Genomic DNA, 224355 nt, shown 5'->3' on the forward strand with positions numbered 1-224355 from the left:
GCAGATGCAGCGGAATGAGCGTCGTCTTGCCCGCGCCGGGCGGCGCCACGACGACCGCTGCCGTGCCACCCGCCAGCGCTCCGTCCAGCGCGGGAAAAATCTCGGTGACAGGCAGGAGAGGCAGGTCAGGCACGGCAAAATCCAGTGATAAAATCTCCGGCCGTTTTGACAAGGTTTGCCGCGCGAAGTCCATTGTTTTGTGAATATGTCACTGCAATCTTAGACAAGGCCCACCAGGCGGCTCCTACCCAGTGTCTTGATCGGCGACCAGAAATGTCGCCGATTTGATTGACGATCCCCGATGTGATCCTGATAGTGCACAACTGCAAATCAGTATACCGCATGTTGAAAGACGCATCAGGGAGAATTCGCATGAAATCGCGCGCCGCCGTTGCCTGGGAAGCCAGGAAGCCACTGACCATCGAAACCATCGAGATCGGCGGGCCGAAGCCGGGCGAGGTTCTGGTGGAAGTCATGGCCACCGGCGTGTGCCATACGGATGCCTATACGCTCTCCGGCCTTGATTCCGAAGGCAAATTTCCCGCCATTCTCGGCCATGAAGGCGCCGGCATCGTGCGCGAGCTCGGCGCCGGCGTGACCTCGCTGAAGGTCGGCGACCATGTCATTCCGCTCTATACGCCCGAATGCCGCCAGTGCAAGACCTGCCTGTCGCAGCGCTCGAACCTGTGCACCTCCATCCGCTCGACTCAAGGACAGGGCGTCATGCCCGACGGCACCAGCCGCTTTTCCTGCGATGGCGGCGAAGTCTTCCATTACATGGGCTGCTCAACCTTCTCCAATTTCACCATCCTGCCGGAAATCGCTTTGGCCAAGGTGCGTGAGGACGCGCCCTTCGACAAGATCTGCTATATCGGCTGCGGCGTGACCACCGGCATCGGCGCGGTGATCTATACAGGCAAGGTCTGGCCCGGCGCCAATGTGGTGGTCTTCGGGCTCGGCGGCATCGGCCTCAATGTCATCCAGGGCGCGCGCATGGTCGGCGCCGACAAGATCATCGGTGTCGATCTCAACCCCGCCAAGGTCGAGATGGCGAAAAGATTCGGCATGACCCATTTCGTCAACCCCAATGAGGTCGGCAATGACAAGGTGGTGCAGGCCATCCAGGACCTGACCGATGGCGGCGCGGATTTCTCCTTCGATGCAACCGGCAACACCAATGTCATGCGCCAGGCGCTCGAATGCTGCCATCGCGGCTGGGGCACCAGCATCGTCATCGGCGTGGCTGAAGCCGGCAAGGAAATCGCAACACGGCCGTTCCAGCTGGTCACCGGGCGCAACTGGCGCGGCACGGCCTTCGGCGGCGCGCGTGGGCGCACCGACGTGCCGAAAATCGTCGACTGGTACATGGAAGGCAAGATCGAGATCGACCCGCTCATCACCCACACCATGCCGCTCGAGGAAATCAACACCGCCTTCGACCTGATGCACGAAGGCAAATCGATCCGCTCGGTCGTCGTCTTCTGATGGCCGGTGACGGCTATACGGTGGATGTACGCGGGATGGATGAGTTCAGCCCGCGCGATCTCTATGCCATGCTGCGCCTGCGGGTCGATGTTTTCGTCGTCGAGCAGAAATGCCCCTATCCGGAACTTGATGGCAAGGACCGCGACGCGCTGCACCTGCGGCTTCTCCTCGGGGATGAACTGGTGGCGAGCGCCCGCCTGCGCCCGCCGCATGGCGGCATGGATGCGGCGCGCATCGGCCGGGTCGTCGTCTCGCCCGCGCATCGCGGCAAGCGGCTCGGCGAAAAGCTGATGGCCGAGGCCATTGCCGCCTGCGAAACCCGCTTTCCCGGCCGCCCCATCGCGCTGTCGGCGCAAAGCCACCTGCAGCGGTTTTATGAATCCTTCGGCTTTCTGCCGGTGTCGGGCGAATATCTGGAAGATGATATTCCGCATGTCGACATGCAGCGGCCGGTGACGGCGCAAACGGCGGGGTAGAAGGCGATGCTGCGCCGGCACAATCCCTTTTACATCGCAGCTGTTGCCGGTCTCGCCGCGCTGGCGCTCGCCCTGGTGTTCTACCCGCACCTTGCCTATGTGCTTGGCGCAAATACCTTCTTCATCGTCTATCTCATCCTGACGGCGTTCAAGATCCGCCGGCTGACGGCGGATTTTCTCAGGAAGAATGCGGCCCGTTCCGACGAGCCCATGGCGGTCATTTTTTTAGTTACCCTCGGCACGGTTGTCGTGGCGGTGGGGTCGCTTTTCGTGCTGATCAACAGCGGCAAGCACCCGCAGCTGATCAATCTTGTTCCCGCGCTGGCCGCCGTGCCGCTGGGCTGGGCGACCATCCATGCCATGGCCGCCATCCATTATGCCCATCTCTACTGGCAGCCGGATGAAACGGCAGAGGGCACCAAGGACAAGCCGCGCAAACATGTCGGCGGGCTGGATTTCCCCGGCGAAAAGGAGCCGGGCGGCATCGAGTTTCTGTATTTTTCCTTTGTCATCGGCATGACCGCGCAAACCTCCGATACGGCGGTCACCAGCACCGAAATGCGCAAGGTCAACCTGCTGCACGCCATCGTTTCCTTCTTCTTCAACACGGTGCTTGTCGCAGCGGCGGTTAATGTCGCTGTCGCGCTCGGCCAGTAATCAGCTCAAAAAACCACGGGAATTGTCATGGAAACGCTATCGATCGCCAGGAGTTTTGAAGGCACGCAGGGAGTCTATCGCCATCGCAGCGATGCCTGCCAGTGCGACATGACCTTCGCGGTGTTTCTGCCGCCGCAGGCCAAGGATGGTCCGGTGCCGGTGCTGTGGTATCTCTCGGGTCTCACCTGCACCCACCAGAACGTTATGGACAAGGGTGAATACCGCCGCGTGGCGGCCGAGCACGGCGTTGCCATCGTCTGCCCCGATACCAGCCCGCGCGGCGATCACGTGCCTGATGAAAAGGACAATTGGCAGTTCGGGTCAGGCGCCGGATTTTATCTCGATGCGACCGAGGCGCCCTATGCCGACAACTACCGCATGGCGAGTTATATCGCGCAGGAACTGCCGGCGCTGATCGCCGCCAATTTTCCCGTCGATATGGCGCGGCAGGGTATTTTCGGCCATTCCATGGGCGGGCACGGCGCCATCACGCTGGCGCTGAAGCACCCCGGCCGTTACCGCTCCGTTTCCGCCTTTGCCCCCATCGTCCGGCCGGGTGTCGCGGGCTGGTCGCGTCCAGCCTTTGAAAAATACCTCGGCACCGACGAGACGGCCTGGCGCGCCTATGACAGCGTGCTTTTGATCGAGGATGGCCACCGGGTGCCGGAACTGCTGGTGGATCAGGGCAAGGCTGATGGTTTTCTCGATGACGGCCTGCGGCCATGGCTCCTGGAAGAGGCGTGCCGGCAGGCCAACATTCCGCTGACGCTCCACATGCGCGATGGCTACGACCATTCCTATTTCTTCATTTCCACCTTCATGGCCGATCATGTCGCCTGGCATGCCGCGCGGCTCGGTTAGGCCGGGGGTCTTACAGGCGCAGTGTCCTTGCCATGCGCGGGTCGCCGGCAAAGATCGCGCGGCTGAAACCCAGCCGGATGTCCGGCTGGTCGCAGATGGCTTTGACGCCATAATCGGAAAACACCAGCCGCCAGGTGGTCGTGTGCGTGGGGCGCGGCATGGCGAAGGCACCGCAGGAGAGCAGCGCCAGATTGGCACCGCCCGCAGGGTCGCGCACCGACTGGTAGCGGATGATCTCGATGCCCGCCTGATGCGCCGCGTCGGCCAGCGCAAGGCAGGCCGTATAGTCGGTCAGGTGCGTCCAATGCTCTGCATGCCGGGCAAAGGGCGGTGCCAGCAGATCGATACCGCGCTTCGTCGCATAGCGGCTCTCGAAAGCGGTGAATTCCAGTGCATTGCGCGGCCAAGGCGTCCCCGGGCTCTCGCTGAAGAACAAGAGCCGGTAGAATGCCGTCTCGGCTACCGCCGTTTCAACCACTTCGCTGGCATAGAACACGCCGGGGGAATAGCCCTCGCGCCGGAAGCGTGAATTGCCGGGATAGCGGCCATAGCGAAAGGGCGTTGCCAGGAGATAATCGAGCCGGGCGCAATCCGGCGGCAGGGGCGGCTTGGTCGCTTCGATTTCGTCCTCGAGCAAGGCCTGCTCGTCGAGTGTATCGACAAGTTTCATGGTGGAAACGCGGTGTTGCGCCTCAACGAGACGCCAGCAGGCGCCGTGCCGGTCGCGCGCCTCAGATCGGAGCGCGTCGGGCGTCCAGATAGGCAAGGACATGGGCGAGACCGTCAATGGTTTTGATGCGGTTGAGCGGCTTGCCCCCCAGCATGCTGTTGTCGGTGCGGATCCACTGCCGGGCGACGCTGTCGTCACCGCCGACAATGGCGTCCAGCGAACGGTAGAGCCGGATGAAAAGCAGCGCCAGCTCATAACTCTTGCCGGTGAGCGGCGTGCCATCCTCGCTGCGCTTCAGGCGCGATATGCTGGGCTCCGACAGGCCGACCACGGTCGACAGTTCCTTGGCGGTCAGTCCGAGCAGTTCGGACGACCGCAGCAAAGCCTTGGAAACAACGGCGGTCTTGCTGGTGTGTTCCGGTGTGCGTTGGGTGAGTGCCGACATGTCTATACCTTTCATCTGAAAGGAATATAGCTTTAATTTCAGGTGAAATCAATAGGCAGAGATTTTGGTTATCTGGAAGCCATTCCCTACCGTCGTGCCGAAACCGCCATGGGCAGTCCGCCATCGGGTTGTGTTGTGAGTTTCTGCACCGGCCATGGCTTTGCCGTGCCCACCGTATCGAAACGATACCTGTGCAGCAGCGTTGCCAGCGCGATGATGGCCTCCTGCAGCGCAAAGCTGGCGCCGATGCACACGCGCGGTCCGGCGCCGAACGGCAGGTACTGGAAGCGGTCGATCGTGTCGCGGTTTTCCGGATGGAAGCGCGAGGGCACGAAGGCTTCGGGATTGTCCCAGTAGAGGCGGTGGCGATGCACCGTCCATGGCATGACCAGAATGGCGGACCCCTTGGGAATATGCAGATCCTTGTACTGATCGTTCTCCATCGGCTCGCGATTGATCGAAGGCGCCGGCGGGTAGAGGCGCATGGCTTCCTCGAACGCGGCCCGCGTGAAGGGCAGGGCGTTCAGCCAGTCATGCGGCGCCGGCAGCGGGTCCTGCTGCATGAAGGCGTCGATTTCCTGTTCGATCAGATCGCGTTCCCACGGCGCCTGTGCCAGCAGATAGAATGTCCAGCCCAGCGCCCGCGCCGTGGTTTCATGCCCGGCGCCGATGAAGGTGATGATATTGTCTTCGATCTCGGCGCGCGACAGCCCGTCCGGTCCTTCCGCACGCAGCAGCAGCGTCAGGAAATCGTTGGGAACGGCGTCGCCATCCCGGTCCATGCGCGCCTTGCGCAGGACGATCGTCTCGGCAACGATCTTGCGGAAGAAGGCCAGTGCCCTGCGGCCGCGGATCTGGGTGAAGCGCGGCAGCCAGCTCGGCGCACCGAGGAGGTCCAGCGGATCGACGCGCCCCATTGTCTCGAACAGGCGGTCGACTTCATGGGCGAATTCGTCGGGTTCACCGGCAATTTCGCCGGAAAACAGGGTTTCCGCCAGGATATCATAGGTGAGCATCGTCATGTCGCGGGACACATCGACAGTGCCCACCACGCTTTCATAGCGTTCGGCAAAGCTTTCCGTGGTCCGCTTCATCGCTTCGGCAAAACCGTTGATATGGCGCGGGGTAAAAACGGGCGCCATGGCCCTGCGCGAGCGCTTCCAGGTCTCGCCTTCGGCAGTGAGCAGCCCGTCGCGCAGGATCGGGCGCAGGATGCGCTGGCGCACAGCCGCCATCTTGTAGTTCTTGGCGTTGTCGACGAGGACGTGGCGGATCAGACCGGGATCATTGGCGATGATCGTGTGCTGGAAGGCCCAGTCAATGGATACCCATGGTTCGTTGTAGGATGGCTCTCCCCACAATTCGAGCGGATTGCGGTAAATGGTGCGGATCAGCTCGATCGTGCCGACCGGGCCCGTGCGCGGCACCGGCGCGGGGGGGATGAATGCGGTTCTGACAGTGTCCATGTGGCGGCCTCCAGACCCACGATGTGGGGATGTTGTTTCCCGATGTCCAGCCATTCAACCCCGATTCCTGCAATGTCCCGGCTCTTCGCCGGTTCGCCATCGGCGTATCGACCAATGGCTAATTGACGAGGTGTGGCCGGGCAGGGTGTACTCATTCCATGCACCGCCATTTTTGTGAGACAGTCGATACGACTGACCGAAAATCAGATTTGTTCTCAATTTTTATCTCATTATATCAATAGCTTAAGTATTTTATCGATTTGTATTATGAGGTTGTGACCATGGCTTTCCGCCTGTACTGGCTCCTGCTGGCGGCGTTTCTCGTCTCCTGCAGTGGCGGTTCCGATTCCGAAAAATCCGCTTCAACCGCCTCGTCAGGAACTTTTACCGCCCCCAAGCCCGTGCAGCCGGTGCCCGGGAGTGCCGTCTTTGCCTATGGGTTCCACGACGCGGTGGACCGCCTGGCTGTGAGCGAAACGCCTTCCAGCAAGGCGCAGACGATCAACCTCAAGGGGAGTGTCATTCAGTTCACCGCAACCGCCGGTCATATGATTGCCTATGACTGGGCGGGCGCCCCGCCGAAGCCGGTCGATCTGGCGCGACTCGATGCGCAAGCCGCCATTTTCTATACGGCTTATACGCGTGATGACCTGCCGCGCGAAACCCGCCCGGTCACCTTCGTTTTCAATGGCGGGCCGGGCAACGCATCGGCAGATCTTGATCTCGATTTTCTTGGACCGAAGAAAGTTGATCCGGTGTCGCCGGAATTGAAGCTGCTCGACAATCCCGATACGCTGCTCGACAAAACCGATCTTGTGTTTGTCGATCCGGTTGGAACGGGTTATTCCGCAGCGATCCGGCCCTATGAAAACGCGGATTTCTGGGGCGTCGACAGCGACGCCAAGGTCCTGCGTGACTTTATCACCCGTTACATCAACCTCGCCGGCCGGCAAAGCTCGCCGAAATATGTTTACGGTCTATCCTATGGCGGCATGCGTGCGCCGATCATCGGGCGCCGGCTCATCGAAAGCGGCACCCGAGATTATGCGGCTGGCCCGGACGGCAAGCCGGCCAATATCCTGGCCGGACTGATCCTGAACTCGCCGATGCTGGACTTTAAAACAGATTGCCGCCAATCCAACTTCTCCTGCGGGGGAGCGCTGCCGACCTATGCCATGGTTGCCGCCTATCATGGCAAACCCGCCGGACGTCAGGATCTGACGGCCGAGGATCTGAAAACGGCCGATCCAGCAACTGCGGCGTCAAGGATCGCGAGATTTCTGTCGGATGTCCGCACATTTGCCGTCACCTTCAACAGCCTGTATCTGGCCGTATTCCCGGGCGTTTCTCAAGCGGCCTCTGACCGAATCCAATGGGACGCTTACCTCAAGGCACCCAACTGGTCCGTTTCGGACGCAGGTCAACCCAATGCTGAAGATTTCCTCAATAGGCTCTACTCGCTTACCGGAATAGGCAAACCGTACCAGAAAGGGAATATGTCCAAGGACAATCCCTGGATCGAAACGCCCAATCTCAATCCCATGCAATTCCTTGAAAAGTTTGATCCGGTGCAGGGTAAGCTTGTCATCAACGACGGACGGGAGTTTTTGCCCAGACAGGCAATCGATCCGATGTTGGATCGGACGGATATTTATTATAGTTTCATAGAGACCTATCAGGCCGGTTTCATGAACTACAGGTCGACATCACCTTATCTGAATCTCAACGGAAGCATCATCAGCAACTGGGAGTTCTTGCCTGATCCAAGGCTGCTTGGTGCCGAAGGCAGGTTGGGAGCCAGTCTCCCGGATATGGCTTTTGCCTTGACCTTGAACCCCAATCTGAAGGTTCTCATCCAGCACGGTTATTACGACCTCAACACCGTGTTTCATCAGACGGAACTGAACATAACGCGCGCTGGCTTGGCGGCCAAGGTACCGGTCAAAACCTATGAGGGCGGTCACGGAGTGCTGCCCGGCAAGACCCGTTCCTATGAGCGTGTCATGCAGGATATCGATACATTCTATGCCCAGCCCCTGGCGAACATGATTGCCGCGTTGAATGCGCCTCTCGCAGCAGGGGATAGCCATGAATAAATTTGCTTTGTGGATGACCACGGTTTTGCTCGCTGTCAGCGCACAAGCACCGGCCTCCCATGCCGGGGATTCCATCAATCTGACCGGGCCGGATCCGGACATGCGGACGCGCGTGCTGCGCGCCATTCCGCCGCGTGACCAGCCGGGACAGGGAAATCCCGAGCCGGTCACGCCGGAGGGCATGGACAGCGCCATCGACCGCCGTATCCGTTCTCTGTTTGAACAGGCGGCTGACCCTGCCACGCAGCGTGTCACCGTCGCTTCGGCGGAAAAAGCCAGCGTGGGCTATTTTGCCGATCATTTCCGGGAAATCGATCGTGACGAAAGCGGTAGTCTCGATTTCGCCGAGGTCAAGACGTTTTTCGACGCCCGGTCCCCCATTGCAAGGCCAACGTCGACCGGAATCCAGATGATCAGATAGCGTGCAGCACTCTGTTCCTGTCCGTGGAGTGGCGCCCGGAATGAATTGCGCGAGAAGGTACGCCGCGCTCAGCCTGAATCTGTGCATACTGCAGGGTTCAGGCACGGATTTCCGCGTTGATCAGGCGTTTTTTAGCCATGATCCGTGGATAGCCTATAGGCTAAGAATTGGAAAAATGTACATTAACCACTATATCTAGGTCTGTAGCCGGGCATGATTCGCCCGGGTCCTTCACGCCAGTTCACGGCGCCAAGAAAAGATTGAATTTATATGAGTGATACACCTGAGATGACGACCGGAACTTCACCGGAATATGGTGCAGATTCTATCAAGGTTCTCAAGGGGTTGGATGCTGTCCGCAAGCGCCCGGGTATGTATATCGGCGATACGGACGACGGTTCCGGCTTGCACCACATGGTTTATGAAGTCGTCGACAACGCCATTGACGAGGCGCTTGCCGGTCATGCAACGCGCGTCACTGTCACGCTCAATCCCGACGGGTCCTGCACCGTCACGGATAACGGACGCGGAATTCCCACGGATATGCACGAGGAAGGCGTCTCCGCAGCCGAGGTCATCATGACCCAGCTGCACGCCGGCGGTAAGTTCGATCAGAACTCCTACAAGGTGTCAGGCGGTCTGCATGGCGTGGGTGTTTCCGTGGTCAACGCCCTGTCGGTCTGGCTGCGCCTCAAGATTCGCCGTCAGGGCAAAATCCATGAAATGAGTTTCACCCATGGCGTTGCCGATGCTCCGCTGCGGGAAATCGGCGAGTCCAATGGCGAGACCGGCACGGAAGTGTCGTTCCTGCCCTCGACCGACACATTCACCATGGTCGAGTTCGATTTCAAGACGCTGGAACATCGTTTGCGCGAACTGGCTTTCCTGAATTCCGGTGTTCGCATCCTTCTGGCTGACCGCCGCCATGCCGATCCGGTCGAGCTCGAGCTGTTTTATGAGGGCGGGCTGACGGCCTACGTCAAATATCTCGATCGCACCAAAAAGGAACTGGTCAGCGAACCGATTTATATTCGCGGTGAACGCGATGACACCACGGTGGAAGTCGCCATGTGGTGGAATGACAGCTATCACGAGAATGTTCTGTGCTTCACCAACAACATTCCGCAGCGCGATGGCGGGACGCATCTCGCCGGTTTCCGCGGTGCGCTGACGCGCCAGATGACCGGCTATGCCGAAAACACCGGGCAGGCGAAAAAGGCAAAGGTGTCGCTGACCGGCGACGATTGCCGTGAAGGTCTGACCGCCGTTCTCTCCGTCAAGGTGCCGGACCCGAAATTCTCGTCGCAGACCAAGGACAAGCTCGTTTCATCCGAAGTGCGCGCGGTCGTCGAAAGTCTCGTCAACGAGGCCTTGTCGAGCTGGCTGGAAGAACATCCCGCCGAAGGCAAGGTTCTGGTGGAAAAGGTCATCCAGGCTGCGTCCGCCCGTGAGGCTGCCCGCAAGGCGCGCGACATCACCCGCAAGAATTCGCTGAGCATCAGCTCGCTGCCCGGCAAGCTTGCCGATTGCCAGGAACGCGATCCGGCCAAGTCGGAAATCTTCATTGTCGAGGGCGATTCCGCCGGTGGTTCGGCCAAGGGCGGCCGCTCGCGCCAGAACCAGGCGATCCTGCCGCTGCGCGGCAAGATCCTGAATGTCGAGCGTGTCAAGCTGGACCGCATGCTCTCCTCCGACCAGATCGGCACGCTGATCCTGGCGCTGGGAACCAGCATCGGCAAGGACGAGTTCAACCCGGACAAGCTGCGGTACCACAAGATCATCATCATGACCGACGCCGACGTCGACGGGGCGCATATTCGCACGCTGCTGCTGACGTTCTTCTTCCGCCAGATGCCGGAACTGATCGAGCGTGGCCATATCTATATCGCCCAGCCGCCGCTTTATAAGGTGTCGCGCGGCAAGTCCTCGCAATACATCAAGAATGAAGCGGCCTTCGAGGAGTTCCTGATCGATTCAGGCCTTGAAGAAGCATCGCTGGAGTTGACCGGCGGCGAAGTGCGGGCCGGCACCGATCTGCGGTCTGTCATCAATGATGCGCTGGCTGTCCGTCATCTGCTGCTGGGCCTCAATACCCGCTACGACCGTGCCGTCGTCGAGCAGGCGACCATTGCCGGCGCGCTCAATCCGGAAGCCATTTCCGATACGCCGCGTGCCGAGCTTTTGGTGAAGGAAGTCGCTGCCCGCCTCGACCTGATCGCCGAAGAAACGGAAAAGGGCTGGACCGGCCGGCTTGCAACGCCGGATGACGGTGTCGACGGCTATGTCCTGGAGCGTTCGCTGCGCGGCGTGAAGGAAACCGTGACGCTCGACATGGCCTTGATCGGTTCGGCCGATGCGCGCCAGCTCGACCGCTATTCCCCGCGCCTGCAGGAAGTCTACGGCAAGCCGCCTGTCCTGCGCCGCAAGGAAAAGTCCGAATCCCTGGCAGGACCGATTGCCCTGCTTGAGGCGGTCTTTGCCACGGGACGCAAGGGCCTGTCGCTGCAGCGTTACAAGGGGCTGGGCGAAATGAACGCCGATCAATTGTGGGAAACCACGCTTGATCCCAATGCCCGTTCGCTGCTGCAGGTCAAAGTCAATGACGCGACAGACGCCGACAGCCTGTTCTCAAGGCTGATGGGCGATGATGTCGAGCCGCGCCGCGAGTTCATTCAGGACAATGCGCTCAGCGTTGCCAATCTGGACGTCTGATCCCGGACAATCGTTCCGGCTGCGGGCGTTGCCGTCAGGCCACCGCCCGCAGGTCAAAATCGGCGTGAATGATGTCGTCGTGGGAAGCGCCGTTTTATATCCTGTAGACAATCCATGGTCTTACGCAGCTTTTGGCGGCTGAATTGTCTTTACGGCAGGTCTGGCAGATGCCCGTGCTCGTGCAAGATCGAAGTTGATTTGCATATTCAGCCAGAACTTGGCTTCGCTAACGCCCGCCGCCTCCAAGCGAAGGGCGAGCTCAGGGCTAATTGCAGCATGCCCATTGAGAACTCGGGAAAGTGCCGGTCTCGACATGCCTAACCGTTCTGCGGCCTCGCTGACGTTAATGCCAAGCGGGTTGAGCACGGTTTCTCTCAAGACAATTCCCGGGTGCGCTGGGCTTTTCATCATGGTTGCTCCTAGTGATAATCCAGATAGTCGACTAGCTCGACACTCTGATTGTTGAAGCGAAAAATCACACGCCAATTGCCGTTGACCCAGATAGACCAATACCCATTCAGTGGGCCTTTAAGGGGATGCAGTCTGAAAGCCGGCAGTTCCAGTTGTTTGGTTGTTTCCGCAGCATCCAATGCAGTCAGAATCAGTGTCAGCTTTGCTGAATGCGCGGCCTGTATCCCTCGGGCCGAACCAGTGCGATAGAAGGTTTCAAGCCCCTTATGTCTGAAACTGATTATCATAAGATGTAACCCGTAACGGCACGCAATACAACTGTGTTGTGCACCTGGATTTTGTTGCTATCACACCGCAGCAGTGACGACCACGATCCACAGGTTGCAACCCGTCCGCATGGGCGGCCCGGCACAAATGGGGTTGCTCTTATACTTTTGTACAATTCCTATCTTGCCTGTTCCTCTGCGACATGATCTTTTGTCGAAGAAGAAGCACGCAGCACCGGACGTTGATGAAACGATTTATCGGTGGGCGTGCCTTGTTGGGTAACCTGAGTGGGAATTGAAATGCAGCCTGTCTTTGATGGTCACAACGATGTGCTTTACCGGTTGTGGAAACATTCAAAAGACGGCGCCGACCCGGTCCGCGAATTCATTGAAGGCACCACCTCAGGCCATATCGACAAAAGCCGCGCCCTGAAGGGCGGGCTCGTTGGCGGCCTGTGCGCCATCTATGTTCCGTCAGGCGATCTTGCCTTCAAGGCGCCCGATGCCAAGGGGCATTATTTTACGCCGCTCGCTGCGCCGCTCGAGCGCGCACCCTCGCTCGACATCTCCCTGGAAATGGCCTCGATTGCGCTGCGTCTGGAACAGGCGGGCGGATGGAAGCTGTGCCGTTCCACCGCCGATATCGAGGAGTCGGTGGCCAACGACCAGTTCGCCGCGGTTCTGCATATCGAGGGCTGCGAAGCGATCGATGCCGATCTGGCGGCACTCGAGGTTTTCTACGCGGCGGGGCTGCGCTCGCTCGGGCCGGTCTGGAGCCGCAACAATGTTTTCGCTCACGGGGTTCCCTTCGCCTATCCGTCCGACCCGGATACCGGTCCCGGTCTGACGGCAGCGGGCGAGGATCTGGTCAGGGCGTGCAACCGCCTCGGCATTCTTGTTGATCTGGCCCATATCACGGAAAAGGGCTTCTGGGATGTCGCCCGGATCAGCGATCAGCCGCTGGTTGCCAGCCATTCCAATGTTCACGCGCTCACGCCGATCGCACGCAATCTGACGGACAAGCAGTTCGATGCCATTCGCGAGCGCAAGGGGCTGGTCGGCCTGAACTATGCGGTCGCGATGCTGCGTCCGGACGCCCGCGAGAATGCCGACACGCCGCTCAGCGATATGGTTCGCCACATCGACTATATGGTCAATCGCATGGGAATCGACTGCGTGGCCCTTGGCTCGGATTTCGATGGTGCTAAAATCCCCAGCGAAATCACTGATGCGGCGGGCAATCAGGCGCTTGTCAAAGCGCTGGCGGATGCTGGATATTCAAGCGAGGATCTTGCAAAGATTTGCTACGGAAACTGGATGCGTATCCTGCAGTCCGCTTGGCATGAAACGAACTGAAACAACACAAAAAACAGGGGTGACTATTATGTTGATCAACCAGTTAAACGCGAAATTCCGGCTGCTTGTCGGAAGTGCGGCGCTCTCCGCGCTCGTGATATCCGGCGTGCCCGCATGGGCCGCAACGCCAGCCGATACGCTGGTCGAAGCTTTTGCCATCGACGATGTGATTACACTTGATCCGGGCGAGGCCTTCGAGCTCACCATGGGCGAGATCAACGGCAATACCTATGACAAGCTGGTGCGTCTCGACATCAATGACCCCTCGAAGATCATTCCGGACGTTGCCGAGAGCTGGACGGTTTCCGACGATGGCCTGACCTATACGTTCAAGCTGAAGCCGGGCCTGAAATTTGCTTCCGGCAATCCGCTGACCGCTGAAGACGTCGCCTATTCCTTCGAACGCGCCATCAAGATCGACAAGAGCCCCGCCTTCATCCTCACCCAGTTCGGCCTGAAGCCGGACAATATCACCGAAAAGGCCAAGGCAACGGATCCGAGCACCTTCGTTTTCACCGTTGACCAGCCCTATGCCCCAAGCTTCGTGCTCAACTGCCTGACATCGACGGTTGCATCCGTCGTCGACAAGAAGCTTGTCTCGCAGCATGTGGTCGACAATGACTACGGCAATGCCTGGATGAAGACCAATTATGCCGGTTCCGGCCCGATGAAGATCCGCGACTGGCGCGCCAACGAAATCCTCGTTCTGGAGCGCAACGACAATTATCACGGCACCAAGGCGCCGCTCAACCGCGTGATCTACCGCCATGTCAAGGAAAGCGCCACGCAGCGCCTGCTCCTGGAAAAGGGCGATATCGACGTTGCCCGCAATCTGGAGCCCAACGATCTGGAGCAGGTGGTCAAGAACAGCGACATCAAGACAACCAGCGCAGCCAAGGGCACGATCTATTATTTCAGCCTCAACCAGAAGAATGCGAACCTGGCCAAGCCGGAAGTGCGTGAAGCGCTGAAATATCTCGTCGATTATGATGCCATCGGCGAAAAGCTGATCAAGGGCATCGGCGAAATCCACCAGACCTTCCTGCCGAAGGGCATTCTGGGCGAGCTGGACGAAAAGCCCTATTCCCTCAACGTGGCGAAGGCCAAGGAACTTCTGGCCAAGGCCGGCCTGAAGGATGGTTTCTCGGTGACGATGGATGTGCGCAACGGCCAGCCGGTGACGGGCATTGCCGAATCCGTGCAGCAGACCTTTGCCCAGGGCGGCGTGAAGCTGGAGATCATTCCCGGCGACGGTAAGCAGACGCTGACCAAATACCGCGCCCGCACCCATGATATCTATATCGGTCAGTGGGGCGTGGATTACTGGGATCCGAACTCCAATGCGGAAACCTTCACCAGCAATCCGGACAATGCCGATACGGGCACCAACAAGACGCTCGCATGGCGCAATGCCTGGGATGTGCCGGATCTGACCAAGGAAACCAAGTCGGCCCTTCTGGAACGCGACACTGCCAAGCGCGCCAAGACCTATGAGGATCTGCAGAAGAAGGTTCTGGCAACCAGCCCGTTCGTTCTCCTGTTCCAGCAGACGGAAGTTGCCGGTATCCGCTCGAATCTCAAGGGTTTCAAGCTCGGACCATCTTTCGATACCAATTACGTTTTCACCGTATCGAAATGATCAGGGCAAGCGCCCAAGGCTGAAATTATGACGACCACAGAAACACAACTGGAGGCCAGGCGTTCAGGCGCCTGGGCCTCCGGCCTTGCCATTGCTATTGGCCGCTTCGTGCTGATCGGCGCGATCACTTTCCTCGGCCTTCTCGCCGTGACTTTCTTTATCGGACGGGTCATTCCCATCGATCCCGCCCTGGCGATCGTCGGCGATCGGGCTCCGGCCCATGTGGTCGAGCGCGTGCGCGAGGAATATGGCCTTAACCTGCCGCTCTATGAGCAGTTTTTCATCTATGTGAAAGGCGCGCTGCAGGGTAATTTCGGCAATTCGGTCTTGACCTCCAATCCTGTCATGACCGACATCCGCCGGGTGTTTCCCGCCACCATGGAGCTTGCCACGTTCGGCACGCTCATCGGCACGCTTTTCGGCGTACCGCTTGGGGTCCTTGCCGCGGTCAAACGTGGCAGCCTGATCGACCAGATCGTGCGTCTGATCGGCCTTATCGGCTATTCCATGCCGATCTTCTGGCTCGGATTGCTGGCGTTGCTGGTCTTTTACGCCAAGCTTGGCTGGACTTCGGGCCCGGGCCGCATCGACGTCATCTATGAATACACCTTTACGCCCATCACCGGCTTCTATCTGCTGGATGCGGTGCTGCAGGGCAATTGGGATGCCTTCCGGAATATCTTCTCGTTCATTATCCTGCCGGCCTCGCTGCTCGGTTATTTCTCGCTTGCCTATATCAGCCGCATGACCCGCAGTTTCATGCTCAATGAGCTGGAACAGGAATATATCGTTGCCGCCCGCGCCAAGGGCCTGTCGGAAACCCGTATCATCTGGGCCCACGCCTTGCGCAACGCCGCCGTGCCATTGGTGACGGTCATTGCCCTGTCCTATGCCAATTTGCTTGAAGGTTCAGTCCTGACCGAAACCGTTTTCTCGTGGCCGGGCCTCGGCCTGTACATCACCAATTCCCTGCAAAACGCGGATATGAACGCGGTCCTTGGCGGCACCATCATCATTGGCGCAGTGTTCATTGCCATCAATCTTCTGTCTGATCTTCTGTATCAGGCGCTTGACCCACGGACGCGCGCACGATGAGCCAGACAATCCATACACCGCCTCCACCCATGTCACGCCGTCAATGGCTGATGAGTGACCGTCCGCAATCGCGCCTGCAGGCAAGGCTTGGCCGCGTCTATCTGGTGTGGGGCCGCTTCGCCAGCAACCGGCTGGCGCTTGCCGGCCTTGCCATTATCGTCGCCCTGCTGGTGGTTGCAGCTTTGGCCAATGTTCTTGCGCCCCATTCACCCGTTATCGGTGACCTGCGCAATGCGCGCCTGTTGCCACCCGGTGGTGATTATTGGCTTGGCACCGATGATCAGGGCCGTGATATTCTCTCGCGCCTCATCTATGGCTCGCGCCTCACGCTCTATGTCGTGATACTCGTGGCGATCATCGCAGCACCCATCGGCCTGATCGTCGGCACCGCTGCGGGTTATGCGGGAGGCTGGGTCGATTCCATCCTCATGCGCCTCACCGATATTTTTCTGGCCTTCCCAAAGCTTATTCTCGCACTTGCGCTTGTCGCAGCCCTGGGACCTGGCATCGAAAATGCGGTCTTTGCCATCGCCGTGACGTCCTGGCCACCCTATGCGCGTATTGCGCGCGCCGAAACGCTGACGATTCGCAATTCCGACTATATTGCAGCTGTCCGCCTGATGGGGGCCTCGCCGGTCCGCATCGTCCTGCGGCACGTCATGCCGCTCTGCCTGTCCTCGCTGATTGTCCGTGTGACATTGGATATGGCCGGTATCATCCTGATTGCCGCGGGTCTTGGCTTTCTTGGTCTCGGCGCTCAGCCGCCATTGCCGGAATGGGGGGCGATGATTGCGTCGGGCCGCCGTTTCATCATGGATCAGTGGTGGGTTGCCGCAGCACCGGGCTTTGCCATTCTGATCGTCAGCCTTGGCTTCAATCTGTTGGGCGATGGCCTGCGCGATGCGCTTGATCCGCGAGGCAACAACCAATGAGCACGCTTTTGACTGTCAAGGACCTGCGGGTCCAGTTTCCGACCCGGACGGGTGTGGTCGATGCCGTGCGCGGCGTATCCTTTACGCTCGGCCGCGAACGTCTCGGTATCGTCGGCGAATCCGGTTCGGGCAAGTCCCAGACCGGGCGCGCCATCATGGGGCTGACGCCGCCGCATGCGAAAATTACTGCGGAGACGTTGAATTTCGATGGCATCGACCTGCTGAAAGTCTCGGCTGCCGAACGGCGGTCGCTGCGCGGCAACCGGATTGCCATGATTTTGCAGGACCCGAAATATTCGCTCAATCCGGTCATGAGCATCGGGCGGCAGATCGTCGAGACGCTGCGCACCCACGAAAGGGTCAGCAAATCCGAGGCGCGCAAGCGCGCGCTCGACATGCTGGCCGCCGTGCAGATCCGCGATCCCGAACGCGTCTTCGATCTCCATCCGCACGAGGTTTCGGGCGGCATGGGGCAGCGCGCCATGATTGCCATGATGTTGATCACCGGCCCGGAACTGCTGATCGCCGATGAACCGACCTCGGCGCTCGACGTGACTGTCCAGCTGGATGTTCTCGCCATCCTCGACAATCTGGTGCGCGATCGCGGCATGGGGCTGATCTTCATTTCGCACGATCTGCGGCTGGTCTCGTCGTTCTGCGACCGGGTCATCGTCATGTATGCGGGCCATATCGTCGAGGAGATCGCCGCCAAGGACCTGCACAATGCCAAACATCCCTATACGCAGGGGCTTCTGAACTGCATGCCGAAAATTGGTGCCGATACCCATCCTCTCCCTGTCCTTGATCGCAAGCCGGAGTGGGCGGCATGACGACATCTCCTGCCAAAGCGCTTGTCGTCGACAAGCTTGAAGTCACGTTCGACCGTTTCCGTGCCTTGCGGGGTGTCAGCCTCGATGTGATGCCGGGTGAATCCTTCGGGCTCGTCGGTGAATCCGGCTCCGGCAAATCGACATTGCTGCGGGCGGTTGCCGGGCTTGCGCCAACCAGCGGCGGTTCGATCACCGTGAATGGCAAGCTGCTGGACAAGAAGCGCACCAAGGCGTTCTATCGTGAAGTGCAGATGGTGTTCCAGGACCCCTATGGCTCGCTGCACCCGCGCCAGACCGTCGACCGGCTTCTGCTCGAACCACTGGCGGTCCACGGATTTGCCGACATCGAAAAGCGCATCCTGCGCGCGCTCGACGAGGTGGGTCTCGGCTCCAGCTTCCGCTTCCGCTATTCGCATCAGCTGTCCGGCGGCCAGCGCCAGCGTGTCGCCATCGCCCGGGCATTGATTCTGGAGCCGTCGATCCTGCTGCTCGATGAACCAACGTCGGCGCTCGATGCATCCGTACAGGCCGAAGTGCTGAACCTGCTGGAACAGATACGCCGCGACCGCAAGCTGACCTTCCTGATGGTCAGTCACGATCTGGCGGTGGTCACCCACATGTGCGACCGGCTGATGGTCATGCAGAGCGGTGCCGAGGTGGAGCGCCTTTCCGCCGCCGATCTTGCCGCCCGCAAGGTGACGCAGGCCTATACGCGCAATCTGCTCGTTGCCAGCGAGGGTTTTGTGCGGCCGGGCGCACCCGCTGCCTAGGTCGTGCTTTATCGGATTTTTACCATGGTGCACGACTTATCGCAGATTGAGACAATCTGAACGAATTTGCTAAGCAGGCATTTACGGCATGGCCTTCATGGTTCGCTCAACAACCGGAGCGGGCTATGAGCAAATTCAAACAATTCCTGAGAGACAAGCGTGGGGCCACGGCACTGACCTTCGGTCTGCTGCTTGTGCCGCTTATGGGCATGACCGGTCTTGCCCTTGACTATACCGTTGCCTCAAATGAAAGAGTCAATTTGCAGAACGCCGCTGACACAGCGGCGCTGGCCGGTGCCTCCATCTTCACGGGTGGCAATGCACAGGCTGCCGAGGACAGGGCACGGGCCTTTTTGCGGGCCAATCTTGGCGCCAAGGCGAGCACTGTCAGTGTCAATTTCAGTGCAAAGGACCAGAAGGTTACCGTCAATCTGGGAGGGCAGACCAATACCCTCTTCATGTCGTTGCTGAACCAGAACTCAGTCCAGATTGGTGTTACCGCCACCGCCCTTGCACCGCTCAAACCAAGCAGCGCTTCCATTACCGTTGGCGATGTCTACGGCTACTGGTTCAAACGTGTGACCATTGTTGGGGTGTTGCTAAATGGCACCGAGAAGGCTTTGGGAACAGTTGTGTACAACCCCTATGATCACAGCGGCGCTAACGGGCGGGGGACCGGTACCACTGTTCCCAATAAGAATCAGATGACGACAATCAATCTTGACGGGTACAAAGATCTCTATTTGAAAATGGACGTCAAACAGGATGGTTGCGATCTGGGTAAGAGAAACAAGAACACCAACAACAGATATGTACAATGCGTTACTGATTCCACGCAGACCCAATACGACGCGACCTTGAAAACAAATGATAAAGACCAAGTGTACTATCTGTTTGTTGATGGGAAGCAATTGCCGAAGGGCACAATACCACCGATCCTTGATATTCTGAGCTGTACCGGTACCCATCAGCATGCATGGGAAGATGGCGGTGGTTGGGATCAGCAGGACTTTTTCTATACCGTTGTCACGGCCTGCAAAGCTGTCGATGGCGAGAATGTCCGCCTGACCAACTGATGTCTGCAATCCCTGTGCGGCGCGATTGACTTTACGCCGCCGCCGCTCCATCATGACTTCATTCCGAGGGGGGCACTGTACAGTGCTGAGATAGCGTCGAGCTGGACCCTTGAACCTGATCCGGGTTATGCCGGCGTAGGAACGGGAATTGAGCATTCTTCACGCACTCTGCCTTGTCTTCGCACATATCCGGATCTCCACACGTTTGATGGAGTCCTGCAGATGCCGTTTTCGCTGAACCACCAATCGCCGAGTCTGTGACGGCCCGCCATGCGCATGCTCGTCCGCATCGCCGGAGCCCTGCTGGCTGTGCTTGCGTGCTGGCAGCTCGCTGTCTGGATGCTGCAGCCGCCGCGCTTCATCCTGCCCGGCCCCGGTTCTGTCATTGCCTCCCTGGTCGAGCAGCAGCATTATCTCCTGAGCAACGCCGCCATCACGGTGCTTGAGATCGTGCTCGGGCTGTTCTTCGGTGCCATCGCCGGAATCCTTGTTGCGCTTCTGGTGGCCGGCCTGCCGGGTTTCGGCCAGATCGTCTGGCCGCTCCTGTTGGTCTTGCAGGCGCTCCCGGTCTTTGCCATTGCACCGCTTCTGGTTCTCTGGTTCGGCTTCGGCCTCGCGTCCAAGGTCGTCATGGCCAGCCTGATCATCTTCTTCCCCGTTGCCTCGTCCTTTGCCGATGGACTGCGCCGGACCAGTCAGGACCTATTGGATGCCGCCGCCCTCACACAGGCCTCGCCGCTGGCGACACTGTTCCTCATCCGCGTGCCCAGCGCCTTGCCCGGCCTCGGTTCGGGCCTGCGTGTTGCGGCGGTCTTTGCCCCCATTGGCGCCGTGATCGGCGAATGGGTCGGTGCCTCGCGCGGACTGGGCTTCGTCATGCTGCAGGCCAATGCTCGCATGCAGACCGATACGCTGTTTGCCGCCCTCATCATCCTCGCCGTTCTGACCATTGTTCTGCGTTTCCTCGTCGATGCCTTCGCCGCACGTCTCACGCCCTGGGTGCAGGCATCATGACCGCCCCGTTTTCCCGTCCCGTTGATAAAGGAATGCCCATGTTTCGCCGCCGCGCGTTTGCCCCCGCCATCATCCTGCTGGCCGCCTTGTCTCTCCTCGCATCACCCGCAGCGGCGGCAGACAAGCTGTCTGTCTTGCTGGAATGGTTCGTCAATCCCGACCATGCGCCGCTGGTGATTGCCCGCGAGAAGGGCTTCTTCAGCGAAGCGAAACTGGACGTGGATCTGATCCCGCCGGCCGATCCGGCAGCGCCGCCGCGTCTCGTGGCGGCCAAGCAGGCGGACATCGCCATCGGCTATCAGCCCAACCTCTATCTCAGCCATGACGAAGGCCTGCCGCTGGTGCGTTTCGGCACCCTGGTGGAGACGCCGCTCAACACGGTGACCGTCCTCGCCGATGGCCCGATCAAGAGCCTGAAGGACCTGAAGGGCAAAAAAGTCGGGTTCTCCGTGGCTGGTTTTGAGGATGCCATGCTCGGCGCCATGCTGAAATCCGAAGGCTTGAAGACGGGCGATGTCGAGCTGATCAATGTCAACTTCGCGCTGTCGGCATCGCTGATCGCCAATCAGGTGGATGCCACGGTGGGCGGCTACCGCAATTTCGAGCTGACGCAGATGGCGCAGGAAGGTCACAAGGGAACGGCATTCTTTCCCGAGGAGCATGGCGTTCCCGTTTACGACGAGCTGATCTTCCTGACCCATCCCGATCTGGCGAAAGACAACCGTTTGAAACGTTTCATCGGCGCCGTGGAAAAGGGAGCGATCTATCTGACCAACCATCCCGATGAGTCCTGGTCGCTGTTCGTCAAGGCCTATCCCGATCTCGACAATGCGCTGAACCGGCAGGCATGGATCGATACATTGCCGCGTTTTGCCAAGCGTCCCGCCGCCCTCGACCGCAGCCGTTATGAACGGCTCGGCGTGTTCATGCACGAAGCGGGACTGATCAAATCGGTGCCCAAGGTGGATGACCTCGCCGTTGAACTGCAGTGAAACGATTTATTCGGAGAAAAAGACCATGCCAAAAGTAGATTTCCGCCTGAATGCCATTGTCGATGTCGACGCCATCGGTGGTGATGCCGATCTGGGTGCCCTGGCTTTGCAGGCCGCGCGGGGCGGTGCCACGATCATCCAGTATCGCGACAAGAATTCGCCGACGCGCAAGATGGTGGAGCGCGCCCGCGCCATCCATGCGGCCCTGCAAGGCACAGGCATCCCCCTGCTTGTGAATGACCGCATCGACGTCGCGCTGGTGGCGGGTGTCGAGGGTGTGCATATAGGGCGCGAGGACATGCTGGTCGCCGACGCCCGCACGCTGCTTGGCCCCAATGCAATCATCGGCCTGACGGTGAAGAATGAAGCCGATGCGCAGGTGGCCATAAACTCTGCCATCGACTATGCCTGCGTGGGCGGCCTGTTCGAAACCCCTGCCAAGCACAATCCCGACGGCCCGATCGGTTTTGACGGGTTTGCCCGGCTGGCGGCCATCATCCGCGCGGCAAAGCCCGACCTGCCGGTCGGTGCCATCGCGGGCATCGATCTCGGCCGGGTCGCTCCGGCTATTCGCGCGGGTGCCGATGGGGTTGCGGTGATTTCGGCGATCTTCCGTCAGGCCGATCCGCGCGCCGCCGCACAGGTGCTTCGCGATGCCGTCGACGAGGCGTTGAGGGCAACCGCATGACCGCCATCGCCCTGACCATTGCCGGTTCCGACAGCGGCGGCGGCGCCGGTATCCAGGCCGACATCAAGACGTTCTCGGCGCTCGGTGTCTATGGCACGAGCGTGCTGACCGCGATCACCGCACAGAACACCCGCGGGGTCACCGCCATCGAGAACCTGAGCCCGGCCATCATCCGCGCCCAGATCGATGCCGTTCTCTCGGATATCGCGGTCGGGGCGATCAAGATCGGCATGGTTTCCACGGTCGAAACCATTGACGCCATCGCGGAAGCCTTGAACCGCTGGCAGCGCAAGGCGGTCGTCGACCCGGTGATGGTAGCAACATCGGGGGATCGGCTTCTGCAGCCGGAGGCGATGGAGGCGCTGCGCGTGCAGCTCCTGCCGCTGGCACTTGTGCTCACGCCCAACCTGCCGGAAGCCGCATTGCTGACCGGCACACCCGTAGCGGAAACCGAACGGGAGATGGCGCGGCAGGCGGAGCTGCTGCTGAAGCTTGGCCCGGCGGCGGTGCTGATCAAGGGCGGTCACGGGCATACAAGCCTCAGTACCGACCTCTTGTTCGACGGCGCGTCTGTCACGCGCTTCGACGGACCGCGGCTCGCCACCACCCATGACCACGGCACGGGCTGTACCCTGGCGGCGGCGATTGCCAGCGGGCTGGCCAAGGGTCTTGATCTGCCCGTGGCAATCGGCGAGGCGAAAGCCTATCTGACGGCAGCCATGGCGGCCGCCGACGGGCTCAATGTGGGTCAGGGGCGCGGCCCGGTGCACCATTTTCATCGCTGGTGGGCGGCGTAGCCGCCGCCCCCGCATTGAGAATGCGCTGGTAGAACAGGCCGACGCCAACCAGTGACAGACCCAATCCGATGAAGGAGAGGGCCCGCAGGATGCCTTCAAGGTTCGACATGTCGAGCAGGAAGACCTTGGCGATCACAAGGAACACGATCGGTGCCGAGATCAGGCGCAATGGCCTGTTCTGCCGCCATGCGCCCAATCCGAAGAGGCCAAGGCCGAACAGCAGCCAGACGGCCGAATAGGTGAACATTTCCATCGAGTCCACGCCCTTCCACAGATGAATGCTGCTGCCCCAGAAGAACACCCGGATGGTGAGCGTCACCCATGTGAACAGCATGAGGCCGGACAGGATCGCCAGGGCCATGGCGTAGTGCCGGGGGCGGTTGGCCTGCGCCATGACCAGCGGCAGGCCGAACAGCTTTATCTGTGGTTCGCCGAAGGCGTTGAGCGCCACGAGGGCCGCCAGCAGGCCCGGCAGCAGGTAGCCCATGAACAGGCTGTTGAAGATCAGGCCGCCGCCGACCGAGCCGTCAAACAGCGGATTGAGGAGAATGAAATGCTGCGTCACGGCCACAAGGATGCCGATGTAACCGACAATGAGCGCGGCGATGCGGTAGAGCCAGTCCTGGCCGCCCCGGCTCAGCATCATCAGGGACAATGATCCGCCGAGTGCGATGAGCGTGTAGAGTGACTGCTCGCTCAACGTTACATCGCCGCCGCTGTCGAGCGTGCCACCGTTCATCCAGTGGCGGACGAGGATATTGACGAGCACGAAGCCTGCCAGCACGGCAAGGGCCTGCGCAAGCCGGTAAGCGGTGTCCTTGATCCCTTTGGCCAGCACGAGCTGCGCAACGATCATGGCCGCGAAGAAGCCGCCGTAATTGAGCAGGAGCTGGTTGAAGAACGGTGTGGTGGACAGGCGGTCACTGCCGACGATCGTCGGATCGAAGAGGATATGCCCGAGGATGACGACGGCAAACACCGCCGGCGCAAAGCGCAGCACCGGTGCAAGGCGAGTGCGTGTGGCGAAGGCATAGACAACCGCCAGGGCGCAGGCGGCCAGAACGCGCCATTGCGGGTCGAACACCACGAAAAGGGCGAGCACAGCGAAACCGATGGATGCGGCGTCAAACAGCCATGCCGGGGATGCCGGCTTCACATCGTCCTTCCACAGGCGCGTCAACCACGTCGCAGCGCCAAAGCCGGTGATTGCGAGCCCGACGGTGACTATCTCTTCGGTTGAGGCAGGTGTGTTGCCGAAGATATAGAGCGTCACTGTGATCATCACGAAGGGAATGGCGGTTCCCAGCGCCGCATAGGCAAGGCCGCGCACGATATCAGGCAGTCGCGCAAGCACCGTTGCGGCGAGAACACCGATGGCGGTGAAGGCAAGTGCGATGACTATGGCAAAGCTGCGATATTTCGCAGGATCGTAGAGCGGCAATCCCGAACCGTTGTAGCCGCTGTCCAGCAGGTGATGCATATCCACGAGGGAGAGCGGAACAAGCGCGATGAGGGCGGCTGGAACAAGAAAGGGCAGGGCCCGGCGTATCAGGAGCGGTGCCAATGCCGACACGGCAATAATGAGGGTTGCCAGGACCAGATAGCGCGACGATGCCAGCCCGAAAAGATCGTGCGAGACATAGCCAAGACCGAGAAGAACCGCACCAGTGGCACCCGCTATGGTGATAGGATCGTACCAGGGTTCCGCGGTGCGGTCCAACAGGGTGTAGCTGCCGGGCTTCAGATGACTGAAGACGGAGAGGGCCAGCACGCTGACCGTCAACAAGCCAAGGGCCCCGCCATTCGGCATGGGGTCGAACCCGGTATAGGCCGCTCCCCAGAGCGCTGCGAGAAGTATCGCCGCGCCGCCGATCAACGGCCATGCCTTCGCCCGGGCGAGGACAACCGCGACGAGCGTGACGACCGACAGATAGGTCATGAAGCTGTAGGGCGCCGGTGCCTGCGCATTGACCAGGGCTGGTGTCAGGTAGGAGCCGATAAGGCCAAGACCGGCAATCCACGGACCGTGTTTGATGGCGAGCGCAAGGGTGGCAAGGCCGACGGCGCCCAATGCGAGAAAGGCGGTCGAACTGCCGATAAAGCCATAGATGCTGTGGGCGGCATAAACGTCGGCAAAGAGAGCCGCTGATCCCGCAGCGGTGAGAACACCGGGAATATAATCCGGGCCCTCGACGGACACGCCCAGCGGCTTTTCCTTGCGGCGCAGATATTCACCCCCGCCCAGAAGCAGCAGGCCGAAAATCGCACCAAGGCAGAGCCGGATACCGGGGCCGAGCAGTTCGTTCTCGATGGAATACTGGACGACGAAGATACCGCCAAGGAACAGCGCCACGCCGCCGATCCACACGGGCCAGTTGCGGCCAAGCGACCGCTCGAAATCGCCGTAGGACTTCTTTGGCCGGGCTGCCGGTACGGATGGTGCCGGTGTTGCGCGGACGGTGACAGGCGTTGCCGATGGCTTGCCCGACATGATTTCCGCCACTTTTTTCGGGTCCAGCCGCGCTGATGCCGCCATGGCCGGTATCGGTGTTCCCACGGGTTCGGCCGGGGGAACTGCGCGTGCCGGTGCCTCCGTCAAGGCCTCGTCGGCCCGGAAACGGCGAATCGGTTTTGCGGTTTCGCTGGCTGCCGGTGCCGGTTGCGTTTTTTCCGCAATCTGCCGTCGCAATTCTTCGACCTGCTTGCGCAGCGCGGTGACTTGCTGACGCGCCGTGGCCGCTACAACCAGTGCGATGATCGACAGAATGATGGAAAGACCCATGTGTGTGCTCCAGATTGCGCACACAACGCCATGAATCGGCTCATTATTCAACTAGGCGTTGATAAGTGGGGTTTATAGCCCGTAAGGGCGATCAGCCGGAATGGCGATAAAGCCGGGACGCACGGGAGCCGGGTCCGGCGCATAGGCCACCGTCTGCACCGTAGCGGTCGGCTGGCTGATTGCGGGCACAGGTGCCATGGGCAGCGAAGCAATCTGCGTGGACTGGACAGGCGTAGTGCCGCCCTTCAGGCCGGTTTCATCCAGCATGCCCTTGCGCTTGGCCTGATAATAGTAGCCGCTGGCATAGAGGCGAACAGCGCGGTCAAAATTGCGGTCGGCAACCTTGTAGGCACCGGCCAGGTATTTCACGCCGTATTTGAGGTTGGTTTCCGCATCGAGCAGGTCCTTTGGCGTGCCGCTGTGCCCCATGGCGCGGGCGGTGGACGGCAAAATCTGCATCAAGCCCCAATACTTGCCGTTGCGGGCTTCCGGACGGCCACGGCTTTCGCGGTGGACAACACGGCGCACCAGCGCTTCCGGCACCGCATAGGCGGCAGAATATTGTGAAATCAGATTGTCGACCCGCGGGCCGTAGGTTTCTGTCTTTGCCGGTGCGGCAATTTTTGCTGTCTCGGCCGGAGCAACCTGCGTCGTGGCATTGGCGGTTGCGAGGGCGGCCGGGTTGGCTGCCGGGCCGGCATAGGCCATCTGCACAGGCGCGCCCGTCACGGTCAGCGCGGTGGTGCGCGGTGCAGTTTCAGGAACAGGAATCGACGCTGTGCTGGTCGGCAATGTCGGGTTGGCCGTGGTGCAGGCTGCCAGGCTCAGTACCAGACCGAGGCAGGCGAGCGGGCGCAGCAATCGAATGTTTGAAACCATTGTCCACCAGTTCTGAGCGACCGTTTACGGCCTGTTAATCTCTTCTCATAGCCTGTTCGGCGGCTTCCCCGGCAATCACTTTCCGCAACACTCTGTAACAAATGCCGTTTCCACAGGTCTGCAGGGCGATTTTTGGACGCTCCACAGCCCCTGGCGACCGCCGCGGATGCTCCCGGTCCCGATCAATCCGCGCGTGTTGTTTGTCTGCCATTTTCTCGATACGATCGCCGTTATCGCCATTTCGGGACGGATCACATGAAGACAATCGCTGCCACCCTTTTCGGCCCGGAGGATTTGCGTATGGCGGAACACACGCTCTCCGCGTTGAAGCCCAATATGGTGCGCATCCGCTTCGGCGCAGGCGGCATTTGCGGCTCGGACATGCACTATTTCCGTCATGCGAGGACCGGCGATTTTGTCGTGACATCGCCGCTGATCCTCGGTCACGAAGTGGCGGGGGAAGTGATGCAGCTCGGGTCTGAAGTCACGGGGCTCAGTGTTGGCGACCGTGTCGCGGTCAACCCGTCGCGCTGGTGCGGCACCTGTGCCTACTGCCACGAGGGACGCGCCAACTTGTGCGAGAATATTTATTTCATGGGGTCGGCGTCGAAGACGCCGCACATGCAGGGCGGCTTTGCCCGTTTTTTTGATGCAACGCCGGCGCAATGCGTGAAGGTGCCCAGGGATTTCCCGTTTCAGGCGGCGGCGCTGGCCGAACCGCTTGCGGTGTGCCTGCACGCCGTTCGCCGGGCCGGACATGTCAAAGGGCATTCAGCCATCATATTCGGTGCGGGTCCGATCGGGCTTCTCACCCTTCTGGCGCTGAAACATGCCGGGGCGGAATCCGTTGTGATGGTCGATCTCGCCGCCGCTCCGCTGAAATTCGCGCTTGAACTGGGTGCCGACCGGGTGTTCGACCTGTCGGAAGGCGAGGACAAGCTTGCCAAACTGGCCGTCGCGACACCGTTCGATGTCGGCTTTGAAATTTCCGGAACGGCCGCTGGCCTTGCCTCGGCCATCCGCACCGTGCGGCGCGGCGGTACGGTTGTGCAGGTCGGCAACCTGCCCGGCGGGTCTATTCCGGTGCCCGCCAATGCGGTGATGGCGCGGGAACTCGACCTGAAAGGCACATTCCGTTTCGGCGAAGAATTCTACGAAGCCGTTGAACTGATCGTCTCCGGAGAAATCGGCGTGTTGCAGCTTGTCACGGGTGAATTCCCGCTTGAAGAGGCCCCCGAAGCCTTCGCCGTGGCGCTGGACAGATCCCGCAGTGTCAAGGTCGTTCTGACGGCCTGATGGCCCGGCGACCATTTGCCGTCACGCCACAGCTTGGTCTGGCGGCGGAAATCCGCTAACAGGGTGGCAGAGCAGCGGATTATTAACAATGATGCGCTAAAAACCATTCATCTCCACCTTTGGAAATCAGACCGCTCAAAATGAACGTGCCGCGTGTTTTTTACCCTCTGTCGTTGATGTCAAAATGTGTGGCATTGTTTGTTCTGGTTGTTGGCGTGGCGAGCGGTTGCACGACCACGTCGGCGCTGCAGCCGGTCGCAACGACCGTGCCCGCTTCCATCACGGAAAAGTCCGCGTCGATTGTCGTCGATGGCAGTACCGGCGCGGTGCTTTACCAGGCCAGTGCCGACCTTCCGCGCATCCCGGCCTCGCTGACCAAGATGATGACGTTGTATCTGACGTTCGAAGCGCTGGAATCCGGCCGTCTTACCAAGAACACGGTCATTCCCGTTTCCGCCCACGCTGCTTCCCAGGCGCCGAGCAAGCTCGGCTTCCGGCCCGGTCAGTCGATCGATGTGGATACGGCGATCAAGGCGATCGTAGTCAAGTCGGCCAATGACGTTGCCGTTGCGCTTGCCGAAGCCATTGGCGGCTCTGAACCGCAGTTCGCCGCATTGATGACGGCCAAGGCCCGCCAGCTCGGCATGAAGGGCACGACGTTCAACAATGCCTCGGGTCTCCCCGATCCCATGCAGGTCACCACCGCCCGCGACATGGCGCTGCTCGGCATGGCGCTGCGCCGGCATTTCCCGCAGCAATATTACTATTTTTCGCTGCATGACTTCATGTTCAACGGCAGGCTGGTGGAAGGCCACAACCGTGTCCTGGCAAAGCTCAATGGTGCCGATGGCATCAAGACAGGCTATGTCCGGGCCTCCGGCTTCAACATCGTCACATCGGTGAATGACAATGGCCGCAAGCTCGTTGCGGTGGTGATGGGCGGCGACACGGCAAGAGCGCGCGACCAGCAGGTCGTCGATCTGGTTCATAGCTATCTGCCCATGGCTGCCTCACGCTAAACCGCCTCACGCGGTCAGGACTTGCCATGCAGCGCACAACCGTTGCATGGTTCCTCGGAATGCGACTCAGAATTCAGCGCGTGCTATGGCGCTGATCGGAGGAAGATCGCCCCATGTGGTCCTATGTGCGCAATCTCCCCAGCAAGGCACGCGCCTGGATAACCGCCGGCCTCGGCACCTTTGCCGCGCTCGCAGTGGCTGTGGCCCTCGGGGTGTTCGAAGCGCAGCCGCAGGCCGCCATCAGCCAAATTCGTCCCGGACAGTCGCTTGATGCCGGCAAGTGGCGCATCAAGCCCCTGAATGCCTGGGTGACGGATCAGAAAATCCATGGTCTGACGCCGAAGGCGGATCAGAAGGCGCTGGTGCTTGAGGTCGAGCTGATGAACCGGACAACGCGGTCGGACAAAAGCTACTACAGCGCAGTCCATCTGCCTCCCGCGATTGAGGCAAAGGCGGAAAAACCGATGATCTATCTTGCGCGGGATGACGCGCTGATGCCGTCGCTCCAGCCGGGACTGCCGGAAAAAATGGCCTATGTCTGGCTGATGCCGGCAACGGCGATACCCAAGGATACGGTTGAGCTGAGCTTTGACGCCGATATATTCAAGCGGAGCGATAATCTCTATGGCGCGCCCGGCTGGTGGGGCAAGCGCATGGCGGCCAAGGCCAGTCTGGCCCTTGCCGGAGGACAGGGCTGATGCGCCCGCTCGGCAATATTCTGGTGGTCTGTCTTGCCGTCGTTGTGCTGTATGCCATGCAGCAGACAAAGCCGCATTACGAGGATTTGACCGGTCCCATCCCCGCCTATGGCAAGATGCATGAAACGGTTCATACCCGGCTGGTCGACCTCCGGTTGGAGCAGGTGGATTTCGCCCGCGAACTGACATTCACGCAGTACGGGCAACGCAAGACACTGACGACGTCGGGCCTTTGGGCTGTGGCGACAACGGAATTGGCGGCAACGACTGCATCGACAACGGTTGCTGCAGTGACATGGGTGGGCCCCACGGGCCTGCATTACGAAAAAACCGATCGTGTCGGCACCCTGAGCAGCCAGATGCCGCCGATGCTTGATCCGGGCATGCCGAGGAAAGTTCGTTTTGTCTTTGAGATCCTGCCGGATCAAGTGAATGGGGCAACGTTCACGCTTTCCGGCCGGATGGCGCCACGGCTCGATTCCGAGGCGCGCATCGCCATCGATGATTTCAGAAAGTTCAACGACGGCCAGCCGCTGATAGCGGACAGCTATGATCTTGCAAAACCCGTGCCCGTTTCAGGGAACTGATCGCATGACCCTCGCGCTTGAAGAGACACCGGATCTTTCGGAACGCCGCTGGCGCCGGCGCAGTCTGTGGGCGCTGGTGCTGCTCGTTCCTCTTGCGCTGTTCGTCATGTCGTACGGCGATGTCAAGGAAATGGGAGAAAGCAACAATGTCGTGCCGATTGACGTCGCGGCTGGCCAGATCGCCCGCTACGGCGGCAGCGACTGGCAGTTTATCGAGCTGCGCACGGTCACCGAGGGCATGAAACCGGGGGCATTGCCGAAAAATGCCGTTCCGGTCATTGCGCGTTTCATTGTCGAAATCGGCGATCCTGACCTGAAAAACCTCTGGCTGATGTGTTCGATCAGGCTTGCGGACGCAACCGGGCGATCCTGGTCACCGGCATCGGTACCCGGCCTGCCGCGTCCTGCCGAGGGGATAGAAACCTGTACCTCCACCATCTTTGCCGGGGTCAGCCAGGGCATGCGGCGGGTGGTCGAGGAGACCTATCTTGTCCCCGCTGATGTCGTTGGGGAGCTGAGGCCGACCATCGGCATGCGCAGCGAGCGGCCCTATTATCTGCGGTTTGCCCGTCCGCAATAGCTGGGCTAGCTGCCGGCAGCAACCGGTTCCGCCTCTGCCGGCTGCGGATTGCGCCGCATCGAGAATGCCGTTTCCATAATTGCGGCAAGAAAGCAGATGCGCAGCGGTTCGACCAGTATCCCGGTGGAGGAGTCCTGCAGGGGGCTGCCGAACAAGAAGGTGACGCCATTGGAAAGGGCCTGCCAGACGTCCAGCGCATGCGGGCCGATCAGCCGCGCGGTGCCCAGCCACATCCAGGCCGCGGCCCACTCAATGAAACGATATCCGAGGATCAGCGTGAGGATGAGCAGCAGTCCGGCGTTAAGGGTCAGCTTGACGCCGTTGGCGATGGGCAGGTAGCGCGAGCGGTAGCCGCCAATGAAATGTTCCACGAAGTCGCGCAGGAATTTCGGGATCGATGCATAGCGCGTGCCAAACTGTTCGACGCGGCGGTGCAGATGCAGAATTTCTTTTTCGTCGCGCACATCGTAGCCATAGACCAGAGCCACCATCACAAGCCAGATCACCGGTAACAGCGCATGAAAGAACAGGCCGATCGCGGCGGTGCCGAACGCTTCGGGAACCTGCTCGACGGGTATGAGTGCTGCGGCATGGGCCGATGCAACCGGCTCCGGCAGACCGGCAAGCAGGGATTTGATATAGGTCCAGAGATTGCCCTCGCTCAGGGCCTTCATCCAGCTGTCCTTCCAGCGGCTGATGATGAAGAGGCCGATGAAAACCCAGTTGGTCTCGCACACCACCATGATGATCTGCCAGATGGAACGGCCAGTCTTTTCCTTCATGGTTTTTGCCAGCTTGCGGATGACCCAGGAGATGGCAACGGACAGAAGCAGCCATTTCGAATCCAGCACATCAAGCACATTGCTGCCGCGCTCACCAAAGGGCATCTGGTCGAGCGCGGCGCGTGAATACTGCCGCACCGTATTGCCCAGAAAGCCCCAGGCGGCGTAGTAGGCAAAGAACGGGATGAGCGCGACAGAGACCATGGCGGCCAGTCTCGAAAATCCGCGGCGCGTGTCGTCGTCCGGGTCCGCTGCCGCGATTTTCTCCTGCACCGCGTTCAATGCCGGCAGGCCGGGCCGGACGATCTGGATCATGGAAACGGTTGTCACAAGCTGCGCAAGGGCCACCAGCGTCAGCACGGCCAGTCCCGCATAGTGATTGATATAGGCCGCATCGACGGCCAGTTGCATCAGCACATGCGATGCGATGACCCCAAGCAGCAGAACGGCAAAAAGCTGTGGCCAGAACCTCAGCCACAGCCGGAATGTCAGCTTCAGGGGCAACATAACGTCGGCCAGCATGATCAATTCCCAGCGAATCTCATGCGGACTGTATCAAAATCGCGGGGCATGTCACCCCGCGGGGACAGGCTCTAGCAAGTCGCCAGAACCTGCGTTGCCGCGCGCCTGTCGAGCGCCTGGCTCCAGAGTGTCAGCCCAAGGGCGCCGACCACGAGAATGGCACCGACCCATGGCGTCGCGCCAAGACCGAGGGGTGAGGCCACGATGATGCCGCCGAGGAAGGCACCCCCGGCAATGCCGAGGTTGAACGCGGCGATGTTCAGCGCTGAGGCAACGTCGACCGTTTCCGGCGTGTGGATCTTGGCCAGCTGCACCACATAAAGCTGCAGGCCGGGGACATTGGAGAAGGACAGCGCACCGAGCGCGGCCAGCGTGACCAGCGACCAGACCGGCGAGACGGCGGTGAAGGTGAAGATGGCCAGCACAAGTGCCTGCAAGGCAAACATCACGACCAGCGCGCCAACCGGGTTGCCGTCGGCCACACGTCCGCCAACCATGTTGCCCACGGCAATCGACAGGCCGTACAGCACGAGGATGAGACTGACTGTCGAGCCTGCATAGCCGGTGATTTCCTGCAGCACCGGGGCAAGGAATGTGAACATCACGAAGGTCCCGCCATAGCCGAGCGCGGTCATGGCGAAGGCGAGCAGCAGGCGTCCGCTGCCCAGCACGCGAACCTGGTCGATCAGGCGTGCAGGAGCGGCCTTGGCGATGGTAGTAGGCAGAAGCACGGCAATGGCGACGAAGGCGATGACACCAAGGCCGGCAACCGCCCAGAATGTTGCACGCCAGCCTAGCTGCTGGCCGATGAAGGTACCAAGCGGAACACCGGTGACGATGGCGACGGTCAAGCCGAGGAACATCATGGCGATGGCCGATGCGCGCTTGTTGGGCGCAACCAGATCGGCGGCAATGGTGGCACCAACCGAGAAGAACACGCCATGCGCGAAGGCGCTCAGCACGCGGGCGACGAGCAGCAGTTCATAGGTTGGCGAAAGCGCCGCAGCAGTATTGCCGACGATGAAAAGCGCCATGAGCCCGAGCAGGAGCGGCTTGCGCTCGATCTTGCCGGTGAGGGCGGTCAGAACCGGTGCACCGAAGGTGACGCCCAGCGCATAGACGCTGACGATGAGACCGGCGAGCGGCAGGCTGATGCCGAGATCGCCGGCAACGGTGGGCAGGAGGCCAACGATCACGAATTCTGTCGTGCCGATGGCATAGGCGCTGATTGTCAACGCCAGAAGTGCGAGAGGCATTGTCTTGTCCTTTGAATGGCAGGCGGGAATTCGATCCGGCCCGCGAATGGAATGATGACGGATGGCAATCCGGTTGCGCTGAATATGGTCGACGCGCATTCCATTGATAATCGTGTGATATCGCGGGATAATCGTGAATTGAATTCATGGATCAGGGCAATGCACGCACGAGGCTTGTCATCGGCACCGGTTTCATGAAAACGTGCGTCAACCGAGGCCCCCATGACGCATGCTCTGCCAGTTCTGTACTCTTTTCGCCGCTGTCCCTATGCCATGCGGGCCCGGCTCGCCATTCAGGCCGCGCACCAGGCCTGCGAGCTCCGGGAAATCGTATTGAGAGACAAAGCGCCGGAGTTTCTCGGTATTTCGCCATCGGGAACGGTGCCGATGCTGCTGCTGCCCGACGGGACAGTGATTGATGAAAGCCTCGACATCATGCGCTGGGCCTTGAGCCAGCACGACCCGGAACATTGGCTTGAGGTCGATGATGGCGGCTGGATTGCCCGCAATGACGGCTCGTTCAAGCGTAGCCTTGACCGCTACAAATACCCCACCCGCTTTGATAACACCGATCCGCTGGCAGAACGCGAAAAAGCCGTGGCAATTCTGGATGAATACGAGGAACGGCTGGCCTGGTCGCGCTGTCTCTTCCGGGCGACGCCGTCGCTTGCCGACATGGCGATCCTGCCGTTTGTCCGGCAGTTTGCCAGCGTGGATGCGGGCTGGTGGAGCGGGCTTGCCCGGCCACACGTGAAGCGGTGGCTGGATGAGTTCGTGTCATCCGGCCGGTTCGACGCGGTGATGCTGAAATATCCGAAATGGCAGGTCGGCGATGCCCCGACCCTTTTCGGCAACGCCTGAGCATCGATTGCAACGGCTTCGAGCGGATGAAACGTTTCAATCCGCTTGAATGGCCTTTGCCGGCACGCTCTTGTTTTTCAGGTTCAGAAGGTTGCCCGAAAGGATGAGGGCTGCGCCGAGCGCCGTGTAGATATCGATCCGTTCCGCATAGATGAGCCAGCCCAGCACGGCCATGAGCGGAACGCGCAGAAAGTCCATCGGGATGACCACGGTGGCATCCGCATAGAGCAGGGCCTTCGCCATGCAGAAATGCGAGAATGTGCCGGTGAAGGCAATGATCACCACCCAGGGCCAGGCATGCAGGGTCGGCCACTGCCAGACATGCAGCGCCGGCAGCAATCCGATGGCTGACTGGATCACCAGCATCCAGAAGATGATTTTCACCACGCTTTCCGTGCGGGTCAGGGATTTGACCATGGTGAAGGAAATGCCGAACGTGAACGCCGCGCCGAGGACAATCAACTGTCCCATTTCGATCGTTCCGATGCCGGGGCGCACAATGATGACGACACCGATGATGCCGAGAAGGATCGTCAGCGTGCGCCAGAGATTGAACCGCTCGCCGAGAAAGGCGACGGCCATGACGGCCGTCCAGGCCGGTGTGGTGAATTCAATGGCGATCACCTGCGCCAGCGGGATCATGGACAGCGCCTGCAGCCAGGCGAACTGGCCGGCATAATGGGCGGTATTGCGTCCGATGTGCTGCCAGATGCGGCCGGTCCGCATGGCGCGCACGCCGCCGGAAGACCGGATCAGCGGATAGAGCATGGCCAGCCCGATCAGCGACCGCATTTCCATGATCTGGAAGACGTTGAGTTCCTTTGAGGCTTCCCGGCCGGAGATCGCCATCATGAGAATGGCGGCCAGCGACCCGGACATCCAGAACGCCGCCTTCAGGTTTGATGGCTTGAATTCCATGGCGGCCGTTATTTCGCGTAGACGCTGGCGAAATCCGCAAAGCCCTTCACTTCGATCGGGTTGCCCGAGGGATCACGGAAAAACATGGTCCACTGCTCGCCCGGTTCGCCCTTGAATCGCACCACGGGAGGCATGACGAAGTCGACCTTTGCGTGCTCGAGCCGGTCGGCAAGGACATTCCAGTCTTCCAGCGGAAGAATGACGCCAAGATGCGGCATGGGCACCATGTGATCGCCCACCTTGCCGGTGTTGGTCGTTTCGAACGGCTTGCCGAGATGCAGCGAGATCTGATGACCGAAGAAATCGAAATCCACCCAGCTGTCGGTGCTTCGCCCCTCAGCACAGCCAAGGATATCGCCGTAGAAGCCGCGCGCCTTGTCGAGATCATGGACGTGGTAGGCAAGATGAAACAGCGAGCGCATGGGAAGAATCCTGAGAAACGGGGATGATGGCGAAGCTATCAGCAACTGAACCGGCAATGCAATGCACGGTGGTTCGAAATTGCGCGAAGCATCCGGTGCCAGCAGCACGTCCCGATATTGCAGCGTTGGACTGCTGTTTGCATGGAACAAAAATAGCCAGCAAAGAGTTTTGCCACGCTACAATCGTTCTGATCCCGAAAACAGGAAATTTGCAATGTCCATTCTTATCAGCCTTTTGATCACCGTTCTGGTGATCTTTCTTGTGCTCTATCTCGTCCAGATGCTGCCGCTCGATGGCCGCGCCAAGCAGATCGTCCAGGTGATCGTTGTGGTGATCGGGATTATCTCGCTGCTGCGCTATCTCGCAGTTTTCTAGGGATCGCTGCGGCGGGGCTCAAGGCTCCGCCGCATCCTCGCTATTTCTTTACGTCACCGAGCTGCCCCAGCATCCAGTCGCGGAACGCGCGGATTTTCGGGACATTCCGCCGGGCTTCGGGATAAACCAGCCAGTAGGCGTGCTCTGACGATCCCACAATATCGAAGGGTTGGATAAGCTGTCCTTGTTGCAGCTCGGGCTGGAAGAAGAACGGTGTCAGTATTCCCACGCCCTGTCCGGCCAGCACCGCGCGCCCTTCCAGATGCTGATCGCCCAGCCGATTGCGCAGGTCGCCGCGCAGGGTCGGCTTTTCGATACCCACCAGGCTGAACCAGATGTTCCACCAGGGGTCGCCGGGGTCGAGAATGGGCAGTTTGAGCAGGTCGGTTGGTGTCTTGACACCGCCGACAGAGGCGGCGAGTGCCGGTGACAGCATGGGCGTGAAATAGGCCTGGAAAAGCTTGTGACAGACCAGGCCGGGCCACTCCTTTGTGCCGCTGCGAATGCCGACATCCGCCTCCTGACGCACGAAATCCGTCATTTCGCGGCCGGATTTCAGCCGGACGGCCAGTGCCGGGTTCTCCATTTGAAACGAACCCAGCCGCGGAACCAGCCATGTGGCGGCAAAGGTCGGAATCGTCGCAATGGTCAGGATGCCGTCGGCGCTTTCGCGTGTCGTTGCAAAGGCGGCACGCAGGATTTCGAATGCCTCGGTCGTTGCCGGGGCCAGCCGCGCCCCGATTTCCGTCAGGACAACCTGACGCGGCAGCCGCAGAAACAGCGGCGATCCCACCCGCTCTTCCAGCAGTTTGATCTGGTAGCTGACGGCGGCTTGCGTCATGCCGAGCTCCTCCGCCGCCTTGGTGAAATTGCCATGGCGGGCAGCGGCCTCGAAAACACGGATAGCGGCAAGGGGCGGAAGATTCATCGGCATGATCCATAAGCTGTCCTTATGGAAGATACTCGTCGTTTTGTTGGAAAACAAGCGCGAACAGGCGCATTGAATACACACCCAAGACATGAACGTCGCATACAAACCGGAGTTGAGGTCATGAACCCCTCACCATCGCACTGCACATCCATAGACAACCCCGGATCCCGCTGGGGTTGGTTCGCGACCCTCAGGCGGGCGCTGGTGAGGCCCACTGTGCCGATCACCGTCAATGCCGGGGATTTTTCCGATCACATGCTGCGTGACATCGGCATGAGGGACGGCCGTCCCGGGCGGGGCGACCTTTTCACATCGCACCCCGATCTGAAGAAGGATATTTTCAAAGGGTCCGTCTAAGCGTGCCGTTCAGGAATCAAAGTCGACTTCCAGTTGCTTCTCGAGGGCGACAAGGTCCGCGGGAAGCGGCATGCCCATGGCTTTCAGTTCGTTGAGATGCTCACGCAGAGTCTCGTGAATTTCATGGGCGTCAGCCGGCCGTTGCACCATCTCTTCAAGCAGGAGTGCGATCTGTGCCTTGATGTCTTCGAACGCCATGATTTTTCCTTTCAACGCAACCGCAAAGCCGGGTTTTTACACCTGCGCACATGCTAGCAGATTATTGTGCGCCGGAATATTGCGTATCAGAAACCTTTTCCATCCACTCGACGGCATTTCCGTCCAACGCCTCCTGCATGGCGATGTGCGACATGGAATTTGCCGGACCCGCACCATGCCAGTGTTTTTCGCCGGGCGGAATCCAGACGACATCACCAGTCCTGATCTCGCGAATTTGTTCGCCCCAGACCTGCGCGAGGCCCGCACCGGAAACCACATAAAGGGTCTGTCCAAGCGGATGGGTGTGCCATGCGGTACGGGCGCCCGGCTCGAAATGCACGACGACGGCGATCAGCCGCGCCGGGGAAGGGGTCTGGATGATCGGGTCCTGCCAGACCGTGCCGGTGAACCATTCTTCCGGCGCACGGCGCGTCGGTATGGAGCCGCTCGATTTTATGTCCATTCGGTTTCTCCCGGGGTTTCGGCCGGATCGGCCGGAGGCTGGCTTTCAGGCAACGGCATCGTGCTTGCCGAGGCGATGACGGAGTCGAGAAAGCCGGGGAAGCGATTGTCGAGATCGGCACGGCGCAAGGTCAGAAACCGTTTCGTTCCATCGGGCCGCACATTGATCACGCCTGCCTCCCGCAGCTTGGCGACATGATAGCTCAGGGCTGTTTTGGAACCAAGCTGGGTAAATTGCCCGCATGTCATGGCGCGTTCGCCATTGCGCGCCAGAATGGCAATGATGTTCAAACGCGTCTCGTCGCCAAGCGCTGTGAAGATGGCGGGAAGTGAAATCTCTTCAGCATCCGGATGAAACAGGGGATGGGTCATGCCCTCCCACGTAGCAAGTACGCGGGGAAAGTTCAATGTTCAATAATCGTTGAACTTTGTTCTTGACTTCACATGCCGGTGAGCTCAATAGTTCAAGGATCATTGAACAAAGGATATCTCCCATGGACATTCGCCTTGTCGGTCTGGCGTTGGGTACATTCGCCATTGGCATTGAGGGTTTTGTCGTCGCCAGCCTTCTGCCGCAGATTGCCGGGGATACCGGCGTGACGCTGGTTCAGGCCGGTTATCTCGTGGTCATGTTCGCGCTTGCCTATGCGCTGGGCGCGCCGGTTCTTGCGGCGCTTACCGGGTCTGCAGACCGCCGTCTCATCCTGGCAGGCAGTGCCACCACCTTCGTCATCGGGGCAATTCTGGCGGCATTTGCTCCGTCCTATGCGTTTCTCACGGCCGCCCGGCTGCTGATCGGCATGTCGGCGGGCCTATACGCGGCCACGGCGCAGGCAACGGCCGTCGCCATCTCTGAAGCGCATCACCGGGCACGGGCGATTTCCGTCATCGTCGGCGGGACCACGCTGGCGGTGGCCTTCGGTGCGCCGCTTGGCGCGCTGATCGCATCGTTTGCCGGCTGGCGCGGCACCTACATCTTCATTGCCCTGATCGGGGCGGCCGCGACAACCTTCGTCTGGTTTCTCCTGCCGCGCGGATTGCGCGCCGACCGCTTGACCCTGCGCCAGCGGCTCGGCGTGATCCGCCACCCCGGGCTCTTGCCCGCGCTTGTCACCATGCTGCTCTACATGGCCGGCGGCTTCATCGTTTTCACCTATATCGCCGCCATCGCGGTACAGGGCACCGGCCTTTCCCGCGCGATGGTGCCGCTGGTGCTGCTGGCCTTTGGTCTTGGTGCTGCCCTTGGCAATGTTGTCGGCGGACAATTGTCGGATCGCTTCGGCCCGACGCGCACGGTGATCGCCGCCTCCTTCCTCAATGCCGCATCGCTGATGGCGATCAGCTGGATCATGCAATGGCCGCATGAAATCGCCGGTCCTGCTCTGATGACGATCATGGTTCTCTGGGGAATTGCCGCCTGGATGTTCCCGCCCGCGCAGGCCAGCCGGGTTCTGGCGATCGCACCGGAAAGCGCGCCGCTCGCGCTGTCGCTCAATGGCTCGGCGCTCTATCTCGGCATTGCTTCGGGGTCGTTCATCGGCGGGCTGATCATCGCCAATCTGGGCCTTGAATATCTGGGCTGGATCGGCGGCGCCTTCCCGCTGCTCGGACTCGTCGTGATGCGGCTCGCCAGCATCAACGCGCGCAAGACCGAACTTTCCGTCGCCTGATCCCCGGCGACCGAACAAAGGCTGGCCGAAACGAAACCCGTTCCGGCCAGTCTGGTGTTTATGAAGATGATTTCAGGAGCGAAGCAATCTGCTGCGTGCTGGGCACCTGGCCGTTCGGCGTGAGCTGGTCGACCACGCCCGGCAAGATCTTCGACAGCTGCGCGAGAAGGTCTTGTTCACTCATCCCGGTTTGCTGGGCAATCTCGCTGATGGTTTTCTGGCCGAGCGCGCTGCCCAGATCGCCGGGTGCGATGGGCTTGTTTTCACCCGGCTGAAGCCAGGAATTTGCCGTCTCGCCATGGCCCGCATTGGTCAGGCTGTTCAGGAGCCCGCCGAGCCCGCCGAGAAGCCCGCCGCTGGCTGCTGTATTGCCGTTGTCGGCCGTCTGCGGATTGTCGGGAGCCTGCGCGGGCTGGCTCGAGCCGCCGCTCAGCATTTTACCGACCAGAAGTGCTCCAAGCGCAATGATCAGCGGCTTCGATATATTTCCGCCTGGTACCGCATTATCGAAAATTCCCATCTCGATCTCCCTTCTATATTGCTCGGTTTCAGCTCAAATCCGTCGTTCTCCCCCGCAAAGATATTTGTTCATTCCGGGAGAAAGCACAACCATCTTGCTTTTATTCAATCTATGCGAAAACATGACGACATTAAGCCAATGGATAGGAAGGAATGTTCGCATGTCTGTTATCGGTTGGATTGTACTTGGGCTTGTTGCTGGATTTATTGGCAGCAAGATCGTCAACAAGAGCGGTCAGGGCTTAATCCTTGACATCGTTCTGGGCATCGTCGGCGCTGTTGCCGGCGGCTTCATTTTCAGCTTGCTCGGTGCCACCGGCGTCACCGGCTTCAACATCTACAGTCTGATCGTCGCTGTTATCGGTTCCGTCGTCGTGCTCTGGCTCTATCACGCGATCACCGGCAACAGATCTGCATGACCTGAAACCGCTTGCTTTTTGGAATGAACAGCGTGGCATCCGTGCCGCGCTGTGACTGTTATTGTAGGGCAAGGAAAACAAAACACCCACATGGTGCGGCGTCCATTCCGGCCTTAGTAGGACGCGATGATCAAGGCCGGGTCTGGCGCCCGGTTATCAGCGCCTGTCATCCAACTTGCGTGCTTGCCACTCATTTCTTGGAACGATCCCGCCAATCCTGAAGGTGAATGAGACCACCCGCGTTGCGCCGGCATCGACCGAACATTTGAAATCCAGATTGTACCAGTTTGATCCGAGGCGGAACGCGGCGCCAGCACCGTTGAATGACGTCTTGGACATGATCCCTCCCGCGGGGCCATTGGGAAGGATCGCATCCCGCGATGCAGTGCTGGGTTTTGAACTCAGCATCGCCAATGCCTCCGACGTACAGAGGCTTGCAAGGCGCTCTTCTGGCGAAAGCCGTGCGACGATCTGCGCTGTCCGTGGGTCAAGCCCCGAGTTCGGCAGGAATTTCTGGCTCATATTTGAGAATGGATTGGAGCTGGGTGCGGTTTTGGAGCCGTTCGGTTTGGATGCCTGATCTGATTTCTTCGGCGTAGGCTCTGATTTCTGTTGCGGAGTGGGCATATTGTTGACCGCGTTGGTCGGAGCCGGCGACTGTTGCGTTGCCTGTCCCGCCGTTTCGCTGGGCATGGGCTCCGACTGCACATCAGGTCTCGGGGTTTCTGGCGCAGCCGGTTTGCTCTCCAGCGGTAGCGCGGCTGGAGCAGCGTCCATTTTCGCTTGTGCTGCGGGCGACTCCTGCGGGGTTGATGCTGCGTCTTGCGTTGTACCGTCGGCGGGTGGCGCCGCTTCGGAATCGGCAGCATCTCTTTCTGATCTCGGGAGAAGCTTGAGAAGACGTTGCGAAGAGGCGGCCGCTGCGGCGGGGGCCGGCGCGGGCTGCGGTTTTGGCGCCTCTGCCTTCTCTTCCTTCTTTTCCGGTTCCGGCTTTGGCTGCGGTTCGGGTTCTGGCGGCGGAACGACCTTCACCTCCACGCTTTCCGGCTCCGGCGGTGTGGTTTGCCATTGGGGAAGCTGGAGGAACAGCAATGCCGCCACCAAAAGATGCAGGCCGAGGGACGTCAGGACGCCCCCTCCAACTTCGTCCCGCAGCTTTTTGGCGAACACTAGCATTGCTTAAACGATTATCGACCGCATGCCTGAAACCTAGGCGCTTGACCGGCCCGCAACAAGGGGGAAGGACGCAGGCCGGGTCCCTCTACTTCAGCAGTGCGGCAATGGCCGGCTTGTCGGCCGCCAGTTCCAGTGCTGTCTTGCCGCCTGCAGTCCTGGCAGATTTGTCCGCTCCGTGTTTGAGCAGGGCCTGAACCACGGCGGGATCATCGCTGTAACTTGCCGCCATGTGCAGCGGCGTCATCCTGTCGTAGTCGCCGACGAAGTTGACCTTCGCGCCCTTGGAAATCAGCAGATCGATGACGCTTGCCGGGCCGTAATAGGCTGCAGTGTGCAGGGGTGCCCAGCCCTCCTGGGTCTTCAGGTTCACATCGGCACCGCAGGCCAGCATCTTGGCAACAAGATCGGCTTTCTTGTCGCGGATCGCGATGCTGAAATGTGTATCGCCGCCCATATCCCGCCCGTTCGGATCGAGTTTTTTGCACTGCGCGGCCGTGGGCGCCGCGCTGGCGCCGGAAACCGGAACAACCGCACTGACCGCCGTCAGAGCCAACCCGAACAGGGCCACATTTGAAAACAATCTCCGCACGCTGTCGTCCTCACCAATTTTGGATTGCATCCGTCATCCGCGACGGATCGATCCCTGCTTTCTACAGGGCTTCTCGTCTGCGGGGCAAGGGAGGAGCAGCGCATTCGGCAAAAGGCCCAAGCACGTCCCGCGGCACGTGTCGCGGGACGTGCTGGCGTTCAAGCGGATCTACCGATTGCGCCGGATTCCGGCCGCACCGCCGGCCGCTGCGGCGAGGGCGCCGATCAGCATGGCGACGAAGGCTGCAAAACTGCCGCTTGCGGCAATCTTTGCCGACTTGTCGGCGGCCTGCTTGGCCTGAGCCTTCAGTTCTTCAACCTTGGCCGTGGCTTTGGCCTTGACGTCGTCGATCTTGGCAACAGCCGCATCGTATCGCTTGTTGGCTTCATCGGGCGAAATGCCCAGCTGCGCTGCAATGATGGCCGTCACGCGCTGTTTGGTTTCCTGCGATGTCTCTTCACCCAGGGCATGACTGGTCAACGCCGATACGACTTCCTTGCGGGCCTGTTCCGGCGTCAGGGATGTGGTCCCCGAGGGATCGCGGTTGAGCACGCCGTCAACCAGACGGTCGACTTCCGCGCCGGCCTGTTCCTTGGTGATGCCGCTGGCTTGAACAGCCTGCGGGATCATGTCCTTGGCGGTCGAGGCCGCACCGGACACGGCCTGACCTGCCGTCGATCCGACCGAGGACGCGACGCTGCCGAGGACGCCGAAAGCCCCGCCAACGGCGGTGCCAAGCAGATAGAGTCCGATAGCCAGTCCCGCAGCCCAGACAACCAGACCGTGCAGCACGCCGCTCCAGCGCGCATACTGGCCGGAAAAGTAGGCAGCGACGTAACCGCCGATAGCCAGGGCAATAATCATCGCAACGGCGCTCCAGATACCGCCGCCGATACCCAGTCCCTGCGCGGAAGCGCCGTCGCCGGTGGTGCTGACCGTGCTGAGGCCAATGCCCAGACCGAGGGCTGCGAACATCACCTGGACGGCGATGGTGAGAAGCGTGCCGCCAAAAATACCGCCCCATGCGAGGCGCTGTCGGTCAACCGCGATTGTATCCACTGTGTCCCGATCATACGAAACCATGGTGTGTCTCCATTCATCCTGTTCTTCAGATAAAATCCCTGCGGGGTGCAAGCTCCCGGCGAGGTCAGGATGGAAACACACCCGGATACCGTTGGTTCCAGATCGGTAGCCGGATATATTTTGCACGAGCGCGGGAACAAAAGCCGCGTTCGTGTATGCCTGCGCGGTATGCGCAGGCTGCAAGGCAGGTGTACAGATGGTCTGGAAAGCGGCTGGCGTCAGGCCAGGCTGCGCGCCTCGCGAAACGTGATGAGCCTCTTGCGGCCTTCATCCCACAGGACCAGTTTTACGCAGCGCAGGCTCTGCAGAATGGTGATGCGCCCGACATTGCTCAGCTCCGGATAGTCCCGCAGAACTTCCGGCAGCCGGTAATAGGGCACGCGGCTGGAAAGATGGTGGACATGGTGGATACCGATATTGCCGGTCAGCCAGCGCAGGGGAAGCGGCAGGACGTAATGCGAGGAACCGTGCAGGGCGGCTTCCTGGAACTGCCAGTCAGCGCCTTGCGACCAATGGGTTTCCTCGAACTGGTGCTGGACGTAGAACAGCCAGATGCCTGCAGCCCCGGCAAGAACGACGATGGGCAGATGCACCATCAGGAAGGGAATAACACCCACCAGCCAGATCAGAACGGCTGCCAGCAGCGCGATGGCAAAATTCGTCGCCATGGTGGAGATCCAGGGCTGGGCGCCGGAGCGCATCATGCCGAACGGCAATCTCTGTTTGAAAATGAAAAGCCAGGCCGGTCCGATGCCGAACATGATCACAGGATGGCGGTACAGGCGGTAGCCCAGGCGGCCCCAGCGGGACAAGGCCCGGTATTCGGCAACGGTCAGGGTCGTGATATCGCCGACACCGCGCTCATCCAGATTGCCGGCGGAAGCATGGTGCAGCGCATGGGCACGGCGCCAGTAATCATAGGGGGTCAGAGTGAGAACGCCGATCGCCCGGCCAGTCCAGTCGTCGGAATGCCGGTGGGCAAAGAACGAACCATGGCCGCAATCATGCTGGATCATGAACAGGCGAAGCAGGAAGCCGGCTGCCGGAATGATAAACAGCAACCCCCACCAGAAACCGTAGTGGACGGCAGCCCAGCAGACGGCCCACAGGATTGCAAAGGGAATGACCGTCACCGCGAGCTCGAAAATGCTGCGGCCGCGGTGCGGTTTGCGATAATTCAAAAGGATTTTCGGCCAGGCTCGGCCGCCTAATCCAGCTTCGGAAATGGGAGAGGTGTTTTTCATCGTCTATCATAGGCTTGCGACATGGGGCGACACAAGAGAGCTTCCCGTTCTTTTGTCGTAATAGGCAGATTTATGTGCAAATCCGCCGCGTCATCACGGGAATCGAGGCAGAGCCGATTGGGTGCGACGTGACAGTTCCCACTGGCTTCATGGTGGCCCTCCGTCCTGTATCGACAGACGACGTTTCAGGCTCAGGAGGCTGAAATATTTTGGGCGAATTGCGCCGGATTTGCACGGGCCTCAAGATATCGGGTGATTTCATTCAGGGGCATCGGCCGTCCAAACAGATATCCCTGCTGTACGAAACAGCCGCAACTGGTCAGCCTGAGCGCCTGGCTTTCCGTCTCGACGCCTTCGGCGATGACGCGGAGTTCCAGCGCCTGTGCGAGCTGAACAATTGCCTTGACCACGGCTTCGGCCTGCTGGTCAGCGCTGATGTCTCTGGCAAAGGAGCGATCGATCTTGATGACGTCCAATGGCAAGCGCCTGATGTATGAAAGGCTCGAATAGCCCGTTCCAAAATCGTCAAGGGCAATTCGGATGCCGAGCGCGCGAAAGCGGGAAAGGCATTCCTGGGCCTGCTCGAAATCGATGAGCAGCAGGCTTTCCGTGATTTCCAGTTGAAGGGCGGAGGGAGGGAAATGATGATGGGCCAACGTCGCGGCGATATGTTCGACAACCGAGGAGGAACGCAGGTGACGCGGCGACAGATTGATCGACACGTAATCGAGATGACCGTCGCGGATGAACGGGTGCATCTCCCGGCAGCAGCGGTCGATCATTGCCCGGCCAAGCTCGACGATCAACGAACTTTCCTCGGCCAGCGGAATAAACAGGCCGGGAAGAATGAGCCCCCGCTCGGCATGCTGCCACCGCGCGAGCGCCTCCACTCCAACGATTTCATTGCTCTTGGTGGAGATGATTGGCTGGTACCAGGGCTCGATCTCTCCCGCCGCCACCGCGGTGCGCAGTTCTGCTTCCAGGCCCTGGCGGCTCTGAAGCTCGCCCGCCATGGTGTCGTCGAACTCCGTCCATGTCGAGCGTCCAGCCGACTTCGAATGGTAGAGGGCGAAATCGGCAAAGCGCTGCAGAGTTGGTGAATCCACGGCATTGCGGGGGAAGCTTGCAAAGCCGACCGAGCAGCTGACGATCAGCTGCAGGCGGCCGCAATCGATCGGCCTGCTCATGACCTCCATGACGTCTGCCGCGATCTGGCGGGCGCGTTCGCTGTGAGCCGGTGTCACGCAGATGACGCCAAACTCGTCGCCGCCCAGCCGTCCGGGCACCTCTCGCTCCCGACAGATTGCGCGCAACCGAGAAGCAACCTCCAGTAGCACTGCATCGCCGACGGCATGGCCGTAATTGTCATTGATCTCCTTGAACCGATCGAGATCGACAAACAGAAGCTGTACCATCCCGCTTTGAACACGAGCCTCCCGGATAGCCGCTTCCAGATCGCGCGTGAAACTGACCCGGTTTGCGAGCGTGGTCAGAGGGTCGCGCTCGGCAAGGAACAGGGCCTGCTGACGGGAGACCTCCAATTCGTGCGTGCGATCGAGAACGCGCATTTCAAGGTCGTTCGCCAGCACCGTCAGGTGGTTGTTGGCGTTATACAATTCCAGCGACTTCGCCTCGAGCAACCATTCCGCCTCTTCGCGGGCTCGGCGTTCCCGTATGAGGCGCCGTTCGAGACGTGCAACGCGATCACCGGGCGTGTCGGTTTCCAGCATTTAGGCTATCGCATCCGTCTTCTGGATTGAGAACCGGACGAATTTCTCGCCATCGTGTTCGTGCGCGCTTCGCTCTATAAGCACGGTCTCGCCATAGAGCTGAGCCGCGCCAAGAATGAGGCCCGAGGCAAGCGCCGCAAAGGGACGATTGCTGCGATAATCGAGGTGCATTGCCCCGGTCCCAAGGCGTTCGGCCCGAAATTCCGGCAGCTCGGCATCGGGGTAGAGTTTTCGTACCTCCACATGGATATGGCTGTCGATGCTTTCGAGGAAATCAAACAGAGTGGCTGCGGTCTTGAAGAAGTCAGGGAATGAAGCCTTGAAACGCCCGATCAAATGTTGACCAAACAAACCCAACAATTCATTTGGCGGCGTGTTGCTTTGCAAAGACAAGTTGGTGACAAGCGATTGCATTTCCTTATGGTCGTAAGTACCCACCGCAGTATAGGCACCACCACTCGGCAGGTCGGAAGCTTCGATGAGATCATCCACGGCATCTGCCCCGTAGATGTGCTCTACGAAACCCAGCAATTCGGTGAATACCATGCCTTTCATTTTGTCCCCCCTACCTGAACATCGAACCATGTCGATTTCCAACGATAGACTGCAGGAGAAAATGCATAATTAATAATCTAATTAAGAATGAAAGAAAGTTTTCCACACAGTACTTTAGGTGGGAACGCGTGGGATAAATATAGATGCTTTACTTAATTGGTTCTGCTTCAATGATCAGCGGTGACATCCGCGTGCGGGTTTCCGGTCGATCGAACCCGCCTGAAAACACGCAATGGCGACCGTGCGTCTGCATCGCACACCATGTGACTGCACCCGCAGCCAATTAAATTTAGTAAAAACTTATACTTAGGTGTAGGTTACAACCGAGCGTCCCTGTGTCTTGCCATGCGCCAGATCGAGCAAGGCTTGCTCCACATCGTGAAGGGGGATCTCGTTTGTGTGCATGAGCAAGGGTTTTTCTGCATGCATGCGCAGCAATTCCCGCATTTCGAGGCGCGTGCCAACACTTGTTCCCGTGATGACAACACCCGTTCCCGTGAGCCACTCCTGACTGATGGGCACCGGTTGCGAAACCATTGCCGTGGCAACGATTCGGCCTCTCGGTTTGATAGCCGCGACCATCAGCGGCCATGTGGCTGCTGACGGAGCAAAATTGATGCAGGCGTGCATGCCGCCCATCGCCTTCAATGGTTCAACCGCGCTGTCATTGGCCAACAGGGTTGCATGCGCACCCATTTGCCGGGCGAGGGCAAGCTTATCCGCGGCAATATCCAGGGCGACAACGCGCACGCCGGAGCGAACGGCGAGCTGAATGGCGTATAAACCAAGGCCGCCGCACCCAAAGATTGCACATTGCATGCCTGCTCTGAGGCCTGCGCGGCGGACAGCGGAAAACGCGGTTACACCAGCGCACATCAAAGGGGCAGTCGACACCGCATCGAGTTTGCCGGATATCGAAACGGCATAGTGCGCATTGACAATCACATATTCGGCAAAGCCGCCATTCACGTCAAACCCATGCGCCCGCTGGCTCTGGCAAAACGCTTCCTGCCCGGCCAAGCACTCGTCGCAATGACCGCATGTGTCGTGCATCCATGGCACGCCCACACGATCACCGACCCTGAAATTGCTCACGCCATCACCCAAACCGGCAACCGTTCCGATGCCTTCGTGCCCCAGAATCCGAGCGGGCGCATTGCCGCTGAGGGGCCGCACGCCGCCTTTCCAGATATGCAGATCGGTATGGCAGACCCCACATGCCTCCAACTTGACCAGGATCTGGCCATATTCCGGCTGCGGCACGGGGAGACATTCGAGCTTCAGCGGTCCGTTCGCAGTGCCGTCAAACAATGCCGCGCGCATCATCGGTTTTGTCGTTGCATTCATTTGACGAGGGCGTCCCTGACTTTGGCGAGCGCTGGCGTTCCGTCCAGTGCGGTCACACCGTTCAACCATTTCTCCAGATTCTCCGGCTTGGCACGGATCAACGCGGTTGCAGCCGCTTCCGCGGTTGCGCCATCGTCAAGCATCATCTTCATGCCTGCATTCTCCTGATCCACATCAAAGATCAGATTCTCAAACAGTTTTGCCACGTTGGGACAGTCCGCGGCATAACCCGGACGCGCTAGAGTCCAGACGGTTGAGCCGCCGAAATCAGGCCCGAATTCTTCGTCGCCGCCTGTGAGATAATCCATCTTGAGGTTGAGATTCATGGGGTGCGGCTGCCAGCCAAGAAAAACGATCCATTCCTTGCGTTCCACAGCACGTTTTACCTGCGCCAGCATGGCTTGCTCACTCGATTCAACAATTGTCCATCCTGAAAGGCCATGCGCGCCTTTCGCCACCATATCGAGCAATGGCTGGTTCGTTCCCGGTTCAATGCCATAAATCTTCTTGCTGAATTGATCCGGGAATTTCGCGAGATCGTCGAACGATCTTACGCCGGCAGCGGCGACATAGTCCGGCACAGCCAGAGTGTATTTCGCACCGGTCAGGTTGGTTGCAAGAACATCAACCCATTTCTTGTCGAAGAAATCTTTGAACTCGATATTCTGAGCAGGCCGCCAATTGCCAAGAAAGACATCGATCTGCCCGCCCTTAAGACTGGCATAGCTCACACTGAGGCCAAGCAAACTGCTGGTCAGTTTGTAATTCATGGCTTTCAAAAGAAGCGCCGCAGTGGCCGTCGTCAGTTGAATATCGGTCCAACCGATATCGGCGGCTCTGACGGTTGCACAGGAAGGGGCGTCGGCCCTGGATGTCGTGATGCCCGCCGCCATCAGGCCAACAGCCAATGCTGCTGAAACGAGTTTTCTCATGCTGTTCCCCTTTGGATTTCTAACGTGAGTTGCAGCAGCATCGCAGTCGGGGATTATTTGTCAATTCAAAAAATTGTACGAGCATACAAAAATTTGAACGGTATAGTTGCGTGGAGACTCTCAACAAGGTTTGACGTGGCATGAAGCGATCGATTGAAGACATCAGGCGACAGGAGTTGATCGAAGGTGCTTACCGGGCATTCCTGCAGTTCGGCATTGATGGTTTGACGACGGCACGCATCTGCAAAGAGGCGGGCATGTCGCCGGGTATTCTGTCCTATTATTTCAAGAGCAAGGACGAGGTCCTGTTCTGGATGGTGCGTCATGCCAACCGCGTCATCATGGATGAAGTGGTCAACCGCATGAAGCAGGCAACCACGCGATGGGATCGTCTGATGGCGATCGTGGAAGGAAATTTTCCGGAAGACCTCTTTGAGCAGAATGTCGCCAATGCCTGGCTTTCATTCTACGTTGCAAGTGCAAAGGATCTGCAGCTTGAGCGTCTGCAGCGGCTCTTTCATCGACGGCTGGCATCCAATCTGAGCAGTTGCGTTTGTCATCTCGTTGAGGGGGAGCAAATCCGGCATTTCGTTGCGGCCGTAGCGATCCTCATTGACGGTACCTGGCTTCACAGGGCTGCTATCCACAGCAGGATGACGTCTGCGGAGGCCATTTCGCTCATAAAGTCTCAAATTGAGAGTACCCTTGGATCCGATGTGGTGACGGCTGCCAAAAACATGCCCGTTTCCCCATAGGGCCGCCAGCCGGATCTGCCTGTCTCCATGCCTGCCCCCATTCAGGCAATACACGGCGGCGGCGCTCCGGGTGGTGCGGTTGCGCAGCGCCACCTCACCGACAATGGTTCGTTTGCGTTGACCAGCGGTATGTTCCCCGATGAAGCGGGGTCGCCATTGCGTGTTTTCAGGCGAGGTCGATCGACCGGAAGCTCTGTCGCGCTCGCTCCCGTTTTCGCAACGGGACGAGAATGCTCCGCACGGTTGTTCAACCCTTTGCGATCTCGATTGGAAGCCGACGGTTCTGATAAGTCAGGGCTGCCGCTCCTCGCCAGATATGGCGCACCGAAGAAGGTAAAGATGAGAACTTTGTCCTCATTACAGAGCGACATTAAAGCTCCCGTCGTCAATTCTCGGCCCTCACGCCGCCGACGCCGCCGACGCGGTTACCCGCTCATCCTTTGATAGCAGTTCGTCGTCAAGGATGAAGCGCTCGGTTTTTTCGTTCTAGTGTCCGGAAGACTCGCGAGAAATCTAGAGAGAGAGTTAGCATTCAAAATCGGGAATCAGCTGAGCTTGTGCTAATGAGGCTACGTAGGTGACTTATGCATACCCTCTTGCGCCCAGTCCAATTGGTACGCTCCACTCGGAGCAGCCGGTCAGGGTGCAAAATTCAGCGTCAGGGAACCGAACTATACGCCGGATGCTCTCCGCAGCTAATGGCCGTTTTATCCGATCTTCATGCTTAATCGGATTCTGTATCTTAAATCCGCGACTTGCAAGAAATCGATGAGCGATCTTGAAGGACAAGCCGCCGTGTACTTCAAGTGAAACGACAGGAACATCTGCTTCGACGATGCAGGGTGTTCCCACTCCGCTAATCGCGGGCGAAGTGATCGGATCATCCTCATGCAAATTGTAAAGAGCCTCGCCGCCCCAGTGACGAAAGAAACGTTCAATGCCATGCTCACCAGCAATCCGCGGCGGGAAGAAACAGAACCAGACCCTGCCTGCGCGATTTGGATCGCTGCTTTGGTTCCTTACTTTCAGGCGCCGTGAGACGTCGTCCGTGATCTGCCCGGTTGCCTCTAGCGCATCAATCCGTCGATCGAGCATCGCCGCGTCGGGAAGCTGCATCCCACACCGCAGTATGTGATCGATCTCGACGTCAGTTAGCCGCGTACAGTGCCAGCCAGTGATGGCATAAGGGAGGAGAGCGTCCATGAGGCCATGCATAGCGTCGTCGAACGCGCCCGGAGCGACAGTGCCCTCTCCGATCTCCCATCCAAGCAACAGATCGTAGTGCTCCGTCAGGTAGGACCGCAGGGCCACGGGCCATGTCTCCGGAGCGTCCAGATTGAGCAAGATAGGTACCATAGCGACTCTCTCCTCGGTCCACTAGAAGCATCGGATGAAGGCTTTTGATGGAGACCATACAGAATATAGTGCCTAAATCGTCTAAGCGTCCGTTAACTTGGGCTGTTCTCCCGCTGCTTCCTTCAAATACGTAGTAAAGGTGTCGGATCGGTATGCGACACCAACAAAGTTAGACTTTCTGTAGCGCGGCTTAGGGCGACATAGAGCCTAGCCCGAGCGGCCTTCGTATCGCCGAAATGCTGCCGGTCGCACGCCGCCACGACAACATGCGGAAACTCCAGGCCTTTGGCCTTATGGATGGTACTGATCGCCTTGGAAGGAATAGCGGCACGACTATGTGCACGGCGTCTAACGATCTCCGCAAGCCCTTCGTCAGGAGAATCAAAACGTCCAAAATGGATCGCATCATTATACTCACGGGAGTGATCGATCTTGATAGCTGCGAACGCCTCGTCTTCCTTGGTAAGCGTTCGCAGCGTTACCAGGAACCGCCCGACGCCTTTATGGTCCGGTTGCTCTAAAATGATGCGTCCGAGGGATTGAAGAGTAGCAGGCTTGTTCCTGCGCCGTTTTATGCAACCTTGTTCAATCTCCTCCAGCAAAAGACAACTGTATCCAGTTGAAGAAAATCCTGCAGCCACGCCGCTAACAAAGTTGACGGCAGTCTTGCCAACTTCAAGTGGATTACCGTTGTGAGCATGCAAATCATGATACAACCTGTCGAGTGCTTCACGCGTATGCCCTTCCCAAATCGGGATAGATCGATTGAAGAAGGCTCGAAGTGACGAAACCGTCTCATTGTGCGACGCCATCACTAAGACCGAGTTGAGCGGCCGCATTATCTGCGAAAGCGGCGCGCGATGCTGCGTGGAAAGTTGATATTGTCCCGGTGCGCGAGCAACGTTGTCCGCGCGGATAACGTGAAGACCATTCGGGAGGATACCGCGCAAGTCGACTTGGCCGCCATCACGCAGTATTGTCCGGGCGGCTAGAATCCACGCGCCTAACGCCGGATTGGTGTCCGCCCAGCGGTGCGGCGTGTCCAGATCCTCAAATGCATCCGCTTGTTCTTTGAGGTCGGTCCATCGCTTGATCTCGGCAGCAATGACAGCGGCCTTCCGACCGCCGAATATTCGCTGCATAGGATCGGCGAAAATGCGCAAATGTACACCAGTCTTGTGAAGAGAGAGGATGATCTGGTCTTGGGCCGCGGTTGCGTCTTGATGTTCATCGCAAATGATAATCGGATATCGGCGAGCTAGCGCACTAGCGATCATTGGCTTTTTGTCAAGGAGGTGAGCGACCTTTACCGCGACACGATTATATCCGTCTTCATTGGTACGCGCCCAAACACTCACGTCGGCCGGAAGATCTAGAGGCGCGTGGTATGCGGAGGCGATCTGACCGATCAAACTATCGAGCGTGCGGATTTCGACCTTATTGCGCGATGATGCTGTGCGCGCCGCGAACACGTCGCAAGCGGCATGAGTGTGGGTTAGAATAAGGATACGGCTCTCAGTGTTTGCGGCAGCATCTGCCGCATATTGTGCGCCCTGGTGGGTCTTTCCGCAGCCACCTGGTGCCTCTATCACGACGAGCGAAGCCGCTGATCTTAACGCCGCCGCGACAGATACATCACTCATCGGGCAGTTCCGTTATGATCGGCAAATCTACGGATTGGCGGATAGAGTTCAGGAATGGCAAGAGCTGGCCCTCAAGCTTAGGCCACCCCCCGAATTCGAACATTTTTGATCCAAGCTCGAATCCGCCTCCCACCGTTTTGAACCACATCTTTCCGTGGCTTTTGAACGCTTTCTTTTGATCATCCGGCGTGCCAGCCGGCACGGAACCGGTAGCCGCATCGATGATAAGCTTTCGCATACTCTCGGGACTGCCGACCGTCGCAAGGATTGCGGTGTAGGATTTCTCATCGATCTTTAAGCGCAGCGCCAGGGTGCGAAGTCTGTCCCCTGAATTGCCGTCAGGGTCTGCGATGAACTTCTCAAGGTCGTCATCGGCGACATGCGCGATGATGTTTTCCTCAAGACATCCTTTGGGCCATCGCAACAGCATGTCGCCCAGTGCGGTTTTGAGGGTAGCCCATCGTTCGGGCGCGCGCCCCTCATCGTCCGCGAAGCCTGAGAATTTCAAACCGCTCTTTGCGAGGCTTTCGAGCAATTGGAGCGTTGGGTCATTGCCACCACCGTCCGTTACCCAAATGCCGTATTCCAGTGGCGTCCTCGACACCGTTTTCAGGATCAGGAATTTGATGAAACCAACTTCAGTCGCGCCTTCAGCGACGATGGCGATCCTCGACAGAAACGCTTCTGGGTCTTTCATCATGTGCTGCGAGGTCGCATCGGCCAATTTGCCGATTTTACGCTCACCGCTAAGATACCAAATGCTCGCGTTCGTTGCCGCCTTGATGGCGGCGACGCTATGGGTGGTAATGAACGCTTGCGCGGGCGCAGCCATCAACTTTTTCACCAGAACACGCTGCCGATAGGGCTCAAGGCCCCGTTCAACTTCGTCGACGATGGTGATCGGCAGTTCATTCTGGTTCAATGATGCAATCTCCAGAGCAGCGAGGCGGCGAGTGCCGGAGCCCCAACTGCTCAGAGGTAGCCTTACTTCGTGCTTTTCGGCCGTAAGACCAATTAATGCGTTGAGCGAAAATCCCTGTCCGCCAACAAGACCCAGTCCCAGCTTCGTCGGCAAAGCTTGCTTGCCGAATCGCGTGTCCAAATCGGATAGTTTCTTCTTTGAAGGTTCAGCGAGTTTTTCCTCGACATTTTTCTCGCCAATTTCTTTAGCAAGTTTCGCGCGCAAGGATTTGTCGGAAAGCAGTCGGTCCAGTGCAGAACCCTGAATGAGCCGCAAATCACGATCGTTGCGATCATCTCCGGCGAGCTTCACAAGACCAATTTTACGGCGCAACGACACTGAAAAATGGTCGAACTCTCCGTTGGGTTGGCATATTTCATAGGAAAGGTCGCAGTCGGCAGTTCCGCGAACACGGACAACATAAGCCTCTTCTCTTCCCTCCTTTCCTTCGTCATTAGGGTTGGGCACTATCGGTTTTTCGCCATCCCATTCCCATGGCCAACTCAGCGTCCTCTGGTCATTGATTCCCGTAGCGGGGGGCAGCTTCAGCACTGCTTCAATGATGAATTCATCCTCCGGCGCACGCTTCCAATAATCGGCATCGGAAATGACAATGGAATTTGTCGGACTCAGCAACAAACCGAGAGCATCGAGAATCGTTGTCTTCCCGTTGTCTCCACCTCCAAGTATGACATTCACATGAGGATCAGGAAGCCAGGAAAACGATTCAAGCCCTCGGAATCGTTCGATTTGGAGGCGTAAAATTGTCGGCATTGCTTCAGCTTCATTTTCATCCGCCATTGTGCCCCCTCCAATTGAAGACAGAATCAATCTCTTGGACACTAGTCGTGAGTAGCCCTAAATAGAAACTGCAATCACCAATAGCTCACGGCAAGAGCTGGCGGTACTATCTGACCGATTTATTCCTTGGTTTTCGCAGCACTGTACCGTTGTTGCGCCTTGTCCGCAGGACAACCAGCACAGCCTTCTTATGAAATCAGTTCAGTGGCTTGATTTACCCGTGTTGCCAGAAAGCTAGTGGTCATTCCGTAAAGATTGTACACAGCTGTGCAGCGCCCATTGCATTTTGTGGGCTTGTCTCTTTCGGGCCAATTTCTTCGATGATCCCTTCGATAAAAGTGAGAAGGATTTCATTGAAACATTTCCGAGTGTCATCCATTAACCTCGAGGAAACCTGCGTTAAAGTTTGCCCTGATAAGTCTTGTGGGCCCTCGATACCGAAAACAACGATGCCAGAAGACGTTACATTAAGTGTTCCAGCCCTTACGGATTTATAATGCGCGATTTGATCCCGTATTGATTTCTTTTTATCATCCTTTTCTATCAACCAGCCGTTGAAATTGTCACGGTGAGATTCATAAACATCCAGAATTGGCTGAGCTAATTTTTGATTATCCATACCTCGCAAATATTTCGCAAATCTTTTGAAGCTATTTGCCGGCTGTTTAAGCGCTATTGTGATGCCATAGACAAGCTGGTCCAGGGATCTGCGACAAGACAAGATAAAGGCCTGATATTCTGCATCTAAGATATTACTGTTGCCTCCGCCGATGGTCGAGAAGCTGTCGATCTCGAAGTCGTGGAATGCACGAATCAATTCAGATTCTATTTTACAAAGTCTATCCTGGTGATAATTCGCAATCGTCAAACTAGAGAAAGAGGAATAAATGGTATCAGAAAGATCAGAACGTCTTTTTTCTCCTAAATATGGCCCCGCCGGTTTTGCAGTTAATTTGCCATTTATAAATTCGACGAACTTGAAATAGGGTTCCCTGTGCTGACGTTTCATTTCGAAGTTTACAATTGGGCCAGCTATCCTTTGAAATTCAAATACCTGTGCCTGCCACTTGGCCATTTGTTCTTCAGTAAACGGTTCAACAATATGTGGATTTGTATTTTCCATTGTGAGGCACCTTGATATTTAGAAGGATAAATTAAAGAGCTAGGTTTGTATTCCCACTCGTAAACGGTGATTAAATCAATCCCGGGGCCCGTGCTTTTGAAAACCGAAACGTCTGTGTCTCTCGGACCAATCAAGGACTTTTCCGAGCCACTGCGCCCATCAATCGTGTTGCGTGGGCACCAGTTTCTTTTCCGGCGCAATTTTGTAACAGTCTTTTCGATTTTGTGTTTGGTGCTTGGCGTTTTCAATGTCCGTCGCCGCTTTGGAAGCCACATTTCATAAAAGTCAACTTTTCTTGAAATAAGCCGTATAATCGATCGTTTTCTGATGACTTTCTCGTTTGTACAATGAGCCATCTAGAGAAGATACTAGAGCTGAAGCGCCTATGAAACGGCACAGGACTTGGTGCCATTGATGGTGGGTTTGATATGGGTGGCTGTGGGGGGAACTGATAGAAAGACGGCAAGCTCCTGGTACCTGCTGCCATAATCTGGGCAACTACATTTTGTACAGCATTATCAGCACAATCGAGATTACGGCGAAGGCAATCAATCCAAACCAAAATGTTCTGGTCGCGCGGCGCAATACATTCGAACGTAGCCGCCTTCGGCCGCTTCCTCGACGGGTGTTTACGAGAGTGACTGTGTTTCTGAACAGTTTCTTCTTTCCTGACATGATCTGTTCTTCTGGCAAGTTTGGTGCGCCATTTTCCGGCACCGATGATCAAGGGTCCGTGATGGTCTAGTAGACACCTGATGATGCAGAGGAACCAGACCCTTAATAGCTCACGATCAAACCAGATCCGCAATAGAGGCCGGAAGCGGCACAGATAGTCCATTTGAACGCTGTCTGTGGAGGAGCGTGATAGGTGAAGCGAATGTGACGATCATGCAGCGCCCGATGTGTTATCATCTCTGCAGGTAGCTGAGCATCCATGTCCTCGGGCGGGGCTTCAATGGCGACAAGAATATTGCGAATGATGGTAACGGGACTGATCTCGTTCTCGGTGCTGTTCGCCCTGTTCTCGGTTGTCTGTTATCTTTCTGGCCATGATAGCCTGATGATGCTGTATATGTATTCGGCACCATTCTTCCTTTCCGTCGCGATTGGTGCATACCTGCCCTTCGATATGAGCGTATTTCGTTTGCCTGGCCGAAGAAGCAAACTTCCGTGAGGAAAAGCCTGTTGGTTCTGACAATCCGTACGCGCAGATTGGGCTGGGCGACATCTGCCAAATCCGATGCTTGATTCCGCCACAATGCGTGACTACCTTCCGATCGCTATGAAACGCTTTTCGCTACGGCAAATGTTCGTCTTGCTCCTCATGGTCTTCGTGACTGTGGGAATGGACGTATCTGTCGTTCAGGCGAGCGACATGGCCGTCAAGATGGCGATGACGTCCGATATGAACTCATCGTCCGGCCATGATGGCTGCAATGGCTGTGATGCCAGCGGAAAGACAAAAGCTGTCGTCTGCACCGTCAGTTGTGTCACACCTGTTTCTGTAGCCTTTGAGCGTATCGGCTCGCTTGCCGACATTCCTGTTGCCCTGACCCTGAGCCGTCCGGCTGCGGTCGTGCTGCTTGGAAAAACATCTCCTCCCGATCCGTTTCCTCCCCGCTCAATCTGACATCGGCTGACATCGCATTGGTTGTATTTCGCAACTGATCGCGGTGCTTGAGCGTATCTGCGCAAGCAACACTTGCGTGGAGGATCGGGGATACACTCCCGTGATCCGCCGGCAATCAAGACCCGGCGCGCTCCGTTGTCAATTGTGATCGCGGAAGGATCAAAAAGTGCCTATCCAAACCAGTATTTCTGTTTCCCGCCGGAGCGTGCTCCTGGCAGGGGCGGGGCTTGCATTCATGCAGGCCATGCGACCGTATATGGTCAATGCAGCCGCTCTAAATGAACTTCGAATTACCGCCTCGCCTGCGCGTTCAGCCCTGACCGGGAGTACACGGCCGGAAACTGATGTGTGGGCCTACGACAGTCAGGTGCCGGGACCGACATTGCGGATCCGTCAGGGTGAACCTGCACGTATCACTGTGGCAAACAAACTCGATCAGGGCACAACCGTTCATTGGCACGGTATCAGATTGCCCATTGCCATGGATGGCGTACCAAGCATCAGCCAGCCCTTGATCGAACCGGGTGAGACATTCACCTATACGTTCACACCGCCTGATGCAGGAACCTATTGGTATCATCCGCATGCCAATAGTCTTCAACAGCTCGGCCGCGGGCTTTCCGGGGTCTTGATTGTCGAAGAGCGGGAACCCGTGTCCGTCGACCGCGACATTGTCTGGATGCTGTCCGATTGGCGGCTCGCAACTGATGGCGGGATTGTTCCGGGCTTTGGCAATGCCATGGAAGCAGAGATGTCCGGCCGTATCGGCAACACGGTGACATTGAATGGTGTCGTTCCGGACGACCAACCCGTGCAGTCAGGCGAGCGCATTCGGCTTCGTTTGGTCAATGGGGCGTTGGCCCGGATCATGGCGTTGCGCTTCGAGGGGCATCGGCCTGTCATTGTGGCTATCAACGGTCAGCCTTGTGAACCACATGAGCCGGAAGGCGGACGTATCCTGCTTGGCCCTGCCATGCGAACGGATCTGATAATCGACATGCAGGGCGAACCAAATGGGCGCTTTGCGGTTATCGACGATTTCTACAAAGGCGACCTTACTTACGCTCTCACCCATCTAGCCTACAGCTCAGCACCACACTCCCGCAAAAGTACCCCAGACGGGGGCTTGCGCTTGCCGGCCAATCCATTGCCCGAGCCTGATCTCGCAACGGCCAAGCGCCACGATATCACGTTGCAAGGCGGCATGATGGGAGGAGGGGCTTTGAAGGGTGTCGGCGGGATGTCCCGCATGTCGATGTCCGGACAGGCTGATATTGCGGCCTGGTCCATCAATGGCATGTCCATGACTGGTGATGGGCAGGCCGGCATGCCGCCGCTGCTCACGCTTCAACGCGGGCGCAGTCATGTTCTGACAATTCGGAATGAGACGGCTTGGTGGCACCCGATGCATTTCCACGGGCACAGTCTCAAGGTGCTGAGCCGAAATGGCTTGCCCGTCCCGCACCACCAATGGAGCGACACCATTCTGTTCGCACCAAAGGACACAGTCGAGTGCGCATTCGTTGCCGATAACCCCGGCGACTGGATGCTGCACTGTCACGTGATGGACCACCAGGTGGCTGGTCTGATGACCATCCTCCGCGTGGCCTGAATACAAACACCATTCAACAAAGGAGACTGACATGGACAAGACCATACGCAACACGACACTTTTCCTCGCGCTTGCAATGCCGTTTCCGGCATTGGCCGCGCCCATCCACGCAATCATGTACAAAAACCCGTCCTGCAGCTGTTGCGAGACCTATGCTGCCTATCTCGAGAAGAACGGCTTCGAGGTTGAAATGAAACCTTCGAACGATCTGACACAAATCAGCACTGCCGCAGGCGTTCCCGAACAACTCCAGGGATGTCACACGATCAAGGTTGACGGCTACATCATCGACGGATTCGTGCCGGTCGACATTGTCCGGAAAATGCTGACCGAACGTCCTGCGATTACAGGCATCGCCTTGCCCGGAATGCCGATGGGATCGCCTGGCATGGGTGGTTCCAAGACTGAACCGTTCACCGTTTACGCCTTCACCACCGACGGACAGGCACCCACTGTCTACGCCGTCGAATGACCGGAACTGGTGGCCATAATAAGGAGAAACACATATGACAAGTCCATCATCAGCCTCGAATACTGGTGCTTTGCGCCGACGCTTGTTCAGCTCTGTCCGCTCATATCTTGGGGGTCGGAAAGGCTTGTTCGTCATTGGCGCAGGAGCGCTTGCACTTGGAATAGCATTCAACTGGAACTGGTTGGCGGCGGCAGGTCTTCTTCCGCTCCTCAGCGTACTCCCGTGTTTGGGAATGTGCGTGTTTGCCCTTTGTATGAGCAAGGACGCAGCCATCCCCACGAACCTTCCGGCCGGTTCTGATCAGACAATGCTGGATTCCACGAGTGCTGGAGAGTCCGCGCTTCAACTTGTCAAGTTGCCTGACGGTTCGTGGAACATGCCCGCACCGGCAGGCCGTCCGCTTCCATCAAATTCAAACAAGCGCAGTTGCGACAAGTCTTAACAAAGGAGACTAGAAATGAGAAATTCCATGCGTTCCCTCGGCCTGGCTTTGGCCGTGACATTCAGCATTGCCAGTGTATCCCCCATTCTTGCTGCGGACTCCAGCGAATCCCCGGGCCCAGCCATGGGGCAGGACATGATGAAGAACGACGGCATGATGAACATGATGCAGCAGATGGCCCAGATGATGGATAGCTGCAACAGGATGATGCAAAGCAAATCGGATGCTGCTCCCGATACCGGAAAGCCCAACGAGCAGTGGCAAAAGAATGCTGCGCCCCATCCCGAAAAGAACGGTTGATGGATAACCCTGGTCCGATGACGGCTTTTCTGCTGTCATCGGACAGCGGGCATCATGCTGATAAATGAAAGGTTTTTGCGATGATGATGAACGGAATGTCTGGAGGAATGGGGTGGGCCATGGGAGCCCTTGGTGTCCTGTTTCTTGTCGTTTTGCTTCTCTTGGCCGCAGCCCTCGTCAAATATCTCCTGCGTCATTGAGAAGGCCGCGTCGAATTCTAGGTTTGGTATCGACGCCAAGTGCTTCACGATGCCATGCCAACAAGTGGGCGCTGGATGGTCCGTGCGGCAAATTATATCAACTTCCGGTGAGTGCCTGTTCAAATCCGAGTGCCTGTGTCACATAGAAATCAATGACGAGACGTTCCGCCATCCGTACCCTTATGTTCGCGTTTGCTTTGCTCGGGCTTCTGCTCGGGCCGATGGCGGTTTTCGTGAGCGGTGTGGCTATGGCTGACCAGAACATGTCCGACACGATGGGCATGGGCGACAAGGTCGAAACGGCAGGTATGCCAGTCGACATGTCGTGCTGTCCGGAAAAGCAGGTAAAGGTTCCCGACTGTTCCAAGGACTGCCCGCTGAATGTTCTGTGTATAACCGGCTTCTCCAGCCTGTCGACCGTCGATGTCGACACCTTTTCGATCTTCGGGCAAAAGAACCTCTTTCATCTCGCTGTCTTTGAAGCATTGGCGTCACGCATAGGCGATCCGCCACACCGACCTCCAAGCCTCTGATTGTCATCGACGCGTGAGCGTCGTTCCGCCGAGTGGTAACACCGCTCGTCACATCGCGTTGCATTTGCTGCGCTGACCGCCGTGCACACCACGGTTCATGACAATCGGAAATTCGAATTATGAAAATCAACCGTTCTGCTTTTGCGGGCCTCGCGCTCGCCTCTCTCTTCGCGGCCGTAACTATGGCCCATGCCGCCCCGTCCGACTACGAGTTCAAGCTGGTCACCAGCGAAATCCAGAAGAACGACGCGGCCACTATTGCCGTCAAGCTGATCGACAAACGCTCGGGAAAACCTGTCGAAAATGCCGTCATTTCGGCAACCCGCATCGACATGCAGCCCGATGGCATGGAAATGATGACCACGCCGGCCAAGGCCATGCCAACGACGGAAGCGGGCGTCTATTCCTTCAAGACAAACCTGTCGATGGAAGGAAACTGGCGCTTCTCGGTCGCTGCCAAGGTGCAGGGTGAAGAGGGCACTGTCGAAAACAAGCTTGTTTTCAAAGTCGTGCAGTGAAACGCACAACGTCCGCACTCGTTCTGGTCGCCGTCATCACGGCGGCCGGAATGGGCGGCTATTGGGTAGGCCAACATGGCCTGCCCACGGCCGTTGTTGCACTCCTGCCGAAAACCGTCATGCCGGAAACCGCTCTGGCCGAAACTGCCGGGCCAATTCCGGCGTCCGGTCCGGTCATCTATTACCGTCATCCCGATGGATTGCCGGAATATTCCGGCACTCCGGCCAAAACACCGGATGGGCGGGCATTCCGCCCGGTCCTTGCCAGCGAAGATGTAAGTTTCGACGATGCTAAACCGGCCGCTGGGAAAATGCCGGATAAGCCCGGTGAACGCAAAGTTCTCTATTACCGCAATCCGATGGGCCTGCCTGATACATCGCCGCTGCCGAAAAAGGACTCCATGGGAATGGACTACATTGCCGTTTTCGACGGCGAAGACACCAATGATGGTTCGGTAACGATATCGCCGGGTAAACTGCAACGATCGGGCGTGAGAACGGCGGTTGCCGAGATGGGCACGATCATCCGGCCCGTGCGGGTTCCCGGAACCGTCCAGTTGGACGAGCGCCGCGTCAGCGTGGTTTCCACCCGCACGGAGGCCTTCGTTGAAAAGGTCGCCAATGTTACGACCGGGGATGTCATCGCCGAAGGAGCGCCGCTCGTCAGCTTTTATGCCCGTGAGATCGCAACGGCAGGTGCGCAGTACATCACCGATCTTAGAGCCGATAATTCTGGTTCGAATGGCGGCAGCAGGTTGCGCCTCGAAAACCTCGGTGTTCCCGTCCAGGTGATTGCCGATATCAGGGACAACCGGAAAGTGCCGTCGTCGATCACGTTGACTGCGCCTCGTCGTGGCGTCGTTCTCGAACGCTCGGCCGTTGAAGGCATGATGGCTGCACCCGGGGCAGTGCTGTTCAGGATCGCCGACATTTCACATGTCTGGGTCATGGCTGATGTGCCCGAATATGAACTTGGGTCTGTGCGGGTTGGTGCTGACGTGACGGTCAGGGTCCGCAGCCTTCCCGGCAGTGAGTTCAAGGGAAAGGTCGATCTGATCTATCCGGATATTCAGGCGCAGACGCGTACCGCCCGCGTCCGGATCGAGTTATCCAACCCGGACGGAATATTGCGGACAAATATGTATGCGGACGTTGAAATCGCTTCCGGCAACGGCGATCCGGTTGTCACCGTTCCCGATAGTGCCGTTATCGACAGCGGTGATCGTCAGGTGGTGATCCTCGACCGGGGAGACGGCAAGTTCGAACCGCGCAAGGTCAAGGTCGGCAAGCGCGGCGATGGTATGGCCGAAATCAGTAGTGGAATCAGCGCCGGAGACAAAGTCGTCGCGTCGGCAAACTTCCTGATCGATGCCGAAAGCAACCTGAAGTCAGCGCTCAATACCCTCGCGCCTGCGGAGGCAAAACCATGATCGCGCGTATCATTGACTGGTCAGCCCGCAATCTCATCATTATCTTCTTCGCTTCCATCATGGCGGTCGGTGCCGGCATTTACGCCATCCGCACTCTGCCGCTGGACGCGATTCCGGACCTTTCCGACGTTCAGGTCATCGTCTTTACCGATTATCCCGGCAAGGCACCGCAGGTTGTCGAGGATCAGGTGACCTATCCGCTGACGACATCGATGCTGACGGTGCCGAAGTCCAAAGTCGTCCGCGGCTTCTCCTTCTTCGGTGTGTCGTTCGTCTATGTGATCTTTGAAGACGGAACGGACATGTATTGGGCACGCAGCAGGGTGCTCGAATATCTGAATGCCGCCGCAAGCCGTCTGCCGGCAGGCGTTACGCCGACACTCGGGCCCGACGCGACAGGTGTCGGCTGGGTCTATCAATATGCGCTTGTTGCCAAGGAACAGTCGCTTGCCGAGCTGCGCTCGATGCAGGACTGGATCGTCCGTTTCGGCGCATCGAAGGCCGAAGGCGTCTCGGAAATTGCCGGGCTCGGCGGCTTCGTCAAGCAATACTCCATCGTCGTCGATCCCGCACGACTGAAGTCGCAGGGCGTCACTCTGGACGAGGTTGGCGCAGCAGTCCGTGCCAGCAACATGGATACAGGTGGCCGGACGGTAGAACTGTCTGAATTCGAGTTCATGGTGCGCGGGCGCGGTTATCTCAAGAACGTCTCAGACATCGAGAATATCGTTTTGAGAACGGAGAATGGTGTTCCGCTCAGGCTTTCGGATGTTGCTGCCGTGGAAATCGTCCCCGACGAGCGGCGCGGCATTGCCGAAATGGACGGGACTGGCGAGGTCGCCAGCGGCATCGTGCTTCAGCGCGTCGGCTCCAATGCGCTGACGGTCATCGACAACGCCAAGACAAGTCTGGCGGAAATCAAGAAGAGCCTGCCGGCAGGCACCGATATCGTTCCGGTCTACGATCGTTCGACGTTGATCAATTCTGCGATTGAAACGTTGAAGAGAACATTGGTGGAGGAAAGCATTGTCGTCGCATTGGTAACGATCATTTTTCTGCTTCATGTCAGAAGTGCGCTCGTAGCCATCATCATGCTGCCGGTTGGTATTCTGATGGCCTTCATTGCCATGAAATGGCTGGGGCTGGGGGCCAACATCATGAGTCTTGGCGGTATTGCCATTGCCATCGGGGCAATGATCGATGCGGCTATCGTCATGATTGAAAACGCCCATAAACATCTGGAGCGTGCGCCGCCCGGCAAACCCCGGGTCGAAATACTGATCGAGGCGGCGGCGGAGGTCGGACCAGCTTTGTTCTTCAGCCTGCTGATCATCACAGTGTCGTTCATCCCGATCTTCACACTCGAAGGTCAGGAAGGCAAACTGTTCGGGCCGCTGGCATTCACCAAGACGTTCTCGATGGCTGCCGCAGCGCTTCTGTCGGTCACTCTGGTGCCTGCACTGATGGTCCTGTTCGTGCGCGGCCGTATTATTCCAGAGCACAAGAACCCGGTGAACCGCTTTCTGATCGCCATCTACCGACCACTGATCACAATGGTTCTGAAGGCAAAGTATCTCACCATCCTGATCGCACTTGCCGCTCTTGTCGTGACGATTTGGCCTGCGCGCCAGCTTGGCAGCGAGTTCATGCCCAACCTCGACGAAGGCACGCTGATGTATATGCCCACGACGTTGCCGGGAATATCCGTCACCAAGGCTGCCGAGTTGCTGCAGACACAGGACAGGATCATCAAGTCGTTTCCGGAAGTCGAATCCGTCTTTGGCAAATCAGGAAGGGCGGACACGGCGACCGATCCAGCACCGACTGAAATGTTCGAAACCATCATCAACCTGAAACCGAAGTCGCAATGGCGGCCGGGCGTTACCGCCGACAGTCTGAAGAACGAAATGGATGCTGCCTTGCAGTTTCCAGGTGTTTCGAATGCCTGGACCATGCCGATCAGGGCGCGCACCGACATGCTGTCGACGGGTATCCGCACACCTGTTGGCGTCAAAGTGTACGGTACGGACCTTGCTCAAATGGAAGGGATGGCAAGACAGATCGAGCGGGTGCTGAAATCCGTACCGGGGACGTCGAGCGCCTATGCCGAGCGGGTCATCGGTGGATATTTCCTCGATATTGTTCCGGACAGGGTGGCGCTCGGACGTTACGGCCTGTCGATCCAGAATGTTCAGGATGTCATCTCCATGGCCCTGGGCGCGCAGCAAATCACCCAGACTGTGGAGGGACGGGAACGTTACGGCGTCACCATCCGTTATCCCCGGTCGCAGCGCAGTGATCCGCAAGCCATCGCCCGCGATGTGCAGATTGCTTTGCCGGGCGGTGGAACGGTTCCGCTCGGTGAAGTCGCCAAGGTCGAATTGACCCGCGGCGTAACCTCCATCCGCACGGAAAACGGCCAACTGGTGGTCTATATCTTTGTCGATATCACGGGCCGGGATCTCGGCGGCTATGTTCATGAGGCCAAGCTGGCTGTGGCCGATCAAGTCAAATTGCCGGCGGGCTACTCCGTCGCCTGGAGCGGTCAGTTTGAATACCTCGAACGGGCCGAAGCCAAGCTGAAGATCGTGGTGCCGCTGACGCTGGCGATCATCTTCCTGCTGCTCTACCTCAACTTCAAGGCGCTCACGGAAACCCTGATCGTCATGCTGTCGCTGCCGTTCGCCCTGGTGGGCGGCATTTGGCTGATGTGGTGGCTCGGCTTCAACACGTCGGTCGCCGTCGCGGTCGGCTTCATCGCGCTGGCAGGGGTGGCGGCCGAGACGGGCGTGATCATGCTGATCTACCTTGATCAGGCGTGGAGGGAAGTCCGGGCAAGACGGGCGGCAAGCGGCGGCGTGTTCACACGAGCCGATCTCAATGAAGCCATCATGATGGGAGCGGTCGAACGTGTCCGGCCGAAGATGATGACCGTCGTTGCCATCATGGCAGGGCTTCTGCCTATCCTGTGGAGTACGGGAACGGGATCGGAAGTCATGCAGCGCATTGCCGTGCCGATGATCGGCGGCATGATCTCATCGACACTGCTGACGCTTATTGTCATTCCTGCCGTCTATGGCATCGTCAAAGGATGGAATCTGCGGGTGGCGGGTGTGGTGGAATCGCATGACACAGGCAGCCTGCCGATACCGGCGGCAATGAATCCGCAAGCTGGAGGTACACACTGATGAAGAGACGCGTATTCTTATGTACAGGCATCGGGGCAGCTTTTGTTGCCCTGACCGTTAGCAAGGCCAAAGCTGCAACGCCATCGGCGATGACAATCTACAAGGACCCGAACTGCGGATGCTGCAATCTCTGGGCGAAGTCGATGGAGGCCGAAGGCTTCAAGGTCGAACGCGTCGACACGGACGATCTGCCGGGCATCAAGAAGCGCTTCGGCGTTCCGGCAGGGGTTGAAGGGTGCCACACGGCAACCGTCGAGGGCTATTTCCTCGACGGGCATGTGCCGTTGGAGGCGGTCAGAAAACTTCTTGCGGAAAAACCTGTCGTCGCCGGGCTGGCGGTGCCAGGCATGCCCGCCGGGTCTCTTGGCATGGGCAATGACCCCAGTGCCAGTTATGATGTCCTTGCTGTTGCCAAAGGACCGGATCGGAAGGTCTCGGTTTATTACGAGGTCAGGCCCGCGGGCTAAGACAAGACCTTTTCGAGCGGTCAGACCAACCGCTCGAAAACCGCCCCATAGTGATATGGCGGGAGTTCCACGATTTTGACGAGACGAAACCCGCCAGGTTCGACAATGGTTTTGACCTGTTCGGCAGACATGCGCATTTCCGTTTTCGGGCCTCGCGGCCTTTCAAGCACAATGGTCTGCTCCCTGGGAACAGGATGCCAATTGATGATCCCGAACAAACCACGTGGTTTGAGCATTGTTCTAACTGCTTCCACCAGTCCAGATTGGTCCGGAACACCATGAAATGTGTTTGCCATCAGAACATAGTCCAAAGGTTCAGCGATAAGCCGTGCAGCGTTTCGCGCATCGGCACAAATCCAGTTCAGAATGCTCGTCCCTTGCTGCCCCACTTCAATCTTGGCCTGCTCGATCATGAGGGGATCGAGATCAAGGGCATAGGCTTTACCGGAGACGATTTTGGCAAGGGGAGCGGTGAAATAACCATCTCCGCAACAAAGATCGAGCACAGTCATCCCGGAAGTGACGCCCAGGCCCTGTACCGTGACCTTGGGTGCAGGCCATAGCACTTCCCACCAATCGCGATCAGGCATAGAGGTCGCTGGAAATATCTCTGTCATTGGATCACGGACCTAATGGTGATGGCCTTCTGGTTCCACCATACGGAAAGGCAATTCCTCAGTCATTGAATTTGAACTGAGCCGAAGTTCTGCGTCAAACTCATGTGGCTCAGTCGGCGCGACGGTGCTTTGCAGAATATGGTGATCATCGTTGAGCGGGATAAGCGGAATGGTCTCGACGATACCGTGTCCGCGCAGAATACGTACGGTGGCTTTCATACCCTCGACGTGCCGTGACACCCGCAAACGCATGCGTTCACCCGCGTCGGTGTCCACGATCTCCAAGAGGCCGTTGGCCAGTTTTCCTTTGACCTGGAATGGCTCCGGGGCGTGGTGATGACTTTCCGGTTCTGGAGTGACAAAGCGGACCGTCGCGACCGACAGAGCAGGAATATGCGCAAACAATTCCCGCTCAAGATTTCCGGATATCGCATTGGCTTCGGCAAGCAGCAGGCTATCGCTCACGACAACCGCGACATCGACGTGCAGCTTATGCCCGAGCCAGCGCGCCTTTGCTTCGGCAACCTTGTCGATACCGGGAACGTGGGCAGCCGCATGTTCGATCTCTTCGACAATGCCCGGTTCAACGCCATCGAGCATACGGGTGAGCACGGAGCGGGCGGACTGCCAGACAATGCCAAAGATCGCGATGGTGATCAAAAGCCCGACAATGGGGTCGGCGAGCGGAAACCCGAACCAGACGCCGATAGCGCCAGCCACCACGGCAAGGCTGGTTAACCCGTCCGTTCGCGCGTGAAAGCCGTCGGCAATCAGTGCGGCACTGTTGATTTCACGGCCGATACGAATGCGGAACACGGCCACAACCTCATTGCCGATGAAACCGACAATGCCTGCGGCGGTCAGCCAGCCAAGATTGGTAACGGGTTGAGGATTGATCAGGCGGTGAATTGCCTCGTATCCGGCGAACAGAGCGCTGAACAGGATGATGGCCACGATGACGATGCCGGCAAGGTCTTCAACGCGGCCAAGGCCATAGGTGAATGTCTTGCTGGGCTTGCGCCGAGCCAGCACGAAGGCGATCCACAGCGGAATAGCGGTGGTGGCATCGGCAACATTGTGAATCGTGTCGGCAAGCAACGCCACGCTGCCCGATATGGCCACGACGCCAATCTGTATGACTGCCGTGACGGCAAGAATGATGAACGACCATTTGATCGCCCATATTCCTCGATCAGTCGTTGCAATGGTCGCGTCGATCACACCATGGGTGTGCCCATGGGGCCCGTGATGATCATGACCATGTTCGCCGTGGCTATGATCTTGATTGCCGAATCCGAACCAGTCGAGGACTTTGTTCCACATGGACGTTCTCACAGGTACTTGGTGATAAGTTTCAATTCTTTGATCGCATCATGCTCGCCGCGGCCGTCGCCGCTGTCCTCCAGGCAATGTTCAATGTGGTCGTGGATCAATTCACGCTTGGCATTGGCAATGGCGCTTTCCACCGCGTGGAGCTGCTGCGCGAGATCGACACAGGGGCGGCCATCGTCAAACATCGACAGAACTTTGGCGAGGTGGCCTTGGGCGCGCTTGAGGCGAATGACGATATCGGGATGGGACGCGTGTTTCATAGGTCAATCATATCCCCCCAGGGGGGATAATGCAATCGTTACAAACACGACCTGCTAAGCCAAACGATTCATGTTGGACCCTGGCTCTCCCGGCCTAGCCTGATGGTTCAGGGGACATTCGGACTGCGCAGGCCAGACTTCGAACATTCATGCAGAGGAGATGCAAATAACGGCATAGAGGATGACAAATGCAAGAGCGGCACAGCTTGCCCGCCAGTCGGCGTTGTCGCACGTCGCCACCCGATAAGGTCTTGTTCTAGATGTCACGTGATATGCTTGGTTCTCGAACCAAAACCCGCTGGCTCGTACGTCCGATGACGGCGAACGAGGCGGCTGCGACCAAGCCCAATAGAGCGAAGGTGATCAGGCTTGTCTGTACGCCAAGGTGCTGCATGACGAACGCAAAAACAAAAGGTGCGCCGGAGGTTGCGATCAGCCGGATGGCCGTGGCCTTGCCAACACGTTGACCGTATCCATGACTACCGAACAATGCGAGCGGGAGCGTGCCCTGTATGATGCTTGCAAGACCTGCGCCCAATCCAAAGACCACGGCAAAAAGCAAAGCACCTGCTATCCAGTTGCCACTCAAGAGCAGTACGCAAATCGATACTGGAACCAGAAGGGCGGAAATCAGAGCCAGTCCGAGTGGTTGTATCCTGTCGCCCGAGAGCATGCTGAACAGGCGGCTGGCAACCTGCGCCGGGCCGAACAATGTGCCGATCAGGACGCTCGCACTTCCAAGCCCCAATGCCGTCAGCATGGGGAGCATGTGGATGAGGATGGCGGCATCGATAAAGCTGATCAAGGCGATGCCTGATACCATCAGCACGAACGCCGATTGTCTGCGGTTAACGGGAATACTGCCCTCGACGGTGTGTTTGATCGTTGCGGCGTCAGTTCGTACATTCACTGAGGTTTTCGACAATGAAGCCAACCAGAGGTGAAGCGGGAAACAAAGCCCCACGTGAATGGCAGCAAAGACAAAATAGACCTGCTGCCATGAGAGGCTGGCATGAAGTGCCGACGTCAGCGGCCAGAAGATTGTCGATGCGAACCCGGCGATCAGTGTGAGGTAGGTAATGCTGCGCTGCGCGGTCCGAGGATCGATCTGAACAAGGAGGGCGAAGGCGGCATTGTAGAGGACGAAGGTCGATGCCAATTCAATCGCCATCAGTCCAATTGCGAATAGGATCGGATTGGGCGCGAGTGCGCAGGCAATCAGAGCAATGGCAGCTCCGATAGAGCCGAGCGCCATGACTTTTCCGGCACCATGACGATCAATCCAGGTTCCGGCTAGTGGAGCTGCCAATCCTCCCGCCAAGAGCGATATCGAAAACGCTGCAAAAACCCATTCCGGTGACCAGCCGAAATCTTTGGCCATCGAAGCTGCAAGGGCCGTAAAACTATAGTAGAGCGTGCCGTATCCGATGATCTGGGTCACGCCAAGCGCAGCGACTACCAGGCGGCTTTGAGTGGACGATGCGGACATATGAGAGCTTTCTCTATTGGAAGCATGCCAAGATGTTTGATTGTCCACGTAGGGAGCGGGATTAGACCGAGCAGGTTTCCGGTGCGCATTTGGTATCGGCCGGATCGCATCGACCCTGACAGCAATCGCGCATGAGGAATTCAATGAGGCCCGAAAGAGCAGGATAGACAGCGCTGTAGATGATGGAACGGGCTTCGCGCCGCGACTGAATGAGCCCGGCGCGTTCCAAGTGACTCAAGTGAAACGAGATTCTCGACGAAGAGGCTCCCATGGCGTCCCCGACCGCGCCAGCGGGCATGCCATCAGGTCCAGCGATGACCAGAAGTCTCACGATCCGCAGGCGTGTTTCCTGTGACAGTGACGCAAAAGCGTCGAGAGCTTGCATTTCGTTCATTTTTATCTCAATCTCTCAAGAGATGTTGAAATAAGGATAATTCAAAATGAACATCGTTACCAGCCCCTCTCGCATAGATTTTCATGCCGACGCGTCACTTAGCGATCTGCTCTACGCTTTGGTCAATCATCCTGATAAACCACTCGTCATCAAATATGGCGGGCGTACCATTCAGGAGGGCTACCACATTACCGAGGTGAAAGCCGGATCGTTCGTCACCCTCGATTGCGGCGGCAATCCGGATCAATGGCATGAGACAATTCTTCAGGTGGAAGATCGGCCATCTGAAGAGGGCCGCACGTACATGTCCGTAGCCAAGTTCAGTGGCATCCTTGCGCAAGTCGCAAACCGGATCGAACTCGACGCCGCCGCGAGGCTGACATTTGAAGTTGGCACCCCGACTGTTCCGATGCGGATATTTGACGTCAACAACCTGCAGATTGAGGACGAATGCGTGGTCATGAATCTCGCTTCGAGAACTGCCATCTGCAAACCAAGACATCGTGCAGCCCAAGAGGCGGCAAAATCATCGTGCTGCGATCCGTCGATCAAACAGGCAAGTTGCTGTTCTTGACATTTACCCAATATATCGATAAATCTCGATATATGGAAAAAGAAAACGCCATTGAAACCTTTTCGGCTCTCGCTCAACCATCACGCATGGATGCTTTCAAGCTGATCGTGATGCACGAGCCGGAGGGGATCGCTGCCGGAGAAATAGCCCACATACTGGATGTTCCTCAGAACACCATGTCTACCCATCTCGCGATCCTGTCCCGTGCGGGGCTGATCACCTCCGAGCGCCAGAGCCGCTCCATCATCTACAAAGCCAAATTCGAGAACCTTCGCGCGGCGATCAACTACCTGTTGAACGATTGCTGTGCGGGTCATCCGGATATCTGCGCCCCGCTCATCGCCGACATTGTTCCCTGTTGCCCGCCCAAGGAGAAATTCAATGCCTGATCGCGTCTATAATGTCCTCTTCCTGTGCACTGGAAATTCGGCACGCTCCATCCTCGCGGAATCGATCCTCAACGTTGAGGGTAAAGGGCGCTTTCAGGCATTCTCTGCAGGAAGTCAGCCCAAGGGGACCGTCAATCCATTGGCGCTGAAAGTCCTTGGTGCGCTTGGTTATCCCTCGGACGGTTTCCGGTCGAAAAGTTGGGATGAGTTCGCTTTACCCGGTGCGCCGGAAATGGATTTTATTTTTACCGTCTGCGATGACGCTGCAGGAGAAGTCTGCCCGATCTGGCCTGGACATCCGATGACCGCCCATTGGGGTATCGAAGACCCTGCGGCAGTCGAAGGGACGGAGATCGAGAAGGAAAGAGCCTTTTCGCTTGCGGCCCGTTACATGAAGAACCGCATCATGGCATTCCTCAATCTGAGGCACGACTCAGTGGATCGCCTTTGGCTGACAACGAAACTTCAGGCCATTGGTCGTCGCGAGGGCCTTGAAGCCGAAGAGATAAGCCCGGCAGACGCTGATCTTGAAGCCGCGCTTCTGGCTGCGGCACTCCCAATAGACGATCTTACGCAATCAACGGGCAAGTTCTTTCGCTTTTCGGATCGGCAGGGTCACCCGGTTGGGTATGGCGGCATCGAACTCTATGGCAAGGACGCACTTTTGCGCTCGATTGCCGTATTGCCTCCGGCGCAAAAGCACGGACATGGGGCAGCGATTACCAGACTTCTGCTCCGGTATGCTGATATTCGAGGTGCTGAAGCAGGTTATCTCCTTACCACCGACGCCGTGCCGTTCTTTAACAAACTGGGTTTTAAACCCGTAGACAGAGCCGCCGTTCCCGCTGACATTCTTGGAACCCCGCAGGCCTCCGGTTTGTGCCCGGCTTCAGCATCCATTCTGACGCGATCTGTTTCGCTCTAAGGAAACCCAATGTCTGCCTTTGAACGTTATCTCACGCTGTGGGTTGCCTTGTGTATTGTCGTTGGCATTGCTCTCGGCCACTTCATTCCCGGCGTGTTCCAAACCATCGGCTCTGCCGAATATGCCAATGTCAACATTCCGATGGCCGTTCTCATCTGGCTGATGATCATACCGATGCTCTTGCGCATCGACTTTGCCTCGTTGCGTGAGGTCGGGGCATACTGGCGCGGCATCGGTGTGACCCTGTTCATCAACTGGGCGGTCAAGCCATTTTCCATGGCACTGCTTGGCTGGCTGTTTATCGGTTGGCTGTTCCGGCCATATCTGCCCGCAGTTCAGATTGACTCCTACATCGCCGGACTGATCATTCTTGCCGCTGCACCCTGCACAGCCATGGTGTTTGTCTGGTCGAACCTCACCAGGGGCGAGCCGCATTTCACGCTGTCGCAGGTGGCGCTCAATGATGCCATCATGGTTGTGGCCTTCGCGCCCATCGTCGGACTGTTGCTTGGTCTCTCGGCAATTACCGTGCCGTGGAACACGCTGATGCTTTCGGTGGTGCTCTACATCATTGTTCCGGTGATTATCGCCCAGCTCGTGCGCAGGCAGTTGTTGGCAAGTAGTGGCAAGGCAGGGCTTGAACGGTTGCTCGGATTTCTACAGCCCTTGTCACTGGTGGCACTCCTTGCAACGCTCGTGATGTTATTTGGCTTTCAGGGCGAACAAATCATCGCGCAACCACTTGTGATCGCACTTCTGGCCGTGCCGATCCTCATCCAGGTCTATTTCAACTCCGGGCTGGCCTACATTCTCAACCGGATCAGTGGCGAACAGCATTGCGTTGCCGGACCGTCGGCATTGATCGGTGCCAGCAATTTCTTCGAGTTGGCGGTTGCCGCAGCGATCAGCCTGTTCGGGTTCAATTCCGGTGCAGCACTTGCCACCGTGGTTGGTGTGTTGATTGAGGTGCCAGTCATGTTGTCGGTCGTTTGGATCGTCAACCGCAGCAAGAATTGGTACGAGCGTGGCGCAGCCGTCCAGAACCTCCAAAAAGCAGAAAGGACCGTCTGATGACCGTCAGCATTTATCACAATCCATCCTGCGGCACGTCCCGCAACGTTCTTGCTCTCATCCGCAATGCGGGCATTGAACCGACCGTCATCGAGTATCTCAAGACGCCGCTCGCCCGACAGGAATTGAAAGATTTGATCCGCAGGGCAGGGCTGACCGTGCGCGAGGCCATCCGCGAAAAGGGAACGCCGTATACGGAACTGGGGCTGGACGACCTGTCATTGAATGACGAGCAGTTATTGGACGCCATGGAGGCCCATCCGATCCTGATCAATCGCCCCTTTGTCATTACGGAAAAGGGTGTGCGTCTTGCCCGGCCATCCGAAGCGGTTCTCGATATTCTGCCGAGCCCGCAAAAAGGTGCGTTCGCCAAAGAAGACGGCGAAGCCGTCATCGACAGCGAGGGAAAGCGCATTGTCTGATTTACCTAATACGGTACTTGGCCGCTGGATGCGTATGATCACGATCCCGAACCAGTCGTCGGTCGCCAAAGCCTATCAGGAGTTTGACGAAAGCGGCCGGATGAAGCCGTCCGCCTATTATGACCGCGTTGTCGATGTGATGGAGGAATTGGTCAAATTCACGCTGCTGACGCGTGATATCTCCGGCTATCTCACGGATCGCTACAGTGAGCGAAAGGAAGATGCAGCGGCCTTGGAAAAGCGGGTAAATCTAAAAACGGCAATCCAATTGGGAAATGCAAATGGGATTTCTCCCAACTCCATGAAATCCGCCATCTGATTTTCCAGCGCTTTTGAGTTTGCGGAATCTCGTTGCTAGACCACAAACGGAATTCATAGTTTAACTGCAGCGATTGCAACGACGCCAAGAAAAGACCCCGTGGTTTTGATTTAGCGGGTGGCGTCACGATGTCAGTTCTTAAGGCGGTTAAAGGGCCGCGCGATCTGATTGTGCCAGTTGTAAACGGGCCGTTACTCACGGGTTCTTCTTCGAGGGGATGACGGCATGAACCTTTACCCTGGTCAACTCTGCACGAACTCCGTCTGACCAGCACGATGCTGCGTCGTTGTGATACGACGATAGCTGTAGCAGCCATATTGGTGGACATCCTGTCTGGATAAAGCACGACAATAGGTTCCGACCATTTTCCTGAGTTATCTTAAAACAGCGACGGGACTATCTCATTTTCTTACAGCGCGATTTTTAATTGCTCTGACCTGCTCCACAGCAAGGTCGAGATCATGCTCCGATAGTTCTCGGGCGATGGTCTGTAGTTCTTCCAGAAGTTGGGTTTTTCTCAGCGAAAGCTTGACGTCGTCGAAATCAAATAGAGTCTTGAGCGGAACGTTGAGAGCTCGGCAAAGCAGTTCCACTGTCTCAAAGTTTGGAAGGCTCTTGCCGCGCTCAAGGTTGGACACAGCGTCTACCGATCGTTCCATCCGGTCCGCTAGTTCCTGCTGGGTCAGTTTCTTTGACTTTCGAATGGCCTTCAAGCGCATTCCGAATCTGACTTTTGTGTCCATGTATCCGTAGTGAGGTACGAGTAGATGATACAAAACCGTTCATATTGCGGAAATATTCAGAAAATCGTAGTATACTACGGATAATTGCGAATATTCAGATTACTATTCGACTATGAGGGAGTTTCAGGATGGCGAAGACCAATCCCGCGTTGATGTTGAGGGTTAAGCGTCTTACCGGGCAGATATCTGAGGAAGATTATCGGGTCGCGAAGACCAAGGCGGCACTGGAACTGGAACGAAAGCTAGAACGATCTGCTGGGTTTACTCCTGCTCCTCCTGACCAGCGTGTAGTGAAGCAGGAGCGCGAAGCTTGGGCTGATATCCGACGTGAGATCGGGATTGTAAAGATCCTGGCGGTAATGAGTCTCCTGCTTACAATAATCTATTCCCTACGGGTGTTTGGAGTTTTTTCCTGATTTCTGCATACACAAAATCCGACGCGGATTCTATATAACTATTTGATAAAAATAGATTATTTGCCACGATAGGTTGAGTGGAAACCTAACATGAGCAGGGAAATGACAAAGCAGAAGATATCGATTGCAGAGAAAACGGAACTCTTTGCGAACCTCGTCGGCGACAATTTTTTGAAGTTGGCAAGAACGTTGCGGGATTTGAAGGAGGAGGAGCCGGAACTGTTTTTGCAAGTGGCTGAGCTTGCAGGTATTAGCGGCCGGAAAGCATACGCGCTTGCCCGCATTAGCAGACAATTCGATGAGCTAGGGGTATCGGAAGAAAAACTCTGTTTTATCGGCTGGACAAAGCTTCAGGTCATTGGTCGTTATCTGACCATGGAAAACGGTGAATATCTTCTGCAGTTGGCGGAGCAGAACACCGTGCACGATCTGGAAGCATTGTTGCGGGGTGAAACACCTGTGAAAGATGCACGAGTTGTTCAATTCTACCTGGCGCCAGACGATTATCAGCGCTTACGCCATACTCTCATGGCCCATGGTGCGGTCTACAACGGTCATGGGCTTATCAAGAAAGAGGCGGCCTTGATGTCGCTCATCAATCAAAGCAATCTTTGATCGCTGCAATCAAATCCAATTGCTCGGCACTAGATCCAGCACTTTTGATCGCTAAGCTGTTTGGTGCTTTGGACTGACCCGGAGCACCAAACGAGCCATTTAAAATGAGCCTCCTTGCCCTCCAAGGCACTTCCAGACATGTCTTGTCTCGTCAAAGCAATTACCAACACTTCAACGCAAGACGCCGCAAAACGGGGTTTATTCGAACGGGTGAGCTTTGCTTGATGTTTGTTAGAAGAGACAACAAGGAGGCCATATGGCAATCAGGATCCCTCAAAAGCAGCGCAGTCGCAATTGCGATCCCCGCAACAGTGATTTCAATGAAAAGAAACCTCGGCGCGAAGGCCAGGAAGTATTTTTCACAGTTCAAGAGCTTGCCCTTCGTTGGCAATTGACCCCTAGGCACATACGCCGCCTGATTGCGGGCAAGTCATTGGCTGTCCTGCATATCGGCCGAGCCGTCCGTATTCGCGAAAGCGCGGTTGTGGACTTCGAAAACAAGTGCCCATCCTAGCACCCCATTAGTTTGGGACTTGGGGAGGCACTGTTGGTGAAATCCCCAATATAAATATTCAACAAAAATACACCTTGGGGGTTTCACCAGACAGCCCCCCTGTCATCTCACATCCTCTCCAGTCCGTTCAAATCATCAAAGGAGGCATCACCATGCCGGGACCTAACGCTATCGCTATGACTCTAGAAGACCTGCGCGGACATATCGCCGTGAGCACAACGCTGCCTGAAACTCTGCGAACGGACCTGCGATCCAAGCTCAAGCGTTTTGCAGATGTACTCGGAAAACACTGTAGTGAAATCATTGCAGATCCGGTGACCGTCCGTGTTTGGGCAGCGAAGGCCAACTGGGTGTTGGCCGGTCTTTCCAAAAACACTTGGGCAAACATCCTTTCGGCAGTTACGCGCGCTATGAAGATCGCGGGTATTGCCGTTCATCGTCGCCGTCGCAACTTCAAACTTTCATTGAAATGGGAAGAATTGCTTTCGACGATGAACCGTCGCGACAAGGATGAGTTACATCGTTTTGCCGGCTGGTGTTCGCCTCTCCAGATTGCTCCTGAAGCAGTCGATCCTGATACCTTTCACCGGTATCTCGATTATCTGTTGGCTGAGACCATACAGACTAATCCCAAGGAACGCTGGCATGTCGCACGCCGCGCATGGAACCGCGCAGCAGCGGCACGCGAAGATGCTTCGTTCCCATTCATCACCGACGTTGTGCCGACCGGCTGGCGTGGTTTGAAATGGTCTGACTTTCCCCAAACTCTGCAAAGGGAACTTGAAGAGTATCGCAAGAAGGTGCTGGCCGGCGATATTTTCTCCGACGATGGCGGCCGTTCGATTAAGCCTATCACTGTAGATGGTTATCTCGACAAGCTGCGCTGGTATCTGTCCCGTCTTTTGGAAACAGGTGTTGCACTGGAAATACTTTCTTCCATTTCCAATTGTGTCCGCATTGATCTTGTCAAAGCGGGTTTGACCGCTCACCTGAACGGGCGTGTCCTTGATGACCGGACGCGCCCAGGCCTGCACGGGATGATGACTGCGGTGCTCAGCGTCGCACGATATGCAAATGTGCCTGATGACCAAATTGATGTCCTAAAGCAACTAGCGCGCCGAGTCCGTCATCGTCCCAACGGGATGACAGTCAAGAACCGGGAGCGTATCGCGCAGTTCACGGACGTGAGAGCGAAACGGAGTTTTATTACACTGCCCTTTAAGGTTGCCGATGAACTGATGCATGTGACGCAGCCGACAATTCGTGAAGCCCAAAGGATGCAATTTGCTGCGCTCCATGCTCTGCTGTTGCACCTGCCGATCCGCATTAAGAATGCTGCAACGCTTGATCTGGACAAACATATTCAGCGTCCGGTCGGCAAAAATGGCGGTCGCTGGCGCATTCACTTTGAAGCGGCGGAAGTTAAAAATGCAAAACCCATTGATGCAGAACTGAATGAAGAGACGAGTGCTCTACTTGAGCGCTATGTGGCTGTGTTCCGACCACGGCTTTTCAAGTTTCCAACAAGTCGCTTTTTTATTGGGCAGGCTGGCATTCCGAAAGATCCTGGCGTCTTGTCCAAGCAGTTTGCGAGTTTCGTAAAGCGCGAGTCCGGTTTTGCAGTAAATGCGCACCTCATGCGCCACTTTGCTGCTTTCACCTTCCTCGGCGCCAATCCCGGCCAATATGAGACGGTGCGTCAGCTTCTTGGTCACAAAAACATAATGACGACCGTAAGCTTTTATGCCGGAACGGAAACCAAAACAGCATTTGAACGCTACGACCAAGTTCTGAGCAAGTTGGTGCACGGTAATGCCGGTTTCGTATTCGAGGATAAGCAGTGATGGATAAGCTGAGTATTTCCACGATGAAACTCGAGAACTGGCCGATTGCTGATCGTTCTCTTTGGCTTGCAGCACTAACTCCGGCGGGCCCATTCGATAGTGGAGGCCTTGCTGCCGCTTGGCGCCCGGCCACTATCCGGGGCACAGAGAAAAGCTATGGCGTCTACCTTAGTTGGCTGCAGACGCACAGCCTGCTCGAGGAGATGGCGATGCCGGCGGATCGCGTCGACCGTGACAATGTTCAATCCTTTCTGGATAGCTACGGCCCAGGTCGGTCTGACCATACTGTCGCAACGGTCATTCGGGGTATTGCTTATATGCTGCGGGCAACCGTTCCACCTGACGGACTGCCATGGCTCACAAAGCTCGCTCACAGGCTTGCCAACAATGCCGTGCCGTCCCGCCCGAAGCTGCCACGCATGGCGCTGCCGCAGGAACTTCTGGCTCTGGCAGAGCGCTTGATGGTTGCGGGAGTCGAACTTGTACAGAAGGGGCGCCGTTCTGGTGCCCCGCTGTATCGTGATGGTTTGATGATAGCGATGCTCGTGGCCCGGCCATTGCGGCTACGCAATCTCTCAGCACTTTGCATTGGCGGTTCTCTTGTTCAAAATCAGGGTGGTTACAGAATTCAGTTTCCGAAGGAACAGACCAAGAAGGAGGTCGCAATCGATTTCCTTTGTCCTGAATGGCTGAACGCACCGATTGATCTCTATCTCCGGGATGTACGGCCAGTTTTGATCGGAAGTGATAGAGTTGAAAGTGATGGAGCATTCTGGATCGGGCGGCGAGGCCGACCTCTAACTGAAAGCATGATTACTATCCGTATCGGTAGTTTGACGAAGCGGCATCTCGGTCGTCGCGTCAGTCCGCACCTTTTTCGCGACATCAGTGCAACAATGGTGGCCGTCCATGACGCGGCGCATGTTGGAATCACCAAGTCGGTGCTTGGTCATGCCACTCTGAAAAGCAGCCAAGCATATTACAATCAGGCGGGGACGTTTGCAGCAGCAAAAACTTACGGCGATCTGCTGGATCAGTTGCGGAATGGGTCAAAAGGCTGATGCAATTAATTGCAAATATTAGCGTGCCTTCACGGCAATTGGGCCCCTCTGGGACTTTCATCGAGAGCCAAGCCAATGATCGCACAGTGTCGCCAGTACATGATGGGGCAACCCGTTTGTCTATACAACGGGACCAGAACAACAACACTAACCATGCCAGTCAGTATCCACGTGCCGGTGGGGGCGGACTCGTAACTGCACCAGTGGCAATGGAGTGGGCTGGTTGTGATCCGTTTCTGCTCATACAAGATCGGAAATGGAACATCCGAGCCAAGATTTTGATGCAGAGAAAGAACCGCTCGACAGCGCAACTGTCGAGTCTGCGTCCGATGCTGAATGCAAGAAAGGTTCAGCTTCTGCTCTGGACGCTGCGCTCATCAGCGATTTTCCATTATTCCTTCCGATTACTGCCGAAGAGATTGGCCTGCTACGCGCATTTCTCTCTGAAGAGATTAACACCCTACTCCGCGACGAAGTTTGAGCGGAGTTATGCCCGATGACAGGCAAAGCGGTAATTTACGTTCGGGTCAGCACTACACGTCAGGCTGAAAGCGATCTCTCCATTCCTGATCAGGTCAACCGATGCCGCGCCTATTGTGACCGGCAGGGATGGCAGGTCATCGAAGTCTTTTCTGAGCCAGGCGCATCGGCGCTCGACGAGGATCGGCCAGCGTTTCAGGAGATGATTTTCAAGGCAACGCGATCCGACCATCCGATTGACTATGTGGTCGTTCATTCGCTGAGTCGGTTCTCACGTGATGCCATGCATTCGGAACTTTACGTTCGTCAGTTGCGCAAAGCCGGGGTCGAGCTAATTTCCATTACCCAGGATATTGGTCAGGACGGCAGCGGGGAGTTCATTCGCAAGGTCCTGAATATCTTCGACGAACACCAATCGCGGGAGAACGCCAAACACGTCCATCGCGCCATGCTCGAAAATGCCCGTCAAGGTTTCTGGAACGGCGCTCGCCCTCCGTTTGGTTATAATGTCGAAGTCAAAGAGCTTCGCGGGGCCAAGGAAAAGAAGGTTCTTGTGATCAATGAAGCAGAAGCGCGTATTATCCGCCAGATATTTGCCCTAGCCTCCGGCGAGCGTGGACGGCCACTAGGCGTGAAGGCTATTGCGACCTATCTCAACGAACGCAGTATTGCCCGGCGTGGATTGAGGTTTTCCACAGGAGGCATTCACGACCTGCTGACCTCCACCTCCTACATTGGCAAGCATCATTTCAATCGCAGCGATAGTCGTAACAGGCGCGTACGTCCTCCATCACAATGGGTAGAACTCGAGGTGCCAGCCATCATCGATGAAAAGACCTTCAACGGCGTTCAGGGATTGCTTCACAGTCGCAACCCCAAGCGTATGGCTCCTCGCGTTGTGAATGGTCCCACATTGCTTGCTGGCATCGCTCGTTGCGGCTACTGCGATGCCGCGCTGATACAGAACACAGGGAAGGGTGGCGCCTATCGCTATTATTGCTGTTCGCGCAAATTGAAAGAAGGTGCCTTCGCTTGTGATGGGATCCGGATGCGGATGGACCGGCTTGATGAGATCGTCATCGGCGAAATCATGCAGCACGTTCTTGATCCTGTGCGCCTTCAGCTTCTGCTCAAGAGCTATCTTCAATCTGCAACCGAGCGTGCCGACCGCAATAAGCATCAGATCGAAAAGCTACGCCAGTCGCACCGCGATGTCCAAGCGGCCTTAACGCGACTACTGGCATTGGTGGAAAATGGGCTGATGGAGGCCGAGGACCCGAATCTCAAAGTTCGTTTGCTCGGCCTGAAACTTCAGCGCGACGACCTGTCTATCGAAATCAAAGAACTTCAAGAGCGGCTTTCATCGAACCAAGCTGAAATCACACCGGAGCGAATCGAACAGTTTGCCAAATTACTGCGAGCTCAATTGGAGAACGGCTCTGCGGAATTCCGCCAAGCTTATGTTCGAATACTCATGCAGGAGGTAAGGGTTACGAAGAAGGAGATCAGGATCAGCGGATCGAAATCGATCCTTGCAAAAGCTGCTTCCCATGACATCGGGGCAGCACCACCGGCAGTTCTCTCTTTTGTTCGAGAATGGCGCACCCGACAGGATTCGAACCTGTGACCTCTGCCTTCGGAGGGCAGCGCTCTATCCAGCTGAGCTACGGGTGCATGAGGCTGCGATAGCTCGCATGCGCGAAGCGGTTCTAACCGATGCGGCCCTTGGCTTCAATGGCGAATTTCGCACCTTCCCGAAAGAAATGATTGTGCCAGCCGCACGCCGTGCATCGGACAGGTCACCATTCCCAGACAAGCCGGCGCATGGGTCGGTCAGCGCGGGTGCAGCCGCGTTCATTTATTCCCGGCTGAATGCGTCGATGAGGAAATCGAGAAAGGCGCGGATTTTCGGCGCGACGTGCTGCCGGGACGGGTAGATGGCATAGAGCGTGGTTTCCACCGTGCTCCAGTCATCCAGCGCCGATTGAAGCCGGCCCTCCTTCAGGTCGTCTGCGACATAGGGATAGGGCATCAAACTCACGCCGAAGCCCGCCCGCAGCGCGTCACGCACAGCAAGGCTTGAGGTGACCGAGTATCGGCTGTTGACGGTGATACTCTCCGTGCGGCCGAACTTGCGGAACTCCCAAAGGTCGGCATGGCCGGAAAGGCTGAACCGGACACAGGTGTGCGCCTTCAGATCCGACGGTTCTTCAGGTTTGCCGTGCGCCTCGAAATAGGAGGGCGCCGCACAGAGGACATGGGGCATGACGGCGAGTTTCCGCGCAATCAGGCTGGAATCCTCCAGATTGTCGCTGCCGCGAATGGCAAGGTCAAATCCTTCCCGGACGATGTCGACCCGCCTGTCGTCGAGATGCAGATCGAGGTGCAGGCCGGGATAGCGCGACAGGAAACCGGGGATTGCGGCCGAAAGCCGTGTCAACGTCACCGTCATCGGGGCGCTGACCCGCAAAGTGCCGCTCGCTTCCGCCTTGATCGGACACAGGGCTTCGTCCGCCTCGGCCAGTGCATTGAGCCCGCGGATCACATGCTCCAGATAAATCCGGCCTTCTTCGGTCAGCGCCATGCGCCGCGTCGTCCGGTTGATGAGCCGAACGCCCAGATGCGCCTCCAGTTCGGCAATGTTCTTGCTGACCGCGGGCGGCGACAGGCCGAGACGGCGCCCGGCTTCGGCAAAGCTGTTGCGTTCCGCCACCTGGCGAAAGACCCGCAGGGCCGTGAGATGATCCATGTCATAGTTTTCCAATAGTGAATTATCACTTTCCTATATCGCATATTATCATCATCAGGTGAATTATCTATGTGATGTCAAAGCCACATACCAAGTTTGGAATGACGTGATGACCAATCCTACAATCGCTCTGATCGAACAGCGTGTTTCAGCCAATCGTTTCGATGCCTCGCACACGCTGTCGGATGCGGAAATCAGGGAGCTGACGCGTCTGGCAACGCGTGCCCCGACCGCTTACAACCTGCAGAACTGGCGCTTCATTGCAGTGCGCGCACCCGAGTCCAAGGTCCGGTTGCAGCATCTGGCCCACGGTCAAACCAAGGTGCGCGATGCCGCCGTTACCTTCATTGTCTGCGGGCAACTTCCCGACCACGCAGCCCTTTCCGAGCGGTTGCGTCCCTTCGTCGAGGCTGGTTTCATGCCGGGCGAGATGGCCGCGGTATGGCAGGAAGGAGCCCGCACACAATATGCCGATCCTCAGACAGCGCGCGATGAAGCCGTGCGCTCAGCGAGCCTTGGTGCCGCAACTCTGATTTTGGCCGCCGAAGCGCTGGGCCTCGTCTCCGGCCCGATGGTCGGTTTCAATGCCGAAGGCGTTGCGCGCGCGTTCAGCCTTGGGCCGAATGAAGTGCCGGTGATGCTCGTCACCGTTGGCCGCGCCGCGCCCGGAAACTGGCCGCAGAAGCCCCGCCGTCCCCTGGCCGAGGTTCTGGAACTATCATGAGCGCGCGCGGTTCCGACCTGCTGCTGACGGCAATTGCCCCCGTCATCTGGGGCAGTACCTATATCGTCACCACCGCTTTCCTGCCGGGCTTTTCCCCAATGACGGTCGCCATGCTGCGCGCCTTGCCGGCGGGACTGCTGCTGCTCCTGATCGTTCGGCAGCTTCCGGCCGGCATCTGGTGGCTGCGCAGTTTTGTTCTCGGCGCCCTCAACATCGCGATCTTCCTGAGCATGCTGTTCATCGCGGCCTACCGGCTTCCGGGCGGCGTTGCCGCGACGGTGCTGGCGGTCCAGCCATTGATCGTGGTTTTTCTCGCCTCGTTCGTTCTCGCCAGTCCGGCCCGCCTGGTATCGATCTATGCCGCCCTTGTCGGGATCGCTGGTGTCGCGCTGCTGGTGCTGGCCCCCAATGCGGCGCTCGACGGGGTTGGTGTTGCAGCCGGCCTTGCCGGAGCGGTCTCCATGGCCCTCGGAAATGTATTGACCCGCAAGTGGCAACCGCCGGTATCGCTGCTCACCTTCACGGCCTGGCAATTGACGGCCGGGGGGCTGCTTCTCGTTCCGATGGCGCTGCTTTTCGAGCCGCCCATGCCGTTCCCGAGTGCGGCCAATCTGCTTGGCTTGGGGTGGCTTGGGCTGATCGGCGCTGCCCTGACCTATGTCCTGTGGTTCCGGGGCATTGCACGAATGCAATCCGCGGTGGTGTCCTTGCTCCTGTTCCTCAGCCCGTTGACCGCCGTGCTGCTCGGATGGATGTTCCTCAATCAGACATTGACCTCACCGCAGATCGGGGGGCTCGTTCTCGTCATTGGCAGCATCTGGCTCGGACAACGGGCCAGCGCGGCTCCGGTCTCCGCCCCCGGAGCCGTTGAAACCCGCTAGGAAAGTCGGCCGGCGGCCTACCGCAGGAAGCGGCAAAACCTCATCTTCTCCTGCCTGGGCGAAAGGCATCAGACCAAAGTCGAATTGTGTTCCGCGTTCGCATGATATTTACAACTTGAACGGTTCTTCGGGCGCTGCGCAATCGAGGCAGGGCACGCGGTCATATTACAAAGTTTTCATTTCAGAATTTTCAGTTTTACCGATTTCAAGGTTTCGCCGGCAGTGATGAATGCGTCTGGATCCAATGAAAACACAATCGAGGCAGGGTTGGCACCCGGGCCGGACAGGCGCTATTTCAGCGAAGCCGTCCGCTGGGAAAACGATGTCATCCGCACGGTGAAGCGGTCCCGGTTGACCGCATGGCTGGTGGCTGTCATCAGCTTTGCCCTGGCCTGCCTGACGTTGACCTGTCTGGCCTTGCTGCTTCCGCTCAAGAGCTTCGAGCCCTATGTCATCGAAGTCGATAAGACAACCGGGTTTATGGAGATAAAACAACCACTTGCTGACGGTGATCTGACACAGAACGAAGCGATCGCGCGCATGTATGTGGTTCGTTACCTGAAAGCGCGCGAGACCTATGATCCGGCAACGGTGAAAGACAATTTTGATCTTGCCCAGCTGTTGTCGACACGCGATGCCGCGCGGGATCTCTTTGCGCTCTACAGCCCATCCAATACGGACAATCCGGTGACGCGCTTCGGCCGCGAGACCCGGGTGGAACTGAAGATCAAATCCATACAACTTCCCAACAGGCTTACGGCCGTGGTCCGGTTTTCCACACAGCGGGCAGGCCGCGAGTCCGGCGCCGAGGAACACTGGGTTTCTCTCCTGCATTTCCAGTATTCCAAAGCGCCCATGCCCAATGAATGGCGGTTCGAAAATCCGCTTGGTTTTCAGGTCGTCGACTATCGCCGCGATCAGGAAAGCCTGTCAGGGCAAGGCACTCCCGGTGACCGGTACCAGCCATGAGGATACGTGCCCGCGCCCGCATGGTATTGCCGGTTGGCGTCGCGATAACGGTGGCGGCGGTCATCCATGCGGCGCAGGCGGAAGTGGCGCCGCGCCGCGGAGCCGCGGATGCCCGTGTCAGGACGGTGACTTACAACCCCAGCAATGTCGTCGCGGTCGATGCAACCTATGGCGTGTCGACGATGATCGTTTTGGGCGACACGGAAAAAATCGAAACGGTTGCCGTTGGCGACAGTATTTCCTGGAAAATCGAGCCCAACAAGAAGGGCAACATCATTTTCCTCAAGCCGGTGGAGCCGAAAGCCGCGACGAATATGAACATCGTCAGTGACAAGCATGTCTACACCTTCGTCCTGCGCGCGCATCCGGATTCGCAGTCTGACCAGACCTACATGATCAGGTTCCGGTATCCCGACGTGGAGATGGACGCCAAGCTTCTGGCCCAGGCGCAACGGCTGGTATCGGAACCAAACCGCGCCGGGTTCCGCCATGAAGATGCCAATACGGATTATCATTTTCGCGGGGACCGCGCGCTTAAACCGGCCGAGGCTTTTGATGACGGCGTCAAGACATGGTTCCGGTTTCAGGGCGATGTTCCGGCGATCTTCAGTGTTGAAGGAGGCAAGCGCGAAATCCTCGCCAATTACCGGCGTGAGGGAGATTACATCGTTGTCGACAAGATTGCGAAGCAGTGGATGCTGCGGCACGGCGGTTATGCGACCTGCCTGTTCAATCTGAACAGGAAAACAGCGCCATCGATTGTCGCCGCGCCGGCTATCATCGCCGATGCTCCCGCCTCCAAGCGACGCTGGAGATAAGCGATGCCCGATCTCGACTACCATCGCAGTCTGGATATCGAGGCAGGGACAGGTTCCCGCCTGCTGGAACCAAAGCGCACCTTGCGAGCCGGCATCGTTGGCCTATGTCTTGCGGCAGGGGCAACCGGACTTTTTGCCTTGCCGCTGTTCAGCCACCCGCGGCCGCCGCAAGGCGAGCGCGCTGTGTCCGACGAAGCTTTCCTGCCATCCCGTGCGGGCCAGCTCAATCTCACGCCGCCGCCCGAACGGAAAGCCGCACCGCTCCTGCCGCAAGCCGCAGCGGTGATCGAAGCAAAGGCGGGCAACACTGATGATTCGGAACGTGAGCGGCGCAGCGCCGAGGAAGAAGCACGCCGCCGTGCCGAGGCGGAGGAGGCGGCCTATCATGCGAAGCAACTGGACCGCTACCGCTCGCCGATGATCGTTTCGGAACTGGGCGCCACGGGTGAGCCGGCCCACAATGAGAGGGGTGCCGACGAGAAACCGAAAAGCCCGGATACGTTTCAAGCCACCAATCCGAACGACCAGTTTCTCGCGTCCCTCTCCGGAAAATCCGCAGAAACGGCCAAGGCTGAAAAGAACCCGCGCATCGACGCGCTGGTGCCGCAGGGCACTGTTGTGCGGGGTGTCCTCGAAACGTCAGTCCAGACAGACCTGCCGGGAATGGTGCGGGCCATAACCACGGATGATGTCTGGTCGTTCGACGGAAGGCGGATTCTCGTGCCATCGGGCACGCGGCTGATCGGCGAATACAACGCCGGACTGGCGCAGGGGCAGACAAGGGCATTCATCGTCTGGACCCGGCTGTTGCGGTCGGACGGCGTGTCCATCAATCTCGCTTCCATCGGCACGGATGAGCTTGGCCGCTCCGGAATGAACGGCCATGTGAACAGGCATGTTTTTGAGCGATACGGTTCCGCGATCCTGCTCAGTGCGATTTCCGCTGGAGGCCAAATATTGGCTTCCACGGACACATCGTCCAGCCTGAATTCAGGCCCGGTGACGACAACCTATGTTGATCCGAAGACCAATGAAGTCCGGACCGTCACGACCCGTCCCAATATCGATATCGGCGCGAACATGGCGGCAAAGGGCGCTGCGGTTGCGGCGCAAACCTTGGCTCAGGTCGCAGGGGAGGCCTTGAAGGGGTCACTGAACATTCCACCCACGATCACGATCAATCAGGGAACGCCGGTTGCCATCTTTGTCCGCCGCGATCTCGATTTTTCCGATCTCTACCCGGATCCGGTGCGCGAAAAACTGCGGGAGCTCAAACGGGGGCGCGACGGCTATGGACAATAGAAACCCGCACGCATCCGCCTTCCGGGGTTTTGTGCCGCGCGAGGCTTTCTGATGGGCATGGTCTCCCGCAACGACGATCTGATCTCGCTGGCCTTTGCGCCACTGCAATCGCTGCTGGAAAGGCAGGATGTTATCGAGATCTGCATCAATGAACCGCACAGGGTTTTCGTCGAATATGGTTCAGGCGCGCTGCAGGCGGGTATGGTTGCGCTCAATCTGCCGGAGCTGACCCGCGAGCGGATCTGCTTCATGGCCGAGCGGGTCGCCGCCGCCAGTCATCAGTTTGTCAATGAAGAAGAGCCGCTGCTTTCCGCATCCCTGCCGGATGGTTCGCGGGTTCAGGTGGTGCTGCCGCCCGCGGCACCGGACGGTGGCGCCATTGCCATCCGGCGGAAGATCGTTCGCGATCTGTCGCTCTCCGACTATGCCGAGGCTGGTGCGCTTCTCCGCGCGCGGGTGACCGGCGGGGCCGATGTCTTGACCGAGGAGGAACAGGCCCTGTGCGACCACCTCGATGCGGGCGATATCGCGCAATTCCTCCATTTGGCGCTGCGTCACCGTATCTCCATGATCATTTCAGGCGGGACTGGAACGGGAAAGACAACGTTTCTCAACGCCTTGATGCGGGAAATACCGGGGCATGAGCGGATCATCACAATCGAGGATACGCCCGAACTCATGCCGCCGCACGGCAACCATGTCCGGCTGATCGCATCACGGGGCAATCAGAACATCGCACAGGTGGACATGCGGCGTCTGGTGGAAGCGTCACTGCGCCTCCGCCCCGACCGCCTGCTGCTCGGGGAAGTGCGCGGCGGCGAGGCGCTGGATTTCCTGCAGGCCATCAACACGGGGCATCCCGGTTCGCTTTCCACGGTTCACGCAAATTCTCCGCGTGCGGCTTATGAACGCTTGGCAATGCTGGTCATGCAAAGCGGCTTTGGCGGGGGTGGCGGTCTTTCAAAACCGGAAATCATCGATCATCTGCATGCAACGCTGCCGGTTGTCGTGCAACTCGGCCGTAAAGCGGGTCGGCCCGGCGCCGTGTCCGAGATTTTTTACGCTCCCTATGTCAGGCAGACCGGGCGCCCCAAAGCCGTACCGGGAAACATGTTGTGGAACGCCTCCGGCCGTCGCGCGCGCGGTGCCCCATGAGCTGCGTGGCAAACAGGTCCAGCGGTCCTGCTGCCGTCGACACAGGCCGTTTTGCCCGCACAGCTCATCGGCCGAGGCGGGTTCTGATCGGTCTTTGCCTGCTTGGCCTGACTGTCCCGCAAGCAGCCCGTGCCGTCGAAGCCAACGATCCCGGCATGCCGCCGGTCAAGATCACGGCGTCCGGCGAAAGAACCGCAGCGCCGCAACCGGCGGCGGATATGGCGGTATGCCAGTTCAAACGCGTGCCTTCGGCCGAAGACGGCAAGGCGCTGGTCCAGCGCATCGCCAGGGAGGAGCATGCCGATGTGGCGCTTGCCGTCGCTGTGGCCCGGCAGGAAAGCGGCTTTCGCATGGATAGCGTCTCCAGCGCCGGTGCCATCGGCCTGATGCAATTGATGCCGGCAACCGCACGCCGGTTCGAGGTGGATATTTGCGACCCGGAGGACAATGTCCGCGGCGGCGTGCGGTATCTGAAACACCTGCAAACCAAATATGCCAATCCGCTCTATGTCCTCGCCGCCTACAATGCCGGTGAGCTTGCCGTGGAGCAAAAGGGTGGCATTCCGCTTTATCCCGAGACGGTGCGTTACATCGCGAGCGTGCTTTCGGACGTGTACGACTGGCGGTCGCTTGGTGACCGCAAATTGCCTGGGAAAGCCGCCTATCAAGGCAGGAAGGCGCCGGACAAACCCGATGCAGGCAGTATCGGCGCATGGACGCAAGGATTTGTTCTTCACGTGGAGTAATCAAAGTGCTTTTTCATTCGTTCATTTTCAAAATCGTCCTGTCGCCGTCGCTCGCCGGGCGTGTCGTCACCCGCGGGATAGCGGCCTGGATAGCTCTTTGCATTCTGGTCCAGAGCGCTCATGCCCAGACGGGGCTGCAGCCGGTGCAGTCTGTCCTGCAGACCCTCATCGGCATTCTCACCGGGCCAATTGCCTCGATGATCGCCATCTTGGCCGTCATCAGCTGCGGGTTTCTCGCCTGGACCGGGCGCTTCACCTGGGGCATTGCCGGGTCGGTGATCATGGGGATTGTCCTGGTGTTCGGGTCGACGCAGATCGTCGCCTTCTTCCAGAGTGCGTTGGGGCATTGAGATGATCCCGGATGATGCGCCAGATCTCGTGCCTCTGGTCAAAGCCCTGACCCGCGCGCCGACGCTGTTCGGGGTTCCCTACATGTTCGCCATGTTCAACATCGTCGTGACCGCATGCACATTCCTGGCAACGAAGAACCTGCTCATGCTTTTGCTCGTCCTGCCGATCCACAGCCTTGGTTACTTCCTGACATTGCTGGACGATCAGATTTTCACCATCCTGCGCGTGAAGATGTCGAAGGCGCCGCCGCAATCCAAAGCGGTCTGGGGCATCAGAAGCTATGCAGCCGGTGACCGTCCATGACCAGCCGTCCCGTCCGCCGGGAGATGCGGTTTGGTTCGTCGAGCCAGCGCGAGCGCTCCGTTGCAGCCCACATCCCCTATACACGCCACGTGGATGACACGGTGTTGCGCACCCGGGATGGTTATCTGTTGAGCGTTCTGAAACTTGACGGCTTCTGTTTCGAGACCGCCGATATGGCGCAGCTGAACGGCAAGCTGGAAGCACGCAACACCCTGCTGCGCTCCCTCGGCAGCAGCCGCTATGCCGTCTATGGCCATATGATACGCCGCCGCATTCAACCGGGCCTCGCGGGCAGGTTCGACAACCCCTTCGCCGATGAATTGAACCGGCGATACATGGCGCAACTCGAGCAGCAGCGCATGTTCGTCAATGACATGTACGTCACCATCGTCCGCCGTCCCCTGCGCGGCCAGGTTGGCGTCATCGACAAGGCGACGCGGCGTCTGTTTGCCAAGGCGTCCGATGATGGCGGGGCTTCCGGCGAAGCGCAGGATCTGCGCGAACTGCAGGATGCCGTTCTTAACATCCGTGATGTCCTGCAGGATTACGGCGCGCGATGCCTTGGTATTCGCGAGCCGCAACCGGGGGTCTATTTTTCCGAACCGCTGGAGTTCCTCGTCCAGATCGTGAATGGCCTGGAACCGGTCAACATGCGGCTGCCGCGCATGCCGCTTGACGGGGCGCTGGCAATGAAACGGCTGCACTTCGGCCGCAATGCCATCGAGTTCGTTGGATCGACCCCGCCTGACAACAGCAGGCTGGGCGCCATGCTTTCCATCCGGGAATATCCACCCTATACCGGACCGCTGCTGCTCGACGGGCTTTTGAAGGTCCCGCATGAGTTTATCGTCAGCCAAAGCTTTGCGATCGTCGACAAGCCTGTCGTGCAGGCGCAGATAGAGCGCGTCTCCCGGCAGATCGCCATGGCCGATGAAGCCGGTTCCGTGGTGGGCAGCCAGCTCAACAGTGCCCGAGATGAACTGCTGGGCGCGCGTTCGATTTACGGCAATCACCATTTCTCCATCATGTGCCTCGGCGACGACAAGGCAGAGCTTGATCACTGCATCCGCGCCGTCGGCGCTACCCTGACGGACCAGGCCATTCTCTGGTTGCGCGAGGATCTGAATTGCGAACCGGCCTTCTGGGCTCAATTGCCCGGGAATTTCTCCTATATCGCCCGCTCGGCCATGATCTCCTCGAAGAACTTTTCCGGGTTCCTGTCATTGCATAATTTCCCGAGCGGCAAAACCGACGGCAATCATTGGGGCAGCGCCATTTCGCTGCTGGAGACGACGAGTCAAACCGCCTATTTCTTCAATTTCCACGTGCGCGATCTTGGAAATTTCACGATGATCGGCCCCTCCGGCTCCGGCAAGACGGTGGCTCTTTCGTTTCTGATGGCGCAGTCGCAACGCATCGCGCCAAAACCGCGCTGTATTTTCTTCGACAAGGATCGCGGTGCCGAAATCTTCATCCGGGCACTGGGAGGCAATTATGCCGTCCTGGAGCCCGGGGAGCCCTCGGGTTTCAATCCGCTGTCCCTGCCCGACACGGGACCCAACCGCGAGTTCCTGTTCCAGCTGTTTTCACTCATGGTGCGGCGGCCGGATGGTGCAGCGCTGCCCGCCGGGGAGGAAAGCGTCCTCCGCTCGGCCATTGCGCAAATCTTTGCCTCGGGTCCGGACATGCGCTCGTTGGGCGCCTTCGGTTCCCTGCTGCGCGGGCGCCTGCGCGCCGGCGGCGATGATCTTCTCTCCCGTTTCGACAAATGGCTGCGCCCGGACCAGCTTGGCTGGTTGTTCAACAACCCCAGGGATCATTTCACATGGTCCGATGTTGCGGGATTTGACATGACAAAGGTGCTCGATGACCCGCTCATCCGCAGTGCGGCGCTGATGTATATTTTCCATCGGCTAGACGAATTGCTCGACGGCAACCCGCTGCTGATTTTCCTGGACGAGGGCTGGCGGCTTCTCGACGACGATATTTTTGCCGCCTTCATCAAGGACAAGATGAAGACGATCCGGAAGTTCAACGGCGTTGTTGGCTTCGGCACGCAAAGTGCATCGGACATCGCGTCCTCTTCGCTTGCCAATACGCTGATGGAGCAGAGCGCAACGCACATCTTTTTCCCCAATCCGCATGCCGATCTGCAAAGCCACACCACGGGCTTTGGTCTCTCGGCACGGGAAATCCAGTGGATACGGACAGCCGACGCATCAAGCCGGTCGTTCCTGATCAAGCATGGACAGGAATCGGTCATTGCACGCCTGCGCCTGAACGGCATGGATGACCTGATCAAGGTTTTATCCGCCCGCGCCGATACAATCGAGGAACTGACTGCCCTGCGCCGTCATCTGGGTGATGATCCGCAGAAATGGCTGCCTGCCTTTTGCCGCCCCGGAGACAAGACATGACGTTTCGCACCATCTGCCTGCTGCTCTGCATCATGATGACGGGCACCGCCTGCGGGAGCGATCAGAGGTTGAAAACCCCCTGTGCCCCCGGATTGTTCTCGTTTGCCGCAACGGCACGCGACTGCGGGCCACTCAGACCGGTGAATGAAGCGCTGGTTGCCTTGTTCGGGTTTGAGACCTGAGCCATGGCCTTGCCGGAAGCACCCAATTACATCGCTCTGATGTCGGACAATATCGATCGTCTCGGCAGAAGTTTCACGGCGTCCACATACGGGGCTTTTGCCGGTCAGCTCACGCCTGTCTTGTCCGGGCTGCTGGTGCTCTACCTGATATTCTGGGGATTCCGGTTTTGGCAGGGCCGGGGTGAAAGCAGCGTCATTGACATCGCCTTCCGCCTGTTTCGCATCGCCATCATCTTCTCGATTGCCACGGGGTGGGGGCCAATTCAAACCTTGGCCTATGGTGTCATTTCGGGCATTCCCACCGCCATCTCTGCGGTCATGATGAACAACATCGTCAATGTCGGTCGTGGCGCCATGTCGCAAACGACGGTTGAACGGGATCTCCATGATTTCTATCAGATAGCGCTGCTGGCTTCGGCGCGGATGTCTGCGCCGGCCACGGGCGTGGTCACGTCAGTTCCGGCGGCAAAACAGGCGCCGCCGGAGGCCGATCCCGCGGCCAAATCCGGCCCGGCCGTCAGGGGAGCGCCGCCAGCGGACGGGCTATTGTCTTCCCTGCATTCCGGCATTGTCTGGATCGCGGCAGCTTTGTTTGTCGGATATGCGGTTTTCCTGATGCTGTTCTCGAAGCTCGCATTGTGGATTGTCCTGGCTTTGGCCCCCGGTTTTATTGTGATGCTGCTGTTTCAGGGCGTGTCGCGGTTCTTTTCCGGCTGGCTGAGTGTTGCCATTCAGACAATGCTCGTCCCGATCTTCTTCTATGCGTTTTTGAGTTTCTTCCTGCTGATCATCAAAGAGGTTGTGATCGCCTTGAAAGTATCGATGGATCAGGGGGCGGTTCCAACCGTCAAGGAAATCGCGCCCTTTGTGCTGGTCTGTTTTTCGGGATTGTTTCTTCTGGCGCAGATTGTCCCATTGAGCGCCCGCATAGCCAGCGGTGCGCAACAATGGATCGGCGATGTTTTGCAAGGCGGGGCCGGCCGGATAGTCCCTGCCTCCCTTGCCGCCGCGCGCGGAAACAGCGGGAGGGCGATCCTCACAAAGCCATCGGGCACGAGCCCGGTTCCGCCGGGGATGCAGGGCACCCCGTCATCGCTGTCCGAAATGAACGATACGTTGATACGGGATATTCAGGACCGGAACCTTGCAATAAACCGGCAGACCCGCAACCGGTAGCGATCCCCGCCGGGGCAGGTCGAGAATGCAGATGATCAAGCGTCAAAACAAAATGATGCCAGTCAACGGCGTCCGCTGACCAGCATCATTTTAAGGGTCGTTCAAATCAAGCCGCTGTTGTTACATCTTCTTTGCATGATGACGATGATGGCGATGATGCTTCTTCATGTGGCGATGATGCTTCTTCATATGATGATGCTTTTTCATCGGTGCTGCCGATGCTGTGGTGCTGCTGGTGGCGAGCACAGGCGCAGAGAATGCAAGGGCAAGTGCAAGACCAAGTGCTGTGTAGAGTGACTTTTTCATAATGCCGTTTCCTCTCAGTTGGGGCTGTTGTGATGCAACCGTCAATTATTGGCGGGTTGCACACCGAGTACTTTCAGTGCTTTTGCAAAGGTCCGTATGCCCTGTGCCTGCCGATTGCTTGCACAAAAGCGGATAGCCTTTTTCTGCAGTGATTTTGCCTTGGCCGCCCGGGGAGCCTCGGCATGCTCGATGATTGCTTGATGAACCTCTGCCTGGAATTTCACGCAAAGCTCTTTGCGTGATGGTGGTCGCTCCGCTGCAAATACACTGTCAGCGCTTGTGGAGAGCATCATTCCGGCTAGCAGTATTGTTGGTAAAGTCGAAATATTTCTCACGGCCACCTGCGGGAAGAAGAAATGTATTCTCCTGTTATTCGAGAATACAAATTCATTTTACTTGCTCTTTATGGAGCGGGAACATTGCGACAATATTTCCGGTTTGTAGCGTTTTGTTTCCGTGATGTTTCTAAAATGAGGCGGCAATGTTCCGGCGCGTAAAGCTGCGCCGTGCCTGAATCGTTTTTCGCGGAAAAGGTGGGGGCAGAGGTGCCGTGGGCCAATCGATGGAACGCGGCTCCCCTGCGCGGCGCCGCGTCCAGAACGACCTCAGAGTGCGACGAGTTTCTTGTCCACCGGTTGCGTCCCGTCGCTGACGAGATGCCGGAAACCCTCCATCGGGCCGGGCATGCCCAGATAGAATCCTTGCCCGGCGCTGCATGATTCGCCCATCAGGAACTCCAGCTCGTCCGGGGTTTCGATGCCTTCAGCAAGAACCGGCATGCCCAGACCCCGGCCAAGGCCGAGCACCGCCTTGACGATGGCGGCCGCCTGTTCGTTCTTGTCGACCGATTTGATGAAGGAGCGGTCAATCTTGATCATGTCAAACGGGAAGGCGCGCACGTTCGACAGCGAGGAATAGCCCGTACCGAAATCGTCCATGGCGATACGCACGCCGAGTGTCTTCAACTGGCGCAACGTGGTCAGGGCGCGGTTGGTATCCTTTATAAGGGCGGTTTCGGTGATCTCGAGTTCAAGCCGGTGTGCCGGCAGGCCCGTTTGCAGCAAGGCGCTGTGTACGCGCTGGGTGAAATCGTGGCTGTAAAGCTGCACGGCAGAGACATTGACGGCAACAGACAGGGGCTTGTCCCAGCTGGCCGCTTCGCGGCAGGCTTCCCGCAACGCCCATTCGCCAAGCTGCAAAATGATGCCGCTCTCTTCGGCGATGGGGATAAACACCGTAGGGGAAATATCGCCCTGGCGCGGATTGTGCCAGCGCATCAGGGCTTCGAAGCCGGTGATCGCGCCGGTGTCCATCCGTATCTGCGGCTGATAGACCAGCCGCAGCTCATTGCGCTGCAGGGCATTGCGCAGGTCGTGCTCTATCAGGCGCCGCTCCCTGGCCTGGGCCCCCATTTTTGCTTCAAAGAAACGATAGGTGTTACGGCCTTCCGCCTTGGCCTGGTAAAGGGCCGTGTCGGCTTGGTTCAGCAAGGTTTCGCGATCGGTCGCATCGACAGGAAAGATGGCAATGCCGATGCTGGTTGAAATCAGGAAGCCGATCGGGGAATTTGAATTCTCCGACTGCAGTGCCTCGAGGATTCTGTCAGCCAGGCGGCAGGCCGCCGTTGGTGTGACGAGCCCGGGGACGAGAACGGCGAATTCATCGCCGCCAAGGCGCGCCAGCATGTCGTCCTTGCCGAGGAGCCGCGTGATCGCGCCTGAAACCCGCTGCAATATATCGTCACCGGCCGCATGGCCGAACAGGTCGTTGACCTCCTTGAACCGGTCAAGGTCCAGGCAGAACAACGCGAGATAGGTTTCTTCGCCGCTTGCCGCAGTTGCAATCAACTGGTCGAGACGGGCATTGAAATTGCGGCGGTTGGGCAGCCCGGTGAGCGCGTCATGGTGCGCGAGATAGCTGATGTGCGCCTCCGCTTCCTTGCGCGAGCGCAGGTCGCGGACCGCAAGCGCGCGATGCCATTTGCCATTGAAGTCGATCGTGTGGGCGATGAGTTCCACAGGGACGAGTTGGCCATCGCCGCCCACAAGATCGGCCTCGATCAATTCATTCTGATCACTCAGCAATTTGGAGCGCAGGCGCGTATCGGGCAGGAAGGTTGCCAGCGATGTGCCTTCAAGGGAGGCGCTCTCCATGGTTGCCAATGCCAGGAAACTTTCATTCGCGGTTACAATGATGTCTCCATCGCAGATGACCAATCCTTCCACGGCTGCATTGACCAGCTTGTGCATGCGCTGCAGCTCGAGCTTGTTTCTGCGGTTATGAACGTCGACCGTGAACGCAATCGAACTGGCGACGAGAATGAGGGTGCTCACCAGCGCCACGGTTATGGCAATAAGGCTGGCGGGTAGTGCATTTGCCGGAACGGAGATGGACGAATCCGGAATGATCGCGACCGCGCCCATGGCAATGAAATGGTGGCTGCAAATCGCCAGGGTCAGCATGCCGGCTGCCGCATGACGGGTTTTGTCCTCCGCTTTGGCCAGCGCCAGGCGGACGGCGAAAGCGCCAAGGACAATGCCGGCACCAATGGACACCGCGACAAGAGTGGGATCCCAGGTAATTCTACCTTCAACCTCAAAGGCAGCCATGCCGGTAAAATGCATGGCGGCGATACCGGCGCCGATAATGGCGCCGCCGGCAAGATCCGCATTCTGCCATCTGGCGGTGATTGCGGTATGCGCACCAAGGCCTGTGACGAGCACGGCTATGACGAGGGATAGTATGGTGAGAAGGCCGTCATAGCCGTTGGGCAGGCCGGGTGAAAACGCCATCATCGCGATGAAATGCGTGGCCCAGATGCCGAAGCCGCAGGAAACCGCGGAAACGCTCAGCCAAACGGCCTGATGTGCCGAGTTGCGGGCGTGACGAAGAAGATCAACAGCCGTCAGGCAAGAAAAGATACAGATGGCGGCGGCAAGAAAGACAAGCCTGATATCGTGCTGATTGACGATACAATTGTATACTGTCAACATACGTTTGTTCCCTGCTTTGAATTCTTTTCTTGGATAACTCTATTATTTGTCATCTTAAGTCTAACTTAAGAGGAGAGTTATTTGCCGTTTTGAACAGGTCAGAGTGATATTTAAGTAAACAAATATAAAATGGGCGGAAGAAGTATTTACGCAAATGAATGGATGGGATTATCCAAAGTATAAAATTTTAATAAAACATGCGGCCTGCGGGCGATGACTCCATTCAAATAGACGCTGCTTGAGTCTTGTCTCCACAATAAAAAGCCCCCGGACCGAAAGGCCGGGGGCTGTATTGTTGCAGTCAGGGATATCGATCAGTCGATGTCGAAGGAAACACCCTGGGCCAAAGGCAATGCCTTGGAATAATTGACGGTGTTTGTGGCGCGGCGCATATAGGCCTTCCAGGCATCCGAGCCGGATTCGCGGCCGCCGCCCGTTTCCTTTTCGCCGCCGAAAGCGCCGCCGATTTCAGCGCCTGAGGTGCCGATGTTGACGTTGGCAATACCGCAGTCCGATCCATCCGCGCTGAGGAAGCGTTCGGCTTCCTGCAGGTCGAGGGTGAAGATGGACGACGACAGGCCGGCGCCAACCGCGTTGTGATCGGCAATCGCCTTGTCGAAATCGCTGTATTTCATCACGTAGAGGATTGGAGCAAAAGTCTCCTCGGTTACCGGACCGGCCTGCTTCGGCATTTCGATAAGGGCAGGACGGACGTAGTAGGCATTCGGATGCGATGTATCCACGCGGGCGCCGCCGGTAACCTTGCCGCCGTGGGCGACGGCTTCCTGCACTGCCTTCTGCATGTTGTCGAAAGCGGCTTTGTCGATCAACGGGCCGACGAGGGCCGATGTCTCGATCGGGCTGCCGACGGAAACGCTCTCATAGGCCTTCTTCAAGCGTGGGACGAGCGTGTCGTAGACGCTTTCGTGCACGAAGAGGCGGCGCAGGGTGGTGCAGCGCTGACCGGCCGTTCCCATGGCACCGAAGGCGATCGCGCGCAGCGCCATGTCGAGATCGGCTGACGGGCAGACGATACCGGCATTGTTGCCGCCGAGCTCAAGGATCGAACGGGCAAAACGCTTGGCCAGACGCGGGCCGACTTCACGGCCCATGCGGGTCGAGCCGGTTGCCGAGACGAGCGCAACCTTGGGATGATCGACCAGGGCTTCGCCGATGGTCCGGTCACCCATCAATGTCTTGGTCAGGCCGGCCGGCACGTCACCGAAGCGCGCGACCGCGCGGTCGAAGATGGCCTGGCAGGCGAGGGCGGTGAGCGGTGTCTTTTCCGATGGCTTCCAGACAACGGCGTTGCCGCACACGAGGGCAAGCGCCGTGTTCCACGACCAGACGGCAACGGGGAAGTTGAAGGCGGAAATGACGCCGACAACGCCGAGGGGATGCCAGGTTTCCATCATGCGATGCCCCGGACGTTCCGTTGCAATGGTCAGGCCGTAGAGCTGGCGGGAAAGGCCGACCGCGAAATCGCAGATGTCGATCATTTCCTGCACTTCGCCGAGCCCTTCGGATGGGATTTTTCCCGCTTCAATCGAGACGAGGCGTCCGAGTTCCGTCTTCAGTGCCCGCAGCTCTTCACCAAAGAGGCGGACGAGTTCACCACGCTTGGGTGCCGGAACAAGGCGCCATTCGCGGAAAGCCGCATCGGCCTGTTCGATAGCCTTGGCTGTATCGGCCGCCGAATGAATGGCGATATCGGCAATCTTCTCGCCGGTGACCGGGCTGTAGGAAGCCATTGTTCCACCGGTATAAGCGGCTTCCGCCACGCCAAGCTTTGCGAGGAGTGTTTTTACGTCTTGAGCAATCGTCATTTTGCCTTCCCTTTACATATCTTTTGTCTGACCGTGCGGTAAGCGCCGGACTTTTGCCGGAGAGGCCGCAATAAGGTCAAATGAGTGTTCAACTTGCAAGTGCCGCAGGGCGCAGTATTTGCAGGCATTGTTGGATGGAGGCCTGTTCGAGCCCGGCATAGTGGGCAAATTCGTCGAGGACCGCCGTACCGAGGTCAGTCTCGAATTCGCGCTGGCTGGGGCTGGCGACAAATTTCTGGCTGGCTTCGTCACCGAGATTGGACTGGAAAATACCCGCTGCGCTGACGGGGAGAAAATCCTCGTAGACGATAGGATCGAACCGCACGGCACCGCGTGCGATCAAGGTCTCGATATCCCCAGCCTCGCGCGTGGTCACGCGGCCCGCAAAGCTCTCGACGACCGAATAGCGGAAATAGCCGAGACCGTCGCGGCGAATGTCCGCCCAATTGTCGGGAAACGCTTTGAACGTGTCCGACAGGGCGGCGATATAGGCTTTCGCGTTGGAGCCATCAGCCGCCGGACGAATGATCTTGCGGGTGTCATTCAGCAGCCTGTCATAGAGGGCCCGGCCCTTTGGTGTCAGTGCAATGCCGCGCTGCTCGATTTCGCCAAAGCGTGCGGTGTGTGAGCCCGTTTCCCATGTGCCGTCGGAATTTTGAAACGATACATTCTCTTCCAGCGCCTTGAACGATGTCTGGCGCAAGAGGATGGGGCAGGCCCGCGTGGGCGGGCCTTCAATGACCGCCTTGGGAGAAATGCCGTGTTCCGGCATCAGCTCCTGCACCGCATCGATGTCGAGCGTGCGCGGCGTCAGATGATTGATGTGCGGCCCCTTGAACGAGACGACATCGGCAATGAGCCGGTGTGCATCGTGCAGGCGCTGGTAAAGCGTGCCGCTGACGCTCGCCCGGTCGTGCCAGCGAAATGTCTCGAGAATTTCGCTCACGAATATTGCCGCGTCGTCAGAACCAAGGCCGCCCTCAGCTTCAGCCTTTTCAACGAGCGCAATGGCCTTGTCGGTGAAAATCTGCCGCGCATCCAGAATGGCACGCGCCTTTTTCCGCAAGCCGGTATCGCCGATCAGGTTGAGGCGCAGCAGCGACGTGAACACCCGAAACGGATTGATCTTCAGCGCGGCATCATCGACCGGACGGAAAGCCGTGGAATGGACGGGAACACCCGCCTCGCTCAAATCGTAATAGCCGACGGGATACATGCCCATAACAGCGAAGACGCGGCGCAGCATGGACAGCTCTTCCGGCGTGCCGACGCGGATCGCGCCGTGGCGCTCTTCCGATATGCGGTCGAGCGTATCGGTTTCCTGCAGCTGGTCCTTCAGTTCCGGGGATGTTGCCAGTGTCTTGCCGTTCACCTCGGCAACGAGGGACATGAGTGTGCCATAGGCAGGAACCTCTGTCCGGTACATGGATGACATGGCGGCCGAAAAGGACGCCCTGATCACGTCGGATGACGTAAACGTGCCTGATTTCATCGTGTTCTGTTCCGCTTTGTTGCTGCAACAGCATAAACTATCGCTGTCATGCTCAAACTGGATTATAGAGTGATGATATCGCCAAAGATTGCGATGAATTGAACTAGGTTGATGCGAGATAAGAATGAAGTTGAGCCGCCGTCTGATTCCTGACATCGATATCCTGCAAACCTTCGAGTGCGCGGCGCGCCATGGCAGCTTTACGCAGGCCGCAAAGGAGCTGAACCTCACGCAGAGTGCCGTCAGCCGCCAGATGAGCGAACTGGAAAGCCAGATCGGTGTTCTGCTTTTCGAGCGCATTCGGCAAAGGGTGGTTCTGTCCGACGCCGGGCAGAAATTCCTGCCAGAAGTGCGCCGCCTGCTTGGGCTGACCGAGGAAACCATGCTGCGGGCCATGGCGGCATCGCAATCGGCGTCATCCCTGAGCATTGCAACATTGCCGACCTTCGGCAGCCGCTGGCTGATGCCGCGCCTGCCGGATTTTCTGCGGCTCTATCCAGATATGGCCTTGAGCGTTGCATCGCGCTCGCAACCCTTTGATTTCGAGGAAGAGCCGTTTGATTTGGCAATCCATTACGGTCAACCGGTCTGGGCTCATGCCACCTGCACATATCTTTGCAGTGAAATGATTGTTCCCGTCGGCAGCCCGGAACTGCTGGCCGCCAACCCCGTCGTCACCCCGGCCGAGCTTGCCGGCTCGGCACCGCTGCTGCACCTTTCGACGCGGCCGAAAGCCTGGGCCGACTGGTTTGAATCGGTACAGGCGGAGGTGGTCAGCCCCTATAAGGGCCATCGTTTCGAGCATTTTTCCATGGTGATTGAAGCTGCGCTGGCAGGACTCGGTTTTGCCCTGGTGCCGCGTTATCTCATCGAGCACGAATTGGCGTCCGGCCGCCTGCAGGTGTTGTTCGATCAGCCGCTGACGACAGAGAACAGCTATTATCTCGTCGTGCCGGACCACAAGAAAGAAAATCCCATGGCCCAGAGCTTTTTTGCATGGATCGCCGATCAGGTCAGCAAACGTCCCTAGGGTCTAGACCTTGTGGGTCATTCGCCCGCCGCATCACCTCTTCAACGAATTTCACTTTCGTTGCCGAAAACCCGGTCTATAAGCAGAATGGACGATGAGTCTGTGCAAGATTGCCGGCAAAGGCCGGACCGACCTGACGGTGACCCCATGCTGAATGATGAACGCTCCCACGGCCTCTGGGAAAAGACCGCGCCGCCTGCGCCGGCAACACAGAAGCTGGCGGGCAATATTTCCGTTGACGTCGCCGTCATCGGCGCCGGTTTTACCGGATTGTCCGCCGCCCTGCATCTGGCTGAAATGGGCACAAGCGTTGCCGTTCTCGATGCCGTGGACATCGGCTATGGCGGATCAGGCCGCAATGTCGGTCTGGTCAATGCCGGCATGTGGGTGATGCCGAATGACCTGCCGCAGGTTCTCGGACAGGTGCATGGCGAACGTTTGCTGGAACTGCTCGGCAATGCACCGCAATCCGTGTTCAACCTTGTCGACAAGCACAAGATCGCCTGCGAACTCGAGCGCAAGGGTACCCTGCATTGCGCCGTCGGCAAGAGCGGCGTCAAACAGCTGGAACAGCGGGCTGAACAGTGGCTGGCACGCGGCGCGGCCGTCCGCCTGCTGGGCGCAGAGGAAACCGCCGAGAAGGTCGGCTCGACCGCCTATGCCGCTTCGCTGCTGGACAATCGCGCCGGCACGATCCAGCCGCTGGCCTATGTGCGCGGCCTTGCAACCGCTGCCATTGCCGCTGGCGTTGCCGTCCATACGGGAACCCCGGTGACATCCACGACCCGCTCCGGCGACCGCTGGATCGTCAATACGCCGTCAGGAACCGTGTCGGCCGAGTGGGTTGTCGTGGCAACAAACGCCTATACGACCTCACCCTGGCCGGAACTGCGAGCCGAACTCCTGCATCTGCCCTATTTCAATTTTGCCACGACGCCGCTGCCGGAAGACGTGCGCAACACGGTTTTGCCCGAGCGCCAGGGTGGCTGGGACACCAAGGAGATACTGAGCTCATTCCGGATGGATCAGCGCGGCCGCCTCGTGTTCGGCAGCGTGGGGGCCTTGCGCGGCACGGGAATGGCCGTCCACAAGGCGTGGGCTGCCCGGTCGATCCGCAAACTGTTCCCGCAGATCAGGGATGTGACGTTTGAAGCGGGCTGGTACGGCCAGATCGGCATGACCAATGACAACCTGCCGCGATTCCACACCCTCGCGCCGAAGATCATCAGTTTTAGCGGCTACAACGGACGCGGCATCGCTCCGGGCACGGTCTTCGGCCGGGTCCTGGCTGAACACATCGCCGGCAGGATATCCGATGCAGACCTGCCTTTGCCGGTGACGAAACCCCGGGAAGAGGGTCTGCGTACCCTGCGCGAGGGATATTACGAAGTGGGTGCCCAGCTGGCGCATTTCGTTGGCAACCGGGTTTGAAGGCGCTCGCTTGATCTGATTGCCGCATTTGCTTGCCATTCGCGCGAACCCGACATATCTCTTATGCATGGACAGCAAGAAGCCAATGCGGCACACAAGACCCAGTGTCTCAGCCAGCATCCTCGCGGCGGTCAAGAACCGCAACAAGCGCCCGACTGGCGTGACCAAGGTCGTGCGGAACGATACCGTCATTGCATCCTACAATGTCCATAAGTGCGTCGGCATCGACAAGAAGTTCGATCCTGACCGCATTGCCCATGTCATCGGCGAACTTGGCGCAGATGTCGTCGCTGTGCAGGAAGCGGACAAACGCTTCGGCGAACGGTCCGGCCTGCTCGATCTTGCCCGGCTGGAACGCGAGAACAATCTTGTGCCCGTGCGTGTGGCGTCGCTCTACCCCAAGGGGCACGGCTGGCACGGCAATCTGCTGCTTTTCCGTGAAGGCGTCGTGCGGCGGGTGCAGCAGCTGAGACTGCCGGGGCTTGAGCCGCGCGGCGCTCTGGTGGTCGACCTCGATCTCGAAGCTGGCCCTCTGCGCATCATCGCCGCGCATCTTGGCCTGCTGCGGCATTCCCGCATGCAGCAATCCGAAGCGATTCTCGATGCGGTTCATGCGGATCCTTCTCGCCCGACGCTTCTGCTCGGCGACCTGAATGAATGGCGCGTCGGCAGGGGGTCGTCATTGCATTTCCTGCATCCGGTCTTCGATCCGATGAAGAATGCAGTGCCCAGTTTTCCCTCGCGTTTTCCGGTGCTGGCGCTGGATCGCGTGCTCGGCCATCCGCACAGTCTGGTCACCGGCATCGAGGTGCATGACACGCCGCTTGCCCGCGTGGCATCGGATCACCTGCCGATCAAGGCCTATGTCGACCTGAAGGGGGCCCTGGCCGAAACGGCGGAAATCAGAGATAGGGCGAGCCTAGCCAGATAATCCGGTCGAGCAGCCGCACCCAGAATGAACGGGCGCGCAGGCTCTGCAACAGGACCGGTTTTGCGGTTTCAATGGCCGTCTCGATGAGCCCTTCCACTTTTTCTGCAAATGCCGCGTCCATGATCTCCAGGTCAACTTCGAAGTTGAGGCGCAATGACCGCGGATCAAGATTAGACGACCCGACATAGGCCCACTGTCCGTCGATGGCCAGAAGCTTGGAATGGTTGAAATTGCCGCTGGCGCGCCAGATGCGGCAATGGCTCTTGAGAATCTGGTCGAATTGCGCGGTCATCGCGCGATCAACGAGTTTCAGATTGTTGACCGCCGGCACGACGATATCAACCTCGACACCCCGCCGGGCTGCGGTCACCAGAGCGCTGATCAGTTCGCGATCCGGCAGGAAATAGGGCGACATGATCCGGATATGGTTTCGCGCCACGGAAAACGCCCCCATCAGCATGCGATGATTGGCTTCCACGCTCTTGTCCGGCCCGGCCGGGACAGCCCGGATAAAGACGGGATCGCCCGCCGGCGTTTCTGGCGAAGCAATCAGCCAGGGATCGCCAGCCAGCTGTTCACCCGTGGTGAAGCGCCAGTCTTCCGACGCGATATGGAAGAGGTCGGTGACGATCGGGCCGGTCAATCTGAAATGGGTATCGCGCGCATGGTCCTTGCCGGCAATTTCTTCGGAAAAACCGGCGCGAATGTTCATGCCGCCGGTAAACGCCGTTGCCCCGTCGACAATCAGAATCTTGCGGTGGGTCCGCAGGTTCGCATAGGGCAGGCGCAAGCCGATGATGATGTTGCCGTTGAACACGTCGGTGTGCACGCCGCCTTTTTTCAGATAGCCGACAATACTCGGTATGGAATAGCGGGCTCCGACAGCGTCGATGAGAACACGGACTTCAATGCCGCGCTGGACGGCAGCAATCAACGCATCCGCCACGCGAAAACCGATCTTGTCCCGGTCGAAAATGTAGGTCTCGAGCAGAATGCTGCGCTGAGCTGCGTTAATATGGTCGATCATCGAACGGTAGGCATCGTCTCCGCTTTGCAGCATGGCGATGTCGTTGCCGGTTGTCAGGCGGCAGCGGCTCACCCGGTCGCCGAGCGTTTTCATGGCGGCAAAGCGTTGCCCGAAATGCGCAAGGACATTCCCTTCGTCCGCATCGAAACGCATCAGGTGATCCTGACCGATTTCGTGCAGGAAGGCGCGCTGCGAGCTTATGGAGGAGCGCCTGATCCGGTTGATGCCGGCGACCGCATAAATGACCGCGCCGATCACCGGGGAGAGGATGATGACGCCGACCCAGCCAATGGCCGCGCGCACCTCCTCCTTCGTCATGGCCGCATGGACCGCGGCGGGAACGCCGAGGACGATGGAAAGGACAAAGAAGATTTGGGGCCAGTAGGTGGGAAGATAATCACTCATTTGCGAGTGTCATATCACGATATTGAATCCCGGCGCGAGCGCCATTCGGCGAGAGAGACGGGTTGATCCGGTATGCGGATTTCAAAACTTGTGCCCGCGCCTTCGCCGCCGCGCAGTTCAATGGTGCCGCCATGCGCGCGAACCAGCTCGTGCACAATGGCAAGGCCGAGCCCGGTACCACCGGAGCGGGCCGAGCCCTTGAATGCGGTGAACAGGTTCTCGCGCGCCTTGGGCGGCAGTCCCGGGCCGGTATCCTCAATGCCGATGATCGATGTGGCGCCAATTTGTCCTGCCGTGATTGTCAGCCGTTTGACGATGGAGATGTCATCACCCGTAACGCCGCTCATGGCTTGAACGGAGTTGCGGCAGAGATTCGAAATCACGCGGAAGAACTGATCCGGATCCGCGTCGACCTCAAAACTCTCCGGTACGAGGTTTTTGAATTCAATCCCCGACTTTGTATCAAGATTGAGCATTTCTTCCACATCGCTGACGATGGTGTGCAGCTTCACCCGGCGCCGCTGTGGCGGCGGTTCCTGTGTTCCGCCATAGGCAAGCACGGTCTGGGAGTAGTTGATGGCTCGGTCGATCGTCCGTACGAGTTTCGGCACCATGCGCTGAATGGCGGGGTCGCTGGCATTGGCGAGGTGATCGGACATGAGCTGGGCAGACGCGAGAATGTTGCGCATGTCGTGGTTGATTTTGGAAACGGCAAGGCCAAGGTCGGCCAGGTGTTTCTGCTCGGACAATGTGCGCTGCAAGCGCTGCTGCATGTCGGCCAGCTCGCGCTGGGCAATGCCAAGCTCGTCCTCGCGATTGTCCGGCTGGATGACGCGCTGCGGATCATCCGGCTGCTGGGCAAAGGCCAGCATGTTTGCGCTCATGCGCTGGATCGGCCGGATAAGCAGGTGGCTGATGGCAAGGAAGACCAGACCGGCGGTAATGACCGAAATGAACATCGAAATCAGCGTCAGATTGCGGGCATAACGCAACATCGCGTTGCGCAGGGGCGCATCGGATGTGATGAGCTCGATGACCTTCCCCGTCTCGCCGATAGGACCATAAACGCGGATGATGCGGTTGCCGCCATTGATGAGGGTATCGAATGCATCGCGGATCGTGGTCAACGGGTCAGTGACCGTCATGTCGATATGCCGATCGACCTTGGATGGCATGTCCGACACCGCCAGCAATCGTGACGCGCCCATTTCGCGCAGGGCAATCGCCTTGGTGCCCGTGGCGAGAAGCACATCGTTCTGTACGCTCTGCGGAATATCCTTGTCGTCGCTTGCCGCTAGCACGACACTCGCCGCCGCAACGGTATTGAGGCGGTCCGAAAGCCAGCGCATGCGCATATCGGCCATGGTCGGAACGAAAATCATCACTTCGGCCAAGAGGCCGAACAGGATGGTGAGGCGCAACAGCTTGCCTGAAAGGCGTTTGAGGATCGGCAAGCGACGTCCCGCGTGCTGCATACGCGCGCCTGCCGGTTGCTGATCCTGTTGCGTTACCGCCATATTTGCTCCATCAATGCCCGATGTAGGACAAACGTTGCGCCGGTACAATAAATCACTTCCCGATTTTTGCCTATGCGTGAATTGTCCGGTATCAATTGACTTCTTGGTATCATGCCTCTATAAGCCGCGCACGTCCGGGTTGACCGCCCCGGCGGCGTGTTGTTATGCGCCAATGGCGGTCCTGATATGCTCCTGTCAAAGAACAGACCACAAGAAGGGCCGCACACCGCGGTATTAAACAAATGAAGCGTACTTATCAGCCATCCAAACTTGTCCGCGCACGTCGTCACGGGTTTCGCGCCCGTATGGCTACTGCAGGCGGCCGCAAGGTTATCGCAGCACGTCGTGCTCGCGGTCGCAAGCGGTTGTCGGCATAAGGCGTTCCGCGCAGGTTTGCGCGGTTGGCCGAAGTTGGCATTGCAGGAATGAATGATCAAAAGCCACTCCGCCTTCGCAAGAGAGCGGAGTTTTTGGCTGTTCGGGCCGGAGAAAAACGCCGCGGCGGCTTTTTTCTGCTCGAAGTCAAGGAGCGCGAAGACCGGCAAGGTCCGCCGCGTGTTGGTTTTACAGTCACAAAAAAGAACGGAAATGCCGTTATCCGCAATCGCATCAAGCGCCGGCTGAAAGAGGCTGTACGCGTCAATGTTGCAGGTGACATGGCCCCCGGAACCGACTATGTGATCGTTGCTCGCCGTGACGCGCTTGATGCGCCATTTGCGGACTTATCCCGGGAACTCTCGAAACGGGTTTCCAAAAAATACCAAACCGGCGTTTCCCCAAGACATGACCGGCCCAACAGGACCCGATAATGGAAACCAATCGTAATTTCTTTATCACCATCGCCTTGTCCGTCGTTATTCTGGGACTGTGGCAGGTGTTCTATATGGGCCCCAAGATCGAGGCCGAGCGGCAGCAGGCACAGATTGAAGCCACACGCCAGGCGCAGACCAAGGCCGCCGGGCAGCCCGCGACGCCAGCCGGTACGCCAGCAAACAATTTGCCGGCATCCACACCCGCCGCACCCGGTGCCAATATTCCCGGCCAGACGCCGGATGCCGCTCAGGCCGGCAGCATCACCCGTGCCGCCGCGCTCGGGCAGACGTCGCGTGTGCAGATCGACACGCCAAGCCTCAGCGGATCCATCAGCCTGACCGGCGCGCGTCTGGATGACCTGCAGCTCAAGCAGTATCATGAGACTGTCGACAACAATTCACCGACCATTCAGCTGTTAAGCCCTTCGCAAATGGCAGACGGGCAATTTGTCGAAATCGGGTTCACCGGCAATGAGACATCGGGCACGGTTCCCGGTCCGACGACCGTATGGACGGTGGACGGCAACAGCAAGCTTAGCCCATCGACCCCGGTTACCCTGACGTTTACCAACGAAAAGGGCCTGGTTTTCAAGCGCACCTTCAGCGTCGACGACAATTATATGTTCACGGTCAAGGATGCCGTGACGAACGGAACCTCCGTGCCGGTTTCACTGGCCTCCTACGGTCGTGTCACGCGGTTCTACAAGCCTCTGCATGCCAGCACCTATGTGTTGCATGAAGGTCCAATCGGCGTGATCGCCGGAAAGCTGGTCGAATACAAATTCGCGGCAATCGAGAAGGAAAAAGAGGTTTCTCCTGAGAAAACAGACACTGGCGGCTGGATCGGCATCACCGATAAATATTGGGCCGCTGCGCTTGTTCCATCGCAAACGAAGCCTTTCAAGGCGCGCATGTCCTACTTCGACAATGGCCGTCCGCAGTATCAGAGCGATTATCTGTCCGATCCGACAACGATTGAGCCAGGCCAATCCACAACGATCGAGAACCTCGTTTTTGCCGGCGCCAAGGAAGTTGGCAAGATCAATGGCTATATGAACAACCTGCATATTCCATTGTTCAAGAATCTGATCGACTGGGGCTGGTTCTACTTCATCACCGAACCGATGTTCTATCTCATCGACTGGCTGTACAAGGCCATCGGCAACTTCGGCGTGGCCATTCTCGTTGTTACGGTCCTGCTCAAGGCGCTGTTCTTCCCGCTTGCCAACAAGTCCTATGCGTCGATGGCGCGCATGAAGCTGGTTCAGCCGAAGATGACCGAAATCCGCGAGAAATATGCGGATGACAAGGTCAAGCAGCAGCAGGCCATGATGGAACTCTACAAGACCGAGAAGATCAACCCGATCGCCGGTTGCTGGCCCATCCTGATCCAGATTCCGGTCTTCTTCGCGCTCTATAAGGTGCTGTACGTCACCATTGAAATGCGCCACGCGCCGTTCTTCGGCTGGATCCAGGATCTGGCCGCGCCGGATCCGACATCGGTGTTCAACCTGTTCGGTCTCATTCCATGGACTGTTCCGGCGTTCCTGATGATCGGTGTCTGGCCGCTGATCATGGGTGTGACGATGTTCCTGCAGATGCGCATGAACCCGACGCCTCCCGATCCGACGCAGGCCATGATCTTCAACTGGATGCCGCTGATCTTCACGTTCATGCTGTCCAGCTTCCCGGCCGGTCTGGTGATTTACTGGGCGTGGAACAACTTCCTGTCGATCACCCAGCAGGGCATCATCATGAAGCGGCAGGGCGCGAAGATCGAACTGTGGGACAATCTCGCGGGGCTCTTCAAGAAGAAACCCAAACCCGCGGAATAGGCGGGTTTCACTCGAATGCCGAAAGCCCCCGCGTCATACCGGGGGCTTTTCATTTGCCGGTGAACGGCGCCGTTCAGTTGACAAGGCGGCGATAACATTGAATGCAGGTGGCTGCGGCCACCCCATGAACGGACGGAAAACAACGTGAGCGAAACCAACGACAATACGAACCGGCTGATCGAGAAGGGCCGGATGCTCTTTGCGCAGGGCTGGGTTTTCATTCGCGGCGTTCCGTCCATGAAATTCCTGCCGCCTGAAGGGCCCATCGAAATCGCCTTCGCCGGGCGCTCCAATGTGGGCAAGTCGTCCCTCATCAATGCGATCATCGGCCAGAAAGGTCTGGCGCGCACCTCCAACACGCCGGGGCGCACGCAGGAACTCAACTATTTCGTCCCGGACGGCCATTCCGGTGAAGATGGCGATCTGCCGCCGCTCGCTGTGGTCGATATGCCGGGCTACGGCTTTGCGGAAGCACCGAAGGAACAGGTCGACGCATGGACGCGGCTTGTCTTCGATTACCTGCGCGGCCGTACCACGCTGAAGCGCGTCTATCTGCTTATCGATGCCCGTCACGGTGTGAAGAAGAACGATGCGGAAGTGCTCGATCTCCTGGATCGCGCGGCGGTGTCCTACCAGATCGTTCTGACCAAGATCGACAAGATCAAGCCTGCCGGTGTGCCGCGCCTCATGGAAGAAACGGCGCAGGCCATCAAAAAACGTGCCGCTGCCTATCCAACGATCCTTGCCACATCGTCGGAAAAGGGCGGCGGACTGGATGAGCTGCGCGCTGCAATAGCACTTCTCCTCGAAGAATAGAGCCTTACCAGCGTCCTTGATTTCAGATGCTGCTCACAGCGCCCGCTGCGACCACAGCGCCGGTGGGCGCTCCGCTTGGAGAGCCGCCTGCCGGTTCAACCGAAATGGCCAGGGTCGTTCCATCCCGCAGCTTTGCGGCAGTTGGCGCAGGTACGTCGAACTCCGTCACCTTGGGCGATTTGAGAACGCCCAGTGACACCGGAGCGTCCTTTCCCGCAATCAGCCAGAGTTCCAGCGACTTGTTCTGCGGAATATCGCCTGAAACCAGCGTGATCCTGAGCTTTCTCGACTTGCCGTCAAAAACAGCAAGGCTTCGCATTGGGCCACTGTCGCTTGCCATGGAGGCAACAAGCTGCGCGGGCGCTGGTCCGGTCTGGCGCAGAACGTACTCCCTGCCGAAGTTGAACAGGACCAGTGCAAGCGCTGCAACGGCAACCGTTCGCCAGAATGCCAGGCTGTTCCAGAAGGAGGCTCCAGCCGCCACGCGGCCCGAGTCGATACCAAACAGGCGCTGATCGATCTGGCCCTTCAGATAGCTGGGCGCCGTCACGGGCTGAAATTGCACGTTCAATGGGTCGAACCGGTTCTGCCAGTCGGATACGAGGCGCGCAAAGGGAGCATCGGTTTCGATGCGGCGGACGGCATCCTGCCGCTCCTGATCCGGCAGCACGCCCAGCACATACTCGGCTGCGACGAAATCGTCGCCTTCCGGCATTGTGTCATCGGGTGGTATCGTGCTCATCGTTCCAGACATTCCTTCAGTTTCATCAGGCTGCGGCGCAGCCAGGTTCTCATTGTATTCAATGGCACCCGGTGACGGATCGCCAGAAGATCATAGCTCTCGCCGTTCAGATAGGCGCCCCGCACGGCCGCGGCCCGATCAGAATCCAGCTGATCGAGACACTCGTTGATGCGCTTTGTTTCACCGGATGCAATGGCAGACTGTTCGGGATTGAGGGACGGTTCCGCGAGACCGACCGCCTTTTCCAGTTCGGCTGTTGCTGGCTTGCGGGCCCGCAGCACGTCAATCGAATGATTGCGCGCAATAGCCACCAGCCACGAGATGGGGCTTGTATCCGCGACGGCAAACCGGTCAGCCTTGTTCCAGATCTTGACGAAAATATCCTGCAGTGCATCCTCTGCTTCCGAGCGATTGCCCAAGATACGCAGGCATACGCCGAATAGTTTCGCGCTCGTGGAGGTATAAAGCTTATCGAACGCCGAGCGATCCCGCAAAGCGACCCGTGAAATCAGCTCTGATATGCCTTCGGGTGTCATGCGACCGGCGTTTCCAACTCTTTGATTATCCAGAGTCCTGCCCCTAAGTTAAATCTGCGGATATGTTGTCCTGTCAATGGGCCGCATGCAAAAACGTTCCCGCCCACCCTAAATCATGTTTGCCCATGACCGTCTTTAGGGTTATGAGACCCCGTCCTTTTCAAGCTGGAGCTTGCTTCCCCCATGTCCGAGACTGAGCACACCGCAGAAATTCAGGCAAGCCTTCTATCCGCGGCTCTTCCCTATATGCAGCGATACGAAAACAAGACCGTTGTTGTGAAATATGGCGGCCATGCCATGGGCAACGTGGAGCTTGGCAAGGCCTTTGCCCGCGATATCGCCCTGTTGAAGCAATCCGGCATCAATCCGATCGTTGTGCATGGCGGCGGCCCGCAGATTGCATCGATGCTCGCGCGCATGGGCATCGAATCGAAATTCGAAGGCGGCCTGCGCGTTACCGATGCGAAGACGCTCGAAATCGTCGAGATGGTTCTTGCGGGTTCGATCAACAAGGAAATCGTTGCGCTGATCAATGCGGAAGGCGAATGGGCCATCGGCCTGTGCGGCAAGGATGGCAACATGGTCTTCGCCGAAAAGGCCAAGAAGACGATTGTCGATCCTGATTCCAATATCGAGAAGATTGTTGACCTTGGCTTTGTTGGTGAACCGGTCGAAGTGGACCGCACCCTGCTGGACCTGCTTGCCCGCTCGGAGATGATCCCGGTCATCGCTCCGGTTGCGCCAGGCCGCGACGGCCATACCTACAACATCAATGCCGACACTTTCGCGGGCGCGATTGCCGGTGCATTGGCCGCTTCGCGGCTGTTGTTCCTCACGGATGTCCCCGGCGTTCTCGACAAGGACAAGAAGCTCATCAAGGAACTGTCCGTCGGTCAGGCCCGCGCGCTGATCAAGGACGGCACGATTTCAGGCGGCATGATCCCCAAGGTCGAAACCTGCATCGACGCGATCAATCGCGGTGTCGAAGGGGTTGTCATCCTCAATGGCAAGACTCCGCATTCGGTTCTGCTCGAACTCTTCACGGAACGTGGTGCGGGAACGCTGATCGTTCCCTGATCACCGTTTCAGATGGTCGAGCGGAATCTTGCCCGGCCCCTTGATGTTCTGCAGCACGAGTTGGGTGTGCACATCACGCACACCCTTGAGGCGCATCAGCCGATGCATGACGAAATCGTTGAGATCATCGACAGTGGGCACCATCACGTGCAGCAGGAAATCGTGCTCGCCGGTCATCGTCCAGCAGGATGATACCTCGTCCATGCGCTGTATTTCCGTGATGAACCGTTCCGGCGATTCATCGCTGTGCGATGTCAGCCGCACCTGAACGAAGACCTCGACCATGAGCCCGATGGACCGGCGGTCGATCACAGCGGCAAAGCCTTTGACGACGCCGGTTTCCTGCAGGGCGTCAAAACGTCGGCCGCAGGGCGTGGCCGAAAGCCCGATGGCCTGCGCCAGGTCGGTGATGGGCACCCGGCCATTGTCGCGCAGGACCTGCAGCATCTTGATTTCAAATTCGTCAAATCGAGGGGATGTCACTTGTTTTTCTCCAGGATATTATATTTTCCTCTCCAGATAGTGGTTCATTGAGGCAATAAGGTCAAATTCACTCGATTTCTCGGAGTATTCTGAATGTCAGAATGGGAATCGAGGAGGAATTCATGACCATCAGTGTTGAGGCCTATGCCCGTGAATGTGCAGCACAAGGGTTGCGTGGCGACTATCATGCCTGCCAGCCGGATTTTACCGTCGAACAGCAATATGACTACTCGGCGGAAGATCAGGAGGTGTGGCGCACCCTCTGTGACCGTCAGACAAAGCTCACCTCGCGGCTTGCCCATCACAGCTACCTCGACGGCGTCGATGCGCTGGGCCTGCTCGACCGTATCCCCGACTTTCATGAAGTAAGCGAACGGCTGCGCAAATTGACGGGCTGGGAGATCGTGGCGGTCCCCGGTCTTATCCCGAACGAGCCGTTCTTCGATCATCTTGCCAACCGCCGCTTCCCGGTCACCAACTGGCTGCGCAGCAAGAAGGAGTTGGACTACATCGTCGAGCCGGACATGTTCCATGACTTCTTCGGCCATGTTCCCATTCTCAGCCAGCCGGTGTTTGCGGATTTCATGCAACTCTACGGTGAAAAGGGTGCCGCTGCGGTCCGTATCGGCGGTGAACAGATGGTCGCACGGCTTTACTGGTACACGGCTGAATTCGGTCTGATGCAGGAAGAGGGCGCCCCGCTCAAGGCCTTCGGCGCCGGCCTGATGTCATCGTTCAGCGAATTGCAGTTTGCGGTCGAAAGCCCGGATGCACACCACGTTCCATTCGATCTGGAAACGGTCATGCGGACCGTCTACGAGATCGACAAGTTCCAGCGCGCCTATTTTGTTCTCCCAAGCTTTGCCGCGCTGCGCGATGCCTTCGAAACCGCCGATATGGCCACCCTTGTTGCCCGGTGGAAGGACAGCCCACCGCTGGACCCGTCGGCAATCTAGGCTGCGGTTTTCATCGCTGGTTTCACGATGACGCAGTTGCGGCCATTGCGCTTGGCCTCATAAAGCCTGCGATCGGCGGTCTGGAAATGATCGGCGATCGCCCCTGTCGAGACATCGATCACCCCGCCAATGCTGACGCTGAGCGGAACCTGCTCATTTTCAGGCGTCCGGAATTCAATCAACGTCACATCTTTGCGAATGATTTCGGCAATGGCGCGCACCTCATCCTCGTGTTCCGTGGCCAGGAAAACCGCAAACTCTTCGCCGCCGATGCGGCCGATGCTGTCGTTCTCGCCGATGCTGCGTGAAATGCAGTGGGCAATGGCAGTCAGCGCGCCATCGCCATTGTAATGGCCGTGCTGGTCGTTGATTTTCTTGAAATGATCTGCGTCGATGATCAGCAGGGATCCGGGTATCTGCCGGCGGACCCTGTCCACATGGGTGAAAAAAGCTTCACGGTTGAGCAGGCCCGTCATGCTGTCGCGGGAGGCTTTCTCCAGGAGCTTGGCATTGGTTTCCTCAAGCTGCAGCATGACCTGACTGAGTTGAAGCAGGGTCACGCGCAGTCGCTCGGACTGCCGGAACACCATCAGCGAGATCGGCGGGGTAATGGTCAACGGACAGATCGTTGCGATCACGAAGCCCATTTTGTTGTGCATGTCAAAAGCACTCATGATGCTCCCGGTGATCAGCAAAGAACAGACAATCGCGATCAGTGTGACAAGCGCACATTTGTACAGAATTCTGAACATTTCACCCCTAATACTGCTACCTGATTACTATGCTGCATTCATGAAGCGGCTGTTAGCGGAAAATGTAAAAACGGTCGTAGTTCGGACTTTTTTCGTCTATTGAGTCGTTATGGCAACAGACTGCCTGCCCCGTTACCGATGTCCCTGCAATGGCGAGTATGCATGACGAAAAATCCCGATCCTCTGAATTTTGCCCATGTAACGGACTGGGTGTTCGATCTGGACAACACGCTCTACCCGCATCATTCCAATCTGTTTTCGCAGATCGACGTGAAGATGACGGGCTATATCGCGGATCTCCTGCAACTTTCCCATGCGGATGCCCGCCAGATGCAGAAGCAGTTCTACAAGGATTACGGGACGACCCTCAAAGGGCTGATGGATCGCTACAATATCGATCCGGACGATTTCCTGCAGAAGGTCCATGATATCGATTATTCATGGCTGGTTCCCAATCCGGCATTGGCCATGGCGATCAAACATCTGCCGGGGCGCAAGTTCATTTTCACCAATGGTGACCGTGGCCACGCGGAGCGGGCGGCCCGGCAACTCGGTGTCCTCGACCAGTTCGACGATATTTTCGATATTGTCGCGGCCGAATTGATGCCCAAGCCGGCACGGCAGGCCTATGACCGTTTTCTTGATCTGCACGGGATCGATGCCAAGAGCAGCGCCATGTTCGAGGACCTCGCGCGCAATCTGGTCGAGCCGAAGGCGCTCGGCATGAAGACAGTCCTGATCGTGCCGCACAATTTCGAGCCGACGTTCTCCGAGATATGGGAACGCGATCCGGACTATACCGATCATGTCGATTACGTGACCGACGATCTGGCGTCGTTCTTGAATGCGATCCAGCCGGGGCAGGTCCGTGCAGGCATGCCCGCCTGAAGCGATCTGCATCGGTCGAAGCGGTCATCGACGCTGCGGGGTACCGGGTCCTGGCCCGGTCCGCGCAGCCGCGACGAGGCAGAGGGTCAGGGCAGCTCGTAGAAGGTCTTGATCACGTCCCACGCCTCTTCGGCGTCATCGACAAAGGTGATCAATTCCCTGTCCGACGGCGAAATGACACCCTGCTCGGCCAGGAATTCAAAATTGATCGCCTTTTCCCAGAATGACCGGCCGAAGAGGAGGACCGGGATCCGCTCCATGCGCCCTGTCTGGATGAGTGTCAGCGTCTCGAATGTCTCGTCCATGGTGCCGAAGCCGCCGGGGAAAATCGCAAGCGCTTTTGCGCGCATCAGGAAGTGCATTTTCCGGATGGCAAAATAGTGAAAGTTGAAGCAGAGCTCCGGCGTCACATATTCGTTCGGCGCCTGTTCGTGCGGCAGGACGATGTTGAGGCCAATGGTCGGCGCTCCGATATCGGCTGCACCGCGATTGCCCGCTTCCATCACGCCGGGACCGCCGCCGGTAACAACGACAAACTCGCGGTTGTAGGTGGTCGCGGAATAGGTCGAGCATAGCTGGGCGAACTTGCGCGCCTCGGCATAATAGCGCGAGTTGGCTTCAAGGTTCTTCTTCTGCACTTCGTTCTTCGCGGCCCAGGCTTCACCGCCGGGCTCGGGAATACGCGCGCCGCCGAAAAGCACGACTGTCGAACGGATGCCCCGCTGGGTTAGTGCCATTTCCGGCTTGAGCAATTCAAGCTGCAACCGCACTGCGCGCAGATCGCGGCGTGTCATGAACTCCGGATCGGCAAAGGCAAGACGATAGGTGTCCGATTGTGTTTGCGGGGTCTCGGGAGCGGTTTCTACCCGCCGTACGGCTTCAGTGGAGTGGGAAAATGGCGTCCAGCCGTTTTTTTCATCGGTATTCAATTATATTCTCCTTCTGCGGACGCAAGTGACGCTTACAGACATTAAATCCTATTCGTCGTCCAACATTGTGGCGCTGCGATTGACCCTCTCACAGACTTATCTTACTAGGCCTTACATCAGCCTTAACCGCCCGTGCAATGGAGTGACCTGAAAATGTCCAAGCCCGACCTGGCCAGTCTTGAAGAGACCATCAACAAGGCCTTTGACGAACGCGATGCCGTGAACACCGAAACGCGCGGCGAAATACGCGATGCGGTTGACACATCATTGCTGCTTCTCGACAGCGGCGAAGCCCGTGTTGCCGAACGGCAGGCGGATGGTGCATGGACCGTCAATCAGTGGCTCAAAAAGGCAGTGCTCCTTTCCTTCCGTCTCAATCACATGGGCATCATCGAGGGCGGCCCTGGCGGTGCACCGTGGTGGGACAAGGTTCCCTCCAAGTTTGATGGCTGGGGTGCGACCGAGTTCAGCAAGGCGGGCTTCCGCACGGTGCCGAGCGCGATTGTCCGCCGTTCGGCCTATATTGCTCCCGGCGCCATCCTGATGCCGTCCTTCGTCAATCTCGGCGCCTATGTCGGCGAGGGGACGATGGTGGATACATGGGCCACGGTGGGCTCCTGCGCACAGATCGGCAAGCACGTGCACCTTTCCGGTGGCGTCGGCATCGGCGGCGTTCTCGAGCCCATGCAGGCAGGTCCGACCATCATCGAAGACAATTGCTTCATCGGCGCCCGCTCGGAAGTGGTCGAAGGCTGCATCGTGCGCGAAGGCGCGGTCCTCGGCATGGGCGTGTTCATCGGCAAATCGACAAAGATCGTCGACCGTGCCACCGGCGAGATTTTCTACGGCGAAGTTCCGCCCTATTCGGTCGTTGTCGCGGGCACTCTGCCGGGCAAGCCTTTCCCGAACAATGAACCGGGCCCGAGCCTCTATTGCGCGGTGATCGTCAAGCGCGTCGACGAGAAGACCCGCTCCAAGACCTCGATCAATGAATTGCTGCGTGACTGATTAGGCGATTTACATCTGGACAGACGGAGATTCCCGACAGAAGCTGGTACCCAAGCCGATTCCATCTCAGCTGAGGTACCAGTATGACTGTGCAGGCTTCCCTTCTGACCCGCGATTATGACGCCAAGCGGCGCCATGCCATTGCCGCCGCCACCATCGGCAATGGCCTCGAATGGTTTGATTTTACCGTCTACGGCTTCTTCACGCCGATCATCGCGCGCTTGTTCTTTCCCGCGATCAATGACCTGACCTCGATCCTGCTCACGGTCGGCACCTATGGTGTCGGCTTTTTCATGCGCCCGGTCGGGGCAGTTGTTCTCGGTGTCTACGCCGACCGGAAGGGGCGCAAGGCGGCACTGACCCTGACAATCCTGATGATGGCGTTCGGCACGGCACTGCTCGGCTTTGCGCCGACCTATGCGCAAGCAGGCATTGTCGGGCCGCTGGTTATTGTTCTGGCGCGGTTGATCCAGGGCTTTTCCGCCGGTGGAGAGATCGGCGGCGCGACGGCCTTTCTCATCGAGTATGCGCCGCCGGAAAAACGCGGGTTCTATGCCAGCTGGCAGCAGACAAGTCAGGCGCTGGCCGTCGTGCTCGGTGGTATCTGCGGCACCATCGTCACGCACGCGCTTGATCCCGCAGCCATCGACAGCTGGGGCTGGCGCGTGCCGTTCCTTCTGGGGTTGCTGATCGGACCGGTCGGGTTCTACATCCGCGCCCGCGTCGATGAGACGCCGGTCTTCACCGACAGCCACACGCAGAAGAGCGAGTCGCCGCTGCGTGACGCCCTCAGGGATCATCCGCGCGGGATTGCATCCGGCTTTGGCGTCACCATTCTCTGGACGGTATGCACCTATGTGCTGCTGTTCTACATGACGACCTATGCCGTCAAGCAGCTCAACATCCCGCTCGCCGATGCATTCGTTGCGACGACCATTGGCGGGCTGGTGCTGATGCTGGGTTGTCCCATTGCCGGGGCCTTGTCGGACCGCGTGGGGCGCAAGCGGCTGTTGCTGGCCGCCGCCATTGCCATCGGTGTTCTGATCTATCCACTGTTCGCGTGGGTCAATGCCAAGCCCGATCTGATGACCCTGGCTATTGTCCAGGGCATTCTCGGCCTGCTTCTCGCCGCATTCACCGGACCGGCACCGGCGCTGCTGGCCGAGCAGTTTCCCGCCGGGCTGCGCTCCACCGGGCTGTCACTCGCTTATAATTTCGCCGTGACCATTTTCGGCGGTTTTGCCGCTGTCATCGTCACGCTCCTGATCGAGGCAACAGGTACGAAACTGGCTCCGAGTTTTTATGTGATGGCGGCGGCGCTGGTGAGCGCGCTGACGCTTTTGACCATGAAGGACAAAACGGGAAAGCCGATCGACTGAACCGTTTACGCGACGAATTTCTGGCGGATCTCGGCCACCGCATGGCAGCGGACCGGCTGCCCCTCAGCCTGTTTGACGCAGGCAATGACCTTTTGCGCCAGGGGCGTGGGGACATTCTTTTCCCGGGCCAGTTTCACGATGACACCCTGGAGGTAATCGATTTCGGTGGTCCGGCCACGGGAAAAATCCTCCCACATGGATGATCGGGCACGCGGGTCGATAGCCAGCATCCGGCGGGCGATGCGGCGGAAGAGAAAATCGGGCAATCGCAGAATCCATGGGAGTATCGCGGGTGATACGCCCTGGACCGGGGCTGCAACAATGCCATGTGCGCGCATGACCTTGAGGCCTTCGCCCATCTGATCGGCAAGCAAGACGCGCCAGTCACGGTCCGCAAGCTGTGCGGCAAGCGGCAGGTTTGACAAGGCGTTGAGCGCGTTGTTCAGGTTCATCATCAGCTTGCCCCAGAGAATGCCTTGCATATTGTCGTGGTGGCTGACCGGAAGGTCCGGCGTCGACAGGGCTTCGGTCAGGCCTTCGACCTTGTTCTCGACAAGGATCGTGCCCTGCGTGGTGCGGCGTACGGTCAGGGGCAGTGCGCCCGCATCCGATTGGACAACGTTGAAAGGCACCATCCCGGCAATCACGGTCATGCTCTCCGGGAGGTTCTTTTGCAGAACGTCGGCATTGCCAACGCCGTTCTGCAGGCTCACGACAATGCTGTCTGCAGGCGCGTATCTGGCAATCAGCCCCGCCATCTCTTGCGTCGCGCCGCTCTTGACCGCCACGAGAATGATCCGCGCCTTGTCGAAGGCAGTGGCAGGGTCCTGGGTGAGGGAAAGCCGGTCCGGGGGTAGAAGCCGCTCCGTGCCGTCGAGATTGACAATTTTCAGGCCGGCGCGCCGGATTTCGTCCGCCACGCGGGGCCGCACCAGGAACGTGACTGCTTTTCCCGCGGCGGCAAGCTGCCCGCCGACATAGCAGCCAATGGAACCGGCACCTGCGACAACAATGCGGCTGGCGTTTTCAAGCATTGGCGGGCCCCGGTTTGACGCAATCGTCAGCCATTAAAACAGATGCGCGCATTGTGATCCAGTGCGTGACAGGATGCTGCTTTTGGATTATCGCTTTGCACATGACATCCTCGACAGATCCCGTAAAAAACCTCGCCCAACTCATTGCTTGTCCGTCGGTTACACCAGCGGAAGGCGGTGCTCTCACCACGCTTGAAGCCATGCTGGCGCCGCTGGGCTTTTCCGTCGAGCGCCCCACCTTCAGCGAAGACGGGACGCCGGACGTTGAAAACCTCTATGCCAGACGTTCGGGCAATGGGCCGCATCTGATGTTTGCCGGTCATACCGATGTTGTTCCCGTCGGTGACGCGGCGGCCTGGACCTACCCGCCATTTTCGGCGGCGATCCACAAGGGCGAGATGTACGGCCGGGGTGCGGTGGATATGAAGGGCGGCATCGCCTGCTTTGCCGCCGCCGTTGCTCGGCACATTGCGAAGAACGGAGCGTTGAAGGGCTCGATTTCCTTCCTGATCACCGGCGATGAGGAAGGCCCGTCGATCAACGGTACCGGTAAATTGCTGGAATGGGCCAAGGCGAGGGGCGAAACCTGGGATGCGGCCATCGTCGGCGAGCCGACCAATCCCGACAAGCTGGGCGACATGATCAAGATCGGCCGGCGCGGTTCGCTCTCGGGAACAATCACCGTTCACGGTGTTCAGGGGCACGCGGCCTATCCGCATCTGGCCGACAGCCCGGTTCGCGGGCTAGTGACGCTGGTGGACAGCCTGCTTTATCCGGCTTTCGACAAGGGGACGAAGAACTTTCAGGCGACCAACCTGGAAGTCACGACGATCGATGTCGGAAATCCGGCGGTCAACGTCATCCCGGCCAAGGCAACCGCGACGTTCAATATCCGTTTCAACGACACATGGACGGATGAGACGCTGATGGCGGAAATCCACAACCGTCTCGACAAGGCATCCGGGCGGCGCAAGCTGCGGCCGGGCCGGAAAACCCCGGTCAATTACGAGCTGGTCTGGCGCGACCGGCCAAGCCACGTCTTTCTCACCCATGATGAAAAACTTATCGGCACGCTGACGGCTTCGGTCGAAGCCGTGACCGGCAAGCGGCCGCAGCTGTCCACGTCGGGCGGCACCTCCGATGCGCGCTTTATCAAGGATTATTGCCCGGTGGTCGAATTTGGGCTCGTGGGGCAGACCATGCACATGGTGGATGAGCGCGTGGCGGTCGCAGACCTGGAAACGCTGACACAAATTTACGAGCGGTTCATTGCCGACTTTTTTGCCTGAGCGACCATGCTGAATTTTGAAGACATCCAGCGTTATTTCTGGGGCTCGTGGCGGATCATGAACGGCCATGCCGACGGTCTGGAATTGTTCGACCTTTCCGAAGACGGCTTCTGGCAATCATTCCAGGCCATCACGGTGTCGCTGCCACCCCTGATTTTGAGCTGGATTGTTTTTGCCAATGATGCGGTGGCCTTCCGGCCCGAAACAGGAACCCGGTTGTCCCTGATCGGCCGGATCGCCTTTGTCGATTTGACCGCGTGGGTCCTGCCATTGGTGGTGCTGCTTTTTGTTGCACCGCGCATTGGCCTGCGCAACCGTTTCAGTGTCTATGTGATCACCAGCAACTGGGGGTCCGCATTGGTGAACTGGCTGGTTGTGCCCGCCACACTGGTTCATATTTTCGTTCCAACCCGGCCGCAGCTCTCTCTGGGTGTCGACCTCATCCTCAACGCCGTTGCGCTTGTTTTGACCTATCGATTGACGCATGTGGCATTGAAGAAAACCTATGCCTATACGACGGCGTTCTTCGCCATTCTGGTCACGGGATATATAATCCTGGTGGTCGTTCTTCAGAGCGTGCTGGGCATTGCCATGCCGGAGCCGGTCACACTCGGATAATCCACGCCGACGAGGTAGAGCCCGTAAGGCGGCGCGACAGGGCCGCAGGCCTTGCGGTCCCGGGCCGCAAGGGCATCGCTGACATCATCGGCTGTCCAGCGCCCGCAACCCACTTCGTTCAACGTTCCCGCAAATGAGCGAATCTGGTTGTGCAGGAACGAGCGCGCGGATGCCCTGATTTCGATGATTTCCCCGTTGCGAAGCACACTGAGGTGATCGAGCGATTTGACCGGGCTTTTTGCCTGACATTGGGTGGCGCGAAAGGTCGTGAAATCATGGGTTCCGACCAGCCGTTGTGCCGCCTCGTGCATTGCCTCCGCATCGAGCGGCTTCTTCACCCACCACGCGCGGAATGCTTCGAGCGGTGCCGGCGGGCGGCGATTGATGATGCGGTAGAGATAATGCCTGCCCGTCGCGGAGAAACGCGCATCGAAATTCTCGGTCATCCGCTCGACATTGATGATCCCGACCGTTTCTCCGGCCACGACGAGATGGGCGTTGAGCGCCTCGCGCACCTTGGCGCTGCTCCAGTCCTTGGTCAGATCCACATGGGCAATCTGGGCAATCGCATGCACGCCGGAATCGGTGCGGCCCGCTGCGCCGAGGGAGATGGTTTCGCCGCAAAACTTGAAGATGGCCTGCTCGATGGCTGCCTGAACGGTATGGCCGTTTTCCTGCCGCTGCCAACCCGCATAGGGGGTGCCGTCATATTCGATGGTGAGTTTGTAGCGCGGCATCAAAGGCCCTCGAACGCTCTGGAATAGACCAGCGTTCCCGACAGAGGTGCATCAGCGAAAGCCAGCGCCTGGAGATACTCGCCCTGATATTGGCTGGCAAAACCCGATGCCCGTGCATTCATATAGCCGAAGCGACCGTAATAGCCGGGATCGCCGAGGACAATGGAAAGGGTTTCGCCCATGAGCACCAATTCCTGATGCGCGGCCCTGATCAGTGCCGACCCGATGCCTCTACCCTGGTGACCGGAGACGACACTGAGCGGCGCCAGTGCAACCGCGTCAAAGCTGGTTCCATTCTCAACGCGCAGCCTTGAAAACAGGATGTGGCCCGCCAGGGCACCATCGAATTCCGCAACCAGTTCGAGCACGATATCGCCGTTGCCACTGAGTTGCTCGACCAGCCTTGCCTCATCCGGTCCCGCAAAAGCGTCTTCGACGATAGCTGAGATCAACGCGCGGTCCGCGGGCTGTACGCGACGAATGGTGATGCTGCTCATGGCAGCTTTGCCCCTTGCGCAATCTTGGCGCCGCGCTGGAATTCCTGCCCGTCCATCGCCTTGCCGCCCGCGCGCTGCAGCGCGCGCAAACGCACTGCACCTTCTCCGCAGGCAATGCGCAGATCGTCATCAAGCACCGTGCCCGGCACGCCGGCACCGGTTGCAAGCAGCGAGCGCAGCAACTTGACACGTTCAAGGCCGTCACCGATCTCCATCTCGCACCAGGCGCCCGGAAACGGTGCCAGACCGCGAATACGGTTATGGATGTCAATGGCCGGCAGGGTCCAGTCGATGCGGGTTTCTACCTTGGTGATCTTCGACGCGTAGGTGACACCGTCTTCCGATTGCGGTGTCAGGGTGAGGCTGTCCCGTTCCAGCGCGGCCATAGCGCGCACCATCAGGTCGGCGCCGATCATGCTGAGCTGGTCATGCAGTTCGCCCGCGGTCGTGTCGGGCGTGATCTTGACCTTTTCGGCCATGGCGACCGGGCCGGTATCCAGCCCCTCATCCATTTTCATGATCATCATGCCGGTTTCGCTGTCGCCCGCCATGATGGCACGCTGGATCGGCGCGGCGCCGCGCCAGCGCGGAAGAAGCGAGGCATGGCCGTTGTAGCAGCCAAGGCGCGTGCCTTCGAGAATAGCGGTGGGCAGGATCAGGCCATAGGCCACCACGATGGCAACATCCGCATTGAGATCACAAAACGCCTGCTGTTCCTCGGGGCTGCGAAGGCTTTTGGGCGTGCGCACTTCAATGCCGAATTCTTCGGCATTGCGATGAACGGGCGAGGGGGTCAGTTCCAGCCCGCGCCGGCCTGCCGGACGCGGCGGCTGACTGTAGACGGCGACGATCTCATGGCCCTGACCAATGAGCGCGTTGAGAACCGGCACGGAGAATTCCGGGGTTCCCATGAAGACGATACGCAGGCTCATGGCTTACACCGCCAGCCGGCTCGGAACACGATCCTTGGCAAGCTTCTTGAACTTCTTCATCACCATTTCACGCTTGAGGCGCGAGATGTAATCGATGAACAGAACGCCATTAAGGTGGTCGATCTCGTGCTGAAGGCAGGTCGCCAGCAAACCGTCCGCCTCGATTTCATGCTTTTTGCCGTCGATGTCGAAATAGGCGACGCGCACTTTTGCCGGACGTTCCACTTCCGCATAATAATCCGGAATGGACAGGCAGCCTTCTTCATAGATGTTGCGTTCGGTGCTCGACGACAAAATCTCGGGGTTGATGAAAACCTGAGGTGCCTTCGGTTCGTCTTCCTTGGCAAGGTCGATCACCAGCATGCGCAGCGGTTCCGCCACCTGAATGGCGGCGAGGCCGATCCCCGGCGCGTCATACATGGTGTCGAGCATGTCGTTGGAGAATTTGCGCAAATCGGCGTCAAAGCGCTCCACGGGTTTGGAAACCTGGCGCAACAGCGGATCGGGAAGAATGACAAGCGGTTTGATAGACATGAGCATCACCTAATATCTCGGCTTTCAACCGTCAATCCCGGCATAAATGGCATTTGTGAAAATGTTCTCGTTTTGATCTCACATTTGCCATCCGAATCGGTTAGTCTGCTTCCCATGGAAACATCACATTCACTCGACCAGCCATTGTTTCAGCTTGGTGCCACCTCGATATCGGTCGGTACCGCGCTGGTAATGGCGGCTATCATCGTTGCACTTGCCATTGTCCTGTGCGGGATCGCGCTCTGGCGTTCGGCACGGGTACGGCTGATCGCGGAATTCCAGGCGGAAGACCGTGCGCGTGATGCGGAAGTACGGATGGCCGAGATCCTGAAGAGCCAGTCAGAGATGCAGGGCCGCATGCAGACCATGGCGGAACTTTTCGGTTCGCGCCAGGCGGAGCTCAACCAGTCGATCCGCGAGCGCCTTGACGGCATGACCAGCCGCATCGGCCAAACCATGACGGAACAGACGCAGTCGACCCATGAAAACCTGGCCAAATTGCAGGAGCGGCTGGCGGTCATCGATACCGCGCAGAACAATATCCAGTCGCTGGCCGGACAGGTTGTCCAGCTGCAGGCGATTCTCGCCAACAAGCAGACGCGCGGCGCTTTCGGCCAAGCGCGCATGGAAACCATCATTGCCGATGGCCTGCCGCAGGGAGCCTATGAGTTCCAGGCTACACTTTCCAATGGAAGCCGGCCGGATTGTATCGTCCGCATGCCGAATGGCGCGCCCAATCTGGTCATCGACGCCAAATTTCCGCTGGAAGCATGGAACGCCATCCGCGAGTCCGAGACACCGGATACGAAGAAACTGGCGCTTGCCCAGTTCCGCCGGGATATCGAGATCCATATTCGCGATGTTTCAGAGAAATATCTGATCAATGGCGAAACCCAGGATACGGCATTTCTCTTTGTCCCATCGGAATCCATCTTTGCCGAAATTCACGAGAATTTCGAAGGCATTGTGCAAAAAGCCCATCGTTCGCGCATCGTCATCGTTTCGCCATCGCTGCTGATGCTGTCCATTCAGGTCATTCAGGCGGTGCTCAAGGATGTGCGCATGCGCGAGCAGGCCCATCTCATTCAGGGTGAAGTGATCCGCCTGATGGAAGATGTCGGGCGTCTGGACGACCGGGTCCGGCGGCTGCAGACGCATTTCGGTCAGGCGAGCAAGGATATTGACGATATTCTCGTCTCGTCCAGCAAGGTGACGAAGCGCGGCCAGAAGATCGAGGCGCTGGAGTTTGTCGATCCGGCGGCCGGCGAACCCGCGAAGGGGCCGGATGCCAACAGGTCGGCAGCATCGGCAACGGGCCAGTTGCGCCTGCGCGTGGTGGATGAAGATTAGCCCTCAACGATTTTTTGCCGCCGCGTCTTCCAGCTACTTGCAGTCTGCGGTTTGACGAAGACGGACACGATGTCCGGGTTGGCCTGACGGATCCCTGTTTCGATACGCTCGACGCAGGCTTCGATTTCGGGTGCGGCAAGATGATCCTCAAATTCAATGCTGAGCCCGGCAACGATCTGCTTGGGTCCCATATGGACGGTCAGCACGCCGTTTGCCTGCTGAATGGCCGGATCTTTGCCGGCGATGTCAAGAATCTGCTGTTCCGCCTCGGGAAGTGCCGACTCGCCGATCAGCAGGCCCTTGCTTTCCCGGGCGAGGAAAATTGCGGTTGCACCGAGGATCATGGCAATGCCGATGGAGGCGACGCCATCGAGTTCAGGCATGTCGAAGAATTGCGCCGCTGAAATGCCGGCAAAAGCTACGATGAGTCCCAGCAACGCAGCCGTATCCTCAAACAGGACGGTAAAGACGCTCGGGTCCTTGCTCTGTTGCACGGCTTCGAGATAGCCAAGCTTGCCTTTCATGGTTCGGAATTCTTTCAGCGCGACTGTCCATGAGATGCCCTCGAACAGCAGCGCAAAGCCAAGCACGACATAGTTGACAGTGGGATTGGCGACGGGCTCCGGCTCAAGAATGTGGGTGAGGCCTTCATAGAACGAGACACCGGCGCCCACGGCAAACACCAGCAACGCAACGATGAAACTCCAGAAGTAAAGCTCGCGTCCATGCCCGAGCGGATGCGCCTTGTCGGCTGGCTTGGCGGCCCGCCGCAGACCGTAGAGAAGCAGGCCGCCATTTCCCGTATCCACAAGCGAATGAACGCCTTCCGACAGCATGGCGGAACTGCCGGTGAAGAAGGCGGCAATGAACTTGGTGGCCGCGATCAGAAGATTGCCGAGGATGGCGGCATAGATAACCTTCTTCGATCCCGCATGACTGCCAGATTGTGATGCCATAGAAGCCCCCTTTTCCCACGTCTCAACGTAGCAGGATTTGAATGGTTCCGGCACTGTTGTGCTGTTGCGGCGGCAAATGGTCGGAATGACGCTAGTCGTTGGTGCCGTCATGGGATAACCCTGCCACAAACGGCGCAGGGCATCATGGCTGATTCACAGGTAGAGAACGCAATTTTCCTCGGTATTGATACGGGCGGCACCTATACGGATGCGGTTCTCTGGTCGGAGGCGCGGGGTGTTATCGCCAAGGCAAAGGCTCTGACAACACGTCACGATCTGAGTGTGGGTATCTCCGGGGCGGTCGAGCGCATTGTCGAAGAGGCTTCCGTTGATCCCGGCCATATCCGCCTTGTGTCCATGTCGACGACCCTGGCCACCAATGCTCTTGTCGAAGGACAGGGCGGGCGGATCGCGCTTGTCATGGTTGGGTTCTCGCCGGCCGACCTCGAGAAGGCGGACCTCGGGTCTGCCCTTGGCTCCGATCCCGTCGTCTTCCTGCCCGGCGGGCACGATGTCTATGGCCGCCCGCAACCTTTCGATGTCTCGACGCTGCAGGAGGCCTTGCCGCGCCTCAAGGAGGAGGTGACGGGCTTTGCAGTCTGCGCCTATTTTGCCGTGCGCAACCCCGAGCATGAGATTGCCATTCGTGATCTTGTGCGCGCTGAGACGGGTCTGCCTGTTACCTGCAGTCACGAACTTTCGGCCAAGCTGAACGGTCCGCGCCGGGCCCTGACAACGGTCCTCAATGCGCGGCTCATCGCCATGATTGACCGTCTGGTGGCGGCAACGGAAGGATTTCTGGACCGGCGCGGCATACATGCGCCGCTCATGGTGGTGCGCGGCGATGGTGCACTGGTCTCGGCGGCTTTTGCACGGCACCGTCCGATTGAAACGATCCTGTCGGGACCGGCTGCCAGTCTTGTCGGCGCGCGCCACATGACGGGCCTCGACAACGCTATCGTGTCCGATATTGGCGGGACGACCACGGACGTTGCCGTTCTCGACAATGGCCGTCCACGGCTTGATCCCAATGGCGCCACCGTTGGCGGTTTCCGCACCATGGTCGAGGCGGTGGCCATGCGTACGTTCGGGCTGGGCGGTGATTCAGAGGTGTCGCTGGACGACAATGCCATGGCACCGCGCATCATGCTTGGACCACGGCGGCTGGTGCCGCTGTCCCTGCTTGCGGCCAATCACGGTGCCATCGTCATCGATCATCTGGCGCGGCAGGTGAAGACGGCCAATCCCGGACGCCTGGATGGCCGGTTCGCTTTGCTGACCGGCGTTCCCGAGCAAATGGCATCCGGATTGAGCAAGGGTGAAGCCGAGCTCTATCAGCGGATCACCCGGGAGCCGCAGCCGCTCGACCGGCTCCTGAACTCGGTTTCCCAGACCGCGACGATCAATCGGCTGGTTGCGCGGGGACTCGTTCATCTCTCGGGGTTCACGCCGTCCGATGCCTGCCATGTTCTCCATCTGCAGAACAATTGGAACGGCGAGGCGGCGCGCTATGGCGCCATTCTCTATGCCAGGCGCAAGGACGGCGCGGGCCGCCCGCTGTGCGATACGCCGGAAGAAATTTCGCGGCGCACCTATGACGCGCTCATTCGCCGTTCATCGGAAGTGGTGCTGGAAACCGTGTTTGCCGAAGATGGATTGGATGGACCTGAGATGGTGGCCAGTCCGCTGACCCAGCGCGCGCTTTCCGGGCAGGGCGGTATTGCCGGCGTCAAGCTTGATATTGACCGGCCGCTGATCGGCCTGGGTGCTTCCGCTCCCGTCTATTATCCCGCCGTTGGAGCCATGCTGGGTGCGCCAAGCATTGTTCCCGTCGATACGGACGTTGCCAATGCGCTCGGTGCCGTGGTCGGGCAGGTGCGCGTATCGGTCGAAGCCCACATCGGCCAGCCCGCCGAAGGGATTTTTCGCGTGACAGCGGGGGAGGCGATGAAGGACTTTCAGGAGGAAGATCTCGCGATTGCCTTCGCTGAAGAAACGCTGCAAGGGCAGGTTCGCAGTTTCGCGCTGGAGGCTGGCACCGACGAGGCACAGGTCACCATCGCCCGAAACATCAGCGCTGCGACTGTTGAAGACCAGCGAAAATTCATCGAAGCGGTGCTGGTTGCAACCGCAACCGGCAGGCCTCGCATTGCCCACTGATTGATTGTTTCCCTTCTGGCACAAATCATGTTCATTTAGGCCGAATTGACGAGGAATGCTTTGGTGTGTTCAAGGGTACGCTAACAGAAAATCTTAAGGAGTATGGTATGAGCGAGCGGGTCGAGATCGATGGTCTGAAGGTGGCGAAAGAGCTCTACGACTTCGTGGCTAATGAAGCGGTGGTCGGAACATCGATCAATGCCGACGCCTTTTTCCAGGGTCTGGCAGCAATTGTCGATGATCTGTCGCCCAAGAACCGGGCCTTGCTCGCCAAGCGCGATGCATTTCAGGAAAAGCTCGATGCGTTCTATCGCGAAAAGCGGCAGACAGGATACACGCCGGAGCAATATGAAGCGTTCCTGCGGGAAATTGGCTATCTGCTGCCTGAGGGCGGAACATTCTCCGTCTCGACCGACAATGTGGATCCGGAAATCGCGGTAACGGCCGGACCGCAGCTCGTGGTGCCTGTCATGAACGCCCGCTATGCGCTCAACGCGGCCAATGCGCGTTGGGGTTCGCTTTACGATGCGCTCTATGGAACCGATGCCATTCCGGAAACCGACGGCGCGGAAAAGGGCAAGGCATTCAATCCGCTGCGTGGCGCCAAGGTCATCGCTTGGGCCAAGGCCTTTCTCGACGACAGCGCGCCACTCAATGGCGCACACTGGGCCGATGTGACCGGTCTTTCCGTTGATCGCGGCACACTTGTGCTCAAGACCGCCAATGGGGTCTCGCCGTCGCTGAAGGATCAGGCACAGCTCGTTGGCTATAAGGGCGATGCTTCCAGGCCATCCTCCATTCTGCTGGTGAAGAACGGCATGCATGTGGAGATCGTCATCAACGCCGATCATCCCATTGGAAAAACCGACCCGGCCAATATCGCCGATGTGGTGCTGGAATCGGCACTCACCACGATTCAGGACTGCGAGGATTCCGTTGCTGCCGTCGATGCGGAAGACAAGGTTGTTGTCTATCGCAATTGGCTCGGCCTGATGAATGGCGATTTGCAGGATACGTTTGAAAAGGGCGGCAAATCGGTCACGCGCAAGCTCAATCCCGACCGGGACTACACGGGAAAAGACGGCAAGCCGCTGACGCTGCCCGGCCGTTCGCTCATGCTGGTGCGCAATGTCGGTCATCTCATGACCAATCCGGCCATCCTCGACAAGGATGGCAATGAGGTGCCGGAAGGCATCATGGATGCGGCAATCACCGGCCTGATCGCCCTGCACGACGTCGGCCCCAAGGGCCGCCGCATGAATTCGCGCGCCGGTTCGATGTATGTCGTCAAGCCGAAAATGCACGGCCCGGAAGAAGTCGCCTTTGCCTCAGAGCTGTTCGGGCGCGTTGAAGCCCTGCTCGGCATGCAGCCCAACACGATGAAGATGGGCATCATGGATGAGGAGCGTCGTACGACGGTCAACCTCAAGGAAGCCATCCGTGCAGCGAAAGAACGGGTTGTTTTTATCAATACCGGCTTCCTCGACCGCACCGGCGACGAGATTCACACCTCGATGGAGGCGGGTCCGATGATCCGCAAGGGTGACATGAAGCAGGCATCGTGGATCGGCGCCTATGAAAACTGGAATGTCGATGTCGGGCTTGAATGCGGCCTTTCCGGCCACGCGCAGATCGGCAAGGGCATGTGGGCCATGCCGGACCTCATGGCAGCCATGCTTGAACAGAAGATTGCCCATCCGAAGGCCGGTGCCAACACCGCATGGGTGCCGTCGCCGACGGCCGCCACGCTGCATGCCACCCACTATCACAAGGTTGATGTGGCCGAGGTACAGGCAAAGCTGAAGACGCGCGGCCGCGCCAAACTCAGTGATATCCTGTCGGTGCCGGTCGCTTCGCGGCCCAACTGGACACCGGAAGATATCCAGCGCGAGCTCGACAACAACGCCCAGGGCATTCTGGGGTATGTCGTGCGCTGGGTGGATCAGGGCGTCGGCTGCTCCAAGGTCCCGGACATCAACAATGTCGGCCTGATGGAGGATCGCGCCACACTGCGCATTTCCGCCCAGCACATTGCCAACTGGCTGCATCACGGCGTTGCCGGCGAGGCGCAGGTTCTGGAAACGCTGAAGCGCATGGCCGGGGTCGTCGACAAGCAGAATGAGGGCGATCCGCACTATCAGCCGATGGCCGCCGATTTCGACGCATCGGTGGCGTTTCAGGCCGCTTGCGATCTGGTGTTCAAGGGGCGGGCACAGCCGAACGGCTACACCGAGCCGGTCCTGCACCGCCGCAGACTGCAACTGAAAGCCAAGCGCGCGGCTGCATAGCAGCCGATGCGCGCTCTTCCCCTCCTGGCCCTGGTGTTTCCGGCATTGTTGGCCGGGGCGGGGCTTGCGAGGGCGCAGGGCGCAGAACCGGCCATTGAAATCCTCAACTGGGGTCTGACGCGGGCGAGGGATGTCGGCACTGAAGCGGCACCGGATACACCGACAGGTTATAACCGGCTCGTCGACGGGCCGGTCGAGGTTGTCAGGGCCGACAAAATAACCGCCTGCCTCGGGACCAGTTTCGGCGTGATGTATGCCGCGTTCAATGTCCCCGATTTCCAGGTCGTGCCGATCATGATCGTTGTCCGGCATCCGGTCATTCACACGCCTGATGGTCGTAGTATGCAGCGCAGCAGCTGGCCCGACGGCGCCATCCGGCAGCAGCGCTATGCGGGCTGGGTGTTCGAGAAGAGCTACGAACTGGTTTCCGGTGTCTGGACCTTTTCCCTGCAGGACACGCATGGGCGCGAGTTTGCCACCAGGAGTTTCGACGTGACCGCCGGCAGCTGTCCCATATCCTGATAATGGCCAAGCCCGTTCAGATATCGTGCTGGATCGGCATTTCCTCTCCCTGCGGCGACGCGGATCGCGGGAATTTGCAAATAGCAATTGTCACGGAGCAAAATTAGACTATTTGATAATCACGAAAACTCCCGTGTCTCTCATATAATTTGGCGATTGGGTTTATCCATGAGCGATTTGCCCCATTCAGTTCTTCAGGACGCCCATCGGCTGGCTGCCCTTGCTGAATATGATGTCCTTGATACGCCGTCAGAGCCGGCATTCGATAATATTGTCTCTCTTGCCAAGCAGATTTGCGAGACACCGGTTGCTTTGATCAGCCTGGTCGCCGGAGACCGGCAATGGTTCAAGGCGCGGTCCGGCTTTGAGACCTGTGAAACACCTTTGGAGCAATCGGTTTGTGCCCATGCGCTGCCGACGGGCTCTGTCCTGGTCATTCCCGATCTCACACTGGATGAGCGCACCAGGCACAATACCCTGGTGACGGGAGAACCCCATATCCGGTTCTATGCCGGGGCAGTTCTCAATACACCCAGCGGCGAGGCGATCGGAACCCTGTGCGTGATCGACAGCGTGCCGCGCCCCGGCGGGCTGACCGAAGCACAAACCGAGGCCCTTCAGGACCTTGCCGAGCAGGTCATTACCATCCTCGAACTGCGCCGGGTGCTGGAAAACCGCAACGACGTTGTTCTCCAGCAGCAGCGCTCGATTCGCTCCAGCCTGAAACGGGCCCTGTCGAGTGAAGCGGCGCGCAACAAGCAGTACCGGGTCGATGGATGGCTTGGTCCCGCGCAACAGGCGGGGGGCATCGGGGCATTCGAACTCAATCTTAAAACCAATATTGCGCGCGTTACACCCGAAATGTGCAGGCTATACGGACTGCCGGAGAGCGAGCAATATTCCGCTCCGACGTTCGAGGTGCTGACCTATGCGGACGACAGGCATCTGGTTTCCGATCAACCATCGCGCCTTGATGGCAACGTCATGCTTGATATCGAATACCGGATCCGCCGTGCCGATGACGGGTCGCTGCGCTGGCTGAGCCGCCGTGGCGAGCTCACCCATGACGAGGCTGGCCAACCCGCGTTTTTCCGTGGCACGGTCCAGGATGTCACCAAGCGCAAGCAGGCGGAAATCCGCCAGGCTGCCCTCCTCGAACTGGGTGACAGTATTCGCGACGCCCATACAACGGGCGAAGCTGCGGAAATTGCCTCACGGATTCTCGGTGAAAACCTGAATGCCGGTCGTGCGGGATTTGCCATCATCGATCTGACGGCGGATCTATTCAATGTCGAGCGGGATTGGACAGCGGCCGCACTGAAGTCCATGGCCGGCCGCCACTCGCTGGTGAACTTCAAGGCGACGATCAAGAACTCACAGATCGGGATTCCGATTGCCGTCTCCGACATACCGGGAACGGACTGGCTGGCGCAGGACTATGACGGCTATGCCGCCCTTCAAGCCCGGTCGTTCATCAATGTACCGCTGATGCATGCCGGTGAACTCGTGGGGCTGATGTTTGTTCACGGTGAGAATCCGAGGGATTGGCAGACCGACGAGATTCAGTTTGTCGTGAGCATTGCCGACCGAACCTACGCGGCGATTGCCAAGCTGCAGGCCGAACATGAACAGGGTATTCTCAATCAGGAATTGAGCCATCGCCTGAAAAACACGCTTACCATGGTTCAGGCCATTGCGACGCAGACATTGCGCGATGCGCCGCAGGACGCGGTCGAGGCATTCAAGCAGCGCCTGATGGCGCTCAGCTCCGCGCACAATGTGCTGCTGCACCAGAACTGGTCGGCCGCGCGTATCCGCTCAGTGCTGGAGAGCGTCCTGGCGCTGCACGGCGAAACAGCGCAGTTCGTCTTGCGCGGACCCAATCTCAATCTCGGGCCAAAGGCCGTTCTTTCCCTGTCGCTGCTGCTGCATGAACTTGCCACGAACGCACTGAAATATGGGTCGCTGTCCAACAGGCAAGGCAAGGTGGAGATCAGTTGGGAAATCCAGCGTGCTTCGTCGCAGATGGAATTTGTTCTGACATGGCGCGAGAGCGGAGGCCCGGCCACAACTGCTCCCGAAAAGAAGGGATTTGGCTCGCGCCTGATCCGTTTTGGCCTGTCGGGCACCGGGGATGCCGATATTCAGTATGAGAAAGAAGGGCTTGTGGCGCGGTTCAGGGCGCCGCTGGCACTGGTCATGGATAATTGATCAAGATCTTTGGTCAATCCGCACGGACGGTCGGCGGCGCGTGGATCGACTTTGGTATGCATTGTTTGCCGCATCATTCGATGCTAAAATCATGCCTGAACCAGGAAGCCCGAAATGCGCACCACACTTGCTCTTGATGATGAGCTTATTGCCAAAGCACAGGATTTCACGGGATTGCATGAAAAATCCGCCCTCGTTCGGGAAGCCCTCAAGGCTTTGATCGAACGCGAAAGCGCACGCCGGTTGGCGCTTCTTGGAGGGAGCGAACCAGGTTTGAACAGGATACCCCGCCGCCGCATCGGATCGGGCGCATAGGCGTGATCCTCGCCGATACATCGATATGGATTGATCATTTGCGCGTTGGCGATGCCGAATTAAAACTGCGTCTCAACACCAATCAGATAATGGTTCACCCATTCATCGTGGGTGAAATTGCTTTAGGCATTTTACGGCAACGTGACCTCATCCTGGCTGCCCTTCGTGATCTGCCGAAGGTGAAAATAGCCAACGAGGAGGAAGTCCTGCATTTTATCGATGCCGAAGCGCTGTTCGGTTTTGGTATCGGCTATGTCGACGCGCACTTGCTGGCGGCAACGCGGCTAACACCCGGCACGCGGTTGTGGAGCAGAGACAAGAGATTGGCTGCCGCTGCCGCTCGCCTGCAACTCAACGTTGACTTTCCGTGATGCGGACAAGGTACAGGGTTCAGTGTTCGCGATCGAGGCGGCAATCAGCAACAGGACTGAAAAGCCTCGTGCAATTTTGACCAGATTAATGCGTGCCGCCCCGAACACTACTTGTTTGCTGGCTGATTCTTGTTTACGCGATTGGCCATGAAACTGCTTGCGCTTGATACGGCCTCCACTCGTTGCTCCGTTGCTGTTCTCGATGTCGAGACCGGGACCGTGCTTGCCGCAACGAGTGAGGATATTGGCAAGGGACATGCGGAGCGTTTGATGGCCTTCATTGAACAGACGTTGAACCATGCAGCGGTGCCGATCAGTGCCATTGGCAAGATCGCGGTCAGCATCGGTCCGGGATCGTTCACCGGCGTGCGTGTCGGCGTTTCCACGGCGCGGGGCTTTGGTCTTGCCTTGCAATGTCCGGTCGTGGGTGTCAGCACGCTTGAAGCATTGGCTTTTGATGCACGGCGTGTGTTTCCGGAACGTCCCGTCCTGTCGATTATCGATGCACGTCGCGACGAGATCTATGCGCAGTTCTTTGCGCCGGACGGTTCTGCCGGTTCGGTGCCCGGTGTGACAACCCTACCGGACGTGTTCTCTGCCTTGTCGGAACGGCCGGACGATGTCGTGCTGTCCGGGTCGGGCGCGGCCCTCGTCAATGATGGCAAGGAACACAAGCTCGATGTGGCCGTGACCACGTCGACGGGAACGATTGAAGCCTTTGCCCGGCTGGGCGCTCTGCGCGCGGTTGATGGGGAAGCGCCGAAGCCGCTCTATCTGCGCGGGCTCGACGTCAAGCCACAGCAGGGTTTTGTCCTGCGAAGGAAGGTCTCGGAATGATGGGCTTTCCCCTGGGCAATCTGCGCAACCGTCCTTTTGTCATTGAACCGTTGGCAAGCACGGATTCGATTCACCTGGCAAAGCTGCACGCCTTGACGTTCAGCCAGCCATGGAGCGATGAGGAATTCCATGCGCTGATGATGCAAGGGAATGTCTTCGGTTTCATTGCGCGGGAAGAGGGCAGGCGATCTGCGCCTCCCGGCGGCTTCGTGCTGGCAAGGCTCGTTGTCGACGAGGCGGAAATCCTGACGATTGCGGTGGCGCCGTCCGCGCAACGGCGTGGTCTTGGCCATGCTCTGATGGACGCGACCCTGCGCCATCTGCACAATGCCCGGGCGGAAATGCTGTTTCTGGAGGTGGACGAGACAAATATGCCGGCCCTGGCGCTCTACCGCCGCCTTGGATTCAAGCAGGTGGGCAAACGTCCCGGCTATTATGAAACTGCGGGCGGCCGTTCCGCGGCCCTGACCATGCGCCGTGACCTGAAGCGGGCACGCTGACATGATGTCCTGGGTCCGTTTTACTGTCACGGCCACGGCTTTTGCGCTGGTCACCCTGATCTCGGTGCCATTGCAGTATTTTTTCCTCAAGGCCGGCTGGGGCTTGCGCAAGCGGTTTCCGATTTTCTATCACCGCATCGTTGCCAAACTGCTGGGCTTGCGCATCCACATGCATGGGGACATGGCAACGCAGCGCCCGCTGCTGCTGGCGGCCAATCACGCATCGTGGACCGATATCGTGGTGCTGGGGGCGCTCAAGGAATTGTCCTTTATCGCCAAGATCGAAGTGGCGAGCTGGCCGCTGTTCGGCATGCTCTCCAAACTGCAGCGCTCCGTCTTCGTGGAGAGGGAAAAGCGCGGCAAGACCCATGATCAGGCGAGCGAGATCGCAACGCGTCTGGCCGCCGGTGACGTCATGGTGCTGTTTGCCGAGGGAACCACCTCCGACGGCAATCGTGTCCTGCCCTTCAAGACCTCGCTTTTCGGTGCCGCCCAGGTGGCAATCCGCGAAACCAGCGTGGAAACAGTGACGGTGCAACCCGTCGCGATTGCCTATACGCGGGTGCATGGCGTGCCGATGGGCCGCTTCCATCGCCCGATCATTTCTTGGCCGGGCGACGTGCCGCTGGGACCGAGCCTGATCGGGCTTTTGAAGGACGGTGCGATCGATGTCGATGTCTGGTTCGGCGAACCGATGACCATCGACAGCAAGACCAACCGCAAGATGCTGGCACGGTTGATGGAGAAGCGGGTGAGGGAGATGATGCTGTCGTCGCTCCTTGGCCGGGATCTTGTCGCAGCGGCGGGAGAAACGCCGGAGTCAGCCATTCCGGGTGACTCTGCTATTCTCAAAGGCCTCAAAAAGCTTTAGAAGCCTCGCATGGACGATATCATCACCTCGCATAAACCGGACGAGACATCCGGAACCGTATCCATTTCGCCAGCACTTGCGAACACGCGCAAGGTCTATGTGAAGACCTATGGCTGTCAGATGAATGTCTATGACAGCCAGCGTATGACGGACAGTCTGGCGGCGGAAGGCTATAGCCCCACCGATACGGCGGAGGACGCCGACCTGGTGTTGATCAACACCTGTCATATTCGCGAGAAAGCCTCGGAAAAACTCTATTCGGCGCTCGGCCGCCTGCGCAAGATGAAGGACGCCCGCGCCAAAGAAGGTCGCGAGCTGACCGTCGGCGTTGCCGGTTGCGTGGCGCAGGCGGAAGGCGACGAGATCACCCGCCGCGCGCCGGTGGTGGATTTGGTGGTCGGTCCGCAGACCTATCATCGCCTGCCGCAGGCGCTTGCCCGTGTGCGGCAGGGCGAGCGGGTCGTCGAGACGGAATATGCGATCGAAGACAAGTTCGAGCATCTGCCGGCTCCCCGCAAGGAGCAGACAAGAAGCCGTGGTGTGACGGCTTTTTTGACTGTCCAGGAGGGGTGCGACAAGTTCTGCACATTCTGCGTGGTGCCCTATACCCGCGGTTCGGAAGTCTCGCGACCGGTCGCGCAGATCTTGAAGGAAGCCGAAAAGCTGGCTGATGCCGGCGTGCGCGAACTGACTCTGCTCGGCCAGAACGTCAATGCCTGGCATGGCGAAGGCGCCGACGGGCGCGAGTGGGGATTGGGCGAGCTGCTCTACCGTCTGGCTGAGATACCCGGCATTGCGCGCCTGCGCTACGTGACCAGCCATCCGCGCGATATGGATGACACGCTGATCCATGCCCACCGCGACCTGCCGATGCTCATGCCCTATCTGCACCTGCCGGTACAGGCGGGGTCGGACCGCATTCTCAAGGCCATGAACCGCAGGCATACGGCTGCGGAATATGTGCGGCTGATCAACCGGATTCGCGAGGCGCGCTCGGACATTGCCCTTTCCGGGGATTTCATCGTCGGCTTTCCCGGCGAGACCGACGCGGATTTCGAGGCGACACTGCAGATCGTGCGCGACGTCACCTATGCCGCGGCTTATTCGTTCAAATACTCGCCCCGCCCCGGCACGCCTGGTGCGGATATGGAAGATCATGTCTCCGAAGCCGTGAAGGACGAACGGTTGCAGCGCCTGCAGGCCCTGCTGTCTGAACAGCAATATGCATTCCAGCGCAGTCTGGTCGGTCAAACTATGGACGTGCTGATCGAAAAGGCCGGGCGGGAACCCGGACAGATGGTTGGACGATCTCCCTGGTTACAACCTGTAATTATCGATGTACATGGCGGCGAAATCGGCGACATAATCAGCGTACGAATCATCAGCACGGGAACCAACAGCCTGATTGGGGTTCGTGAGATGGAAACGACGAGCGACGGGACTATATAAGCACTGAACACCTTTTGGTAAGGAGAGCCGATTGACCGCCACCGAAAAGCTGAAACCCGCTCCGTCAGGGGCCTCGGATCTGGCGCATATCGTACTGACATTCGACAATAACCGGCTGGCAAGCGCCTTGTTCGGTCAGTTCGACGAGAACCTTGCCCGCATCGAACAGAAGTTGGGTGTCGATGTCCGCTCCAAGGGAAACCAGCTTGCGATTCGCGGCGAACCGGGCGCGACCGAACAGGCCCGAAGGGCCCTCGATCAGCTCTATGAACAGCTGCAGAAGGGCCATGATATCTCGGCATCCGATGTGGATGGCGCATTGCGCATGGCTATTGCCGCCGACGATCAACTGACGCTTCCCAGCATGGAAAACAAGAGCAAGATGGCTGCAGCCCAGATATCGACCCGCAAGAAGACGATTTTTGCCCGCACGCCCACACAGGATGCCTATATGCGGGCACTGGACCGCTCGGAAATGGTGTTCGGCGTCGGCCCTGCCGGTACCGGCAAGACCTATCTGGCCGTTGCCCATGCCGCCATGCTTCTTGAGCGTGGTCTGGTGGACCGGATCATTCTGTCGCGTCCGGCGGTGGAGGCTGGTGAACGTCTTGGCTTCCTGCCCGGCGACATGAAGGAAAAGGTCGATCCGTATCTGCGGCCGCTCTATGATGCGCTGTATGACATGATGCCCGCCGACAAGGTCGAACGGGCCATTGCTGCCGGTGTCATCGAAATTGCACCGCTGGCTTTCATGCGCGGACGCACACTGGCGCATTCTGCCATCATTCTTGATGAGGCGCAGAACACGACAGCCATGCAGATGAAGATGTTTCTCACCCGTCTTGGTGAAAACGGACGCATGATCATCACCGGTGATCCCAGTCAGGTCGATCTTCCTCCTGGCCAGAAATCCGGTCTGGTTGAAGCGCTGAGAATTCTCGATGGCGTCAGCGGGATTGTCACAGTCCGCTTCTCGGATGTGGACGTTGTCCGCCATCCGCTTGTTGCGGCAATCGTCCGTGCCTACGACAAGGAAGGCGCCAAGCCCTGAGATATTTCGATCACTTTATCCCGTTGGCCGTCTGATGCGATTTTCTGCACTTCCGGCGTTTATGGACTACAATGTCCACGGCGCTCCGGTTCTTGAAAACCGCATTATCCGACTCAACGGGCTGAGTGCTCGAAAGATATCCAACGCTTGATGGTACAATTTTGATCGATACCGATATTCTCGTTGAAACCGACGGCTGGCCCGAGGAGGCCACCCTGCAGGCGCTTGCCGAAAAGGCCATTGCTGCTGCATGGCAGACATTGGATCGCGGCCCGCAACCGGTGAGTGAACTCAGCCTCGTCTTTACCGACGACGCGGCGATCCGCGAACTCAACAATGACTGGCGCGACAAGGACAAGCCAACCAATGTTCTGTCATTTCCCGCCTTTCCGATCAAGCCCGGCCAGAAACCCGGCCCTATGCTCGGCGACATCGTCATCGCACGGGAAACGGTCGAGCGTGAAGCTGCCGATGAACAGAAACCTTTCGACCATCATTTGACGCATCTGATCGTGCACGGCTTTTTGCATCTGCTGGGCTATGATCATATTATCGAGAGCGAAGCGGAAGAGATGGAAGATCTGGAGCGTAAAATTCTCGCGCATCTTGCCATTCCCGACCCATATGCGCTATCGGTCACTGACGATCAATCCGATTGAGGACCATGTCTGACACGTCGCACCAGAACGATCCTGCCGCGCCCGCCAAGGGCATAACCGGGCAGGAGAGTGACGCCGAGGGGCAAAGTAGCACCAGAGCGCCCGCAACCGAAAAGCGCTCGCTTCTCACTGCAATTTTTCCATTTCTGCGCGCTCGCCCGGGCACATCCCTGCGAGAGGATATCGATGCGGCGCTGGCGGGCACGGATAATGGCGATACGGCGTTTTCGCCGGAAGAACGCGCCATGCTTCACAACATCCTGCGCCTGCGCGAATTGCGCGTGGAGGATGTGATGATCCCCCGCGCCGATATTGAGGCGGTTGATATCACCACGACTCTCGGCGATCTGCTGGAGGTTTTCGAGAAATCCGGCCATTCGCGCATGCCGGTTTTCGCGGAAACGCTGGATGATCCGCGCGGCATGGTGCATATCCGTGATGTGGTCAATTACATCACCAAGATTTCCAGGGTGAAGACCCAGCGCCGAACGTCGGCGAAGGCACCCAAGGCACCGGCTGCTGCCAAGTTTGATCTGGGCAATGTCGAACTGACCAAGACCATTGCAGAGCTCAGTCTCATGCGGCCGATCCTTTTCGTGCCGCCCTCGATGCTTGCCAATGACCTGATGGGCCGCATGCAGGCACAGCGCATTCAGATAGCGCTGGTTATCGATGAGTACGGCGGGACCGACGGCCTGGTATCGCTGGAAGATATCGTCGAAATGGTCGTCGGCAATATTGAAGACGAGCACGACGACGACGAAGTGATGATCATGGAGGAGCCGGAAGGCGTCTTCATCGCCGATGCCCGCGCCGATCTTGAAGAGGTCGCGGGAAAGATCGGGCCCGGCTTTGTCGTTGGCGAGCATGGCGAAGACGTCGACACGGTCGGCGGTCTGATCTTCTCGATTCTCGGGCGTATTCCCGTGCGCGGCGAGATGGTTCAGGCGGTTCCGGGCTATGAGTTCCATGTGCTCGAAGCTGACCCGCGCCGTATCCGCAAGGTCCGCATCGTGCCGCTGCGCCATGCCGAGCGCCGCCCGCGCGCTCCGCGTCCGGGCGCGGCGGATGAACCCGCTGAAATGGACGAATGATTGGCGCAAGTCTCACCCGCTTATACTGACGAAAAATCACCAAGGGTGGGGCATGGCATGATCCAGCGTCTGGCCGGAAAAATCATCCTGCTGTGGGGATGGAAGCGTGTTGCGCTGGCATTTCTCATGGGTGCACTGGCCAGTTTCGCGCTGCCGCCCTATGATTTTTTTGCCGTCTGCTTCATCTCCTTTCCGGTTCTTGTCTGGCTGATTGACGGCGCCGTCGACAATGCGGGCGCCGGGCCTCTCCGCAGGCTTTGGCCGGCAGCCATGATTGGCTGGTGGTTTGGTTTCGGTTATTTCGTCTTTGGCCTCTGGTGGCTGGGGAATGCACTGCTGGTGGACGCTGCCGGCTTTGCCTGGGCAATTCCGCTTGCCGTGCTTGGACTGCCGGCCGTTCTCGCCGTTTTCTACGCTTTTGCTGCAGCGCTGGCGCGGCTGTTCTGGAGCGAAGGGATGGGCCGTGTTCTGTCGCTGGCCTTTGCCTTCGGTATTGCCGAGTGGCTGCGTTCGACTTTGCTCACCGGTTTCCCCTGGAATGCAATCGGTTATGCGGCGATGCCGGTTCCCGTTCTCATGCAGTCATCGGTTTTTGTCGGCCTTCTGGGCATGAATGCGCTGGCCGTTGCGGTGTTTTCCATGCCCGCTTTGCTTGCTGGCCGCCGGGATATCAGAACCGGCCTGGTTGTCGCGCTGATCCTGGTGTGCGCCCATGCGGGTTACGGGTTTTACAGGCTGCAGACGGCCAGCCTTGTGGCAAAGGGCCCCAATGTTCGTATCGTTCAGCCGTCGATCGCGCAGGATCTGAAGTTTGACGTGGAAGCGCGCCGCGATATTCTTGATAAATATCTCGCCATGAGCGGCAAGCCGCCGCGATCCGGCGCCCCCGCACCCGACGTGATTGTCTGGCCGGAAACAGCGGTCCCCTATATCCTGACGAGAACACCCGACGCGTTGCGGGCCATTGCCGGAATGCTGAAAGAGGGGCAAGTCCTGCTCGCCGGGGCCGTGCGGATGGAGGAGCCGGGAGGCAATCAGCCGCCGCTGTATTACAACACGATCTACAGCATCAATGATGCCGGTGAGATTACTGGTGCTGCCGACAAGGTACATCTGGTTCCTTTCGGGGAATATCTTCCGCTCGAAGGCATTCTGCGCAGCCTGGGTTTGAGCGAAATTGCGGGAATGCCTGGCGGGTTTACCGCAGGCGCCTCCAAGCAGTCGCTCAAGGTGAACGACAATCTCACGGCTTTGCCGCTCATCTGCTATGAAGCGATCTTTCCGGCTGAAATGGGGTATCAGGGGCCGGCGGCCGACGCGATCATCAATGTGACCAATGATGCATGGTATGGCGATACGCCGGGTCCATATCAGCACTTCCGCCAGGCGCAATTGCGCGCGGTCGAGCAGGGTTTGCCGCTTGTCCGTGCCGCCAACAATGGACTATCAGCGGTTGTCGATCCCTACGGTCGAATCATCGATGCCCTGGCACTGAATGCAGTGGGTGTGATCGATGTGGCGCTTCCCGGCAGGGTTCAACTACCATTAAGTGAAGGCTTACGCAGATTTCAATTTCTGATTGTACTCGGTCTGCTTTTTGCTGCCGTACTGGCGTATTTTTATCGGGATAGAAGGCGTCTCGGTTGACTTTTTTACCTTTGCCCTGTCGAATACCGTTATATTTGGTCTGTTGATACATTGATGATAAAATTAGTTTTCAGCCCCATTTCATACGAATGAGATTTTCATGCCCGATAATAAAAAGCGACCGAACCCAGTTGACGTCCACGTGGGCGCCCGAATCCGTCTGCGCCGGAACATGGTTGGCCTCAGCCAGGAAAGACTAGGCGATAGCCTGGGAATTACATTTCAGCAAATTCAAAAATACGAAAAGGGTGTCAACCGGGTAGGTGCCAGCCGTCTGCAAGCGATTGGCAACGTTCTCAACGTACCCGTCACGTTTTTCTTTGATGATATGCCCGACCAGCCGGAGAAGGTGCAGGGGTTCGAGGAGGAAAGTGACAACACATACGTGGTGGGCTTTCTCAACAGCTCCGAGGGGATACAGCTTGCGCGGGCCTTCGCCAAGATCGGCGACCCGAAGATTCGCCGGAAAATCCTCGATCTGGTGCGGACATTGAGCCACGAAGAAGATCCCGAAGGATAGATTCCCGTTAGCCTGTCGGTCTTTCCGTTCAAACAGTAGAAAAATTCTTCCAATGCTGTTTGTTTGAAAACGAAAGCGATTGACTGAATCCTTGGACCTTGGCAAACACTACGCAGGCTCGTTCCCTGTGGAATGGGCGTACGTTTGTTTCAAGAGGGGTTTCCCGTGACACGCAGTTCCTATCTTTTTACCAGTGAGTCTGTATCGGAAGGTCATCCAGATAAGGTTTGCGACCGTATTTCCGATGAAATCGTCGACATGATTTATAAGGAAGCAAAGAAAACGGGTGTTGATCCGTGGACTGTGCGTATTGCCTGTGAAACCTTGGCAACGACCAACCGGGTTGTTATTGCCGGTGAAGTGCGTGTCCCCGACACGCTGCTCAAGAAGGACAAGAACGGCGCCGTTGTTCATGACGCAAAGGGTCATCCGGTCATCAATCCCTCCCGCTTCCGCGCTGCCGCCCGCCGTGCGATCCGCGATATCGGCTATGAGCAGGATGGCTTCAGCTGGAAGACCGCAAAGATTGACGTGCTGCTGCATCCGCAGTCGGCCGACATTGCGCAGGGCGTCGACAATGCTTCTGACCGTCAGGGTGAAGAGGGCGCAGGCGACCAGGGTATCATGTTCGGCTATGCCTGCCGGGAAACACCGGACCTGATGCCGGCTCCGATCTATTATTCGCACAAGATTCTCGAGCTTCTCGCCGCTGCCCGCCACAAGGGCGAGGGCGAGGCCGGCCGGCTTGGCCCCGATGCCAAGAGCCAGGTGACGGTTCGTTACGTCGATGGCGTAGCGGCGGAAGCGACGCAGATCGTTCTTTCGACGCAGCATCTGGATGCCAGCTGGGATTCCAAAAAGGTTCGCAAGGTCGTTGAACCCTACATCCGTGAAGCGCTGGGCGATCTCAAGATTGCCGACAATTGCGTCTGGTACATCAACCCGACCGGCAAGTTTGTCATCGGCGGACCGGATGGTGACGCAGGGCTGACAGGCCGCAAGATCATCGTGGACACCTATGGCGGCGCGGCGCCCCATGGCGGCGGTGCGTTCTCCGGCAAGGACACCACCAAGGTTGACCGCTCGGCTGCCTATGCGGCGCGCTATCTCGCCAAGAATGTTGTCGCCGCCGGCTTTGCCGATCGCTGCACAATCCAGTTGTCCTACGCCATCGGCGTTGCCCAGCCTCTGTCGGTCTATGTTGACCTGCATGGCACCGGCAAGGTGAATGAAGATGCGGTGGAAGCTGCCCTGCGCAAGGTCATGGACCTGTCGCCCACCGGCATCCGCAAGCATCTTGACCTGAACAAGCCGATCTACGCCAAGACATCCGCCTATGGCCATTTCGGTCGCAAGCCCGGTCGTGACGGTTCGTTCTCCTGGGAAAAGACCGATCTGGCCAAGCAGTTGAAGAGTGCACTGGCTGCGTAAGCAGCCAGTTTGATTGAAGATGATGACAGATACAGAAGAGCCCAGGCGCGAGCGCTCAACGGAAGCGTTTTTCGGCAGACGCAATGGCAAGACACTGCGGCCCCTGCAACGCTCCATCCGCGACGAGTTGCTGCCGCTGCTGAAACTGGATCTGTCGGAACCTGCACCCGGCGACCTTCGCAGTCTTTTTACTGCGGAGGTCGACAAGGTCCGGCTCGAAATCGGCTTTGGCGGCGGCGAGCACCTGCTGCATGAAGCTGCCCGTTTTCCCAAGTCCGGCTTTATCGGTGTCGAGCCTTTCGTCAACAGCATGGCAAAGCTGGTTGTCGATCTGCACGAAAATCCCCTGCAGAACATTCGCCTGTACGACGACGATGCAACGCAGGTCCTGGACTGGCTGCCGGACGCATCGCTTGACGGTATCGATCTGTTTTATCCGGATCCTTGGCCGAAAAAGAAACATTGGAAGCGCCGCTTCGTCAGCCAGAAGAACCTTGACCGTTTTGCCCGGGTACTGAAGCCGGGCAGCCCGTTCCGTTTTGCGTCGGATATCGATACTTACGTCAACTGGACATTGCAGCATTGCCGCGCTCATGGCGCGTTCGCGTGGCAGGCCGAAACATCCGCCGACTGGCACACGCCCTATGAGGCTTGGCCCGGCACCCGCTATGAGCAGAAAGCGCATCGCGAAGGGCGTGTCGGTGCTTACTTGACTTTTTCACGCCGCTGATTTGCCGATCCGGCCGATATTGGCCGGTCTTCTCCAATACGTGACAGCTTCCAGACAGTTTTCTCCTGTCAATCTGAGCATGAGGAGACCGCTGGGAGGCTGTCCTATAGTTTATTGGTGTACGTTGAATTGCGCGCTTGGCGTCAGTTCAAGACTTTGACTGTTGCCGCCTCCCGGCTTCTTCAAAGAACCAGCAAAAACAGACGGCGGAATGCTGTCACGGGAGGATTTCTACAATGCGTAAAATGTTGCTTGCTTTCGCTGCTGCCGGCGCGATGATTGTGTCGGGTTCGGCCTTTGCTGCCGATTACAAGATCATGGCACCGGCTGCCCCCGGCGGTGGCTGGGACCAGACCGCCCGCACCATCCAGTCCGTGCTGCAGGATGAGAAGATTTCCGGAAGCGTTCAGGTGGTCAATGTTCCCGGCGCTGGCGGCACCATTGGCCTTGCCCAGTTTGCCAATTCGGCAAAAGGCGATCCTGCGCAGCTGATCGTCGGCGGCTACGTCATGGTCGGCGCCATCCTGACCAATGCGTCGCCGGTCAATCTCAGCCAGGTTACCCCCATCGCCCGGCTGACCGGCGAATTCGAAGCGCTGGTTGTCCCCGCAGCATCGCCCATCAAGAGCATGGCCGATCTCGTGGAAAAGCTGAAGTCCGATCCAGGTTCGGTGTCGTGGGGCGGCGGCTCGGCTGGCGGTACGGACCACATCACGGCGGGCCTGATCGCCAAGGCGGCGGGTGTTGACCCGACCAAGGTCAATTATATCGCTTTCTCCGGCGGTGGCGAAGCGCTGGCTGCCATTCTCGGCAATCAGGTGACGGTGGGCATTTCCGGTTATGGCGAATTCGAATCGCAGATCAAGGCTGGTACACTGCGCATTATCGGCATTTCCAGCGATGCGAAGGTAGCAGGCGTTGATGCACCGACGTTCAAGGAGGGCGGCATCGATGTGGCCATCCAGAACTGGCGCATGGTTGCTGCGGCCCCCGGCATTTCCAAAGAACAGGAAGCTGTGATCAGCGCCGATGTCGAGAAGATGGTGAAGTCGAAGGCGTGGCAGGATCAGCTTGCCACCAAGGGTTGGGCAGACACCTATCTTGCAGGTGATGCGTTCAAGACGCAGCTGGCGAAGGATACCGAAGCAACATCGGCAATCCTGAAAGATATCGGCCTGGTAAAATGACAAACAACGTGTCTGCATCCGCAACGCGCCGCCCTGACCGGGCGGCGCTGGTTATAGCCGTCGTTCTCGCTCTGGTTGCAGCTGTCATTGTCTACAGCACCGCGACCGCCCACGGTGGAAGCACCACGCGCATCGGCCCCGGCGCATTTCCCTACACCATATCCGGCTGTCTTTTCGTGCTGTCCGTCTGGACCGGCATTGAAGCCTGGCGCGGGGATTTTCCCGAGCGCGAGGCGCAGGAGTTTGGCCCTGTCATCTGGATTGTCGGCGGGCTTGCCGCGCAGATGCTGCTCCTGAACACGGTCGGCTTTTCCATTGCAACCGGCATATTGTTTGCGGCGACAGCCCGCGGTTTTGGCAAAAGGCCGTTGTGGATGACGATTCCGATTGGGATCGCCCTTTCTTTCGTCGTCTGGATCATTTTCGCCAAGGGGCTGCAATTGTCGCTTCCTGCCGGGCCGCTTGAGCACCTCATTTAAAAGGCATCACAGCCATGGATACATTTACACTCCTCGCCCACGGCTTTCTGGTCGCGCTGGAGCCGATGAACCTGTTTTACGCGCTCGTCGGTGTCACGCTCGGTACCGCTGTCGGCGTTCTGCCCGGCATCGGGCCGGCGCTGACGGTGGCGCTGCTCTTGCCGGTCACCTACAAGCTTGACCCGGCGGGTTCACTCATCATGTTTGCCGGCATTTACTATGGCGGCATGTATGGGGGCTCGACCACCTCGATCCTTTTGAACACGCCGGGGGAAAGCGCTTCCATCGTCACGGCGCTGGAGGGCAACAAGATGGCCCGCGCCGGACGCGGAGGGCCGGCGCTGGCAACGGCCGCCATCGGTTCCTTCGTTGCCGGCCTGATCGCAACGCTTGGGCTTGCGCTGATTGCGCCGACAATCGTCAAATTCGCCCTGTCGTTCGGTCCGGCCGAATATTTTGCCCTGATGATCCTGGCGTTCATGACCGTGTCCGCCGCCTTCGGCGATTCAACCCTGCGTGGGCTCACGGCACTCTTTCTCGGCCTTGCCCTCGGATTGGTTGGCATCGATCTCCAGACGGGGCAGGCGCGGCTGGCTTTCGGTATTCCTGACCTTCTGGATGGTGTGGAAGTCACCACCCTTGCTGTTGCCCTGTTTGCAATCGGCGAGACCCTCAGTGTCGCGGCTGCCCGCTACGGCGGGGATGAAAAGATCGAGCCGGTCAAGGGATCGGTGTGGATGAACAGGGAAGACTGGTCGCGGTCGTGGAAGCCGTGGCTGCGCGGCACGGTCATCGGTTTCCCGATCGGCGCCATGCCGGCAGGCGGCGCCGAGATCGGTACATTCCTGTCCTATTCGGTGGAGAAGCAACTGGCGAAGAAGCCGGAGGAATTTGGCCATGGCGCCATTGAAGGTGTGGCAGGTCCGGAAGCCGCCAACAATGCATCGGCTGCTGGAACACTGGTCCCGCTGCTGACGCTTGGGCTGCCGACGACGGCAACCGCAGCCATCATGCTGGCCGGTTTCCAGCAGTTCGGCCTGCAGCCCGGACCGTTGCTGTTCGCCACGAACCCGCAGATTGTCTGGGGATTGATCGCCAGCCTTCTCGTGGCCAATTTCATGCTGCTGGTGCTGAATCTGCCGATGATCGGGCTCTGGGTGCGCTTGCTGTCCATCCCGAGGCACTGGCTTTATGCCGGCATTCTCGTGTTTGCCACGCTTGGCACCATCGGCGCCAACCCGTCGACATTCGAGCTTGGCATGCTGCTGGCATTCGGTGTCATGGGGTATATTCTGCGCCGGTTCGGTTATCCGATTGCGCCGGTTGTGGTCGGCCTGATTCTCGGGCCGATGGCCGAGCAGCAATTGCGCCGTGCGCTGGCAATCAGCCAGGGCGACGTTACCGTGCTGGTCGGGTCGCCTATTGCGATCATTCTGCTTGTTTTGGCGGTCTGTGCCGTGGTCGTGCCACTGATCTTGCGGGCACGGGGCAAAGGCAGGGTATTGTCGCAGCTTGCTGCGAACGAGGACTGATCAGCGATCAGCCCGGTCCACCGGGATATTAATTCCGGTGGATTGTGCTGAACTGAACAGGGTCAATGCCGAGATTGCGCAAATCCGACGGGATCGGCTGATGACCGAGGCGTGTTGCAGAAGCAACAGCAACGGCACTGCCGAATACGTTGAGAAAGCGGCTGATCTTGTAAGGCATATGTCTCTTGGTCATGGCTCATTCCTTTCGCAGTTATATTGCGATGCAGCATAGATAGGGGAGTTGGCTCGAAAGGGTTAGGCCCCGCAGCGCACGGCAGCCATGCGAAAATGCATTGCGGTGGCATGAATTCGGCATCTTCGGCCCTTACAAAAGCCCGAATCCATTTGTTTGGATGATTTTTGACCATTCCGGCATATCGCCGTTTGAACGGCCGGCCCTTGCAACGCGGGAAGCGGTATGTGCGGCTGCATGCGGCGTTGAAATCGCCGAACTGCGGCGGACGCGCAGAAATTCGTCACAGAGCTTGAAACTCTCCCCTCATTTCGATATATAGAAGTCATATTCTTGGTCGATAGAACAGGGGTGGGTCCACACAGGTCCCGCTCTTTTTTGTTTCTTGGGGCCGAAACAGGGAAAATTCTGCGTGACAGACGGCACCAAAACAGAACACCAAGCGGTTGAAACAACCGCGCATGAAGAGCGCATTATCACCGAGACGGGCGTCGATGCCCGTATTGCTGGTATTATCGAGCCAGTGCTGGAATCCATTGGTTTCCGCCTTGTGCGTGTTCGGCTTTCCGGACTGAACGGCCTGACCTTGCAGATCATGACCGAACGCTTCGATGGCACCATGACCGTCGAGGATTGCGAACTGGTCAGCCGGACGATGTCGCCGGTTCTCGATGTGGAAGACCCTATCGACCGTCATTACCACTTGGAAGTATCGTCGCCGGGTATCGATCGCCCGCTGGTGCGCAAGTCGGATTTCAACACGTGGTCCGGTCATGTCGTCAAGGTTGATACATCTGCGGTACTGAGCGGGCGCAAGAAATTCCGCGGCCGCATCGCTGCCGTTACTGATGACAGTGTCACGATAGAAAGCGATCAGGCGAGTTATGGTGATGAGCCGGTGATCGAGGTGCCATTCGAGTTGATCTCGGATGCGCGGCTCATTTTGACGGACGATCTCATTCGCGATGCCTTGCGCCGCGACAAGGATTTGCGCGAAGGCCGGATTCCCGAGGAGGGCGCTGTAGCGCCTGACGACGCCGAATCCGCTGAGCAGGAACAGACAAAACAGGATTGATCTTCATACGCCGCGGGAGAAGCGGTGCGATGAACCCCCAAGGGGAACTTCAAGGAGAAAGACATGGCAGTCAGTGCAAACAGGCTAGAACTTCTGCAGATCGCCGATGCGGTGGCCCGCGAGAAGTCGATTGACCGCGAGATCGTTATTGCGGCAATGGCCGATGCCATTCAGAAAGCCGCGCGTTCGCGTTACGGTCAGGAAACCAATATCCGCGCCGATATCAATGCCAAGACCGGCGAGATCAAGCTGCAGCGCCTGCTGGAAGTTGTCGAAGACGTTGAAGATCCGGTAACGCAGATCAGCATGGATGCCGCGCGCGACCGCAATCCCGATGCGCAGCCCGGCGATTTCCTTGCCGATCAGCTGCCGCCGATGGATTTCGGCCGCATTGCCGCCCAGTCCGCCAAGCAGGTTATCGTGCAGAAGGTGCGTGAAGCCGAGCGTGACCGCCAGTATGACGAATACAAGGATCGTGTCGGCGAAATCATCAACGGCAGCGTCAAGCGCGTCGAATACGGCAATGTCATCGTCGATCTCGGTCGTGGTGAAGCCATTGTCCGCCGCGACGAACTCATCCCGCGCGAGACATTCCGCTACGGTGACCGGGTTCGCGCCTATGTCTATGACGTGCGCCGCGAACAGCGCGGCCCGCAGATTTTCCTGAGCCGCACTCATCCGCAGTTCATGGCGAAGCTGTTCACCATGGAAGTGCCTGAGATTTATGACGGCATCATCGAAATCAAGTCGGTTGCCCGTGATCCCGGCTCGCGCGCCAAGATTGCCGTGATTTCGCGCGATTCCTCGATCGATCCTGTCGGTGCCTGCGTTGGTATGCGCGGCTCGCGCGTTCAGGCGGTTGTCGGTGAACTCCAGGGCGAAAAGATCGACATTATTCCGTGGTCGCCTGAACCGGCGTCCTTCATCGTCAACGCGCTGCAGCCGGCGGAAGTCGCCAAGGTTGTGCTTGATGAGGATGCTGAACGCATTGAAGTTGTGGTTCCGGATGACCAGCTATCCCTGGCAATCGGTCGTCGCGGCCAGAATGTGCGCCTTGCATCGCAGCTGACCGGCTGGGATATCGATATCCTCACCGAGCAGGAAGAGTCGGAACGCCGTCAGAAGGAATTCGTCGAACGCTCCAACCTGTTCATGGAAGCGCTTGATGTCGACGAGATGGTCGGTCAGGTTCTCGCATCGGAAGGTTTTGCCAGCGTCGAGGAAATCGCCTATGTGGATGGCGATGAAATTTCCTCCATCGATGGTTTCGATGAGGAGACGGCAAGCGAAATCCAGCAGCGCGCCCAGGAATATCTCGGCCGCATCGAAGCTGAACGTGATGCCCGCCGCAAGGAGCTGGGTGTTTCGGATGAACTGCGCGATCTGCCTGGCATGACGAATGCCATTCTGGTTGCTGTCGGCGAAGACGGCGTCAAGACGGTCGAAGATTTTGCCGGTTATGCGGTGGATGAACTGACCGGCTGGCGTGAGCGCAAGGATGGTGAGACAATCAACCATCCCGGCATTCTCTCGGCTTTCGAAGTCAGCCGTACCGATGCGGAGCAGATGGTTCTGACAGCGCGCCTCAAGGCAGGCTGGATCACCGAAGACGATCTGGTTGCTGTTGAGACGGATGAAGTGCCGGACGAAGAGGTCGCTGGCTGAGAGCGAGAGGCCTTTGTACGTGGAACCGGAAATGAATGACAGGACATGCATTGTCACGCGCGAAGGCGGTTCTGTCGATGACATGATCCGGTTCGTTGCAAGCCCGGACGGGGCGGTTGTCGCTGATTTGAAGCGCAATCTTCCCGGGCGGGGGTGTTGGGTGAAGGCCCAGCGGCGTTATATTGATGAAGCGGTCAAGCGAAAGCTCTTCCCGCGCGCATTGAAAACCAATGTGACTGTCCCGGACGATTTCGGGTTGGTTGTTGAGCAGATGCTGGTAAAATTCGCGCTTGGCAGTTTTGGGTTGGCGCGCAAGGCCGGTGTTGTGGTAACAGGGGCCGCAAAAGTGGACTCAGCTATCCGCAACGGCACCGCAGCGATGGTTCTTCATGCCCGTGAAGCAGCGGAAGATGGCATCCGCAAGCTTGACCAGGCCCGCCGTTCGGTAGTTTATGCCGGCGGACCGGAAATTCCCGCCCTTTCATTGTTTGAAAGCAGTGAAATGGATTTGGCACTAGGCGGGGTAAATGTGATACATGCTGCCGTACTCAAGGGGAAGGCAGCTGCCGGGTTCGTCGAGCGAGCTTGGCTGCTACAGCATTTTCGCGATGGCCGTACGGATCTGGCCGACGCTAAAGCGGCATCTGCCGCGAAGGAAACGGAAACGGAATGAGCGATACAAAATCGACAGACGACAAGACGCTTGGCGTCAATAAAAAGACCCTGACCCTGAAGCGGCCTGGCGTTGAACAGAGCACTGTGCGTCAGAATTTCAGTCATGGCCGCACGAAGTCTGTTGTCGTTGAAACCAAGAAGCGCAAGTTTAGCCTTCCGGATCAGAAGCCGGAGGTAACGCCTCCTGCTGCGCCGGCACCGGCAACACCGGCGCCCGCATCTGCGGCACCTGCTCCTTCTGCACCGGTTGTGCGCCCGGCGGCTCCCCAGCCGGCCCCTGCACCCGTACAGGCAACGACATCAAATGCTGCTCCTGCGCCAGCGCCGCGTCCGGCGGCTCCTGCGCCAAGCACGACTGCCGCTTCTGCATCCGCGAGCGCGCGTCCCGCTGCTCCGGCGCATTCGCAGCGGCCTGCCCAGCAGCCCTACCGTTCATCGCGTCCGAACGACCGTTCGGGCATGGTGCTGAACACATTGTCGTCCGCCGAGCTTGAAGCCCGCCGCAAGGCACTTGAGGGTTCAAAAGTTCGTGATGCGGAAGATCGTGCGCGTGCGGCTGTTGAAGCTGCCCGCCGTGCGGAGGAAGATGCTTTGCGCGCCAAGGAGCGCGAAGAATCCGCCCGCCGCCAGGCTGAGGAAGAAGAGCGCCTGCGCAAGGAAGCCGAAGCCAAGCAGCGTTCGGAAGAGGAAGCCCGCAAGCGCCAGCCTGAAACCGCGAAAGCGGCCGAAGATACAGCTGCGCCGAAGGGTGCCGTCCGCAAGCCCGTCGCTGACGAAGAAGAAGAACGTCGTGGGCCTGCTGGCGCCCGCCGCGGCAGCAGTGCCGCTCCGGCAAAGCCGGAAGTGCGCACACCCAAGGTCGTCAAAGGTGAAGACGAGCGTCGCCGTGGCAAGCTCACTCTGGGCACAGCGCTGAACGATGAAGGCCGCAGCCGTTCGCTGTCCGCGATGCGCCGCCGCCAGGAAAAGTTCAAGCGTGGCATGCAGCAGGACACCCGCGAGAAAATCGCGCGCGAAGTCATTCTGCCGGAGACCATCACCATTCAGGAACTTGCACAGCGTATGGCCGAACGTTCGGTTGACGTCATCAAGTTCCTGATGAAGGAAGGCCAGATGATGAAGCCGGGCGATCTGATCGACGCCGATACGGCTCAGCTGATTGCCGAGGAATTCGGCCATACGGTTCGCCGCGTTGCGGAATCCGACGTTGAAGAAGGTATCTTCAACGTGCAGGACGACGAAGGTGCGTTCGAATCTCGTCCGCCTGTTGTCACGATCATGGGTCACGTCGACCACGGCAAGACATCGCTGCTCGATGCCATCCGCAAGGCCAACGTGGTGTCCGGTGAAGCCGGTGGCATCACCCAGCACATCGGTGCCTACCAGGTCGAGCAGAACGGTCACAAGATCACGTTCATCGATACGCCGGGTCACGCCGCCTTTACGGCGATGCGCGCACGCGGTGCACAGGCCACGGATATCGCTATCCTTGTGGTTGCCGCCGACGACAGCGTGATGCCGCAGACGATTGAATCGATCAACCATGCCAAGGCAGCGGGTGTTCCGATCATCGTGGCGATCAATAAGATCGACAAGCCGTCCGCCGATCCGCAGAAGGTCCGCAATGGCCTGTTGCAGCACGAAGTCTTCGTGGAATCGATGGGCGGTGAAACGCTCGACGTGGAAGTGTCGGCGAAAACCGGTGCCGGTCTCGACAAGCTGCTCGAAACGATCCTGCTCCAGGCTGAAATTCTCGACCTGAAAGCCGATCCTTCACGGACGGCCGAAGGTGTGGTCATCGAAGCCAAGCTCGACCGCGGTCGTGGTTCGGTTGCGACCGTTCTCGTCCAGAAGGGTACATTGCGTCCGGGCGACATCATCGTTGCCGGCAGCGAATGGGGCCGTGTCCGCGCGCTCGTCAATGATCGCGGTGAAACGGTGAAGGAAGTCGGTCCGGCAACGCCGGTCGAGGTTCTGGGTCTTCAGGGCCCGCCACAGGCTGGCGATCGCTTTGCCGTGGTGGAAAACGAAGCCAAGGCCCGCGAGATTTCTGAATACCGCACGCGTCTTGCCCGTGAAAAGGCAGTGGCCCGTCAGGCTGGCTCGCGCGGCTCGCTCGAACAGATGATGAGCCAGTTGCAGGTCACCGGCCTGAAGGAATTCCCGCTGCTCATCAAGGGCGACGTGCAGGGTTCCATCGAAGCCATTGCCGGTGCGCTGGACAAGCTCGGAACTGACGAAGTTCGCGCACGCATCATCCATTCGGGTGCCGGCGGCATCACCGAGAGCGATATTGCTCTTGCCGAAGCCTCCAATGCTGCGATCATCGGCTTCAACGTGCGTGCCAACAAGCAGGCGCGTGACCTGGCCGAACGTGAAGGTATCGAGATCCGCTACTACAACATCATCTACGATCTGGTGGATGACGTGAAGGCAGCCATGTCCGGCCTGCTGTCGCCGGAACGCCGCGAAACCTTCCTCGGCAATGCGGAGATCCTCGAGGTCTTCAACATTACCAAGGTCGGCAAGGTTGCCGGTTGCCGTGTCACGGAAGGCAAGGTCGAACGTGGTGCGGGCGTACGCCTTATCCGCGACAACGTTGTCATTCACGAAGGCAAGCTCAAGACGCTCAAGCGCTTCAAGGACGAAGTGTCCGAAGTGCCTGCGGGTCAGGAATGCGGTATGGCGTTCGAGAACTATGACGATATTCGCGCAGGCGATACGATCGAAGCGTTCCGCGTCGAACACATTACCCGCACACTTTGACGCTAAGCCCTTGCAAGGGCAGCGTTTAAATCATCGATAACAGGATCGCCGGAACAAAAACCGGCGATCTCCTGTATCTTGGGATACGATAAATATGTCTCGTTTTGCCTCATCGTCCGGCCCCTCGCAACGCCAGCTGCGCGTCAGTGAGCAGGTGCGTCACGCGGTTTCTCAGGTGCTTCAGCGCGGTGACGTGCGTGATGACACGCTGGAAAACGCCGTTGTCGCCATTTCTGAAGTGCGCATGTCGCCGGATCTCAAGATCGCTACCTGCTTTGTCTCGCCCATTGGCGCGAAAGACAGCGATGCGGTGATTGCCGCGCTGAACCAGCATGCGAAATTCATCCGCGGCCGGGCAGCGGCCTATCTGAAGCAGATGAAATACATGCCGGAATTCCGGTTCCGCATCGACTCGAGCTTTGACAACTACGCCAAGATCGATGCGCTGCTGCGCAAGCCCGAGGTGACCCGCGATCTCGATGATCATCACGATCACGATGATGATCATGATGATCCCAACCCTGGCGATGTGCCGGGACATGGCCCTGACGGCAACGGAAACAATTGAATGTCGAGACAGCGCAAGAAAAAAGGCCGGCCCGTATCCGGCTGGCTGATCTTCGACAAGCCGAAGGGCATGGGCTCGACCGAAGCCGTCTCCAAGATCAAGTGGCTGTTCAAGGCTGAAAAAGCCGGACATGCCGGCACGCTCGACCCCCTCGCATCCGGCATGCTGCCGATTGCGCTGGGCGAAGCGACAAAGACCGTCCCCTATGTCATGGACGGAACCAAGATTTACCGCTTCACGGTCACGTGGGGTGCTGAACGCACCACGGACGACATGGAAGGCGAGATCACCGTCACATCGGAGCATCGTCCGGACGAGGCATCGATCAAGGCTATTCTTGCCAGGTATACTGGTGTGATTCAGCAGATTCCGCCAAAATTCTCCGCCATCAAGATTGCCGGCGAGCGCGCCTATGATTTGGCACGCGGCGGTGAAGACGTGGAAATCCCTTCACGCGAAGTCGAAATCGACCGGCTCGAACTGATTGAACAGCCCGACGCGTCCACCGCGATTTTCGAAGTCGAATGCGGCAAGGGCACCTATGTCCGCTCACTCGCCCGGGACATGGGGCGGGATCTCGGTTGTTATGGTCATATCTCCGATCTGCGCCGCATTGAAGTTGCTCCCTTTGACGAACAGGATTTCGTCACGCTCGAGGAACTGGAAGCGGCCCATCCGCCGGCCCCTGCCGAGGGTGAGGAAGGCGAGGACCGTTCCTACGAAGCCATCGAGGCGCGTTTCTCGGTGATGGATGCATTCCTGATCGATACCCGCGCAGCGCTGGAGAGCCTCCCGCAGGTCGCCCTCTCCGACGATCAGGCGCACCGTATCCGCATGGGCAACCCGGTCATCCTGCGTGGCCGCGACGCGCCGGTGGAGGCTGACGAAGCCTGCGTAACGAGCAAGGGCAAGCTTCTTGCCATCGGCTTCATCGAACAGGGTCAGTTCAAGCCCAAGCGCGTTTTCACCGCTTAAGCTTTCACGTAAACCCAGGCATCAATTCCTGATTTCAACCGCACTTCGATGCGTTTGTAATCGGACACTTCGTAGGCGTCCGCCGCGGCGAGTTCGCTCGCCGTGATCTTGAAAACCGTCCCAGCGACCTCGTCGCCGGAATCGCCGCTTGGCACGACGATGGGATGGAAATTGCTGCCGCTGGCACGGATGACATCGGGATCGGTGATTTCGATCATCGATTTCCTGAAACCTGGCATCGCATCCGGCGCGCCTTGCAGAAGGCGGCCGAAGGAAGACTGCTGGACACCCTCCTGCTGCAGGGTTCCATAGGAAAACAGATGGATCGCCGGTGTGTCATTCATGGTGTGCTCCTCTGGCGCTTCGTCCTTATTGGCGAATATCATTCCTTGATGCAACTGTAGGCTGCGGTGTCGTAGGGCAGGGTAACCTCCGCTTTTCCAGCGAGCGTCGGTTCGTTTGCGATAAGGGTGCGAACGTCGGCGGCAACCCGTTCCTGTTTCTCCGGTGGCAGGGCGGCGATGAAGCTGGTCGACAGCACCCGGTTGACGATAACGTCTTCTGGCGCACCAGTATGGTTGTTGGAAAAGTGATGTTCCCTCAACGCGCTGAAGCCATTGAACGGAAAGGGCTTTTTCCACTCACCGGTATGGTGCCGCGGCGTGTCGCCTTCATAGGGCGCAAAGATATCAGCCAGTTTTGCCACCCAGGGAATGCGCGCGTCCCGCGTGTTCCACACCAGCCCGAGGCTGCCGCCGGGTTTAAGCACCCTGCGGATTTCCGTGAGTGCGGCTTTGGTGGCAAACCAGTGGAATGCCTGCGCACAGACGACCGCATCGACGGATGCATCGGCAAGAGGGATCGATTCGGCTGTGCCTGATTTGGCCGAAATCTCGGGATGTTCATCGGTGAGTTTTTGCAGCATTTCGGCAACAGGTTCAATGGCGATGACCGCAGCGCCCGTCGTCATGAGCCGGCGCGTAAACTTGCCGGTTCCGGCGCCAAGATCGACAACGGTCTTACCGGGTTCCAGATCCAGTTCATCGCGCAACCATGCATCGAGTGCCGGCGGGTAGTCCGGACGGCCAAGAACATAATTGTCGGCCTTAGCGGCAAAACCCGTGGCAGCGGCGTGATGAATGGTGTTCATGATTTTACTCCGGATCATTGGCCCGCCAACCAGTATGGAAAGGCGGATTGGCGAAAACGGGGCGGGCAGGGACATGCCATGCTCATGCCGCAGTTCCCGTCTAATATAAGATGGCAAAATGTATATGACCGTTTTGCCCCCGGTTCGACAGCTGAAAAGCGGTCGAATCATTTGCGGCTGGTAATTTGTCACATTTTCGACTATACGGCCCGCAGCGACAGGCTTTGCCTGCCGCTTTAACCGGCCCCCGCTGGACGACATCCCGGCCGTGGGCATCCCGTTTTCCCTTCAAAAGAAAGGACATACGATGTCGATTACCGCTGAACGCAAGCAGGCACTGATCTCTGAATACGCAACGAAGCCAGGCGACACCGGTTCCCCGGAAGTCCAGGTTGCAGTTCTGACAGAGCGCATTGTCAACCTGACCGAGCACTTCAAGGACCACAAGAAGGATAACCATTCCCGCCGTGGTCTTCTCAAGCTCGTCTCGACGCGCCGCAGTCTCCTTGACTACCTCAAGGGTGTAGACGAAGGCCGCTACCAGACGCTGATCGAAAAGCTCGGCCTGCGCCGCTAACGGATTGGACCGGCGGGTGCGTTCAGTCGCTCCGCCGGTCTCTGTTTATCCCCGACAGGGATGAACGCTACCATGAGGCAGGTCATGGGGCAGGATTGCAGGCAACTCGGCCATACGAGTTGCACGTTGTCTTGCCCGTGATTGGTCTGAAACGAAACGGGCGAAACATGCTGCTATCCAAAGGGATGCGCGTATTTCCCCACTGAAGGACAAGATATGTTTAATCAACACAAAGTTGAAATCGAATGGGGCGGTCGTCCGCTCATTCTGGAAACGGGCAAGATTGCCCGCCAGGCTGACGGCGCAGTTCTCGCCACCTACGGCGAAACCGTCGTTCTCGCCACCGTTGTTTCCGCCAAGGAACCAAAGCCAGGTCAGGATTTCTTTCCGCTGACCGTAAACTACCAGGAAAAGACCTACGCGGCCGGCAAGATCCCAGGCGGCTACTTCAAGCGTGAAGGCCGTCCGAGCGAAAACGAAACACTGGTTTCGCGCCTGATCGACCGTCCGATCCGTCCGCTCTTTGCCGATGGCTACAAGAACGACACACAGGTCGTTCTGACGGTTATCCAGCACGATCTCGAAAACAATCCTGACATCATTTCGCTCATCGGTGCTTCCGCAGCGCTGACGCTGTCCGGTGTTCCATTCATGGGTCCGATCGGCGGCGCACGCGTCGGCTACATCGGCGGCGAATACAAGCTGAACCCGACCATCGACGAAATGGTTGAGTCGAGCCTCGATCTCGTTGTTGCCGGTACAGGCGAAGCCGTTCTGATGGTTGAATCGGAAGCCAACGAATTGGCTGAAGACGTCATGCTCGGCGCCGTGATGTTCGGTCACAAGAGCTTCCAGCCGGTTATTGATGCGATCATCAAGCTTGCTGAAGTTGCTGCAAAAGAGCCACGCGATTTCCAGGCAGAAGATCTTTCTGCTGTTGAAGCTGCGGTTCTCAAGGTTTGCGAAGCCGATCTGCGCGCAGCCTACAAGATCACCGATAAGCAGCAGCGTTATGCCGCTGTTGATGCGGCCAAGGCAAAGGTCAAGGCACACTTCTTCCCGGAAGGTGTTGAAGAGCCGGAATTCTCCGCCGAACAGATCGCGACCGTGTTCAAGTCGGTTCAGGCGAAGATCGTTCGCTGGAACATCCTCGACACGGGCGGCCGTATCGACGGACGCGACCTCTCGACGGTTCGTCCGATTGTATCGGAAGTCGGCCTTCTGCCGCGCACCCACGGTTCGGCCCTGTTCACCCGCGGTGAAACACAGGCCATCGTTGTTGCAACGCTCGGCACCGGCGAAGACGAACAGTATGTCGACTCGCTGACCGGCATGTACAAAGAAACCTTCATGCTTCACTACAATTTCCCGCCCTATTCGGTCGGTGAAACAGGTCGCATGGGTTCGCCCGGCCGTCGTGAAATCGGTCATGGCAAGCTCGCCTGGCGCGCTATCCATCCCGTTCTGCCTGCCAAGGAACAGTTCCCCTACACGCTGCGCACGGTTTCGGAAATCACCGAATCCAACGGCTCGTCCTCAATGGCGACTGTCTGCGGCACGTCCCTTGCCCTGATGGATGCCGGCGTTCCGCTGCTCCGTCCGGTTGCTGGTATTGCCATGGGCCTGATTCTCGAAGGCGAGAAGTTCGCTGTTCTGTCCGACATCCTCGGCGACGAAGATCACCTCGGCGACATGGATTTCAAGGTTGCCGGTACTGAAGGCGGTATCACTGCCCTGCAGATGGACATCAAGATCGACGGTATCACCGAAGAGATCATGAAGGTTGCTCTGGGTCAGGCCAAGGACGGCCGTCTGCACATCCTCGGTGAAATGGCCAAGGCTATCACCGAAGGCCGTTCGGAACTCGGCGAATTTGCTCCGCGCATTGAAGTCATGAACATTCCGACCGACAAGATCCGTGACGTTATCGGTTCTGGCGGCAAGGTCATTCGTGAAATCGTCGAAAAGACCGGTGCGAAGATCAACATTGAAGACGATGGCACGGTCAAGATCGCGTCCTCCTCTGCCAAGGAAATCGAAGCCGCCCGCAAGTGGATTCATTCGATCGTTGCTGAGCCTGAAGTCGGCGAAATCTATGAAGGCACGGTCGTCAAGACCGCAGACTTCGGCGCATTCGTCAATTTCTTCGGTCCGCGCGATGGTCTGGTCCATATCTCCCAGCTCGCTTCCGAGCGCGTTGCTAAGACCTCCGATGTGGTCAAGGAAGGCCAGAAGGTCTGGGTCAAGCTCATGGGCTTTGACGAACGTGGCAAGGTTCGCCTGTCGATGAAGGTTGTCGACCAGGAAACCGGCAAGGAAATCGTTCAGGAAAAGAAGCAGGCTGAAGAAGACGCTGAATAAGCCTCTTGCTTTGACGTGATGAAAGCGCGCCCTCGTGGCGCGCTTTTTTCTTGGCGGAGTTCGATTGTCGTGGAAGGTTGCCATTCCAGTCAATTCCGCTTCAGACAGACCTATTGATGGATGGATATTGCCATGGCCAACGGCGCACTCAAGACGCTCTTTCTGCCCTTTGAAGACGGGATACTGCCGGTTCCCGGCGCGGGCAGCGCATGGCTGTTTCTTGGCGCCGAGGTGGAGCGCGACATCGATCCTGCATGGAAAGATGTGCTGACAGCCTTTCAACCATTCAGGCCGGATTACAACGCATTGCAAAAAGCGGGCTTCCAGGCGGTTTCCCGTCTTGAGGGTAGGGAAAGCTTCAAGGGCGCGCTGATCCTTCTTGGCAAGCATCGTGGGCGCAATGAGGCATGGCTGGCGCAGGCTTTGCGCCATGTCGAAGCGGGTGGCCTGATCGTGGTGGGCGGCGACAAGAAACTTGGTATCGACAGTTTCCGCAAGACGGTCGAGAAATTTGCGCCGGTCACCGACCGGCTGTCCAAGCACCATGCGGTGGCTTTCTGGTTTACGCGGCCCGAGGCTCTCGATGAGGCACAGGTGGAGGCGCTTGTGGCCGAACCGACTCTCGTGGAAGAGCGTTTCACCACCGCACCCGGCATGTTTTCCCACACGGCCATCGACAAGGGCTCGGCGCTGCTCGTGAAGCATTTTGCCGGACGCATCAGCGGCCATGTCGCCGATTTCGGCGCCGGTTGGGGCTATCTTGCCAGCGAAGTCCTGAAACATCCGGAAAAGCTGAAATCGCTGGCAGTCTATGAGGCGGATTTTGAAGCACTGGAAGCGGCAAAGCTGAACCTTGCCGGTGCAACCGAGCTGCCTTTGTCATTCCACTGGCATGATGTGAATGGCGAAGCCATCGCCGAGATTTACGACACGATCGTCATGAACCCGCCATTCCATGCGGGACGCAGTGCCGACCCGACCATGGGGCAGGGTTTCATTGCGGCTGCCGCCAAGCGGCTGAAGCCGGGCGGCAGACTGCTGCTCGTTGCCAACCGCCAGATGCCCTACGAGGCGGGTCTGAAGGCACTCTTCCGCTCAGTCCTGCCGATTGAGGACACTGCCGGTTACAAGATCATCGAAGCGAAAAAATAGTCAGTTCAATCGCCGCCGCCGGATACCGCACAGCCTCGTTTCTTCGATGGCCGCCTCGCTCATCCACGCCATGGATTTGAGGCTGACAACGATCCGTTGCAAAATGGCGGGACGTGGTCCGCTGCGCCAGGTATCGCTGGAATAGAGCGCTTCCTGCGAAGCGTTGAGGTGGTCGAGATTGTCATAGGCGCGCACGAGGAAATAGGCATCGGGGTGATGCTCCGATTGGCCGAAGTCGACCACGTCCATATCGATGGACTGGTGTATGGGCAGGCTTTCCTCGCACACCAGTTTGTGGAATTCGGCTCCTGTTCCCGGGCACAGGCTGTAGATAAGCGTTTCAACGAGGCGCATGGTGGGTCTCCTGACATTCCTGACGAAAAAGGGAGGCCCACTTTCAACAAAAATCCCGCAAAACCAAGCCTGGTCTCACGGGACTGCTGTCAATTCTGGCAGGAGGGTTTATTCCTTGCCGTCGTCGGATTTCTTCAGTTCTTCGAGCGTTGGCATCGATACGATGTTGTAGCCGGAGTCCACATAGTGGATTTCGCCGGTCACGCCGCTCGACATATCCGAGAGAAGATAGAGCGCCGAGCGGCCGACGTCGTCGATATCGACGGTGCGGCGCAGCGGCGCATTGCGCTTCTGGTAGGAGAACATGGCGCGTGCGTCGCCGATGCCGGCGCCAGCCAGCGTGCGGACCGGACCGGCGGAGATCGCGTTGACGCGGATGCTTTCCGGGCCGTAATCGGCGGCGAGATAGCGCACCATGGCTTCAAGGGCAGCCTTGGCCACGCCCATGACGTTGTAGTTCGGCATGACGCGGGTCGAGCCGCCATAGGTCAGCGTCAGGATGGAGCCGCCATTCGTCATCAATTTCGAAGCACGCTGCGCCACTTCCGTGAAGGAATAGGCTGATATCACCATTGTGCGGCTGAAATTGTCGCGCGTGGTGACATCGGCATAGCGGCCCTTGAGCTGCGACTTGTCGGAAAAGCCGATGGCATGCACGACGAAATCAATCGTGCCCCATTCCTTTTCAAGGGTCTCGAACACGGCGTCGACGGTTGCGATATCCTCAACATCACAGGGAAGCAGCAGCTTGGAGCCGAGTTGTTCCGCGAGCGGCGCAACGCGCTTGCCGAAGGCATCGCCCTGATAGGTGAAGGCGAGTTCAGCGCCGTTGTCGGCCAGTTCCTTGGCAATGCCCCAGGCAATGGAATGGCTGTTCGCGACCCCCATAATGAGACCGCGTTTGCCTTTCATCAGTTCACCCATATTCTTCCCTCTCAACCCTGGAAACGCTGGAACACCAGCGTTGCATTGGTGCCACCAAATCCGAAGGAATTGGTCAGCACCGTATCCAGTTTGGCATTGTCGATCCGCTTGCGCACAATAGGCATGTCCTCGAATGCCGGATCGAGTTCTTCAATATTGGCGCTCTCGGCGATGAAATTGTGGTTCATCATCAAAAGCGAATAGATTGATTCGTGTACGCCGGTGGCACCCTGCGAGTGCCCGGTCAGTGATTTTGTCGCCGAGATCGGCGGGCAACCGGCCTCAGCCGTGCCGAACACTTCGCGAATGGCTTCGATCTCCTTGAGATCGCCAACCGGTGTCGATGTGGCGTGCGGATTGATGTAATCCACCTTGCCCTTCACGTTCTCGATGGCCATCCGCATGCAGCGGGCGGCGCCTTCACCGCTTGGCGCAACCATGTCGGCACCGTCCGATGTCACGCCGTAACCGACGATTTCGCCGTAAATCTTGGCGCCGCGCGCCTTGGCGTGTTCCAGCTCTTCCAGAACCAGCACGCCTGCGCCGCCGGAGATGACGAAACCGTCGCGGTTCTTGTCATAGGCGCGCGATGCAACCGAAGGCCGGTCGTTGAACTTGGAGGACATGGCGCCCATGCCGTCGAAAAGCACGGAAAGCGTCCAGTCGAGATCTTCGCAGCCGCCGGCAAACATCATGTCCTGCTTGCCATACTGGATCATCTCGAAGGCATTGCCGACGCAGTGATTGGACGTCGCGCAGGCCGATGAAATGGAATAGTTGACGCCCTTGATCTTGAACCATGTGGCAAGCGTTGCCGATGCGGTCGAAGACATGGCTTTCGGCACGGCGAACGGGCCGACTTTCTTGGATGAACCCGATTCGCGGGTTTTATCGGCAGCCTCGACGATGGTGCGGGTGGATGAACCGCCGGAACCCATGATGATGCCGGTGCGCTCGTTGGAAATCTGGCTTTCATCAAGACCGGCATCGGCGATGGCCTGGTCCATGGCCACGTGATTCCATGCGGTTCCCCCGCCATGGAAGCGCATGGCGCGCCGGTCGACCAGCGTTGCCGGATCAAGCGTGGGAGCGCCGTGCACCTGACTGCGGAAACCGTATTTTGCATAGTCTTCCGCGAAGACAATACCCGATTTCGCTGCACGCAGGGATTCCAGCACCTCCTGCACGTTATTTCCGATAGAGGACACGATACCCATCCCCGTCACAACCACTCGCCGCATTGCGATCTCCTTGAAGGTGCTGCGCTGACCGATAGGGTCAGGCAGCGCTTTCCTTGAATAGGCCAACCCGCAGGTCGGTTGCCTTATAGATAGTTTCGCCGTCGGCTTTTAGCCAGCCGTCCGCAATGCCCAACACCAGACGACCGCGCATGACGCGCTTGAAGTCGATGCCATATTCGACGATCTTGGTCTTCGGGGTGACCATGCCGGTGAACTTGACCTCGCCGGTTGACAGCGCGCGGCCCTTGCCGGGCTCGCCGAGCCAGCCCAGATAAAAGCCGGTCAGCTGCCACATGGCGTCGAGACCAAGGCAGCCCGGCATGACGGGATCGCCAATGAAGTGACACGGGAAGAACCACAGGTCCGGCTTGATGTCGAATTCAGCACGGATGTAGCCCTTGCCATTTTCGCCGCCGGTCTCGGAAATCTCGGTAATGCGATCAAACATCAGCATGGGTGGCGCTGGCAACTGGGCATTGCCCTGACCGAACATCTCTCCGCGGGCGCAAGCAAGGAGCTCTTCATACCCGTAGCTTGATTTCTGTTCTGGCATTCTGTCTCCCATCAATTGCTTCAATGCTGGCGCTTTTGCGCGGGCGGACCCTATCACAGAGTGTTTCTCGCTGAAAACGGTCTGTTGGCTTATCCCTAACGGAATGGCTGAATTGCGGCCTATTGATCGATTTCGCAAGACGGCATATATCAATGATGTAACACGATAGACAACAGTCTATGGTGAGACTTTTGATATCATTTAACGGAGTGGCAGACGGGCCATGCATATTTCTTATGAGATTGATGCCGACGTACCCTTGCAAGAGCGCCTGCGCTTTGCGGGTTTGCGTCCCACCCGTCAGCGTGTAGCGCTTGCCAGTCTGATCTTTGCCAAGGGCGATCGTCATCTTTCGGCGGAAGAACTGCATGAAGAGGCGCTCGGCGCCAATGTGCCTGTTTCCCTTGCGACGGTCTACAATACCCTGCACCAGTTCACCCAGGCAGGCATGCTGCGTATCCTCGCCGTCGAAGGCGCAAAAACCTATTTCGATACCAACGTTTCCGATCACCATCACTTTTTCGTCGAAGGCGAGAACCAAGTGATCGATATTCCGGATGGCTCGGCCATGGTCGGCCATCTTCCGCCGGTACCGGAAGGCATGGAAATCGTCAACGTGGACATCATCATCCGCCTGCGCAAAAAACGCGGCTGATCCAATCGCATATCAATGATGACGGATTGTGCAGTCTGACGGGCATGTGAGGCAAGCCCGCCCGGATTCTATGGATCAATCAAACTTCTCGCCGGGATAGGCACCCCAGATATCCGATTGGCGCATCCAGCCGCTGGCGCCACTGAATATCAGCCGGCACCAATCCCCATTGCACATCTTGAGGGTTGCCAGAACGCCGGGCTGCACCTGCGCCACGATGCCCGCCTTGTCATCGGCGCTGCGATAGACATTCAGCATGACATTGTCCTTGTCACGCTGCCACGGGGCGGTCATCGCTGTGCGCTTGCCGGAGAGGAGGGATTGATAGACCCAGCCTTCGGTTCCCTCGGAATCGCGAATGCGCCGCCAGTTGTCATATTCCTGGACAATTTCCACCGGCAGGCCCGATTTCAGAAACAGCCACGTCACGGCGTAGTCGCGCCCCGGTCCGACGCGCAAATTGACGCGGCCGGGTTTGAGGCTGACAAAACGCGGCAATGGCAGGCCGCTTGGGCCAACCTGTTGGGCGGCATAAGCCGTGGCAATGCCGGGAATCGCCGCGGGAACGGCGAGGGAAAGGGCCGACGCAATACCGGCGGTCAGTGTGAAAGAACGAATAAATGAGATGCCCAACAAAATCAGTCCTTCATCGTTCTGAGCTCTTTTCCGGCAATTATGCGGTTGAACAAGGAACGATCCCTATTTTTCTTTGTCTTTGACGCGCCGCCTTGATAGACAAGTATCGGAGCTCAAGAGCAATTGCAGTTTGCAATGACTTGGTTAAAGAGGTCTCAATATCATCGGAAAAAGGGAGGGGAATATTGGTTAACAAAAAGCCTCTGGTCGTCATCACCCGAAAACTGCCCGATTCCGTTGAGACGCGCATGCGTGAACTCTTCGAAGCGCGGTTGAATGTCGATGACCGGCGGTTGTCAAAGGCGGAACTGATCGAAGCCGTCCAGCAAGCCAATGTTCTCGTGCCCACGGTTACCGACCGTATCGATGAAGAGATCATCAATGCGGCCGGTCCGAATCTCAAGCTTATCGCCAATTTCGGCAATGGCGTTGACAATATCGACGTTCCTGCCGCCGCCAAGCGCGGCATCACTGTCACCAATACCCCCAATGTCCTGAGCGAAGACACCGCCGACATGACCATGGCCCTTATGTTGGCTGTGCCTCGGCGCTTGGTGGAAGGCGCATCCATTCTTCTCGATGACGGCAAATGGGAGGGCTGGGGCCCGACTTGGATGCTTGGGCGGCGTATCTGGGGTAAGCGCCTCGGCATTGTCGGCATGGGCCGTATCGGCACTGCCGTTGCCCGCCGCGCCAAGGCTTTTGGCCTGTCGATCCATTATCACAACCGCAAGCCGGTCAGTCCAAGGACAGAAGTCGAGCTGGAAGCAACCTATTGGGACAGTCTCGATCAGATGCTGGCCCGAATGGACATCATCTCGGTCAACTGTCCGTCCACTCCAGCGACGTTCCATTTGCTCTCGGCGCGGCGGCTGGCGCTGATGCAGCCCTCTGCTTTCATCGTCAACACGGCGCGCGGCCAGATCATCGATGAGCAGGCGCTGATCGCCCAGCTGGAAACCGGAAAGCTCTCCGGCGCGGCGCTTGATGTCTTCGAACACGAGCCTGCAGTCAATTCAAAGCTCCGTAAGTTGGCCAAGGCGGGCAAGGTCGTCATCCTGCCGCATATGGGTTCGGCAACGCTGGAAGGCCGCATCGACATGGGCGAGAAGGTGATCATCAATATCCGCACCTTCATTGACGGGCATCGTCCGCCGGACCGGGTTTTGCCCAACCTCGTTTAAGCCGGTATCGCGGCAACAGCGCGAATTATTGAACGCTGACCATCCCGGCAATATCAATCGCGAGCGTTTGATCGATCAGCGGGGTAAACTCCCTGCGGTCAAGTTTGACAGCCATGGGCGTTGCGTGGCCCATCTCCTGCGCGACAATCAGGCCAAGGAGGAGAATGGCGTCGGGTTCATGCAGGATGATGGCGGCGGGTGCGAGGCCTGCAGAAACGAGTTCCAGAAGCACGGCCGCCGCCGATGACGACCCGATGGTTCCCGGCAGGCACAGAACCTTGCCGCTGATGGCGATGCCGTGCTGCGGATGGCGCACGTCGGCAATCCGTCCGGTCTTGGGATTGACGCCGCCCCAGAAGCTGATCGAGGCTGTCAAAACCAGCGCCTCTGCCAGAGTTGGCTGGCCTTGCACGAGAATTTCTGTTTGAAACCGGTTCATTCGGCAGCTCCAAACACCGGACGCCCGGTAACGGCACTTTCCACACATTCGGCCATGGAGCCGTAAATAACGCCATAACCCGTATTGCCCGGCGCATAATGGGCAAACTTTCCCGAATTGGTCATCAGCACGGCATTGTCGATATCGGGCAGGATGGGCGTGACGACGACACAGGTATCGGCGACGATAATGACGCCGCTTTGTTCCAGCAGCTGGCGCTTGCCGCTGCTTTCCAGCGCGGCGAGGACATGGCGGCCGGTGCAGGCATAGAGCGGAACATGGAGACGACGTCCGGCGATCAGCCGCTCCAGCCGATCAAACTCGGCGCCGGAAAGATGCGGGCTGCCGATAGCCACGGCATGAATGGCGTCTGCACCGGCCGCTGTTGAGAGCCTGCGCCGGGAATCCCGGATCATGTCGGTGGTGACCTTGATCACCGCTTCCGGCGCCCGATGCTGCAGGGCGGTGGCAAGGTCCGGCGCTTCGGGCGTAACACCCGCCACGTGGAAGAGCCCGACGGCACCGGCAGAGGCCGCTGCAGCGCCAAAGGCTTTCAGTGCATCTTCTCCCGGATGATGCTCGATACCGGCGACGATACCCACGGCATCGCCCATTTCCCGCCCGTAAAGACTGCCAAGGATCGGCCACGCGGCCTCGGACGCCAGGAACTCCGCGTCCAGCCCCGATACATCGAAGATGATTTTGGCCCGGCGGTTTTCCGGGAGATGAAATCCGTAGTACGGGGCGTAGCCTGCAATCGCGCAGGCGATATCGAGAAAGTCGCCATAGCGGTTGGTCCGCGCGCCGAAGACAGAATTGCAGAACACCACCGCATTGGATTCGCCCCAAGCGACGTCGCTGCCGTAGGCGGGGCGGTGCCCGGCCTGATAGGGCGCGCATGTCCATGTCGGTTCGCAGCCGAGCGTCCGGTAGGCATCCATCATCCGCCGGGCCATGCCGCGCTCATGCGCCTCCAGCCGGTTCTTCGAACAGCCGGTCAAGTCAAGTGAGCCGACATTGAGCGTGGCTCTCACGGCAACCCTTGCCCCGCCTTCCACGAGCTTCTCGGCAAACAGCGTGCCGGAATCACCGTGATAGAGTGCGCCGTCGATATGGGCGGACGCGATGGGAATGAGCGACGGGGCGCCCATCAAGCGGGCTGTCGCCGCGACAATGCGCAGAGCCATTGCCGCACCCTCGCCGCGTGCACCATTGGCGATTGCCCTTTGCTCCGTAGTCAGATCAAGCGCCATGGCGAAGGGCCTTGTCTCCGCTCACGCCGCAGCTCCGGCGGTGTTTGCCTTGTACTTGATCGTCTCGAAGCGCGAGCTTAATGCATCGTAAAGCAGCAGCCTGCCGATCAGCGGCTCACCGATACCGGTGATCAGCTTGATGACTTCGGTGGCCTGCAGGCTGCCGATAACACCGGGGAGCACGCCGAGAACACCGGCTTCCGCGCAGGCAGGCACGAGACCTGGCGGCGGCGGGGACGGGAAGAGATCACGATAGGACGGGTTCTGTTCGCCCTTGCCGTTCCGTTCATAGGGTTTGAGCGTTGTCAGGGAGCCGTCGAACCGTCCGAGCGCTGCGGAAACCAGCGGGCGTTTTCCCGCTGCACAGGCATCGGCAAGCAGATAGCGTGTGTCGAAATTGTCCGAGCCGTCGACGACGATGTGATAACGGCTGATGAGATCGGCGGCATTATCGGGTGCAATGCGCGTTTCATGGGCTTCGACCGTGACGTGCGGATTGATCGCGGCAATGGCACGGATGGCGCTTTCGACCTTGGGCGAGCCGACGAGGTCGGTGTCGTGTATGACCTGCCGCTGCAGATTGGACAGCGAAACCCGGTCATCATCGACAATGCCAAGCGTACCGACGCCTGCGGCCGCCAGATACTGCAGCACCGGCGCGCCCAGTCCGCCAGCGCCCACGACAAGCACGCGGGCGCGCTTGAGCTTCTGCTGGCCGGGACCGCCGATCTCCGCCAGGATGATGTGACGGGCATAGCGTTCAAGTTCGGCGGAGGTGAAGGCAGGGTTTTCAGGGTCGCTCATGGCGCTACATTAGAACAAGATGGACCCCGAATGCAGCATCCGATTTGTCTCAGGCAAGAAATTTCAACCCGGCAATGCCGGAGACGATCAGGCCGATGCAGACGAGACGGATGACCGTTGCCGGCTCTCCGAAAAGATACATGCCGAGCAGCGCGGTGCCGACCGTGCCGATGCCGGTCCAGACCGCATAGGCGCTGCCCACGGGCAGCTCACGCAGGGCAAGGCCCAGCACGAGAACGCTGATCACCATGCTGGCGCCGGTCAGTACCGACGGCGTCAACCGGGTAAAACCGTCGGTGTACTTGAGCCCGATGGCCCAGCCGATTTCAAAGAGTCCTGCGACGACGAGATAAATCCAGGCCATGACGACCATCCTTTTCCATGTGCGGGCCGTCCCGGCTTGTGTTCAGACGCAGCCTTTTACGGCCGCGAGGAGGTCGTCCTCCAGAGTTCTATCTAGGCTGGCGGAATTGTCGGGGCAAGTTTCCGGTCGCTGAGTAATTTTGGTGTTTAACATCAAGCGGAATGAACGAAGATCATCCCCAACGATACCCCGAATACCACACTCCAGCCGGGGTGCAGGCAAACGCCACCAAAGCGGCGGCGTTCAGAGGTTCACAACAGGGAATCACAGCAGCCGGGCGCCTATGGTCGCTTGGGTATATCGAGACCGCGCTGCACCGCCGGGCGTGCAAGCCCGCGCTCGAGCCAAGCCGGGACATTCTTCAGGCTGGCATAGTCGACCAGTTCGCCCGCACCATAGAAGCCAACCAAGTTGCGAACCCAGCCAAGCGTGGCGATATCGGCAATGGTGTAGTCGTCATCCATGATCCACTGACGGCCTTCAAGATGGGTCTCGAGCACGCCGAGCAGACGTTTCGATTCAGTCACATAACGCTCGAGCGGACGTTTGTCCTCATACTCCCGTCCGGCAAACTTATGGAAAAAGCCGACCTGACCGAACATCGGGCCAATGGCAGCCATCTGGAAGAACACCCACTGGATGGTCTCGTAGCGCCGGGCCGGATCAGCAGGCAGGAATTTGCCGGTTTTCTCGGCGAGATAGAGCAGGATCGCGCCGGATTCAAACAGCGGCAGGGGCTTGCCGCCCGGGCCATCCGGATCGATGATAGCGGGAATCTTGCCGTTGGGGTTCAGTGACAGATATTCCGGCGTCCAGCTTTCATTCCTGCCGATATCAACGAGATGGGTCTCATATGGCAGCCCAAGCTCTTCCAGCATGATGGATACCTTCACGCCATTGGGCGTCGGCAGCGAATAGAGCTGAAGGCGGTCGGGATGCTGTGCCGGCCAGCGCTTGGTAACAGGGAAGGCAGAAAGATCAGACATGGGAATTCCTTTGTTGGATCAAGGCACCGAGCGATAACAGCCCTGTGTCCATGGAGGCCTTGTTTCATGGGATTGTTGCAGAAAGAATTCGATTCTCCGGCATGCTAACACGGCCGCAGGCGGGCTTGCCATCATCCGCTTTATCCGGCGCGCACTTCTCCGTGCGACACGTCAAAAAACTGGGCGCGGCCGGCAAGGCTGGAAAACAACGAGCGGTCCGTGCCCGTCATGAAGGCCTGTCCGCCAAGGTCTTCGATGATGTCAAAAAGGGCGGCGCGGCGGCCTTCATCAAGGTGGGCGGCGATCTCGTCCAGAAGCAGGATGGGTGCCATTCCCGCCAGTTCTCCCGTGAGGCGCGCATGCGACAGGATAAGACCGATGAGCAGTGCCTTCTGCTCGCCGGTGGAGCAGAGTTCGGCAGGCATGGCCTTGGGCCGGTGGCGTACGAGAAGGTCGGAGCGGTGCGGGCCATCCAATGTGCGTCCCGCCGCCCGGTCACGGCTGCGTCCGTCGTGCAGTGCGCGGCGAAAGGCCTCCTCAACGTCTGTTGCCGATTCGATACCGATGCGTGCTTCCAGCTCGCCGTCGAGGATGCAGTCTGCCTTGGGGAAGGGACTGTCATCCGGCAGGCGTTCGATCATGCCGTTGATCAGGCGCATGAGCTCGGCCCGGGCAGCGGCAATCGCGATCCCGAGCTCCGCCATGGGGGTTTCAATGGCGTCAAGCCAGGCGCCGTTGCTGCGCTCTTCCGTCAGCAGGCGGTTGCGGCTGCGCATGGCCTTCTCATAGTCAAGCACACGGCGGCCATGCGCCGGATCGATGGCCAGCACCATCCGGTCGAGAAAACGCCGCCGGTCCCCGGCCGCGCCGGTAAAGAGGCCGTCCATCGAGGGCACCAGCCAGAGGATGCGGGAATATTCCAGGAGGTCGTCGGCACTGGATGCGGTGACACCATTGATGCGTACCCGCCGCGCGGTATCGCCCGGTGCATTGCCGGCAAGTCCGGTGCCGACATCCACGGAGCCTTCCTCGGTCTCGATGGCGGCATGGATGGCAAAACCGTCGGGCGCGTCATTGCGCGTGACATCCGTATAGGTGGCACGGCGCAAACCGCGGCCGGGAGAAAGAAACGAGACGGCTTCCAGCAGATTGGTCTTGCCTGACCCGTTCTCGCCGGTCAGCACCACATGCGACGGTCCGAGCCGCAGTGACAGGTTTTCGTAATTGCGGAAATGCGCAAGCTTCAACCGGCTGATCGAAACGCGGGCCGGTTTGCCCGCGTCCGTTCTGGGATCATCGGTCACAGCGGGATTGTCCGTTTGCGTCAAACCCGCATCGGCATGAGCACGTAGAGTGCATTCGCATCGCCCGTATCCCGCACCAGTGTCGGCGAGCCGGCGTCGGCCAGCATGAAGATCGCTTCCGAGCCGGAAAGCTGGGCAGTGATGTCGAGGAGATATTTGGCATTGAAGCCGATCTCGATCGGATCGGAGTCATAATCAGCCGCAAGCTCGTCCGTGGCGCTGCCCGAATCCGGATTGTTGACCGTCAAGGTCAGCTGGCCATCGGCAATCGTCAGCTTGACGGCGCGGCCGCGCTCGCTCGAAATCGTCGAGACGCGGTCAACGGCAGACGCAAAGCTCTGGCGGTCGATGGTCAGTTTCTTGTCATTGCCGGATGGAATGACGCGCTGATAGTCCGGGAATGTGCCGTCAATCAGCTTGGAGGTCAGAACCACGGAGCCGATGGTGAAGCGGATCTTTGTGTCCGACAGTTCGATGGTCACGGCAATGTCGGGATCATCGACAAGCTTCTGCAACTCGGCAACGGTCTTGCGCGGGATGATGATGCCGGGCATGCCTTCCGCGCCGGAAGGCGCTTCCAGCTCGGCGCGGGCCAGACGATGTCCGTCCGTGGCCACAGCGCGCAGCTTCAGCGAACCCTCGCTCTCGATGGCATGGAAATAGATGCCGTTGAGGTAATAGCGGGTTTCTTCCGTGGAGATGGCGAATTGCGTCCGCTCAATCAGGCTTTTCAACGCCGTGGATGTGATGCGGAATGTGTGTGTGAAGGATCCTGCAGTCAGTTCGGGGAAATCCGATTGCGGCAGGCACTGCAGGCGGAAATTCGACCGGCCCGAGGTCACGGTCATGGAATTGCCGTCGGCATTGGTTGCCAGCATCACTTCCGCGCCGTCGGGCAGCTTGCGGACGATGTCATAGAGCAGGTGCGCCGGCACGGTGGTGGCACCGGACTGCTCGATTTGCGCGGCAGTGGCTTCGGTGACTTCAAGGTCAAGGTCCGTGGCCTTGAGGGCAAGGCTTGCACCCTCAGCATGCAGAAGAACGTTCGAAAGAATCGGAATGGTGTTGCGTCGTTCGACCACGCGGTGAACATGGTTGAGCGACTTCAGAAGATTGGAACGTTCAAGAGTTACACGCATGATAAACCGGTCTCACTGTCTTATTCGACCCAAAGCCCGGAAGGGCCTGCGGCGCTTTTTCTGGCGAGAGGGCGAAGTTCCCCCAAGGTCAAGCAAATTGGCAGAAAGTCACCCTAAAAAGCAAGCCTGCGGCTGGCTGCATTGCACCATACCGCAGGCTTTCTGTTGATAAGTGGCGAAGTAGCCTTATTGGGCCTGATCGTTGATCAGGCGCTTCAGGAGCTCAAGTTCCTGCGACAGTTTCTGGTCCTTGCCGACAATATCTTCGATCTTGCGCACCGCATGCAGAACGGTTGTGTGGTCACGGCCGCCGAAACGCCGGCCGATTTCCGGCAGCGAGCGGGGCGTGAGCATCTTGGCAAGATACATGGCGATCTGGCGCGGCTTGACGATGGTGCGCGTGCGCCGGTTGGACAGAAGGTCCTGCTTGGAGACGTTGTAATGGCGCGCAACGATGCGCTGGATTTCTTCGATGCGGATACGCTTGGCTTCACCGCCGCGCATCAGATGGCTGAGCAGTTCATCGACCCGGTCGACCGACAGGTTCGGCTCGAAAGTCTGGCGGAACAGCAGCTGGTTGAAAGCGCCTTCCAGCTCACGGCCGCTTCCGGTGACGGACTGGGCGACGTGATCGAGAATCTCCGGCGAAATATCCAGGGACTGGTCTTCCTGCTGGGCGGCAACCAGGCGGCGCTTGAGAATCTCCAGGCGCATCGCATAGTCCGGCGAAATCATTTCAAGGGCAACACCGCCCTGCAGGCGCGAACGCACGCGCGCATCGAGCGATTCCAGCTCTGACGGCGGACGGTCGGCGGCAACCACCACCTGCTTGGCACTGTCGAGCAGCGTATTGATCAGATGGCAGAATTCATGCTGGATCGATTTGCCCTGCAGGAACTGCATGTCATCGATGATCAGGAGATCGATATCGCGCAGCTGTTCCTTGAACGACAGCGCGTTGTTGTCGCGAATAGCCGTTGCGAAACGCCACATGAAATATTCGGCAGTCAGGTAGACCACGCGGGCGCGCTCCGAGCGCTTCAGGGCATCGGCGGCTATGGCCTGCAGCAGATGCGTCTTGCCGAGGCCGACGGAGGCGTGAATGAACAGCGGATTGAAACGGACGGCACTGGCGCCGGCATCCGCAATGGTGCGCGCAGCAGCCAGGGCGACCCGGTTTGGCGTGCCATCAACAAATGTCTCGAAAGTGTAGCGCGGATCCAGCGGCGAACCGAACACGGAGTTCTGTCCCGGGCGATCCGTTGCACGGTCGGCAAAATGTGCCGGTGCCTTCTTATCCTGCGATGTGCTGCCAACGGGGAAAACCGGCTTGTCGCGGGCAATCGCACGCTGGTCGGCCCGCAAGGCAGGCTCTGCCTCAAGTGAGGGGCGGCTGGCGCGGCTGGCGCTGCGGAAAACGATCTCCACCTTCAGGACCTGCTCATCCTCTTCATGCCACAGCGTGTTGATCATGTCGGAGTAGTGGTTGTTGATCCAGGAGCGAAGAAATGCGGTCGGCACGGAAAGGCGAACAATGCTCTTGGATGTCTCATCCAGCTTCAGGCGGCCAAACCAGCTGGAGTAAACTTCATTTCCGAGTTTGGCTTTGAGCTTGGTCTTGACCCTCTCGAAAATCGTCTCGCCCTGGCTGCCGGCCGATACCATACTTTTCCCTTCGTCCATATGGAGCGGGACCATGGCTGCATTCGTGCCGTTTTCCATTATTCCGCTGGTCATTGTCATTGCCTCATCCTGATATTTATCTGTTCGGGCTTGATAGTGCCCGTGTTCGCATGTGGACCGGTCCATGACCGGTTGCAGTCCTCAAGAGCCGGTCACCCCTATGACCGGCCTTCAATCTCCTGGAGCTAATTGTTGGATAAGGTCAGGGACGCGTAGTACAGGTCTGAACAATCTCGCACCGAAATTCTAAAAACCGCCACGTCCACATCCCTTTCAACTTTGGCGCAAAAAGACTCACGCCCGGCTGATGCCAGCGCCGCCAACTTGCTTCTTTTCTGAAACGATCCAGGGTCGTACAACCCGGATACCCGACAAAAACGTACTCGTTACGCAAACGAAAAATCTGCGTCCGAACCCACTAATTTGATAAGCCTGTTAAATGGGTTTTTGCCCACCCCTTCGATGTCTGGACCTTACAAAAACCTTTGCAGGGAGGGCAAGGGCAGGCGCGCCGCTTTTTTAGTGAATTAAAGGTTAACGCTTTTACGTTTTTTTTAACTACCTCCGGTTGGGCAGGGAAAAAGCCTTCGGATTCAAAGCCTTTTTTGGAATGCCGATTTTGCTGCACTGCGGACTCACGCGATCAAAAAAAAATATTAAATTATCGCTTGACATAGGCTGGGGTGACAGATTCCCCCGGCTGGGGTCTGGCGATTATGGCTACCTGCCGTAAGTCATTGAAATTAAATGAGAAATGATGGTTGTCGCTTTTTGTATGAAACTATTTATGACCAGCATATGTCAGGGTTTTGATATGCCACAATCTTTTTCATCGGAAACGAATTTATGCCCAAAAAAATGGCAAATAAAAAACCCGGCTAAGGACCAGCCGGGTTTAAAATAGATTATTTGTGTCTGATTAGGCAGACATGCCCTTAAGGCGCTGTGCGAGACGGGAAACCTTCCGGGATGCCGTATTCTTGTGCACGACACCCTTCGTGGCAGCGCGCATCATTTCCGGTTCAACAGCCTTGAAGGCTACGGAAGCGGCTGCCTGATCACCGCTTGCCACCGCATCTTCGAACTTGCGAAGGAAGGTGCGCACGCGTGAGCGGCGGGATTTGTTTACTTCGGTGCGGGCTTCGATCTTACGCGCCGCTTTCTTGGCCGAAGGAGTGTTGGCCATGATGCCTCTCTTTTCTGTCAGCTACTCGGCAGCATCAACGCGGCCGTCACAAAATAATAGGGTGGCCGAGGGGCCACCAAACGTTGTCGGGCTTATAGATCACGTTTCCGATTGCGTCAACTTGGAATCGTCGCCTGGCCGGTGGATATTTCGGCCTCAGCGATTCTTGAAATTCGGGGCGCGTTTTTCCGCGAAGGCAGCCATCCCCTCTTTCTGGTCTTCCAGCGCGAACATGGAATGGAATACACGCCGTTCAAATCTCAATCCTTCTGAAAGGGTCGTTTCATAGGCCCTGTTGACCGTTTCCTTGGTCATCATCGCGACAGGCAGCGAGAACGAGGCGATCTTCCGGGCAGCCTTCAACGCTTCCTCCACCAGATCGCCGGCCGGGACAACACGCGAGACAAGGCCGCAACGCTCCGCTTCCGCCGCATCCATCATTCGCCCGGTCAGGCACAGATCCATCGCCTTGGACTTGCCGACAAAGCGCGTCAGCCGTTGTGAGCCGCCCATGCCGGGCATGACGCCGAGGGTGATCTCCGGCTGGCCGAATTTGGCGGTATCGGCCGCGATGATGAAATCGCACATCATGGCGAGCTCACAGCCGCCGCCCAGCGCATAACCGGCCACAGCGGCGATCAGCGGCTTGCGCAGGCGCGTGACCCGCTCCCACTCGCTGAAATAATCGCCGAGATAGGCATCGGCGAAATCCAGTGTCTGCATTTCCTTGATGTCCGCACCGGCGGCAAAGGCCTTTTCCGAGCCCGTGATGACGATGGCGCCGATACCATTGTCCCGGTCGAAAGCTTCAAGCGCTGCGCTGAGTTCGCCGAGCAGGGCGGAGTTGAGTGCATTGAGCGCCTGTGGACGATTGAGCTGGATGAAACCAACTTTCTCACGCGTCTCCACAATGATGTTTTCGTAGGCCATCCGGATACTCCTCCTAATGCTGGCAGATCGGGCAGAAAAACGTCGAACGCCCGCTTTGGACGATGCGGGCTATCGTGCCATCACAGGCAGGACGCGGGCAAGGCTCGCCTTCACGGTCATAGACAGAAAATGAATGCTGGAAATAACCGAGTTCTCCGTCTGCCTGCCGGTAGTCTTTCAGGCTGGAACCGCCTGCCGCGATGGCATCGGCGATGACGGAACGAATGGAGGTGGCAAGCCGATCCGCCATGGGGTCCGGATCACCGCTTTTCCCGGCAATGGATCCGGCCAATCGCCGGGGCGATAATTCGGCACGCCACAGGGCTTCGCAGACATAGATGTTGCCGAGGCCTGCGATCAGCTTCTGGTCGAGCAAGGCTGCCTTCAGCGGCGCATTCCTGTCGGCGAAGAGCCTGGCCAGCAATGCGCCGTCCAACCGGTTGCCTGTCGGCTCGATACCAAGGTCTTGTATGAATTTATGGGTGTTGAGCGCTCCTGGCTCGGCAAACAGCATGAAGCCGAAACGGCGCGGATCGTTGTAGACGATCCGGCTTCTGATCCCGTCTCTTGATTCCACATGGATCACCACATGGTCATGGGTCGTGTTTCTTGACCGGTCATGATGGAAGACACCCGGTGCCGTATCTGCCCCGTCTTGTTCTATGCGATAGGAGCCGGACATGCCGAGATGACTGATCAGACCCAGTCCGTCATCCATATGCATGATGAGGTATTTCGCACGGCGCTCGAGCGAGTCGATCGTGCGTCCGGTCAGCCGCTCGGCAAACCGGTCCGGAAACGGAAAGCGCAAATCTGCCCTGCGCTGCTCGACGCGCGCAATGGTTGCTCCCTCCATGAAAGGCTGCAATCCGCGGCGGACGGTTTCGACTTCGGGAAGCTCAGGCATGGGATGCAGTGCCCCGCAGGAAGCTCTTTCCGTGTGGACCGGGCGCAATGGCAAGATGGGCTGCGACCGTCTCGCCAATATCGGCGAATGTCGTGCGGATGCCGACAGATCCATGCGGCAGGTCGGGCCCGAAGCACAGAACCGGAACGCGTTCACGCGTGTGGTCCGTTCCCCTGAAGGTCGGGTCGCAGCCATGATCGGCGGTCAGGATCAGGAGATCGCCGGGCCGCAGTTTCGCCATGGCCTCCGGCAGCCGCCGGTCAAAGGCCTCGAGCGCGGCGGCATAGCCGGGCACGTCGCGGCGGTGTCCGTAGAGCATGTCGAAATCGACAAAATTGGTAAAGACGAGATCGCCGTCCTGTGCGTCGTCCATGGCAATCAGCGTTTCATCGAACAAGGCCATATTGCCATTGGCCTTGCGCACCTGGGACACCCCCTTGTGCGCATAGATGTCACCGATCTTGCCGATCGCGATGACAGTACGGCCTGCCTCCGTCAGCCTGTCGAGCAAAGTGGGTTCCGGCGGCGGCACCGAATAGTCGCGCCGGTTGCCTGTGCGCTCGAAGGTTTGCGTGGTTTCCCCGACAAACGGACGGGCAATGACCCGGCCGATGTTCAGGGGATCGACCAGTTCACGAACAAGCACGCACAGATCATAGAGACGATTCAGCCCGAAATGCTGTTCGTGCGCGGCGATCTGGATAACGGAGTCCGTGGATGTATAGAATATCGGCTTGCCGCTGCGAATATGTTCTTCGCCATATTCCTCGATGACCTCGGTGCCGGAGGCATGCTTGTTGCCCAGAATGCCCGGCAGACCGGCGCGCCGCACAGCTTCGGCAATCAATGTGTCGGGAAATGTCGGAATTGTCCTGGGAAAGTAACCCCAATTGAAAGTGACCGGCACACCGGCAATTTCCCAATGTCCGGAAGGTGTGTCCTTGCCATTCGACACTTCCTCGGCAGCACCCCACAGCCCGACAGGATCGGCAGCCGACGCGGGGATAGTGATACCGGAAGCGAGATTGGCGGCGTGAACAAGGCCCAGTGAACTCAAATGTGGGAGAGTGAGCGGGCCGGAGCGCAGGCCATCCTTGTCGCCGCGCCCGTCGGCGCAGGCCTCCACGATGTGACCGAATGTCGTTGAACCTGCGTCGCCGAAAGCTGCTGCATCCGGCGCACCGCCTATGCCAAAAGAATCGAGCACAAAAAGAAAAGCGCGAGACATGCCTCACTCCATCAGAACCAGAATCCACAGATAGGTGAAACTGACGCTGATGACAAACGCCATGTGCGCAGGCGGTTGTTACGGCCGGCTCCGGCGATTCAGCAGTTGGTGCAGGCTACGGCTTCCGCGCCCTGACGGATCCGGCCATAGATCATCTTGCCCATGACGATACCTGGACCGCTGGTGCCTATGGATGTGTTGACGGTGTCTTTCATTGTCCAGGCAACGAGCGGAATATAGGCAATGCTTGTTTCAACACGCACAAAGTTTGACGTGGGAATCTTCAGGTTGGGATCGATGGTGATGGTACTGCCCTTGGCATAGGGCGTTGAGATGGTTTGGTCCCGTTTGCGCTGCGACCAGGCAACCGTGGCGTTGCCGTTGGCGTCCACGTTGATGGATGTGATGGTGATTGTCGGCAGGTCGCGCCAATAGGGCAAGAGGATGGAAGTTCCGATTTCCATGATATCGGCGATCTTTTCCTTTGTGATGGATTGTTGCTGTGTCACCAGATCGCCCACCATCGCTCCGGCCCGCGCCAGCTTCTTGTTCACGTCGAAACCGTTGGTGATTTCAATGCTCCCGAGAAGAAGCATGATCATCACCGGCGCAATCAATGCAAATTCCAGTGCGGCAACTCCTCGGCGGTCTTTGCCGAACGCAGCCAGGATGCGCTTGGAAGCGGCCACTTTTTCACGGATTCTTTTGAATGGCGGCATGGCGGGGGCCTTCGCGGAAGAAAACAGGTGATTGGTTGGTTGGCGACGCATCAGAGGTACGGCTCATTTTGCCAGGTGGCTGTTGAGAACAGCAGGGTTTTCCCCTGGCTCTTTATGCTTGCGATACGGGTCTTCATCAAATCCGTCAGAATGGGCCAGCGATAGAAAATCCGCAGCTGATTGATCGTGCCAGCACCGCCCGGATTGACCTTCAAGGTGCTGACATCGACGTCATTGTTCGATGTGAGCGGGACTGTGGTGGGGACGGTCTTGAATGTCGCATAGGTCTGCAAGTCGACCACAAGATCGGGGCAGGGCGTGGCGGCCATGAGCAAGCGGGGACAAATCAGCGCTTTCAATTTTGTGGCGTCACTGACATCCGTTGTCCTCAATTGCCCGGTGCGCAGCTGGCGCGCAATATCATCGACCGTATTCGACATGACCTGCTCAGCGGTGAAGCTGAGGGTAACTTCGACAACGGCAAAGATCAGGAGAAAGAAGGGAAGGGCGATAAGGGCGAATTCTATGGCAACACTGCCGCGATTGTCTTTGCGAAAGCGTTTGAACGGTGAGCTTTTTCTTGTGGAGCGCGCGCTTTCCGGCAAATCGGAGTTTCCGTGTTCTTCACCTCTGAAAGCTTCCTGCATCATCACTGGACCTTCTCCGTCTCCCCGCCACGGACAAAGCTCTATCAGGCAGATATTAGAATCTCGTGTGAAGGAACGTGCAAATTGTGATAAGTGAATTCACGCTTTCTCAACTGTAATGCAGGCGTCACGGCTGACCGGTCAGTTCCCGCCAATTTCCGCGTCTGACTTCTTTTCCGCAGCCGTCTTCTGGGATGTCTCGCAAAAGGGAGAACAGGAGAGTGTTTGCACAAAGGCGCGCCGGTAGACGCGCACAGTGTTGGCGACACTGCGGCTGACGAGAACCTGGTCGTCGACGATTGCTCCGCCTTCGGCGTCCATGATGACGATATTGGTCATGCCGAAGCCTTTCCCCGTCAGGACGACCGTTCGGGAATCCTTGACAACGGCATCCGCTATTTCAGGATCGCCAACCACAACCGTATCTGCGGGGCGCGCAAGCTTCAGCACGGTTGCCTGGTTCATGACCACGTGGATACCCGTGTCAGCATGGGCTTGCACGCTTCCGGACAGGGCAGCAGCGAGCATAAGTGCGATCATTGTTGCATGCTGACCGAAACGTCGTTGGCCGTTGTATCGAACCATGGGAGTGCCCTTCGCAAAATCGTTGAATGAACGATGCCGATGATTGGTGAAGGAAGACTTAAACCTGTGAACTTATCATTAAGTATAATTGTGACTGCTGCTCTGCCCGTGGTGGCACGGCGGTAGGACGTTTCGAAACGGGGGATTTTACGGTTCTCCTTCACCCTTTCGTAACGGTCTTTCTTAAGCTGAAAGCAATGCGCCAGCGATATTGTTCACGACATCACGTTACAGAGTTGGCGGCCGTGAGCGGTTGCAGACATGCGGGGGAAAACATGATGTTCAATGCAAAGCGCCTCGCTCAGTCGGATGATAATATATTCACCGGTTTTCCCCGGAACAGGTCGGGTGCGACAGCCATAGAATACGCTTTGATTGCCGGTATCATCTCCGTTGGCATCGTTGCTGGCGCCGGTACGCTCGGAACCGCTGTAAAGGCAACCTATGATGGCTTTGCCACGACGGTGAGCAATGTCACCAAATGAGGGTCTTGCACGTGGGGATTGTGACATGCGGGATGGTTCTACCCCTCGGTTTGATGGAACGGCGCAATGATTGAAGCAGCAATACTGATCGTTTTCCCCTTCGCCATGGCCTTTGCAGCGACATCGGATCTTTTGTCGATGACGATCCAAAATCGTGTATCGCTTATTCTGCTTGTCGCCTTCGCCGTTCTGGCGCCCATGACCGGGATGCCTTGGGATATCTACGGACTGCATTTTGTCGCCGGGGCTGTCGTGCTTGCCTTCACATTCCTGCTGTTTGCGACGGGAACAATGGGTGGTGGTGATGCCAAGCTCATGACCGCGACAGCGGTCTGGATGGGGTGGAACATGGATCTGGCTGGCTATCTGCTGGTGATGTCGCTGCTCGGCGGCGCGCTCACCCTGGCGATCCTCAAGTATCGAAACTCGCACTTTGCCATTGTGTATTCAGGTCGTTTGGATTTCATGCATCGATTGGCACAGAAGAACGAAGGCGTTCCCTACGGTGTTGCCCTTGGCGCTGCCGGTCTCATCATGTTTCCGTCCTCACCCATGTGCGTCTGGGTCATAGACCGGTTGGCCCATGCCTGACGGCTTTCGGTCGCCCAGGGGTTGATCGGCCATTGAAACGGTGCTGCTTCGCGGGAGACGGCACAAACAGACGCCGGTGAGCGTCGTTTTTTGTCCTTTTAAGTAAACTGTTAACCATAATTACACGATTGCCAAGTCAAGGTGCAACCCAGGGTAAATTAGACAAAAGTCTATTGGGGTTCATCGATGCAAAAGGCACGCGTTGTTATTCTCGTCGTGGCGATTACAGCCGCCGGTGCGGCTGGCTATATCGCGACGAATATGAAGCCTGATGCGCCGGTTGTCGTGGAAACAGTTCCCCTGCCACAGATTGAATTACAGGATGTACTGGTCGCCACGGATGGGCTCGGCGTCGGTGCCGAAATGCGAAACCAGATGCGTTGGCAGCCGTGGCCGGTGTCCGCCCTGGCCGATGGCTACATCAAGCGCTCGGAACGCCCCAATGCCGAGGACGAATTGCGCGGCTCCACCGTGCGGCTGCAGATATTCCCGGGAGAACCCATTCGGGAAGCAAAACTGATCGGCAAGGGCCAGAGCTTCATGTCCGCGCAACTGCCATCCGGAATGCGCGCCGTGGCAACGCAGATTGCAGCGGATACGTCGGCCGGCGGTTTCATCCTGCCCAATGATTATGTCGACGTGATCATGATCCGGCAGATCGATGGAGAGCAGAAGCAGTTCGCGACGGAGACAATCCTGAGCAATGTCCGGGTTCTCGCCATCGACCAGACAATCCAGGAAGACGAAACAGGCCAGAAAAACAAGGTCGGTTCCACGGCAACACTCGAGCTGACACCGCAGCAGGCGGAGATATTGGCCGTGGCCCAGCAAATGGCGAGCCGCATGACATTGGTCCTGCGGTCCTTGCAAGATGCACAGGAGCCCACAGGTCCGGGAGCGGAATATCTCGTCAATTCACCCGGCCGGGCCGGGAACGTCAAGCTGATCAAATCCGGGACTGTCACTGAAATATTGGGGCGCAAATAAAATGGGTTTCGGAGCAATTTTCAGAATGGGTAGATCTGGCAATCGTGCGCACCGGTTTTGGAAAGCTGGACTTGTCGCTGTCGGCTGCTGCATCGCTCCCTTGCCAATCCAGACGGCCGCCGTAGCGCAGAGCAATGTGGTCAAGTTGAATCAGGGGCAAGGCGCGCCAAAGCGGATCAGTCTTGCGCTCAACAAGTCACTGGTGGTCGATCTTCCGGCCGACGCCTACGACATTCTTGTCGCTAATCCGACGGTGGCTGATGCCGTGACCCGTACGGCCCGCCGTATCTATCTATTCGGAAAACAGGTCGGCCAGACCAATGTTTTCGTTTTTGGACCGAATGGCGAACAGCTGGCCAGTTTCGATCTGGTCATCGAGCGCGATGTTGCCGGGCTTGAGGGCAGTCTCAAGAAGTATATTCCGGATTCCGATATCAAGGTCGAGCTCTTGAATGACAACGTCATCCTGACAGGCACGGTGCAGACGCCGCTCGATGCCAAGCGTGCCACGGATCTGGCAACCCTGTTGGTCACCGGCGGTGAAGCCACTACGGGCCAGTATCAACAGACCGCCACTGCCGGCGGCAATGGCAGTAGCAGCGTTATCATTGGTGACCAGAACGAAGCGCGGCAGAAGAGCAAGATCGTCAACCTTATCCAGATTGCCGGTGAAGATCAGGTGACGCTCAAGGTCACGGTTGCGGAAGTCAGCCGTTCCGTAATGAAGCAGCTGGGCGTCAACATGGTCGGGTCCACGAAATCCGACGGCATTCTGTTCGGCTCGGAGAATTTGGCTTCCCTTGTCGGGAAGGGGCTGAGCAGTTCCGGCGCGACCATTCCCATATCGATCGGCAGTGCGACGATCGACTCCTACATCAACGCCATGGAACTGGCCGGTGTGATGAAAACACTGGCTGAACCGACGCTGACGGCGATTTCGGGTGAAAAAGCCACGTTCCGCGTGGGCGGCGAATATAACATGATCAATGGCTCCGATGTCGATGACAAGGGAAAAATCACGTACAATATCGGAAAGATCGATTACGGCATCGGCCTTGAATTCGTGCCCGTGGTTCTTTCTCCGGGGCGTATCAGTCTCAAAGTGCGTACGTCCGTATCAGAACCAACCATGGAAGGGTCGGTTTCTCTGAGTATCGGTCAGACAAGGCCTTCGACCAACGTTATTTCCATCCGTAAACGCCTGGCCGACACGACCGTGGAGCTTCCCTCCGGCGGATCCATGATGATTGCCGGCTTGATGCGGGATGATGCGAGACAGGCTATTTCCGGTCTTCCCGGGCTCTCCAAAATCCCTGTCCTTGGCACGCTGTTCCGCAGCCGTGAATTCGTGCGCAACGAGACCGAACTTGTGATCATCGTCACACCCTATCTGGTGCGGCCGGTTGCCCGTAACGCTCTTGCCCGGCCCGACGACAATCTCAATCTTGCCAGCGATGCGGCCGGGATGTTCCTCGGAAAAGTCAACCGGGTCTATGGGACAAAAGCGGCCACCCCGCCCACCGGCCGGTATGAGGGTGTTGTCGGATACATCTACAAATGAGCAAGGACCCTGCCATGTCAGCCCTGAGGAAATTGAAACCGATGAAACCGGTGCTTGCGCTTCTCACTGTTGCTCTGCTTGCGGGATGCGCGGATCGCGGTACGACCGTTGGCAGCATCCCGGACGATTACCGGACCAACCATCCCATTGTCATCTCTGAAAAAGAGCAGGTTGCCGATATTCCGGTCGGTCATGCCGACAACAGGCTGTCGATCACCCAGCGCAGTATCGTTCAGAATGTTCTGACCAATTATCACGCCAACGGTTCGGGCGTCATTCACATACTTCTGCCGTCGGGTACGCCGAACGAGCGCGCGGCGGGCCGCCTGCGCGATGACATCGTCGCTGTGTTGCGCAGGAGCGGGGTAAAGCCGTTCAATATTTCCAGCGAGCGTTATCGGGCTGACTCGGCTGATTCTGCGCCGATCCGCCTATCCTACTCGGCAATGACGGCCTCGACCGGACCTTGCGGTCAGTGGCCCAAGGATCTCCTCGAAACGGCGGATAACAAGCATTATGCGAACTTTGGCTGTGCCAGCCAGAACAATCTGGCGGCGCAGATAGCCAATCCGGCGGATCTTCTCGGGCCAAGGGCGTCGACGACAATCGATGCAGAGCGTCGCGGCAAAGTTATCGATGCGTACAGAAATGCCACGCCGCCGCCCCCGATCTTCACGCAGGAAGTACAATATTAGTTGCTGAAAGAGACCTTTCGACAAAACGCGGAATGCTAAAATGAGCCAGTTGGCCTTTGAAACAGACGATCAATTCGGGGATGTCGAGGGCCGGCCGGCCGGTACGGGGCTGCACGCCTTTCGGCCAATTCCCCGGATCTCGATACAGGCATTTTGCGAAAGCGACGCTGTTGCACAGCAGATATCGCGTGCAAGCGAAGATCGCCGCATGGCGAAGACCCACGCACAACTTCACATGGGCGGAACAGCGACGGCTGTCGAACTCTTTCAGACGGTGCCGACGCCCAATCTGATCATTCTGGAATCATCGGCTGCCCCGCGTGACATGCTGGAACAGCTGACCTCTCTGTCCGAGGTTTGCGATCCCAGCACCAAAGTGGTGATCATCGGACATTACAACGATGTTTGGCTTTACCGCGAGCTGATCCGCAATGGCATTTCTGAATATATGGTCGCGCCGGTCAATCTGGCCGATATCATTGGTGTGATTGGCGGTCTCTTTGTTGATCCCGACGCAAAGCCGCTGGGAAGCTCCATCGCATTCATCGGCGCCAAGGGCGGTGTCGGCGCCTCGACGATGGCGCATAATATCGCATGGTGCATCTCCTCGCTGTTCAAGAACGAGGTGGTCATCGCCGATATGGATCTGCCTTACGGCACCGCCAACATCAATTTTGACCAGGACCCGCCGCAAGGCATGGCGGAAGCAGTATTCTCGCCCGAACGCATCGATGATGTTTACCTAGACCGGCTGCTGGCGCAATGCGCCGAAAACCTGTCACTGCTCGCAGCGCCGTCGACCCTCGACCGCGTCTTCGATTTCCGCGAGGATTCCTTTGCCCATCTGATTGATGTGGCCCAAAGGTCCGTTCCGCACGTGATTCTGGATATTCCGCACACGTGGAACGGCTGGACCCGCACAACCCTGGCGCGTGCGGACGAAATCGTGATTGTAGCATCGCCGGAACTGGCCAATTTGCGCAACACAAAGAACCTGCTGGACACGTTGAAACAGCTTCGCCCCAATGACGGGCCGCCGCGCCTCATTCTCAATCAGGTCGGCATTCCCAAACGGCCGGAGATCGCACCGGCAGATTTCTGCAGCCCGCTGGGGATTGCGCCGATCGGCGTGATCCCTTTTGAGCCCGCATTGTTCGGGAACGCGTCAAACAATGGGCGGATGCTTGCCGAGACCGATTCCTCCAATGCAATTGTCCAGAACATCAATGAGATTGCCCACATCCTGACGGGACGGCTGGAGCTGAAGGCCAAGAAGAAGCCGGTGCTTTCCACGGTCTTGTCCAAGCTGAAGCGCAAGAAATGAGACTGAAGGAATAGACCCATGTTCGGCAAACGCGGAAGTACGGGGGAAGGCCGCCCGGTCCAGGAGTTCCGGGCGCTTGCGCTTGAGACGGCGTTGCCCACGAATCATGCCTCGCTCGCCGCGGAACCGGCAAAGCTCCCTCGGGATATTGCTGAGGTCAAGCGTTTGGCGGTTGTCGAGCAGCCGCCAAAGCCGGTCGCACCACAGCGCGAAAAGAACGAGAGCTACTACGATACAAAATCGCAGGTTTTTACAGCCCTGATCGATACGATCGATCTCTCCCAGCTGTCCAAACTCGATCCGGATGTGGCGCGTGAGGAAATTCGCGATATCGTCAACGATATCATCGCCATCAAGAATTTTGCGATGTCGATTGCCGAGCAGGAAGAATTGCTCGACGATATCTGCAATGATGTTCTCGGTTATGGTCCCCTGGAGCCCTTGCTTGCCCGTGACGATATCGCCGACATCATGGTCAACGGCGCGCGCAAAACCTACATTGAAGTCCTTGGCAAGGTCCAGGAATCGGGGGTCCGCTTTCGCGACAACCAGCAGTTGCTGAATATCTGCCAACGCATTGTCAGCCAGGTTGGCCGCCGCGTCGATGAATCCAGCCCCATATGCGATGCGCGTCTTCCGGATGGCTCGCGCGTGAATGTCATTGCACCGCCCCTTGCGCTCGATGGGCCGGTTCTCACAATCCGCAAGTTCAAGAAAGACAAACTGACCCTTGATCAGTTGGTGCGCCTGGGAGCGATCTCGCCACCCGGTGCCGAACTGCTTCAGATTATCGGACGTGTGCGCTGCAATATTGTTATTTCCGGCGGCACGGGCTCGGGCAAGACCACGCTTTTGAACTGCCTGACGAATTATATCGACCGGGATGAGCGTATTATTACCTGCGAGGATTCGGCCGAACTTCAGCTCCAGCAGCCGCATGTGGTGCGCCTTGAAACGCGCCCTGCCAATCTGGAGGGGGAAGGTGAGATCACCATGCGTGACCTGGTCAAGAATTGCCTGCGCATGCGTCCTGAACGGATCATCGTCGGTGAAGTCCGCGGACCGGAGGTGTTCGACCTTCTGTCGGCCATGAACACCGGTCATGACGGGTCGATGGGCACCATCCACGCCAACAGCCCGCGGGAATGCCTCAACCGCATGGAATCCATGATCGCCATGGGCGGATTTGCCCTGCCTCAGCGCACGGTGCGGGAGATCATTGTCGGTTCTGTCGATGTCATCATTCAGGCTGCCCGTCTGCGTGACGGTTCGCGCCGCATCACGCATGTGACCGAAGTTGTCGGCATGGAAGGGGATGTCATCATCACGCAGGACCTCATGCTTTACGATATCGAGGGCGAAGATGCGAATGGCCGGCTCATTGGAAAACATGTCTCGACCGGCATAAGCCGGCCGAAATTCTGGGACCGTGCCCGTTACTACAATGAGGAGCACAGGCTCGCCAAAGCCATCGATACAATGGAATTGCAGTCATGATGCACACCGCACGGCGGGAGACCCATCATGTTCGGGCTTGATCTTGAACAGCTCACCTTCGTGTTGCTCGCAACGACTGCGGTTGCGGCGCTCGCCTATTTCTTCGTTTTCGACAACATTGAACAGCAGAAAAAGTCAGATGAACGGCTGAAATCGGTCAAGCTTGCCGCGATCGACGGTTTGAGCAAATCAACAGCCAGGGACAAGCAGGTTGAAGCAACAAGGCGCCGCAAGTCGGTACAGGACACGCTGAACGATATCGACCAGCGGCAGAAACTGCGTGACAAGAACATCAAGTCTCCGCCGCTGAAAATGCTGCTGCAACAAGCGGGCATGAAGGTGACCGTAAAGCGGTTCTACATCTATTCGGGCATTGTCGGGTTGCTGCTGGTTGTGCTCCGCACCTTCTTCGGCGCCCCGCTTTATCTGGCGCCAGGCTTTTTCCTGATCGGTGCCTTGGGGTTGCCGCGCGCATTCGTCTATTTTAGGCGGCGGCGGCGCGTGGCGGCTTTCCTGCATGAATTTCCCAATTCCATCGATGTCATTGTTCGCGCCATCCGATCCGGCCTGCCACTCAATGACGGTATTCGATTGATCGCGCAGGAAGCCCATGAACCGGTTCGCACCGAGTTTCGCCGGATTGTGGATATGCAACAGGTTGGGGTGAGCATTCCGGAGGCGGCCATGCGGATGTCGGAATACATGCCCTGTCCGGAAGCAAGCTTCTTCGGCATCGTCATTCAGATTCAATCGCAGGCAGGCGGTAACTTGTCGGAAGCACTTGGCAATCTTTCCAGAGTGCTGCGGGATCGGAAGAAAATGAAGGCAAAGGTTCAGGCCCTGTCGATGGAAGCCAAAGCGTCCGCCTATATCATCGGCGCCTTGCCTTTCGTGGTTGCATGCCTCGTCTACTTGTCCAGTCCTCACTACATCATGGTTCTGTTCACAACCGATATGGGCAACATGATCATAATATGTGCCGGGATATGGATGTCCATTGGCATCGCCGTGATGCGCAAAATGATCAACTTCAAGTTCTGAGCGGAGTAAGCGCGGTGTTCTCTTCCCTTCTCAAAGCCGTGCAGGACAATCCGGATACGGTCCGGACCGTCCTTGTTGCAATCTCAGCCTTTGCAACGGTGGTAACGGTTTTCCTGCCAAAGCTTCGCACTTCCGTGTTGAAGACGCGGATGAAATCCGTCGCACTGGAGCGTGACCAGTTGCGCGCCAAGGATCGAACCCGCCTTGCCACGGAAAGTATCAGCCGCCACAAGGCCGCGTCGCAGGGTAGCCTGCGCATGGTGCAGAGGCAGGGTGTTCGCCAGTTCGTGGAAAAGCTGGACCTGCAACGGGCGCTTGCCGATGAAAAAACGCTGGCATCCCTGCGAACGGCCGGGTTTCGCGGACAGAATGCTTTGAATCTGTTCTTGGCGGCGCGCTTCGGTCTACCATTCCTGACACTCAGCCTGACTGCCTTTTGGGTGTTCGGCATGAATGGCCTGATCCAATACCCGACGATGGTCCGAATACTCGTCTGTCTCATCGGCGGTTATGCCGGCTTTTACGCGCCCAATCTTTATGTGAGCAATGCCGGCAGCAAGCGCAAACACTCGATCCAGATGGCGTGGCCGGACTCGCTCGATCTCATGCTGATCTGCGTTGAATCCGGTATGTCCATCGAAGCTGCCTTCAAGAAAGTCTCCGAGGAGATCGGAGTCCAGTCGACCGCCCTGGCGGAAGAGTTCGTCCTGACGAACGCCGAATTGTCCTTCCTGCCCGAGCGGCGGCAGGCCTACGAAAACCTTGCCATGCGGACGGGACTTGAGTCAGTCAAAGCCGTGGTTCAGGCACTGACGCAGTCGGAGCGCTATGGTACGTCCATTGGTGGCGCATTGCGTGTCTTGTCTGACGAAAGCCGCGAAGCCCGGCTGAACGCGGCGGAAAAGAAGGCGGCAGCCCTGCCGCCCAAACTGACAGTTCCGATGATCCTGTTTCTTCTGCCCGTGCTTTTTGCCGTTATTCTCGGGCCCGCTGTGATCCAGGTCTCGGCGCAGGGCGGGCTCTTCGGGACGGCCCTTAAATAAGATCAAATAAGATTGAGGCCTGCCCGCAGCACGAGCGAAAGGGCCGCCTGATCCGAGCGGCCTTTTTCCTGCTTTGTCAGCTGTTGGGCTTCTTCTTGTCTTTCAGCATCGTCCAGGAGTTCTGCTGGGCGAGCATGGATCGCAGATATTTGACGTTGGCTTCCGCCTGTTGCGGCGAAAGCTCCTGCTTCGCAATCGTTTCCGCTTCGGGAAACCGTCCCTGAAGTCCGACCACGAGCGCCAGATTCTGCCGGACGCGGCTGTCGGCACCCTGTGCGTTGACCGCCCTGCGCATGTAGGTTTCGGCTGTATTCAATTCGCCTGACAGCACATACGACATCCCGAGATTGGAAAGCAGCGATGCCTCGTTCGGATTGAGGTCCATGGCCCGCTTGTAGATGTCACGGGCTTCGCTGGTTTTGCCGAGCTGGTCGAGGATCGCAGCTTCAGCGGAAAGCAGTTTCCAATCCGGATATTCAGGCGTCTGGGCGCGGCGAACTGCGTCAAGCGCCGCTTCGAATTCACCGCTGCTTGCCAATGCCTTGCCGTAAGCGGCCAGAACCTCGCGGTCCTTCGGATAGGCGATAGCAAGGCTGCGCATGACTGCAAGCGCCTGATCGTTTCGCCCCATCATGCGCAGCACCGCAGCAAAATTCATGGCTGTGGCTTTGTCTTTCGGGTTGCTCTGATACCGCGCTCCCAGGCTGGTTGAGGCCTGCGCAAGCTGCTGCGCGTTCATATGGTCAAAATTGCCCGTGGGACTTGCTGTCGATGCTGCTGGCGCAATGGAGCCGGTGGTTGTCTTGTCGGTGGTGGCGCAGCCAGAAATGCTCATTGCAAGGGCAGCCACGGTCACGGAAAAAATGAGCCGGCGGTTGCGTTGAATAATCCCTGCGCTTGTCATAGTTTGCCCCGTCAGATCCCAGCGCACATCCATTGGTGCGTTAACCAATCCCATGTGAAAGAAATATTCTGTTAACCCTAACGGACCGTTAATGACGCCGCCTTTGCCGGCGCAAAAGCAGAAAATTGACACCAGGAGCAAACGATCATGCCTGCCGAAATCACCAAACAAAAATCATCGGATAGCAAGCCTGTCTGGTTCGTGGCGAAGGGCGGGCTGGAAGCGCTTGGACTTGATCCGGCAGCACTTGCCTGGGCCAGGGCAAACGGGTTCGAAGGGCAGGCCGGCCGGCTGCTGGTTGTTCCCGGCGAAAACGGCCAGATCGCCGGCGCATTGCTCGGAACCGGCAAGGATGACAATCCTCTGGCGGCAGGCAAACTCGCGCAGGCTTTGCCGAAAGGCGCCTGGCATCTGGCAGGCCCTGTCAGCGCGCCTGATCTGGCCGCTCTCGGCTTCCTGCTCGGTGGTTACAAGTTCACCCGGTACACGAAGAAGGATGATGCGGAGGTCGCGCTGATGCTGCCGGAAGGCGCTGATAAGGCCGATGTGAAGCGGCAGGCGAGGGCGGTGACGCTCGCGCGTGACCTCATCAATACACCAACCAATGATATGGGTCCGGAGGCGCTGGAAGCCGCTGTGCGCAAAGTGGGCGATGAGCACAAGGCGTCTGTCATCGTGATCAAGGGCGATGCGCTGCTCAAGAAGAATTTTCCGATGATCCATGCCGTCGGCCGTGCCGGTAGCGAGGAGCCGAGGCTGATCGATCTGGAATGGGGCAAGAAGGATGCTCCGAAGGTAACCCTGGTGGGCAAGGGCGTCTGCTTCGATACCGGCGGTCTTGATATCAAGCCCGCCAGCAGCATGCTTCTGATGAAAAAGGACATGGGCGGTGCCGCCAACGTTTTGGCCCTTGCGAGCATCATCATGGATGCGAAACTGCCGGTCCGCTTGCGCGTCCTCATTCCTGCGGTCGAGAACTCCATCTCTGCCAACGCATTCCGTCCGAGCGATATTCTGACGAGCCGCAAGGGCATCACCGTCGAGATCGGCAACACCGATGCGGAGGGACGCCTCGTCCTCGCCGACGCACTGGCATTGGCCGATGAGGAAGAGCCGGAAATCCTGATCGACATGGCGACACTGACGGGCGCAGCGCGTGTTGCGCTTGGTCCGGATGTGCCACCCTTTTATGCGACCGATGAGAGCTTTGCGGCCGATGTGGCCAAGGCGTCCGAAGCCGTGGCCGATCCCGTCTGGCGCATGCCGTTGTGGCAGCCCTACGAAGCAAGGCTTTCATCCCGCGTGGCCGACATCAACAATGTGACGACCGATGGCTTTGCCGGATCGGTGACAGCGGCACTGTTCCTGAAGCGTTTTGTCGAGAAGACCAGGATCTGGGGCCATTTCGATATCTATGGCTGGAACCCGGTGGAGAAGCCGCATTCTCCCGTTGGCGGGGAAGCACAGGCCATCAGGGCGCTTTACCATGTGTTGAAGACGCGTTTCCCGGCTGGGAAGTAACGGGGATTTGCCAGTCTGTGTCCGGCCGAGAAGCCGCCGACCGATTATGACCGCTTGCACTTCGCACCGCGAGGAATAAAATGATACGGAACCGAAATGATCTCGGAAGCCGTTCATGCAGATTGAGTTGAAGCCGTTTCAGGCGCTGACATTGTGGAAGGAAATTGCCGTCTCCGAAGTACGGGATGATGCGCATGACCTGACGATGCGGCAATTGGCGGTGCTGCTGACGGTTTATCTGGAGCCGCCGCCGCACACGATTCGTGGTATGGCTGCCAAGCTGAAGGTGACGAAGCCGGTGATTACCCGCGCGCTAGATACAATGGGTGGTTATGGATTGGTGGACCGGCATCGTGATGAAAAAGACAAGCGCAACGTTCTCGTCAAGAGAACGGTAAAAGGTGCGCTCTATGTTGAAAAGCTCGGCGATCTCGTCATCGCCAAGGCAAGAGGATTACCCCTGTGACATTGGACAAACGGTTGAACGCGTTCCGCCCCGATCTGGCAGACGAAAGCCTGCGTGGGCAGGTAGAGGCGGAGCACTTCGTGGAAGGCAAGCCCATGCGCATTGCCGATCCGGTCGTTGATGTGCGTGGCGCAGCACGCGGCGATGCCGGTGTAACCACACAGTTCCTGTTCGGCGATGACGTCCTGGTGTTCGAAGACAGCAATGGCTGGTGCTGGGTGCAGAACGAGCGGGACGGATATGTCGGCTATGTCGTCGATAAGGCGCTGGACAAGCGCTATGACGAGCCGACGCATATCGTCATCGCACCGCGCACGTTTGTCTATCCGGGATCTGACCTGAAGTTCCCGCCAACCAATGCACTGTCCATGGGATCGCTCGTCACGATAAAGGGCGGCGAGGAACGCCGCGGAACGCTCTACGGCATTCTGCCAAGCGGCGAGGCCGTCATTGCCAAGCATCTCGTTCCGATCGATGAAGTCACCGACGATCACGTGGCGGTTGCCGAGACCCTGATGCACACGCCTTATCTGTGGGGCGGCGTGTCCGGTTTCGGAATTGATTGCTCCGGTCTGGTCCAGTTGTCGCTGCTGATGACCGGTCAGTCCGTCTTGCGCGATTCCGACATGCAGGCTGATACGATCGGCGATGCGATCGAGCCGGATGCAAATTACAACAATCTGAAGCGCGGTGATTTTGTTTTCTGGAAGGGCCATGCCGCGATGATGGCCAGCCATTCCATGCTGCTGCACGCAAGCGGTCATACGATGAGTGTGACACTTGAGCCTCTGCACGATGCCATCGAACGCATTGCCTATCTCTATGGCAAGCCGACAGCGGTGCGGCGGCTCTAGTCAAATAACCCCTCTGTTCGATGGAACAGAGGGGTTATCATTTGCTTTGCTTGTCTGGATTCAAGCCGCCGATAGTTCAGCCACGTGCTGGAATGTGCGGATGATCTGCAGGCAGGCGCGCGCCGCTTCCTGTCCTTTGACCAGGAAATGCCTGGTGAAGAAGTCGATATGCTGGGCGGTTTCCTGGAAATGATGCGGTGTCAGCACGGCTGACAGCATGGGAACGCCGGTCTCCATCTGGGCGGTGAGAAGCGCACTCACCACAGTTCCGGCGACGAAATCGTGCCGGTAAATGCCGCCATCGACGACGAGACCGGTTGCGACAATCGCGTCGTACTGGCCGGTTTCGGCGAGCTTCTTGGCCAGCAGGGGAATGTCGAACGATCCCGGCACATCATAGACGTCAAACCGTCCGGCAGTGACACCCTGACTTTTGAGTTCGCCTTCAAAGCCGATACGGCATTGATCGACGATTTCCGAATGCCATCGCGCCTGGATGAAGGCGATGCGCGGGGCGAAATGTGGGGTATTGTTATTCTGAAACTGATCCATGTCGGTCTCCTCAAGAGTTGACGTGAATCAGGGCACAACCAAAAACGGTCAGGGACTGCCGGAAAGGCAGCCCTTGCTTTCAGTTGTTCTCTTTCATCCGGACTATACCGTCGGCTTCGGAATTGCACCGAAATCTGCTGACCTTTCCGGCAAACCGGAAAGCGCTCGCGGGCTCGCACCTGACATCTTTCGACACCCAGTGATTACCGCCGGTGGGGAATTGCACCCCGCCCTGAGAACACTTGCGCGGGCAATCTATCCGAAGGTTCTGGGCTGTCAAAGCCAAATTTTTCTAATACTGGGCTTTCCGGTCGACAATATTTTTAAGCGGCTCGCCGCGCTCGAAGGATTCGATCTGGGCGACGATCTCCGGAACCAGCGCCGACGGGCTGGAGCTTGCGGCCGCATGCGGGGTGATGATGACCTGCGGATGCGTCCATAACGGGCTGTCTTTCGGCAGGGGCTCCCTGTTGAACACATCAAGCGTGACAGCCGACAGCATGCCGCGTTCCAGCGCGGCCAGGATATCCGCCTCGTTCTGCAACCCGCCGCGACCGGCATTGATGAGAATCGGCGCGCCGAGCGGCCCGTCCGCCTTCATCTGGGCAAAAAGGCTCATTGACAGGATACCTTTGGTCTCCGGTGTCAGCGGCAGCAACGAAACGATGATATCCGCATCCTTCAGAAAATCCTTCAGGCCATCACTGCCAAAATGGCTGGTCACGCCTTCGACGCTTTGGGGACGGCGGCTCCAGCCGCTGACCTTGAATCCCAGCATTCGCAACTTCAAGGCCGCATCCCGGCCGAGAACGCCCATGCCGAGTATGCCGACATTGACCTCATGTGCCGCCGGCTGGCGCCGGTCCTCATGCCAGACCTTGCCGGTCTGCTGCTGCCGGTAGCGCAGGCCGAGGCGGTGGTGATCCAGCACCTGCCAGACCACATATTCCGTCATCCGCATCGTCAGATCAGGGGATACGATGCGCACGATGGGCACATCGGGAATCCTGTCATCATGGAAGACGTGATCCACACCGGCGCCCAATGAGAAAATGACTTCGAGGTTCGGCAGGTCCGCGAGGGAACCGGGGCGCTGTTTCCACACCAGTGCGTAGCGAACCTTTTCCTTGTCCGTATCGGTGTTCAGGACAAGTTTGCGCTGCGGGGCGTTCATGGCAAACTCCGATAGCCAGACCTCCGGGTCCCATCCCGTTACAGCCAGAAAAATCGTGTCGCTTGTCCCGGTCATTCGCTTACTGCTCCCTGTTCCGCCGTTTCTATCCTGAAGGCCGCTGCCATCAGTGCTTTTGTATAATCGCTCTTCGGATTGGCGAAGATCTCCTCCGACGGGCCATATTCAACCGCTTTGCCATTGCGCATGACAAGCACGTCATTGGCCAGCGCTTTCACCACCTTGAGATCGTGGCTGATGAAAAGATAGGCCAGATTGTGCTTTTGCTGCAATCCGCGCAAGAGGTCGACCACCTGCGCCTGCACGCTCATGTCGAGCGCCGAGGTCGGCTCGTCCAGCATGACGAAGCGCGGGTTGAGCACCATGGCCCTGGCAATGGCAATGCGCTGGCGCTGGCCGCCGGAAAATTCATGCGGATAGCGGAAGCGGTTCTCCGGATCGAGGTTGACCTCCTTGAGTGCGGCAACGACGCGTGCATCCCGCTCGTCCGCCGACAGTTTCGGCTCGTGCACAGCAAGGCCCTCGGCCACGATATCGGCAATCGACATGCGCGGCGACAGCGAGCCGAATGGGTCCTGGAACACGATCTGCAACTCGCGCCGCAGCGGCCGCATCTGTTTGAAGGAAAACTGGTTGATGTCCTTCTCGCCGAAGCGGATGACACCTTGAGAAGAAATCATGCGCGACAACGCAAGCCCGAGCGTGGTCTTGCCCGAGCCGGATTCGCCGACAACGCCAAGCGTCTGTCCGGCGCGGATAGTCACATCGATGCCATCGACTGCCTTCACATGATCGACAGTCCGCCGCAGGAAACCCTGCTTGATCGGGAACCAGACCTTCACCTGTTCGCCGCGCATGACGGGCGCGGCGGACAGATCGGCGGAGGGGGGATTGCCTTTGGGTTCGGCGGCAAGCAGATGGCGCGTATATTCATGCTGCGGATTGTCGAAGATTTGCCTGGTGGGGCCGGTTTCGACGATTTTACCCTTGGTCATGACGCAGACGCGATCAGCAATCTTGCGGACAATGCCAAGATCATGCGTGATGAACAGCATGGACATGCCCTGCGCCTTCTTGAGGTCGGCAAGCAGTTGCAGGATCTGTGCCTGCACGGTCACATCGAGCGCGGTGGTCGGCTCATCGGCAATCAGCAGCTTCGGCTTGTTGGCGAGCGCCATGGCAATCATCACACGCTGACGCTGCCCGCCGGAGAGCTGGTGCGGATAGGCATCGAGGCGCTTTTCCGGTTCGCGGATGCCCACTTCGTGCAGAAGCGCAAGCGTGCGTTGCCTCGCCGGTTTGTCGGCCATGCCCTGGTGCAGTTTAAGGACTTCGACAATCTGCTTCTCGATCGTATGAAGCGGATTGAGCGAGGTCATCGGCTCCTGGAAGATCATGGTGATGTCGTTGCCGCGCACACGCCGCAGATCGTTCTCGTCGCTGTCCAGAAGGTCCTGTCCATTGAACAGGATCTGACCGGAGGGGTGCGAGGCCGGCGGGTAGGGCAGAAGCTTCAGGATCGACAGGGCCGAGACCGACTTCCCGGAACCGGATTCGCCGACAAGCGCAACCGTCTCGCCCTGAGCGATGTCGAACGAGACATGATCGACGGCAATCGACTGGCGGCCGTTCTGGGTGAAGGCAACCGAGAGATCACGGACGGAAAGGAGGGGAGACGCACTCATTTGAAAGCCTTGCGCGGATCGAATGCGTCACGGGTTGCCTCACCGACGAAGATCAGCAGCGACAGCATCAGCGAGATGACGACGAAACCGGTCAGGCCAAGCCATGGTGCCTGCAGGTTGTTCTTGCCCTGGGCCAGGAGTTCGCCGAGCGAGGCAGAGCCCGGCGGCAGCCCGAAACCGAGAAAATCGAGCGAGGTGAGCGTCGTGATCGATCCGTTGAGGATGAAGGGCAGGAAGGTGAGCGTGGTCACCATGGCGTTGGGCAGAAGGTGACGGAACATGATTGTCCGGTCACGCACGCCAAGTGCACGCGCGGCATTCACATATTCGAAATTGCGGGCCCGCAGGAATTCAGCGCGGACGATGCCGACAAAATGCACCCACGAGAACAGCAGCATGATGCACAGCAGGATCCAGAAGCCGGGCGGCAGGATCGAAGCCATGATCAGGAGAAGGTAGAGCGTGGGTACCGAAGACCAGATTTCGATGAAGCGCTGCGCCAGAAGATCGAGCCAGCCGCCGAAATAGCCCTGCATGGCGCCGGCCGTCACCCCGATAACGGCAGACGCTGCCGTCAGGATCAGTCCGAACAGCACGGAAATGCGGAAACCATAGAGCGCCCGGGCAAACACGTCGCGCGCCTGATCATCCGTGCCCAGAATGTTCATGTTGCCGAACGTGCAGTTGGCGTCGTTCACACCCTGCGGATAGCGGGCGCAACGCTGCTCTGCCGAATAGAGCCAGAAGGGTTTTGATGGCGCCGTATCGGGAAGCTCGTTGTTGACGGTGCGGTAGGAATAGCGGATCGGCGGCCAGATGGCCCAGCCATTGGCATTGATCTCGTCCTGGATCACCGGATCGCGATAGTCGGTCACCGCATAGAAGCCGTTAAACTTCTCCTCCGGATAATCGACGAGAACGGGAAAGAGAATCTCACCCTTGTAGGAAACAAGGATTGGCCGGTCATTGGCAATGAACTCGCCGAACAGCGAGCCAATGAACAGGAACAGGAACAGCCACAGGGCCCACCAGCCGCGGCGGTTGGCCTTGAAGTTCTGCCAGCGCCGCGCATTGAGCGGCGACAGCCGCGGGCGCCGAACGGCAACGGGTGAGGGCTGGGTGCCAATGCTTGTATCGGTCATCAGACGTCCCTCCGCTCGAAGTCGATGCGCGGGTCGATCCATGTATAGAGAAGATCGGACAGGAGACTGACGACGACGCCGACAAGGGCGAAAATATAGACCGTGGCTATCACCACCGGATAGTCGCGATTGATGATCGATTCATAGCCAAGCAACCCCAGTCCATCCAGCGAGAAAATCGCCTCGATCAGCAGCTGACCGGTGAAGAAGATCGAAATGAAGGCGCTGGGAAAACCGGCAATGACGATGAGCATGGCATTGCGGAACACATGTCCATAGAGAATCTTGCGCTCGGTCAGGCCCTTGGCTCGCGCCGTGGTGACATATTGCTTGCGGATTTCATCGAGGAACGAATTCTTGGTCAGAAGGGTTGTCGTGGCGAAGGCCGACAACAGCATGGCCGTCAACGGCAGGGCAATGTGCCAAGCATAATCGACGATCTTGCCGAAGAACGAGAGCTCGGCGAAATTGTTGGACGTTAAACCGCGCAGCGGGAACCAGTCGAAGAACGAGCCGCCGGCAAAAAACACGATCAGCATGATGCCGAAGAGGAATCCCGGTATCGCATAGCCAACCACGACAACGGCACTGGTCCACACGTCGAAGGCGGAACCGTCCTTGATGGCCTTGCGAATGCCGAGCGGAATGGAAATGGCATAGGATATCAGTGTCATCCACAGGCCCAGCGATATCGAGACCGGCAGTTTCTCCTTGATGAGCTGCACGACGCTGATATCGCGGAAATAGCTGTTGCCGAAATCGAAGCGCAAATAGTTCCATACCAGGATACGGAACCGCTCGAGCGGCGGCTTGTCGAGGCCGAACTGCTTTTCGAGGCTGGCTATGAAAGCGGGATCGAGGCCTTGAGCGCCGCGATATTTCGAGTTGGCCGTACCAAGGCCAAGCGATTCATGGCTCTGACCAAAATCAGCACCGCCGCCACCGATGCGGTCAAGCGCGTTGCCGCCCTGTCCGGTGAGCTGGCCGATAATGCGCTGGACCGGGCCGCCGGGGACGAACTGTACAATCACGAAGCAGACAAGCAGGACTCCGAACAGCGTCGGTATCATCAGAAGCAAACGCCGTAGAATATAGGCTCCCATTAAGACGGTGCTCCAGGAGATATCATTTTAAATCTTGCCAATTGCCTTTGCCTTTGCTTCGTCAAGCCACCAGAGCGTTTCAACCGGAAAGCCATAATCGGGTTTAGGCTCCTTGAAGCCGAACATATCCCAATAGGCGATGAGGTGATTCGCACTGTACCAATTTGGAATCCAGTCACGCCTTATACGCAAGAGCCGATCCAGAACACGCATAATCGTGACCAGTTCTGCCCGTGACTTCACGTCACCGACTTTCTGGATCAGCGCGTCGATCACCGGATCCGCAATGCCCGCAAAGTTGGTCGATCCGGGCATGGCAGCCGATTTGGAGCCAAAGATGGACTGCAGGCTCTCCTGTGTCGGCGTGGAACCAAGGGAGTAGGCAGCGCCCATCATATCGAAATCAAAGTCCTGCAGCCTGACCTGATACTGCGCCGGATCGACCAGTCGCAGGGTGGCATTGATGCCGATGGCGTTCAGATTGTTGATGAAAGGTGCCGAGGAGCGCGTGAAGACTTCCGCCTGGATCAACATTTCCAGGTTGAGCGGTCTGCCGCTGGCATCGACGAATTTGCCGTTCTGCCGCGTATAACCCGCTGCGGTGATCAATTCGACCGCGCGGCGCAGATTGTTTCTGTCGCGCCCCGAACCATCCGATACGGGTTGCAGGACCGCATCGCCGAAAATCTCCGGCGGCAGCCTGTCGCGCAGCGGCTCGATAATGGCCAGCTCTTCGGCGGAGGGTTTGCCTTCAGCGCGAAATTCCGATTTCTCAAACAGCGATTGCGAGCGTTTGTAGACATCGTAAAACAGGTTCTTGCTGGTCCACTCGAAGTCAAAACACAGGGCGATGGCTTCGCGTATCCGAGGATCGCGGAACTGTTGCCGGCGCTGGTTTAGCGCCCAGGCCTGCATCACCGGCCGTTTTTCGCTGGAAAATTCGCGTTTGACGACACGCTTCTGCTGAATGGCCGGGAAATTGTATTCGGTCGCCCATGTCTTGGCGACGGATTCGGAGCGCCAGTAAATATCGCCCTTCTTGAAGGATTCGAAATCCGGTTGCCGGTCGCGAAAGAACTCGATGCGGATGCGGTCAAAATGGTTGGAGCCGCGTTGCACCGGCAAATCCTTTGCCCAGTAATCGGCAACGCGCTCGTATTCAATCGTTTGACCGGCAAGGATCATGCCGGCGCGATAGGCTCCCGAGCCGAGAGGCGCTTCCAGCGTCGATGCGCCGAAATCCCGCGTGGCGTACCATGCCTTGGAAAAGATCGGTATCCCTGCTGCGATGTCGAGAATGGCGCGGCCGGAATGCTTGCCGGAAAAGGTCAGCCGCAACGTGTGGTCATCCTCGGCCACAATTTCGGTGAGTTCCGCCATCATCACCACGAGATCGGGATGCCCCTTTGTCTTGAGCGTCTCATAGCTGAACACCGCATCGTGGGCCGTCAGGGGGGAACCGTCGTGAAAACGCGCTTGCGGGCGCAACTTGAAAGTGAATGTCCGCTTGTCCGGGGAAACCGTAACGCTTTCAGCAACCAGGCCATAAATGGAATCGGGCTCGTCCAGCGCCGATGTCATCAAGGAATCAAAGCACAATTCCACACGTGGCGGTGCATCGCCGCGTGCACCGAAACCATTCAGTGTGTTGAATGTTTGCGTCGACTGGTTGAAATACCATGTCGGCGGCGAGAAGCAGAACGTACCACCCTTCGGCGCATCGGGATTGGTGTATTCGAAATGCGTGAAATCCTTCGGATATTTGAGTTCGCCAAAGGCGGAAAGACCATGCAGCGGAACATCCGTCTTCACATCCGCCAGTGCCAGACGCGGAGTGAGGGCTGACAGAGCCGCCGCACCGGAGTATTTCAGCAGATCGCGGCGATTGAGACGCCCGGCCATCATTGCGCGTGGGCTTTCAGAGCTTGCTCCTTGGCAGGGTCAATCCACCAGGAAAGCGGGTCGACACCGATATAGTCCGGTTGTTTTTCGGGCATGCCGAACTTGTTCCAGTAGGCGATCTTGACCCTGTCGTCATACCACTGCGGAACAACATAGTAATTCCACAGCAGAACCCGATCGAGCGCATGGGTTGCCGCAACAAGCTCTTCACGGTCCTTGGCAAAGATGACCCTGTCGATCAGCTTGTCGATAGCCGGGTTTTTGATGCCCATGTAATTGCGCCCGCCAGGCGTATCGGCTGTCCTGGATCCCCAGAATTCGCGCTGCTCGTTCCCCGGCGACAGTGTTTGTCCGATCCCGGCAATCGCCATTACGTCATAGTCATAATCATTGACCCTGGCCGCATATTGGGCTGCATCGACAGCACGTATCTGCGCATCTATGCCAAGCTTGCGCAGATTCGTCATGAACGGTCCGATCGTACGTTCGTTGCTCGGATCGTCCGCCAGAAATTCGATGGTCAGGGGTTGGCCAGTCGCTGTATTGACGAGCTTACCATTTTTCTGATCATAACCGGCCTCCCGCAAAAGCGTGACGGCCTTGCGCAAATTATCGCGTTGCGCCTGCGGCGTGTCAGAAACCGGGTTCTTGAATTCCTCGTTGAAAACCCCTTCCGGTACTTCACCTTTAACCGCTTGAAGAATCTCCAGTTCTTTACCTGTCGGGACGCCGCTCGATGCGAGTTCCGTGCCGGAGAAATAACTGTCTATTCGCTTGTATTGACCGAAAAATGCATTCTTGCTCATGGATTCAAAGTCGAAGGCGAAATTCAAGGCTTCGCGTACCTTGATATCCTTGAATTTGTCGCGGCGCGTGTTCAGGAGAAATCCTTGCATGCGACCAGACGACCGCTGTGGATACACGGCCTTGATGACATCACCCCGGGTGAATGCCGGGAAATCATAGCCACGCATCCAGCGGCCGATGCTCGGCTCGCCGCGGTAATCCTGAAATCCCCCCTTCTTGAAGGCTTCCCACATGGCGTTTGCGTCCCGGAAATATTCATAGCGAATACGATCGAAATTGTTGCGCCCGACATTGGTGGGGAGATCCTTGCCCCAGTAATCGGCTACCCGGCTCCATACGATGGTCTTGCCGAAGTCGACGCTTTCGATTTTGTAGGCAGCCGAGCCCAGGGGGATTTCGGTCGTGGGCTTGGTGATGTCGCGCTTCTTGCCGGATTGATCGGTGCCTTCCCACCAGTGCTTTGGCAAGACGGGGAACTCGCCGACAATGCTGGGCAACTCACGGTTCCCTCCGCTCGCAAACGTGAAGGTAACCTCTCGGTCCCCGGTCTTCTCGGCCTTTGTCACATCATGATAATACTTGTTGTAGATCGGGCTTTGCGCTTTCAGCGTGTCGAACGACCAGATGACGTCATCGACGGTGATGGGTTGTCCATCATGCCATTTTGCAGCGGGGTTGAGGCGGAACTTCACCCAGGAGAAATCATCTGGGTAAGCAACTGCTTCTGCGAGAAGACCGTAATTTGTTGCCGGCTCATCAAGCGCCCGGCTGAGAAGCGTATCGTAGAGATATCCACCCAGGATAGTTCCGCCCGGAAGCCCCGCCGCAGACGTTCCCTGGACGACGAAGGGGTTGAGGCTGTCGAATGAACCTTGAGCAATTTGATTCAAGGTTCCGCCTTTGGGCGCATCGGGATTCACAAAATCAAAATGCTTGAAGTCCGGCCCGTATTTCGGCTTGCCCAGGGCGCTGACCGCCGTTCGCCATTCAGCATCTGCAGCCCGTGCATTGGATAGGGGAATCACGGCTGTCATGGCAAGGAGCGCGAGGCTGGCAACGAGCGGACGGAATTGCAAATCAGATCTCCACGGTTCTCTTTTTTGGTCAGTCTAAGAGAAAATGCGGCGGAGAACAGACCTTCGGCAAAAAAACACGCAGTCTTGATAGGATCAGGCTGATGGATACAAAAAAGCCGGGTACTGGACCCGGCTTTCCCTTGGAATTGACGGCTGACTTATTTTGTCGGTGCAGGCGCAGCGCCATCTGCAGGCTTTGCAGCATCGGCTGGCTTTTCACCGCCGGCTGGCGCGGCATCGGCAGCAGGAAGCGGCTTTGGACTGTCGGAGAGCGTGCGCAGGTAAGCGATCAGGTCTGCGCGTTCATTGTCCTTCTTGTCACCGGCAAAGCCCATGGCCGTACCCTTGATATAGCCCTTGGGCGAGGTCAGGAAGTGATTGAGATGGTCGAATGTCCAGAGTTCCTTGCCGCCCTTGGAGAAATCCTTGATGGCGCCGGAATAGCTGAAGCCTTCATGCGTCGCCATGGGACGGTCGACAATGTCCCAGAGATTCGGGCCAACCTTGTTCGCGCCGCCCTTTTCACCGGTATGGCAAGCCTGGCAGCGCTTGAAAATCGCTTCACCGCGCGTCGCGTCCGCCGATGCGAGCAGGGTTGCGATCGGCACGGCCGCAGCTGCTGCGGCTGGCGCGCCGGCTTCACCTTCACCGCCGGCTTCGGCAGCCTGGATGATAAAGCCGGGTTTTTCGGGCGCACGGGAATCAAATAAGAAATCCGAAAGGATGCCCGCTGTCATGACAACGAAAACTGTTGCCAGGAACGCCATGGCATATTTGTTGAATGCGCTCGAATCCATTGTCGATCATTGCTCCTCTTGCGGAGGTTCTCATTATCTGGTCAATGCAGACCGCTGCATAACTTGACGAGAGTCCCCTCGTGATCGCGCGGAAACTAGGTCTTTTGCTCAAGACTTGCAACACATATAAGGGCAGTTCTGCCTGAGACTTTTTGACACCGTAGGGTGCTTATGACGATGAAAATATTGACCCTGATTCCCGCCCGCATGGCCTCCACACGCTTGCCCGGCAAGCCATTGGCCGATATTGCCGGCAAGCCGATGATCGTGCATGTGGCGGAACGTGCCCTGGCGGCCGGTCTTGGCCGTGCCGTTGTTGCCACGGACAGCGCCGAGGTGAAGGCGGCGGTCGAAGCCCACGGGCTTGAAGTGGTCATGACACGCAGCGACCATGAATCGGGTTCGGACCGCATCTATGAAGCCTTGCTGGCGCTCGATCCGGAAGGCACTGTCGATGCCATCGTCAATGTCCAGGGCGACCTGCCGACCATTGATCCGGAATTGGTCAAACGCGCGCTCCTGCCGCTGCGTGAAGGTCCCGCCGATATCGCCACATTGTGTGTTGAGATTACCAGGGAAGATGAAAAGACCAATCCGAATGTGGTGAAGATCGTCGGGTCGGATATCGGCACCGGGAAAATGCGCGCACTCTACTTTACGCGTGCGACGGCTCCCTATGGCAACGGTCCGCTCTACCACCACATTGGCCTGTATGCTTATCGCCGTGCAGCTCTGCAGCGATTCGTCGGCCTTGGCCCGTCGCCGCTCGAACAGCGTGAACGGCTGGAACAGCTGCGCGCGCTGGAAGCCGGCATGCGCATCGATGTCGAGATCGTTGATTCGGTGCCGCTGGGTGTTGATACCCAGGAAGATCTTGAGCGGGCACGTGACATTCTTACTTCAATAAAGGGCAATTGATTATGGCCAAGACCAACCGCATCTCCTTTCAGGGCGAACCGGGTGCCAATTCCGACACCGCATGCCGGAACATGTTTCCGCACATGGAGCCGTTGCCATGCCCGACCTTTGAGGATGCGTTCAACGCGGTTGAAAGTGGTGCGGCTGATCTGGCGATGATCCCGATCGAGAACACGATCGCCGGACGTGTCGCGGACATCCACCACCTCTTGCCGGAATCACGTCTGCACATTGTGGGCGAGTACTTCCTGCCGATCCATTTTCAGCTGATGGTTCTTCCCGGCACCAAGCGCAGTGAGATCACAACGGTTCACAGCCACATCCACGCGCTGGGTCAATGCCGGAAATATATCCGCAAGAACGGCTGGAAGCCCGTCATTGCCGGAGATACAGCTGGCGCGGCACGCCTTGTGTCTGAAGTGAAGGACAAGACGATGGCGGCACTCTCACCGCGGCTCGCCTCCAGCCTTTATGGTCTCGATATCCTGGAAGAGGATGTCGAGGACACGGAAAACAATGTCACGCGCTTCGTCGTCCTGAACAAGACGAAAAAGTGGGCGCCGCGCACATCCGACGAACTCATGATGACGACCTTCGTCTTTCGCGTGCGCAACGTTCCGGCGGCGCTCTACAAGGCGATGGGCGGCTTTGCCACCAATGGCGTCAACATGACCAAGCTGGAAAGCTATCAGATTGACGGCAAGTTCACCGCCACGCAGTTTTACGCCGATATTGAAGGGCATCCGGACGACAAGAATGTTGCCCATGCCCTGGAAGAGCTGGAATTCTTCTCCAAGGAGGTGCGGATTCTCGGGGTCTATCCGGCGGATACCACGTTTCGCAGCAGCCAGGGCGAGGAAGAGTAGATTGACGGTCTAATCCTCCCAGTTTTCAACGCTGAGTCCCTCTACCCTCTGAAATTCACGAACATTGCGTGTGACGAGGGTCAGAGACCGTGCGAGGGCCTGCCCTGCGACCAAAACATCGTAAGGACCGATGGGACTACCCGCGCGCGCAAGCTTTGCGCGTAGCGCGCCCGCATGTCTGGCGTCGTCCAGATCAAACTCAAGTGCCGGGAATTGCAGGCTTTCAACAAGGCCGACATTCTGAACGGCGCGCTGTGATTTGTAGGCTCCGTAAAATAATTCATGGGCAACGATGGCCGAGATTGCAAAATCTTGCGGCTGATGTCGACGCAGTCGGCTGTGCAGCCGTTCATTGCCTTTCAGCAACGCAATGATGGCGTTGGTATCAAGCAAGAATTTCATTTGAAATAGTCGAGATCAGGTCTTTCCTGCGGTACTGGCTTCTCGCTCGCAGCTTTTACAAAGTCGTCGTCTAACGGGCCTGTAAGGACATCCAGCCAAGTCCAATTTTCCGGCATCGGCTCAAGAATCACGGATTGCCCGTGACGCCGTATGCGAACCTCTGTGGCGTCAAATCGGAACTCTTTTGGAAGACGCACGGCCTGCGAGCGTCCGGACCAGAAGATTTTGGCTTTTTCCATGTCGCACCTCCTTTGAGATATGACAATGATATATACCAATTGGGCAGTATTTTCAATTCAACCTTGGTAGGACTTAAACCCCGCTCTCAACCCAGCTGCGGATCAGATGGGCGGCGATGGCGCCGGGTGGCGGCGTCATCAATCCTTCCGGGTGTGTCCGGTCGAGCATCAGCGCGACTTCATCGCGTGTGAACCAGCGGCCTGCCTCCAGCTCGGCCTTGTCGAGGATGTAATCGTCGGACAATGCTTCCGCATGGCAGCCGATCATCAGCGAATAGGGGAAGGGCCAGGGTTGCGATGCGTGATAGACCACCCGGCCGATAGGCAGGTTGGTTTCTTCCAGCGTCTCGCGCCTTACGGCATTTTCGATGGTTTCCCCCGGTTCAATAAACCCGGCAAGGCAGGAATACATGCCTGGTCCGAAATGGGCCCCACGCGCCAGAAGACATTTATCGCCGCGTACCACCATCATGATGGCAACCGGATCGGTGCGCGGGAAATGCTGGGCGTCGCAATTCGGGCAAGTGCGCCGGTACCCGCCATCGCGCATCACCGTTTCCGTGCCGCAGCGTCCGCAGAAGCGGTGATTCTCATGCCACGTCAGCAGCGAAACGGCTTGCGCCATGGCGCCCAGCTGATCTTCGGGTATGAGGCCTTGCGTATAGACTGGGCGGTATTCAATGGCCTTGATCGTTTCGGGGAGGGCAGCTAGATCGATACCGCTCACAGCGGCCAGAACCGGCATGTCCTCCTGCATTCCCAGATAGATTGTCCTGTTCGGGTGGGGCAGCAGCGCGACGGCTTCTTCAAGGCCGAAAAAGGCATTGCCTGTGCCGTTACCCAACGACACCAGTATCTGGCCTTGCCCGATCAGCAGCATGCGCGCCTTTGCATCCGCAAGCGCGACCGTCACCACATCATCGCTGCGGTTTTCAGAGTGGCGGTTTATCCTGTTGCCGGCGAAGCCGACGAAACGGCTCGCTTCCGCTTCCGGAACATCATAAAGGCGAAATGACATAAGCGTGGCTCCAGAAGACCGGTCCGGAATGGGACTGCGTGATGATGCTGACTAGATAGCGTTGAGAATGGCGTTCGCAAAGTCCCGTGCGTCTTTTTCGCCGTAGGGTTCGCGCGTGCCATAGCCCCAGACGGGACCGGGCCATGCCGGATCTCCGGTGTTGCGGGCGATAATATGCAGGTGCAACTGCCGGACGATATTGCCGAGAGCACCGGTGTTGATCTTTTCGCAATTCGCGACAGTCTTCAGAGCCTGTGCGGCAATGCCCGATTCAAAGACAAGCATTGTCTGATCGAGGGGGGTAAGGTCGTGAATCTCGCTTATATCAGCCCTTTGCGGCACGAGAATGAGCCAGGGCCAGCGCCGGTCATTCATCAGGCGCAGATCGCAAAGGCCCAGCCTTGCAATGGGAATCGTATCAGCTGCAAGTTTGCTATCGAGTATGAACGTCATGATTTGCAACAATTAGCAGTTTTTTTGTCGTCCCGCTTGCTTTTTGCGCAAAGATTGCCGATATGAGCCTCGGGAGGTTGGTGGTGGACGAGCCACTCGCCAACCGGGTCAGGTCCGGAAGGAAGCAGCCCCAACGAGCCAGGCACGGGTCGCCGTGCCAGCCTCCCACCTTTATCCTCTTTAAAGCCGTCATCCGGCATTGACGCTGCGGTGTGCAGCGGTACAAACTTGCCTGGTGGAACGAATTTGACATCACGCGAGACATGCGAATGTCAGAATCGGACAATTAGCGCCATGAAGAGTAATGCAGGAGCGGAATCAACCGGGATGGACACCAAAACGGCAGATAGCGCCTATCGCGTGCTCGCCCGCAAATATCGCCCGCAGAATTTCGACGATCTGGTCGGTCAGGAGCCGATGGTTCGGACCTTGACCAATGCGTTCGAGACCGGCCGTATTGCGCAGGCGTGGATGCTGACTGGTGTGCGCGGTGTTGGCAAGACCACCACCGCCCGCATCCTGGCCCGTGCCCTCAATTATAAAACAGCTGAAATCGACAAGCCGACGATCGACCTGTCTGTTCCTGGTGAACATTGTCAGGCGATCATGGAAGGCCGCCATGTCGATGTCATCGAGATGGATGCCGCCTCGCATACGGGTATCGATGACATCCGTGAAATCATCGAGCAGGTTCGCTACCGCCCGGTTTCGGCCCGGTACAAAGTCTACATCATCGACGAAGTGCACATGCTGTCCAATCAGGCCTTCAACGGCCTGCTGAAAACATTGGAAGAGCCGCCGCCCCACGTCAAATTCATCTTCGCCACCACCGAAATCCGTAAAGTTCCGATCACGGTGCTGTCGCGCTGCCAGCGCTTTGACCTGCGCCGTATCGATGCAAACATGCTGACGGCGCTGCTGAAGAAGATTGCCGACAAGGAGAGCATCACAGTTGATGCCGCATCCCTGGCGATGATCGCCCGCGCGGGCGAAGGCTCGGCGCGCGATTCCCTGTCGATCTTCGATCAGGCGATTGCCCATGGTGCGGGCAATGTCGACGCCGAGACTGTGCGCTCCATGCTGGGCCTGGCGGATCGCGCCCGGATCATCGATCTTTTCGAGATGCTGATGCGCGGTGATGTGGCGTCCGCCCTGCGCGAGTTTCGCGCGCAGTACGATGTCGGGGCGGATCCCAGTGTTGTTCTTTCCGATCTTGCCGACTTCAACCATCTGGTGACGCGCATTCGGTTCACCCCGGATGTCGCGGACGATATCTCCCTGTCCGAGGATGAACGCCTGCGCGGCCGGGATTATGCCGAAAAGCTCTCCATCCGGGTTCTCTCTCGGACATGGCAGATGCTGCTGAAAGGCATTGCCGAGGTGGATGCGTCCAATCGTCCGGTCCAGGCTGCAGAAATGCTGCTGATCCGGCTGGCGCATGCTGCCGATTTGCCGACGCTGGATGAAGCCCTGAAATCGCTGGAAAATGGGGCGTCTTCCTCCCTGCAGCCGCCGCGAAGCGATGGCCCGCGTCCCGGCAATGGCGGCGGCGAGACCATGAGCCGCGCCGCTCCGGCGGACGCTGTCGCACCTGTACGCGGTTCCGTTGCCTCTGGTGGTGGTGCAACCATGCGGCTGGTCGAACAATCAGCGCAGCCTGTGCCCGTTGTGCCGGTGCAACCGGCTGCCGAAGAACTGGCGCCGGCGGTTCCTGTTACCAGCATCGCCGATATTGTAGCGCTCGCCGACAAGCAGCGTAACATGCAGTTCAAGATACTGGTCAAGAACTGTGTGCGGCTCGTCAGCATCAAGCCAGGACGGCTCGAGATCAATCTGACCGACGACGCCCCAAAAACGCTTTTGACAGACCTGTCGCAGAAACTCAGCGAATGGACCGGTACACGCTGGATGGTATCCCTGTCGCGGGAACAGGGCGGCCGGACCATCAACGAAACCGAAACGGCCCGGCGCGATTCCATGCTCAGCGATGCGCGCGCCGATCCGGATGTCGCGGCGATCCTGTCGCGGTTTCCGGGTGCCAAGATTATCAATGTACGGATCGCAACACCCGCCGGGCAGGCAGGTGGCGACCCGGATGGCATGGACGGGACCGGTTCCGGCGATGATACGCTGGCTCCCGTCGAAGAAGATGATTGATCAAAAGGAGTTTTTCCCATGCGTGACATTATGGGCATGATGAAACAGGCCAAGGAAATGCAGGGCAAGATGGCTGCCATGCAGGAAGAAATCGCGGCGCTGGAGGCGGAGGGCCATTCCGGCGGCGGGCTCGTCACCGTCAAGCTGTCCGGCAAGGGGGCGCTGACCTCGCTCAAGATTGATCCGTCGCTCTTCAAGGAAGATGATGTCGAGATTCTCGAAGATCTGATCATCGCTGCCCATAACGAGGCAAAAGCGAAGGTCGAGGCCATCATGGCGGAAAAGACCCAGGCATTGACGGCTGGCCTGCCAATTCCTCCGGGTTTCAAACTGCCTTTTTGAGAGCGGGCCTACAACCGCGAGGTGGTTGGAAATAGCGCCAGCATAGTGTACACTTCCTCTCGGAGTGGGTGGCAAGTTTTCACTCACCACCCGTACCTTATCTATAAAGATTTACCCGGACGGTCCATGACCAGCTCGTCCGGGTTCTCTTTATAATAAGGGTGATGCTAAACGGAAAAATCCGCATAGTTCACCTCCAAGTTCAAAGGCAAGGCTGTTGCCGCAGTCGGGTAGCCCATTCTCCCGATGCACCGGCTGGCACGGTGCCGCTGCTTCACCTTTGAACCATTGCGCTACAAACGCTTGAGGTGATGATTGCTTCGTTTGTCGCCGGCAACAACGAATGCAGGGTTGTAAAATAACTGCCTCTTTTTCGCTTGGGTTGAGTTCGCCGCGCGTCTCCGATTCCCTATGGGCAAAATTTGCTTTAAACCGGCGATATGTCGAAACGAATCGCCGGTCCCGAAATTGAACGCCTGATCCAGCTTTTGGCCAAAGTGCCGGGGCTCGGGCCGCGTTCCGCCCGCCGCGCCGCGCTGCATCTCATCAAGAAGAAGGAAGCGCTGCTGATTCCGCTGGGTTCTGCCATGCAGGACGCAGCGGACAAGGTGCGTATCTGCTCCACATGCGGCAATGTCGATACATCTGATCCGTGCATGATCTGTACCGATCCGCGTCGCGAACGGGCGACGCTGATTGTGGTCGAGGATGTTGCCGACCTTTGGGCGCTGGAGCGGGCCGGTTCAATGAACGTCCGCTATCATGTGCTGGGCGGACGGCTGTCACCGCTGGATGGTGTCGGTCCAGACGATCTCAACATCGGCAGCCTTGTCAGCCGCGTGGCGGAAGGTGAGATCAAGGAGGTCATCCTCGCCGTCAATGCGACGGTCGAGGGGCAGACGACGGCTCATTACATCACTGACCAGCTTGCGGATTTTGACGTGCGTATCACGCGCTTGGCCCACGGCGTTCCGGTCGGTGGGGAACTCGACTATCTGGACGAGGGCACGCTGGCCGCGGCCCTGCGCGCGCGGACCTCTTTATAGGGAGAAGGCTTTTGATCAGACGTCCGATGCGACTTGCCCTTGCGGCGTTGATTGCGACCGTTCTCTATGCAACAGCCGGGTTAGCCGCGTCAAAACCTGAAGTTGAAGCACAGTTCCGGGCGTGGCTTGTCAACGATCTTTGGCCCGAAGCCAAGACACAGGGTGTTTCCAAAGCGGTTTTCGATCAGGCTTTTTCCGGCGTCACACTCAATTTCGATCTGCCCGACCTGGTGACACCGGGCGAAAAACCGCAGACGCCCAAGGAGCAGCGGCAATCCGAGTTCGGCTCTCCCGGCAAGTATTTCAACGACAAGACGGTCAACGCGGTGACATCGGGTGGCACAGCGCGGTCTGGCCAGTTTGCCAAAATCCTCAAAGCGGTTGAAAGCAAATATGGCGTTCCGGGGCCGATCGTTCTCGCCATCTGGGGGCGCGAAAGCGGTTATGGCAGTGTGAAAATCCCCTACAACGCCTTTGCCGTCCTCGGCACAAAAGCCTTTATGGCAACCCGCAAGGACATGTTCCGCAAGGAGCTTTTGGCTGCGCTCCAGATCGTGGAGAAAGGCTATATCGGCGTTGCAAGCATGAAAAGCTCATGGGCAGGTGCACTGGGACAGCCGCAATTCATGCCGACGTCCTATCTCGAACATGCAGTGGATTTTGACGGCGACGGCAAGCGGGACATCTGGAATTCCGTTCCCGATACGCTCGGTTCCATCGGTCATTATCTCGCGCAGTATGGATGGCAGCGCGGCCGCGACTGGGGCTATGAAGTCAGCGTTCCGCAGACTGTCAGCTGCTCCCTGGAAGGTCCGGATCAGGGCAAGCCTTTCGCCGCATGGGCCAAGCTTGGCATCACCCGGGTCAACGGAAAGCCGTTTCCGGCCAGCGAAACCAATCGCGAGGGCTTCCTGCTGATGCCGGCCGGGCGTCATGGCCCGGCTTTTGTGGTCACCAAGAATTTCTACGTGATCAAGGAATACAATATGAGCGATCTCTATGCGCTCTTCATCGGGCATGTGGGTGACCGCATCGCCAATGGCGCGAAGGGTTTTTCCGCCGGTTGGGGAGATGTCGGCGGGCTCTATCGCTCGGACATTGCCGGTTTGCAGAAGGCGCTGGAAAAAAAGGGTTATGACGCCGGGGGAGCCGACGGTTTCCCTGGCTTCAAGACACGGCGTTCCATTGGTGATTGGCAAACGAAACAAGGCCTGCCTGCCACCTGCTTTCCCGACAAGGATCTGGTCAAGGCGATCCGTTGAACGCCGAGGCAATATCAATCAGATGTCTGAGCGCCGGCGACGGATCGTCTCGGCGCCAGACAAGCCCGGTCTCGATCCGTGGCGGCGTGCCTGACAGTTTCAGGTAGCGAACGCCGGCACGGCCAAGATTGCGCAGCGATTCCGGCACCAGCGCGATTCCCATCCCCGCGGAGACCAGGCTGATGATTGTCTGCATCTGGATGGCTTCCTGCCCGATGTATGGGACGGCACCATTGCCGGCATAATAGCCGGTGATCAGATCGTGAAAGGCCGGTGCGCTGCGGCGGGGAAAGATAATCAGCGGCTCCGACAGAGCGCCTTTGATGTCGAGTGCTCCGTTGGAGAGAGCCAACCTGCCTGATGCCACCCATTCCTCCGGGACTGCAGCGACAAGTTCCTCCTGAAGCAATGACAGATAGGCGAGAGAAGCGTGGAGGCTGGTCTGCGACGGCGGGATGATCAAGCCGGCGTGAATGTCTCCGTTCAGAAGCGCTTCGATCTGCACGTCACTCGTTGCCTCCTGCAGGCCGATCTGCACGCCGGGGTAACCCGTTTTGTAACGGCCGAGCAGTGCCGGCAGCAGGCTGTAATCGGCTGTGCTGACGAAAGCGAGGTTCAGACTGCCCATGGTGCCGCGCGCGAGCTGCCGGGCAATGCCGGGGAGCGCGCCTGCTGCGTCCAGAACCTTGCGCACATGATCAAGCCATTGGGCACCCGCAAGCGTCAGCGCGACGCTGCGCTTGGTGCGCATGAACAGTTCGACGCCGATCTCCTCTTCGAGCGCGAGTATGGTTTGGCTGAGCGGTGGTTGGGTCATGTTGAGCCGCGCCGCCGCTCTCCCGAAATGCAGTTCTTCGGCAACAGTGATAAAGTAGCGCAGCTGACGCAGATCCATGCCGCATTTTTAATATAAAATACGACCTAATCAAGTGTGAATTATATATTTCACACGTGTTTGGAAGCGCTCTAAACAAGAGGCAATCCGGTCTTGAACCAAAATATCCCAGTGGAGAAACAGTCATGGCAGTCAATGAACGCTCGAAACACATCACGCAGGGAATAGCGCGCTCGCCCAACCGGGCCATGTATTATGCGCTCGGTTATGAGAAGGCGGATTTTGACAAGCCGATGATCGGCATTGCCAATGGTCATTCCACAATCACGCCTTGCAATGCCGGTTTGCAGCCACTCGCCGACGCAGCGGTTGCGGCGGTCAAGGCAGCGGGCGGCAATCCGCAAATCTTCGGCACACCGACCATCTCGGATGGAATGGCGATGGGCACGGAGGGCATGAAATACTCGCTGATCTCGCGCGAGGTGATCGCCGATTGCATCGAAACCTGCGTGAACGGTCAATGGATGGACGGCGTTCTAGTGCTGGGCGGCTGCGACAAGAACATGCCCGGCGGCATGATAGCCATTGCCCGTACCAATGTTCCGGCGATCTATGTCTATGGCGGTACGATCAAGCCGGGTAAATGGAAGGGCAAGGATCTTTCCATTGTTTCCTCTTTCGAAGCCGTGGGTTCTTTCATGGCGGGCAAGATGAGCCAGGAAGATTTTGAAGGCATCGAGCGCCATGCCTGTCCTTCCACCGGTTCCTGCGGCGGCATGTACACCGCCAACACCATGAGCTCTTCGTTCGAGGCACTGGGCATGTCGTTGATGTCCTCGTCGACCATGGCCAATCCGGATGCCGAGAAGGCGGACAGCACCGCCGAATCAGCACGCGTTCTGGTCGAAGCTGTGCGCCGGGGTATCCGGCCGCGGGACATCATCACCCGCAATTCCATCGAAAATGCCGTATCGCTGATCATGGCCACCGGCGGATCGACCAATGCTGTGCTGCATTTTCTGGCCATCGCCCATGCTGCGGAAGTCGAATGGACGCTGGATGATTTCGAGCGCGTGCGCCGCAAGGTTCCGGTGATCTGCAATCTTCGGCCGTCAGGCCAATACATGGCTGTGGATCTGCACCAGGTCGGCGGCATCCCACAGGTCCTGAAAATCCTGCTCAATGCCGGGTTGCTGCATGGTGACTGCCTGACGATCACCGGCCGGACCATTGCCGAGGAACTGGCCCACGTTCCCGACGCTCCGCCCGTCGATCAGAACATCATCAGACCCATCGACAAGGCCCTCTACAAGGAGGGACATTTGGCTATCCTCAGGGGAAATCTGGCGATGGGCGGTGCTGTTGCAAAAATCACCGGTCTCAAAAACCCGGTTATCCAGGGTCCCGCACGGGTGTTCGACGACGAGCAGTCGGCGATGGACGCCATCCTCTCTGACAAAATCAGGCCGGGCGATGTGCTGGTCCTGCGTTACCTCGGCCCCAAGGGCGGACCCGGCATGCCGGAAATGCTGGCGCCGACATCGGCAATCATCGGACGCGGTCTGGGTGAAAGCGTCGGGCTCATCACCGACGGACGGTTCTCCGGGGGAACCTGGGGCATGGTGGTCGGCCACGTCACGCCGGAAGCGTTCGAGGGCGGCGCAATTGCTCTCGTCAGGGAGGGCGATATGATTACCATCGATGCCCACAAGCAGCTGCTGCAGCTTGAAGTCAGCGATGCCGAACTGGAAGAGCGCCGCAAGGCATGGCAGCAGCCCGCGCCGCGCTATACACGGGGTGTCCTGGCGAAATTTGCCACGCTGACCAAATCCGCCAGTGAAGGCGCAGTCACGGGCTAGGGAGACTGATTTTCCCATTGTCGCGATGGCAAAAACAGTCTGTCAAGGCATGGGTGGTATGAATGCCACCCATGAAATGCGATCCTGACGCGCAGTCGAATAGTCAGGAAATCAGCACATGCCAGCCTTGGTGAATGGACAATGGATCAAGGGCGACGTCGCCGCCAGTGAAATGAAAGATGGAGCTTTCCACCGCGAGCCGACCCGGTTTCGCAACTGGATCACGGCAGATGGCGTGCTCGACAAGGAGGGAACGCCAACCTTCAAGGCAGAGGCCGGGCGTTATCAGCTCTTCGTTTCATATCTGTGTCCCTGGGCGTCGCGGACGCTGATCTTCCGTCATCTCAAGGGGCTGGAAAACATCATCAGCGTTGCGGTGGCCGAGCCCGCGCTCGGTGAAAACGGCTGGACATTCACCAATCTCGTCGATGCCGGGCAAAAAGCGCCGCCGATCCATTATCTGCACCAGCTCTACACCGCCAGCCTTGCGACCTATACCGGCAAGGTTTCGGTGCCCGTGCTGTGGGACCGCCGCGAGGGGCAGATCGTCAACAACGAGTCTGCCGATATTATCCGCATTCTAAACAGCGCTTTTGACGGACTGACCGGCGATAAAAGGGATTTCTATCCCGAACGCCTGCGGCCGGAGATCGAGCGGTGGAACGCCGTCGTCTATGACAACATCAACAACGGCGTCTATCGCGCCGGCTTTGCAAAATCACAGGCAAGCTATGATGAAGCCGTGCGCGATGTCTTTGCGGCGCTTGATCGCGTGGAAGCGCATCTGGCCGATCATCGGTATCTCGCGGGGCAGTACCTGACCGAAGCCGACTGGCGGCTGTTTGTTACGCTCGTCCGGTTTGATGCTGCCTATAATGGCGTCTTCAAATGCAACATCCGGCGGCTCGAGGACTATCATCATCTCTCGCATTATCTGCGAGAGCTCTATCAGTTTGAAAACGTGCGCGAGACGGTGAAAATCGCTCATATCAAGGCGGGGTACTATTCCATCGCCTCTGTGAATCCGACGGGTATTGTGCCTGCCGGTCCATTGATTGATTTCGACCGGCCGCATGACCGCGAGCGCCTGATGGGTAAGGGCATTGTCATGCGCTAATGCGTCGAAGGACAAGATTTAGAACAAAGAAGCCCGATGGCCGGATGAAATGTCCGGCCATCGGGCTTTTTGCATTGTGGCACAAATTTCCCTGATTTTTGGCTTGTCAGAAATACCCATATGTGAAAATAATATTTACAAAAGAAGATGGAGGAGGCGAGGACAATGAAACACCCGTTCGATTTCAGGTGTCTGGAACAGCGCGGAACTGTGCGTGAAGACCGCGGCGGGGTGCGGCCGTGACCGGGTTTGCACCGACTGTCGGCGTCTCCTCGACGCATCCGAAGAACATGCCGGCCGATCATGCGGCTTTGCCGGTCTGGAATGCTGAAAACTGGTTTTACGAGGATTGGCCGGTCGGACAGAAAATCCGTTCGCTGCGGCGCACGATTTCCGAAAGCGACAGTCACCTCTTCAACACGCTGGTCACCGATATCCATCCCTATGTGCAGGACCAGATGTTTGCGGAAAGCGAAGGCATTTTCGGCAGGCGGCTCGTCGCCGGTGCCTTTGTCTTTTCCGCCGGGCTTGGCCTTGTTGCGACCAACTGCGTCAACGCCTTTTCCTATGGTTATGACAAGTTGCGTTTCATCAAACCCGTGTTCCTGAACGATACGATTTATACGATCAGGACCAATCTCGATAAGCGTCCGCGCTACAAGGATTTGGGGCTGATCCGCGCCAGCTATGAAGTGTTCAAGAACGAAGGCGAGCTCGTCCTCTACTGCGAGCATCTGCAAACGGTGAAATACCAGAATCCCGCCGATTTTATTGGAAAGACCGAGAAGTGATGACCACGGACAATGCTGATCTGCCGCTTGCCGGCCTGCTCGTCGTTGATATGAGCCAATTCCTGTCGGGCCCCTATGCCTCGCTGCGCCTGATGGATCTCGGCGCGCGGGTCATCAAGATCGAGCGCCCCGACGGCGGCGATCTCTCACGCCGGCTTTATCTGAGCGATACCGAAATCGGCGGTGACTCGACGATTTTTCACGCGATCAACCGTGCCAAGGAAAGTCTTGCGATCGACCTGAAAAGTGAGAGCGACCTGGCTTCCCTGCGAAAACTGCTCGGCAAGGCCGATGTCCTCATCCAGAATTTCCGCCCCGGCGTCATCAAACGACTGGGACTGGACTACGACGCGGTGAAAGCCATCAATCCGCGGCTAGTCTATGCCAGCATCAGCGGCTACGGTGAGGAGGGCCCGTGGGTCGGCCGCCCCGGGCAGGATCTGCTGGCGCAATCGCGCTCCGGCCTGATGTGGCTGAATGGCGATGAAAGCCAGGGACCCGTGCCGTTCGGGCTTGCGGTCGCCGACATGCTGGCGGGTGCCGCCACGGTTCAGGGGGTTCTTGCCGCCTTGGTGCGGCGCGGGATCAGCGGAACCGGCAGCCATATCGAAACAAGCCTGCTGGAATCGCTGATCGATTTCCAGTTCGAAGTGCTGACCACCCATTTGAATGACGGCCGCCGGCTGCCCAAGCGCTCTGATTTCCGCAGTGCGCATGCCTATCTCTCTGCCCCATACGGCGTTTACCCGACCAAGGACAATTATCTGGCTCTTGCCATGACGCCGTTGCCCAAGCTCGCTGATCTTCTCAGCCTGGATGAACTGGCACCCTATCGCGATACGCCCGCCAGCTGGTTTACCGCCCGGGATGAGATCAAACGCATCATCGCCCAAAAACTCGCCACACAGGAGACCGAGCATTGGCTTTCGATCCTTGAACCCGCTGATATCTGGTGCGCGAAAGTGCTGAACTGGGAAGAACTGATGGCAAGCGACGGCTTCAAGGTTCTCGATATGCTGCAAAGGGTGGATCGGGCGGACAATGTTTCCATTCTCACGACTCGGTCGCCTATCCGGGTCAACGGCAAACGGGCAAAGTCCGACCGCGCCGCGCCGCGCATTGGCGAGCACAGCGAGGCGATCCGCAAGGAGTTCGGTCTGTGAGCGATATCACGTTGAAAGGCATGACGTGGAGCCATCCGCGCGGCTACGACCCCATGGTTGCCTGCTCTAGGCTCTGGCAGGAGAAGACAGGCGTCACGGTGGAATGGGCCAAGCGTTCGCTGCAGGACTTTGAGTCCTTTCCAGTTCAGGAACTGGCGCGAACCTACGATCTGATCGTCATCGATCATCCGCATGTCGGGCAGATTACGGCAGAGAACTGCCTCGCCCCGCTGGATGTTGCCGGCCGGGAGGCGGAGCGCCGCGCGCTGCTCAAGGGCAGCGTCGGGCAATCCTATCCAAGCTACCACTGGCAGGGACATCAATGGGCATTTCCGATCGATACGGCAACGCAGGTCTGTGCCTGGCGCCCCGATCTCCTGGAGCGGTCACCCGGCAGCTGGGATGAAATGCTGGTTCTCGCCCGCGCAGGCAGGATCCTTCTTCCGCTCCGGCCGCCGCATTCGCTGATGACCTTTTATACTCTGAGCGGCAACATGGGGATGCCCTGCGCCACGACAACCGGAGAGTTGATCGAACCGCAGCATGGGGTTCGTGTGCTGGAAATGATGCGCGAGATCAGTGCCCTCGTCGATCCCGCGTGTTTCGAGATGGACCCGATTGCCGTGCTTGAACGGATGGCCGAGGCCGGATCGGCGGTTGCCTGCGCGCCGCTGATCTATGGTTACGTCAACTACGCCATTGCGGGATTTCGGCCGCATCTTGTGGCCTTTGCCGACATTCCAACCGCGGGCAACAGCGGGCCAATGGGTTCTGCCCTCGGCGGAACCGGGATTGCCGTTTCTGCCTTTTCCGAACACCGGCAAGCGGCTGTCGATTTCGCCTACTGGATTGCCAGCGGCGACGTCCAGCGTGGTCCTTATGCGCACACGGGCGGCCAGCCGGGGCACGCGGACGCGTGGGAAGACGAGGCGGTGAATATGGCGACGTCAGATTTCTACACCGCAACGCGCCGGACATTGGAAGCGGCGTGGGTGCGCCCGCGCCACAATGGTTACATGGCCTTTCAGCAATCCGCGTCGGATTGCCTTAACGCGGGTTTGCGCGGGCACAGTGGGGCGGAGACCATTGTTGATGATCTCAACGATCAATTCCGCCGGAGCTTCGATAGGTGATGTCAGCCCGTCTTGCCGGCGCGCATTTGTCCGGAGCGGCCATACTCGCTCGGGCAAATACCGATGCCGCGCTGGCATTCAGGCGGGTTTTTCCCCGTAATCTCGGTTTGCCGCGGTGTCCATGTCGCATAGGTTGAGCCACAGGCAGACAAAGCCAGGCCACAGAGGAGTGTTGCGACAGTGATGAATTTCATTCTAAGACCTCGACCCAAACAATGAAGGTCACATCTGCCGCAAATGGAACAGAATGTCAAAGCGGTAAGGGCGTGTGCCGGGTGGATTGCGTCAAGCGTATCGCTTTTCGGGCCGGGTGTCCGTTCCGTTGACGTCCGGATGGGCATTGACGGCCGTGATCACCGCAAGAGCGGCGAGTGAGTTTACGCTGCGATTGCCGCGGTTGAATGCGGTCATCACGGTCTCCGCGATAATCCTCGCTTCGTCATCGGTGCTTGACTGCACGAGAAGGGTGGCAGCGGCCCTGTTGTAGGCCGCCAGCATCAGGTCCCAATCATCCTGCGAATAGGCTGGCTCTGGAGGATTTGTGAAAGGCATGGGGAATAGTCCTTTCCTGAATCGAATGAAATCCCGCTTGGGAAAAAAGCTAGCCCTTCAAATGCGGCATGGCAATTCGAAACGATTTGTTGCGGCTGCGGAAGAGCTTACCGCAGTGCAAACAGACGAGCGGCGTATCGGAATATGGCAGATGGCATCACGGGTATTGAGCCGGCTTCCACGGCCTGCTAGATGCTGGTCCCAAGCCCGCTACATCGTGTTTTCAGCGTCTGTTCTGGCTTGGATATGCCGCGAAAGCCGGGCCCATCTCTGGCTGAACCAGGGCGTGACAAGTGAAACCTTTTCAAAGTGTTGGTTGGAGAAGGACGGCTTGGTCTCCTCGAACGTCCAGACCTTGAAGTTCGTCAGCTGGTGCGGCCCGAATGTATAGATAAGAGGGATATCAGCGGCGTCCCGCCCACGGGCGACAACAATGCGGCCAATGCGGCGCTTGTTATGGCGCGCGTCGAATGTGTGCCACTTACCGCCGAGGTAAACTTCGAACCAGGCGTTGAAATCCATGGGGGCGGGATCGGCGGGAACGCCGATATCGCCCATGTATCCGTTGACGTAACGGGCCGGAATGTTCATGCAGCGGCAGAAGGCCACGGCCAGATGCGCAAAGTCGCGGCATACGCCGACCCGCTCTTCATGCGCTTGCGCGGCGGTCCGCGTGGCACGGGCAAAACCATAGCTGAACGTCAGGCGCTGATTGACGTAATCACAGATCGCCTGAACACGTGTCCAGCCGGGCTCCACCTGACCGAAGAGGTTCCATGCCAGATTGCTGAGCTCGTCCGTTTCGCAGTACCGGCTTGCCGACAGAAAGGCCAGACACTCGGTCGGCAGCTTGTCGACGGTCAACTCCCGGGCATCGCCGTCAACTGGGTCGGGTAAGCCATCATCCCGCAGCACCGCGTCGTATTTCAACGATAGATTTCCGGCAGGAGCCAGAAGGCGCAGACAATTATTCCCGAAGAGATCGCGAAAATTCTCCAGCTTCACACCGGGTGTTGCGACGGGGCCGCGTTCACAAACAATGTCGGAAAGCCGGTCCGACTCCAGATTCAGATAGGTCGTCATAGGTGTTGGTTCGTTGCATTGAATAGCAATTTCATATCCGACACGGATCAACATGGCGCATCCTTTTGGGGTTTTGAGGAAAACGCGACAATGACGGTTTGGGTTCCTGTCCGGCGAAATAAAATATCGCGCGAGGGCATCCCTGCAGGGTCCTTCAGCTTTTGTTGACCATAGGCCGGTAAAATCTGAAACGAATGCGCTTGAAGCCCGTTATGCCCAGAGAGCGCCATCGCGGAAAACCGGTGGATACCCACAGGACAGGCCGCTTTGAGGATTGGGTGCGCATTGGAAGGTGAATGCCAATCTTGCTCCAGAAATGGTTGGGAAGGGCTATGGCAGTAAAACACGGAACATCACATCGACGGGTCGCCGCTGTCGTCCGCGCGCAGATCACGCGGCAGGAGTTCCGCAATGCGGTGCAATCCTCCCAGCCGTCTCAGGCCGACCGGGAACTCCCTTCCCAGTTCGTCGAGTTGCTCAAACGCCTGGAGAAGGCCGAGAAACCCAAACGATAGCATTCCTGTGAAAAGCCCGGGTCAGTTCCGGCTGGCATCCTGCATGACCTTGCCCTGGGAGGCGAGGTGCGGGTAACGGCCATATTTTGCCGTGTGCTGGACAAAGCTGCCAAACGACAAGGCAAACGCCAGGAAGATGAAAAAGACGATGCCAAGACGCTGTGCAAGCATGACAGATACCCCCGGTGTAACTGGCGCGACAATAGGCGGGGCAACCTGAATAGACGTGGAATCCGTCGTTCATCCAGCGTTTCGATTTGTTAAAAGTTTATGAAATTTTCGCTTGTGCCGGGGGCATTCCGGCCTTGCCCGCGGCAGCGGGTTTTCTGACCGACCAGCGGTGATGCAGCCGTGCCAGCATCAGGTAGATGACGGGCGTCGTGTAGAGGGTCAGAACCTGCGAGACGATGAGGCCGCCGACGATGGTGATGCCGAGCGGACGGCGCAGCTCCGTGCCCGGACCAGTGGCAATGATCAGCGGTATGGCGCCCATGATGGCGGCGAGTGTTGTCATGAGGATTGGCCGGAAGCGCTTGAGACACGCCTGATAAATGGCCTCTTCGGCCGAGAGGCCGGAAACCCGTTCGCCGTGCAGGGCGAAATCCACCATCATGATGCCGTTCTTCTTGACGATGCCGATCAGAAGGATGATGCCGATGAAGGCGATCAGTGTCAGGTCCGTGCCTGTCACCACCAGTGCCAGCAGGGCGCCAAGCCCGGCAGACGGCAAGGTGGATATGATGGTCAGCGGATGGGCGAGACTTTCATAGAGAATGCCCAGCACGATGTAGACCGTCAGCAGGGCTGCCAGGATAAGCAGGGGCTGGCTGCCCGTGGATTGGGTGAGGGATGCCGCATCGCCGGCAAATTCCGCGTGCAGCGAATCTGGAAGATGCATTTCGAGCACAGCCGCCTGCACCGCATTGTTTGCCTCTTCCAGTGACGTTCCCAGAGCCAGATTGTAGGAAATGGTGACGGACGGAAACTGGCCCTGATGGTTGACGACGAGGGGTGCCAGCGTGCGCTCGATCCTGGCCACGCTGCTGAGTGGCACCTGAATTCCACCGGTTCCGGTGACATGAAGATTGGCGATCTGCGCGGGGTCGCGTGCATAGTCATTGTTCGCTTCAATCACCACGCGGTACTGGTTGCGTGCGGAATAGATGGTGGAAATCTGCCGTTGCGAAAAGGCATTGTTGAGCGCGCTATCTATATCGCCGATTGCAACGCCCATCCGGGCTGCGGCAACGCGGTCAATGGTGACATTGGCCTGCAAGCCGTTCGGCTGGCGGTCCGTCGCAACGTCAGTCAACCCCGGTTCCTGCTTCAGGCGGTCGAGTATCTTTGGCGCCCAGGTGACCAGTTCGTTGTAGTTGGCATCCCACAGGGTGAACTGATATTGCGACTGGGTCGAGCGGCCGCCGGCACGGATGTCGCCCGGTGAAAAAAGGAAGGTCGAAAGGCCTGCCACGGATGCAAGCGATTTGCGCATGCGGTCGATGACGACAGCGGTCG

General features: G+C 58.3%; 226 protein-coding genes, 1 tRNA gene, 1 other RNA gene, 4 pseudogenes and 2 riboswitches (2 of these 234 running past the window's edge). Of the genes and pseudogenes, 135 read left to right on the forward strand and 97 right to left on the reverse strand.

Annotated features, from left to right (window positions below; genetic code table 11):
- Positions 1 to 133 carry the beginning of an ATP-dependent helicase HrpB gene (hrpB, locus tag ACIQWS_RS00830; protein WP_403169303.1) on the reverse strand. It extends 2315 nt beyond the left edge of the window, so the window shows 133 of its 2448 coding nt (coding positions 1-133); the start codon lies at positions 131 to 133; its stop codon lies off the left edge, out of view.
- 239 nt (positions 134 to 372) lie between these two features.
- Here hrpB and ACIQWS_RS00835 point away from each other — a divergent pair, with 239 nt between their 5' ends.
- The 4 genes from ACIQWS_RS00835 to fghA are packed head-to-tail and all read left to right on the forward strand — an operon-like array spanning position 373 to position 3479.
- Positions 373 to 1485, forward strand: a complete 1113-nt coding sequence (locus tag ACIQWS_RS00835; protein ID WP_223612215.1) for an S-(hydroxymethyl)glutathione dehydrogenase/class III alcohol dehydrogenase — start codon at positions 373 to 375, stop codon at positions 1483 to 1485.
- Positions 1485 to 1961: a GNAT family N-acetyltransferase gene (locus ACIQWS_RS00840; protein WP_403169307.1), complete on the forward strand. Its 477-nt coding sequence runs from the start codon at positions 1485 to 1487 to the stop codon at positions 1959 to 1961. The genes ACIQWS_RS00835 and ACIQWS_RS00840 overlap by 1 nt, the downstream gene beginning before the upstream one ends.
- Positions 1962 to 1967: 6 nt before the next feature.
- On the forward strand, positions 1968 to 2618 hold the full coding sequence (locus tag ACIQWS_RS00845) for a DUF1345 domain-containing protein (protein WP_403169310.1): 651 nt from the start codon (positions 1968 to 1970) through the stop codon (positions 2616 to 2618).
- 27 nt (positions 2619 to 2645) lie between these two features.
- On the forward strand, positions 2646 to 3479 hold the full coding sequence (gene fghA, locus ACIQWS_RS00850; protein WP_403169313.1) for an S-formylglutathione hydrolase: 834 nt from the start codon (positions 2646 to 2648) through the stop codon (positions 3477 to 3479).
- Between the two features lie 10 nt (positions 3480 to 3489).
- On the opposite strand, the gene ACIQWS_RS00855 is transcribed toward fghA, so the two are convergent.
- From ACIQWS_RS00855 to ACIQWS_RS00865, 3 genes are all read right to left on the reverse strand, one after another.
- On the reverse strand, positions 3490 to 4251 hold the full coding sequence (locus tag ACIQWS_RS00855; RefSeq protein ID WP_403169316.1) for an RES family NAD+ phosphorylase: 762 nt from the start codon (positions 4249 to 4251) through the stop codon (positions 3490 to 3492).
- On the reverse strand, positions 4211 to 4594 hold the full coding sequence (locus tag ACIQWS_RS00860) for an MbcA/ParS/Xre antitoxin family protein (RefSeq protein WP_223612210.1): 384 nt from the start codon (positions 4592 to 4594) through the stop codon (positions 4211 to 4213). Before ACIQWS_RS00860 ends, ACIQWS_RS00855 begins: the two co-directional genes overlap by 41 nt.
- An 86-nt stretch (positions 4595 to 4680) precedes the next feature.
- A complete protein-coding gene (locus ACIQWS_RS00865; protein WP_403169319.1) occupies positions 4681 to 6060 on the reverse strand; it encodes a cytochrome P450 in 1380 nt (459 codons plus the stop codon).
- A gap of 281 nt (positions 6061 to 6341) precedes the next feature.
- On the opposite strand from ACIQWS_RS00865, the gene ACIQWS_RS00870 reads away from it, so the two are divergent.
- From ACIQWS_RS00870 to gyrB, 3 genes are all read left to right on the forward strand, one after another.
- The gene (locus ACIQWS_RS00870) at positions 6342 to 8156 is read left to right on the forward strand and encodes a hypothetical protein (RefSeq protein WP_403169321.1); all 1815 of its coding nucleotides are present in this window, start codon (positions 6342 to 6344) and stop codon (positions 8154 to 8156) included.
- Positions 8149 to 8577, forward strand: coding sequence for a hypothetical protein (locus ACIQWS_RS00875; RefSeq protein ID WP_403169324.1), 429 nt, complete (start codon positions 8149 to 8151; stop codon positions 8575 to 8577). The genes ACIQWS_RS00870 and ACIQWS_RS00875 overlap by 8 nt, the downstream gene beginning before the upstream one ends.
- A gap of 270 nt (positions 8578 to 8847) precedes the next feature.
- Entirely contained in the window at positions 8848 to 11289 is a 2442-nt protein-coding gene (gene gyrB, locus ACIQWS_RS00880; RefSeq protein WP_223612206.1) for a DNA topoisomerase (ATP-hydrolyzing) subunit B, read from the forward strand.
- A 120-nt stretch (positions 11290 to 11409) separates the two neighbouring features.
- On the opposite strand, the gene ACIQWS_RS00885 is transcribed toward gyrB, so the two are convergent.
- On the reverse strand, positions 11410 to 11700 hold the full coding sequence (locus ACIQWS_RS00885; RefSeq protein WP_403169327.1) for a HigA family addiction module antitoxin: 291 nt from the start codon (positions 11698 to 11700) through the stop codon (positions 11410 to 11412).
- Positions 11701 to 11708: 8 nt separating this feature from the next.
- Positions 11709 to 11987, reverse strand: a complete 279-nt coding sequence (locus ACIQWS_RS00890) for a type II toxin-antitoxin system RelE/ParE family toxin (RefSeq protein WP_403169330.1) — start codon at positions 11985 to 11987, stop codon at positions 11709 to 11711.
- A 279-nt stretch (positions 11988 to 12266) separates the two neighbouring features.
- Here ACIQWS_RS00890 and ACIQWS_RS00895 point away from each other — a divergent pair, with 279 nt between their 5' ends.
- The 11 genes from ACIQWS_RS00895 (at position 12267) to thiD (ending at position 23155) form a co-directional block, all read left to right on the forward strand.
- Positions 12267 to 13322, forward strand: coding sequence for a dipeptidase (locus ACIQWS_RS00895; protein WP_346306372.1), 1056 nt, complete (start codon positions 12267 to 12269; stop codon positions 13320 to 13322).
- Between the two features lie 28 nt (positions 13323 to 13350).
- Complete coding sequence (locus ACIQWS_RS00900) at positions 13351 to 14961, forward strand: ABC transporter substrate-binding protein (RefSeq protein ID WP_403169333.1); 1611 nt, start codon at positions 13351 to 13353, stop codon at positions 14959 to 14961.
- A 27-nt stretch (positions 14962 to 14988) separates the two neighbouring features.
- A complete protein-coding gene (locus tag ACIQWS_RS00905) occupies positions 14989 to 16056 on the forward strand; it encodes an ABC transporter permease (protein ID WP_403169336.1) in 1068 nt (355 codons plus the stop codon).
- The gene (gene nikC / locus ACIQWS_RS00910; protein ID WP_403169339.1) at positions 16053 to 16988 is read left to right on the forward strand and encodes a nickel transporter permease; all 936 of its coding nucleotides are present in this window, start codon (positions 16053 to 16055) and stop codon (positions 16986 to 16988) included. The genes ACIQWS_RS00905 and nikC overlap by 4 nt, the downstream gene beginning before the upstream one ends.
- Entirely contained in the window at positions 16985 to 17818 is an 834-nt protein-coding gene (locus ACIQWS_RS00915; RefSeq protein ID WP_223612200.1) for an ABC transporter ATP-binding protein, read from the forward strand. Before nikC ends, ACIQWS_RS00915 begins: the two co-directional genes overlap by 4 nt.
- Positions 17815 to 18588: an ABC transporter ATP-binding protein gene (locus ACIQWS_RS00920; RefSeq protein WP_346306489.1), complete on the forward strand. Its 774-nt coding sequence runs from the start codon at positions 17815 to 17817 to the stop codon at positions 18586 to 18588. The genes ACIQWS_RS00915 and ACIQWS_RS00920 overlap by 4 nt, the downstream gene beginning before the upstream one ends.
- Positions 18589 to 18713: 125 nt before the next feature.
- Positions 18714 to 19664 carry a TadE/TadG family type IV pilus assembly protein gene (locus tag ACIQWS_RS00925; RefSeq protein ID WP_403169344.1) on the forward strand — a complete coding sequence of 317 codons (951 nt, stop codon included), beginning with the start codon at positions 18714 to 18716 and terminating at the stop codon, positions 19662 to 19664.
- A gap of 56 nt (positions 19665 to 19720) precedes the next feature.
- A riboswitch (TPP riboswitch) is annotated at positions 19721 to 19823 on the forward strand.
- 111 nt (positions 19824 to 19934) lie between these two features.
- Complete coding sequence (locus ACIQWS_RS00930) at positions 19935 to 20678, forward strand: ABC transporter permease (protein ID WP_403169347.1); 744 nt, start codon at positions 19935 to 19937, stop codon at positions 20676 to 20678.
- A gap of 38 nt (positions 20679 to 20716) precedes the next feature.
- Complete coding sequence (locus tag ACIQWS_RS00935; RefSeq protein WP_403169350.1) at positions 20717 to 21670, forward strand: ABC transporter substrate-binding protein; 954 nt, start codon at positions 20717 to 20719, stop codon at positions 21668 to 21670.
- A 25-nt stretch (positions 21671 to 21695) separates the two neighbouring features.
- Positions 21696 to 22358 carry a thiamine phosphate synthase gene (thiE, locus tag ACIQWS_RS00940; RefSeq protein WP_403169353.1) on the forward strand — a complete coding sequence of 221 codons (663 nt, stop codon included), beginning with the start codon at positions 21696 to 21698 and terminating at the stop codon, positions 22356 to 22358.
- The gene (gene thiD / locus ACIQWS_RS00945; protein ID WP_403169356.1) at positions 22355 to 23155 is read left to right on the forward strand and encodes a bifunctional hydroxymethylpyrimidine kinase/phosphomethylpyrimidine kinase; all 801 of its coding nucleotides are present in this window, start codon (positions 22355 to 22357) and stop codon (positions 23153 to 23155) included. The genes thiE and thiD overlap by 4 nt, the downstream gene beginning before the upstream one ends.
- On the opposite strand, the gene ACIQWS_RS00950 is transcribed toward thiD, so the two are convergent.
- Entirely contained in the window at positions 23097 to 25937 is a 2841-nt protein-coding gene (locus ACIQWS_RS00950) for a DUF2339 domain-containing protein (protein WP_403169359.1), read from the reverse strand. The two genes, thiD and ACIQWS_RS00950, sit on opposite strands and share 59 nt — an antisense overlap.
- A 72-nt stretch (positions 25938 to 26009) precedes the next feature.
- Complete coding sequence (locus ACIQWS_RS00955; protein ID WP_403169361.1) at positions 26010 to 26816, reverse strand: transglycosylase SLT domain-containing protein; 807 nt, start codon at positions 26814 to 26816, stop codon at positions 26010 to 26012.
- Between the two features lie 255 nt (positions 26817 to 27071).
- Here ACIQWS_RS00955 and ACIQWS_RS00960 point away from each other — a divergent pair, with 255 nt between their 5' ends.
- From ACIQWS_RS00960 to ACIQWS_RS00980, 5 genes are all read left to right on the forward strand, one after another.
- A complete protein-coding gene (locus tag ACIQWS_RS00960; protein ID WP_403169364.1) occupies positions 27072 to 28112 on the forward strand; it encodes an L-idonate 5-dehydrogenase in 1041 nt (346 codons plus the stop codon).
- A gap of 140 nt (positions 28113 to 28252) precedes the next feature.
- On the forward strand, positions 28253 to 29131 hold the full coding sequence (locus ACIQWS_RS00965; protein WP_223612191.1) for a D-alanyl-D-alanine carboxypeptidase family protein: 879 nt from the start codon (positions 28253 to 28255) through the stop codon (positions 29129 to 29131).
- A 113-nt stretch (positions 29132 to 29244) separates the two neighbouring features.
- Positions 29245 to 29829, forward strand: coding sequence for a hypothetical protein (locus ACIQWS_RS00970; RefSeq protein ID WP_403169367.1), 585 nt, complete (start codon positions 29245 to 29247; stop codon positions 29827 to 29829).
- The gene (locus ACIQWS_RS00975; protein WP_403169370.1) at positions 29829 to 30416 is read left to right on the forward strand and encodes a hypothetical protein; all 588 of its coding nucleotides are present in this window, start codon (positions 29829 to 29831) and stop codon (positions 30414 to 30416) included. Before ACIQWS_RS00970 ends, ACIQWS_RS00975 begins: the two co-directional genes overlap by 1 nt.
- Positions 30417 to 30420: 4 nt before the next feature.
- Complete coding sequence (locus ACIQWS_RS00980; protein WP_403169373.1) at positions 30421 to 30996, forward strand: hypothetical protein; 576 nt, start codon at positions 30421 to 30423, stop codon at positions 30994 to 30996.
- A 5-nt stretch (positions 30997 to 31001) separates the two neighbouring features.
- Here ACIQWS_RS00980 and ACIQWS_RS00985 read toward each other — a convergent pair whose 3' ends face one another.
- Both ACIQWS_RS00985 and ACIQWS_RS00990 read right to left on the reverse strand, forming a co-directional pair.
- Positions 31002 to 32300 carry a hypothetical protein gene (locus ACIQWS_RS00985; RefSeq protein ID WP_403169376.1) on the reverse strand — a complete coding sequence of 433 codons (1299 nt, stop codon included), beginning with the start codon at positions 32298 to 32300 and terminating at the stop codon, positions 31002 to 31004.
- Positions 32301 to 32371: 71 nt separating this feature from the next.
- Positions 32372 to 33556 carry an MFS transporter gene (locus tag ACIQWS_RS00990; RefSeq protein WP_403169379.1) on the reverse strand — a complete coding sequence of 395 codons (1185 nt, stop codon included), beginning with the start codon at positions 33554 to 33556 and terminating at the stop codon, positions 32372 to 32374.
- Positions 33557 to 33778: 222 nt separating this feature from the next.
- Here ACIQWS_RS00990 and ACIQWS_RS00995 point away from each other — a divergent pair, with 222 nt between their 5' ends.
- Complete coding sequence (locus ACIQWS_RS00995) at positions 33779 to 34417, forward strand: glutathione S-transferase (RefSeq protein WP_403169382.1); 639 nt, start codon at positions 33779 to 33781, stop codon at positions 34415 to 34417.
- 36 nt (positions 34418 to 34453) lie between these two features.
- Here the strand turns inward: ACIQWS_RS00995 and ACIQWS_RS01000 are convergent, their stop codons facing one another.
- The gene (locus tag ACIQWS_RS01000; protein ID WP_346308070.1) at positions 34454 to 35335 is read right to left on the reverse strand and encodes a DMT family transporter; all 882 of its coding nucleotides are present in this window, start codon (positions 35333 to 35335) and stop codon (positions 34454 to 34456) included.
- A gap of 8 nt (positions 35336 to 35343) precedes the next feature.
- Positions 35344 to 35757 carry a VOC family protein gene (locus tag ACIQWS_RS01005; protein ID WP_403169385.1) on the reverse strand — a complete coding sequence of 138 codons (414 nt, stop codon included), beginning with the start codon at positions 35755 to 35757 and terminating at the stop codon, positions 35344 to 35346.
- Between the two features lie 214 nt (positions 35758 to 35971).
- Between ACIQWS_RS01005 and ACIQWS_RS01010 the strand changes: the two genes are divergently transcribed.
- Positions 35972 to 36133 carry a Thivi_2564 family membrane protein gene (locus tag ACIQWS_RS01010; protein ID WP_182548090.1) on the forward strand — a complete coding sequence of 54 codons (162 nt, stop codon included), beginning with the start codon at positions 35972 to 35974 and terminating at the stop codon, positions 36131 to 36133.
- 40 nt (positions 36134 to 36173) lie between these two features.
- Here the strand turns inward: ACIQWS_RS01010 and ACIQWS_RS01015 are convergent, their stop codons facing one another.
- Positions 36174 to 37067 (reverse strand): LysR substrate-binding domain-containing protein, encoded by an 894-nt coding sequence (locus ACIQWS_RS01015; protein WP_403169388.1) that lies wholly within the window; start codon positions 37065 to 37067, stop codon positions 36174 to 36176.
- Between the two features lie 201 nt (positions 37068 to 37268).
- Between ACIQWS_RS01015 and ACIQWS_RS01020 the strand changes: the two genes are divergently transcribed.
- Positions 37269 to 37421, forward strand: coding sequence for a hypothetical protein (locus ACIQWS_RS01020; protein WP_403169390.1), 153 nt, complete (start codon positions 37269 to 37271; stop codon positions 37419 to 37421).
- A 9-nt stretch (positions 37422 to 37430) separates the two neighbouring features.
- On the opposite strand, the gene ACIQWS_RS01025 is transcribed toward ACIQWS_RS01020, so the two are convergent.
- From ACIQWS_RS01025 to ACIQWS_RS01035, 3 genes are all read right to left on the reverse strand, one after another.
- Positions 37431 to 37619, reverse strand: a complete 189-nt coding sequence (locus ACIQWS_RS01025) for a hypothetical protein (RefSeq protein ID WP_223612181.1) — start codon at positions 37617 to 37619, stop codon at positions 37431 to 37433.
- A 61-nt stretch (positions 37620 to 37680) separates the two neighbouring features.
- Entirely contained in the window at positions 37681 to 38082 is a 402-nt protein-coding gene (locus ACIQWS_RS01030) for a cupin domain-containing protein (protein WP_223612180.1), read from the reverse strand.
- Positions 38073 to 38453, reverse strand: coding sequence for a helix-turn-helix transcriptional regulator (locus ACIQWS_RS01035; RefSeq protein WP_346308065.1), 381 nt, complete (start codon positions 38451 to 38453; stop codon positions 38073 to 38075). Before ACIQWS_RS01035 ends, ACIQWS_RS01030 begins: the two co-directional genes overlap by 10 nt.
- Before the next feature lie 122 nt (positions 38454 to 38575).
- Between ACIQWS_RS01035 and ACIQWS_RS01040 the strand changes: the two genes are divergently transcribed.
- Entirely contained in the window at positions 38576 to 39751 is a 1176-nt protein-coding gene (locus ACIQWS_RS01040) for an MFS transporter (protein ID WP_403169394.1), read from the forward strand.
- A 58-nt stretch (positions 39752 to 39809) separates the two neighbouring features.
- Here the strand turns inward: ACIQWS_RS01040 and ACIQWS_RS01045 are convergent, their stop codons facing one another.
- Positions 39810 to 40271 (reverse strand): YidB family protein, encoded by a 462-nt coding sequence (locus ACIQWS_RS01045; protein ID WP_346308063.1) that lies wholly within the window; start codon positions 40269 to 40271, stop codon positions 39810 to 39812.
- A 160-nt stretch (positions 40272 to 40431) separates the two neighbouring features.
- Here ACIQWS_RS01045 and ACIQWS_RS01050 point away from each other — a divergent pair, with 160 nt between their 5' ends.
- Positions 40432 to 40689 carry a GlsB/YeaQ/YmgE family stress response membrane protein gene (locus ACIQWS_RS01050; RefSeq protein WP_223612177.1) on the forward strand — a complete coding sequence of 86 codons (258 nt, stop codon included), beginning with the start codon at positions 40432 to 40434 and terminating at the stop codon, positions 40687 to 40689.
- A 156-nt stretch (positions 40690 to 40845) separates the two neighbouring features.
- Here the strand turns inward: ACIQWS_RS01050 and ACIQWS_RS01055 are convergent, their stop codons facing one another.
- The 8 genes from ACIQWS_RS01055 to choX form a co-directional block, all read right to left on the reverse strand.
- On the reverse strand, positions 40846 to 41859 hold the full coding sequence (locus tag ACIQWS_RS01055) for a DUF930 domain-containing protein (protein ID WP_403169399.1): 1014 nt from the start codon (positions 41857 to 41859) through the stop codon (positions 40846 to 40848).
- 91 nt (positions 41860 to 41950) lie between these two features.
- Positions 41951 to 42484, reverse strand: a complete 534-nt coding sequence (locus tag ACIQWS_RS01060) for an ankyrin repeat domain-containing protein (protein WP_403169402.1) — start codon at positions 42482 to 42484, stop codon at positions 41951 to 41953.
- Between the two features lie 138 nt (positions 42485 to 42622).
- Entirely contained in the window at positions 42623 to 43537 is a 915-nt protein-coding gene (locus ACIQWS_RS01065) for a hypothetical protein (protein WP_403169404.1), read from the reverse strand.
- 218 nt (positions 43538 to 43755) lie between these two features.
- The gene (locus ACIQWS_RS01070) at positions 43756 to 44781 is read right to left on the reverse strand and encodes a fatty acid desaturase (protein WP_223612173.1); all 1026 of its coding nucleotides are present in this window, start codon (positions 44779 to 44781) and stop codon (positions 43756 to 43758) included.
- Between the two features lie 191 nt (positions 44782 to 44972).
- Positions 44973 to 46511 carry a bifunctional diguanylate cyclase/phosphodiesterase gene (locus ACIQWS_RS01075; protein WP_346308375.1) on the reverse strand — a complete coding sequence of 513 codons (1539 nt, stop codon included), beginning with the start codon at positions 46509 to 46511 and terminating at the stop codon, positions 44973 to 44975.
- On the reverse strand, positions 46512 to 47066 hold the full coding sequence (locus ACIQWS_RS01080; RefSeq protein WP_346308376.1) for a heme NO-binding domain-containing protein: 555 nt from the start codon (positions 47064 to 47066) through the stop codon (positions 46512 to 46514).
- 306 nt (positions 47067 to 47372) lie between these two features.
- The gene (locus ACIQWS_RS01085; RefSeq protein WP_403169408.1) at positions 47373 to 48413 is read right to left on the reverse strand and encodes an alcohol dehydrogenase catalytic domain-containing protein; all 1041 of its coding nucleotides are present in this window, start codon (positions 48411 to 48413) and stop codon (positions 47373 to 47375) included.
- Positions 48410 to 49345: a choline ABC transporter substrate-binding protein gene (choX, locus tag ACIQWS_RS01090; protein WP_403169410.1), complete on the reverse strand. Its 936-nt coding sequence runs from the start codon at positions 49343 to 49345 to the stop codon at positions 48410 to 48412. Before choX ends, ACIQWS_RS01085 begins: the two co-directional genes overlap by 4 nt.
- 140 nt (positions 49346 to 49485) lie before the next feature.
- Here choX and betI point away from each other — a divergent pair, with 140 nt between their 5' ends.
- A complete protein-coding gene (gene betI / locus ACIQWS_RS01095) occupies positions 49486 to 50100 on the forward strand; it encodes a transcriptional regulator BetI (RefSeq protein WP_403169413.1) in 615 nt (204 codons plus the stop codon).
- A 582-nt stretch (positions 50101 to 50682) separates the two neighbouring features.
- Here the strand turns inward: betI and ACIQWS_RS01100 are convergent.
- The 4 genes from ACIQWS_RS01100 to ACIQWS_RS01115 all read right to left on the reverse strand — a co-directional run bounded on the left by ACIQWS_RS01100 (position 50683) and on the right by ACIQWS_RS01115 (position 55984).
- On the reverse strand, positions 50683 to 51456 hold the full coding sequence (locus ACIQWS_RS01100; RefSeq protein ID WP_403169416.1) for a hypothetical protein: 774 nt from the start codon (positions 51454 to 51456) through the stop codon (positions 50683 to 50685).
- Positions 51457 to 51578: 122 nt separating this feature from the next.
- Positions 51579 to 53099, reverse strand: a complete 1521-nt coding sequence (locus ACIQWS_RS01105; protein WP_403169419.1) for an ATP-dependent helicase — start codon at positions 53097 to 53099, stop codon at positions 51579 to 51581.
- Positions 53092 to 54861 (reverse strand): ATP-dependent nuclease, encoded by a 1770-nt coding sequence (locus tag ACIQWS_RS01110; protein WP_403169422.1) that lies wholly within the window; start codon positions 54859 to 54861, stop codon positions 53092 to 53094. Before ACIQWS_RS01110 ends, ACIQWS_RS01105 begins: the two co-directional genes overlap by 8 nt.
- Positions 54862 to 55102: 241 nt before the next feature.
- Positions 55103 to 55984: a hypothetical protein gene (locus ACIQWS_RS01115; protein WP_403169423.1), complete on the reverse strand. Its 882-nt coding sequence runs from the start codon at positions 55982 to 55984 to the stop codon at positions 55103 to 55105.
- A 976-nt stretch (positions 55985 to 56960) separates the two neighbouring features.
- Between ACIQWS_RS01115 and ACIQWS_RS01120 the strand changes: the two genes are divergently transcribed.
- From ACIQWS_RS01120 to ACIQWS_RS01165, 10 genes are all read left to right on the forward strand, one after another.
- Entirely contained in the window at positions 56961 to 57158 is a 198-nt protein-coding gene (locus ACIQWS_RS01120) for a hypothetical protein (RefSeq protein WP_403169426.1), read from the forward strand.
- Positions 57159 to 57242: 84 nt separating this feature from the next.
- Positions 57243 to 57614 carry a hypothetical protein gene (locus tag ACIQWS_RS01125; RefSeq protein WP_403169428.1) on the forward strand — a complete coding sequence of 124 codons (372 nt, stop codon included), beginning with the start codon at positions 57243 to 57245 and terminating at the stop codon, positions 57612 to 57614.
- A 235-nt stretch (positions 57615 to 57849) separates the two neighbouring features.
- The gene (locus ACIQWS_RS01130; protein ID WP_403177321.1) at positions 57850 to 59226 is read left to right on the forward strand and encodes a multicopper oxidase family protein; all 1377 of its coding nucleotides are present in this window, start codon (positions 57850 to 57852) and stop codon (positions 59224 to 59226) included.
- Positions 59227 to 59257: 31 nt separating this feature from the next.
- On the forward strand, positions 59258 to 59698 hold the full coding sequence (locus ACIQWS_RS01135; RefSeq protein WP_403169430.1) for a DUF411 domain-containing protein: 441 nt from the start codon (positions 59258 to 59260) through the stop codon (positions 59696 to 59698).
- A gap of 457 nt (positions 59699 to 60155) precedes the next feature.
- Entirely contained in the window at positions 60156 to 60440 is a 285-nt protein-coding gene (locus ACIQWS_RS01140; RefSeq protein ID WP_403169433.1) for a hypothetical protein, read from the forward strand.
- 352 nt (positions 60441 to 60792) lie between these two features.
- Entirely contained in the window at positions 60793 to 61173 is a 381-nt protein-coding gene (locus ACIQWS_RS01145; RefSeq protein WP_403169435.1) for a hypothetical protein, read from the forward strand.
- A gap of 119 nt (positions 61174 to 61292) precedes the next feature.
- Entirely contained in the window at positions 61293 to 61691 is a 399-nt protein-coding gene (locus ACIQWS_RS01150; RefSeq protein WP_403169438.1) for a FixH family protein, read from the forward strand.
- Positions 61688 to 63121: an efflux RND transporter periplasmic adaptor subunit gene (locus tag ACIQWS_RS01155; protein WP_403169441.1), complete on the forward strand. Its 1434-nt coding sequence runs from the start codon at positions 61688 to 61690 to the stop codon at positions 63119 to 63121. The genes ACIQWS_RS01150 and ACIQWS_RS01155 overlap by 4 nt, the downstream gene beginning before the upstream one ends.
- Positions 63118 to 66309, forward strand: coding sequence for an efflux RND transporter permease subunit (locus ACIQWS_RS01160; protein WP_403169444.1), 3192 nt, complete (start codon positions 63118 to 63120; stop codon positions 66307 to 66309). Before ACIQWS_RS01155 ends, ACIQWS_RS01160 begins: the two co-directional genes overlap by 4 nt.
- On the forward strand, positions 66309 to 66776 hold the full coding sequence (locus tag ACIQWS_RS01165) for a DUF411 domain-containing protein (RefSeq protein WP_403169447.1): 468 nt from the start codon (positions 66309 to 66311) through the stop codon (positions 66774 to 66776). The genes ACIQWS_RS01160 and ACIQWS_RS01165 overlap by 1 nt, the downstream gene beginning before the upstream one ends.
- Positions 66777 to 66796: 20 nt before the next feature.
- On the opposite strand, the gene ACIQWS_RS01170 is transcribed toward ACIQWS_RS01165, so the two are convergent.
- The 5 genes from ACIQWS_RS01170 to ACIQWS_RS01190 form a co-directional block, all read right to left on the reverse strand.
- Complete coding sequence (locus ACIQWS_RS01170) at positions 66797 to 67366, reverse strand: class I SAM-dependent methyltransferase (RefSeq protein ID WP_403169450.1); 570 nt, start codon at positions 67364 to 67366, stop codon at positions 66797 to 66799.
- 39 nt (positions 67367 to 67405) lie between these two features.
- Positions 67406 to 68716, reverse strand: coding sequence for a cation diffusion facilitator family transporter (locus tag ACIQWS_RS01175; RefSeq protein ID WP_403169453.1), 1311 nt, complete (start codon positions 68714 to 68716; stop codon positions 67406 to 67408).
- A gap of 8 nt (positions 68717 to 68724) precedes the next feature.
- The gene (locus tag ACIQWS_RS01180; RefSeq protein ID WP_403169456.1) at positions 68725 to 68985 is read right to left on the reverse strand and encodes a metal-sensing transcriptional repressor; all 261 of its coding nucleotides are present in this window, start codon (positions 68983 to 68985) and stop codon (positions 68725 to 68727) included.
- Between the two features lie 256 nt (positions 68986 to 69241).
- The gene (arsK, locus tag ACIQWS_RS01185) at positions 69242 to 70474 is read right to left on the reverse strand and encodes an arsenite efflux MFS transporter ArsK (RefSeq protein ID WP_403177327.1); all 1233 of its coding nucleotides are present in this window, start codon (positions 70472 to 70474) and stop codon (positions 69242 to 69244) included.
- 61 nt (positions 70475 to 70535) lie between these two features.
- Positions 70536 to 70868 carry an ArsR/SmtB family transcription factor gene (locus tag ACIQWS_RS01190; protein ID WP_403169458.1) on the reverse strand — a complete coding sequence of 111 codons (333 nt, stop codon included), beginning with the start codon at positions 70866 to 70868 and terminating at the stop codon, positions 70536 to 70538.
- Between the two features lie 46 nt (positions 70869 to 70914).
- Between ACIQWS_RS01190 and ACIQWS_RS01195 the strand changes: the two genes are divergently transcribed.
- The 7 genes and pseudogenes from ACIQWS_RS01195 to ACIQWS_RS01225 all read left to right on the forward strand — a co-directional run.
- Entirely contained in the window at positions 70915 to 71442 is a 528-nt protein-coding gene (locus ACIQWS_RS01195) for a DUF6428 family protein (protein ID WP_403169461.1), read from the forward strand.
- A gap of 32 nt (positions 71443 to 71474) precedes the next feature.
- Positions 71475 to 71831 carry an ArsR/SmtB family transcription factor gene (locus tag ACIQWS_RS01200; protein WP_403177331.1) on the forward strand — a complete coding sequence of 119 codons (357 nt, stop codon included), beginning with the start codon at positions 71475 to 71477 and terminating at the stop codon, positions 71829 to 71831.
- Positions 71824 to 72336, forward strand: a pseudogene (locus tag ACIQWS_RS01205) (arsenate reductase ArsC); the annotation flags it as partial. The gene ACIQWS_RS01200 and the pseudogene ACIQWS_RS01205, both read left to right, overlap by 8 nt.
- A gap of 27 nt (positions 72337 to 72363) precedes the next feature.
- Positions 72364 to 72756 (forward strand): annotated as a pseudogene (gene arsN2, locus ACIQWS_RS01210) (arsenic resistance N-acetyltransferase ArsN2); the annotation flags it as partial.
- Between the two features lie 9 nt (positions 72757 to 72765).
- Positions 72766 to 73827, forward strand: a complete 1062-nt coding sequence (gene arsB, locus ACIQWS_RS01215) for an ACR3 family arsenite efflux transporter (RefSeq protein ID WP_403169462.1) — start codon at positions 72766 to 72768, stop codon at positions 73825 to 73827.
- Entirely contained in the window at positions 73827 to 74249 is a 423-nt protein-coding gene (gene arsC, locus ACIQWS_RS01220; RefSeq protein WP_403169465.1) for an arsenate reductase (glutaredoxin), read from the forward strand. The genes arsB and arsC overlap by 1 nt, the downstream gene beginning before the upstream one ends.
- Before the next feature lie 13 nt (positions 74250 to 74262).
- Positions 74263 to 74568: pseudogene (locus tag ACIQWS_RS01225) on the forward strand (hypothetical protein); the annotation flags it as partial.
- 401 nt (positions 74569 to 74969) lie between these two features.
- On the opposite strand, the gene ACIQWS_RS01230 reads toward ACIQWS_RS01225, so the two are convergent.
- A complete protein-coding gene (locus tag ACIQWS_RS01230; RefSeq protein ID WP_403169468.1) occupies positions 74970 to 75311 on the reverse strand; it encodes a helix-turn-helix domain-containing protein in 342 nt (113 codons plus the stop codon).
- Between the two features lie 128 nt (positions 75312 to 75439).
- On the opposite strand from ACIQWS_RS01230, the gene ACIQWS_RS01235 reads away from it, so the two are divergent.
- The 7 genes from ACIQWS_RS01235 to ACIQWS_RS01265 all read left to right on the forward strand — a co-directional run bounded on the left by ACIQWS_RS01235 (position 75440) and on the right by ACIQWS_RS01265 (position 81868).
- Positions 75440 to 75727 (forward strand): hypothetical protein, encoded by a 288-nt coding sequence (locus ACIQWS_RS01235; protein ID WP_403169471.1) that lies wholly within the window; start codon positions 75440 to 75442, stop codon positions 75725 to 75727.
- A gap of 90 nt (positions 75728 to 75817) precedes the next feature.
- The gene (locus ACIQWS_RS01240; protein WP_403169474.1) at positions 75818 to 76342 is read left to right on the forward strand and encodes a hypothetical protein; all 525 of its coding nucleotides are present in this window, start codon (positions 75818 to 75820) and stop codon (positions 76340 to 76342) included.
- A 256-nt stretch (positions 76343 to 76598) separates the two neighbouring features.
- Entirely contained in the window at positions 76599 to 76856 is a 258-nt protein-coding gene (locus ACIQWS_RS01245; RefSeq protein WP_403169477.1) for a helix-turn-helix domain-containing protein, read from the forward strand.
- A gap of 152 nt (positions 76857 to 77008) precedes the next feature.
- The gene (locus ACIQWS_RS01250) at positions 77009 to 78700 is read left to right on the forward strand and encodes a site-specific integrase (protein WP_403169480.1); all 1692 of its coding nucleotides are present in this window, start codon (positions 77009 to 77011) and stop codon (positions 78698 to 78700) included.
- A complete protein-coding gene (locus tag ACIQWS_RS01255; RefSeq protein WP_403169482.1) occupies positions 78700 to 79761 on the forward strand; it encodes a hypothetical protein in 1062 nt (353 codons plus the stop codon). Before ACIQWS_RS01250 ends, ACIQWS_RS01255 begins: the two co-directional genes overlap by 1 nt.
- Before the next feature lie 256 nt (positions 79762 to 80017).
- Positions 80018 to 80242, forward strand: coding sequence for a hypothetical protein (locus ACIQWS_RS01260; protein WP_403169485.1), 225 nt, complete (start codon positions 80018 to 80020; stop codon positions 80240 to 80242).
- 15 nt (positions 80243 to 80257) lie between these two features.
- Positions 80258 to 81868, forward strand: coding sequence for a recombinase family protein (locus ACIQWS_RS01265; protein WP_403169487.1), 1611 nt, complete (start codon positions 80258 to 80260; stop codon positions 81866 to 81868).
- On the opposite strand, the gene ACIQWS_RS01270 is transcribed toward ACIQWS_RS01265, so the two are convergent.
- Together ACIQWS_RS01270 and ACIQWS_RS01275 are read right to left on the reverse strand one after the other, a co-directional pair.
- Positions 81839 to 81915 (reverse strand) — tRNA-Arg (locus ACIQWS_RS01270). The genes ACIQWS_RS01265 and ACIQWS_RS01270 overlap by 30 nt on opposite strands.
- A 184-nt stretch (positions 81916 to 82099) precedes the next feature.
- A complete protein-coding gene (locus ACIQWS_RS01275; RefSeq protein ID WP_403169490.1) occupies positions 82100 to 82990 on the reverse strand; it encodes a LysR family transcriptional regulator in 891 nt (296 codons plus the stop codon).
- A gap of 109 nt (positions 82991 to 83099) precedes the next feature.
- On the opposite strand from ACIQWS_RS01275, the gene ACIQWS_RS01280 reads away from it, so the two are divergent.
- The 12 genes from ACIQWS_RS01280 (at position 83100) to ACIQWS_RS01335 (ending at position 94014) form a co-directional block, all read left to right on the forward strand.
- Positions 83100 to 83714: a nitroreductase family protein gene (locus tag ACIQWS_RS01280; protein ID WP_403169493.1), complete on the forward strand. Its 615-nt coding sequence runs from the start codon at positions 83100 to 83102 to the stop codon at positions 83712 to 83714.
- Positions 83711 to 84595 (forward strand): EamA family transporter, encoded by an 885-nt coding sequence (locus tag ACIQWS_RS01285; RefSeq protein WP_403169495.1) that lies wholly within the window; start codon positions 83711 to 83713, stop codon positions 84593 to 84595. The genes ACIQWS_RS01280 and ACIQWS_RS01285 overlap by 4 nt, the downstream gene beginning before the upstream one ends.
- Before the next feature lie 267 nt (positions 84596 to 84862).
- Positions 84863 to 85564 (forward strand): virB8 family protein, encoded by a 702-nt coding sequence (locus tag ACIQWS_RS01290; protein ID WP_403169498.1) that lies wholly within the window; start codon positions 84863 to 84865, stop codon positions 85562 to 85564.
- Positions 85561 to 86382 (forward strand): P-type conjugative transfer protein VirB9, encoded by an 822-nt coding sequence (gene virB9 / locus ACIQWS_RS01295; RefSeq protein ID WP_403169500.1) that lies wholly within the window; start codon positions 85561 to 85563, stop codon positions 86380 to 86382. Before ACIQWS_RS01290 ends, virB9 begins: the two co-directional genes overlap by 4 nt.
- Before the next feature lie 3 nt (positions 86383 to 86385).
- Complete coding sequence (gene virB10, locus ACIQWS_RS01300) at positions 86386 to 87684, forward strand: type IV secretion system protein VirB10 (RefSeq protein ID WP_403169503.1); 1299 nt, start codon at positions 86386 to 86388, stop codon at positions 87682 to 87684.
- A 51-nt stretch (positions 87685 to 87735) separates the two neighbouring features.
- Positions 87736 to 88839 carry a P-type DNA transfer ATPase VirB11 gene (virB11, locus tag ACIQWS_RS01305; protein ID WP_403169506.1) on the forward strand — a complete coding sequence of 368 codons (1104 nt, stop codon included), beginning with the start codon at positions 87736 to 87738 and terminating at the stop codon, positions 88837 to 88839.
- 5 nt (positions 88840 to 88844) lie between these two features.
- Positions 88845 to 89585, forward strand: a complete 741-nt coding sequence (locus tag ACIQWS_RS01310) for a lytic transglycosylase domain-containing protein (RefSeq protein WP_403169508.1) — start codon at positions 88845 to 88847, stop codon at positions 89583 to 89585.
- A 77-nt stretch (positions 89586 to 89662) separates the two neighbouring features.
- The gene (locus ACIQWS_RS01315; protein WP_403177334.1) at positions 89663 to 89935 is read left to right on the forward strand and encodes a TrbC/VirB2 family protein; all 273 of its coding nucleotides are present in this window, start codon (positions 89663 to 89665) and stop codon (positions 89933 to 89935) included.
- Between the two features lies 1 nt (position 89936).
- Positions 89937 to 90239: a type IV secretion system protein VirB3 gene (locus ACIQWS_RS01320; protein ID WP_288191817.1), complete on the forward strand. Its 303-nt coding sequence runs from the start codon at positions 89937 to 89939 to the stop codon at positions 90237 to 90239.
- On the forward strand, positions 90236 to 92656 hold the full coding sequence (locus tag ACIQWS_RS01325; RefSeq protein WP_403169511.1) for a VirB4 family type IV secretion/conjugal transfer ATPase: 2421 nt from the start codon (positions 90236 to 90238) through the stop codon (positions 92654 to 92656). Before ACIQWS_RS01320 ends, ACIQWS_RS01325 begins: the two co-directional genes overlap by 4 nt.
- On the forward strand, positions 92653 to 92838 hold the full coding sequence (locus ACIQWS_RS01330) for a hypothetical protein (RefSeq protein ID WP_403169513.1): 186 nt from the start codon (positions 92653 to 92655) through the stop codon (positions 92836 to 92838). Before ACIQWS_RS01325 ends, ACIQWS_RS01330 begins: the two co-directional genes overlap by 4 nt.
- Positions 92839 to 92841: 3 nt before the next feature.
- Complete coding sequence (locus ACIQWS_RS01335) at positions 92842 to 94014, forward strand: type IV secretion system protein (RefSeq protein ID WP_403169515.1); 1173 nt, start codon at positions 92842 to 92844, stop codon at positions 94012 to 94014.
- Positions 94015 to 94134: 120 nt separating this feature from the next.
- Here ACIQWS_RS01335 and ACIQWS_RS01340 read toward each other — a convergent pair whose 3' ends face one another.
- From ACIQWS_RS01340 to ACIQWS_RS01360, 5 genes are all read right to left on the reverse strand, one after another.
- Positions 94135 to 94320: a hypothetical protein gene (locus ACIQWS_RS01340; RefSeq protein WP_105737844.1), complete on the reverse strand. Its 186-nt coding sequence runs from the start codon at positions 94318 to 94320 to the stop codon at positions 94135 to 94137.
- Positions 94321 to 94361: 41 nt separating this feature from the next.
- Positions 94362 to 94544 (reverse strand): hypothetical protein, encoded by a 183-nt coding sequence (locus ACIQWS_RS01345; RefSeq protein WP_223612134.1) that lies wholly within the window; start codon positions 94542 to 94544, stop codon positions 94362 to 94364.
- 381 nt (positions 94545 to 94925) lie between these two features.
- The gene (locus ACIQWS_RS01350) at positions 94926 to 97313 is read right to left on the reverse strand and encodes an EAL domain-containing protein (protein WP_403169519.1); all 2388 of its coding nucleotides are present in this window, start codon (positions 97311 to 97313) and stop codon (positions 94926 to 94928) included.
- A gap of 314 nt (positions 97314 to 97627) precedes the next feature.
- Complete coding sequence (locus ACIQWS_RS01355) at positions 97628 to 99139, reverse strand: aldehyde dehydrogenase family protein (protein ID WP_288191813.1); 1512 nt, start codon at positions 99137 to 99139, stop codon at positions 97628 to 97630.
- An 88-nt stretch (positions 99140 to 99227) separates the two neighbouring features.
- Positions 99228 to 100631 (reverse strand): VOC family protein, encoded by a 1404-nt coding sequence (locus ACIQWS_RS01360; protein WP_403169522.1) that lies wholly within the window; start codon positions 100629 to 100631, stop codon positions 99228 to 99230.
- A 124-nt stretch (positions 100632 to 100755) separates the two neighbouring features.
- Here ACIQWS_RS01360 and ACIQWS_RS01365 point away from each other — a divergent pair, with 124 nt between their 5' ends.
- From ACIQWS_RS01365 to ACIQWS_RS01375, 3 genes are all read left to right on the forward strand, one after another.
- On the forward strand, positions 100756 to 101661 hold the full coding sequence (locus tag ACIQWS_RS01365; RefSeq protein ID WP_288191811.1) for a LysR family transcriptional regulator: 906 nt from the start codon (positions 100756 to 100758) through the stop codon (positions 101659 to 101661).
- Between the two features lie 147 nt (positions 101662 to 101808).
- Positions 101809 to 103092 carry an NAD(P)/FAD-dependent oxidoreductase gene (locus ACIQWS_RS01370; protein ID WP_403169524.1) on the forward strand — a complete coding sequence of 428 codons (1284 nt, stop codon included), beginning with the start codon at positions 101809 to 101811 and terminating at the stop codon, positions 103090 to 103092.
- Between the two features lie 85 nt (positions 103093 to 103177).
- Positions 103178 to 104023 carry an endonuclease/exonuclease/phosphatase family protein gene (locus tag ACIQWS_RS01375; RefSeq protein WP_346308419.1) on the forward strand — a complete coding sequence of 282 codons (846 nt, stop codon included), beginning with the start codon at positions 103178 to 103180 and terminating at the stop codon, positions 104021 to 104023.
- On the opposite strand, the gene cls is transcribed toward ACIQWS_RS01375, so the two are convergent.
- Entirely contained in the window at positions 103995 to 105455 is a 1461-nt protein-coding gene (gene cls, locus ACIQWS_RS01380; protein WP_403169527.1) for a cardiolipin synthase, read from the reverse strand. The genes ACIQWS_RS01375 and cls overlap by 29 nt on opposite strands.
- Before the next feature lie 14 nt (positions 105456 to 105469).
- Complete coding sequence (locus tag ACIQWS_RS01385; RefSeq protein WP_374042650.1) at positions 105470 to 106972, reverse strand: ATP-binding protein; 1503 nt, start codon at positions 106970 to 106972, stop codon at positions 105470 to 105472.
- A gap of 242 nt (positions 106973 to 107214) precedes the next feature.
- On the opposite strand from ACIQWS_RS01385, the gene rpmH reads away from it, so the two are divergent.
- From rpmH to yihA, 4 genes and pseudogenes are all read left to right on the forward strand, one after another.
- Positions 107215 to 107349, forward strand: coding sequence for a 50S ribosomal protein L34 (gene rpmH, locus ACIQWS_RS01390; RefSeq protein ID WP_040853797.1), 135 nt, complete (start codon positions 107215 to 107217; stop codon positions 107347 to 107349).
- 48 nt (positions 107350 to 107397) lie between these two features.
- Positions 107398 to 107797 (forward strand): annotated as a pseudogene (rnpA, locus tag ACIQWS_RS01395) (ribonuclease P protein component).
- A complete protein-coding gene (yidC, locus tag ACIQWS_RS01400; protein ID WP_346308421.1) occupies positions 107781 to 109619 on the forward strand; it encodes a membrane protein insertase YidC in 1839 nt (612 codons plus the stop codon). Before rnpA ends, yidC begins: the two are co-directional and overlap by 17 nt.
- Before the next feature lie 192 nt (positions 109620 to 109811).
- A complete protein-coding gene (yihA, locus tag ACIQWS_RS01405) occupies positions 109812 to 110435 on the forward strand; it encodes a ribosome biogenesis GTP-binding protein YihA/YsxC (protein WP_403177341.1) in 624 nt (207 codons plus the stop codon).
- A gap of 22 nt (positions 110436 to 110457) precedes the next feature.
- On the opposite strand, the gene ACIQWS_RS01410 is transcribed toward yihA, so the two are convergent.
- Together ACIQWS_RS01410 and ACIQWS_RS01415 are read right to left on the reverse strand one after the other, a co-directional pair.
- Positions 110458 to 111177, reverse strand: a complete 720-nt coding sequence (locus tag ACIQWS_RS01410) for an anti-sigma factor domain-containing protein (protein ID WP_346308422.1) — start codon at positions 111175 to 111177, stop codon at positions 110458 to 110460.
- Positions 111174 to 111713 (reverse strand): sigma-70 family RNA polymerase sigma factor, encoded by a 540-nt coding sequence (locus ACIQWS_RS01415; protein ID WP_223612122.1) that lies wholly within the window; start codon positions 111711 to 111713, stop codon positions 111174 to 111176. The genes ACIQWS_RS01410 and ACIQWS_RS01415 overlap by 4 nt, the downstream gene beginning before the upstream one ends.
- Before the next feature lie 183 nt (positions 111714 to 111896).
- Between ACIQWS_RS01415 and argB the strand changes: the two genes are divergently transcribed.
- Complete coding sequence (gene argB, locus ACIQWS_RS01420) at positions 111897 to 112790, forward strand: acetylglutamate kinase (RefSeq protein ID WP_105737814.1); 894 nt, start codon at positions 111897 to 111899, stop codon at positions 112788 to 112790.
- Here the strand turns inward: argB and ACIQWS_RS01425 are convergent, their stop codons facing one another.
- Positions 112791 to 113273, reverse strand: coding sequence for an Lrp/AsnC family transcriptional regulator (locus ACIQWS_RS01425; RefSeq protein WP_223612120.1), 483 nt, complete (start codon positions 113271 to 113273; stop codon positions 112791 to 112793).
- A 122-nt stretch (positions 113274 to 113395) separates the two neighbouring features.
- Here ACIQWS_RS01425 and phhA point away from each other — a divergent pair, with 122 nt between their 5' ends.
- Positions 113396 to 114229 carry a phenylalanine 4-monooxygenase gene (gene phhA / locus ACIQWS_RS01430; protein ID WP_346308423.1) on the forward strand — a complete coding sequence of 278 codons (834 nt, stop codon included), beginning with the start codon at positions 113396 to 113398 and terminating at the stop codon, positions 114227 to 114229.
- Here phhA and ACIQWS_RS01435 read toward each other — a convergent pair.
- Positions 114226 to 114903 (reverse strand): GGDEF domain-containing protein, encoded by a 678-nt coding sequence (locus tag ACIQWS_RS01435; protein ID WP_403169534.1) that lies wholly within the window; start codon positions 114901 to 114903, stop codon positions 114226 to 114228. The two genes, phhA and ACIQWS_RS01435, sit on opposite strands and share 4 nt — an antisense overlap.
- Before the next feature lie 240 nt (positions 114904 to 115143).
- Here ACIQWS_RS01435 and ACIQWS_RS01440 point away from each other — a divergent pair, with 240 nt between their 5' ends.
- Positions 115144 to 115869 (forward strand): pyrimidine 5'-nucleotidase, encoded by a 726-nt coding sequence (locus ACIQWS_RS01440; protein ID WP_223612115.1) that lies wholly within the window; start codon positions 115144 to 115146, stop codon positions 115867 to 115869.
- A gap of 86 nt (positions 115870 to 115955) precedes the next feature.
- Here ACIQWS_RS01440 and ACIQWS_RS01445 read toward each other — a convergent pair whose 3' ends face one another.
- Positions 115956 to 116798 carry an LOG family protein gene (locus ACIQWS_RS01445; protein ID WP_223612113.1) on the reverse strand — a complete coding sequence of 281 codons (843 nt, stop codon included), beginning with the start codon at positions 116796 to 116798 and terminating at the stop codon, positions 115956 to 115958.
- 153 nt (positions 116799 to 116951) lie between these two features.
- On the opposite strand from ACIQWS_RS01445, the gene dapD reads away from it, so the two are divergent.
- Positions 116952 to 117806, forward strand: a complete 855-nt coding sequence (dapD, locus tag ACIQWS_RS01450; protein ID WP_403169538.1) for a 2,3,4,5-tetrahydropyridine-2,6-dicarboxylate N-succinyltransferase — start codon at positions 116952 to 116954, stop codon at positions 117804 to 117806.
- An 83-nt stretch (positions 117807 to 117889) separates the two neighbouring features.
- Positions 117890 to 119185 carry an MFS transporter gene (locus ACIQWS_RS01455; RefSeq protein ID WP_346308145.1) on the forward strand — a complete coding sequence of 432 codons (1296 nt, stop codon included), beginning with the start codon at positions 117890 to 117892 and terminating at the stop codon, positions 119183 to 119185.
- Between the two features lie 5 nt (positions 119186 to 119190).
- Here ACIQWS_RS01455 and ACIQWS_RS01460 read toward each other — a convergent pair whose 3' ends face one another.
- Positions 119191 to 120219, reverse strand: a complete 1029-nt coding sequence (locus ACIQWS_RS01460) for a 2-dehydropantoate 2-reductase (RefSeq protein WP_403169541.1) — start codon at positions 120217 to 120219, stop codon at positions 119191 to 119193.
- Positions 120220 to 120320: 101 nt separating this feature from the next.
- Here ACIQWS_RS01460 and dapE point away from each other — a divergent pair, with 101 nt between their 5' ends.
- Both dapE and ACIQWS_RS01470 read left to right on the forward strand, forming a co-directional pair.
- Positions 120321 to 121508 (forward strand): succinyl-diaminopimelate desuccinylase, encoded by a 1188-nt coding sequence (gene dapE / locus ACIQWS_RS01465; RefSeq protein WP_403169544.1) that lies wholly within the window; start codon positions 120321 to 120323, stop codon positions 121506 to 121508.
- 6 nt (positions 121509 to 121514) lie between these two features.
- Positions 121515 to 122126, forward strand: coding sequence for a hypothetical protein (locus ACIQWS_RS01470; protein ID WP_403169546.1), 612 nt, complete (start codon positions 121515 to 121517; stop codon positions 122124 to 122126).
- Here ACIQWS_RS01470 and truA read toward each other — a convergent pair.
- The 4 genes from truA to def are packed head-to-tail and all read right to left on the reverse strand — an operon-like array spanning position 122078 to position 124826.
- Positions 122078 to 122863, reverse strand: coding sequence for a tRNA pseudouridine(38-40) synthase TruA (gene truA / locus ACIQWS_RS01475; protein ID WP_346308141.1), 786 nt, complete (start codon positions 122861 to 122863; stop codon positions 122078 to 122080). The two genes, ACIQWS_RS01470 and truA, sit on opposite strands and share 49 nt — an antisense overlap.
- Entirely contained in the window at positions 122863 to 123360 is a 498-nt protein-coding gene (locus ACIQWS_RS01480) for a GNAT family N-acetyltransferase (RefSeq protein ID WP_403169550.1), read from the reverse strand. The genes truA and ACIQWS_RS01480 overlap by 1 nt, the downstream gene beginning before the upstream one ends.
- Entirely contained in the window at positions 123357 to 124286 is a 930-nt protein-coding gene (fmt, locus tag ACIQWS_RS01485) for a methionyl-tRNA formyltransferase (RefSeq protein ID WP_403177344.1), read from the reverse strand. Before fmt ends, ACIQWS_RS01480 begins: the two co-directional genes overlap by 4 nt.
- Before the next feature lie 9 nt (positions 124287 to 124295).
- A complete protein-coding gene (gene def, locus ACIQWS_RS01490) occupies positions 124296 to 124826 on the reverse strand; it encodes a peptide deformylase (protein WP_403169553.1) in 531 nt (176 codons plus the stop codon).
- A gap of 114 nt (positions 124827 to 124940) precedes the next feature.
- Here def and ACIQWS_RS01495 point away from each other — a divergent pair, with 114 nt between their 5' ends.
- Positions 124941 to 126176, forward strand: coding sequence for a DNA recombination protein RmuC (locus tag ACIQWS_RS01495; RefSeq protein WP_403169555.1), 1236 nt, complete (start codon positions 124941 to 124943; stop codon positions 126174 to 126176).
- Here ACIQWS_RS01495 and ACIQWS_RS01500 read toward each other — a convergent pair.
- The gene (locus ACIQWS_RS01500; protein WP_403169557.1) at positions 126173 to 127132 is read right to left on the reverse strand and encodes a cation diffusion facilitator family transporter; all 960 of its coding nucleotides are present in this window, start codon (positions 127130 to 127132) and stop codon (positions 126173 to 126175) included. The two genes, ACIQWS_RS01495 and ACIQWS_RS01500, sit on opposite strands and share 4 nt — an antisense overlap.
- 144 nt (positions 127133 to 127276) lie before the next feature.
- On the opposite strand from ACIQWS_RS01500, the gene ACIQWS_RS01505 reads away from it, so the two are divergent.
- The 20 genes from ACIQWS_RS01505 to ACIQWS_RS01600 all read left to right on the forward strand — a co-directional run bounded on the left by ACIQWS_RS01505 (position 127277) and on the right by ACIQWS_RS01600 (position 148986).
- On the forward strand, positions 127277 to 129292 hold the full coding sequence (locus ACIQWS_RS01505; protein WP_403169560.1) for a hydantoinase/oxoprolinase N-terminal domain-containing protein: 2016 nt from the start codon (positions 127277 to 127279) through the stop codon (positions 129290 to 129292).
- A gap of 107 nt (positions 129293 to 129399) precedes the next feature.
- A complete protein-coding gene (locus ACIQWS_RS01510; protein WP_403169563.1) occupies positions 129400 to 131580 on the forward strand; it encodes a malate synthase G in 2181 nt (726 codons plus the stop codon).
- Positions 131581 to 131586: 6 nt separating this feature from the next.
- Entirely contained in the window at positions 131587 to 132102 is a 516-nt protein-coding gene (locus tag ACIQWS_RS01515) for a DUF3859 domain-containing protein (RefSeq protein WP_403169566.1), read from the forward strand.
- A 168-nt stretch (positions 132103 to 132270) separates the two neighbouring features.
- Entirely contained in the window at positions 132271 to 134313 is a 2043-nt protein-coding gene (locus ACIQWS_RS01520; protein WP_346305920.1) for a GAF domain-containing protein, read from the forward strand.
- A gap of 114 nt (positions 134314 to 134427) precedes the next feature.
- The gene (locus ACIQWS_RS01525; protein WP_403169570.1) at positions 134428 to 134628 is read left to right on the forward strand and encodes a type II toxin-antitoxin system VapB family antitoxin; all 201 of its coding nucleotides are present in this window, start codon (positions 134428 to 134430) and stop codon (positions 134626 to 134628) included.
- Positions 134629 to 134630: 2 nt separating this feature from the next.
- Positions 134631 to 134999, forward strand: coding sequence for a type II toxin-antitoxin system VapC family toxin (locus ACIQWS_RS01530; protein ID WP_403169572.1), 369 nt, complete (start codon positions 134631 to 134633; stop codon positions 134997 to 134999).
- 147 nt (positions 135000 to 135146) lie between these two features.
- Positions 135147 to 135836: a tRNA (adenosine(37)-N6)-threonylcarbamoyltransferase complex dimerization subunit type 1 TsaB gene (gene tsaB / locus ACIQWS_RS01535; RefSeq protein WP_403169575.1), complete on the forward strand. Its 690-nt coding sequence runs from the start codon at positions 135147 to 135149 to the stop codon at positions 135834 to 135836.
- Positions 135833 to 136336 (forward strand): ribosomal protein S18-alanine N-acetyltransferase, encoded by a 504-nt coding sequence (gene rimI / locus ACIQWS_RS01540; protein WP_288191787.1) that lies wholly within the window; start codon positions 135833 to 135835, stop codon positions 136334 to 136336. The genes tsaB and rimI overlap by 4 nt, the downstream gene beginning before the upstream one ends.
- Positions 136337 to 136340: 4 nt before the next feature.
- Positions 136341 to 137207: a lysophospholipid acyltransferase family protein gene (locus ACIQWS_RS01545; protein WP_403177346.1), complete on the forward strand. Its 867-nt coding sequence runs from the start codon at positions 136341 to 136343 to the stop codon at positions 137205 to 137207.
- 9 nt (positions 137208 to 137216) lie between these two features.
- Positions 137217 to 138656 carry a tRNA (N6-isopentenyl adenosine(37)-C2)-methylthiotransferase MiaB gene (miaB, locus tag ACIQWS_RS01550; protein WP_403169578.1) on the forward strand — a complete coding sequence of 480 codons (1440 nt, stop codon included), beginning with the start codon at positions 137217 to 137219 and terminating at the stop codon, positions 138654 to 138656.
- Positions 138657 to 138687: 31 nt separating this feature from the next.
- Positions 138688 to 139707, forward strand: coding sequence for a PhoH family protein (locus ACIQWS_RS01555; RefSeq protein ID WP_223612080.1), 1020 nt, complete (start codon positions 138688 to 138690; stop codon positions 139705 to 139707).
- A gap of 161 nt (positions 139708 to 139868) precedes the next feature.
- Complete coding sequence (ybeY, locus tag ACIQWS_RS01560; RefSeq protein ID WP_403169581.1) at positions 139869 to 140366, forward strand: rRNA maturation RNase YbeY; 498 nt, start codon at positions 139869 to 139871, stop codon at positions 140364 to 140366.
- 5 nt (positions 140367 to 140371) lie between these two features.
- The gene (locus tag ACIQWS_RS01565; protein WP_346305927.1) at positions 140372 to 141460 is read left to right on the forward strand and encodes a hemolysin family protein; all 1089 of its coding nucleotides are present in this window, start codon (positions 140372 to 140374) and stop codon (positions 141458 to 141460) included.
- 57 nt (positions 141461 to 141517) lie between these two features.
- Positions 141518 to 143107, forward strand: a complete 1590-nt coding sequence (gene lnt, locus ACIQWS_RS01570) for an apolipoprotein N-acyltransferase (RefSeq protein ID WP_403169585.1) — start codon at positions 141518 to 141520, stop codon at positions 143105 to 143107.
- A 100-nt stretch (positions 143108 to 143207) separates the two neighbouring features.
- Positions 143208 to 143627 (forward strand): helix-turn-helix domain-containing protein, encoded by a 420-nt coding sequence (locus ACIQWS_RS01575; protein WP_223612073.1) that lies wholly within the window; start codon positions 143208 to 143210, stop codon positions 143625 to 143627.
- 165 nt (positions 143628 to 143792) lie between these two features.
- Positions 143793 to 145058 (forward strand): methionine adenosyltransferase, encoded by a 1266-nt coding sequence (gene metK / locus ACIQWS_RS01580; protein WP_199537979.1) that lies wholly within the window; start codon positions 143793 to 143795, stop codon positions 145056 to 145058.
- Between the two features lie 22 nt (positions 145059 to 145080).
- Positions 145081 to 145788: a tRNA (guanosine(46)-N(7))-methyltransferase TrmB gene (locus tag ACIQWS_RS01585; RefSeq protein ID WP_288191783.1), complete on the forward strand. Its 708-nt coding sequence runs from the start codon at positions 145081 to 145083 to the stop codon at positions 145786 to 145788.
- Positions 145789 to 146024: 236 nt separating this feature from the next.
- The gene (locus ACIQWS_RS01590; protein WP_346305929.1) at positions 146025 to 146975 is read left to right on the forward strand and encodes a tripartite tricarboxylate transporter substrate binding protein; all 951 of its coding nucleotides are present in this window, start codon (positions 146025 to 146027) and stop codon (positions 146973 to 146975) included.
- On the forward strand, positions 146972 to 147454 hold the full coding sequence (locus ACIQWS_RS01595; RefSeq protein WP_288191781.1) for a tripartite tricarboxylate transporter TctB family protein: 483 nt from the start codon (positions 146972 to 146974) through the stop codon (positions 147452 to 147454). Before ACIQWS_RS01590 ends, ACIQWS_RS01595 begins: the two co-directional genes overlap by 4 nt.
- Before the next feature lie 14 nt (positions 147455 to 147468).
- Entirely contained in the window at positions 147469 to 148986 is a 1518-nt protein-coding gene (locus ACIQWS_RS01600) for a tripartite tricarboxylate transporter permease (protein WP_346305930.1), read from the forward strand.
- 28 nt (positions 148987 to 149014) lie between these two features.
- Here ACIQWS_RS01600 and ACIQWS_RS01605 read toward each other — a convergent pair whose 3' ends face one another.
- Positions 149015 to 149179 (reverse strand): hypothetical protein, encoded by a 165-nt coding sequence (locus ACIQWS_RS01605; protein WP_165403430.1) that lies wholly within the window; start codon positions 149177 to 149179, stop codon positions 149015 to 149017.
- Positions 149180 to 149591: 412 nt separating this feature from the next.
- Between ACIQWS_RS01605 and rimP the strand changes: the two genes are divergently transcribed.
- The 6 genes from rimP (at position 149592) to truB (ending at position 156903) form a co-directional block, all read left to right on the forward strand.
- Positions 149592 to 150254, forward strand: coding sequence for a ribosome maturation factor RimP (gene rimP, locus ACIQWS_RS01610; RefSeq protein ID WP_403169591.1), 663 nt, complete (start codon positions 149592 to 149594; stop codon positions 150252 to 150254).
- Positions 150255 to 150317: 63 nt separating this feature from the next.
- Positions 150318 to 151919, forward strand: a complete 1602-nt coding sequence (gene nusA / locus ACIQWS_RS01615; protein ID WP_346305932.1) for a transcription termination factor NusA — start codon at positions 150318 to 150320, stop codon at positions 151917 to 151919.
- Positions 151920 to 151950: 31 nt separating this feature from the next.
- Positions 151951 to 152592, forward strand: a complete 642-nt coding sequence (locus ACIQWS_RS01620) for an RNA-binding protein (RefSeq protein WP_374042649.1) — start codon at positions 151951 to 151953, stop codon at positions 152590 to 152592.
- Positions 152589 to 155360: a translation initiation factor IF-2 gene (gene infB / locus ACIQWS_RS01625; protein ID WP_403169595.1), complete on the forward strand. Its 2772-nt coding sequence runs from the start codon at positions 152589 to 152591 to the stop codon at positions 155358 to 155360. The genes ACIQWS_RS01620 and infB overlap by 4 nt, the downstream gene beginning before the upstream one ends.
- A gap of 94 nt (positions 155361 to 155454) precedes the next feature.
- Positions 155455 to 155928: a 30S ribosome-binding factor RbfA gene (gene rbfA, locus ACIQWS_RS01630; protein ID WP_223612059.1), complete on the forward strand. Its 474-nt coding sequence runs from the start codon at positions 155455 to 155457 to the stop codon at positions 155926 to 155928.
- Positions 155929 to 156903, forward strand: a complete 975-nt coding sequence (gene truB, locus ACIQWS_RS01635) for a tRNA pseudouridine(55) synthase TruB (RefSeq protein WP_403169599.1) — start codon at positions 155929 to 155931, stop codon at positions 156901 to 156903.
- Here the strand turns inward: truB and ACIQWS_RS01640 are convergent.
- Positions 156900 to 157247, reverse strand: coding sequence for a gamma-glutamylcyclotransferase family protein (locus ACIQWS_RS01640; RefSeq protein WP_342897116.1), 348 nt, complete (start codon positions 157245 to 157247; stop codon positions 156900 to 156902). The two genes, truB and ACIQWS_RS01640, sit on opposite strands and share 4 nt — an antisense overlap.
- Before the next feature lie 38 nt (positions 157248 to 157285).
- Entirely contained in the window at positions 157286 to 158053 is a 768-nt protein-coding gene (locus ACIQWS_RS01645; RefSeq protein ID WP_403169603.1) for a class I SAM-dependent methyltransferase, read from the reverse strand.
- 307 nt (positions 158054 to 158360) lie between these two features.
- On the opposite strand from ACIQWS_RS01645, the gene rpsO reads away from it, so the two are divergent.
- From rpsO to ACIQWS_RS01660, 3 genes are all read left to right on the forward strand, one after another.
- Positions 158361 to 158630, forward strand: a complete 270-nt coding sequence (gene rpsO, locus ACIQWS_RS01650) for a 30S ribosomal protein S15 (RefSeq protein WP_105736700.1) — start codon at positions 158361 to 158363, stop codon at positions 158628 to 158630.
- 216 nt (positions 158631 to 158846) lie between these two features.
- Entirely contained in the window at positions 158847 to 160991 is a 2145-nt protein-coding gene (gene pnp / locus ACIQWS_RS01655) for a polyribonucleotide nucleotidyltransferase (RefSeq protein WP_403169606.1), read from the forward strand.
- 132 nt (positions 160992 to 161123) lie between these two features.
- The gene (locus ACIQWS_RS01660; RefSeq protein ID WP_403169609.1) at positions 161124 to 162143 is read left to right on the forward strand and encodes a class I SAM-dependent methyltransferase; all 1020 of its coding nucleotides are present in this window, start codon (positions 161124 to 161126) and stop codon (positions 162141 to 162143) included.
- On the opposite strand, the gene ACIQWS_RS01665 is transcribed toward ACIQWS_RS01660, so the two are convergent.
- The 4 genes from ACIQWS_RS01665 to fabA all read right to left on the reverse strand — a co-directional run bounded on the left by ACIQWS_RS01665 (position 162144) and on the right by fabA (position 165215).
- On the reverse strand, positions 162144 to 162497 hold the full coding sequence (locus ACIQWS_RS01665) for a hypothetical protein (RefSeq protein ID WP_403169611.1): 354 nt from the start codon (positions 162495 to 162497) through the stop codon (positions 162144 to 162146).
- Positions 162498 to 162605: 108 nt separating this feature from the next.
- Positions 162606 to 163421, reverse strand: coding sequence for an enoyl-ACP reductase FabI (gene fabI, locus ACIQWS_RS01670; protein ID WP_403169614.1), 816 nt, complete (start codon positions 163419 to 163421; stop codon positions 162606 to 162608).
- An 11-nt stretch (positions 163422 to 163432) separates the two neighbouring features.
- Positions 163433 to 164662, reverse strand: coding sequence for a beta-ketoacyl-ACP synthase I (gene fabB / locus ACIQWS_RS01675; RefSeq protein ID WP_105736691.1), 1230 nt, complete (start codon positions 164660 to 164662; stop codon positions 163433 to 163435).
- A gap of 37 nt (positions 164663 to 164699) precedes the next feature.
- Positions 164700 to 165215: a 3-hydroxyacyl-[acyl-carrier-protein] dehydratase FabA gene (gene fabA / locus ACIQWS_RS01680; protein WP_105736690.1), complete on the reverse strand. Its 516-nt coding sequence runs from the start codon at positions 165213 to 165215 to the stop codon at positions 164700 to 164702.
- A gap of 223 nt (positions 165216 to 165438) precedes the next feature.
- On the opposite strand from fabA, the gene irrA reads away from it, so the two are divergent.
- Complete coding sequence (gene irrA, locus ACIQWS_RS01685; protein WP_105736688.1) at positions 165439 to 165870, forward strand: iron response transcriptional regulator IrrA; 432 nt, start codon at positions 165439 to 165441, stop codon at positions 165868 to 165870.
- Between the two features lie 75 nt (positions 165871 to 165945).
- Here irrA and ACIQWS_RS01690 read toward each other — a convergent pair whose 3' ends face one another.
- Positions 165946 to 166503 carry an SH3 domain-containing protein gene (locus tag ACIQWS_RS01690; RefSeq protein WP_374042648.1) on the reverse strand — a complete coding sequence of 186 codons (558 nt, stop codon included), beginning with the start codon at positions 166501 to 166503 and terminating at the stop codon, positions 165946 to 165948.
- A gap of 185 nt (positions 166504 to 166688) precedes the next feature.
- On the opposite strand from ACIQWS_RS01690, the gene ACIQWS_RS01695 reads away from it, so the two are divergent.
- A complete protein-coding gene (locus ACIQWS_RS01695) occupies positions 166689 to 167690 on the forward strand; it encodes a D-glycerate dehydrogenase (RefSeq protein WP_223612408.1) in 1002 nt (333 codons plus the stop codon).
- Between the two features lie 25 nt (positions 167691 to 167715).
- Here ACIQWS_RS01695 and ACIQWS_RS01700 read toward each other — a convergent pair whose 3' ends face one another.
- The 15 genes from ACIQWS_RS01700 to ACIQWS_RS01770 all read right to left on the reverse strand — a co-directional run bounded on the left by ACIQWS_RS01700 (position 167716) and on the right by ACIQWS_RS01770 (position 181819).
- Positions 167716 to 168129 (reverse strand): aconitase X swivel domain-containing protein, encoded by a 414-nt coding sequence (locus tag ACIQWS_RS01700; protein ID WP_403169619.1) that lies wholly within the window; start codon positions 168127 to 168129, stop codon positions 167716 to 167718.
- Entirely contained in the window at positions 168126 to 169382 is a 1257-nt protein-coding gene (locus tag ACIQWS_RS01705; protein WP_403169622.1) for an aconitase X, read from the reverse strand. The genes ACIQWS_RS01700 and ACIQWS_RS01705 overlap by 4 nt, the downstream gene beginning before the upstream one ends.
- A gap of 21 nt (positions 169383 to 169403) precedes the next feature.
- Positions 169404 to 170186, reverse strand: a complete 783-nt coding sequence (locus tag ACIQWS_RS01710; protein ID WP_346306228.1) for a molybdopterin-synthase adenylyltransferase MoeB — start codon at positions 170184 to 170186, stop codon at positions 169404 to 169406.
- A gap of 49 nt (positions 170187 to 170235) precedes the next feature.
- A complete protein-coding gene (gene sugE / locus ACIQWS_RS01715; RefSeq protein ID WP_105736796.1) occupies positions 170236 to 170550 on the reverse strand; it encodes a quaternary ammonium compound efflux SMR transporter SugE in 315 nt (104 codons plus the stop codon).
- Positions 170551 to 170831: 281 nt separating this feature from the next.
- Entirely contained in the window at positions 170832 to 171536 is a 705-nt protein-coding gene (locus ACIQWS_RS01720; RefSeq protein ID WP_403169627.1) for a glutathione S-transferase N-terminal domain-containing protein, read from the reverse strand.
- A gap of 140 nt (positions 171537 to 171676) precedes the next feature.
- Complete coding sequence (gene recF / locus ACIQWS_RS01725; RefSeq protein WP_403169630.1) at positions 171677 to 172840, reverse strand: DNA replication/repair protein RecF; 1164 nt, start codon at positions 172838 to 172840, stop codon at positions 171677 to 171679.
- Between the two features lie 20 nt (positions 172841 to 172860).
- Positions 172861 to 173979, reverse strand: a complete 1119-nt coding sequence (dnaN, locus tag ACIQWS_RS01730) for a DNA polymerase III subunit beta (RefSeq protein WP_403169633.1) — start codon at positions 173977 to 173979, stop codon at positions 172861 to 172863.
- Between the two features lie 186 nt (positions 173980 to 174165).
- Complete coding sequence (gene dnaA, locus ACIQWS_RS01735; RefSeq protein ID WP_374042655.1) at positions 174166 to 175716, reverse strand: chromosomal replication initiator protein DnaA; 1551 nt, start codon at positions 175714 to 175716, stop codon at positions 174166 to 174168.
- Between the two features lie 865 nt (positions 175717 to 176581).
- Positions 176582 to 176848, reverse strand: coding sequence for a 30S ribosomal protein S20 (gene rpsT, locus ACIQWS_RS01740; protein WP_105736677.1), 267 nt, complete (start codon positions 176846 to 176848; stop codon positions 176582 to 176584).
- 156 nt (positions 176849 to 177004) lie between these two features.
- Positions 177005 to 177778 carry an enoyl-CoA hydratase gene (locus ACIQWS_RS01745; RefSeq protein WP_346306224.1) on the reverse strand — a complete coding sequence of 258 codons (774 nt, stop codon included), beginning with the start codon at positions 177776 to 177778 and terminating at the stop codon, positions 177005 to 177007.
- Between the two features lie 13 nt (positions 177779 to 177791).
- Positions 177792 to 178685 carry a bifunctional DNA-formamidopyrimidine glycosylase/DNA-(apurinic or apyrimidinic site) lyase gene (gene mutM, locus ACIQWS_RS01750; RefSeq protein ID WP_403169637.1) on the reverse strand — a complete coding sequence of 298 codons (894 nt, stop codon included), beginning with the start codon at positions 178683 to 178685 and terminating at the stop codon, positions 177792 to 177794.
- A complete protein-coding gene (locus tag ACIQWS_RS01755) occupies positions 178678 to 179913 on the reverse strand; it encodes a phosphopentomutase (RefSeq protein WP_403169640.1) in 1236 nt (411 codons plus the stop codon). The genes mutM and ACIQWS_RS01755 overlap by 8 nt, the downstream gene beginning before the upstream one ends.
- A 98-nt stretch (positions 179914 to 180011) precedes the next feature.
- Complete coding sequence (locus ACIQWS_RS01760; protein WP_403169643.1) at positions 180012 to 180632, reverse strand: TadE/TadG family type IV pilus assembly protein; 621 nt, start codon at positions 180630 to 180632, stop codon at positions 180012 to 180014.
- A gap of 50 nt (positions 180633 to 180682) precedes the next feature.
- The gene (locus ACIQWS_RS01765; protein WP_403169646.1) at positions 180683 to 181282 is read right to left on the reverse strand and encodes a TadE/TadG family type IV pilus assembly protein; all 600 of its coding nucleotides are present in this window, start codon (positions 181280 to 181282) and stop codon (positions 180683 to 180685) included.
- A 138-nt stretch (positions 181283 to 181420) separates the two neighbouring features.
- Entirely contained in the window at positions 181421 to 181819 is a 399-nt protein-coding gene (locus tag ACIQWS_RS01770) for a pilus assembly protein N-terminal domain-containing protein (protein ID WP_223612024.1), read from the reverse strand.
- A 320-nt stretch (positions 181820 to 182139) separates the two neighbouring features.
- On the opposite strand from ACIQWS_RS01770, the gene ACIQWS_RS01775 reads away from it, so the two are divergent.
- The 9 genes from ACIQWS_RS01775 (at position 182140) to ACIQWS_RS01815 (ending at position 191088) form a co-directional block, all read left to right on the forward strand.
- Positions 182140 to 182349 carry a Flp family type IVb pilin gene (locus tag ACIQWS_RS01775; protein ID WP_346306219.1) on the forward strand — a complete coding sequence of 70 codons (210 nt, stop codon included), beginning with the start codon at positions 182140 to 182142 and terminating at the stop codon, positions 182347 to 182349.
- Positions 182350 to 182415: 66 nt separating this feature from the next.
- A complete protein-coding gene (locus ACIQWS_RS01780; protein WP_403169649.1) occupies positions 182416 to 182940 on the forward strand; it encodes a prepilin peptidase in 525 nt (174 codons plus the stop codon).
- A 186-nt stretch (positions 182941 to 183126) separates the two neighbouring features.
- Positions 183127 to 183927: a Flp pilus assembly protein CpaB gene (gene cpaB / locus ACIQWS_RS01785; RefSeq protein ID WP_403169652.1), complete on the forward strand. Its 801-nt coding sequence runs from the start codon at positions 183127 to 183129 to the stop codon at positions 183925 to 183927.
- A 25-nt stretch (positions 183928 to 183952) separates the two neighbouring features.
- On the forward strand, positions 183953 to 185488 hold the full coding sequence (locus ACIQWS_RS01790) for a type II and III secretion system protein family protein (RefSeq protein WP_403169654.1): 1536 nt from the start codon (positions 183953 to 183955) through the stop codon (positions 185486 to 185488).
- A gap of 41 nt (positions 185489 to 185529) precedes the next feature.
- A complete protein-coding gene (locus tag ACIQWS_RS01795) occupies positions 185530 to 186183 on the forward strand; it encodes a CpaD family pilus assembly lipoprotein (RefSeq protein WP_346306261.1) in 654 nt (217 codons plus the stop codon).
- A 40-nt stretch (positions 186184 to 186223) separates the two neighbouring features.
- A complete protein-coding gene (locus tag ACIQWS_RS01800) occupies positions 186224 to 187507 on the forward strand; it encodes a CpaE family protein (protein ID WP_403169658.1) in 1284 nt (427 codons plus the stop codon).
- Positions 187508 to 187525: 18 nt separating this feature from the next.
- Entirely contained in the window at positions 187526 to 189004 is a 1479-nt protein-coding gene (locus tag ACIQWS_RS01805) for a CpaF family protein (protein WP_403169660.1), read from the forward strand.
- Between the two features lie 27 nt (positions 189005 to 189031).
- Positions 189032 to 190045: a type II secretion system F family protein gene (locus ACIQWS_RS01810; protein WP_223612011.1), complete on the forward strand. Its 1014-nt coding sequence runs from the start codon at positions 189032 to 189034 to the stop codon at positions 190043 to 190045.
- A gap of 14 nt (positions 190046 to 190059) precedes the next feature.
- Positions 190060 to 191088 carry a type II secretion system F family protein gene (locus ACIQWS_RS01815; RefSeq protein WP_346306259.1) on the forward strand — a complete coding sequence of 343 codons (1029 nt, stop codon included), beginning with the start codon at positions 190060 to 190062 and terminating at the stop codon, positions 191086 to 191088.
- A 76-nt stretch (positions 191089 to 191164) separates the two neighbouring features.
- Here the strand turns inward: ACIQWS_RS01815 and ACIQWS_RS01820 are convergent, their stop codons facing one another.
- The gene (locus tag ACIQWS_RS01820) at positions 191165 to 191923 is read right to left on the reverse strand and encodes a tetratricopeptide repeat protein (protein ID WP_403169664.1); all 759 of its coding nucleotides are present in this window, start codon (positions 191921 to 191923) and stop codon (positions 191165 to 191167) included.
- 216 nt (positions 191924 to 192139) lie between these two features.
- Here ACIQWS_RS01820 and ACIQWS_RS01825 point away from each other — a divergent pair, with 216 nt between their 5' ends.
- From ACIQWS_RS01825 to ACIQWS_RS01835, 3 genes are all read left to right on the forward strand, one after another.
- On the forward strand, positions 192140 to 193513 hold the full coding sequence (locus ACIQWS_RS01825) for a leucyl aminopeptidase family protein (protein ID WP_346306258.1): 1374 nt from the start codon (positions 192140 to 192142) through the stop codon (positions 193511 to 193513).
- Between the two features lie 115 nt (positions 193514 to 193628).
- Positions 193629 to 193979 carry a MarR family transcriptional regulator gene (locus ACIQWS_RS01830; protein WP_105736645.1) on the forward strand — a complete coding sequence of 117 codons (351 nt, stop codon included), beginning with the start codon at positions 193629 to 193631 and terminating at the stop codon, positions 193977 to 193979.
- Positions 193967 to 194833: an NlpC/P60 family protein gene (locus ACIQWS_RS01835; protein WP_346306266.1), complete on the forward strand. Its 867-nt coding sequence runs from the start codon at positions 193967 to 193969 to the stop codon at positions 194831 to 194833. Before ACIQWS_RS01830 ends, ACIQWS_RS01835 begins: the two co-directional genes overlap by 13 nt.
- A gap of 60 nt (positions 194834 to 194893) precedes the next feature.
- On the opposite strand, the gene ACIQWS_RS01840 is transcribed toward ACIQWS_RS01835, so the two are convergent.
- The 8 genes from ACIQWS_RS01840 to ACIQWS_RS01875 form a co-directional block, all read right to left on the reverse strand.
- Positions 194894 to 195385: a 6,7-dimethyl-8-ribityllumazine synthase gene (locus ACIQWS_RS01840; protein WP_346306257.1), complete on the reverse strand. Its 492-nt coding sequence runs from the start codon at positions 195383 to 195385 to the stop codon at positions 194894 to 194896.
- A gap of 81 nt (positions 195386 to 195466) precedes the next feature.
- A riboswitch (FMN riboswitch) is annotated at positions 195467 to 195629 on the reverse strand.
- A gap of 48 nt (positions 195630 to 195677) precedes the next feature.
- Positions 195678 to 196634, reverse strand: a complete 957-nt coding sequence (locus ACIQWS_RS01845; protein WP_346306256.1) for a glyoxylate/hydroxypyruvate reductase A — start codon at positions 196632 to 196634, stop codon at positions 195678 to 195680.
- Positions 196631 to 198262: an ABC transporter ATP-binding protein gene (locus ACIQWS_RS01850; protein ID WP_346306255.1), complete on the reverse strand. Its 1632-nt coding sequence runs from the start codon at positions 198260 to 198262 to the stop codon at positions 196631 to 196633. The genes ACIQWS_RS01845 and ACIQWS_RS01850 overlap by 4 nt, the downstream gene beginning before the upstream one ends.
- Positions 198259 to 199404, reverse strand: a complete 1146-nt coding sequence (locus tag ACIQWS_RS01855) for an ABC transporter permease (RefSeq protein ID WP_403169669.1) — start codon at positions 199402 to 199404, stop codon at positions 198259 to 198261. The genes ACIQWS_RS01850 and ACIQWS_RS01855 overlap by 4 nt, the downstream gene beginning before the upstream one ends.
- Complete coding sequence (locus ACIQWS_RS01860) at positions 199404 to 200507, reverse strand: microcin C ABC transporter permease YejB (protein ID WP_223612000.1); 1104 nt, start codon at positions 200505 to 200507, stop codon at positions 199404 to 199406. Before ACIQWS_RS01860 ends, ACIQWS_RS01855 begins: the two co-directional genes overlap by 1 nt.
- 27 nt (positions 200508 to 200534) lie before the next feature.
- The gene (locus tag ACIQWS_RS01865) at positions 200535 to 202409 is read right to left on the reverse strand and encodes an extracellular solute-binding protein (protein WP_403177352.1); all 1875 of its coding nucleotides are present in this window, start codon (positions 202407 to 202409) and stop codon (positions 200535 to 200537) included.
- Entirely contained in the window at positions 202409 to 204250 is a 1842-nt protein-coding gene (locus tag ACIQWS_RS01870) for an extracellular solute-binding protein (protein WP_403177356.1), read from the reverse strand. The genes ACIQWS_RS01865 and ACIQWS_RS01870 overlap by 1 nt, the downstream gene beginning before the upstream one ends.
- Positions 204251 to 204450: 200 nt before the next feature.
- The gene (locus ACIQWS_RS01875; protein WP_223611997.1) at positions 204451 to 205089 is read right to left on the reverse strand and encodes a cytochrome c family protein; all 639 of its coding nucleotides are present in this window, start codon (positions 205087 to 205089) and stop codon (positions 204451 to 204453) included.
- A 165-nt stretch (positions 205090 to 205254) separates the two neighbouring features.
- Here ACIQWS_RS01875 and ACIQWS_RS01880 point away from each other — a divergent pair, with 165 nt between their 5' ends.
- On the forward strand, positions 205255 to 206007 hold the full coding sequence (locus ACIQWS_RS01880; protein ID WP_346306251.1) for a 3-deoxy-manno-octulosonate cytidylyltransferase: 753 nt from the start codon (positions 205255 to 205257) through the stop codon (positions 206005 to 206007).
- A gap of 2 nt (positions 206008 to 206009) precedes the next feature.
- Positions 206010 to 206873, forward strand: coding sequence for a prephenate dehydratase (locus ACIQWS_RS01885; protein WP_403169674.1), 864 nt, complete (start codon positions 206010 to 206012; stop codon positions 206871 to 206873).
- Between the two features lie 9 nt (positions 206874 to 206882).
- Here ACIQWS_RS01885 and ACIQWS_RS01890 read toward each other — a convergent pair whose 3' ends face one another.
- The 4 genes from ACIQWS_RS01890 to ACIQWS_RS01905 form a co-directional block, all read right to left on the reverse strand.
- Complete coding sequence (locus ACIQWS_RS01890) at positions 206883 to 207275, reverse strand: type II toxin-antitoxin system VapC family toxin (protein ID WP_346306249.1); 393 nt, start codon at positions 207273 to 207275, stop codon at positions 206883 to 206885.
- The gene (locus ACIQWS_RS01895; protein WP_346306248.1) at positions 207272 to 207514 is read right to left on the reverse strand and encodes a type II toxin-antitoxin system VapB family antitoxin; all 243 of its coding nucleotides are present in this window, start codon (positions 207512 to 207514) and stop codon (positions 207272 to 207274) included. Before ACIQWS_RS01895 ends, ACIQWS_RS01890 begins: the two co-directional genes overlap by 4 nt.
- A 73-nt stretch (positions 207515 to 207587) precedes the next feature.
- Positions 207588 to 208532 (reverse strand): NAD(+) diphosphatase, encoded by a 945-nt coding sequence (nudC, locus tag ACIQWS_RS01900; RefSeq protein ID WP_403169678.1) that lies wholly within the window; start codon positions 208530 to 208532, stop codon positions 207588 to 207590.
- Positions 208533 to 208583: 51 nt separating this feature from the next.
- Complete coding sequence (locus ACIQWS_RS01905; protein WP_346306264.1) at positions 208584 to 208988, reverse strand: HIT family protein; 405 nt, start codon at positions 208986 to 208988, stop codon at positions 208584 to 208586.
- 69 nt (positions 208989 to 209057) lie between these two features.
- On the opposite strand from ACIQWS_RS01905, the gene ffs reads away from it, so the two are divergent.
- From ffs to ACIQWS_RS01930, 5 genes are all read left to right on the forward strand, one after another.
- Positions 209058 to 209154: signal recognition particle sRNA small type (gene ffs, locus ACIQWS_RS01910), an RNA gene on the forward strand.
- A 158-nt stretch (positions 209155 to 209312) separates the two neighbouring features.
- Entirely contained in the window at positions 209313 to 211142 is a 1830-nt protein-coding gene (locus tag ACIQWS_RS01915; RefSeq protein WP_403169681.1) for a DNA polymerase III subunit gamma/tau, read from the forward strand.
- An 18-nt stretch (positions 211143 to 211160) separates the two neighbouring features.
- Positions 211161 to 211484 carry a YbaB/EbfC family nucleoid-associated protein gene (locus ACIQWS_RS01920; protein WP_091878585.1) on the forward strand — a complete coding sequence of 108 codons (324 nt, stop codon included), beginning with the start codon at positions 211161 to 211163 and terminating at the stop codon, positions 211482 to 211484.
- 440 nt (positions 211485 to 211924) lie between these two features.
- Complete coding sequence (gene recR / locus ACIQWS_RS01925) at positions 211925 to 212530, forward strand: recombination mediator RecR (protein ID WP_223611985.1); 606 nt, start codon at positions 211925 to 211927, stop codon at positions 212528 to 212530.
- A gap of 26 nt (positions 212531 to 212556) precedes the next feature.
- Entirely contained in the window at positions 212557 to 213792 is a 1236-nt protein-coding gene (locus ACIQWS_RS01930) for a lytic murein transglycosylase (RefSeq protein WP_403177361.1), read from the forward strand.
- Here ACIQWS_RS01930 and ACIQWS_RS01935 read toward each other — a convergent pair.
- On the reverse strand, positions 213776 to 214687 hold the full coding sequence (locus tag ACIQWS_RS01935) for a LysR family transcriptional regulator (protein ID WP_403169686.1): 912 nt from the start codon (positions 214685 to 214687) through the stop codon (positions 213776 to 213778). The two genes, ACIQWS_RS01930 and ACIQWS_RS01935, sit on opposite strands and share 17 nt — an antisense overlap.
- 125 nt (positions 214688 to 214812) lie before the next feature.
- On the opposite strand from ACIQWS_RS01935, the gene ilvD reads away from it, so the two are divergent.
- The 5 genes from ilvD to ACIQWS_RS01960 all read left to right on the forward strand — a co-directional run bounded on the left by ilvD (position 214813) and on the right by ACIQWS_RS01960 (position 220690).
- A complete protein-coding gene (gene ilvD / locus ACIQWS_RS01940; protein WP_403169688.1) occupies positions 214813 to 216486 on the forward strand; it encodes a dihydroxy-acid dehydratase in 1674 nt (557 codons plus the stop codon).
- 118 nt (positions 216487 to 216604) lie between these two features.
- A complete protein-coding gene (locus tag ACIQWS_RS01945; protein ID WP_403169691.1) occupies positions 216605 to 217603 on the forward strand; it encodes a glutathione S-transferase family protein in 999 nt (332 codons plus the stop codon).
- 239 nt (positions 217604 to 217842) lie between these two features.
- Positions 217843 to 218394 (forward strand): MaoC family dehydratase, encoded by a 552-nt coding sequence (locus ACIQWS_RS01950; RefSeq protein WP_403169693.1) that lies wholly within the window; start codon positions 217843 to 217845, stop codon positions 218392 to 218394.
- Positions 218394 to 219557, forward strand: a complete 1164-nt coding sequence (locus tag ACIQWS_RS01955; RefSeq protein WP_403169696.1) for a CaiB/BaiF CoA transferase family protein — start codon at positions 218394 to 218396, stop codon at positions 219555 to 219557. Before ACIQWS_RS01950 ends, ACIQWS_RS01955 begins: the two co-directional genes overlap by 1 nt.
- Positions 219558 to 219577: 20 nt before the next feature.
- Positions 219578 to 220690, forward strand: coding sequence for an extracellular solute-binding protein (locus ACIQWS_RS01960; protein WP_403177366.1), 1113 nt, complete (start codon positions 219578 to 219580; stop codon positions 220688 to 220690).
- Positions 220691 to 220975: 285 nt separating this feature from the next.
- Here the strand turns inward: ACIQWS_RS01960 and ACIQWS_RS01965 are convergent, their stop codons facing one another.
- From ACIQWS_RS01965 to ACIQWS_RS01985, 5 genes are all read right to left on the reverse strand, one after another.
- Positions 220976 to 221242, reverse strand: coding sequence for a hypothetical protein (locus ACIQWS_RS01965; protein WP_403169698.1), 267 nt, complete (start codon positions 221240 to 221242; stop codon positions 220976 to 220978).
- Between the two features lie 210 nt (positions 221243 to 221452).
- Positions 221453 to 222379, reverse strand: a complete 927-nt coding sequence (locus ACIQWS_RS01970) for a transglutaminase family protein (protein WP_403169701.1) — start codon at positions 222377 to 222379, stop codon at positions 221453 to 221455.
- 299 nt (positions 222380 to 222678) lie between these two features.
- A complete protein-coding gene (locus ACIQWS_RS01975; protein ID WP_346306111.1) occupies positions 222679 to 222843 on the reverse strand; it encodes a hypothetical protein in 165 nt (54 codons plus the stop codon).
- An 18-nt stretch (positions 222844 to 222861) separates the two neighbouring features.
- The gene (locus tag ACIQWS_RS01980; RefSeq protein ID WP_403169704.1) at positions 222862 to 223011 is read right to left on the reverse strand and encodes a hypothetical protein; all 150 of its coding nucleotides are present in this window, start codon (positions 223009 to 223011) and stop codon (positions 222862 to 222864) included.
- 97 nt (positions 223012 to 223108) lie between these two features.
- A protein-coding gene (locus tag ACIQWS_RS01985; RefSeq protein WP_403169707.1) for an efflux RND transporter permease subunit crosses the window boundary here: on the reverse strand, positions 223109 to 224355 show its 3' end. Its footprint extends 1879 nt past the window's final position; only the last 1247 of its 3126 coding nucleotides appear in the window; its start codon lies off the right edge, out of view; it ends in the stop codon at positions 223109 to 223111.

It is taken from the genome of Phyllobacterium sp. NPDC097923 (assembly GCF_044760925.1).
GTDB classification, from domain to species: domain Bacteria; phylum Pseudomonadota; class Alphaproteobacteria; order Rhizobiales; family Rhizobiaceae; genus Phyllobacterium; species Phyllobacterium calauticae.

Bases quoted from the DNA above. Each gene is read 5' to 3' on its own strand.
- ACIQWS_RS00970 (WP_403169367.1), top strand. From the start codon at position 29,245: ATGTGGTCCTATGTGCGCAATCTCCCCAGCAAGGCACGCGCCTGGATA.
- ACIQWS_RS01720 (WP_403169627.1), bottom strand. From the start codon at position 171,536: ATGTCTGATCTTTCTGCCTTCCCTGTTACCAAGCGCTGGCCGGCACAG.
- ACIQWS_RS00960 (WP_403169364.1), top strand. From the start codon at position 27,072: ATGAAGACAATCGCTGCCACCCTTTTCGGCCCGGAGGATTTGCGTATG.
- ACIQWS_RS01525 (WP_403169570.1), top strand. From the start codon at position 134,428: ATGCGCACCACACTTGCTCTTGATGATGAGCTTATTGCCAAAGCACAG.
- thiE (WP_403169353.1), top strand. From the start codon at position 21,696: ATGCCAAAAGTAGATTTCCGCCTGAATGCCATTGTCGATGTCGACGCC.
- ACIQWS_RS01565 (WP_346305927.1), top strand. From the start codon at position 140,372: ATGTCTGACACGTCGCACCAGAACGATCCTGCCGCGCCCGCCAAGGGC.
- ACIQWS_RS01385 (WP_374042650.1), bottom strand. From the start codon at position 106,972: ATGGCGGTAACGCAACAGGATCAGCAACCGGCAGGCGCGCGTATGCAG.
- ACIQWS_RS01455 (WP_346308145.1), top strand. From the start codon at position 117,890: ATGACTGTGCAGGCTTCCCTTCTGACCCGCGATTATGACGCCAAGCGG.
- ACIQWS_RS00995 (WP_403169382.1), top strand. From the start codon at position 33,779: ATGACGCATGCTCTGCCAGTTCTGTACTCTTTTCGCCGCTGTCCCTAT.
- ACIQWS_RS00875 (WP_403169324.1), top strand. From the start codon at position 8,149: ATGAATAAATTTGCTTTGTGGATGACCACGGTTTTGCTCGCTGTCAGC.
- ACIQWS_RS01895 (WP_346306248.1), bottom strand. From the start codon at position 207,514: ATGGAAAAAGCCAAAATCTTCTGGTCCGGACGCTCGCAGGCCGTGCGT.
- infB (WP_403169595.1), top strand. From the start codon at position 152,589: ATGAGCGATACAAAATCGACAGACGACAAGACGCTTGGCGTCAATAAA.
- sugE (WP_105736796.1), bottom strand. From the start codon at position 170,550: ATGGCCTGGATTTATCTCGTCGTCGCAGGACTCTTTGAAATCGGCTGG.
- arsB (WP_403169462.1), top strand. From the start codon at position 72,766: ATGTCTGCCTTTGAACGTTATCTCACGCTGTGGGTTGCCTTGTGTATT.
- gyrB (WP_223612206.1), top strand. From the start codon at position 8,848: ATGAGTGATACACCTGAGATGACGACCGGAACTTCACCGGAATATGGT.
- ACIQWS_RS01660 (WP_403169609.1), top strand. From the start codon at position 161,124: ATGGCCAACGGCGCACTCAAGACGCTCTTTCTGCCCTTTGAAGACGGG.
- ACIQWS_RS01855 (WP_403169669.1), bottom strand. From the start codon at position 199,404: ATGACCGATACAAGCATTGGCACCCAGCCCTCACCCGTTGCCGTTCGG.
- ACIQWS_RS01280 (WP_403169493.1), top strand. From the start codon at position 83,100: ATGACCAATCCTACAATCGCTCTGATCGAACAGCGTGTTTCAGCCAAT.
- fghA (WP_403169313.1), top strand. From the start codon at position 2,646: ATGGAAACGCTATCGATCGCCAGGAGTTTTGAAGGCACGCAGGGAGTC.
- dapD (WP_403169538.1), top strand. From the start codon at position 116,952: ATGTCCAAGCCCGACCTGGCCAGTCTTGAAGAGACCATCAACAAGGCC.
- ACIQWS_RS01500 (WP_403169557.1), bottom strand. From the start codon at position 127,132: ATGGCATCACAATCTGGCAGTCATGCGGGATCGAAGAAGGTTATCTAT.
- rbfA (WP_223612059.1), top strand. From the start codon at position 155,455: ATGTCTCGTTTTGCCTCATCGTCCGGCCCCTCGCAACGCCAGCTGCGC.
- ACIQWS_RS01375 (WP_346308419.1), top strand. From the start codon at position 103,178: ATGCGGCACACAAGACCCAGTGTCTCAGCCAGCATCCTCGCGGCGGTC.
- dapE (WP_403169544.1), top strand. From the start codon at position 120,321: ATGACATCCTCGACAGATCCCGTAAAAAACCTCGCCCAACTCATTGCT.
- ACIQWS_RS01145 (WP_403169435.1), top strand. From the start codon at position 60,793: ATGACGAGACGTTCCGCCATCCGTACCCTTATGTTCGCGTTTGCTTTG.
- ACIQWS_RS01255 (WP_403169482.1), top strand. From the start codon at position 78,700: ATGGATAAGCTGAGTATTTCCACGATGAAACTCGAGAACTGGCCGATT.
- ACIQWS_RS01795 (WP_346306261.1), top strand. From the start codon at position 185,530: ATGAAACCGGTGCTTGCGCTTCTCACTGTTGCTCTGCTTGCGGGATGC.
- ACIQWS_RS00855 (WP_403169316.1), bottom strand. From the start codon at position 4,251: ATGTCCTTGCCTATCTGGACGCCCGACGCGCTCCGATCTGAGGCGCGC.
- ACIQWS_RS01110 (WP_403169422.1), bottom strand. From the start codon at position 54,861: ATGGCGGATGAAAATGAAGCTGAAGCAATGCCGACAATTTTACGCCTC.
- ACIQWS_RS01970 (WP_403169701.1), bottom strand. From the start codon at position 222,379: ATGTTGATCCGTGTCGGATATGAAATTGCTATTCAATGCAACGAACCA.
- ACIQWS_RS01285 (WP_403169495.1), top strand. From the start codon at position 83,711: ATGAGCGCGCGCGGTTCCGACCTGCTGCTGACGGCAATTGCCCCCGTC.
- ACIQWS_RS01930 (WP_403177361.1), top strand. From the start codon at position 212,557: ATGCGACTTGCCCTTGCGGCGTTGATTGCGACCGTTCTCTATGCAACA.
- ACIQWS_RS01890 (WP_346306249.1), bottom strand. From the start codon at position 207,275: ATGAAATTCTTGCTTGATACCAACGCCATCATTGCGTTGCTGAAAGGC.
- ACIQWS_RS01340 (WP_105737844.1), bottom strand. From the start codon at position 94,320: ATGAAAAAGTCACTCTACACAGCACTTGGTCTTGCACTTGCCCTTGCA.
- ACIQWS_RS01200 (WP_403177331.1), top strand. From the start codon at position 71,475: ATGGAAAAAGAAAACGCCATTGAAACCTTTTCGGCTCTCGCTCAACCA.
- def (WP_403169553.1), bottom strand. From the start codon at position 124,826: ATGTCTATCAAACCGCTTGTCATTCTTCCCGATCCGCTGTTGCGCCAG.
- ACIQWS_RS01845 (WP_346306256.1), bottom strand. From the start codon at position 196,634: ATGACCGGGACAAGCGACACGATTTTTCTGGCTGTAACGGGATGGGAC.
- ACIQWS_RS01005 (WP_403169385.1), bottom strand. From the start codon at position 35,757: ATGCGCTCGCTGTTTCATCTTGCCTACCACGTCCATGATCTCGACAAG.
- ACIQWS_RS00905 (WP_403169336.1), top strand. From the start codon at position 14,989: ATGACGACCACAGAAACACAACTGGAGGCCAGGCGTTCAGGCGCCTGG.
- ACIQWS_RS00895 (WP_346306372.1), top strand. From the start codon at position 12,267: ATGCAGCCTGTCTTTGATGGTCACAACGATGTGCTTTACCGGTTGTGG.
- betI (WP_403169413.1), top strand. From the start codon at position 49,486: ATGAAGCGATCGATTGAAGACATCAGGCGACAGGAGTTGATCGAAGGT.
- ACIQWS_RS01595 (WP_288191781.1), top strand. From the start codon at position 146,972: ATGACAAACAACGTGTCTGCATCCGCAACGCGCCGCCCTGACCGGGCG.
- ACIQWS_RS01245 (WP_403169477.1), top strand. From the start codon at position 76,599: ATGGCAATCAGGATCCCTCAAAAGCAGCGCAGTCGCAATTGCGATCCC.
- yihA (WP_403177341.1), top strand. From the start codon at position 109,812: ATGCTCTTTGCGCAGGGCTGGGTTTTCATTCGCGGCGTTCCGTCCATG.
- ACIQWS_RS00900 (WP_403169333.1), top strand. From the start codon at position 13,351: ATGTTGATCAACCAGTTAAACGCGAAATTCCGGCTGCTTGTCGGAAGT.
- yidC (WP_346308421.1), top strand. From the start codon at position 107,781: ATGGAAACCAATCGTAATTTCTTTATCACCATCGCCTTGTCCGTCGTT.
- ACIQWS_RS01920 (WP_091878585.1), top strand. From the start codon at position 211,161: ATGCGTGACATTATGGGCATGATGAAACAGGCCAAGGAAATGCAGGGC.
- ACIQWS_RS00860 (WP_223612210.1), bottom strand. From the start codon at position 4,594: ATGTCGGCACTCACCCAACGCACACCGGAACACACCAGCAAGACCGCC.
- ACIQWS_RS01810 (WP_223612011.1), top strand. From the start codon at position 189,032: ATGTTCGGGCTTGATCTTGAACAGCTCACCTTCGTGTTGCTCGCAACG.
- ACIQWS_RS01870 (WP_403177356.1), bottom strand. From the start codon at position 204,250: ATGACAGCCGTGATTCCCCTATCCAATGCACGGGCTGCAGATGCTGAA.
- ACIQWS_RS01765 (WP_403169646.1), bottom strand. From the start codon at position 181,282: ATGATGCAGGAAGCTTTCAGAGGTGAAGAACACGGAAACTCCGATTTG.
- ACIQWS_RS01325 (WP_403169511.1), top strand. From the start codon at position 90,236: ATGACCAGCCGTCCCGTCCGCCGGGAGATGCGGTTTGGTTCGTCGAGC.
- ACIQWS_RS00840 (WP_403169307.1), top strand. From the start codon at position 1,485: ATGGCCGGTGACGGCTATACGGTGGATGTACGCGGGATGGATGAGTTC.
- ACIQWS_RS00835 (WP_223612215.1), top strand. From the start codon at position 373: ATGAAATCGCGCGCCGCCGTTGCCTGGGAAGCCAGGAAGCCACTGACC.
- ACIQWS_RS01120 (WP_403169426.1), top strand. From the start codon at position 56,961: ATGATGGTAACGGGACTGATCTCGTTCTCGGTGCTGTTCGCCCTGTTC.
- ACIQWS_RS01850 (WP_346306255.1), bottom strand. From the start codon at position 198,262: ATGAGTGCGTCTCCCCTCCTTTCCGTCCGTGATCTCTCGGTTGCCTTC.
- ACIQWS_RS01915 (WP_403169681.1), top strand. From the start codon at position 209,313: ATGGACACCAAAACGGCAGATAGCGCCTATCGCGTGCTCGCCCGCAAA.
- ACIQWS_RS01030 (WP_223612180.1), bottom strand. From the start codon at position 38,082: ATGGACATAAAATCGAGCGGCTCCATACCGACGCGCCGTGCGCCGGAA.
- ACIQWS_RS01175 (WP_403169453.1), bottom strand. From the start codon at position 68,716: ATGTGGAACAAAGTCCTCGACTGGTTCGGATTCGGCAATCAAGATCAT.
- ilvD (WP_403169688.1), top strand. From the start codon at position 214,813: ATGGCAGTCAATGAACGCTCGAAACACATCACGCAGGGAATAGCGCGC.
- dnaN (WP_403169633.1), bottom strand. From the start codon at position 173,979: ATGCGTGTAACTCTTGAACGTTCCAATCTTCTGAAGTCGCTCAACCAT.
- truB (WP_403169599.1), top strand. From the start codon at position 155,929: ATGTCGAGACAGCGCAAGAAAAAAGGCCGGCCCGTATCCGGCTGGCTG.
- ACIQWS_RS01015 (WP_403169388.1), bottom strand. From the start codon at position 37,067: ATGCCGATGAATCTTCCGCCCCTTGCCGCTATCCGTGTTTTCGAGGCC.
- ACIQWS_RS01435 (WP_403169534.1), bottom strand. From the start codon at position 114,903: ATGAGTGCTTTTGACATGCACAACAAAATGGGCTTCGTGATCGCAACG.
- ACIQWS_RS01775 (WP_346306219.1), top strand. From the start codon at position 182,140: ATGATGTTCAATGCAAAGCGCCTCGCTCAGTCGGATGATAATATATTC.
- ACIQWS_RS01620 (WP_374042649.1), top strand. From the start codon at position 151,951: ATGAATGACAGGACATGCATTGTCACGCGCGAAGGCGGTTCTGTCGAT.
- ACIQWS_RS01045 (WP_346308063.1), bottom strand. From the start codon at position 40,271: ATGGGAATTTTCGATAATGCGGTACCAGGCGGAAATATATCGAAGCCG.
- ACIQWS_RS01745 (WP_346306224.1), bottom strand. From the start codon at position 177,778: ATGGCCTACGAAAACATCATTGTGGAGACGCGTGAGAAAGTTGGTTTC.
- ACIQWS_RS01665 (WP_403169611.1), bottom strand. From the start codon at position 162,497: ATGCGCCTCGTTGAAACGCTTATCTACAGCCTGTGCCCGGGAACAGGA.
- ACIQWS_RS01760 (WP_403169643.1), bottom strand. From the start codon at position 180,632: ATGCCGCCATTCAAAAGAATCCGTGAAAAAGTGGCCGCTTCCAAGCGC.
- mutM (WP_403169637.1), bottom strand. From the start codon at position 178,685: ATGCCTGAGCTTCCCGAAGTCGAAACCGTCCGCCGCGGATTGCAGCCT.
- thiD (WP_403169356.1), top strand. From the start codon at position 22,355: ATGACCGCCATCGCCCTGACCATTGCCGGTTCCGACAGCGGCGGCGGC.
- rpsO (WP_105736700.1), top strand. From the start codon at position 158,361: ATGTCGATTACCGCTGAACGCAAGCAGGCACTGATCTCTGAATACGCA.
- ACIQWS_RS01160 (WP_403169444.1), top strand. From the start codon at position 63,118: ATGATCGCGCGTATCATTGACTGGTCAGCCCGCAATCTCATCATTATC.
- virB11 (WP_403169506.1), top strand. From the start codon at position 87,736: ATGGGCATGGTCTCCCGCAACGACGATCTGATCTCGCTGGCCTTTGCG.
- fabI (WP_403169614.1), bottom strand. From the start codon at position 163,421: ATGGGTGAACTGATGAAAGGCAAACGCGGTCTCATTATGGGGGTCGCG.
- ACIQWS_RS01100 (WP_403169416.1), bottom strand. From the start codon at position 51,456: ATGGTACCTATCTTGCTCAATCTGGACGCTCCGGAGACATGGCCCGTG.
- ACIQWS_RS01885 (WP_403169674.1), top strand. From the start codon at position 206,010: ATGGCCAAGACCAACCGCATCTCCTTTCAGGGCGAACCGGGTGCCAAT.
- ACIQWS_RS01520 (WP_346305920.1), top strand. From the start codon at position 132,271: ATGAGCGATTTGCCCCATTCAGTTCTTCAGGACGCCCATCGGCTGGCT.
- nusA (WP_346305932.1), top strand. From the start codon at position 150,318: ATGGCAGTCAGTGCAAACAGGCTAGAACTTCTGCAGATCGCCGATGCG.
- ACIQWS_RS01975 (WP_346306111.1), bottom strand. From the start codon at position 222,843: ATGCTATCGTTTGGGTTTCTCGGCCTTCTCCAGGCGTTTGAGCAACTC.
- ACIQWS_RS00870 (WP_403169321.1), top strand. From the start codon at position 6,342: ATGGCTTTCCGCCTGTACTGGCTCCTGCTGGCGGCGTTTCTCGTCTCC.
- ACIQWS_RS01265 (WP_403169487.1), top strand. From the start codon at position 80,258: ATGACAGGCAAAGCGGTAATTTACGTTCGGGTCAGCACTACACGTCAG.
- ACIQWS_RS01105 (WP_403169419.1), bottom strand. From the start codon at position 53,099: ATGAGTGATGTATCTGTCGCGGCGGCGTTAAGATCAGCGGCTTCGCTC.
- ACIQWS_RS01125 (WP_403169428.1), top strand. From the start codon at position 57,243: ATGCGTGACTACCTTCCGATCGCTATGAAACGCTTTTCGCTACGGCAA.
- ACIQWS_RS01335 (WP_403169515.1), top strand. From the start codon at position 92,842: ATGGCCTTGCCGGAAGCACCCAATTACATCGCTCTGATGTCGGACAAT.
- ACIQWS_RS01000 (WP_346308070.1), bottom strand. From the start codon at position 35,335: ATGGAATTCAAGCCATCAAACCTGAAGGCGGCGTTCTGGATGTCCGGG.
- choX (WP_403169410.1), bottom strand. From the start codon at position 49,345: ATGAGAAAACTCGTTTCAGCAGCATTGGCTGTTGGCCTGATGGCGGCG.
- ACIQWS_RS01040 (WP_403169394.1), top strand. From the start codon at position 38,576: ATGGACATTCGCCTTGTCGGTCTGGCGTTGGGTACATTCGCCATTGGC.
- ACIQWS_RS01510 (WP_403169563.1), top strand. From the start codon at position 129,400: ATGAGCGAGCGGGTCGAGATCGATGGTCTGAAGGTGGCGAAAGAGCTC.
- ACIQWS_RS01250 (WP_403169480.1), top strand. From the start codon at position 77,009: ATGCCGGGACCTAACGCTATCGCTATGACTCTAGAAGACCTGCGCGGA.
- cpaB (WP_403169652.1), top strand. From the start codon at position 183,127: ATGCAAAAGGCACGCGTTGTTATTCTCGTCGTGGCGATTACAGCCGCC.
- ACIQWS_RS01080 (WP_346308376.1), bottom strand. From the start codon at position 47,066: ATGAAAGGCATGGTATTCACCGAATTGCTGGGTTTCGTAGAGCACATC.
- ACIQWS_RS01945 (WP_403169691.1), top strand. From the start codon at position 216,605: ATGCCAGCCTTGGTGAATGGACAATGGATCAAGGGCGACGTCGCCGCC.
- ACIQWS_RS01805 (WP_403169660.1), top strand. From the start codon at position 187,526: ATGTTCGGCAAACGCGGAAGTACGGGGGAAGGCCGCCCGGTCCAGGAG.
- ACIQWS_RS01955 (WP_403169696.1), top strand. From the start codon at position 218,394: ATGACCACGGACAATGCTGATCTGCCGCTTGCCGGCCTGCTCGTCGTT.
- ACIQWS_RS00915 (WP_223612200.1), top strand. From the start codon at position 16,985: ATGAGCACGCTTTTGACTGTCAAGGACCTGCGGGTCCAGTTTCCGACC.
- ACIQWS_RS01800 (WP_403169658.1), top strand. From the start codon at position 186,224: ATGAGCCAGTTGGCCTTTGAAACAGACGATCAATTCGGGGATGTCGAG.
- ACIQWS_RS01495 (WP_403169555.1), top strand. From the start codon at position 124,941: ATGGAAACATCACATTCACTCGACCAGCCATTGTTTCAGCTTGGTGCC.
- ACIQWS_RS01865 (WP_403177352.1), bottom strand. From the start codon at position 202,409: ATGGCCGGGCGTCTCAATCGCCGCGATCTGCTGAAATACTCCGGTGCG.
- ACIQWS_RS01010 (WP_182548090.1), top strand. From the start codon at position 35,972: ATGTCCATTCTTATCAGCCTTTTGATCACCGTTCTGGTGATCTTTCTT.
- virB10 (WP_403169503.1), top strand. From the start codon at position 86,386: ATGCCCGATCTCGACTACCATCGCAGTCTGGATATCGAGGCAGGGACA.
- ACIQWS_RS01710 (WP_346306228.1), bottom strand. From the start codon at position 170,186: ATGAGCGACCCTGAAAACCCTGCCTTCACCTCCGCCGAACTTGAACGC.
- ACIQWS_RS01150 (WP_403169438.1), top strand. From the start codon at position 61,293: ATGAAAATCAACCGTTCTGCTTTTGCGGGCCTCGCGCTCGCCTCTCTC.
- cls (WP_403169527.1), bottom strand. From the start codon at position 105,455: ATGAGTGATTATCTTCCCACCTACTGGCCCCAAATCTTCTTTGTCCTT.
- ACIQWS_RS01365 (WP_288191811.1), top strand. From the start codon at position 100,756: ATGAAGTTGAGCCGCCGTCTGATTCCTGACATCGATATCCTGCAAACC.
- ACIQWS_RS00925 (WP_403169344.1), top strand. From the start codon at position 18,714: ATGAGCAAATTCAAACAATTCCTGAGAGACAAGCGTGGGGCCACGGCA.
- ACIQWS_RS00950 (WP_403169359.1), bottom strand. From the start codon at position 25,937: ATGGGTCTTTCCATCATTCTGTCGATCATCGCACTGGTTGTAGCGGCC.
- ACIQWS_RS00885 (WP_403169327.1), bottom strand. From the start codon at position 11,700: ATGATGAAAAGCCCAGCGCACCCGGGAATTGTCTTGAGAGAAACCGTG.
- ACIQWS_RS01585 (WP_288191783.1), top strand. From the start codon at position 145,081: ATGACAGATACAGAAGAGCCCAGGCGCGAGCGCTCAACGGAAGCGTTT.
- ACIQWS_RS01260 (WP_403169485.1), top strand. From the start codon at position 80,018: ATGGAACATCCGAGCCAAGATTTTGATGCAGAGAAAGAACCGCTCGAC.
- ACIQWS_RS00930 (WP_403169347.1), top strand. From the start codon at position 19,935: ATGCGCATGCTCGTCCGCATCGCCGGAGCCCTGCTGGCTGTGCTTGCG.
- ACIQWS_RS01170 (WP_403169450.1), bottom strand. From the start codon at position 67,366: ATGCCTGATCGCGATTGGTGGGAAGTGCTATGGCCTGCACCCAAGGTC.
- ACIQWS_RS00985 (WP_403169376.1), bottom strand. From the start codon at position 32,300: ATGCTGGCCGACGTTATGTTGCCCCTGAAGCTGACATTCCGGCTGTGG.
- ACIQWS_RS01320 (WP_288191817.1), top strand. From the start codon at position 89,937: ATGATCCCGGATGATGCGCCAGATCTCGTGCCTCTGGTCAAAGCCCTG.
- pnp (WP_403169606.1), top strand. From the start codon at position 158,847: ATGTTTAATCAACACAAAGTTGAAATCGAATGGGGCGGTCGTCCGCTC.
- lnt (WP_403169585.1), top strand. From the start codon at position 141,518: ATGATCCAGCGTCTGGCCGGAAAAATCATCCTGCTGTGGGGATGGAAG.
- rimI (WP_288191787.1), top strand. From the start codon at position 135,833: ATGATGGGCTTTCCCCTGGGCAATCTGCGCAACCGTCCTTTTGTCATT.
- ACIQWS_RS01360 (WP_403169522.1), bottom strand. From the start codon at position 100,631: ATGAAATCAGGCACGTTTACGTCATCCGACGTGATCAGGGCGTCCTTT.
- ACIQWS_RS01370 (WP_403169524.1), top strand. From the start codon at position 101,809: ATGCTGAATGATGAACGCTCCCACGGCCTCTGGGAAAAGACCGCGCCG.
- truA (WP_346308141.1), bottom strand. From the start codon at position 122,863: ATGCCGCGCTACAAACTCACCATCGAATATGACGGCACCCCCTATGCG.
- ACIQWS_RS01480 (WP_403169550.1), bottom strand. From the start codon at position 123,360: ATGAGCAGCATCACCATTCGTCGCGTACAGCCCGCGGACCGCGCGTTG.
- ACIQWS_RS00845 (WP_403169310.1), top strand. From the start codon at position 1,968: ATGCTGCGCCGGCACAATCCCTTTTACATCGCAGCTGTTGCCGGTCTC.
- irrA (WP_105736688.1), top strand. From the start codon at position 165,439: ATGCATATTTCTTATGAGATTGATGCCGACGTACCCTTGCAAGAGCGC.
- rpsT (WP_105736677.1), bottom strand. From the start codon at position 176,848: ATGGCCAACACTCCTTCGGCCAAGAAAGCGGCGCGTAAGATCGAAGCC.
- tsaB (WP_403169575.1), top strand. From the start codon at position 135,147: ATGAAACTGCTTGCGCTTGATACGGCCTCCACTCGTTGCTCCGTTGCT.
- ACIQWS_RS01640 (WP_342897116.1), bottom strand. From the start codon at position 157,247: ATGAATGACACACCGGCGATCCATCTGTTTTCCTATGGAACCCTGCAG.
- ACIQWS_RS00865 (WP_403169319.1), bottom strand. From the start codon at position 6,060: ATGGACACTGTCAGAACCGCATTCATCCCCCCCGCGCCGGTGCCGCGC.
- dnaA (WP_374042655.1), bottom strand. From the start codon at position 175,716: ATGACCAGCGGAATAATGGAAAACGGCACGAATGCAGCCATGGTCCCG.
- rpmH (WP_040853797.1), top strand. From the start codon at position 107,215: ATGAAGCGTACTTATCAGCCATCCAAACTTGTCCGCGCACGTCGTCAC.
- nikC (WP_403169339.1), top strand. From the start codon at position 16,053: ATGAGCCAGACAATCCATACACCGCCTCCACCCATGTCACGCCGTCAA.
- ACIQWS_RS01780 (WP_403169649.1), top strand. From the start codon at position 182,416: ATGATTGAAGCAGCAATACTGATCGTTTTCCCCTTCGCCATGGCCTTT.
- ACIQWS_RS00965 (WP_223612191.1), top strand. From the start codon at position 28,253: ATGAACGTGCCGCGTGTTTTTTACCCTCTGTCGTTGATGTCAAAATGT.
- ACIQWS_RS01470 (WP_403169546.1), top strand. From the start codon at position 121,515: ATGCTGAATTTTGAAGACATCCAGCGTTATTTCTGGGGCTCGTGGCGG.
- ACIQWS_RS01410 (WP_346308422.1), bottom strand. From the start codon at position 111,177: ATGAGCACGATACCACCCGATGACACAATGCCGGAAGGCGACGATTTC.
- ACIQWS_RS01235 (WP_403169471.1), top strand. From the start codon at position 75,440: ATGGCGAAGACCAATCCCGCGTTGATGTTGAGGGTTAAGCGTCTTACC.
- virB9 (WP_403169500.1), top strand. From the start codon at position 85,561: ATGAGGATACGTGCCCGCGCCCGCATGGTATTGCCGGTTGGCGTCGCG.
- ACIQWS_RS01700 (WP_403169619.1), bottom strand. From the start codon at position 168,129: ATGAACCGGTTTCAAACAGAAATTCTCGTGCAAGGCCAGCCAACTCTG.
- fabB (WP_105736691.1), bottom strand. From the start codon at position 164,662: ATGCGGCGAGTGGTTGTGACGGGGATGGGTATCGTGTCCTCTATCGGA.
- ACIQWS_RS01600 (WP_346305930.1), top strand. From the start codon at position 147,469: ATGGATACATTTACACTCCTCGCCCACGGCTTTCTGGTCGCGCTGGAG.
- ACIQWS_RS01605 (WP_165403430.1), bottom strand. From the start codon at position 149,179: ATGACCAAGAGACATATGCCTTACAAGATCAGCCGCTTTCTCAACGTA.
- ACIQWS_RS01275 (WP_403169490.1), bottom strand. From the start codon at position 82,990: ATGGATCATCTCACGGCCCTGCGGGTCTTTCGCCAGGTGGCGGAACGC.
- ACIQWS_RS01165 (WP_403169447.1), top strand. From the start codon at position 66,309: ATGAAGAGACGCGTATTCTTATGTACAGGCATCGGGGCAGCTTTTGTT.
- ACIQWS_RS01230 (WP_403169468.1), bottom strand. From the start codon at position 75,311: ATGGACACAAAAGTCAGATTCGGAATGCGCTTGAAGGCCATTCGAAAG.
- ACIQWS_RS01460 (WP_403169541.1), bottom strand. From the start codon at position 120,219: ATGCTTGAAAACGCCAGCCGCATTGTTGTCGCAGGTGCCGGTTCCATT.
- ACIQWS_RS01140 (WP_403169433.1), top strand. From the start codon at position 60,156: ATGAGAAATTCCATGCGTTCCCTCGGCCTGGCTTTGGCCGTGACATTC.
- ACIQWS_RS01980 (WP_403169704.1), bottom strand. From the start codon at position 223,011: ATGCTTGCACAGCGTCTTGGCATCGTCTTTTTCATCTTCCTGGCGTTT.
- ACIQWS_RS01545 (WP_403177346.1), top strand. From the start codon at position 136,341: ATGTCCTGGGTCCGTTTTACTGTCACGGCCACGGCTTTTGCGCTGGTC.
- ACIQWS_RS01515 (WP_403169566.1), top strand. From the start codon at position 131,587: ATGCGCGCTCTTCCCCTCCTGGCCCTGGTGTTTCCGGCATTGTTGGCC.
- ACIQWS_RS01825 (WP_346306258.1), top strand. From the start codon at position 192,140: ATGCCTGCCGAAATCACCAAACAAAAATCATCGGATAGCAAGCCTGTC.
- ACIQWS_RS01350 (WP_403169519.1), bottom strand. From the start codon at position 97,313: ATGTTGACAGTATACAATTGTATCGTCAATCAGCACGATATCAGGCTT.
- ACIQWS_RS01035 (WP_346308065.1), bottom strand. From the start codon at position 38,453: ATGACCCATCCCCTGTTTCATCCGGATGCTGAAGAGATTTCACTTCCC.
- ACIQWS_RS01330 (WP_403169513.1), top strand. From the start codon at position 92,653: ATGACGTTTCGCACCATCTGCCTGCTGCTCTGCATCATGATGACGGGC.
- ACIQWS_RS01590 (WP_346305929.1), top strand. From the start codon at position 146,025: ATGCGTAAAATGTTGCTTGCTTTCGCTGCTGCCGGCGCGATGATTGTG.
- ACIQWS_RS00975 (WP_403169370.1), top strand. From the start codon at position 29,829: ATGCGCCCGCTCGGCAATATTCTGGTGGTCTGTCTTGCCGTCGTTGTG.
- ACIQWS_RS01060 (WP_403169402.1), bottom strand. From the start codon at position 42,484: ATGCAATCCAAAATTGGTGAGGACGACAGCGTGCGGAGATTGTTTTCA.
- ACIQWS_RS01755 (WP_403169640.1), bottom strand. From the start codon at position 179,913: ATGTCTCGCGCTTTTCTTTTTGTGCTCGATTCTTTTGGCATAGGCGGT.
- nudC (WP_403169678.1), bottom strand. From the start codon at position 208,532: ATGTCATTTCGCCTTTATGATGTTCCGGAAGCGGAAGCGAGCCGTTTC.
- ACIQWS_RS01190 (WP_403169458.1), bottom strand. From the start codon at position 70,868: ATGAACGAAATGCAAGCTCTCGACGCTTTTGCGTCACTGTCACAGGAA.
- argB (WP_105737814.1), top strand. From the start codon at position 111,897: ATGTCCGAGACTGAGCACACCGCAGAAATTCAGGCAAGCCTTCTATCC.
- miaB (WP_403169578.1), top strand. From the start codon at position 137,217: ATGGACGATATCATCACCTCGCATAAACCGGACGAGACATCCGGAACC.
- ACIQWS_RS01820 (WP_403169664.1), bottom strand. From the start codon at position 191,923: ATGAGCATTTCTGGCTGCGCCACCACCGACAAGACAACCACCGGCTCC.
- fabA (WP_105736690.1), bottom strand. From the start codon at position 165,215: ATGCCAGAACAGAAATCAAGCTACGGGTATGAAGAGCTCCTTGCTTGC.
- ACIQWS_RS01840 (WP_346306257.1), bottom strand. From the start codon at position 195,385: ATGGATCAGTTTCAGAATAACAATACCCCACATTTCGCCCCGCGCATC.
- arsC (WP_403169465.1), top strand. From the start codon at position 73,827: ATGACCGTCAGCATTTATCACAATCCATCCTGCGGCACGTCCCGCAAC.
- ACIQWS_RS01505 (WP_403169560.1), top strand. From the start codon at position 127,277: ATGGCTGATTCACAGGTAGAGAACGCAATTTTCCTCGGTATTGATACG.
- ACIQWS_RS00890 (WP_403169330.1), bottom strand. From the start codon at position 11,987: ATGATAATCAGTTTCAGACATAAGGGGCTTGAAACCTTCTATCGCACT.
- ACIQWS_RS01025 (WP_223612181.1), bottom strand. From the start codon at position 37,619: ATGGCGTTCGAAGACATCAAGGCACAGATCGCACTCCTGCTTGAAGAG.
- ACIQWS_RS01705 (WP_403169622.1), bottom strand. From the start codon at position 169,382: ATGGCGCTTGATCTGACTACGGAGCAAAGGGCAATCGCCAATGGTGCA.
- ACIQWS_RS01860 (WP_223612000.1), bottom strand. From the start codon at position 200,507: ATGGGAGCCTATATTCTACGGCGTTTGCTTCTGATGATACCGACGCTG.
- ACIQWS_RS01575 (WP_223612073.1), top strand. From the start codon at position 143,208: ATGCCCGATAATAAAAAGCGACCGAACCCAGTTGACGTCCACGTGGGC.
- ACIQWS_RS01065 (WP_403169404.1), bottom strand. From the start codon at position 43,537: ATGGTTTCGTATGATCGGGACACAGTGGATACAATCGCGGTTGACCGA.
- ACIQWS_RS01965 (WP_403169698.1), bottom strand. From the start codon at position 221,242: ATGCCTTTCACAAATCCTCCAGAGCCAGCCTATTCGCAGGATGATTGG.
- ACIQWS_RS00935 (WP_403169350.1), top strand. From the start codon at position 20,717: ATGTTTCGCCGCCGCGCGTTTGCCCCCGCCATCATCCTGCTGGCCGCC.
- ACIQWS_RS00920 (WP_346306489.1), top strand. From the start codon at position 17,815: ATGACGACATCTCCTGCCAAAGCGCTTGTCGTCGACAAGCTTGAAGTC.
- ACIQWS_RS01075 (WP_346308375.1), bottom strand. From the start codon at position 46,511: ATGCTGGAAACCGACACGCCCGGTGATCGCGTTGCACGTCTCGAACGG.
- ACIQWS_RS01130 (WP_403177321.1), top strand. From the start codon at position 57,850: ATGCAGGCCATGCGACCGTATATGGTCAATGCAGCCGCTCTAAATGAA.
- ACIQWS_RS01790 (WP_403169654.1), top strand. From the start codon at position 183,953: ATGGGTAGATCTGGCAATCGTGCGCACCGGTTTTGGAAAGCTGGACTT.
- ACIQWS_RS01240 (WP_403169474.1), top strand. From the start codon at position 75,818: ATGAGCAGGGAAATGACAAAGCAGAAGATATCGATTGCAGAGAAAACG.
- arsK (WP_403177327.1), bottom strand. From the start codon at position 70,474: ATGTCCGCATCGTCCACTCAAAGCCGCCTGGTAGTCGCTGCGCTTGGC.
- ACIQWS_RS01935 (WP_403169686.1), bottom strand. From the start codon at position 214,687: ATGGATCTGCGTCAGCTGCGCTACTTTATCACTGTTGCCGAAGAACTG.
- ACIQWS_RS01115 (WP_403169423.1), bottom strand. From the start codon at position 55,984: ATGGAAAATACAAATCCACATATTGTTGAACCGTTTACTGAAGAACAA.
- ACIQWS_RS01180 (WP_403169456.1), bottom strand. From the start codon at position 68,985: ATGAAACACGCGTCCCATCCCGATATCGTCATTCGCCTCAAGCGCGCC.
- ACIQWS_RS01960 (WP_403177366.1), top strand. From the start codon at position 219,578: ATGACGTGGAGCCATCCGCGCGGCTACGACCCCATGGTTGCCTGCTCT.
- ACIQWS_RS00980 (WP_403169373.1), top strand. From the start codon at position 30,421: ATGACCCTCGCGCTTGAAGAGACACCGGATCTTTCGGAACGCCGCTGG.
- ACIQWS_RS01440 (WP_223612115.1), top strand. From the start codon at position 115,144: ATGACGAAAAATCCCGATCCTCTGAATTTTGCCCATGTAACGGACTGG.
- ACIQWS_RS01415 (WP_223612122.1), bottom strand. From the start codon at position 111,713: ATGACACCCGAAGGCATATCAGAGCTGATTTCACGGGTCGCTTTGCGG.
- ACIQWS_RS01875 (WP_223611997.1), bottom strand. From the start codon at position 205,089: ATGGATTCGAGCGCATTCAACAAATATGCCATGGCGTTCCTGGCAACA.
- phhA (WP_346308423.1), top strand. From the start codon at position 113,396: ATGACCATCAGTGTTGAGGCCTATGCCCGTGAATGTGCAGCACAAGGG.
- ACIQWS_RS00990 (WP_403169379.1), bottom strand. From the start codon at position 33,556: ATGCCTCTCGCACTTCTGGCGTTGACAATCAGCGCCTATGCCATCGGC.
- ACIQWS_RS01050 (WP_223612177.1), top strand. From the start codon at position 40,432: ATGTCTGTTATCGGTTGGATTGTACTTGGGCTTGTTGCTGGATTTATT.
- ACIQWS_RS01830 (WP_105736645.1), top strand. From the start codon at position 193,629: ATGCAGATTGAGTTGAAGCCGTTTCAGGCGCTGACATTGTGGAAGGAA.
- ACIQWS_RS00955 (WP_403169361.1), bottom strand. From the start codon at position 26,816: ATGGTTTCAAACATTCGATTGCTGCGCCCGCTCGCCTGCCTCGGTCTG.
- ACIQWS_RS01195 (WP_403169461.1), top strand. From the start codon at position 70,915: ATGAACATCGTTACCAGCCCCTCTCGCATAGATTTTCATGCCGACGCG.
- ACIQWS_RS01645 (WP_403169603.1), bottom strand. From the start codon at position 158,053: ATGAACACCATTCATCACGCCGCTGCCACGGGTTTTGCCGCTAAGGCC.
- ACIQWS_RS01135 (WP_403169430.1), top strand. From the start codon at position 59,258: ATGGACAAGACCATACGCAACACGACACTTTTCCTCGCGCTTGCAATG.
- ACIQWS_RS01070 (WP_223612173.1), bottom strand. From the start codon at position 44,781: ATGAAAAACACCTCTCCCATTTCCGAAGCTGGATTAGGCGGCCGAGCC.
- ACIQWS_RS01085 (WP_403169408.1), bottom strand. From the start codon at position 48,413: ATGAATGCAACGACAAAACCGATGATGCGCGCGGCATTGTTTGACGGC.
- recR (WP_223611985.1), top strand. From the start codon at position 211,925: ATGTCGAAACGAATCGCCGGTCCCGAAATTGAACGCCTGATCCAGCTT.
- ACIQWS_RS01355 (WP_288191813.1), bottom strand. From the start codon at position 99,139: ATGACGATTGCTCAAGACGTAAAAACACTCCTCGCAAAGCTTGGCGTG.
- ACIQWS_RS01770 (WP_223612024.1), bottom strand. From the start codon at position 181,819: ATGATCGCACTTATGCTCGCTGCTGCCCTGTCCGGAAGCGTGCAAGCC.